General features: G+C 65.3%; 214 protein-coding genes, 11 tRNA genes and 1 riboswitch (2 of these 226 only partly in view). Of the genes, 138 read left to right on the top strand and 87 right to left on the bottom strand.

Going from position 1 to position 225,549, the window contains the following annotated elements:
- The 3 genes from Q4S45_RS12025 to Q4S45_RS12015 all read left to right on the top strand — a co-directional run.
- A protein-coding gene (locus tag Q4S45_RS12025) for an efflux transporter outer membrane subunit (RefSeq protein WP_305504448.1) crosses the window boundary here: on the top strand, positions 1-1,009 show its 3' portion. Its footprint begins 386 nt before the window's first position; 1,009 of the gene's 1,395 nt are visible here — the last part of the coding sequence; its start codon lies beyond the left edge, outside the window; the stop codon is at positions 1,007-1,009.
- Between the two features lie 145 nt (positions 1,010-1,154).
- Positions 1,155-2,213 carry a hypothetical protein gene (locus Q4S45_RS12020; protein ID WP_305504446.1) on the top strand — a complete coding sequence of 353 codons (1,059 nt, stop codon included), beginning with the start codon at positions 1,155-1,157 and terminating at the stop codon, positions 2,211-2,213.
- Positions 2,214-2,344: 131 nt separating this feature from the next.
- Positions 2,345-4,486 (top strand): S46 family peptidase, encoded by a 2,142-nt coding sequence (locus Q4S45_RS12015; protein WP_305504444.1) that lies wholly within the window; start codon positions 2,345-2,347, stop codon positions 4,484-4,486.
- Positions 4,487-4,572: 86 nt separating this feature from the next.
- Here the strand turns inward: Q4S45_RS12015 and Q4S45_RS12010 are convergent, their stop codons facing one another.
- The gene (locus Q4S45_RS12010) at positions 4,573-6,528 is read right to left on the bottom strand and encodes a S9 family peptidase (protein WP_305504442.1); all 1,956 of its coding nucleotides are present in this window, start codon (positions 6,526-6,528) and stop codon (positions 4,573-4,575) included.
- A gap of 140 nt (positions 6,529-6,668) precedes the next feature.
- Here Q4S45_RS12010 and Q4S45_RS12005 point away from each other — a divergent pair, with 140 nt between their 5' ends.
- The 4 genes from Q4S45_RS12005 to Q4S45_RS11990 are packed head-to-tail and all read left to right on the top strand — an operon-like array spanning position 6,669 to position 8,765.
- Positions 6,669-6,917 carry a helix-turn-helix domain-containing protein gene (locus Q4S45_RS12005; protein ID WP_305504440.1) on the top strand — a complete coding sequence of 83 codons (249 nt, stop codon included), beginning with the start codon at positions 6,669-6,671 and terminating at the stop codon, positions 6,915-6,917.
- Positions 6,914-7,501 carry a nicotinamide riboside transporter PnuC gene (gene pnuC / locus Q4S45_RS12000; RefSeq protein ID WP_305504438.1) on the top strand — a complete coding sequence of 196 codons (588 nt, stop codon included), beginning with the start codon at positions 6,914-6,916 and terminating at the stop codon, positions 7,499-7,501. Before Q4S45_RS12005 ends, pnuC begins: the two co-directional genes overlap by 4 nt.
- A complete protein-coding gene (locus tag Q4S45_RS11995; RefSeq protein ID WP_305504436.1) occupies positions 7,498-8,019 on the top strand; it encodes an ATP-binding protein in 522 nt (173 codons plus the stop codon). The genes pnuC and Q4S45_RS11995 overlap by 4 nt, the downstream gene beginning before the upstream one ends.
- A gap of 20 nt (positions 8,020-8,039) precedes the next feature.
- A complete protein-coding gene (locus Q4S45_RS11990) occupies positions 8,040-8,765 on the top strand; it encodes a hypothetical protein (RefSeq protein ID WP_305504434.1) in 726 nt (241 codons plus the stop codon).
- On the opposite strand, the gene Q4S45_RS11985 is transcribed toward Q4S45_RS11990, so the two are convergent.
- From Q4S45_RS11985 to Q4S45_RS11975, 3 genes are all read right to left on the bottom strand, one after another.
- On the bottom strand, positions 8,762-10,894 hold the full coding sequence (locus Q4S45_RS11985; protein ID WP_305504432.1) for a TonB-dependent siderophore receptor: 2,133 nt from the start codon (positions 10,892-10,894) through the stop codon (positions 8,762-8,764). The two genes, Q4S45_RS11990 and Q4S45_RS11985, sit on opposite strands and share 4 nt — an antisense overlap.
- Positions 10,895-10,972: 78 nt before the next feature.
- Positions 10,973-11,069: riboswitch (TPP riboswitch) on the bottom strand.
- A gap of 57 nt (positions 11,070-11,126) precedes the next feature.
- Positions 11,127-12,101: a DUF535 family protein gene (locus Q4S45_RS11980; protein WP_305504430.1), complete on the bottom strand. Its 975-nt coding sequence runs from the start codon at positions 12,099-12,101 to the stop codon at positions 11,127-11,129.
- Between the two features lie 98 nt (positions 12,102-12,199).
- Positions 12,200-12,727: an SRPBCC family protein gene (locus tag Q4S45_RS11975; protein ID WP_305504428.1), complete on the bottom strand. Its 528-nt coding sequence runs from the start codon at positions 12,725-12,727 to the stop codon at positions 12,200-12,202.
- A 129-nt stretch (positions 12,728-12,856) separates the two neighbouring features.
- Here Q4S45_RS11975 and Q4S45_RS11970 point away from each other — a divergent pair, with 129 nt between their 5' ends.
- A complete protein-coding gene (locus Q4S45_RS11970) occupies positions 12,857-13,564 on the top strand; it encodes a glutathione S-transferase (protein WP_305504426.1) in 708 nt (235 codons plus the stop codon).
- Between the two features lie 107 nt (positions 13,565-13,671).
- Here Q4S45_RS11970 and Q4S45_RS11965 read toward each other — a convergent pair whose 3' ends face one another.
- Complete coding sequence (locus Q4S45_RS11965) at positions 13,672-14,868, bottom strand: MFS transporter (protein WP_305504425.1); 1,197 nt, start codon at positions 14,866-14,868, stop codon at positions 13,672-13,674.
- Positions 14,869-14,964: 96 nt separating this feature from the next.
- On the opposite strand from Q4S45_RS11965, the gene Q4S45_RS11960 reads away from it, so the two are divergent.
- The 4 genes from Q4S45_RS11960 (at position 14,965) to Q4S45_RS11945 (ending at position 20,559) form a co-directional block, all read left to right on the top strand.
- A complete protein-coding gene (locus Q4S45_RS11960) occupies positions 14,965-15,864 on the top strand; it encodes a LysR family transcriptional regulator (RefSeq protein ID WP_305504424.1) in 900 nt (299 codons plus the stop codon).
- A 146-nt stretch (positions 15,865-16,010) separates the two neighbouring features.
- Positions 16,011-16,544, top strand: coding sequence for a DinB family protein (locus Q4S45_RS11955; RefSeq protein WP_305504422.1), 534 nt, complete (start codon positions 16,011-16,013; stop codon positions 16,542-16,544).
- Between the two features lie 164 nt (positions 16,545-16,708).
- Complete coding sequence (locus Q4S45_RS11950) at positions 16,709-17,503, top strand: hypothetical protein (RefSeq protein ID WP_305504420.1); 795 nt, start codon at positions 16,709-16,711, stop codon at positions 17,501-17,503.
- 128 nt (positions 17,504-17,631) lie between these two features.
- On the top strand, positions 17,632-20,559 hold the full coding sequence (locus Q4S45_RS11945; RefSeq protein WP_305504418.1) for an EAL domain-containing protein: 2,928 nt from the start codon (positions 17,632-17,634) through the stop codon (positions 20,557-20,559).
- A 25-nt stretch (positions 20,560-20,584) separates the two neighbouring features.
- Here Q4S45_RS11945 and Q4S45_RS11940 read toward each other — a convergent pair whose 3' ends face one another.
- The gene (locus Q4S45_RS11940) at positions 20,585-20,998 is read right to left on the bottom strand and encodes a DUF4124 domain-containing protein (RefSeq protein ID WP_305504416.1); all 414 of its coding nucleotides are present in this window, start codon (positions 20,996-20,998) and stop codon (positions 20,585-20,587) included.
- 237 nt (positions 20,999-21,235) lie between these two features.
- Here Q4S45_RS11940 and Q4S45_RS11935 point away from each other — a divergent pair, with 237 nt between their 5' ends.
- A complete protein-coding gene (locus Q4S45_RS11935) occupies positions 21,236-21,946 on the top strand; it encodes a hypothetical protein (protein WP_305504414.1) in 711 nt (236 codons plus the stop codon).
- A gap of 41 nt (positions 21,947-21,987) precedes the next feature.
- On the opposite strand, the gene Q4S45_RS11930 is transcribed toward Q4S45_RS11935, so the two are convergent.
- From Q4S45_RS11930 to ompR, 4 genes are all read right to left on the bottom strand, one after another.
- On the bottom strand, positions 21,988-22,362 hold the full coding sequence (locus Q4S45_RS11930) for a YXWGXW repeat-containing protein (RefSeq protein WP_374046033.1): 375 nt from the start codon (positions 22,360-22,362) through the stop codon (positions 21,988-21,990).
- Between the two features lie 108 nt (positions 22,363-22,470).
- Complete coding sequence (locus Q4S45_RS11925) at positions 22,471-23,427, bottom strand: threo-3-hydroxy-L-aspartate ammonia-lyase (protein WP_305504412.1); 957 nt, start codon at positions 23,425-23,427, stop codon at positions 22,471-22,473.
- Between the two features lie 80 nt (positions 23,428-23,507).
- Positions 23,508-24,878 carry a sensor histidine kinase gene (locus Q4S45_RS11920; RefSeq protein WP_305504410.1) on the bottom strand — a complete coding sequence of 457 codons (1,371 nt, stop codon included), beginning with the start codon at positions 24,876-24,878 and terminating at the stop codon, positions 23,508-23,510.
- Positions 24,878-25,642 carry a two-component system response regulator OmpR gene (gene ompR, locus Q4S45_RS11915; protein ID WP_305504407.1) on the bottom strand — a complete coding sequence of 255 codons (765 nt, stop codon included), beginning with the start codon at positions 25,640-25,642 and terminating at the stop codon, positions 24,878-24,880. The genes Q4S45_RS11920 and ompR overlap by 1 nt, the downstream gene beginning before the upstream one ends.
- 196 nt (positions 25,643-25,838) lie before the next feature.
- Between ompR and Q4S45_RS11910 the strand changes: the two genes are divergently transcribed.
- From Q4S45_RS11910 to Q4S45_RS11895, 4 genes are all read left to right on the top strand, one after another.
- Positions 25,839-26,264, top strand: coding sequence for a hypothetical protein (locus Q4S45_RS11910; RefSeq protein WP_374046032.1), 426 nt, complete (start codon positions 25,839-25,841; stop codon positions 26,262-26,264).
- 213 nt (positions 26,265-26,477) lie between these two features.
- A complete protein-coding gene (locus Q4S45_RS11905) occupies positions 26,478-28,370 on the top strand; it encodes a flagellar assembly protein A (RefSeq protein WP_305504405.1) in 1,893 nt (630 codons plus the stop codon).
- A 74-nt stretch (positions 28,371-28,444) separates the two neighbouring features.
- Positions 28,445-29,281 carry a lysozyme inhibitor LprI family protein gene (locus Q4S45_RS11900; RefSeq protein WP_305504403.1) on the top strand — a complete coding sequence of 279 codons (837 nt, stop codon included), beginning with the start codon at positions 28,445-28,447 and terminating at the stop codon, positions 29,279-29,281.
- A 49-nt stretch (positions 29,282-29,330) separates the two neighbouring features.
- The gene (locus Q4S45_RS11895; protein WP_305504401.1) at positions 29,331-29,750 is read left to right on the top strand and encodes a DUF4019 domain-containing protein; all 420 of its coding nucleotides are present in this window, start codon (positions 29,331-29,333) and stop codon (positions 29,748-29,750) included.
- A gap of 20 nt (positions 29,751-29,770) precedes the next feature.
- Here the strand turns inward: Q4S45_RS11895 and Q4S45_RS11890 are convergent, their stop codons facing one another.
- The 3 genes from Q4S45_RS11890 to Q4S45_RS11880 are packed head-to-tail and all read right to left on the bottom strand — an operon-like array spanning position 29,771 to position 31,853.
- On the bottom strand, positions 29,771-30,379 hold the full coding sequence (locus Q4S45_RS11890; protein ID WP_305504399.1) for a bifunctional 2-polyprenyl-6-hydroxyphenol methylase/3-demethylubiquinol 3-O-methyltransferase UbiG: 609 nt from the start codon (positions 30,377-30,379) through the stop codon (positions 29,771-29,773).
- Between the two features lie 14 nt (positions 30,380-30,393).
- Positions 30,394-30,798 (bottom strand): alternative ribosome rescue aminoacyl-tRNA hydrolase ArfB, encoded by a 405-nt coding sequence (gene arfB / locus Q4S45_RS11885; protein WP_305504397.1) that lies wholly within the window; start codon positions 30,796-30,798, stop codon positions 30,394-30,396.
- Complete coding sequence (locus tag Q4S45_RS11880) at positions 30,795-31,853, bottom strand: HDOD domain-containing protein (protein ID WP_305504395.1); 1,059 nt, start codon at positions 31,851-31,853, stop codon at positions 30,795-30,797. The genes arfB and Q4S45_RS11880 overlap by 4 nt, the downstream gene beginning before the upstream one ends.
- A gap of 187 nt (positions 31,854-32,040) precedes the next feature.
- On the opposite strand from Q4S45_RS11880, the gene Q4S45_RS11875 reads away from it, so the two are divergent.
- Positions 32,041-32,526, top strand: coding sequence for a chemotaxis protein CheW (locus tag Q4S45_RS11875; RefSeq protein WP_305504393.1), 486 nt, complete (start codon positions 32,041-32,043; stop codon positions 32,524-32,526).
- Between the two features lie 6 nt (positions 32,527-32,532).
- Here Q4S45_RS11875 and Q4S45_RS11870 read toward each other — a convergent pair whose 3' ends face one another.
- The 6 genes from Q4S45_RS11870 to Q4S45_RS11845 form a co-directional block, all read right to left on the bottom strand.
- Positions 32,533-34,533: an ATP-binding cassette domain-containing protein gene (locus tag Q4S45_RS11870; RefSeq protein WP_305504391.1), complete on the bottom strand. Its 2,001-nt coding sequence runs from the start codon at positions 34,531-34,533 to the stop codon at positions 32,533-32,535.
- Between the two features lie 147 nt (positions 34,534-34,680).
- Positions 34,681-35,568, bottom strand: a complete 888-nt coding sequence (gene prmB, locus Q4S45_RS11865) for a 50S ribosomal protein L3 N(5)-glutamine methyltransferase (protein ID WP_305504389.1) — start codon at positions 35,566-35,568, stop codon at positions 34,681-34,683.
- Between the two features lie 22 nt (positions 35,569-35,590).
- Positions 35,591-36,724 (bottom strand): succinyl-diaminopimelate desuccinylase, encoded by a 1,134-nt coding sequence (gene dapE / locus Q4S45_RS11860; protein ID WP_305504387.1) that lies wholly within the window; start codon positions 36,722-36,724, stop codon positions 35,591-35,593.
- Positions 36,721-37,089, bottom strand: coding sequence for an ArsC family reductase (locus tag Q4S45_RS11855; protein WP_305504385.1), 369 nt, complete (start codon positions 37,087-37,089; stop codon positions 36,721-36,723). The genes dapE and Q4S45_RS11855 overlap by 4 nt, the downstream gene beginning before the upstream one ends.
- Positions 37,090-37,186: 97 nt before the next feature.
- Positions 37,187-38,341, bottom strand: a complete 1,155-nt coding sequence (locus Q4S45_RS11850) for a tetratricopeptide repeat protein (RefSeq protein WP_305504383.1) — start codon at positions 38,339-38,341, stop codon at positions 37,187-37,189.
- Positions 38,338-38,727, bottom strand: coding sequence for a VOC family protein (locus Q4S45_RS11845; RefSeq protein WP_305504381.1), 390 nt, complete (start codon positions 38,725-38,727; stop codon positions 38,338-38,340). Before Q4S45_RS11845 ends, Q4S45_RS11850 begins: the two co-directional genes overlap by 4 nt.
- 128 nt (positions 38,728-38,855) lie before the next feature.
- Between Q4S45_RS11845 and Q4S45_RS11840 the strand changes: the two genes are divergently transcribed.
- Both Q4S45_RS11840 and Q4S45_RS11835 read left to right on the top strand, forming a co-directional pair.
- Complete coding sequence (locus tag Q4S45_RS11840; protein ID WP_305504379.1) at positions 38,856-39,392, top strand: pyridoxamine 5'-phosphate oxidase family protein; 537 nt, start codon at positions 38,856-38,858, stop codon at positions 39,390-39,392.
- Positions 39,393-39,474: 82 nt separating this feature from the next.
- Entirely contained in the window at positions 39,475-39,669 is a 195-nt protein-coding gene (locus Q4S45_RS11835; RefSeq protein ID WP_305504377.1) for a DUF3606 domain-containing protein, read from the top strand.
- Positions 39,670-39,695: 26 nt separating this feature from the next.
- On the opposite strand, the gene Q4S45_RS11830 is transcribed toward Q4S45_RS11835, so the two are convergent.
- From Q4S45_RS11830 to dapC, 4 genes are all read right to left on the bottom strand, one after another.
- Positions 39,696-41,456, bottom strand: coding sequence for a hypothetical protein (locus tag Q4S45_RS11830; RefSeq protein ID WP_305504375.1), 1,761 nt, complete (start codon positions 41,454-41,456; stop codon positions 39,696-39,698).
- Positions 41,457-41,655: 199 nt separating this feature from the next.
- Entirely contained in the window at positions 41,656-42,798 is a 1,143-nt protein-coding gene (locus Q4S45_RS11825; RefSeq protein ID WP_305504373.1) for a PilT/PilU family type 4a pilus ATPase, read from the bottom strand.
- 10 nt (positions 42,799-42,808) lie between these two features.
- Positions 42,809-43,636 carry a 2,3,4,5-tetrahydropyridine-2,6-dicarboxylate N-succinyltransferase gene (gene dapD / locus Q4S45_RS11820; protein ID WP_305504371.1) on the bottom strand — a complete coding sequence of 276 codons (828 nt, stop codon included), beginning with the start codon at positions 43,634-43,636 and terminating at the stop codon, positions 42,809-42,811.
- 14 nt (positions 43,637-43,650) lie between these two features.
- Positions 43,651-44,874, bottom strand: coding sequence for a succinyldiaminopimelate transaminase (dapC, locus tag Q4S45_RS11815; RefSeq protein WP_305504369.1), 1,224 nt, complete (start codon positions 44,872-44,874; stop codon positions 43,651-43,653).
- A gap of 192 nt (positions 44,875-45,066) precedes the next feature.
- On the opposite strand from dapC, the gene Q4S45_RS11810 reads away from it, so the two are divergent.
- On the top strand, positions 45,067-46,629 hold the full coding sequence (locus tag Q4S45_RS11810; protein WP_305504367.1) for an FGGY-family carbohydrate kinase: 1,563 nt from the start codon (positions 45,067-45,069) through the stop codon (positions 46,627-46,629).
- A 1-nt stretch (position 46,630) separates the two neighbouring features.
- Here Q4S45_RS11810 and Q4S45_RS11805 read toward each other — a convergent pair whose 3' ends face one another.
- The 3 genes from Q4S45_RS11805 to Q4S45_RS11795 all read right to left on the bottom strand — a co-directional run bounded on the left by Q4S45_RS11805 (position 46,631) and on the right by Q4S45_RS11795 (position 49,988).
- Positions 46,631-47,992 (bottom strand): diguanylate cyclase, encoded by a 1,362-nt coding sequence (locus tag Q4S45_RS11805; RefSeq protein WP_305504365.1) that lies wholly within the window; start codon positions 47,990-47,992, stop codon positions 46,631-46,633.
- A 226-nt stretch (positions 47,993-48,218) separates the two neighbouring features.
- A complete protein-coding gene (locus Q4S45_RS11800; RefSeq protein WP_305504364.1) occupies positions 48,219-49,412 on the bottom strand; it encodes a PLP-dependent aminotransferase family protein in 1,194 nt (397 codons plus the stop codon).
- Positions 49,413-49,526: 114 nt separating this feature from the next.
- Positions 49,527-49,988 (bottom strand): RidA family protein, encoded by a 462-nt coding sequence (locus tag Q4S45_RS11795; RefSeq protein ID WP_305504362.1) that lies wholly within the window; start codon positions 49,986-49,988, stop codon positions 49,527-49,529.
- 217 nt (positions 49,989-50,205) lie between these two features.
- Between Q4S45_RS11795 and htpG the strand changes: the two genes are divergently transcribed.
- On the top strand, positions 50,206-52,119 hold the full coding sequence (gene htpG, locus Q4S45_RS11790; protein ID WP_305504360.1) for a molecular chaperone HtpG: 1,914 nt from the start codon (positions 50,206-50,208) through the stop codon (positions 52,117-52,119).
- Between the two features lie 93 nt (positions 52,120-52,212).
- On the opposite strand, the gene Q4S45_RS11785 is transcribed toward htpG, so the two are convergent.
- Positions 52,213-52,761: an alpha/beta hydrolase gene (locus tag Q4S45_RS11785; protein WP_305504358.1), complete on the bottom strand. Its 549-nt coding sequence runs from the start codon at positions 52,759-52,761 to the stop codon at positions 52,213-52,215.
- A gap of 137 nt (positions 52,762-52,898) precedes the next feature.
- Between Q4S45_RS11785 and Q4S45_RS11780 the strand changes: the two genes are divergently transcribed.
- The 4 genes from Q4S45_RS11780 to Q4S45_RS11765 all read left to right on the top strand — a co-directional run bounded on the left by Q4S45_RS11780 (position 52,899) and on the right by Q4S45_RS11765 (position 56,120).
- Entirely contained in the window at positions 52,899-53,813 is a 915-nt protein-coding gene (locus Q4S45_RS11780) for a hypothetical protein (protein WP_305504356.1), read from the top strand.
- A 29-nt stretch (positions 53,814-53,842) separates the two neighbouring features.
- A complete protein-coding gene (locus Q4S45_RS11775) occupies positions 53,843-55,156 on the top strand; it encodes a lipase family protein (protein ID WP_305504354.1) in 1,314 nt (437 codons plus the stop codon).
- A gap of 13 nt (positions 55,157-55,169) precedes the next feature.
- Positions 55,170-55,634 (top strand): hypothetical protein, encoded by a 465-nt coding sequence (locus tag Q4S45_RS11770; RefSeq protein ID WP_305504352.1) that lies wholly within the window; start codon positions 55,170-55,172, stop codon positions 55,632-55,634.
- A gap of 84 nt (positions 55,635-55,718) precedes the next feature.
- Positions 55,719-56,120 (top strand): hypothetical protein, encoded by a 402-nt coding sequence (locus tag Q4S45_RS11765; protein WP_305504350.1) that lies wholly within the window; start codon positions 55,719-55,721, stop codon positions 56,118-56,120.
- A gap of 83 nt (positions 56,121-56,203) precedes the next feature.
- Here the strand turns inward: Q4S45_RS11765 and kynA are convergent, their stop codons facing one another.
- Genes kynA through kynB form a run of 3 tightly spaced genes read right to left on the bottom strand, consistent with a single transcriptional unit; the run spans position 56,204 to position 58,942 of the window.
- A complete protein-coding gene (gene kynA, locus Q4S45_RS11760; RefSeq protein ID WP_305504348.1) occupies positions 56,204-57,046 on the bottom strand; it encodes a tryptophan 2,3-dioxygenase in 843 nt (280 codons plus the stop codon).
- Positions 57,047-57,059: 13 nt separating this feature from the next.
- Complete coding sequence (kynU, locus tag Q4S45_RS11755; RefSeq protein ID WP_305504346.1) at positions 57,060-58,298, bottom strand: kynureninase; 1,239 nt, start codon at positions 58,296-58,298, stop codon at positions 57,060-57,062.
- Positions 58,295-58,942: an arylformamidase gene (kynB, locus tag Q4S45_RS11750; RefSeq protein ID WP_305504344.1), complete on the bottom strand. Its 648-nt coding sequence runs from the start codon at positions 58,940-58,942 to the stop codon at positions 58,295-58,297. The genes kynU and kynB overlap by 4 nt, the downstream gene beginning before the upstream one ends.
- A gap of 593 nt (positions 58,943-59,535) precedes the next feature.
- Between kynB and flhD the strand changes: the two genes are divergently transcribed.
- The 20 genes from flhD (at position 59,536) to Q4S45_RS11650 (ending at position 78,359) form a co-directional block, all read left to right on the top strand.
- On the top strand, positions 59,536-59,853 hold the full coding sequence (gene flhD / locus Q4S45_RS11745; protein ID WP_305504342.1) for a flagellar transcriptional regulator FlhD: 318 nt from the start codon (positions 59,536-59,538) through the stop codon (positions 59,851-59,853).
- A 48-nt stretch (positions 59,854-59,901) separates the two neighbouring features.
- Entirely contained in the window at positions 59,902-60,453 is a 552-nt protein-coding gene (gene flhC, locus Q4S45_RS11740; protein ID WP_305504336.1) for a flagellar transcriptional regulator FlhC, read from the top strand.
- Positions 60,454-60,577: 124 nt separating this feature from the next.
- On the top strand, positions 60,578-61,312 hold the full coding sequence (locus tag Q4S45_RS11735) for a class I SAM-dependent methyltransferase (RefSeq protein WP_305504334.1): 735 nt from the start codon (positions 60,578-60,580) through the stop codon (positions 61,310-61,312).
- Between the two features lie 188 nt (positions 61,313-61,500).
- Complete coding sequence (gene motA / locus Q4S45_RS11730; RefSeq protein ID WP_305504332.1) at positions 61,501-62,361, top strand: flagellar motor stator protein MotA; 861 nt, start codon at positions 61,501-61,503, stop codon at positions 62,359-62,361.
- Positions 62,362-62,400: 39 nt separating this feature from the next.
- The gene (gene motB, locus Q4S45_RS11725; RefSeq protein ID WP_305504330.1) at positions 62,401-63,330 is read left to right on the top strand and encodes a flagellar motor protein MotB; all 930 of its coding nucleotides are present in this window, start codon (positions 62,401-62,403) and stop codon (positions 63,328-63,330) included.
- Complete coding sequence (locus Q4S45_RS11720; RefSeq protein WP_305504328.1) at positions 63,327-63,878, top strand: chemotaxis protein; 552 nt, start codon at positions 63,327-63,329, stop codon at positions 63,876-63,878. The genes motB and Q4S45_RS11720 overlap by 4 nt, the downstream gene beginning before the upstream one ends.
- A 50-nt stretch (positions 63,879-63,928) precedes the next feature.
- Positions 63,929-64,294: a response regulator gene (locus tag Q4S45_RS11715; RefSeq protein ID WP_305504326.1), complete on the top strand. Its 366-nt coding sequence runs from the start codon at positions 63,929-63,931 to the stop codon at positions 64,292-64,294.
- A 47-nt stretch (positions 64,295-64,341) separates the two neighbouring features.
- Positions 64,342-66,522: a chemotaxis protein CheA gene (gene cheA / locus Q4S45_RS11710; RefSeq protein WP_305504324.1), complete on the top strand. Its 2,181-nt coding sequence runs from the start codon at positions 64,342-64,344 to the stop codon at positions 66,520-66,522.
- Positions 66,523-66,575: 53 nt separating this feature from the next.
- Positions 66,576-67,073 carry a chemotaxis protein CheW gene (locus Q4S45_RS11705; RefSeq protein ID WP_305504322.1) on the top strand — a complete coding sequence of 166 codons (498 nt, stop codon included), beginning with the start codon at positions 66,576-66,578 and terminating at the stop codon, positions 67,071-67,073.
- 158 nt (positions 67,074-67,231) lie between these two features.
- Entirely contained in the window at positions 67,232-68,086 is an 855-nt protein-coding gene (locus Q4S45_RS11700) for a CheR family methyltransferase (protein WP_305504319.1), read from the top strand.
- Positions 68,087-68,106: 20 nt separating this feature from the next.
- The gene (gene cheD / locus Q4S45_RS11695; protein ID WP_305504317.1) at positions 68,107-68,712 is read left to right on the top strand and encodes a chemoreceptor glutamine deamidase CheD; all 606 of its coding nucleotides are present in this window, start codon (positions 68,107-68,109) and stop codon (positions 68,710-68,712) included.
- 17 nt (positions 68,713-68,729) lie between these two features.
- Positions 68,730-69,794 (top strand): chemotaxis response regulator protein-glutamate methylesterase, encoded by a 1,065-nt coding sequence (locus Q4S45_RS11690; protein ID WP_305504315.1) that lies wholly within the window; start codon positions 68,730-68,732, stop codon positions 69,792-69,794.
- Between the two features lie 125 nt (positions 69,795-69,919).
- The gene (cheY, locus tag Q4S45_RS11685; protein ID WP_305504313.1) at positions 69,920-70,318 is read left to right on the top strand and encodes a chemotaxis response regulator CheY; all 399 of its coding nucleotides are present in this window, start codon (positions 69,920-69,922) and stop codon (positions 70,316-70,318) included.
- 1 nt (position 70,319) lies between these two features.
- A complete protein-coding gene (cheZ, locus tag Q4S45_RS11680) occupies positions 70,320-70,985 on the top strand; it encodes a protein phosphatase CheZ (protein ID WP_305504311.1) in 666 nt (221 codons plus the stop codon).
- Positions 70,986-71,024: 39 nt separating this feature from the next.
- Positions 71,025-72,230 (top strand): EAL and HDOD domain-containing protein, encoded by a 1,206-nt coding sequence (locus Q4S45_RS11675; protein WP_305504309.1) that lies wholly within the window; start codon positions 71,025-71,027, stop codon positions 72,228-72,230.
- Between the two features lie 231 nt (positions 72,231-72,461).
- Positions 72,462-73,136 carry a hypothetical protein gene (locus Q4S45_RS11670; RefSeq protein ID WP_305504307.1) on the top strand — a complete coding sequence of 225 codons (675 nt, stop codon included), beginning with the start codon at positions 72,462-72,464 and terminating at the stop codon, positions 73,134-73,136.
- A gap of 330 nt (positions 73,137-73,466) precedes the next feature.
- On the top strand, positions 73,467-74,432 hold the full coding sequence (locus tag Q4S45_RS11665; protein WP_305504305.1) for a PHB depolymerase family esterase: 966 nt from the start codon (positions 73,467-73,469) through the stop codon (positions 74,430-74,432).
- A 211-nt stretch (positions 74,433-74,643) separates the two neighbouring features.
- Positions 74,644-76,509, top strand: coding sequence for an ABC transporter ATP-binding protein/permease (locus Q4S45_RS11660; protein WP_305504303.1), 1,866 nt, complete (start codon positions 74,644-74,646; stop codon positions 76,507-76,509).
- A gap of 307 nt (positions 76,510-76,816) precedes the next feature.
- Positions 76,817-77,314, top strand: coding sequence for a hypothetical protein (locus Q4S45_RS11655; protein ID WP_305504301.1), 498 nt, complete (start codon positions 76,817-76,819; stop codon positions 77,312-77,314).
- Positions 77,315-77,435: 121 nt separating this feature from the next.
- Positions 77,436-78,359, top strand: coding sequence for a hypothetical protein (locus Q4S45_RS11650; RefSeq protein ID WP_305504299.1), 924 nt, complete (start codon positions 77,436-77,438; stop codon positions 78,357-78,359).
- A 246-nt stretch (positions 78,360-78,605) separates the two neighbouring features.
- Here the strand turns inward: Q4S45_RS11650 and Q4S45_RS11645 are convergent, their stop codons facing one another.
- Positions 78,606-79,094 carry a DUF6328 family protein gene (locus tag Q4S45_RS11645; protein WP_305504298.1) on the bottom strand — a complete coding sequence of 163 codons (489 nt, stop codon included), beginning with the start codon at positions 79,092-79,094 and terminating at the stop codon, positions 78,606-78,608.
- A gap of 296 nt (positions 79,095-79,390) precedes the next feature.
- Between Q4S45_RS11645 and Q4S45_RS11640 the strand changes: the two genes are divergently transcribed.
- Positions 79,391-80,041: a hypothetical protein gene (locus Q4S45_RS11640; protein ID WP_305504296.1), complete on the top strand. Its 651-nt coding sequence runs from the start codon at positions 79,391-79,393 to the stop codon at positions 80,039-80,041.
- Positions 80,042-80,309: 268 nt separating this feature from the next.
- Here the strand turns inward: Q4S45_RS11640 and panC are convergent, their stop codons facing one another.
- From panC to Q4S45_RS11620, 4 genes are all read right to left on the bottom strand, one after another.
- Entirely contained in the window at positions 80,310-81,149 is an 840-nt protein-coding gene (panC, locus tag Q4S45_RS11635) for a pantoate--beta-alanine ligase (RefSeq protein WP_305504294.1), read from the bottom strand.
- 30 nt (positions 81,150-81,179) lie between these two features.
- Positions 81,180-82,025, bottom strand: a complete 846-nt coding sequence (locus Q4S45_RS11630) for a ScpA family protein (protein ID WP_305504292.1) — start codon at positions 82,023-82,025, stop codon at positions 81,180-81,182.
- Positions 82,026-82,038: 13 nt separating this feature from the next.
- Positions 82,039-82,248 carry a DUF3460 family protein gene (locus tag Q4S45_RS11625; RefSeq protein ID WP_305504290.1) on the bottom strand — a complete coding sequence of 70 codons (210 nt, stop codon included), beginning with the start codon at positions 82,246-82,248 and terminating at the stop codon, positions 82,039-82,041.
- Positions 82,249-82,324: 76 nt separating this feature from the next.
- Complete coding sequence (locus tag Q4S45_RS11620) at positions 82,325-83,641, bottom strand: hypothetical protein (RefSeq protein ID WP_305504288.1); 1,317 nt, start codon at positions 83,639-83,641, stop codon at positions 82,325-82,327.
- A gap of 213 nt (positions 83,642-83,854) precedes the next feature.
- On the opposite strand from Q4S45_RS11620, the gene Q4S45_RS11615 reads away from it, so the two are divergent.
- Complete coding sequence (locus Q4S45_RS11615) at positions 83,855-85,993, top strand: methyltransferase domain-containing protein (protein ID WP_305504286.1); 2,139 nt, start codon at positions 83,855-83,857, stop codon at positions 85,991-85,993.
- Positions 85,994-86,196: 203 nt separating this feature from the next.
- Here Q4S45_RS11615 and metG read toward each other — a convergent pair whose 3' ends face one another.
- Positions 86,197-88,317 (bottom strand): methionine--tRNA ligase, encoded by a 2,121-nt coding sequence (gene metG, locus Q4S45_RS11610; RefSeq protein WP_305504283.1) that lies wholly within the window; start codon positions 88,315-88,317, stop codon positions 86,197-86,199.
- A gap of 147 nt (positions 88,318-88,464) precedes the next feature.
- On the opposite strand from metG, the gene apbC reads away from it, so the two are divergent.
- From apbC to Q4S45_RS11590, 4 genes are all read left to right on the top strand, one after another.
- A complete protein-coding gene (gene apbC, locus Q4S45_RS11605; RefSeq protein ID WP_305504281.1) occupies positions 88,465-89,553 on the top strand; it encodes an iron-sulfur cluster carrier protein ApbC in 1,089 nt (362 codons plus the stop codon).
- 34 nt (positions 89,554-89,587) lie between these two features.
- Positions 89,588-89,992: a DUF4399 domain-containing protein gene (locus Q4S45_RS11600; RefSeq protein WP_374046031.1), complete on the top strand. Its 405-nt coding sequence runs from the start codon at positions 89,588-89,590 to the stop codon at positions 89,990-89,992.
- 57 nt (positions 89,993-90,049) lie between these two features.
- Positions 90,050-91,069 carry an RNA methyltransferase gene (locus Q4S45_RS11595; RefSeq protein ID WP_305504279.1) on the top strand — a complete coding sequence of 340 codons (1,020 nt, stop codon included), beginning with the start codon at positions 90,050-90,052 and terminating at the stop codon, positions 91,067-91,069.
- 254 nt (positions 91,070-91,323) lie between these two features.
- Entirely contained in the window at positions 91,324-91,707 is a 384-nt protein-coding gene (locus tag Q4S45_RS11590; RefSeq protein ID WP_305504277.1) for a DUF6795 domain-containing protein, read from the top strand.
- 19 nt (positions 91,708-91,726) lie between these two features.
- Here Q4S45_RS11590 and Q4S45_RS11585 read toward each other — a convergent pair whose 3' ends face one another.
- Positions 91,727-92,266: a hypothetical protein gene (locus Q4S45_RS11585; protein WP_305504275.1), complete on the bottom strand. Its 540-nt coding sequence runs from the start codon at positions 92,264-92,266 to the stop codon at positions 91,727-91,729.
- 107 nt (positions 92,267-92,373) lie between these two features.
- On the opposite strand from Q4S45_RS11585, the gene Q4S45_RS11580 reads away from it, so the two are divergent.
- Positions 92,374-92,853 carry a VOC family protein gene (locus Q4S45_RS11580; protein ID WP_305504273.1) on the top strand — a complete coding sequence of 160 codons (480 nt, stop codon included), beginning with the start codon at positions 92,374-92,376 and terminating at the stop codon, positions 92,851-92,853.
- 50 nt (positions 92,854-92,903) lie between these two features.
- On the opposite strand, the gene Q4S45_RS11575 is transcribed toward Q4S45_RS11580, so the two are convergent.
- Entirely contained in the window at positions 92,904-93,314 is a 411-nt protein-coding gene (locus tag Q4S45_RS11575) for a VOC family protein (RefSeq protein ID WP_305504271.1), read from the bottom strand.
- Between the two features lie 318 nt (positions 93,315-93,632).
- Between Q4S45_RS11575 and Q4S45_RS11570 the strand changes: the two genes are divergently transcribed.
- From Q4S45_RS11570 to Q4S45_RS11490, 17 genes are all read left to right on the top strand, one after another.
- Complete coding sequence (locus Q4S45_RS11570) at positions 93,633-94,241, top strand: molecular chaperone (RefSeq protein WP_305504269.1); 609 nt, start codon at positions 93,633-93,635, stop codon at positions 94,239-94,241.
- A 25-nt stretch (positions 94,242-94,266) separates the two neighbouring features.
- The gene (locus tag Q4S45_RS11565) at positions 94,267-94,476 is read left to right on the top strand and encodes a formate dehydrogenase (protein ID WP_305504267.1); all 210 of its coding nucleotides are present in this window, start codon (positions 94,267-94,269) and stop codon (positions 94,474-94,476) included.
- 15 nt (positions 94,477-94,491) lie between these two features.
- On the top strand, positions 94,492-97,371 hold the full coding sequence (locus Q4S45_RS11560) for a molybdopterin-dependent oxidoreductase (protein WP_305504265.1): 2,880 nt from the start codon (positions 94,492-94,494) through the stop codon (positions 97,369-97,371).
- 22 nt (positions 97,372-97,393) lie between these two features.
- Positions 97,394-98,065 carry a formate dehydrogenase FDH3 subunit beta gene (fdh3B, locus tag Q4S45_RS11555; protein ID WP_305504264.1) on the top strand — a complete coding sequence of 224 codons (672 nt, stop codon included), beginning with the start codon at positions 97,394-97,396 and terminating at the stop codon, positions 98,063-98,065.
- On the top strand, positions 98,062-98,280 hold the full coding sequence (locus tag Q4S45_RS11550; protein WP_305504262.1) for a hypothetical protein: 219 nt from the start codon (positions 98,062-98,064) through the stop codon (positions 98,278-98,280). The genes fdh3B and Q4S45_RS11550 overlap by 4 nt, the downstream gene beginning before the upstream one ends.
- 11 nt (positions 98,281-98,291) lie before the next feature.
- Positions 98,292-99,335 (top strand): formate dehydrogenase subunit gamma, encoded by a 1,044-nt coding sequence (locus Q4S45_RS11545; RefSeq protein WP_305504261.1) that lies wholly within the window; start codon positions 98,292-98,294, stop codon positions 99,333-99,335.
- A complete protein-coding gene (locus tag Q4S45_RS11540) occupies positions 99,332-99,655 on the top strand; it encodes a hypothetical protein (protein WP_305504259.1) in 324 nt (107 codons plus the stop codon). Before Q4S45_RS11545 ends, Q4S45_RS11540 begins: the two co-directional genes overlap by 4 nt.
- Positions 99,656-99,665: 10 nt before the next feature.
- Positions 99,666-100,085, top strand: coding sequence for a hypothetical protein (locus Q4S45_RS11535; RefSeq protein WP_305504257.1), 420 nt, complete (start codon positions 99,666-99,668; stop codon positions 100,083-100,085).
- Positions 100,082-100,531, top strand: a complete 450-nt coding sequence (locus Q4S45_RS11530; RefSeq protein WP_305504255.1) for a DUF3305 domain-containing protein — start codon at positions 100,082-100,084, stop codon at positions 100,529-100,531. The genes Q4S45_RS11535 and Q4S45_RS11530 overlap by 4 nt, the downstream gene beginning before the upstream one ends.
- Positions 100,532-100,540: 9 nt before the next feature.
- A complete protein-coding gene (locus Q4S45_RS11525) occupies positions 100,541-101,014 on the top strand; it encodes a DUF3306 domain-containing protein (protein ID WP_308633177.1) in 474 nt (157 codons plus the stop codon).
- On the top strand, positions 101,011-102,591 hold the full coding sequence (locus tag Q4S45_RS11520) for a 4Fe-4S binding protein (RefSeq protein ID WP_305512012.1): 1,581 nt from the start codon (positions 101,011-101,013) through the stop codon (positions 102,589-102,591). Before Q4S45_RS11525 ends, Q4S45_RS11520 begins: the two co-directional genes overlap by 4 nt.
- Before the next feature lie 33 nt (positions 102,592-102,624).
- Entirely contained in the window at positions 102,625-104,019 is a 1,395-nt protein-coding gene (gene gltX, locus Q4S45_RS11515) for a glutamate--tRNA ligase (protein ID WP_305512011.1), read from the top strand.
- 74 nt (positions 104,020-104,093) lie between these two features.
- Positions 104,094-104,169: transfer RNA gene (locus tag Q4S45_RS11510), tRNA-Ala, on the top strand.
- Between the two features lie 35 nt (positions 104,170-104,204).
- A tRNA-Glu gene (locus Q4S45_RS11505) sits at positions 104,205-104,280 on the top strand.
- Positions 104,281-104,359: 79 nt separating this feature from the next.
- Positions 104,360-104,435: transfer RNA gene (locus Q4S45_RS11500), tRNA-Ala, on the top strand.
- Between the two features lie 25 nt (positions 104,436-104,460).
- Positions 104,461-104,536 (top strand) — tRNA-Glu (locus tag Q4S45_RS11495).
- Positions 104,537-104,598: 62 nt separating this feature from the next.
- Positions 104,599-104,674, top strand: a tRNA-Glu gene (locus tag Q4S45_RS11490).
- A 179-nt stretch (positions 104,675-104,853) separates the two neighbouring features.
- Here Q4S45_RS11490 and Q4S45_RS11485 read toward each other — a convergent pair.
- Both Q4S45_RS11485 and Q4S45_RS11480 read right to left on the bottom strand, forming a co-directional pair.
- Positions 104,854-105,132 (bottom strand): DUF1971 domain-containing protein, encoded by a 279-nt coding sequence (locus tag Q4S45_RS11485; RefSeq protein WP_305512010.1) that lies wholly within the window; start codon positions 105,130-105,132, stop codon positions 104,854-104,856.
- Positions 105,116-105,520: a group III truncated hemoglobin gene (locus Q4S45_RS11480; protein ID WP_305512009.1), complete on the bottom strand. Its 405-nt coding sequence runs from the start codon at positions 105,518-105,520 to the stop codon at positions 105,116-105,118. Before Q4S45_RS11480 ends, Q4S45_RS11485 begins: the two co-directional genes overlap by 17 nt.
- A gap of 316 nt (positions 105,521-105,836) precedes the next feature.
- Between Q4S45_RS11480 and earP the strand changes: the two genes are divergently transcribed.
- The 8 genes from earP (at position 105,837) to Q4S45_RS11440 (ending at position 114,714) form a co-directional block, all read left to right on the top strand.
- A complete protein-coding gene (gene earP, locus Q4S45_RS11475; RefSeq protein ID WP_305512008.1) occupies positions 105,837-106,994 on the top strand; it encodes an elongation factor P maturation arginine rhamnosyltransferase EarP in 1,158 nt (385 codons plus the stop codon).
- A gap of 137 nt (positions 106,995-107,131) precedes the next feature.
- A complete protein-coding gene (locus Q4S45_RS11470) occupies positions 107,132-107,707 on the top strand; it encodes an elongation factor P (RefSeq protein WP_305512007.1) in 576 nt (191 codons plus the stop codon).
- Positions 107,708-107,848: 141 nt separating this feature from the next.
- Positions 107,849-109,432, top strand: a complete 1,584-nt coding sequence (locus tag Q4S45_RS11465; RefSeq protein WP_305512006.1) for an amidase — start codon at positions 107,849-107,851, stop codon at positions 109,430-109,432.
- 69 nt (positions 109,433-109,501) lie between these two features.
- Positions 109,502-109,885, top strand: coding sequence for a BlaI/MecI/CopY family transcriptional regulator (locus Q4S45_RS11460; protein WP_305512005.1), 384 nt, complete (start codon positions 109,502-109,504; stop codon positions 109,883-109,885).
- The gene (locus Q4S45_RS11455; protein WP_305512004.1) at positions 109,882-111,324 is read left to right on the top strand and encodes a M23/M56 family metallopeptidase; all 1,443 of its coding nucleotides are present in this window, start codon (positions 109,882-109,884) and stop codon (positions 111,322-111,324) included. The genes Q4S45_RS11460 and Q4S45_RS11455 overlap by 4 nt, the downstream gene beginning before the upstream one ends.
- A gap of 72 nt (positions 111,325-111,396) precedes the next feature.
- On the top strand, positions 111,397-113,439 hold the full coding sequence (locus Q4S45_RS11450; protein ID WP_305512003.1) for a TonB-dependent siderophore receptor: 2,043 nt from the start codon (positions 111,397-111,399) through the stop codon (positions 113,437-113,439).
- 97 nt (positions 113,440-113,536) lie between these two features.
- A complete protein-coding gene (locus tag Q4S45_RS11445; RefSeq protein WP_305505222.1) occupies positions 113,537-113,848 on the top strand; it encodes a transposase in 312 nt (103 codons plus the stop codon).
- Positions 113,845-114,714, top strand: a complete 870-nt coding sequence (locus Q4S45_RS11440) for an IS3 family transposase (RefSeq protein WP_305512093.1) — start codon at positions 113,845-113,847, stop codon at positions 114,712-114,714. Before Q4S45_RS11445 ends, Q4S45_RS11440 begins: the two co-directional genes overlap by 4 nt.
- A 55-nt stretch (positions 114,715-114,769) precedes the next feature.
- Here Q4S45_RS11440 and Q4S45_RS11435 read toward each other — a convergent pair whose 3' ends face one another.
- The 12 genes from Q4S45_RS11435 to Q4S45_RS11380 form a co-directional block, all read right to left on the bottom strand.
- Complete coding sequence (locus tag Q4S45_RS11435; RefSeq protein ID WP_305512002.1) at positions 114,770-115,177, bottom strand: TssQ family T6SS-associated lipoprotein; 408 nt, start codon at positions 115,175-115,177, stop codon at positions 114,770-114,772.
- A 17-nt stretch (positions 115,178-115,194) separates the two neighbouring features.
- Positions 115,195-116,760, bottom strand: a complete 1,566-nt coding sequence (locus tag Q4S45_RS11430) for a protein kinase (RefSeq protein WP_305512001.1) — start codon at positions 116,758-116,760, stop codon at positions 115,195-115,197.
- On the bottom strand, positions 116,757-117,536 hold the full coding sequence (locus Q4S45_RS11425) for a PP2C family serine/threonine-protein phosphatase (RefSeq protein WP_305512000.1): 780 nt from the start codon (positions 117,534-117,536) through the stop codon (positions 116,757-116,759). Before Q4S45_RS11425 ends, Q4S45_RS11430 begins: the two co-directional genes overlap by 4 nt.
- Positions 117,529-118,182, bottom strand: coding sequence for a type VI secretion system-associated FHA domain protein TagH (gene tagH / locus Q4S45_RS11420; RefSeq protein WP_305511999.1), 654 nt, complete (start codon positions 118,180-118,182; stop codon positions 117,529-117,531). The genes Q4S45_RS11425 and tagH overlap by 8 nt, the downstream gene beginning before the upstream one ends.
- A gap of 99 nt (positions 118,183-118,281) precedes the next feature.
- Complete coding sequence (dbpA, locus tag Q4S45_RS11415) at positions 118,282-119,691, bottom strand: ATP-dependent RNA helicase DbpA (protein ID WP_305511998.1); 1,410 nt, start codon at positions 119,689-119,691, stop codon at positions 118,282-118,284.
- 55 nt (positions 119,692-119,746) lie between these two features.
- Positions 119,747-119,986: a hypothetical protein gene (locus tag Q4S45_RS11410; protein WP_305511997.1), complete on the bottom strand. Its 240-nt coding sequence runs from the start codon at positions 119,984-119,986 to the stop codon at positions 119,747-119,749.
- 96 nt (positions 119,987-120,082) lie between these two features.
- Positions 120,083-120,159: transfer RNA gene (locus Q4S45_RS11405), tRNA-Met, on the bottom strand.
- Between the two features lie 47 nt (positions 120,160-120,206).
- Positions 120,207-121,364 carry a class I SAM-dependent methyltransferase gene (locus Q4S45_RS11400; RefSeq protein WP_305511996.1) on the bottom strand — a complete coding sequence of 386 codons (1,158 nt, stop codon included), beginning with the start codon at positions 121,362-121,364 and terminating at the stop codon, positions 120,207-120,209.
- Positions 121,365-121,422: 58 nt separating this feature from the next.
- Complete coding sequence (locus tag Q4S45_RS11395) at positions 121,423-122,229, bottom strand: hypothetical protein (RefSeq protein WP_305511995.1); 807 nt, start codon at positions 122,227-122,229, stop codon at positions 121,423-121,425.
- An 85-nt stretch (positions 122,230-122,314) separates the two neighbouring features.
- Positions 122,315-122,527 carry a hypothetical protein gene (locus tag Q4S45_RS11390; protein ID WP_305511994.1) on the bottom strand — a complete coding sequence of 71 codons (213 nt, stop codon included), beginning with the start codon at positions 122,525-122,527 and terminating at the stop codon, positions 122,315-122,317.
- 102 nt (positions 122,528-122,629) lie between these two features.
- Positions 122,630-126,370, bottom strand: a complete 3,741-nt coding sequence (locus Q4S45_RS11385; RefSeq protein ID WP_305511993.1) for an AAA family ATPase — start codon at positions 126,368-126,370, stop codon at positions 122,630-122,632.
- On the bottom strand, positions 126,367-127,614 hold the full coding sequence (locus Q4S45_RS11380) for an exonuclease SbcCD subunit D C-terminal domain-containing protein (RefSeq protein WP_305511992.1): 1,248 nt from the start codon (positions 127,612-127,614) through the stop codon (positions 126,367-126,369). The genes Q4S45_RS11385 and Q4S45_RS11380 overlap by 4 nt, the downstream gene beginning before the upstream one ends.
- A gap of 89 nt (positions 127,615-127,703) precedes the next feature.
- On the opposite strand from Q4S45_RS11380, the gene Q4S45_RS11375 reads away from it, so the two are divergent.
- The 11 genes from Q4S45_RS11375 (at position 127,704) to Q4S45_RS11325 (ending at position 142,191) form a co-directional block, all read left to right on the top strand.
- Complete coding sequence (locus tag Q4S45_RS11375) at positions 127,704-128,927, top strand: winged helix-turn-helix domain-containing protein (RefSeq protein WP_305511991.1); 1,224 nt, start codon at positions 127,704-127,706, stop codon at positions 128,925-128,927.
- A 228-nt stretch (positions 128,928-129,155) separates the two neighbouring features.
- Positions 129,156-129,743 (top strand): hypothetical protein, encoded by a 588-nt coding sequence (locus Q4S45_RS11370; protein WP_305511990.1) that lies wholly within the window; start codon positions 129,156-129,158, stop codon positions 129,741-129,743.
- Between the two features lie 79 nt (positions 129,744-129,822).
- Complete coding sequence (locus Q4S45_RS11365) at positions 129,823-132,354, top strand: DUF349 domain-containing protein (RefSeq protein WP_305511989.1); 2,532 nt, start codon at positions 129,823-129,825, stop codon at positions 132,352-132,354.
- Positions 132,351-132,809 carry a molybdopterin synthase catalytic subunit MoaE gene (gene moaE, locus Q4S45_RS11360; RefSeq protein WP_305511988.1) on the top strand — a complete coding sequence of 153 codons (459 nt, stop codon included), beginning with the start codon at positions 132,351-132,353 and terminating at the stop codon, positions 132,807-132,809. Before Q4S45_RS11365 ends, moaE begins: the two co-directional genes overlap by 4 nt.
- Positions 132,794-133,180, top strand: a complete 387-nt coding sequence (crcB, locus tag Q4S45_RS11355) for a fluoride efflux transporter CrcB (protein WP_305511987.1) — start codon at positions 132,794-132,796, stop codon at positions 133,178-133,180. Before moaE ends, crcB begins: the two co-directional genes overlap by 16 nt.
- 228 nt (positions 133,181-133,408) lie before the next feature.
- Positions 133,409-136,003, top strand: a complete 2,595-nt coding sequence (gene clpB, locus Q4S45_RS11350; RefSeq protein ID WP_305511986.1) for an ATP-dependent chaperone ClpB — start codon at positions 133,409-133,411, stop codon at positions 136,001-136,003.
- Positions 136,004-136,152: 149 nt separating this feature from the next.
- A complete protein-coding gene (locus Q4S45_RS11345; RefSeq protein ID WP_305511985.1) occupies positions 136,153-137,361 on the top strand; it encodes an MFS transporter in 1,209 nt (402 codons plus the stop codon).
- Positions 137,362-137,392: 31 nt separating this feature from the next.
- A complete protein-coding gene (rraA, locus tag Q4S45_RS11340) occupies positions 137,393-137,887 on the top strand; it encodes a ribonuclease E activity regulator RraA (protein WP_305511984.1) in 495 nt (164 codons plus the stop codon).
- A gap of 316 nt (positions 137,888-138,203) precedes the next feature.
- Positions 138,204-139,502 carry an isocitrate lyase gene (gene aceA, locus Q4S45_RS11335; protein ID WP_305511982.1) on the top strand — a complete coding sequence of 433 codons (1,299 nt, stop codon included), beginning with the start codon at positions 138,204-138,206 and terminating at the stop codon, positions 139,500-139,502.
- A gap of 177 nt (positions 139,503-139,679) precedes the next feature.
- Positions 139,680-140,795 (top strand): 23S rRNA (adenine(2030)-N(6))-methyltransferase RlmJ, encoded by a 1,116-nt coding sequence (locus tag Q4S45_RS11330; RefSeq protein ID WP_305511980.1) that lies wholly within the window; start codon positions 139,680-139,682, stop codon positions 140,793-140,795.
- A gap of 151 nt (positions 140,796-140,946) precedes the next feature.
- Positions 140,947-142,191 (top strand): EAL and HDOD domain-containing protein, encoded by a 1,245-nt coding sequence (locus Q4S45_RS11325; protein WP_305511978.1) that lies wholly within the window; start codon positions 140,947-140,949, stop codon positions 142,189-142,191.
- Between the two features lie 98 nt (positions 142,192-142,289).
- Here Q4S45_RS11325 and Q4S45_RS11320 read toward each other — a convergent pair whose 3' ends face one another.
- Complete coding sequence (locus Q4S45_RS11320) at positions 142,290-143,036, bottom strand: SAM-dependent methyltransferase (protein ID WP_305511976.1); 747 nt, start codon at positions 143,034-143,036, stop codon at positions 142,290-142,292.
- A 24-nt stretch (positions 143,037-143,060) separates the two neighbouring features.
- Positions 143,061-143,675, bottom strand: coding sequence for a Maf-like protein (locus Q4S45_RS11315; protein ID WP_305511974.1), 615 nt, complete (start codon positions 143,673-143,675; stop codon positions 143,061-143,063).
- 142 nt (positions 143,676-143,817) lie between these two features.
- Here Q4S45_RS11315 and Q4S45_RS11310 point away from each other — a divergent pair, with 142 nt between their 5' ends.
- From Q4S45_RS11310 to Q4S45_RS11175, 28 genes are all read left to right on the top strand, one after another.
- Positions 143,818-144,315 (top strand): DUF177 domain-containing protein, encoded by a 498-nt coding sequence (locus Q4S45_RS11310; RefSeq protein WP_305511972.1) that lies wholly within the window; start codon positions 143,818-143,820, stop codon positions 144,313-144,315.
- 179 nt (positions 144,316-144,494) lie between these two features.
- On the top strand, positions 144,495-144,677 hold the full coding sequence (gene rpmF / locus Q4S45_RS11305; protein WP_008449924.1) for a 50S ribosomal protein L32: 183 nt from the start codon (positions 144,495-144,497) through the stop codon (positions 144,675-144,677).
- A gap of 189 nt (positions 144,678-144,866) precedes the next feature.
- On the top strand, positions 144,867-145,940 hold the full coding sequence (plsX, locus tag Q4S45_RS11300) for a phosphate acyltransferase PlsX (RefSeq protein ID WP_305511969.1): 1,074 nt from the start codon (positions 144,867-144,869) through the stop codon (positions 145,938-145,940).
- A gap of 14 nt (positions 145,941-145,954) precedes the next feature.
- Positions 145,955-146,941 (top strand): beta-ketoacyl-ACP synthase III, encoded by a 987-nt coding sequence (locus Q4S45_RS11295; RefSeq protein ID WP_305511967.1) that lies wholly within the window; start codon positions 145,955-145,957, stop codon positions 146,939-146,941.
- A gap of 44 nt (positions 146,942-146,985) precedes the next feature.
- Positions 146,986-147,927 carry an ACP S-malonyltransferase gene (gene fabD / locus Q4S45_RS11290; protein ID WP_305511965.1) on the top strand — a complete coding sequence of 314 codons (942 nt, stop codon included), beginning with the start codon at positions 146,986-146,988 and terminating at the stop codon, positions 147,925-147,927.
- A 132-nt stretch (positions 147,928-148,059) separates the two neighbouring features.
- Positions 148,060-148,797 (top strand): 3-oxoacyl-ACP reductase FabG, encoded by a 738-nt coding sequence (gene fabG / locus Q4S45_RS11285; RefSeq protein WP_305511963.1) that lies wholly within the window; start codon positions 148,060-148,062, stop codon positions 148,795-148,797.
- 178 nt (positions 148,798-148,975) lie between these two features.
- The gene (gene acpP, locus Q4S45_RS11280) at positions 148,976-149,215 is read left to right on the top strand and encodes an acyl carrier protein (RefSeq protein WP_005666812.1); all 240 of its coding nucleotides are present in this window, start codon (positions 148,976-148,978) and stop codon (positions 149,213-149,215) included.
- A gap of 26 nt (positions 149,216-149,241) precedes the next feature.
- Positions 149,242-150,492, top strand: a complete 1,251-nt coding sequence (gene fabF / locus Q4S45_RS11275) for a beta-ketoacyl-ACP synthase II (RefSeq protein WP_305511957.1) — start codon at positions 149,242-149,244, stop codon at positions 150,490-150,492.
- 133 nt (positions 150,493-150,625) lie between these two features.
- On the top strand, positions 150,626-151,096 hold the full coding sequence (locus tag Q4S45_RS11270; RefSeq protein ID WP_305511955.1) for a hypothetical protein: 471 nt from the start codon (positions 150,626-150,628) through the stop codon (positions 151,094-151,096).
- A 69-nt stretch (positions 151,097-151,165) separates the two neighbouring features.
- Positions 151,166-151,774, top strand: coding sequence for an RNA polymerase sigma factor RpoE (rpoE, locus tag Q4S45_RS11265; protein WP_305511953.1), 609 nt, complete (start codon positions 151,166-151,168; stop codon positions 151,772-151,774).
- Positions 151,775-151,825: 51 nt separating this feature from the next.
- A complete protein-coding gene (locus Q4S45_RS11260) occupies positions 151,826-152,143 on the top strand; it encodes a sigma-E factor negative regulatory protein (protein WP_305511951.1) in 318 nt (105 codons plus the stop codon).
- Between the two features lie 249 nt (positions 152,144-152,392).
- The gene (locus Q4S45_RS11255; protein WP_305511949.1) at positions 152,393-153,841 is read left to right on the top strand and encodes a DegQ family serine endoprotease; all 1,449 of its coding nucleotides are present in this window, start codon (positions 152,393-152,395) and stop codon (positions 153,839-153,841) included.
- Positions 153,841-154,098 (top strand): glutaredoxin family protein, encoded by a 258-nt coding sequence (locus tag Q4S45_RS11250; protein ID WP_305512092.1) that lies wholly within the window; start codon positions 153,841-153,843, stop codon positions 154,096-154,098. The genes Q4S45_RS11255 and Q4S45_RS11250 overlap by 1 nt, the downstream gene beginning before the upstream one ends.
- A gap of 332 nt (positions 154,099-154,430) precedes the next feature.
- Entirely contained in the window at positions 154,431-156,221 is a 1,791-nt protein-coding gene (gene lepA / locus Q4S45_RS11245) for a translation elongation factor 4 (protein ID WP_305511943.1), read from the top strand.
- On the top strand, positions 156,222-157,139 hold the full coding sequence (gene lepB / locus Q4S45_RS11240) for a signal peptidase I (RefSeq protein ID WP_305511941.1): 918 nt from the start codon (positions 156,222-156,224) through the stop codon (positions 157,137-157,139).
- 16 nt (positions 157,140-157,155) lie between these two features.
- Positions 157,156-157,560, top strand: coding sequence for a DUF4845 domain-containing protein (locus Q4S45_RS11235; protein ID WP_305511939.1), 405 nt, complete (start codon positions 157,156-157,158; stop codon positions 157,558-157,560).
- A 96-nt stretch (positions 157,561-157,656) separates the two neighbouring features.
- Positions 157,657-158,433, top strand: a complete 777-nt coding sequence (gene rnc / locus Q4S45_RS11230; protein WP_374046093.1) for a ribonuclease III — start codon at positions 157,657-157,659, stop codon at positions 158,431-158,433.
- Complete coding sequence (gene era / locus Q4S45_RS11225) at positions 158,430-159,335, top strand: GTPase Era (protein WP_305511935.1); 906 nt, start codon at positions 158,430-158,432, stop codon at positions 159,333-159,335. Before rnc ends, era begins: the two co-directional genes overlap by 4 nt.
- A gap of 24 nt (positions 159,336-159,359) precedes the next feature.
- On the top strand, positions 159,360-160,145 hold the full coding sequence (gene recO, locus Q4S45_RS11220; protein WP_305511933.1) for a DNA repair protein RecO: 786 nt from the start codon (positions 159,360-159,362) through the stop codon (positions 160,143-160,145).
- 20 nt (positions 160,146-160,165) lie between these two features.
- Positions 160,166-160,939, top strand: coding sequence for a pyridoxine 5'-phosphate synthase (pdxJ, locus tag Q4S45_RS11215; RefSeq protein ID WP_305511931.1), 774 nt, complete (start codon positions 160,166-160,168; stop codon positions 160,937-160,939).
- Entirely contained in the window at positions 160,936-161,325 is a 390-nt protein-coding gene (acpS, locus tag Q4S45_RS11210) for a holo-ACP synthase (RefSeq protein WP_305511929.1), read from the top strand. The genes pdxJ and acpS overlap by 4 nt, the downstream gene beginning before the upstream one ends.
- A 7-nt stretch (positions 161,326-161,332) precedes the next feature.
- Positions 161,333-163,180, top strand: coding sequence for an excinuclease ABC subunit UvrC (uvrC, locus tag Q4S45_RS11205; protein ID WP_305511927.1), 1,848 nt, complete (start codon positions 161,333-161,335; stop codon positions 163,178-163,180).
- A 201-nt stretch (positions 163,181-163,381) separates the two neighbouring features.
- Positions 163,382-163,966: a CDP-diacylglycerol--glycerol-3-phosphate 3-phosphatidyltransferase gene (gene pgsA, locus Q4S45_RS11200; protein WP_305511925.1), complete on the top strand. Its 585-nt coding sequence runs from the start codon at positions 163,382-163,384 to the stop codon at positions 163,964-163,966.
- Between the two features lie 68 nt (positions 163,967-164,034).
- Positions 164,035-164,110 (top strand) — tRNA-Gly (locus Q4S45_RS11195).
- Between the two features lie 75 nt (positions 164,111-164,185).
- Positions 164,186-164,261: transfer RNA gene (locus Q4S45_RS11190), tRNA-Gly, on the top strand.
- A gap of 47 nt (positions 164,262-164,308) precedes the next feature.
- Positions 164,309-164,384 (top strand) — tRNA-Gly (locus Q4S45_RS11185).
- Between the two features lie 78 nt (positions 164,385-164,462).
- Positions 164,463-164,536 (top strand) — tRNA-Cys (locus Q4S45_RS11180).
- Positions 164,537-164,788: 252 nt separating this feature from the next.
- Positions 164,789-165,226 (top strand): hypothetical protein, encoded by a 438-nt coding sequence (locus tag Q4S45_RS11175; protein ID WP_305511923.1) that lies wholly within the window; start codon positions 164,789-164,791, stop codon positions 165,224-165,226.
- Positions 165,227-165,267: 41 nt separating this feature from the next.
- Here Q4S45_RS11175 and Q4S45_RS11170 read toward each other — a convergent pair whose 3' ends face one another.
- On the bottom strand, positions 165,268-166,050 hold the full coding sequence (locus Q4S45_RS11170) for a hypothetical protein (protein ID WP_305511921.1): 783 nt from the start codon (positions 166,048-166,050) through the stop codon (positions 165,268-165,270).
- A gap of 259 nt (positions 166,051-166,309) precedes the next feature.
- Here Q4S45_RS11170 and Q4S45_RS11165 point away from each other — a divergent pair, with 259 nt between their 5' ends.
- Both Q4S45_RS11165 and Q4S45_RS11160 read left to right on the top strand, forming a co-directional pair.
- Entirely contained in the window at positions 166,310-166,945 is a 636-nt protein-coding gene (locus tag Q4S45_RS11165; protein ID WP_305511919.1) for a hypothetical protein, read from the top strand.
- 171 nt (positions 166,946-167,116) lie between these two features.
- Positions 167,117-167,446 (top strand): hypothetical protein, encoded by a 330-nt coding sequence (locus tag Q4S45_RS11160; RefSeq protein ID WP_305511917.1) that lies wholly within the window; start codon positions 167,117-167,119, stop codon positions 167,444-167,446.
- Positions 167,447-167,457: 11 nt separating this feature from the next.
- Here the strand turns inward: Q4S45_RS11160 and Q4S45_RS11155 are convergent, their stop codons facing one another.
- From Q4S45_RS11155 to Q4S45_RS11145, 3 genes are all read right to left on the bottom strand, one after another.
- Entirely contained in the window at positions 167,458-168,249 is a 792-nt protein-coding gene (locus Q4S45_RS11155; protein ID WP_305511915.1) for a type 1 glutamine amidotransferase domain-containing protein, read from the bottom strand.
- Positions 168,250-168,402: 153 nt separating this feature from the next.
- Positions 168,403-168,633 carry an oxidoreductase-like domain-containing protein gene (locus tag Q4S45_RS11150; RefSeq protein WP_305511913.1) on the bottom strand — a complete coding sequence of 77 codons (231 nt, stop codon included), beginning with the start codon at positions 168,631-168,633 and terminating at the stop codon, positions 168,403-168,405.
- 45 nt (positions 168,634-168,678) lie between these two features.
- The gene (locus tag Q4S45_RS11145; protein ID WP_305511911.1) at positions 168,679-168,969 is read right to left on the bottom strand and encodes a hypothetical protein; all 291 of its coding nucleotides are present in this window, start codon (positions 168,967-168,969) and stop codon (positions 168,679-168,681) included.
- Between the two features lie 219 nt (positions 168,970-169,188).
- Here Q4S45_RS11145 and Q4S45_RS11140 point away from each other — a divergent pair.
- Positions 169,189-169,262 (top strand) — tRNA-Cys (locus tag Q4S45_RS11140).
- Between the two features lie 184 nt (positions 169,263-169,446).
- On the opposite strand, the gene Q4S45_RS11135 is transcribed toward Q4S45_RS11140, so the two are convergent.
- The 3 genes from Q4S45_RS11135 to Q4S45_RS11125 are packed head-to-tail and all read right to left on the bottom strand — an operon-like array spanning position 169,447 to position 174,783.
- Positions 169,447-169,902, bottom strand: coding sequence for a YciI family protein (locus tag Q4S45_RS11135; protein WP_305511909.1), 456 nt, complete (start codon positions 169,900-169,902; stop codon positions 169,447-169,449).
- A gap of 18 nt (positions 169,903-169,920) precedes the next feature.
- On the bottom strand, positions 169,921-170,988 hold the full coding sequence (locus Q4S45_RS11130) for an ABC transporter ATP-binding protein (RefSeq protein WP_305511907.1): 1,068 nt from the start codon (positions 170,986-170,988) through the stop codon (positions 169,921-169,923).
- 39 nt (positions 170,989-171,027) lie between these two features.
- Complete coding sequence (locus Q4S45_RS11125; protein ID WP_305511905.1) at positions 171,028-174,783, bottom strand: GH36-type glycosyl hydrolase domain-containing protein; 3,756 nt, start codon at positions 174,781-174,783, stop codon at positions 171,028-171,030.
- A 216-nt stretch (positions 174,784-174,999) separates the two neighbouring features.
- Here Q4S45_RS11125 and Q4S45_RS11120 point away from each other — a divergent pair, with 216 nt between their 5' ends.
- Genes Q4S45_RS11120 through Q4S45_RS11085 form a run of 8 tightly spaced genes read left to right on the top strand, consistent with a single transcriptional unit; the run spans position 175,000 to position 187,880 of the window.
- Positions 175,000-176,031 carry a LacI family DNA-binding transcriptional regulator gene (locus tag Q4S45_RS11120; protein WP_305511903.1) on the top strand — a complete coding sequence of 344 codons (1,032 nt, stop codon included), beginning with the start codon at positions 175,000-175,002 and terminating at the stop codon, positions 176,029-176,031.
- A gap of 33 nt (positions 176,032-176,064) precedes the next feature.
- The gene (locus Q4S45_RS11115; protein ID WP_305511901.1) at positions 176,065-178,959 is read left to right on the top strand and encodes a TonB-dependent receptor domain-containing protein; all 2,895 of its coding nucleotides are present in this window, start codon (positions 176,065-176,067) and stop codon (positions 178,957-178,959) included.
- A gap of 58 nt (positions 178,960-179,017) precedes the next feature.
- Positions 179,018-180,457 (top strand): glucoamylase family protein, encoded by a 1,440-nt coding sequence (locus Q4S45_RS11110; protein ID WP_305511899.1) that lies wholly within the window; start codon positions 179,018-179,020, stop codon positions 180,455-180,457.
- A complete protein-coding gene (locus Q4S45_RS11105) occupies positions 180,454-181,731 on the top strand; it encodes a sugar ABC transporter substrate-binding protein (protein WP_305511897.1) in 1,278 nt (425 codons plus the stop codon). The genes Q4S45_RS11110 and Q4S45_RS11105 overlap by 4 nt, the downstream gene beginning before the upstream one ends.
- Positions 181,728-182,606: a carbohydrate ABC transporter permease gene (locus Q4S45_RS11100; RefSeq protein WP_305511895.1), complete on the top strand. Its 879-nt coding sequence runs from the start codon at positions 181,728-181,730 to the stop codon at positions 182,604-182,606. The genes Q4S45_RS11105 and Q4S45_RS11100 overlap by 4 nt, the downstream gene beginning before the upstream one ends.
- Positions 182,603-183,436, top strand: coding sequence for a carbohydrate ABC transporter permease (locus tag Q4S45_RS11095; RefSeq protein ID WP_305511893.1), 834 nt, complete (start codon positions 182,603-182,605; stop codon positions 183,434-183,436). Before Q4S45_RS11100 ends, Q4S45_RS11095 begins: the two co-directional genes overlap by 4 nt.
- A complete protein-coding gene (locus Q4S45_RS11090) occupies positions 183,433-186,483 on the top strand; it encodes a discoidin domain-containing protein (RefSeq protein ID WP_305511891.1) in 3,051 nt (1,016 codons plus the stop codon). Before Q4S45_RS11095 ends, Q4S45_RS11090 begins: the two co-directional genes overlap by 4 nt.
- The gene (locus Q4S45_RS11085) at positions 186,480-187,880 is read left to right on the top strand and encodes a GH1 family beta-glucosidase (protein ID WP_305511889.1); all 1,401 of its coding nucleotides are present in this window, start codon (positions 186,480-186,482) and stop codon (positions 187,878-187,880) included. The genes Q4S45_RS11090 and Q4S45_RS11085 overlap by 4 nt, the downstream gene beginning before the upstream one ends.
- 87 nt (positions 187,881-187,967) lie before the next feature.
- Here the strand turns inward: Q4S45_RS11085 and Q4S45_RS11080 are convergent, their stop codons facing one another.
- The gene (locus Q4S45_RS11080) at positions 187,968-188,951 is read right to left on the bottom strand and encodes a questin oxidase family protein (RefSeq protein WP_305511887.1); all 984 of its coding nucleotides are present in this window, start codon (positions 188,949-188,951) and stop codon (positions 187,968-187,970) included.
- An 84-nt stretch (positions 188,952-189,035) separates the two neighbouring features.
- On the opposite strand from Q4S45_RS11080, the gene soxR reads away from it, so the two are divergent.
- Entirely contained in the window at positions 189,036-189,515 is a 480-nt protein-coding gene (gene soxR, locus Q4S45_RS11075) for a redox-sensitive transcriptional activator SoxR (protein ID WP_305511885.1), read from the top strand.
- Here soxR and Q4S45_RS11070 read toward each other — a convergent pair.
- The 7 genes from Q4S45_RS11070 to cyoA form a co-directional block, all read right to left on the bottom strand.
- The gene (locus tag Q4S45_RS11070) at positions 189,508-190,044 is read right to left on the bottom strand and encodes a response regulator transcription factor (RefSeq protein WP_305511883.1); all 537 of its coding nucleotides are present in this window, start codon (positions 190,042-190,044) and stop codon (positions 189,508-189,510) included. The genes soxR and Q4S45_RS11070 overlap by 8 nt on opposite strands.
- Complete coding sequence (locus Q4S45_RS11065; protein ID WP_305512091.1) at positions 190,034-191,290, bottom strand: ATP-binding protein; 1,257 nt, start codon at positions 191,288-191,290, stop codon at positions 190,034-190,036. The genes Q4S45_RS11070 and Q4S45_RS11065 overlap by 11 nt, the downstream gene beginning before the upstream one ends.
- Positions 191,291-191,360: 70 nt before the next feature.
- Entirely contained in the window at positions 191,361-192,131 is a 771-nt protein-coding gene (locus tag Q4S45_RS11060; RefSeq protein ID WP_374046092.1) for an SURF1 family protein, read from the bottom strand.
- Positions 192,128-192,514 carry a cytochrome o ubiquinol oxidase subunit IV gene (gene cyoD, locus Q4S45_RS11055; protein WP_305511879.1) on the bottom strand — a complete coding sequence of 129 codons (387 nt, stop codon included), beginning with the start codon at positions 192,512-192,514 and terminating at the stop codon, positions 192,128-192,130. Before cyoD ends, Q4S45_RS11060 begins: the two co-directional genes overlap by 4 nt.
- A complete protein-coding gene (gene cyoC, locus Q4S45_RS11050) occupies positions 192,511-193,146 on the bottom strand; it encodes a cytochrome o ubiquinol oxidase subunit III (protein WP_305511877.1) in 636 nt (211 codons plus the stop codon). The genes cyoD and cyoC overlap by 4 nt, the downstream gene beginning before the upstream one ends.
- Positions 193,139-195,142: a cytochrome o ubiquinol oxidase subunit I gene (gene cyoB, locus Q4S45_RS11045; RefSeq protein ID WP_305511875.1), complete on the bottom strand. Its 2,004-nt coding sequence runs from the start codon at positions 195,140-195,142 to the stop codon at positions 193,139-193,141. The genes cyoC and cyoB overlap by 8 nt, the downstream gene beginning before the upstream one ends.
- On the bottom strand, positions 195,126-196,154 hold the full coding sequence (cyoA, locus tag Q4S45_RS11040; protein WP_305511873.1) for a ubiquinol oxidase subunit II: 1,029 nt from the start codon (positions 196,152-196,154) through the stop codon (positions 195,126-195,128). The genes cyoB and cyoA overlap by 17 nt, the downstream gene beginning before the upstream one ends.
- Positions 196,155-196,305: 151 nt before the next feature.
- On the opposite strand from cyoA, the gene Q4S45_RS11035 reads away from it, so the two are divergent.
- Positions 196,306-197,646 carry an MFS transporter gene (locus tag Q4S45_RS11035; RefSeq protein ID WP_305511872.1) on the top strand — a complete coding sequence of 447 codons (1,341 nt, stop codon included), beginning with the start codon at positions 196,306-196,308 and terminating at the stop codon, positions 197,644-197,646.
- Positions 197,647-197,835: 189 nt separating this feature from the next.
- On the opposite strand, the gene Q4S45_RS11030 is transcribed toward Q4S45_RS11035, so the two are convergent.
- From Q4S45_RS11030 to Q4S45_RS11015, 4 genes are all read right to left on the bottom strand, one after another.
- Complete coding sequence (locus tag Q4S45_RS11030; RefSeq protein ID WP_305511870.1) at positions 197,836-198,537, bottom strand: MBL fold metallo-hydrolase; 702 nt, start codon at positions 198,535-198,537, stop codon at positions 197,836-197,838.
- 67 nt (positions 198,538-198,604) lie between these two features.
- Positions 198,605-199,039 (bottom strand): DUF6691 family protein, encoded by a 435-nt coding sequence (locus Q4S45_RS11025; protein ID WP_305511868.1) that lies wholly within the window; start codon positions 199,037-199,039, stop codon positions 198,605-198,607.
- A gap of 10 nt (positions 199,040-199,049) precedes the next feature.
- The gene (locus Q4S45_RS11020; RefSeq protein WP_305511866.1) at positions 199,050-199,478 is read right to left on the bottom strand and encodes a YeeE/YedE family protein; all 429 of its coding nucleotides are present in this window, start codon (positions 199,476-199,478) and stop codon (positions 199,050-199,052) included.
- The gene (locus Q4S45_RS11015; RefSeq protein WP_305511864.1) at positions 199,475-199,810 is read right to left on the bottom strand and encodes a metalloregulator ArsR/SmtB family transcription factor; all 336 of its coding nucleotides are present in this window, start codon (positions 199,808-199,810) and stop codon (positions 199,475-199,477) included. Before Q4S45_RS11015 ends, Q4S45_RS11020 begins: the two co-directional genes overlap by 4 nt.
- Positions 199,811-199,909: 99 nt before the next feature.
- Here Q4S45_RS11015 and Q4S45_RS11010 point away from each other — a divergent pair, with 99 nt between their 5' ends.
- On the top strand, positions 199,910-200,242 hold the full coding sequence (locus tag Q4S45_RS11010) for a TIGR01244 family sulfur transferase (protein WP_305511862.1): 333 nt from the start codon (positions 199,910-199,912) through the stop codon (positions 200,240-200,242).
- 8 nt (positions 200,243-200,250) lie between these two features.
- On the opposite strand, the gene Q4S45_RS11005 is transcribed toward Q4S45_RS11010, so the two are convergent.
- The 4 genes from Q4S45_RS11005 to Q4S45_RS10990 all read right to left on the bottom strand — a co-directional run bounded on the left by Q4S45_RS11005 (position 200,251) and on the right by Q4S45_RS10990 (position 205,920).
- Positions 200,251-200,814 (bottom strand): cytochrome b, encoded by a 564-nt coding sequence (locus Q4S45_RS11005; protein ID WP_305511861.1) that lies wholly within the window; start codon positions 200,812-200,814, stop codon positions 200,251-200,253.
- A gap of 54 nt (positions 200,815-200,868) precedes the next feature.
- On the bottom strand, positions 200,869-202,254 hold the full coding sequence (locus Q4S45_RS11000; protein ID WP_305511859.1) for a cytochrome C: 1,386 nt from the start codon (positions 202,252-202,254) through the stop codon (positions 200,869-200,871).
- 114 nt (positions 202,255-202,368) lie between these two features.
- Positions 202,369-204,951, bottom strand: a complete 2,583-nt coding sequence (locus Q4S45_RS10995) for a cation-translocating P-type ATPase (protein WP_305511857.1) — start codon at positions 204,949-204,951, stop codon at positions 202,369-202,371.
- Between the two features lie 15 nt (positions 204,952-204,966).
- Complete coding sequence (locus Q4S45_RS10990; RefSeq protein WP_305511855.1) at positions 204,967-205,920, bottom strand: cation diffusion facilitator family transporter; 954 nt, start codon at positions 205,918-205,920, stop codon at positions 204,967-204,969.
- 176 nt (positions 205,921-206,096) lie between these two features.
- Here Q4S45_RS10990 and Q4S45_RS10985 point away from each other — a divergent pair, with 176 nt between their 5' ends.
- Positions 206,097-207,563 carry an MFS transporter gene (locus Q4S45_RS10985; protein WP_305511853.1) on the top strand — a complete coding sequence of 489 codons (1,467 nt, stop codon included), beginning with the start codon at positions 206,097-206,099 and terminating at the stop codon, positions 207,561-207,563.
- Positions 207,560-208,117 carry a thioredoxin domain-containing protein gene (locus Q4S45_RS10980; protein WP_305511850.1) on the top strand — a complete coding sequence of 186 codons (558 nt, stop codon included), beginning with the start codon at positions 207,560-207,562 and terminating at the stop codon, positions 208,115-208,117. Before Q4S45_RS10985 ends, Q4S45_RS10980 begins: the two co-directional genes overlap by 4 nt.
- Here the strand turns inward: Q4S45_RS10980 and Q4S45_RS10975 are convergent.
- Positions 208,114-208,875, bottom strand: coding sequence for a transporter (locus tag Q4S45_RS10975; RefSeq protein WP_305511848.1), 762 nt, complete (start codon positions 208,873-208,875; stop codon positions 208,114-208,116). The two genes, Q4S45_RS10980 and Q4S45_RS10975, sit on opposite strands and share 4 nt — an antisense overlap.
- A gap of 152 nt (positions 208,876-209,027) precedes the next feature.
- Here Q4S45_RS10975 and Q4S45_RS10970 point away from each other — a divergent pair, with 152 nt between their 5' ends.
- Positions 209,028-211,418, top strand: coding sequence for a membrane-bound PQQ-dependent dehydrogenase, glucose/quinate/shikimate family (locus Q4S45_RS10970; protein WP_305511845.1), 2,391 nt, complete (start codon positions 209,028-209,030; stop codon positions 211,416-211,418).
- A 369-nt stretch (positions 211,419-211,787) separates the two neighbouring features.
- On the opposite strand, the gene Q4S45_RS10965 is transcribed toward Q4S45_RS10970, so the two are convergent.
- The 3 genes from Q4S45_RS10965 to Q4S45_RS10955 form a co-directional block, all read right to left on the bottom strand.
- The gene (locus Q4S45_RS10965; protein WP_305511843.1) at positions 211,788-213,611 is read right to left on the bottom strand and encodes a S8 family serine peptidase; all 1,824 of its coding nucleotides are present in this window, start codon (positions 213,609-213,611) and stop codon (positions 211,788-211,790) included.
- A 392-nt stretch (positions 213,612-214,003) separates the two neighbouring features.
- Positions 214,004-214,795 carry an ABC transporter substrate-binding protein gene (locus tag Q4S45_RS10960; RefSeq protein ID WP_305511841.1) on the bottom strand — a complete coding sequence of 264 codons (792 nt, stop codon included), beginning with the start codon at positions 214,793-214,795 and terminating at the stop codon, positions 214,004-214,006.
- Entirely contained in the window at positions 214,792-215,874 is a 1,083-nt protein-coding gene (locus Q4S45_RS10955; RefSeq protein WP_305511839.1) for a GGDEF domain-containing protein, read from the bottom strand. The genes Q4S45_RS10960 and Q4S45_RS10955 overlap by 4 nt, the downstream gene beginning before the upstream one ends.
- A 167-nt stretch (positions 215,875-216,041) precedes the next feature.
- Between Q4S45_RS10955 and Q4S45_RS10950 the strand changes: the two genes are divergently transcribed.
- Genes Q4S45_RS10950 through Q4S45_RS10935 form a run of 4 tightly spaced genes read left to right on the top strand, consistent with a single transcriptional unit; the run spans position 216,042 to position 220,585 of the window.
- Positions 216,042-217,145, top strand: coding sequence for a hypothetical protein (locus Q4S45_RS10950; protein ID WP_305511837.1), 1,104 nt, complete (start codon positions 216,042-216,044; stop codon positions 217,143-217,145).
- A 10-nt stretch (positions 217,146-217,155) separates the two neighbouring features.
- The gene (locus Q4S45_RS10945; protein WP_305511835.1) at positions 217,156-217,977 is read left to right on the top strand and encodes a GNAT family N-acetyltransferase; all 822 of its coding nucleotides are present in this window, start codon (positions 217,156-217,158) and stop codon (positions 217,975-217,977) included.
- A complete protein-coding gene (gene lplT / locus Q4S45_RS10940; RefSeq protein WP_305511833.1) occupies positions 217,974-219,842 on the top strand; it encodes a lysophospholipid transporter LplT in 1,869 nt (622 codons plus the stop codon). The genes Q4S45_RS10945 and lplT overlap by 4 nt, the downstream gene beginning before the upstream one ends.
- Positions 219,843-219,880: 38 nt before the next feature.
- Complete coding sequence (locus Q4S45_RS10935; RefSeq protein ID WP_305511831.1) at positions 219,881-220,585, top strand: glutathione binding-like protein; 705 nt, start codon at positions 219,881-219,883, stop codon at positions 220,583-220,585.
- 59 nt (positions 220,586-220,644) lie between these two features.
- Here Q4S45_RS10935 and Q4S45_RS10930 read toward each other — a convergent pair whose 3' ends face one another.
- The 6 genes from Q4S45_RS10930 to Q4S45_RS10905 all read right to left on the bottom strand — a co-directional run.
- Positions 220,645-221,058: a cytochrome c family protein gene (locus tag Q4S45_RS10930; RefSeq protein ID WP_305511829.1), complete on the bottom strand. Its 414-nt coding sequence runs from the start codon at positions 221,056-221,058 to the stop codon at positions 220,645-220,647.
- Entirely contained in the window at positions 221,058-221,639 is a 582-nt protein-coding gene (locus tag Q4S45_RS10925) for a ferritin-like domain-containing protein (protein WP_305511827.1), read from the bottom strand. The genes Q4S45_RS10930 and Q4S45_RS10925 overlap by 1 nt, the downstream gene beginning before the upstream one ends.
- Positions 221,640-221,664: 25 nt before the next feature.
- A complete protein-coding gene (locus tag Q4S45_RS10920) occupies positions 221,665-222,342 on the bottom strand; it encodes an RNA polymerase sigma factor (protein ID WP_305511825.1) in 678 nt (225 codons plus the stop codon).
- A 104-nt stretch (positions 222,343-222,446) separates the two neighbouring features.
- Positions 222,447-222,788 (bottom strand): zinc ribbon domain-containing protein YjdM, encoded by a 342-nt coding sequence (locus tag Q4S45_RS10915; RefSeq protein WP_305511823.1) that lies wholly within the window; start codon positions 222,786-222,788, stop codon positions 222,447-222,449.
- A gap of 41 nt (positions 222,789-222,829) precedes the next feature.
- Complete coding sequence (locus Q4S45_RS10910) at positions 222,830-223,351, bottom strand: 4'-phosphopantetheinyl transferase superfamily protein (RefSeq protein WP_305511821.1); 522 nt, start codon at positions 223,349-223,351, stop codon at positions 222,830-222,832.
- A gap of 8 nt (positions 223,352-223,359) precedes the next feature.
- A protein-coding gene (locus Q4S45_RS10905; protein WP_305511819.1) for a Pls/PosA family non-ribosomal peptide synthetase crosses the window boundary here: on the bottom strand, positions 223,360-225,549 show its 3' portion. It continues 1,824 nt past the right edge of the window; only the last 2,190 of its 4,014 coding nucleotides appear in the window; its start codon lies beyond the right edge, outside the window; its stop codon occupies positions 223,360-223,362.

The following is a 225,549-nucleotide window of genomic DNA, read 5'->3' as shown; positions in this document are numbered from 1 at the left end:
CCTGACGCTGGGAGGCAGCTGGGAGCCGGACGTGTGGGGCCGGCTGCGCGCCGGCGTCAACGGCGCCAGCGCCAATGCGCAGGCCAGCGCTGCGGACCTGGCCGCGGCCCGCCTGTCGGCCCAGGGCGAACTGGCCGCCAACTACTTCACGCTGCGCGAAACCGACGCCCAGCGCGAACTGCTGGCGCAGACCATTGCGGGCTACCAGCGCGTGCTGCAGATCACGCAGAACCGCTTCAACGCCGGCATCGCCGCCAAGTCCGACGTGCTGCAAGCACAAACCCAGCTGGCGAACGCCCAGAGCGACGACCTGACTCTGGTTCGCCAGCGCGCCCAGCTCGAACATGCGATCGCCATCCTGCTCGGCAAAGCGCCGGCCGACTTCACGCTGGCCGCGGCGCCGTGGCAGGCCAATGTGCCGGACGTGCCGGCCGGCGTGCCGTCGGCGCTGCTGCAGCGGCGGCCCGACATCGCGGCGGCGGAACGGCGCGTGGCCGCGGCCAACGAGCAGATCGGCATTGCGCGTGCGGCCTATTACCCCAACATCGGGCTCTCCGGATCGTACGGCACCAGTGGCAGCAGCGTGTCGAACCTGTTCAGCGTATCGAACGCGGTGTGGTCGCTCGGTCTGTCGGCGGCCCAGTCGATCTTCAACGGCGGCGCGACGCGGGCGGCGGTGGCCGGCGCCGAAGCGGCGCAGCAGGCGGCGACGGCGCGCTACCGCCAGACGGTGCTGGTGGCGTTCGGCGATGTCGAGGACCAGCTGGCGGCGACGCATGTGCTGTCGCAGCAGACGGTATTGCGGCGCCAGGCCGCCGACGCGGCCAACCTGGTCGAGGAGCAGATGTTGAACCGGTACAAGGCGGGGCAGGTGAGCTACACGGAAGTGGTGCAGGCGCAGGCCACCGCGCTGTCGGCGCGGCGCGCGCTGGTGCAGGCGCAGGCCGATCGCCAGACCACGGCGGTGGCGCTGATCCAGGCCCTGGGCGGCGGCTGGCATATCCAGTAGCGTGTCGTACCTGCGCAGGCAGGTACCTATGCTGAGATGGCATTAGCCTCTTCGGCATGCTCAGTATGGGTGCCTGCCTTCGCAGGTACGACGCGTCATTTGTATCGTATGATCTGAATCTTCCAAATCTCCGACAGGTTCCTTCATGCGCCGACACCTTGCCTGCACTCCTTTCCTGATTGCCTGCCTTTCCGCCTGTGCGCCGATGCCGCCGGCGGCGCCTTCCCAGCCTTGGCGCGCTGAAGCAAGCGGCACCACCGCCGAATTGCGCGGCCTGTCGGTCGTCAGCGAAACCGTGGCGTGGGCCAGCGGCGCCAGGGGCACGGTGCTGCGCACCACCGACGGCGCGCACTGGCAGGCGATGCAGGTACCGGATGCCGACAAGCTCGATTTCCGCGACATCCACGCCATCGACGCAAAGTCCGCGCTGGTCATGAGCGCCGGCCCCGGCGCCGCTTCGCGCATCTACCGTACCGACGACGGCGGCGCAACCTGGCGCCTGCTGGCGACCAATCAGTTTGCCGACGGCTTCTGGGATGCGATGGCGTTCTGGGACGCCGACAACGGCATCCTGTTCGGCGACCCGGTCAAGGGCCGCTTCCAGACCTACGTGACCGCCGACGGCGGCGTGACCTGGCGCCAGATGGACAGCAAAGGCCTCGACGCGCTGCCGAACGAGGGCGCTTTCGCCGCCAGCGGCACCTGCCTGTCGGTTGCCGGCGCGCGCGACGCATGGATCGTCACCGGTGGCGCGCAATCGTCGCGCGTATTCCATTCGAGCGACCGCGGCGCTTCATGGCACGCCGCGGCGCTGCCGATTCCGGCCGGCGCGGCTGCCCGCGGGGCATTCTCGGTCGGCTTCGCCAGTCCTCGCCTCGGGCTGGCAGCGGGCGGCGACTACAAGGAGCCTGCGCTGGCCGCGGTCAACGGCGCGCGCAGCGAAGACGGGGGCGCGACCTGGGCTCCAGTTTCGATTCTGCCGACCGGCTACATGTCGGTGGTGATGCCGGTGAACGGCGCCCCGTCGAGCTTTGTCGCGGCCGGCCTGGCGGGATCGGGCTACACGCTGGACGCAGGCAGAAGCTGGACCGCCCTCGATCGCACGCCAATGAACACGGTCGCATTCGCCTCGCCTTCCACCGGCTGGGCGATCGGACCAAAAGGCCTGCTGATGAAATACGTCGGACCGGCGCTCACGCGGTAGTCGCCGGCCAACACGGTCGAACGAACGGGGCGGCCGGGAGGACCGGCCCCGGCCGGCCAAAAAACCGGTTCCCAGCCGTTTCCAAGGCAGATATACTCCCCGCTTGCTTTTCACCACCCGGGGACACCATCTTGTTCAAATCAATCGTCTTGCCCGTCGCCTTGCTCGGCGCCGTCACCACCGCCAGCGCCGACGAAGGCCAATGGCAGCCGCACCAGCTCACCCAGCTCAAGTCCGAACTCAAACGCGTCGGCATCACCATGCCGGCCGAAAAACTGGCCGACCTGTCGAAGCATCCGATGAGCGCCATCGTCTCGACCGGCGGCTGCTCGGCGTCGTTCGTCTCGCCGGACGGCCTGATCGTCACCAACCACCATTGCGGCTACGCGGCGATCCAGCGCAATTCGACGCCGGAGCACAACTACATAGCCAACGGCTACCTGGCCAAGGACCGCGCCTCCGAGCTGCCGGGCGGCCCGACCTTGCAGGTGTACGTCACCGAAAAGGTGGAAAACGTCACCGACCGCGTGCTCAAAGGCCTGGCGCCTACCATGCCGGGACGCGAGCGCCATGAGGAAGTGCAGGCGCGGATCAAGGCGCTGATCGCCGAATGCGAGACCGACAAGGCGTACCGCTGCTCGGTGCCGGCCTTCCACCGCGGCCTGGAGTACTACCGCATCCGCCAGATGATGATCCGCGACGTGCGCCTGGTGTACGCGCCGTCGGACAAGATCGGCAACTACGGCGGCGACATCGACAACTACGAGTTCCCGCGCCACACCGGCGACTTCTCGTTCCTGCGCGCCTACGTCGGCAAGGACGGTCGCCCGGCCGATCCGTCGCCGGACAACGTGCCGTTCAAGTCGAAGGACTTCCTGGTGGTGTCGGCCGAAGGCCTGAAGAACGGCGATCCGGTCCTGCTGGCCGGCTACCCGGGCCGCACCAGCCGCTACAAGCTGCCGTCGGAGATCCGCTTCGCGCGCGACGCCGACTTCCCGCTGCGCGTGGCCGGCATGCAGGCCGACCTGGCCGTGATCGCCGCCGCCACCATGGGCAACCCGGCCTACGACGTGCGCTACGCGAACGTGGTCAAGGGCATCAACAACGTGCTCAAGAAGACCCAGGGCCTGATGGACGGCTTTGCGCGCAAGGACATCGCCGCGATCAAGGACGTGCAGGACGCCGAGTTCCGCGCCTGGCTCGCGAAGAACCCGTCGGCCGCGCCGAAGACCCTGATGGCCGATCTCGATGCGGTGATCGCCGCCGACATGGCGCTGTCCGAAGAGGAGTACGCCTGGTCGGTCGCCACCCACAGCGACCTGCTGGCCAGCGCGCGCACCTTGTACCGGCTGGCGCTCGAACAGCAGAAGCCGGACACCAAGCGCGAAGCCGGCTACCAGGAACGCGACCTGTCGTTCATCAAGGCGCGCCTGACCCGCCTGGAGCAGTCGTTCGTCGCCAGCGTCGATGAAGCGCGCTACGCGGCTGCGCTGCAGCGCTACAGCAAGATGGCGCCGCGAATGCATCCGCAAGGCCTCGATGCGCTCGTGCCGGCGACGTCCACCGTGCCTGCGCTGTATAAGGCGACCGAACTGGGCGACACCGCCAAGCGCCTGGCCTGGATCGGCAAGGACGCCGACGCCTTCCGCAAGTCGGACGACGCCTTCATCAAGATGGCCGTGCGCATGCACGACGTCGGCATGAACCTGGAGAACCGCCGCAAGGAAGTGTCGGGCAACCTCGAACGCATCGTCCCGCAGTACATGGCGGCGGTGATCGCGTGGAAGAAGAGCCAGGGCAAGCCGGTCTATCCCGATGCGAATTCGACCCTGCGCGTGACCTTCGGCACCGTGGCGCCGTACGTGGCGCGCGACGGCGTGACCAAGGGCCCGTTCACTACGGTCGAAGGCATCGTCGAGAAGCACACCGGCAAGGATCCGTTCATCGCGCCGAAAGAGCTGCTCGACGCGATCAAGGAAAAGCGGTATGGCGTGTTCAAGGATCCGGTGCTGGGCACGGTGCCGGTCAACTTCCTGTCGAGCGCGGATACGACCGGCGGCAACTCCGGTTCGGCGGTGATGAACAAGCGCGGCGAGCTGATTGGCCTGAACTTCGATTCGACCTACGAGTCGATCACCAAGGACTGGTACTTCGACAGCGCCATCACGCGCGCGATCCACGTCGATATCCGCTACATGCTGTGGGTGATGAAGGAAGTCGACCATGCCGACAACCTGCTGAAGGAAATGACGATCAAGTATCCGAAGAAATAAAGCGAAGCTGGGGTCAGGTCCGCGGGACCAGACCCCGATGCTGCCAAAAGCTGGGGTCAGGTCGTGCGCGGCCTGACCCTTTTTTATCAGTGCCCGATATGCTTGTCGAGGAAGGCTTCAAGCGCTTCGTAGAACTGCTTGCGGTGTTCGGCGTCGTAGAAGCCGTGTCCCTCGCCCTTCACCAGCATCCATTGCGGCGGCCGGCCGGCCCTGGTCAGCGCGTCGCGCATCGTCTCGGCCTGCGCAAGAGGGGTTATCTTGTCCTTGTTCCCGTGTACCAGCAGCACCGGGACCTTGATTTTTTCGGCCAGGTTGACCGGCGAATTGGCGGCCAGCTCCGCCGGATCCTTGCCGAGCGTCTTCATGAAGAAATTGGTAGCCTGGACGTTGCCCTTGACCCCTTCCTGGTCGAACACGGTGGAGAGATCATACATGCCCACATACCCGACACTGCACTTGAACATCGCCGGTTCGCGCACTGGCAGCATCAGGGCGGCGTAACCGCCGTAGCTGGCGCCGAACACGCACACCCGCGAGGCGTCGATGTCGGGCTGGCCGTTGGCCCACTTGACGCCGTCGCTCAAATCGTCGAGCAGCTTGCCGCCCCACTGGCGGTAGCCCGCGCGCTCGAAGCGTGGACCGCGTCCGCTGGAGCCGCGGAAGTTGACCTGCAATACCGCGTAACCGCGGCTGGCCAGGAACTGCGCGTCTTCATCGAAATACCATGAATCGGCCACGTCGAACGGGCCGCCATGCGGCAGCAGCACCATCGGCAGCTTCTTGCCCGACGGGTTTTTCGGCACGGTCAGGTAGCCGGTGATGGTCAGGCCGTCGCGCGCGACGAACTTGATCGGGCGCCGCTCGGCCATCTGCTCAGGGTCGATCCGCTCCATGTTCGAAAACAGCAGTTCGGCCTTTCCGTTCTGCTTGTCGAACAGGTAGAAGGAGCCCGGATCGCGGTCGCTGGCCACGCTGAACAAGAGCTTCTGGCCGTCGTCGGAGGAATTGAGGAAGTGGACAAACTCGCCGGGGAACTGGGCGCTCAGCGTCTTGTGCAGAACCGCGTTCTCGTTGTTCTCGTCAAGGTAGCGCACCACCGGCTTGCCGGTCGTGGCGGAATAGGCGAACGGCACGGAGCGGTTCGTGCCGAAGTGCAGTTCCTCGATGCTGGCCACGGGATCTTTCGCAATCGCCGTGCGCGCGCCGGTTTTCATGTTCTCGCGCACCAGTTCCCACGGGCCGCCGGCGACGCTCTGCCAGGCGTACACTTCGCTGTTGTCCGGCGTGAACGCGATCGGATGGAAGCGCGGCGCGCCCGCCTGGCGTTCCAGCCGGCGCCACTCGCCGCTGGCATCGTCGAGGCGATACAGGAACGGCTGGTTATCGTCATCGTCGCCGTAGGCAAAGCGCGGCGTGGCGTCGTTCTGGAAAATGAAACCGGCATCCTTCATCGGAATGTCGGCCAGCAGCTTGCGCACGGAGTTGGAGGTCTGGATGTCGTAGAGCATGCTGCGGCTGCTCCGCCACAAATGCCCGCCGAGGAAGACGTGGCCGTCGCGCGCCAGCGGGATATGTTCCACGTTGCCCCAGCCGTAGTCGTCGCCATACCGGTCGCCGCGGCTCGACTGCTGGAAGCCGTTGTAACCGTACAGGTACTGCGGCTTGGTGCCGTCCAGGTCCACAGCCACCACTTCGCCGGTGCGGCGGGGACGTTCGCGCAGTCCCAGTTCAAGGCCTTTTTCGACGATCAGGCGCCGGCTGCTGATCCATTGAAAGTTGACCGGCACTTCGAAGCCGGGCAGGGCGATGGTGCTGACGATTTTCAGGTCGGGCAGGGAGTACACCGTCATGGTCGGCACGGTGCGGTCGCCGCGCTCGATGCGCACGCTGATGGCGATGTGTTTGCCGTCGGGCGAGATGCGCGGCTTGCTGTAGCGCATTTGCTCGACGAAGGCGTCGATCGGCACGACCGGCTCCGCGGCGCGCGCCAAGACGGGGACTACATTCAAGGCCGAACAGATCAGCAGGGCAAGCAAGCGCATCGACAGTCTCCAGAATAATTGTGCAAAAAGTATATCCAAATGTTGATTTAAAGCATATAAAATTTTGAGGGATTTGCAACGTTGCCAGAATTATGCGAAATCTTGCATAAATGGCGTTTGCGCGCCATACTTGACGGCACATGACTTCGCCCAACCATCCTGCCCCCGAAGAGCTCGACATGCGCGCCGCGCTGACGGCCGCCCTCGAGGCGTGGCTGGAGCACTCCGGCCTGACCCAGACCGCGGCGGCGGCGCTGCTCGGCACCACGCAGGCGCGGGTCTCCGAAATCAAGCACGGCAAGACCGCGCAGTTCAGCCTCGACCTGCTGGTGCGCCTGGCCGCGCGCGCCGGCATGCAGCCCCGATTGACCCTCACCGCTTCCCGATGAACGACACGTTTCCCCTGTTCGGCTTTGCCACCACCCCGCTAGAACTGATCTCCTTCGTACTATCGGTCGCGACGGTCCTGCTCAATATCCGCCAGAACCACTGGGCCTGGCTGTTCGCGATCGTCTCCTCGGCCGCGTATGGCGTGGTGTTCTACGACTCGCGCCTGTATGGCGACGCCGGCCTGCAGGCCGTCTTCATCATCGTCTCGTTCTGGGGCTGGTACAGCTGGCTGCACGGCGGCGCGCAGGGCCAGGTGCTCGACGTCACGCGCCTGGACCGGCGCGGCTGGATCGTGTCGCTGGCCGGCTGGGCGGCCGGCTTCGTGCTGCTGTCCTGGTTCCTCAAGACCTGGACCAACACCGACGTGCCGCACGCGGACGGCTTCCTGACTGCCGGCAGCCTGCTCGGCCAGGTCCTCCTGTCGCGCAAGAAGGTCGAGAACTGGCATGCCTGGATCGCGGTCGATGTGCTGTACGTCGGCCTGTACCTGTACAAGCATCTGGTGCTGACGGCGATCCTGTACGCGGTGTTCGTCGTGATGGCCGCGATCGGCCTGCGCGCCTGGAGCAGGGTGGCGCGATGACGGTGCCGCGCATCGCCATCCTGGGCGCCGAATCGACCGGCAAATCGACGCTGGCCACGGCGTTGGCAAACCGCTACGGCACCGTCTGGGTGCGCGAATACCTGCGCGAGTTCGTCGAGCTGAATGCGCGCGTGCCGTTCGAGCACGACCAGCTGGCGATCGCGCAAACCCAGCTCGAACGCGAGGATGCGGCCGAGCCACTGGCGCGGGATTTCTTGTTTTGCGACACCACGCCGCTGATGACGGCGGTCTACAGTGGCGTCTACTGGGGCCGAGTCGATCCGCGGCTGGAGGCGCTGGCGCTGGATCACGATTACGCGCTGACGCTGGTGGCGGCGCCGGATCTGCCCTGGGTCGCAGACGGCCTGCAGCGCGAATCGGCCGAAGTTCGGCTGGTCGTGCACCAGGCGCTGATCGGGCGCCTGGAGCGGCAGGGCGTCGACTACGCGCTGCTGACCGGCGACCTGGAACAGCGCGTCGCGCGCACCGCCGCGCTGCTGGGACAATTCAACCACTGAATCAACCGCGAGAACCGTCGATGAAGAAGATCCTGGTGTTGACGTCCCTGGCTTTATTGATGCAGCAGGCAGCGGCCGACACCGGCTACTACCTGGTCACCACTTATCCCAACGAAGGACAGCGCTCGGTCGATTTCAAGTACTGGAACGCGAAGCCGGCCGGCAAGGCGCCGCGCAGTTCTCCCGAGCTGGGCCTGGCGTGGAACGTCACCTCGCGCTGGTACACCGAGCTGACGGCGCAGTGGTTCCAGATGAGTCCCGGCTCGAACCATCTGTCCGCGGTCGAGTGGCAGAACGACTTCATGCTGACGCAGGGCGAGTATCCGGTGGACCTGGCCTTCCATACCAACATTGAACGGGACACTGACGGATCGGGCGAGATCGGGTACGAATACGGCCCGGTGCTGCAGACGGAATTTGGACGCACCCAGTTGAACCTGAATGTGTTCCTGCAGCGGCACTGCCGCACCGCGCAGGCCGAAGCGACCACGATCGCCTACCAGTGGCAGGTGAAATACCGCTGGATCGAGAAGCTGCAGTTCGGCGTGCAGGGGTTCGGCGAGATGGGGAAGTGGAACGACTGGCTGCCGCGCGAGCAGCAGTCGCACCGCGCGGGGCCAGCCGTTTTCGGCAGCTGGCTCCTGGCGGGCGGACATGAGTGGAAGTATGAAGCGGCTTACCTGATCGGCAAGAATTCCGCACGCAACGCCAAAAGCGTCGCGATGCGGATCCAGTACGCCTTTTAGAAGTCGAACTGCGCCGATGCGCGGAAGGTGCGCGGCGCGCCGGTCAGCAGGTAGCCGCCCAGCGCCGGCGTGACATCGCGCCAGTAGAATTTGTCGAACACGTTGTTGACGCCAAAGCGCAGCGTGGTCGACATGCCGGCCACGCGGGTCGCGTACGACGCGCCAAGGTCGAACAGGTGGTAGGCCGGCACGTTGACCGTGTTGGCCAGGTCGAACGCCTTCTCGCCCGAATACTGCCAGGCCGCGTTGACCTTCAGGCCCGCCACGGCAGGCACCGCATACTCAACCCACGCGCTCGACTTGAAGTTCGGGACATCGGTGACGCGCTTGCCGTCGAAGTCCGCCTGGCCGGTGCCTTGCTGGTCGGTGTGCAGCGCCAGCAGCGACACGCCGTACTGCAGGCCGCTGTGGACGCCGCCCTGGGCCGACAGCTCCAGGCCGCGGTGGGTCGATTCGCCGCGGCGCACGTAGGTGTTGATGGCTTCGTCGGTGAACTCGTGGCCTTTGCGGATCTGGAAAAGCGCCGCCGACACGGTAACGTCGTTATTGATCGCGCCCTTGACGCCCACTTCGACCTGCTTCGAGCGGCTCGGCGCCAGCGCCGTGTTCTGGTTGGTGGTCTCGATCGGAGCGATGCCGCCATGTTCCAGTCCGTGCGAGAGCGCCGCGTACAGGTTCCAGTCCTGGCTCGGGCTGTACACCAGCGCGACGTTCGGCAGCGCGAAGCCTTCGTCGCTGTGCGCGTAGAAGCGCGGCGCATTGGCGACGCGCGAATTGTCGTCCGGGATGTACTCGTCGCGCTTGACCTGCACGTAGCGCAGGCCGGCGTGCAGCTTGAACTGCGGCGTGATGGCGGCGATATCCTGCACGAACACGGCGCGCTCGTTCTCGCTGCGGCGCTCGAATACCGGGCCTGTCGTCGGATTGCCCGGCGCCGGCGGCACGATGACGTTGTGGTAGATATTGCTCATTCCGGCGAAGTCGTAGACGTAGTCGCCCGACTTGTCGCTGCGGGTGAAGATCGACGCGCCGGCGGTCAGGTCGTGCCTGATTGCGCCGGTAGAGAATTTACCCTGCACCATCGCCTGCGCGCCAAACGGCGACTTGCGCTCGCCCGCGCTCTGGTAATCGTAGACGTCGTAGTCGCCGTTCGCACAGAAGCCATAATCAAAATTGCAGCCGTAAGGGAAGGCGGTGTAGTCGTCGCGCTTGAACCAGTGCTTGTTCATGCCGACGCTGGCCTTCCAGTCGTCGCTGAGGCGGTATTCGAAGCGCAGGCCGGCGTTGGTGCTTTTCGTGTCGACCGGCTTGGCCCACGGCTGGTCGTTCAGCAGCATGGTCTGCGAAACCCCGGTCGGCAGGCTGACGTTGTTGATCAGCTGGTAGCCCGGCACGGTCAGCTGCGACTTGTGCTGGTAGTCGAGGTCGAGCTGCAGCAGCGCGTCCGGCGTGACCTGCCAGTCGAAGGCGCCGGAGACGAACTGGCGCTCGCCGTCGGCGCCCTTGACGTAGGAGCGCAGCTTCTCGGCCGCGGCGTTGATCCGGTAGCCGAAGCGACGGTCGTCGAAGCGTCCGCCCAGGTCCATCGATCCGTACAGGGTGCCGCGCTCGCGCACCTCGAACGTCGCCGAGCGAAGGGAGGTAGCGGTCGGACGCTTGGTCACGTAGTTGATGATGCCGCCTGGCGCCGCGACGCCCGCCTGCAGGCCGGCCAGGCCCTTGAGCACTTCGATGCGCTCCTTGTTTTCCAGCGGGATCTGGGTGTCGCCCGGTATCGCCAGGCCGTCCTTGCGGTAGCTGGAGGTGTTGTCGAGGTTGAAGCCGCGGATCGAGAAATTCTCGGCGTAGCCGACCGCGTTGTATGAATCGCTGACGGCCGCATCGAGCTTCATGGCGCCGGTGCTGTCATGGATGCCGAGGTCTTGCATGCGCTGGCGGTCGATCACGCTGACCGTCGCCGGCGTCTCGAGCAGCGGTGCATCGGCAAAGCCGCCGATGCTGGCGCGCTCGCTGCCGGCAGGCCTGGTGGCGCTGACGACAACTTCGGTCATGGTGGTCTGGGCGAGGGCGGAACACGCCTGCATTACGGCGAAGGCGAGAACGGAATACTTCAGGATTGGTTGGGACATTGTCTGCTCGTTTTATGCGCCGGACAAACCGGCGCGTACTATAAAAACCGGAGCCAGACGGGAGGCGAGCATACAAAGGGGAACTACTTTGCGCTTTCCTACGCTGGCATTATCCAGATCAGGTACGGAGGGTATCTCTCACCCGGCAAACATCCCGGGACCCCTAGCGAGCGCAGATTCTATCATGAACAAATGACCAGCGTGGCGCCTGCCTTCGCCGGTGCGACGGCGCTTACACGGAAGCGGCCTGGCGCGGGGCCGGCGCGGTGGGCGGCGGCGCCAGCCTTGGCACGCGCTTGAGCTTGGAGGCGAGCATGGCGCGCGCCGCCTCGCCGATTTCGTTCCAGTGTGCGCGCCGCGTCGCGGCGCGCCGGCGGTGCCTGGCCGGGATGTCCGACAGCGGCTTGAGGCGATAGGGCAGCTCGATCAGCCAGGACGGCCCGGGGAGCTCGACGCCGCCAAGCTGTTCCCAGACATGGTCGTAGGCCGCAGCCATGCGCGCGGCCCGCTGCGGCGGGGCGTCATGGCCGAACGGATGGGCGCTGTGCTTGATCGCGGCGATCTGCGTCATGCCGACGGCCAGCGCCACGCCCTGCATCGCGGCGGTGCAGAACAGGCTGGGCGAATTGTGCGGGAAGGCCTGCTCGAACGCGGCGATCGCCCCGTGCGACCCGGGACGGCTGCCCTGATTGCGCGCCACGAAAGGCACGAGCGGGGCCTCCACGCCGGCGAAGCGGCCCTCGATCCAGCTGAAGCTGAGGCGGTGCAGGCAGGCGCCGTCGGCTTCGAACATGATCGTCAGGTCGCCCTCGGCGTCCATGCGCGAGGCCATCGACAGCGTGATGGCAAACCTGCAGCCGTTGGCGCAGCGCTGCCACAGGGTCAGGCCGCCGGCGCGGTACACCGCGTATTTGTAGGAGGTGTTGAAGGTCTCGTCTTCGAAGCCGTAATGGCGCAGCACGCACGCGACACGGGCGCGCGGGGCCAGGTGGCGGCTCAGGTAGAAGCGGTGGCTGAGGTAGTGAAACAGGTCGTCGTTGGCCGGCATCGCGACATAGTTGCGGTAGACGTCGAGCGCGCACAGGCGCCGGTGTTCGCGGCGGTAACGCAGCACACGCAGGCTGCGCGCGATTGAACCGATCGATGGCGTGAACCCGTATCGCGCGCGCCGGGAAAGCCACTGCTTCACGAGTTGAGCGACGATCATCGGGACTGCTCCGCGTGTGTCGATGGGGAAGTGGCGCCGCGCGCCACTTCACATCTTGACCCACCGCGCGGATCAGGCGGTGATATCGCTCAAGGGACTTACTTTTCCGCGACGGCCTTCATGCTGGCCAGGCCTTTTTCGAAGTCCTTGCCGATCATCGAATCCATACTGGTGAATACGCTCATGATCCGGGCCATGAAGTTCATCGGGCCGGCCATGTTCCACGTGACCTGGGTCTCGGCGCCCTGCGGGACCAGGACGAATTCGGTGGTGTTGTGCGACTCGAACGGCTCCATGAACAGCAGGTCGATCTTGGTGCTGGCCGGCGTGGTTGCATCGGTGATCTCCATGCGGCCGCGGCCGACATCCTTGTTCCCCTTCCACTCGTAGATCGCGCCCTTGCCAGCCGGGGCGCCGCTGAAGGTGCGCTGCATGGCCGGATCGAGATGTTCCCACGGCGACCAACTGGCCCACTGATGGAAGTCGGTGATCAGCGGGGCGATTTTCTCCGGCGCCGCCTTGATGGCGATGGTGCGCTTGACCGAGTAGGTGTCCGGCTTCGTCATGGCGATGCCGACGATGATGACCAGGATCGCGAGTACGGCGAGTGCGAAATTCTTGAGCATGTTGTTCTCCTTGTTTGATGGACGTCTTGTGACCGCTCTTCGGCGGTAGCGCGAGACTAGCATGTAACCGGGCGCCGGCAAAAGAAAATTGGCCGATAATCGAGCGATGCGCAACCGATGGAGAAGGCGATGGTCTATCAGCTTTACTACTGGCCGACGATTCCTGGCCGCGGCGAATTCGTCCGGCTCGCGCTGGAAGAGGCGCAGGCGCAGTACGTGGACGTGGCGCGCACCCGCAATGGCACGCGCGCGATGATGAAGCTGATGAAGGAGGCGGCCACGCCGTCGTTCGCGCCGCCGTTCCTGGCGGCAGGCGACCAAGTCATCGGCCAGACCGCCAACATCCTGCTGTTCCTCGGCGGCGCGCATGGCCTGGCGCCGCGCGCGCAGGCTGGGCGGCTGTGGGTCCACCAGCTGCAGCTGACGATCGCCGACCTGGTGGCCGAGGTGCACGACACCCATCATCCCATTTCGAGTTCGCTGTATTACGAAGACCAGAAGAAGGAAGCGAAGAAGCGCGCCGCGGCCTTCCTGGCTGAACGCGTGCCGAAGTACTTCGAGTATTTCGAGGGCGTGCTGGCCAGGGTGGGCAAGGGCGGGTATCTCAATGGCGCGAAGCTCACCTATGCCGACCTGTCCATGTTCCAGGTGATCGAAGGATTGCGCTACGCGTTTCCGAAAGCGATGGCACGCATCGAGCCAGGCTATCCGCGGCTCGCGGCGCTGCGCGAACTGGTGGCGGCGCGCCCCAACATCGCAGCCTATCTGGCGTCAAAGCGGCGCATACCATTCAATGAGGAGGGCATCTTCAGGCACTATCCGGAGCTGGATGTGTAAGCGACTGCGACTGAACTGCCGACTTCGTTCGGCGGCGGCGACAAAACCGGGGTCAGGTCCGGCGGACCTGACCCCAGACCTTGGACCGCGGCGTCGAATAAAACAGATCAGGCGGCGAGGCGGAGTTCTTTCGGCTCGGCGGCCGCGTCGCGTTTGTCCAGTCGGCCGGCCAGCGTGGTCAGGGCCAGCGCGCCCAGCACCACCAGCGCGCCGATCCACGGGGTGGCCATCAGGCCGAGACGCGCGACCACCAGGCCGCCGCCCCAGGCGCCCAGCGCGATGCCGACATTGAAGGCGGCGATGTTCAGGCCCGAGGCCACGTCCACCGCCTGCGGCGCATCGCGCTCGGCGCGCTTGACCACGTACACCTGCAGTCCCGGCACGTTGCCGAAGGCGACCGCGCCCCACGCCAGCACGGTGGCCAGCACCAGCAGCTTGTTCGGCGCGGTGAACGTCAGCACCAGCAGCACCGCCGCCAGCAGCGCGAACACGATCTGCAACGCGCGCACCGGGCCCTTGCGGTCGGCCAGCTTGCCACCCCAGATATTCCCGGCGGCGACCGACACGCCGTACACCAGCATCACCAGGCTCACCGACGAGGCCGAAAAGCCGGAGACTTCCTGCAGGATCGGCGCGAGGTAGGTGAAGGCGATGAAGGTGCCGCCGTAGCCCAGCGTGGTCATCGCGTACACCAGCAGCAGGCGCGGCTTGCGCAGCACCGCCAGTTGCGTCAGGAGCGGCGACGGCTTGCTGCCCGCGATATCGCGCGGCACCAGCATCGCGCTGCCGATGATGGCGATCACGCCGAGCAGCGACACCGCCAGGAAGGTGGCCTGCCAGCCGAAGGTCTGGCCGATGAAGGTCCCGAGCGGCACGCCGGTCACCAGCGCCACGGTCAGGCCGGAGAACATCAGCGCGATGGCGCTGGCCGCTTTTTCCTTCGGCACCAGGCTGGTGGCGATGGTCGAGCCGATCGAGAAGAACACACCGTGCGCGAGGCCGGTGAGCACGCGCGCGCCCATCAGCGTGGCGTAGCCGGGCGCCTGCCAGGCCAGCAGGTTCCCGATGGTAAACAGCACCATCAGACCGAGCAGCAGCTGCTTGCGCGGCACGCGGCCGGTGAGGGCGGTCAGCACCGGGGCGCCGATCGCGACGCCGAGCGCGTACAGGCTGACCAGCAGGCCGGCCGACGGGACCGACACGCCCAGGCTGGCGGCGATGGTCGGGATCAGCCCGACGATGACAAATTCCGTGGTGCCGATGGCGAATGCCGACAGGGTCAGCGCCCAGAGTGCGAGAGGCATGGTGGTTCCTTGTAAGAGTGAGGCATGCAGTGTGGCCGCGCGCGGCACAAAGAAAAATACCCTGCCGTACAATAGACTTTTGACCTGGAGTCACGAATGATCGATGTGGACGCGCTGATTGCCTTTGCCGCGGTCATAGACACCGGCTCGTTTTCGGGCGCCGCCGGGCGGCTCGGGCAGACGCCGTCGGGCGTGAGCCGCACCATCTCGCGGCTCGAGGCGCAGTTGGGCATGACGCTGATGCTCCGGACCACGCGCCGGCTCGACCTGACCGAGGAGGGCGCCTGGCTGCTCGGGCGCGCGCGCACGGTGCTCGCCGAACTCGAGGACACCGAGGCGCAGGTGGCGGCGCGCCGCTCGCAGCCATCGGGACTGGTGCGCGTGAATGCCGCGACGCCGGCGCTGGACCACCTGGTCGCGCCGCTGGCCGCCGAATTCCTCGACGCCTATCCGCTGGTGCGGCTGGAGCTGACCGGCGGCGAGACCGTCATCGACCTGATCGAGGAGCGCGCCGACCTGGCGATCCGGATCGGTCCGTTGGCCGACTCGACCCTGAACGCGCGCCGGCTGGGCGGCAGCCGCTTGCGCCTGCTGGCGGCACCAAGCTACCTGGCCCGGCACGGCGTTCCGCGCGATGCGGGCGACCGGGCGGCGCACCGCCTGCTCGGCTTCACGGCGCCGGCCTCGCTGAACGTCTGGCCGCTCGCGCACGAAGGCGGCGAGGGGATGGCCGTCAATCCGGCGGTGACGGCGTCGAGCGGCGAGACGCTGCGCCACCTTGCGATCGCCGGCGCGGGGATCGTGCGCCTGGCCGATTTCCTGACGCGCGACGACGTGGCCGAAGGCCGCCTGGCGCCGGTGTTGCCGGCGCTGACGCTGCCCTGGTCGGAGCCGGTGTGGGCGGTGTTCTACAAGCAGGGCGCGCTGGCGCCGCGGGTGGCGGCGCTGGTCGAATTCCTGGCCCGGCGGCTGGGCGAGGGCAGGCTCGATCCCTGAAAATGGGGTCAGGTCCGCAGGACCAGACCCCGGTGCTCCATCGCCGCTGGCATGAGATGGAGTCTGGTCCTGCGGACCTGACCCCATCTTGACCTGGCGTATCACGGCCGAGGTAATATTGCGATTTTGCCTACGGGAGCATCGCCATGAGCCGCATCGACCATATCCGCCTGATGGCGGCCTACAACGCCACGATGAACGAGCGCGTCTTCGCCGCCGCCGCCAAACTGCCGGCCGACGCGCTCGCCGCCGACCGCAAGGCTTTCTTCGGCTCGATCCTCGGCACCCTGAACCATATCGCCAACGGCGACGTCATCTGGCTCAAGCGCTTCGCGCTGCATCCCGCCGGCTATTCGCAGCTCGATCCGGTGCGCGCGCTGCCCGACCCCGCCAGTCTGGGCGCCATGATCTTCGCCGACCTGGACAGCCTGTGGACGCGGCGGCGCCTGCTCGACGAAACCATCCTTGCGTGGAGCGCGGCGATGGCGGAGGACGAGCTCGACCATACGCTGCACTACGGCAATTCCCGCGGCGTATGCAAGAAGAACTATTTCAGTCTGGTCATGCATTTCTTCAACCATCAGACCCATCACCGCGGGCAGGCCAGCACTTTGCTCTCGCAAGAAGGAGTTGACATTGGCGTCACCGACTTGCTGTTCCTCATTCCCGACGATGCATGAAATTGACGTTTCTTGCTGTTACAAACGTCAAACCTGAATATTCCTAAATGAAACAAATCCAAGGAACTAGGGCATAAAACGATTCCTTATCGACACTTTGATAATTTCCTGGCGGCAGATAATTGTTAAAACGAAATTCAACAAATTATCTAAGGAGTGTCAAAATGGAACAGTTCGAAGCAGTGGCAGCTACCCCTTCCCGCACGAGCCGCATGCTCGCTGGCGCCGTTGCACACGACCAGGAGCAGGGCGTCGAGCGCCTGCCATTTACCATCAAGCGCGTGCACAGCGACGAGGACATGCGCAAGGCGGTGCAGATCCGCCACGCCGCCTATGCACGCCATATTCCCGAATTCGCCCAGACCCTGATCGAGCCTGAGCACAGCGACTACGAAGACGACTGCGTGGTGCTGCTGGCCGAGTCCAAGCTGGACGGCTCGCCGCTGGGCAGCCTGCGCATCCAGACCAATCTGCACCGCGCGCTGTCGGTGGAAGATTCGGTAGAGCTGCCAGCCTACCTGCAAGGGCGCCGCCTGGCCGAGGTGACCCGCCTGGGCATCGGCGAGGGCCGCATCGGCCGCGTCGTCAAGGTGGCGCTGATCAAGGCCAGCTTCGAGTATTGCGAAGCGAACAATATCGAATACGCGGTGGTGACCGGCCGCGCGCCGATCGACCGCCAGTACGAGCAGCTGCTGTTTTCCGATGTGTTCGAAGACAAGGCGCCGGTTCCGCTCAGCCACGTCGGCAACATCCCGCACCGCGTGATGCAGTTCGAGATCGCGACCGGCGAGCAACGCTGGACCGCGGCGGCCCATCCGCTGCTCGGTTTCTTCCGCCATATCAAGCACCCGGACATCGATATCGGCGCCAAGCGCGCGCCGCGCGTGCAGCGTTCGCGCCTGGCCCGTCCGATGGCGCCGCCGTCGGTGGTGCGCGCACGTGAACTGCTGCTCGCCTAAATTCATAGTTATTGCATCACGGTATCACTTTTTGGGGTATCCTTCGCGTAGAATAACCGTCTGTCCGTCCTGCGGACGGCCGCCCCCTACGCAGTTGGATACCGCTAATGCCCGATACGAATTTTCAGTTGCGCAAACCGCTTCCAGCGCTCGCCCATCGGGCGATGGAAAAAACGCTGCGCTTCTTCGCGTTCTATATGGTGCCTTTGGGGATCGCCGTGATGTCGGTGATCGCCATGGCGCTGTGGAACAACCATTACGTCGCCAGCGGCGAACAACCGATTTCGTTCAAGGTGGCCGCCCAGGGCGGCGCGCCATTGACGCCGGCCGCCGCAGTCGCCGCGCTGCAGACGCGCCGCGCCGTCGAGTCCTATGACACCCGTCTGGCCGAGGCGCCGGTCTGGTTCAGCTTTACCACGCTGGGCAAGCCGGGCGAAGCCGACGCCGTCGAATTCCCGTCGCGCCACGCGCTGGAGATGGCGTGCTGGGACCAGGCGAGCCTGCAATTGCTGGGCTCCTCCACGCGCAACACCGCCAACGGCGCGCTGGCGCCAGTCAAGGCCGGATTCGTCCTGAACCTGACACGGACGCCGGCCGACGTCCTGTGCCGCGCCACCTTTGTCGGACCGGCGCACCTGACCGCGCTGCAATGGCCGGCCGAACAGCTCAATCTGTCGGTGCAGGGCTACCATCGCAAGTCGGGCCTGCTCGACGGCGGCATGGTGGTGCTGGCCCTGTTCGTGCTGATTACCGCGCTGATCAACCGCCAGATGCTGTACGTGCTGTTCGCAGGCTGGCTGATCCTGAACCTGCGCGCCGCCGCACTGTCGGCCGGCTGGGACATCCAGTGGCTGGGCCAGATCGTGCCCGAGCAATTCCTGATGCTCAGCCGCGCTTTGACGCTGGCGATGTATCCGGTGGTCACGCTGGTGCTGTTCCAGACCCTGTTCGGCAAGGATCTGCGCAAATCGCGTTACGTGATGCCGCTGCGGATCGCCGAATGGTGCTGCCCGCCGCTGATCGCCAGCTCGGTGTTGCTCCCTTACCACATCTTCCTGCCGGTCCTGTGGGTGATTACCGGCCTTGGCGTCTGCGTCATGGGTGCTGCCTTGATGAGCATCATGTTCCGCTCGCACACCCGCGCCGCGTTCTGGTTCGCCGCCTCCTTCGTCGTCACCTTCGCCGCCGGCGTGGCCGAAGTGGTGGCCGCCGCGCTCGGCCTGCGCGAGATGGTCGGGGTGATCAACAGCGTCACCGCCGCGCTGGCGTCGAGCCTGCTCGCCGCGCTGGCCGTGGCAGAACAGATGCGCCTCGAGACCGAGCGCCGCATCGAAGCGCAGGAGCAGCTCGAGCATGCCTACGAGGCGATGCCGGTCGGCCTGTTTACGCTCGACGTCTACGGCCACTTCCTCAGCACCAATCCGGCACTGCGCAAGATGCTGGGCGAGACCAAGATCGTCTCCGGCCGCACGCGCTGGAAGCAGTTCTTCGCCGAGGGCGTATGGAGCCAGCTGCACGACATGGTGCACACCCACGCCGACGCCGAGATGGAGATCCAGAACCGCGAAGGCAGCAAGCGCTTCCTGGTGCGCGCCACGCTGGCGCGCGGGCGCATCGAGGGCGTGCTGGAAGACACCACCGAAAAGGCCAAGGCCACCGAGCAACTGCGCTTCATGGCCAACAACGATCCGCTGACCAAGGTGTTCAATCGGCGCGGCATCGAGAAGATGTTCGAGAGCCTGGCCGGATCGGTGGCGGCCGGCAAGCCGCTGGCGCTGGCCTACCTCGACCTCGACCGCTTCAAGCTGATCAACGACCTGTTCGGCCACGCCGCCGGCGACGAAGTGCTCAAGCAGGTGTGCGAGCGCATGCAGACCATGCTGGCCGGCGGCCAGCAGATCGGCCGCGTCGGCGGCGACGAATTCGTCATCGTGATGCCCGATACGGCGGTGCCATTGGCTCAGCTGATCTGCCGCGGCATCGTCGACCGCATCGGCAACACGCCATACCGGGTGGGCGACAAGGCATTCCACGTGCGCGGCTCGATCGGCCTGATCGAGGTGAGCGCGGGAATGCAGATGAAGGATGCCGTGTCGAACGCCGACCGCGCCTGCCGCGAAGCGAAGACGGGGTCGGACGGCTTGGTGGTGTACGAGCGCAATGCGGCCGCGTTCCAGCAGCGCGAGGCGGAGCTCGAACTGGTCGAGCGCCTGTCGTCGGCCAACGCGACCGAAGGCATGTTCCTCGAAATGCAGCCGATCATGTCGCTCAAGGCGCCGCATGAGTCGCTCAACTTCGAGGTGCTGCTGCGCATGCGCGAGAAGGACGGCAGCATCACGGCGGCCGGCCCGATCATCGCGGCGGCCGAGAAGAGCGGCCGCGCCGGCGTGATCGACCGCTGGGTGCTGGCCAGCACCCTGGCCTGGATCCAGAACAACCTCAAGCAGCTGCCCAACACCCAGTTCGTGTGCATGAACCTGTCCGGCGCCTCGCTCAACGACGAGCGCTTCGTGCAGGACACCATCGACATCCTGGGCCGCCACGTGCATGTGGCCAGCCGGCTGTGCATGGAAATCACCGAGAGCGTGGCGCTGCACGACCTCGACAACACGCGCCGCTTCATCGACCAGGTGCGCAATTTCGGCGTGAAGGTGGCGCTCGACGACTTCGGCGCCGGCTACACCTCGTTCTCCTACCTGAAGGAGCTGCCGGCGGACGTGCTCAAGATCGACGGCAACTTCATCGTCAACATCAACGACCATCCGGCCAACGTCGCGATCGTCGAGGCGATCGTCAACCTGGCGGTCAACCTGGGCATGAAGACGATCGCGGAGTGGGCCGAGGACACGGCAACCGTGCGCACGCTGGCCGAGATCGGCGTCGATTATGTGCAGGGATGGGCGGTGTCGCGTGCTCAGGCTCCGGAGAAGCTGCTGACCGCCAAGTCGTCGGCCAGCTTCATCCAGAACGAAGAGCTGGCGCAGCTGGTGCGCACCCTGGGCGCGGGCGGCGTTGCGGCGGAGCCGGGCGCATTGCGCCAGCGCGACCTGCATTGAGCACCGGTAGCCGATCCCGCGCGGCTTAGTTCACGCCGGCCAGGCGCTGATGGCGCAAGCTCGACGACGCCTCGTCGAGCACCTGCATGCTGACCCGGGCCGCCTTCAAGGTTTCCGCATCGCGCGACAGCGTCTTGCCGCGCGCCTTGGGCGGCGCCCAGCTGTCATGCTGCACCACTTCCGGCGTGTAGGCGATGCGCTGGACCGCGCGACGCGCCGGAGCGGCTGCGGCAACGGGCGCGGCTTCGGCCGGCAGCAGCGCCGGCGCATCGGCGCCGCCGGTCACCAGCACCGTCTGCACGCCTTCGCTGCACTGGTTCTCGGTCAGCGTGATATGGCCGTTCTGGTCCACGCACTTGACGATATCGCCGGCAAAGACGGAGGAGGCGGCCAGCATGGCGGCGGCAAACAGGCTGGCGTGAAGTGTTCGGCGGTTCATGGCAATGCTCCTGGTGAACGAGTGAATCCAGTGTGCGCCATTGTCAAAAAAATATCTGTTCGCCAGTTCACAAGCGCTGGATCGTCTGCGTGTAGGAGCTGTCTTTCACGATTTTCGCGGTGGAATCTTGAACAGCGTCTTTACCCAAATTTACATAGCTGCTTTGACGTGCTCCATTCGTGCGCGGTGCCGCCCCCCTAGACTCGGTATGGTCCAATGGCCACAAGAAACCGGGAAATGTTCATCGTTCAGCTCATCAATCGCAGCGCCTGCCTGGCCAGGCTGCTGTTCGACATCATCAGGATGCCGGTCGCGCACCTGAGGTTTCGGGCGGCGCGCCATCCCGAGCACGTCGATCTGGTCTACCGCTATTTCACCCAGCCCCATCCAAAATACAAGGTGTTCGGCCACAAGACGCTGGGCGCCGCCCTGATCGACCTGCGCGGCTTCCACAGCGGCGAGGCGTTCATCGAATCGCTGCGCGCTTGCGGGCGCGGCGCGGCCGAGCGGCGCAAGGCGGTGGCGCGCGGCTACCGCCTGGAAGAAATCGAACGCAATGCGCTGGTCGACGACATCCATCGGATCAATGTGTCGTGCGAGGTCAGGCAGGGACGGCCGATGGCGCCGGCCTATCAGGAAAAGCAGCTCCACTACGAGGACCTGGCGCACTTTCGCTACTACGGGCTGTTCGACCGCCAGGGCGCGCTGGTCGCATATTGCAACGTGGGTGTGTTCGGCAATTTCGCGATGGCCGACCGTGTGCTGGGCATACGCAACAACGATGGCGCGATGTTTTTGCTGGTGACGGAGATTACCTGCCGGCTGATCCAGGAGCGGCAGGTCGATTACTTCATGTACGACACGGTGTTCGGCGCGCGGCCGGGGTTGCGGGAATTCAAGCGGCGGCTGGGATTCCAGCCGTACCGGGCGCGCTATTCGATCGAATAGCGGTGCCGGGGCCAAGTCGCGCGGACCTGGCCCCGCAATGCTTAATGGCGGTTCGGGTTGTTCGGACGGCTGTCGACCGCGTTCGGCACGCCGTCGCCATCCTTGTCGCCGCGCGCCCACATGCCGCGCCGCATTTCCCAGCGGCCATCATGCTCGGCCCAGGTCGGCTGGTTGTAGTGGTAGCCGTGACGCGTCCTGATCCACATGCCCTTTACCCACACGTGGTGGTTGTGGCGCCATTCCCAGTGACCGTTTTGCCAGACATAGCCGCGGCGCGGGGCCGGGACGACTTCGTCGCGCGGCGGCGGAGGCGCTTCGCGCACGACCACGACAGCGGCGGAGGCCGGGGCCGAGACGACAGCGGCGCCCATGGACGAACCGGCGATCAGTGTGGCTAGCAGCAGTTTCTTCATCATGATGAATCTCCTCGATGTAGTTGATGTACTAACGTTATAGAGGGTTCATCAAGCGAGGTATGTGCGTTCGCGCTCATTGTGGTGTAACAGTTGTGTCTGTTGGCCCGTTCAGGCCACCAGCTTCGCGAAGCGGGCCAGGTCGACGTTGCCGCCGCTGACCAGGATGCCGACGCGCTTGCCCTCGACCGGCAGCACGCCATGCAGCGCCGCCGCCGCGCCGAGGCAGCCGGTTGGTTCGACCATGATCTTCATTCGCTCGGCGAAGAACTTCATGGTGTCGACCAGCTGCGCGTCGCTGACGGTGACGATGTCGTCGACCGTGCGCCGGATCACGTCGAAATTGTGCACGCCCAGGTGGGTGACCATGGCGCCGTCGGCGATCGTGTCGGGCACCGCGATGTGCACCACCGCGCCGCTGCGCAGCGATTGCTGGCCGTCGTTGCCCGCCTCGGGCTCGACGCCGATGATGCGGCAGCCGGGACTGAGGGCGGAGGCGGCCAGTGCCGAACCGGCCAGCAGGCCGCCGCCGCCCAGGCACACCAGCAGGATATCGAGCTGGCCGGCGTCTTCGATCAGCTCCATCGCCGCCGTGCCCTGGCCGCAGATCACGTCCGGGTGGTCGTACGGCGGGATCAAGGTCATGCCGCGCTCCTGGGCCAGGCGGCGCCCGATCTCTTCGCGGTTTTCCTTGTAGCGGTCGTAGACGATCACCTCGGCGCCGTAGCCCTTGGTGGCGGCGACCTTCAGCGCCGGCGCGTCGTGCGGCATGATGATCGCGGCGGCCATGCCGAGCAGGCTGGCCGACAGCGCGATGGCCTGCGCATGGTTGCCCGAGGAGTAGGTGAGCACGCCGGCGCGGCGCTGCTCGTCGCTGAAACGGGACAAGGCGTTGTAGGCCCCGCGGAACTTGAAGGCGCCGGCGCGCTGGAAGTTCTCGCACTTGAAGAACAGCTGCGCGCGCGCGATGCTGTCGGCGGTGCGCGAGGTCAGCACGGGCGTGCGGTGCGCGACGCCGGCGATGCGGGCCGCGGCCTGCTGCACGTCGCTGAACTGTAGTTGGGTCATGTCTGGCTTCCTCAGGTGGGCGGAAAGCCGACAGTATAAATGCGGTTCGGGGTCTGGTCCCGCCGGCCCGACCCCATTTTTCACACCAGCGGCATCGCCAGTTCGATCTGCAGCCCGCCGCCTTCGCGGTTGCGCAGCGCCAGCGCGGCGTGGTGGCGGCCGGCGACGCGTTCGACGATCGCCAGCCCCAGCCCGGCGCCGTTGGCCTGGCCGCGCGCCGTGTCCATCCGCGTGAAGGGCTTGAGCAGCTGTTCGATCTGCTCGGCCGGCACGCCGCTGCCGTGGTCCTGCAACTGGATCACGGCGCGCTTGCCGTGATTGAGGAACCTGACGTGGCAGCCGATGTCGATCTCGGTGTAGTCGCTGCCCGGCGTGGCGCCGTAGCGCCGCGCATTTTCGACCAGGTTGTTGAAGACGCGCCGCAAATCGGTCTCGTTGCCCATCACGTGCACGTCCGGCTCGATATCGGTCGTCACGCGCATGCCGGGAATGCGTTCGGCCGCGCGCGCGACGTCGGCCAGCAGGGCGCTGATGTCGACCGGGACGAAGCTCGACGCCTCGGTCGGCTTGGCGTAATCGAGGAACTGGCCGATGATCGCGTCCATCTGGCCGATATCGGACTGCATGCCCTCGCGCGCCTCGGCCGACAGGTTGGCCATTTCGAGTTCGAGCTGCATGCGGGTGAGCGGGGTGCGCAGGTCGTGCGAAATGCCGGCCAGGATCAGCGCGCGGTCCGACTCGACCTGCTGCAGGTCGTCGACCATCTGGTTGAAGCTGCGGTTCGCCTCGATGATCTCCTGCGCGCCGCGCTCGGGCAGCGGCTCGGGGCGCTTGCCCTGGGCGATCGCGCGCGCGGCCGCAGTCAGGCGCGCCAGCGGCAGGTTGACCAGGCTCGATATCAGCGCCGCGCCCAGCAGCGAGAGCACGCCGACCAGGCCGGCCCAGCCGAGCCACTGCACGCCCGACAAGCCGGGCAGGCGTTCGCGCTCGAGCATCATCCAGTATTCGTCGCCGTCGATCTTGAAGCTGATCCAGAATCCGGGCGAGCCGTTGACGCGGCTCGAAAAGCGCGTGTCCTTGCCCAGCTTTTCCTTCACCAGCGCTTCGATCTCCGGCATCAGCGGGCTGTCCGGCGGCGGCTCGACGACGTCGGTGGCCACCAGCGGGAAGATGCGGATGCCCTCATTGCTGACCAGTTCGATCAGGAGCTCGACGCGCAGGTCCGGCGCCGAGTGGGTCAGGGCGGCGCGCGTGATGGTCACCACCGAGATCACCAGTTCGGCGGTCTGCTTGACCTGCGGGCCGCGCTGGACCACGCTGATCATGCCGATCCACGAGGCCATCGACACGGTCGTCAACAGGCCAAGCAGCAGGAAGGTGCGCCAGAACAGGCCGCTCTTGAACCAGCTCAGGCGCGGGGCGGTTTGCGGTGTGGCGTTGGGGACTACCACTAGCGCGGCTGGCCTTCAGGAATGAACACGTAGCCCAGGCCCCACACGGTCTGGATGTACAGCGGAGACGATGGATCGGGCTCGATCAGCTTGCGCAGGCGCGAAATCTGCACGTCCAGGCTGCGGTCGAACACTTCGTACTCGCGCCCGCGCGCCAGTTCCATCAGCTTCTCGCGCGACAGGGGCTGGCGCGCGTGGCGCGCGAACACCTTGAGCACCGAGAATTCGCCGGTCGTCAGCGGCACCGTCTCGCCGTTTTTCTTCAGCGTGCGCGTGCCCAGGTCCAGCACGAACTGGCCGAACTCGAAGGTCTGCGGGGTCTCGGACGGCGCGCCCGGGATCTCGTCGGGGCCCTTGCGGCGCAGCACCGCGCCGATGCGCGCGACCAGTTCGCGCGGGTTGAACGGCTTGGGCAGGTAGTCGTCGGCGCCCATCTCGAGGCCGACGATGCGGTCGACGTCCTCGCCTTTGGCGGTCAGCATGATGATCGGGGTCTGGTCGCCGGCGCCGCGCAGGCGGCGGCAGATCGACAGGCCGTCTTCGCCCGGGAGCATCAGGTCGAGCACCAGCAGGTCGTAGCGCTCGCGCAGCCAGAGCTTGTTCATCGCGGTCGCGCTCTCGGCGGTGACGACGGAAAACCCCTGTTCGGTGAGATAGCGGCGCAGCAGGTCGCGCAGGCGCACGTCGTCGTCCACTACCATAATCTTGGCGGAGTGGCCACCTGCGGCGGCCGGCGTTGTATTCGGTGTCGATTGTGTGGTCATGGCTCAGCCGGAATTGTCATATTGATGTCGCTATGGTAACGTGTTATCGCCGTGCAAACAGCGTTGCTTTCAAGTCATTACATACTGTTACAAACTTTACCCAATTCGCCTAACCCCCCGAATCGAATGGCCATACACTGGGGTCATAGCGGAACCTAGCTTATCTGTTTATACGGCATCGCGGAAGAGGAACACCATGAATAACGCGCTCATCGACATCCAGCAGGCAGCAAGTGCTCGTTTTTGCGGCAGGAAGGCGTTCGTCCGTGCGCTGGTGCTCGGCTGCGCCGTAAGTTTTGCCAGCGGCATGGCCTTTGCCGGCCAGGACCGTGACCGTGACCGTGACGCCCAGCGCAACGCGCCGCCGCCGGCCCAGCCGGTGCGCGAACAGCCGCGCCAGGAACACATTGCGCCGCCGCAACCGCAGCCGCGCCAGTTCGATTCGCGCCAGTTCGACTCGCGCATGTACGATGTGCGGGCCGAAGAGCAGCGCCGCCAGGCGCAGCAGCAGCAGGACCAGGGCGCCCGCCGCGGCCGCCTGACCCCGGACGAGCGGCGCGAACTGCGCCGCCAGATCAACGAGGCGGGCACCGACCTGTATCCGAACACGCCGCGCCGTTAAATCGACGGGGGCCGGTTCCGCCGGCCCCGCTTGGCCCTCCACATTCCCGCTTCGCCCTGGTTTTCTCTCCCACGCAACAATCTCACCAATTGTCAGCTTTTGCTTGTCAATTTATTTATTTACGCGCGGCATCGTGATAGGCTGTGAAATATTACCGTGGGCGAACTCAACTAGCCCATAGAGCAACTTTTGCACGATTGTTGGAGCGCTTCCTTGTCGACCAATTCCCCCGTTGCCAACCAACTCACAGCGCCGATCGGCGGCCTCGACGCGCTGGGGCTGGAACACTGCATCTTCCGGCGCCGCGACGGTGTGTACGCCGATCCGACCATGCTCGGCAAGACCTTCCTGACGGCGTTCGACCACATCCTGCAAGGGAATTTCTGCTTCACCGATATCGATTACGCGCTGGTCATCAAGGCGCTGTACGGCTGCGGCCCGGACCTGCCGCGCTCCGGCGCCGGCGAGGGGATGGTGCGCTTCGCCACCGACGTGGCGCCCTTCAGCGAAGCGCGGCGCGCCTTGTACAAGGCGGTGAAAATCAACGACGGCATGGCCGAATACTATTTCGAGCCGGTGTTCATGCGCGATCCGGACAACCCTGACGGCAACGGCATCCCCACCGCGCTCGATGTCGATGAATTCATCGCCGACATGTGGGGCAAGGGCATCCGCTTCGGCATCGACGTGGCCGCGGTGCGCGAGGCGATCGCGTCGGGCAAGGCCGAGCGCGTGACGATTGCGCGGCGGCTCGACCCCGCGCCCGGCGCCGACGCCCACATCATCGAAGTATCGGACGACATCCACCGCAGCGACGCGCCGCGCCAGCTGGCCAACGGCAAGCTGGACCTGATGTCGTTCCAGAACCGCTTCCCGCAGATTCGCCAGAATGTCAGGCTGCTCAAGAAGGTGCCACGGGTGGCGGGCGTGGTCGGCTTCGAGCTGTCCGGCATCCCGATCGAGCCGGCGACGCCGGCCGATATCGACCTGGCGCCGATGGCGGGCCTCGGCACCGAAGTCCAGCGCAACGCCGACGGCGAATTCCTGGTCTCGATCGTGCCGGGCTTCCTGTCGGTCGATCCGGCCACGAAGCAGATTTCGATCGGCGACAAGATCGTCAGCCGCGAAGGCGTTTCGACCCGCACCACGGGCAACTTGCAGCTGACCGGCGACTACGAGGAATTCGGCGAGGTGCAGGAAAAGCGCGTGCTCGAAGGTGAGGGCATCACCATCCACGCCGACGTGTTCGGCGAGGTCGTCTCGCGCGGCGGCACGGTGCAGTTGAACCGCAACCTGGTGGGCGGCAGCGCACGCAATGCGCGCGGCGACATCCGCATCAAGGGCATCGCGTCCGGCGCGGTGGTGCAGGCGTCCAGCGGCGAAGTGGTGATGAACCGGGCCGAGAATTGCGTCATCTCCGGCACGCGCGTCACGCTCGAGCATGCGGTCAACTGCGAGATCATCGCCGACGACGTCGAGATCGGCCAGGCCGAGGGATGTGCGATTGCGGCGCGGCGCATCGTCATCGGCAGCGTGGCGCCGCGCAAGCAAAGCGAGATGCTGCTGTACGTGCTGCGCCCTGACAGCGGCAAGATCGACGAGGTGCTCAGGCAGATAGCGATGCGCGTGGCCGAATTCGACGCGCTGGTGGCCAGGCACAAGGCGGAACTGGAGCGCATGACCAGCGAGCCTGAAGTGCGCAAGTACGTCATGCTGGCGGCGAAGATCCGCAAGCAGGAGCTGACCCTGACGCCGGAGCAGGAGCCCCAGTTCCAGAAGATGGCGCTGGCGGTCGGGCCGGCGTTGAAGGCGATCGCCAAGGTGTCGCTCGACGTGAAGGCGGCCGAAACCGAGCGCCAGGCCGGCGCGGCGCTGGTGGCGCAGTTGCAGCAGCAGCGCAGCGACAGCGAAGGCGTCGGCTCGGTCAGGGTGCGCATGGTCCAGGGCGACACGATCGTGCGCGTGATGGGCTTCAACCCAGACGGCAGCAGCACCTACGACATCGCGCCGAAGGACATCAAGACCAGGCTGCGTACCGCCGGCGCCGGGGGCGAGCGGATATTCGCCGGTAGCCAGGGAACGATCGACTGGACCAGCGAATCGTGACAAACCGCGCATTTTAAAGCCGGCCCGGATGGTAATCTAGGCTGTCAACCGGCGTGCGATCACTCGGAGAAAAAATGCGCAAGATGATTTCAGCATGGCGCCTGTTCATGGCGGCGTGCATCGGAACGCTCGTGGCCGGCGGCGCGGCGCACGCGGCGCCCGCGCCTTCGGGCAGTTGGGTACTGTCCTACGAAGGGAAGTCCACCAACAACTGGATATGGGACAAGCGCGCCAGGGGCCTGGTCGAATCCCGCCTGCCGGCGAAACTGTCGGCCGACGTGCTTGCGTCGCTAGGCGGCCCGCCGGATCCGGTGGAGGTAGCCGACCGGCGCTATGTCAGCGTGTCGGCATGCATGCCGCACTCTTGTCCCGACAAGGCGTTCTTCTGGTTCGATACGGTGACCGGGATTGGCCTGGGGGCTGCGTATCACCCGGACACATTGCTGATCGGCTCGAACGGCCTGGGCGCCGGCGACATTCCCGCGCCGGCGATGCGGGCATTGAGCGATTGGATCACCGATCAGAAACTGGCCGTCGCATCGGCAACCTTCATCGGCGCGTCCGGCGTGAGCGTCGAACTCGATGCCGCCAAATTCGCGCCGCGGGCCAGCTTCCAGCCGCCGCCTGACGGGCCGTCATTCGAGTGCGCGCGGGCTTCGACGGCGGTTGAAAAACGCATTTGCTCGGATCGCGAACTCGCCAGACTGGACTTGACGCTGGCCGACAAAGTGCGCGAGATCCGCCTTGGACAAGGCACGGCGCCCGACCGCCGGCAGTTTGTCGACCTGCAGCGCGCCTGGCTGAAAGAACGCGATGCGTCTTGCGCGGCAGCTGCGGAAATGTCGGCGTGCCTCGCGCGCAGCTATCGCGCGCAGTACGATCGCATCATGAACTGGATTCCCAAACACTGACCCGCCGACCCGCGTCGGCGACCGGTACCTGTCGTCATAAGGAGGCCATATGAAACTCTTGCCAGCATTATTTTTGTCCGCGCTCGTTGCCTTTTCAATGCAAGCGAAGGCGCAGGACGCCAGGGCGGTCGACGACGCGAAGGAGGCCGCGCGCGCCTGGCTCGCGCAGGTCGACCAGGGCAAATATGCCGAGAGCTGGGACAGCGCGGCGGCGGCGTCGCGGGAGAAGGTGAGCAGGTCCGCATGGGCGCAGTCGATCGGGTCGGTGCGAGGGGCGCAGGGGGCGGTGAAAGCGCGCGCGTCCGACACGGCGATCTTCACCAAATCGCTGCCCGGGGCGCCGGCGGGAGAGTATGTCGTCCTCCAGTACCGGACCGAGTTCGCCAATGCACCGGCAGCCATCGAGACGGTGATCCCGATGCGCGAGAAGGACGGGACGTGGAAGGTGTCCGGCTACTTCATCAAATAGGGAAACGATTCTTCCTTGGGCTAACCCAATTCGAACAAGCAGATCGACCACATCGTGCCGGCATGCAGCGAGACTGCCTGCTGGTCCAGGCTAATTTGAGAAAATCCGAGCGGCTTCAGGACAGAAGCAAGGAAGGCGGGAGAGTGATTCTGGAAAAAACGGCCGTCCTGGTCACGGTCGCCGTCGAGTAAATCAGCGCGCATCGAGGGCAACGAAACAAGCACTCTTCCATTTGGCTTGAGCACGCTGCGTATTGACTTGCACGCGTTCGGAACCTGCTCGCGCGGCACATGCATCATTACCGCGCTACACAATACACCATCGAATTGCCCGCCAAACGGTGCGCCGCTCAATGGCAGGGAACCAGGCTGCAACCGCGCCGCCAACTGCGGGTGGTTCTGCAGGGCGATGGTGCGCATCGAATCGTTAGGTTCAATTCCGTAGGCGTCAAACCCTCGTTTGCACAAGACCGCCAGATCCCGGCCGGAACCCGCACCGACATCCAATACCTTGGCGCCTGCCTTGAAAGCCTGTTCGAAGTACGTCGAGATGGCGCTCTGCGTCGCTTCTGCCTGAATCGCACCATGCTCGGCGTAGTGCCGGTAGAAGTCAGTCGTCGCCTGGTCCATACGGGGCACCCTGGTCAGCCGGCAAACCCGACTTTTCCGCGCAGCGCCTTGGTCTGGCCGCTGCGCGCCTTCGAATCGAGCCGCTTGCGCTGCGAGCTGCGCGTCGGCCTGGTCGCGCGCCGCGCGGCCGGCAGCACGGCCACGCTGTCGACCAGTTCCTGCAATCGGCGCAGCGCGTCAAGCTTGTTCTGCTCCAGGCTGCGCGACTGCTGCGCCTTCATCACCACCACGCCGTCCTGGGTAATGCGCTGGTCCGAACGCGCCAGCAGGCGCTCCTTGATGTAATCGGGCAGCGACGACGCGCCGATATCGAAGCGCAGGTGCACCGCGCAGGAGACCTTGTTGACGTTCTGCCCGCCAGGTCCTTGCGCGCGGATCGCGGAAAGCTCTACCTCGGCGGGATCGACCTGGGCGCTCACGGCGCGCTGCCGGCTTCCTGCGGGGCCGCTGCCGGATCGTCGATCGGCGCCAGCGCGCTGTAGGCTTCGGCCGCGTGCGGCGGCAGGCTGCCGAACAGCGCCGGGTCGTTGAACATGGCAAGGTTGTTCTCGACCAGGATGCGCACCTTGCCGAGATAATCGGTCAGCGTCAGCAGGCGTCCCAGCGGCGAGACCACGGCGCCTTTTTTCATGCCGCCCTGTTCGTCGATCGCGCGCGTGACGGTTTCCGGGAAGTGCCATTCGCGCCCGATGCCGCAGGTCAGCGCCCGCGTGTGGCGCACCAGCTCCGCGCAGAACAGCTCCGAGCCCAGGCGCCGATCCTCTTTCGCCACCTGGTCCATGATGCGCAGGGCGACGATCAGGCCGACGTTTTGCACCAGCCCGGCCAGGAAGGCCTCGAACGGATCGATGCCCATGGCCTCGGCCAGCTGGCGGTTGGCGACGGCGCAGCGCTCCGAATGGTCCCAGATGCGCGGCGCCAGGGTGCGCGTGAAATGGCCCGAATTCATGTCGATGATCGGGCGGAAGGCGACGCTGGTGATCAGGTGGCGCAGGCCTTCCTGGCCGATCAGCATGACCGCGTGCTCGACGCTGGTGATCTGGGTGCCGGTGCCGATCAGCGAGCTGTTGGCCAGCCGGATCACCGCCGCCACCAGCACCACGTCGCTGGAAATCGTGCGCGCCAGCTGGGCGCCGGAGAAGGTATCGCTGCGCAGGCTTTGCAGCAGCTGCGGCAGCATGCCCGGCATGCGCCGCACCAGCGCGGAGCCCGACTGCTTCGAGTTGACGATCGCGCCCAACGCTTCGAGCACCTGGGCCTCGACCTCAGTGACGTCGAATTCCGGCTCGCCCTCGATGCCGAACAGCCAGTGGTTGAACAGTCGATTGACGGTATCTTGCTGCTCGAACGAGACGGCCGACCGCGCGGCAGGCGCCAGCGGGGCCGGCGCGGGGGCGGGCGGCGCCGCTACGGGAACTGGCGGCGCTTCGGCCTGCTCCGGACGCGAAAACATTTGCTGCAACCACTGAAACATATTCTTCCTTTTATGCGCAATGTTATCCGGGGAACATCGCGCCCTCATTGTAAAGCCTTCCTGTCTCCTTGCAACCGATTAATGTCTGTAGGAAATATTGAGGGTACTCAACAGAGGCAATCGATTCCGGCTTTACGATAGGACTTCGTTGAAAGCCTCACCCCCGCGACAGACGAAAGGGAGCACCATGCACAGCATCGAAGCGAGCGCCATCCTGCCCGGCCACACCCGGTTCCTGAGTTTTCAGCTCGGCGGGCTCGAATACGGGCTCGATTTCAGCAAGGTCAAGGAGCTGCGCGTGCTCAAGTCGCTCGAGCGCTTCGCGTCGGACGGCGAAATCATCAGCGGGGTGGCGGTATCCCGCGGCGTCATCATGCCGATCGTGGACATGCGCGTGGCCATGACCGGGCGCCAGAGCGTGCCCGACCCGCTTACCGACGTGATCATCCTGCAGCTGTCGAACTGCGTCATGGGGATGGTGGTGGACGGCGTGACCGACGTGGTCTCGCTCGAGAACGCGCAGATCCGCGCGATCCCGGGCGCCGAAGGCCAGTGCGCGGTCGACTACCTGATCGGCCTTGGCGAATGCGAAGGGCGGCGCCTGATCCTGATCGACATCGACAAGCTGATGTCGATCAGGCGGGTGGACGAAGGCAGTCAGCAGGTCGCCTGAACGGCCTTACGCGGCGATCCCTTCGAGCTGCTCCTGCAGCTCCAGCCATTCCGCTTCGAGCTGCGCCAGGTCCTTGGTGAAGAAGGCCTGGTCGGCCAGCAGCAGCTTGAGCTTGGCCTTGTTGGCCGCATCGTAGGCGCCGGGCTCGCCCAGCTTGGCGTCCACTTCGGCCTTCTGGCCGTTGCGCTTGGCGATCTGCTCTTCCAAACGCTTGATCTTGTTCTCGATCGGCTTTTTCAGCGCGGCGACCTTCTGGCGCTGTTCCGCCTCCACCCGTTTCTGTTCCTTGCTGTTGACCGCAGGCGCGGCGGCCGGCGGCGCCACCGCGGAGTGCACCGGGAAGTCGGTCTTGTTGTCCTTGCCCGCCGCCGGCAGCACGCTGGTGCCTTTGCCCAGCTTGGTCTGGAACAGCCAGTCCTTGTAGTCGTCCAGGTCGCCGTCGAACGGCTGCAGCTTGCCGTCGGCGACGATGATGAACTGGTCGGTCGTCGCGCGCAGCAGGTGGCGGTCGTGGGACACCACCACCAGCGTGCCTTCGAACTGCGCCAGCGCCATCGTCAGCGCTTCGCGCGTTTCCAGGTCGAGGTGGTTGGTCGGCTCGTCGAGCAGCAGCAGGTTGGGGCGCTGCCACACGATCAGGGCCAGCGCCAAGCGCGCCTTCTCGCCGCCGGAGAACGGCCGGATCGGGCTGGTCACCATGGTGCCGGGGAAGTTGAAGCCGCCCAGGAAGTTGCGCAGTTCCTGCTCGCGCACGGTCGGCGCGATCTTCGCCAGGTGCCACAGCGGCGACTCGTCGTGGCGCAGCATCTCGACCTGGTGCTGGGCGAAGTAGCCGATCGACAGGCCCTTGCCGAGCGTCGCGTCGCCGGTCAGCGGTTCCAGCTCGCCGGCGATGGTCTTGATCAGGGTGGACTTGCCGGCGCCGTTCACGCCCAGAAGGCCAATGCGCTGGCCGATCTGCAGCGAGAACTTGATGTCGCGGACGATGGTCTTGTCGCCCACCTTGTCGCCGTGTTCGTCGAGGATGTGGTAGCCGGCGTTCACGTCTTCCATCACCAAGAGCGGGTTCGGCGCGGCCAGCGGCTCGCGGAACTCGAACGAGAATTCGGCCGCGGCGCGCAGCGGCGCCAGTTCCTCCATCTTGGCCAGCGCCTTCATCCGGCTCTGCGCCTGGCGCGCTTTTGAAGCCTGCGCCTTGAAGCGGTTCACGAACGATTCGAGGTGGGCCTTCTGGCGCATCTGCTTCTCGAGCGCGCTGGCGGCCAGGATCATCTGGGCCGCGCGCTGGCGCTCGAAGCCGGAGTAGTTGCCCGAATAGCGTTTGAGCTTGCGTTCGTCGATGTGCACGACGACGTTGACGATTTCGTCGAGGAAGTCGCGGTCGTGCGAGATGATGATCAGGGTGCCCGGATAGCGCTTGAGCCAGTCTTCCAGCCAGATGATCGCGTCGAGGTCCAGGTGGTTGGTCGGCTCGTCGAGCAGCAACAGGTCCGATGGGCACATCAGCGCCTGCGCCAGGTTCAGGCGCATGCGCCAGCCGCCCGAGAAGCTGACGATCGGCTGCTGCATCTGGTCGAGGGTGAAGCCCAGGCCGAGCAGCAGCTGTTCGCCGCGCGACTGCACGGTGTAGGCGTCGGCGTCGGCCAGCGCGCTGTAGATCTCGCCGATGGCGATGCCGTTTTCGTGGGTGTCCGGTTCGCTTTCCAGTCGCGCCAGCTCCGCTTCGAGGCGGCGCAGGTGGACGTCGCCGTCGATCGCGTAGTCGAGCGCGGAGCGTTCGAGTGGAGGAGTCTCCTGCGCCACGTAGGCCATGCGCCACTTGGCGGGGAAGTCGATCTCGCCCTGGTCGGCGTGGATTTCGCCGCGCAGCATGCCGAACAGGCTCGATTTGCCGGCGCCGTTGGCCCCGATCAGGCCGATCTTGTCGCCGGGGTTCAGGGTCAGGTCGACGCTCTCGAGCAGCGGCTTGGTGCCGCGCATCAGGCTAACGTTTATGAAGCGGATCATGCTGGTCTTTTCTCAATGTTGGTGTGCGGCTGCGGTAGCGCCGTATGGGTTCCTGCCTACGCAGGAACGACAGCTTATAGAGTGTCGTTCCTGGGCTCGGCGCCCCCCTTGGCAGGAACCCATGCTGACTTCGCGCTACTGCGAAATTTACTTCTTCAGCTGGTCGGCGGTGAGCATGAACACCATGTCGTCGCCGGCGCTGGTGGTCAGCCAGGTCAGGCCGAGGTGGCCGAAGGCGGCTTCGGCGTACTCGCGCTCATTGCCGATTTCGACCATCAGGATACCTTCCGGCGTCAGGTAGTCGGCCGCGCCTTCGACGATCTTGCGCACGAGGTCCATGCCGTCGGCGCCGCCGGCCAGCGCGATCTGCGGCTCGTGCAGGTATTCCTGCGGCAGCTTGCCCATCGAATCCGAGTTGACGTACGGCGGATTGGTGACGATCAGGTCGTATTTCTTGAATGGCACGTTGGCGTACAGGTCTGACTGGATCGGATTGACCCGGCCTTCGAGCTTGTACTCGCGGATATTGTGTTCGGCCACCGCCAGCGCGTCCGGCGAGATATCGACCGCATCGACCACGCTGTTCGGGAAGGCGTCGGCCATCATGATCGCCAGGCAGCCGGAACCCGTGCACAGTTCGAGGATGTTCTCGACCGCGAAGGCGTCTTCGACCCACGGGCTGAACGAATTGGGAATCAGCTCGGCGATGAACGAGCGCGGCACGATCACGCGCTCGTCGACGTAGAACGCGTACGTGCCCAGCCAGCCCTCGTTGGTGATGTAGGCCGCCGGCACGCGCTCGGTGGCGCGCCGCTCGATGACCGCCAGCACCTGCAGCACTTCGTCGGGCAGCAGCTTCGCGTCCAGGAAGGGATCGAGCTTGTCGAGCGGGAGCTTGAGCGTGTGCAGGATCAGGTAGGCCGCTTCGTCGAGCGCCTCGGCGCTGCCATGGCCGAAGAACAGCTTTTCGGTATTGAAGCGGGTGACGGCATAGCGCAGCAGGTCGCGCGGGGTGGTGAACTGGGTCGTGGTCATGGCGAATTCTCGGTTGGGCGCGTTACGCCAGCAGGTTTTCCAGGGTGCGGCGGTAGATATTCTTCAGCGGATCGATGAAGCGCACCTCGATATGCTCGTCGATCTTGTGGATGCTGGCATTCGGAGGGCCGAATTCTATCACTTGCGGGCAGATTTTCGCGATGAAGCGGCCGTCCGAGGTCCCGCCGGTGGTGGACAGTTCGGTGTGCACGCCGGTCTCGGCGTGAATCGCGGCCGACACGGCGTCCGACAATGTGCCGCGCGGGGTCAGGAAGGGCTGGCCGGACAGCGTCCATGTCAGCTCGTAGTCCAGGTTGTGGCGGTCGAGGATCGCGTGCACCCGCGCTTCCAGTCCGTCGGCCGTGCTGGCGGTGGAAAAGCGGAAGTTGAAATCGATCGTCAGCGCGCCGGGAATGACGTTGTTGGCGCCGGCGCCGGCATGGATGTTCGACATCTGCCACGAGGTGGGCAGGTAGTATTCATTGCCATCGTCCCAGCGTTCGGCGACCAGTTCGGCCAGCGCCGGCGCGGCCTGGTGGATCGGGTTGCGCGCCAGCTGCGGGTAGGCGATGTGGCCCTGGACGCCCTTGACGACCAGGCGGCCCGAGAGCGATCCTCGCCGGCCGTTCTTGATCATGTCGCCCAGGACGTGGGCCGACGTCGGCTCGCCCACCAGGCAGTAGTCGATCCGCACGCCGCGCTCCGCCAGCTGCTTGCAGACGACGACGGTGCCGTCGGTAGCCGGGCCTTCCTCGTCGCTGGTGACGAGAAAAGCGATCGAGCCCTTGTGATTCGGATGCGCGCGAACGAACTCTTCGCAGGCGACGACCATGGCCGCGATCGAGGTCTTCATGTCGGCGGCGCCTCGGCCATACAGCTTGCCGTCGCGGCGGGTCGGCACGAACGGCTGCGAGGCCCACTGGTCGACCGGGCCGGCGGGGACCACGTCCGTGTGGCCGGCGAGCACGAACAGCGGCGCCGCCGTGCCCTTGCGCGCCCACAGGTTGGTCACGCCGTTCGAGACGATGGTTTCGCACTCGAAGCCGAGCGGGGAAAGCAGGGCGGCCAGGCGCTGCTGGCAGCCCCGGTCGTCGGGCGTGACGGAGGAGAGCGCGATCAGCTCTTCGGACAGCGCCAGGGTGCGCGATGGCGTCATTGCGGCGCAGGGCAGCCGAACAGCTGGCGGTAGGCGTCGTCGGAAAAGCCCACGTGCAGCGGACCGGCGCCGGCCAGCACCGGGCGCTTGATGACGGACGGCGCTTCGAGCATCAGCTCCAGCGCGCCGGCCTTGTCGACCACGGCGGCGCGGCGCTCGTCGGACAGCTTGCGCCAGGTGGTGCCCTTGCGGTTGACCAGCACTTCCCAGTCCAGCTGCTCCAGCCAGGCGGCGACGGTGGCGCGCTCGAGGCCCTGCTTCTTGAAGTCGTGGAAGTCGAACTCGTGGCCGTTATCGGCCAGCCAGGTGCGGGCTTTCTTGACCGTGTCGCAATTGGGAATGCCGTAAAGGGTTGTCTTTTTCATGGTCGCACGCTCACGCCGCGCCGGAATGGGCGACTTGTCGATAATTCTGGGGAACCCGAGAGGATAGCACAGCCCGCGTCCGCCCGATCGGCCCCCATCAATGCGGCAGCTGCGCGCGCAAGTGCTCGAGCTTGGCCGAATACAGCGTTCGCGTGTCGCTCGTGGTGCTGTTTTCAACAGCCAGTGCGATATGTTCGCGGGCGCGCGCCGTGTCGCCCAGGCGCAGGCTGGCGACGCCAAGCCAAAAGTGAAATTCGTCGTAGTAGGGCGCGCGCCTGACTTCGCGCGCGAACAGCGCCTGGGCCGCCTTGTAGTCGTGGCGCGCCATCGCGCTCATGCCCTGGTTGAAGAAGTGGAAGGGCGGGTAGGGCTCGATGCTGGCCGCGCGCTTGAGCATCTGCTGCGACTCGTCCGTCTTGCCCATCTGCGCCAGCAGCGGCGCCAGGTTGCGCATGACGACGACGTTTTCCGGCTCGCGCTGCAGCGCCGTGCGATAGGCGCGTTCGGCCATCTGCCAGTCGCCGTGGCGCTGGTAGACGACGGCCAGCGTGTTGTAGGCGGAAATGAAGGCGGGGTTTTGGGTCACCGCCGCGCGCGCCCACCAGTAAGCGTTGTCGAGCTGGTCCTGCACCATCGCCTCGATCGCCCGGTTGTTCATGTACATTGCGGCGATGGCGTTCTGGTCCAGCGGACGGGTGTCGAGCGCCGCCGCGGTTTCGGAGGGCAGGAAATCGACCGTCAGCGAACGTTCCGGCCCGACCGAAATGGTGCTCGAGGGCCGCGCCGCGAGCGTGAGGTTGACGTGATTGCTGGCGAGGTAGAGGCCGCCGTTGCGGCGCCACGTGTCGCCCACCAGCACACTCTGGAAATTGACTTTCAGGCCAAGCTCGTTCGCGAACGCGGCGGTCATGATCACCAGCGACAGGCAGTTACCGGCGCGCGCTTCGAATGTTTCGGCGGCGTTGCGCGTCTTCGCCGAGTCGTATTCGATTTTCAGTTCGCCCTTTTGGTAGAGCGCGTCGACCAGTCCCTGCTCGGCCCCCTTGTTGCGGATTTCGGCGTGGAAGGCGGCGCTTGCCAGGTAGGCGCGCATCGCGGGCGTCATTGTAAACAGGTCGGCGGCGCCGACATGATCGCCCGGCTTGCCGAACGTGGCGTCGCTGAACATGTCGGAAGGCGCAGGCGGCGTGGGCGGAGCACTGGCGCAGCCGGCCAGCAGCGCGGCCAGCAGGAGGGCGGCGAGCGGCTTCATGACGGCTTGCGAGCGTAGCTGACGGTCAGCATTTCCCACAGATGCCCGTCGGGTTCGTTCCAGTACACCATATCGCCCCCGTATTCCTGGTTGCTTTTCATGTCCACGGGCCCGGAGACCCGGCTGCGATACGCGATCCCGGCGCCCTGCAGGCGCGCCAGGATGGCGTCGAATTGCGCCTGGCTGACGCGGAAACAATAGTGCGCGACCGGATAGGGTTCGCTGGTCTGCTGGAAGTCGAGGGTGAGGCCGTCGTTGAGGTAGACCGGGGAGAAGCCGCCCAGGGTGGATTTTTCCCAGGGCACGCCGAGCAGTTCGGCCAGCCGCCGGGCGGATTCGACCTGGTTTTTGCAAGGCACTATGAAGTGATCGAGTTCGATGCTCATCGCAAACTCCGCTGCGCAAACACACAGGCCTAGCGTAGCACATTCTGTTAGGTATCCAACATTCGGCGCGCGCCGCCGAAAGTATCATGAAGTCTATTTTGTTCAGGACAAAAACGACAGGAGATGCCATGGATTCGATCAACAAACAGCAGCCCGAACACAATCACCAGGACCTCGCCGGCAAGGACGCGGTCGAGAAGCTGAAAAAGCTGGTCGAGGACGCCGACACCTGTTTTTTCTGCACCGCCGACACGGGGAGCGAGACCGGCGGCGCGCGCCCGATGAGCGTGCGCGAGGTCGACGACAATGGCGACCTGTGGTTCCTCAGCGCGTCGGACAGCCACAAGAACCTGGCGATCGGGCGCGACCCGGCGGTACAGCTGTATTTCCGCGGATCGGCGCACTCCGGCTTCCTCAGCGTGAAGGGCACCGCCACCATCACGCGCGACCCGGCGCGCATCAAGGCGCTGTGGAACTTCGTGCTGAAGACCTGGTTCACCGAGGGTGAGGACGACCCGCGCATCACCGCGATCAAGGTCACGCCGACCAGCGCCTACTATTGGGACAACAAGCACGGCAACGCGGTGGCCGGCGCCAAGATCCTGGTGGGCGCCGTGATTGGCAAGACCCTCGACGATTCGATCGAGGGAACGCTCAAGCCCTGATCGGCCGCTTGAGCTTCACCGCCAGTGCGTCACCGAACCGGCCAAAGTGCGAGACTATGGTTTCACGAATATCGGAGGAATCATGAGCGGCAATCCATTGGAGCCGGGCGCGCAGCCCGATGACCGGATCAACGTACTCGTCGAGTCTGAGCTGGCGTACTGGACGAAGGAGCTCGACGTGTCGCGCGCGCTGCTCGCCAGGGTGATCAACGAGGTCGGCGAGCGGGTGGAGGACGTCAAGCGGCGCATCGCCGAACTGAGCGAATCGGGAGACTGATTCGCCCAGCGCGCGATGGCGTGGCTTCACTTTTTGAATAAGGCGGCCATGCGACTCGCTTCGGCTGCCGACTGGCCGGGCGCCATTGGCGCCTGCACCACCTCCGGCGACTTCGGCATTTCTTCTGGCGCCTTGCCGGCGGAGCGAATCGACATGACTTTGTTAAGCATGTCGAACCAGAACGGCGCGCCCAGCGTGGCCGCGATCGCGGTGATCAGCCAGCCGAGCAGGTGATACCACACCGTGTCGAAGAAATTCTTGTCCCAATCCGGAATACCAAGGCGCATTTCCTGATCGGCCTGGGCTGCTGGTTCGCGCACCCAGCCGATTGGCAGCTTGAGCGCCATCAGCTGCTGCTGCACGCGTTTTAGCTGCGCTGGATAGCTTTCCCGGAGATCGACAGTGACGGGCGCGATCGCCAGCCCATCGGCTTTACCTTCGATCACCGCTTTCACGGGACGGTCGAGTATGTCCGTAGCGAGCGTGTAGTCGACGCTCGTGGCGCCCGGCTTGACCGTGACCGATTTCGGCGTGAATACGCCGCCCGGTGCGGTGGTGGAAAAAACGACGTCGACTTCCTTCTCCGCTGGCGATGCAAAGGTGAGTGTGCCCTTGACTGGCTCGCCGCCCGCCGTCACTTCTTTCTGCGCCGCCGGCTCTTTGGCTTTGGCGTCGACAAACGCCTGGGCCTGCGCGACCAGTCCGTTTCGAACCCCGGAGTTGGCGTCGAGGTAGCGGACAATCAGCAGCGCATCGACATTCATCAGCACTACCACCAACAGGCTGATGCCGAACGTGACTCCCTGCGCGCGCCGCTTGTACCAGCCTCCGACGCGGTCCATCGCATTGTTGAACCAGACTTCGATGTTCTGCTTGAATTTCTCGACGTCGTTGGCGGCATCGTCGAACAGCAGGAGCAGAGTCTGGCGCATCTTGTCATTTTTGAGTTCTTCGATCAGGTGGCGAACATAACCCGCCGGGATGCTGCGAATGAAGCGCTGCACGTCGGCTGCCGCATCGGCTACGGTGTATCCGGCGTCGAGCCGGGTCAGCACCATGTTCAAGTCCGCCTTGAGCATTTCCCCCACTGCGCCGGGAGGCACCGCGGCGATGGCGTCCACGGTCGCCTGGCGAATTTTCGCCATGCCCAAATTGCCGTTCTTTGCGCCTACCACCAGGTCGGAGAGGGCCGCCTTCGTCGCGGCCAGCGTCGGATCGGTAACAGCGCGCGTCCGGCCCTCCAGTTCGCCCAGCCAGCCGGCAAGTCGCCCAGCGTCGTTGCGGCCGAGGATGGCCGACAGCTGCTCCAGGTCTTTCTTTATGGCAGCCGCGGCCTTTGGCGGAAGGAAGGTGGGCAGGGAGGTTGCCATCTGGTCCACCGCGAGCTTGATGTCGGCCACCGCGGCGGCGCCTGTGGTGGCCATATCGAGAGACTGTTGCAACGCCGCCTCGGTTCGACGCAGTGCGTTGTCGGCGCCGTGCACCAGTTCCATGAGAATGTTGGCGAACACGCGCGACGGGATGTAGGAGGGGCCCGTGCCGAACAGGGGGCGGACGCCGGCCGCACTGGCTTTGTAGTCCTGAGTCGACCCTTCGATCAGCGGATGCTCGTACAACTGTTTCGCCCAGTCCGATCCGATCAGCCGGTGAATGCCGTATTCGAGCCATTTGGCGCGGGAACGGATGACGGCGGCGAGAAGTTCGTTGCCTGTCGTGACCAGGAGGCTCACCAGCAGGAAGACAAAAATGACGCCGATGACGGTATCGAGAACGCCGGATCCGAACATGCAACCTCCCGAGGAGAAACAAGTTGTCTCGTCGACGGAGGTGCGCGTCTGGCCGAGCGGTCGCTCAAGTATATGTGTAAAAAATCAAGATTATATTTAAATCATTGATCGAAATATATCGTTTAGGCGGGCAAAACTATGGGATATGCAGGGCGGGTGAAAATGGGGTCAGGTCCGCAGGACCAGACCCCCGAATCGCTCAGGTATTGAGGGTGAACTCGGTAAACGACGGGCCTTCTTCGGCCGGCTTGGACGCTTCCGGCTGCTGCGCGTCTTGTGCGGCAGGGCCGTTATTGAGCAGCCATAGCAGGTTGGTCGCCGAATCGGCATTGGCCAGCGCTTCCTCCTGCGTCACCAGGCCGCTGCGCACCAGCGCCAGGAGCGCCGTCTCGAACGTCTGCGAGCCGGGCGACAGGCTCTTGTCCATCGCTTCCTTGATCTGGCCGATCTCGCCTTTTTCGATCAGGTCGGCGACGTAGCGCGTATTGACCATCACCTCGACCGCGGCCTGGCGCGTGCCACCGGCGGCGGAACGCACCAGCCGCTGTGAGACAATCGCCCGCACCGCCGACGACAGGTCCTGCAGCAGCGCCGGCCGGTTCTCGATCGGGTAGAAGCTGATGATGCGATTGAGCGCGTTGTAGCTGTTATTGGCATGCAGCGTGGCCAGCACCAGGTGGCCCGACTGCGCGTACGCCAGCGCCGCGGCCATGGTTTCCTTGTCGCGGATTTCGCCGATCAGGATGCAGTCCGGCGCCTGTCGCATCGAGTTGCGCAGTGCCGTGGCGAAGTCCAGCGCGTCGCTGCCGATCTCGCGCTGGTTGACGATCGACTTCTTGTTCTTGAAGAGGTACTCGATCGGGTCTTCCAGCGTCAGGATATGGCCGGCGCGCAGCTCGTTGCGGTGGTCCAGCATCGAGGCGATGGTCGTGGACTTGCCCGAGCCGGTGGCGCCCACCAGCAGCATCAGGCCGCGCTTTTCCATGATCAGTTCGGACAGCACCGGCGGCAGTCCCAGGTCGCCCAGCGCGGGGATCTGCGCCGGCACGAAGCGGAACACCGCCGAGATGCTGCCGCGCTGGCGGAACGCCGACAGGCGGAAGCGTCCCAGGTTGGGCACCGAGATGCCCATGTTGAGCTCATTGGTGCTCCCGAGCTCCGCCATCTGCGCCGGCGTGGCCACTTCGGACAGCAGCGACTCGATGTTCTCCGGCTCGAGCCGCTGCTGGTTGATCGGGATGAGGTTCCCGTTGATCTTGATGTGCACCGGCGAATTCACGGCGAAGAACATGTCCGACGCGTTCTTCTCCTTCATCAGCTGGAACAAGCGGTCCATCGCCATGATTCGCTCCTTAGATACCGCGCAGCAGTTCGTTGATGCCGGTCTTGGCGCGGGTCTTGGCATCGACGCGCTTGACGATCACGGCGCAGTACAGGCTGTACTTGCCGTCGTCGGACGGCAGGTTGCCCGAGACGACCACCGAGCCGGCCGGCACGCGGCCGTAGGAGATTTCGCCGGTGGCGCGGTCGTAGATCTTGGTCGACTGGCCGATGTACACGCCCATCGAGATCACCGAGTTTTCCTCGACAATCACGCCTTCGACGATCTCAGAGCGGGCGCCGATGAAGCAGTTGTCTTCGATGATGGTCGGATTGGCCTGCATCGGCTCGAGCACGCCGCCGATGCCGACGCCGCCCGACAGGTGGACGTTCTTGCCGATCTGCGCGCACGATCCGACCGTGGCCCAGGCGTCGACCATCGCGCCTTCGTCGACGTAGGCGCCGATGTTGACGAACGACGGCATCAGCACCACGTTCTTGGCGATGAAGCTGCCGCGGCGCGCGGTGGCGCCCGGCACCACGCGGAAGCCGCCGCGGGCGAAATCGTCGGCCGTGTAATTGGCGAACTTGCCCGGCACCTTGTCGTAGAACTGCATGGCGTCGCCGGCGGCCATCACGCTGTTGTTCTCGAGGCGGAACGACAGCAGCACGGCCTTCTTGATCCACTGGTTGACCACCCAGTCGGCGCCGGTTTTTTGCGCCACGCGCAACGAGCCGTCGTCAAGGCCGGCGATGACGTGGGCGACCGCGTCGCGCAGTTCGGCGCTGCCGTTGGCTGGAGTGATTTCGGCGCGCTGTTCCCAGGCCGTGTCGATGATGCTTTGCAGTTGTTGGGTCATGATGTCTTCTGATTCTAGTGGGAGGATGCTTTGAGGGCGGTGCAAAACTGGACGATGCGCTGGGCTGCTTCGAGGCCTTCGTCGACTTCGGCCACCAGCGCCATGCGCACGCGGTTTTCACCCGGGTTGATGCCGTGCGCGCTGCGCGCCAGGTAGCTGCCCGGGAGGACCGTCACATTGTATTCGGCATACAGGCGGCGGGCAAATTCGGTGTCCGACAGGCCGCTGCGGCGCACGTCAGCCCACAGATAGAAGCCGGCGTCGGGCAGTTCGACATCGAGCACCTGGCGCAGCAGCGGCGTCACCAAGTGGAATTTTTCCTTGTACTTGGCGCGGTTCTCGATCACGTGGGTCTCGTCGCCCCAGGCCGCGATCGACGCGGCCTGCACCGGCGGCGACATCGCGCCGCCGCAGTAGGTGCGGTAAAGCAGGAATTTCTTCAGGATGGCCGCGTCGCCGGCCACGAAGCCCGAGCGCATGCCGGGCACGTTGGAGCGCTTCGACAGGCTGGAGAACACCACCAGGTGCTTGTACGGATGCTCGCCGCCGCTGCGGCCGAGCGCATGGGCCGCTTCGAGCGCGCCCAATGGCGGCGCGCTGCCGTGGTAGATCTCGGAGTAGCACTCGTCGGCGGCGATCACGAAGCCGTGGCGGTCGGCCAGTTCGAACAGCTGGCGCCAGTCGCCCAGCGAGAGCGTGGCGCCGGTCGGATTGCCCGGCGAGCAGAGATACAACAGCTGCACGCGCGGCCAGACGTCGGCCGGCACCTTGGCGTAGTCGCAGGCGAAATTGCGGGCCGGCTCGGAATTGACGAAGTACGTCTCGGCGCCGGCCAGGTAGGTGGCGCCTTCGTAGATCTGATAGAACGGGTTGGGACAGATGACCAGCGCCTGCTGCGACGAGTCGATTACGCAGTGGGCGATGCCGAACAGCGCCTCGCGCGAGCCGTTGACGGGCAGGACCTGGGTGGCCGGGTCGAGCGGCGGCACGCCGTAGCGCCGTTCCAGCCAGCCGGCGATGGCCGCGCGCAGCGGATCGCTGCCGTGGGTGCTCGGATAGTTGGCCAGGCCCTGCACGCTGTGGGTCAGCGCGCGCTGGATGAAGGCCGGGGTGGGGTGCTTCGGCTCGCCGATGCCAAGACTGATGGGCGTGAAGGCCGGATTGGGCGTCACGTCGGCAAACAACTGGCGCAGCTTTTCGAACGGGTAGGGGTGAAGTTTTTCGAGTTGTGGATTCACGGCGGTACCAGGGTTAGCGTGGTGCGACATAGCGCTGTCATTATAGCGCCGATGAAACCACTCGGCCGGTAGCCGCCGGGACCACTCTCTGGCATGATGCAACGCGAAGATGGGGTCAGGTCCGCAGGACCAGACCCCGACCACCACAGCCGGGGTCTGGTCCTGCGGACCTGACCCCATTTTCAAAGAGCCATGCCAGCTAAAACCATCCTCGCCATCGACAACGGCACCCAGAGCGTGCGCGCCATCCTGTTCGACCTGGATGGCGAAATCGTCGCCAAATCGCAGATCCACCTCGATGAGTACCATTCTACTCAACCGGGCTGGCACGAGCACGACCCGGAAGGCTGGTGGCAGGCCGTGTGCGAGGCCTGCCAGGGCTTGTGGACGCAGCCCGGCGTGAACAAGGACGGCGTGCAGGGCGTGGCCGTCACCACCCAGCGCGGCACGGTGGTCAGCCTCGACGCGCAGGGCAAGCCGCTGCGTCCCGCGATCACTTGGCTGGACCAGCGCGTCACGGACCAGCTGCCGCGGGTAGGGCCGTGGTGGCGCGCCGCGTTCCGCCTGGCCGGCCTTTCCGCCACCATCGACACCTTCCGCAGCCAGGCCGAGATCAACTGGATCCGCGCCGAGCAGCGCGAAATCTGGGACAGTACCGACAAGTTCCTGCTGCTGTCGGGCTGGCTGAACTACCGGCTGTGCGGCCGCTTCGTCGATTCGGCCGCGGCGCAGGTGGGCTATGTGCCGTTCGACTACAAGCGCCATCGCTGGGCCGGCAAGCGCGACTGGAAATGGCAGGCGCTGGCGATCGAGCCGTCGATGCTGCCCGAGCTGGCGCCGCCCGGAAGCCGGATTGGCGCCATCGACGCGCAGGCGGCCGCCGCCACCGGCATCCCGGCCGGCACGCCGCTGCTGGCGGCCGCCGCCGACAAGGCCTGCGAAGTGATCGGCGCCGGCTGCATCGAGCCGCACGTCGGCTGCCTCAGCTACGGCACCACCGCCACCATCAACACCACCGGCAGGCGATACGTCGAAGTGACCCGCTTCATTCCGCCGTATCCGGCCGCGATTCCGGGCGCCTACAGCACAGAGGTGCAGATCTTCCGCGGCTTCTGGATGGTCAGCTGGTTCAAGGAGCAGTTCGGCCACCACGAACGGGCGCGCGCGCTGGCCGAGGACGTGGCGCCCGAGCGGCTGTTCGACGAACTGGCCGCCGCCGTGCCGCCCGGCGCGATGGGGCTGATGCTGCAGCCTTACTGGACGCCGGGGATCAAGGTGCCGGGGCCGGAAGCGAAGGGCGCCATCATCGGCTTCGGCGACGTGCACACGCGCGCGCACATGTACCGCGCGATCTTGGAAGGGCTGGCGTACGCGCTGCGCGAGGGGAAGGAGCGCATCGAGCGGCGCAGCGGCGTGGCGATCACCGAGCTGCGGGTGTCGGGAGGCGGCTCGCAAAGCGACGCGGCGATGCAGCTGACCGCCGATATCTTCGGCCTGCCGACGGCGCGACCGCATTTGTACGAGACGTCGGCGCTGGGCGCGGCGATCGATGCGGCGGTGGGGCTGGGGCTGTATCCGGATTTCGCCAGCGCGGTCCAGGCGATGACGCGGGTGGGCAAGGTGTTCGAGCCGGTGGCTGCCAACCGGGCCATCTACGACCGGCTGTACCGCGAGGTGTACCGCAGGATGTACGGGCGGCTGCAGCCCATGTACCGCAGGATCGCCGCGATTACCGGCTACCCGGCGCCGCGCTAGCTCAGATCATCAGCGAGACGGCCGAGTCCCAGGCTGGGCCGGCCTGCTCGATCGCCATGACGCGGTTGCGGCCCGCTTCCTTGGCCGCGTACATCATGCGGTCGGCGGCCACGAAAAACTGCTCGATGCGGTCGAACTGGGTCGGCGCCATGGTGGCCACGCCGATGCTGGCGGTGAGCCACGGCGACGTCGGCGAGCGCGGGTGGGGCAGCTGCAGCGATTCGACCAGCGCGCGGATCGACTCGCCCAGCACGGTCGCCGCGGCCAGCGTGGTTTCGGCGAACAGCAGCACGAACTCCTCGCCGCCGTAGCGCGCCGCCAGGTCGGTCGCGCGCAGCGCGCGCGACTGCAGCGCGGCCGCCACCTTCTGCAGGCACAAGTCGCCGGCCGCGTGGCCCAGGGTGTCGTTGTACAGCTTGAAGTGGTCGACGTCGAGCACCACCAGCGACAGCGGCAGGCCGCTGCGGATCGCGCGGTGCCATTCCTGCTCCAGGAAGCTGTCGAAGCGGCGCCGGTTGGCGATCTGGGTCAGCGAATCGACCAGCGCGGCCTGCTGCAGCGCCGTTTCCGAGCGCTTGTGGTGGGTGATGTCGTGCAGCAGGCCGACGAACAGCGTCTCCTCCGCGATCATCGGCGTGACCGTCAGGTCCATCGCGCGCAGGGCGCCGTCGCGGTCGCGGATCAGCACTTCGCGCGCGCCGGCCAGCGGCACGTCGTGCGGATTGGCGAGGCAGGAGGCGAAGTAGTCGAGATATTCCTGGGCCAGGCTCCCGCCCAGCAGGTCGGCGATGGGCAGCCCGGTCAGTTCGGCGTGGCCGTAGCCGAGGTAGCGTTCGCAGGCCGGATTGCTGTACTGGATGCGGCCGTTCGCCTCGATCACCATCAGGCCTTCGTCCATCGCGTTGACGATCAGGCGCAGGCGGTCGGCCTGCTCCTTCTGGGCTTCGCTGGTGCCGCGCATCTGCAGCTGGGCGCGCACGCGGGCGCACACTTCGGCCATGCGCAGCGGCTTGCCGATGTAGTCGGCGGCGCCGATGTCGAAGCCGGCGACGATGTCGTCGGTGTCCGAGCGCTCGCTCATGAAGATCACGGGAATGGCGTCGGTGAGGGGATGCTGCTTGAGCTTGCGGCAGGTGTCGAAGCCGTCCAGGCCGGGCATCACGACATCGAGCAGGATCAGGTCGGGGCGGACCCGCTCGGCGATCGAGATCGCGCGCTCGCCGGTGGTGGCGACAAAGGTCTGGTAGCCCTGCTGCGCCATCATGGTCCGCAGCACGCCAAGCGCGTCAGGGGCGTCGTCGACGATCAGGATCGCGGGACGGCGCTGGGACGACGGGGAAGGGAAGGCGGCGGGCAGGCTCATGCGACAAAATCATACCCCGTTTGATCTTTTACGGGAATAATACTTGCCTATAGGTTATTTTTCCATGTTGTGCCAGAACAACCGGATGGTTACAACGGCGGATGGACGCGGGGTAGTGAACATGGCGGGGAAGGGGGCTGGGCCCGCGGACCCGACCCCATTGTAACTTGCGCAGTTGACATCCACCCTAGGGTCCGGTCCGCAGGACCAGACCCCGCCTTCCGGCTTACAGCAGCGCCGAAATCAGCTTGCCGAGGATGGCGATGCCTTCGCGGATGCGCTCCGGCGACACCGTCACGAACGACAGGCGCAGCGTGTTGGTCTCCGGCTCGTTGGCGTAGAACGGCGCGCCCGGCACGAACGCGACCTTGGCGGCGATCGCCTGGTCCAGCAGCTTCATCGCGTCGATGCTCTTCGGCAGAGTCACCCAGATGAACATGCCGCCTTCCGGGCGCGTCCAGCTCACGCCCTGCGGGAAGTGCGCGTCCATCGCGTCGAGCATGGCCTGACACTGGTTGGCGTACAGGGTGCGGATGGTCGGGATGTGGCGGTCGAGGAAGCCGTCCTTGATCACCTCGTGCACCACCATCTGGGTCAGCTGGGCGGTGTGCAGGTCGGCCGCCTGCTTGGCCAGCTCGAGGCGGCGCACCAGCGGCAGCGGCGCCACGACGTAGCCGAGGCGGATGCCCGGGGTCAGCACCTTGGAGAACGAGCCCATATAGATAACGCCGTCCGGGTTCATGTTGAGCATCTTCGGATACGGCTCGCCCTTGTAGCTCAGCGCGCCGTACGGATCGTCCTCGATCAGCGGCAGGTTGTGGCGAGCGCAGGTCTCGACCAGTTCGAGGCGGCGCTCGACCGACAGGCTGCGGCCGGTCGGGTTCTGGAAGTTCGGCAGCGCGTACAGCATGCGCGCGCCTTCGGCCACCTTGTCGATCGAGGACGGCACCAGGCCATGCTCGTCGGTGGCGACCGAGGCGAACTCGGGACGGTACACCGAGAACGCCTGCAGCGCGCCCAGGTAGCTCGGGGTCTCGACCAGCACGCGGCTGCCTTCGTCGATCAGCACTTTGCCCAGCAGATCGAGCGCCTGCTGCGAGCCGGACGTCATCAGGACCTGCTCCGGCAGGATCTTGCAGCTTGCCGTGGACAGCGAATTGGCAATCCACTCGCGCAGCGGCGCGTAGCCGTCGGTCGGGCCGTACTGCAGCGCGGTGCGGCCGCTGGCCGACAGCACCTTGTCGAAGGCGGCCTTCATTTCCTCGACCGGGAAGGTGTCCGCCGATGGCAGGCCGCCGGCGAACGAGATGATCTCGGGACGCTGGGTGACCTTCAGGATTTCGCGGATGAACGAGCTTTGCATCTGGGCGGCGCGTTCGGAGAAGTGCCAGGTGATCGGGTGGGGATGTTCAATTTTCATGCTGGTCTCACAGAGGAAGCGGCCGCGTCGATGCTTGGCCATTAAGAACCGGCCGGGTAGGCGGCTCGTTGAAAGGCGGCGCTGGGTAAGCGCCGCCCGGATAGGGCAAAATACTTAGGCGACTTCGACGATCATTTCGATCTCGACGCAGGCGCCGCGCGGGATCTGGGCCACGCCGAAGGCCGAGCGGGCGTGCTTGCCGGCGTCGCCGAACACTTCGCCCAGCAGCTCGGAGGCGCCGTTGGTGACCAGGTGCTGCTCGGTGAAGTCGGGGGTCGAGTTCACGAGGCTCATCAGCTTGACGATGCGCTTGACGCGCGACAGGTCGCCGCCGACGGCTTCCTGCAGGGTGCCCATCAGGTCGATGGCGATGGCGCGCGCGGCGGCCTGGCCGTCGGCGGTGGTCTTGTCCTTGCCCAGCTGGCCCACGTTCGGGGTGCCGTCGGCGTTCTTGGCGATGTGGCCCGAAATGAAGACCAGGTTACCGGTTTGCACGTACATGACGTAGGCGGCGACCGGAGCGGCCGGCGGCGCCAGGGTGATGTTCAGGTCTTTGAGTTTTTGTTCAATGGTCATGTGCGCTCCTGCGGTTGGGTGAAGAAAGGCGGTATTGTACGCTTCTATAAGTGCAATGTCGTACCTGCGCAGGCAGGTACCTATACCCGGCATGCAATGCGGCGGAGCATATGCAGCATGGGTACCAGCCTTCGCAGGTACGACGCGCCTCTTGAAATGGCCGTATTGACCCCAACATTGCCAAAATCCGTTCAACCTGACTCATACGAGGAATAATATGGCAGTCGCCGAAAAAGAAACCCTTGGCTTCCAAGCGGAAGTGAAGCAATTGCTGCAGTTGATGATCCACTCGCTGTACTCGAACAAGGAAATCTTCCTGCGCGAGCTGATCTCGAACGCGTCCGACGCCGCCGACAAGCTGCGCTTCGAGGCGATCAACAACGACGCGCTGTACGGCAATGACCACGAACTGAAGATCGTCGTCAGCTTCGACAAGGATGCCAAGACCATCACCATTTCGGACAACGGCATCGGCATGAGCCGCGACGAAGTAATCTCGCACCTGGGCACCATCGCAAAGTCGGGCACCAAGGAATTCTTCGGCAAGCTCTCGGGCGACCAGCAGGCCGACGCGGCCCTGATCGGCCAGTTCGGCGTCGGCTTCTACTCGGGCTTCATCGTCGCCGACCGCATCATCGTCAATACCCGCCGCGCCGGCGCCTTCGCCTCCGAAGGCGTGCGCTGGGAATCGCGCGGCGAGGGCGACTACTCGGTCGAATCGATCGACAAGCCGAACCGCGGCACCGACGTGATCCTGCACCTGCGCGCCGGCGAGGAAGAGCTGCTGTCGTCGTGGAAGCTCAAGTCGATCATCCGCAAGTACTCCGACCACATCTCGCTGCCGATCCAGATGCGCAAGGAAGAGTGGGATGAAGAGAAGAAGGAAACGGTGGTGAAGGACGACTTCGAGACCGTCAACCAGGCCAGCGCGCTGTGGGCCCGCAACAAGGCCGACGTGACGCAGGAAATGTACGACGAGTTCTACAAGCACGTGTCGCACGACTTCCAGGCGCCGCTGGCTTACACCCACAACCGGGTCGAGGGCCGCAGCGAATACACCCAGCTGCTGTACGTGCCGACGCACGCGCCGTTCGACCTGTGGGACCGCAACAAGCGCGGCGGCATCAAGCTGTACGTCAAGCGCGTATTCATCATGGACGACGCCGAGCAGCTGATGCCGGCCTACCTGCGCTTTATTAAAGGCGTGATCGACTCGAACGACCTGCCGCTGAACGTCTCGCGCGAGATTTTGCAGGAGTCGCGCGACGTCAAGGTGATCCGCGAAGGCTCGACCAAGCGCGTGCTGGGCATGCTGGAAGAACTGGCCAACGCCGACGAGCAGGAAAAGAAGGACAAGTACGTCACCTTCTGGAAGGAGTTCGGCCAGGTGCTGAAAGAGGGCATCGGCGAGGACGCGACCAACAAGGACCGCATCGCCAAGCTGCTGCGCTTTGCTTCGACCGTCAACGACAACGGCGACCAGACCGTGTCGCTGGCCGACTACATCGGCCGCATGAAGGAAGGCCAGGAGAAGATCTACTACGTCACGGGCGATAACTACACCGCGGCGAAGAACAGCCCGCACCTCGAGATCTTCCGCAAGAAGGGCGTCGAAGTGCTGCTGCTGACGGACCGCGTGGACGAGTGGATGCTGTCGTTCCTGACCGAGTTCGAAGGCAAGGAGCTGGTGTCGGTAGCCAAGGGCGGCCTGGACCTGGGCGCGCTGGAAGACGAAGCCGAGAAGAAGGAGCACGAAGAGACCGAGACCTCGTACAAGGAGCTGGTCGAGAAGATGAAGGCGGCATTGGGCGACAAGGCCAAGGACGTGCGCGTAACGTTCCGCCTGACCGATTCGCCGGCCTGCCTGGTGGCGGACGAGCACGAGCTGTCGGGTAACCTGCTGCGCATGCTCAAGGCGGCGGGGCAGAACGCGCCGGAGTCCAAGCCTATCCTCGAGATCAACCCGAACCACCCGCTGGTGACGCGTTTGAAGTATGAAGACGCGGAAGGTTCTCGCTTTGCGGACTGGGCGCACATCCTGTTCGACCAGGCCATGCTGGCCGAAGGTGGATCGCTGGCCGATCCGGCGACCTTCGTCAAGCGCCTGAACGAAATGCTGCTGGCGAAGTAAACGAAGTGGGGGGGACTGGTCCTGCGGACCTGTCCCATGTTGCCGTTACCGCTGTTGAAAAAGGGGACAGGTCCGCAGGACCAGTCCCCTTCTTTATTTGCCGAGCTGCTTGCAGAACTCCAGCAGCATCTTCTCGCCCTCCGGCCACGCGCCAAATCCGCTGGCGCCATTGATGTGCCCAGCCGCCCCGATCTCGACAAACTTGCTGCCCCACGCCGCGGCGAACTGGCGCGCGCGCTCGATGGTCACGTATTCATCGTTTTCACTGGCTACCACGATGCTTGGAAATGGCAGCTTCTGCATCGGCATGGGCGCAAAGCCGCTGGCCTCCTTCGGGTACAACGCCGCCTCGACATCGCTCGGCGCCACCAGGAAAGCGCCGGCAATCTTCAGGGACGAGCCTGACGCGGCCCAATGCGCAACCAGCGCGCAAGCGAGGCTGTGCGCCACCAGGATCGGCGGCCCCTGATCGCTGCCCGCGATCGCCGCGTCCAGTTCCGCCACCCATTCCTCGCGTTCGGGATTGTTCCAGTCGCGATGCGGCGCGCGCTGCCAGGCGGGGTACTTCTTCTCCCAAAGCGTCTGCCAATGCTGAGGCCCGGAATTCCATAAGCCGGCCAGTGTCAATACGTCGCAATCCATAGATCCTCCCGCAGTCGAAGCGCCAGCGCTGATTGTACGTCGCTTCTTTCATTAGCCGTGTCAACCCGTCAGAACTGCTAATAGACCGACGCGCAACGCTTGGCTAGCCTGAAAAGCCGTCCTCCCGGAAACATTCTATGAACCGATTACCCGTCATATGCGGCATCGCGCTCCTAAGCGCCATTGTGCTGGCAGTGGCGGCAGGACCGATGGACCAGAAAGGTGGGCAAGGCATGTTTGGACTGTTTGGCGGGAACAAGACGACGGAGACCGCAACCGCGATCGCGCCGGAAATTGGCGCGCAGTTGCAAGCGCAGAGCGCAATGCCGCAGGCAAGCGGCTCGGCGCCGCAACAGCGTGATTTCGAATGTACGGTGGCCGAGTATCGTGGACACCCGCCAGGCGGAGAGTGGGTGAGCGAAGCCGTCAACGGTGAAACCCAGCCCGTGTACATCATTCCCGCCGCCGGCGGACGACCGGCCCTTGCGATCCTCGCCGACCCTCAATATCGCATGCAAATATGGGAGCTCTCTGATGGCAAACCAGCGCGGTTTGTCAAGCAGCGCTCCGTCTCACTCGACCCGGCTCAGGGAGCCTGGGCCATGTACTTTGCAATCGAGGTCGCATGCCTGCCTGGCCATCAGGTTGCAGTGGCAGTCGGCTATACGGCCCCGGCGATGAAGAGGGCCCTGTATCTGTACACACCTGAATCGAACGAGTTCCGCCGCGTTGACGCTATCGAGTCGGACAAATCAGGTCCTCCGCCGTTCAGTTCCTTCGAAACGCTGACGATTTCGCCCACCGCGAAGTTGGTGAACTATCGCACCGGCGTCCTCCGTCTCGGCGCTGAGAACTACGTCTACCAACACAACCACATCCTGCTGTTTTCGCCAAATCATCCACATGGGCTCGAAGTCATCAAGCTCGGTCTGGATGACGGAAATCTGCGCGAATGGACCATGCAAGGGAAAACCCTGTGGCTGCGAACGCACGATAAACGCAAGCAGCCGAAGGACTTTATCTGGTCGCTTGATTTGCACCGTGTGCTCTGAAGTTTGCTAAATCGAACGGAGGATTCGTCATGCCAGTCATGGATGTGCTGACCCCGCAAGAAGCGTCGTTCATAGCGACAAATTGCTATTTCACGCTGAAGGATTGGATCAATAACGCGCCGACAGCGGGCACCGAAACGATGGCGAACATTCACAATCGTGTCCTCGGCGCAGGTACTGCAGGCAAGCCCAATCCGCAGGCAGTCAATCCGAGCTTGAAGAGTACCAGTCTCGCCGGCGGAAAACTGCACGCCGTCGTTGACGGCACAACCGGCATGGGCACGTGTACGGGTTTCGGTTATCTACTTCGAGTGAACAAGGGGCACGACCGGCACGCAATTATCGCCACGCGCGGCACGCGGCCGGAATTGGGTGCGCCCGACCTGTTGACCGATGCACGCGCGGCAATGACTGGTTTCGGTGATTATGGACCGGTGCATAAAGGCTTCAAGAAGACATTCGACAGCGTGTTAAGTAATCTGGCGCGAGATAATCGCGTGGTGATGGATGCCGATGTTGTGCATTGCGTAGGACACAGCTTGGGAGGGGGCGTTGCGACGCTGCTCGCAGCCCATTTTGCGCGGCAAGGGAAGCAGGTCAGGCTTTACACCTTCGGAAGTCCGCGTGTCGGCGCCTTCATGAGTTACTCCGCAATGCATCAAACCATCGGGAAGCAAAATATCTACAGGGTTGCTCACGACCTCGATCCGGTTTCGTTGGTCGGCCCCTTCCCGTACATTCACGTGAATCCGGCGGTCGCCGATGAAAACAACATGACTTTACCGTCGCGCACCGGCTCGCTGTTCTCCACAGCAAACCATGACATGGCCGCGTACATCGATTCCGTCGCCGATAAGCCGCGAGCGACCTGGGATATGGCGCGCAGCCTTGCCAGGCAAACTGACCACGATAACTGCGTTCTGGCCAAATGGCTCCTGCATGACAGCGGCGAATCGGGCTGGGTGCAGTTTGCATCGGCCAAAACGCTTGGCATTCTGTTCAAGCTGTTTTCCCATGTCCTGAAAGGCATCAGCACCTCCCTGATCCTGGGACTGACGGCGGTCGACCTGCTGGCCGAAATGCTCCTCAACGGGATGACCAAAGCGGCCCTGCTCGGCGAACAGATATTCACGCTGTTGCGTCATGCCGCAACCTGGGCCGGCATCACCGTCAGCAAAGGTGCGCAATTTACGACGCTGATCATCGGTCGCATTCTCTCGACGATGCTCTCGCGCCTTAACTCGATGGCGATGCATGCGATCCATGCGGGCGCGAACCATTTGGTCGCCATGCCATTGGCCATCGCCGGCGGCTTCGCGTTGGCGCACAGCGTAGCGTTATAGACGGAGGCAGGAAATGGACCGTGACTCGTTCGAGATGTTACGTCTTAACGCAATGCGCCTGGCGGATATGGCGCTCGAGCAATTGGCCGCCGAAATAGAATCCGTGGAGGCTCCAGCAACGCCGGTGCTTTCCGAGCCCGAGCGCGAAGCCAAAGCCATGGAACTCCTGGGACAATTGGACCCGGCAGAATTCATGGATGGATGGAAGGGCGGGCCCGAATATGAGGCTCAGATGCGCCAGGGGCTCGCGGAACGGGAGCGCGGCGATACTTTCGAGCCGCCGCAACTGCCGACGCCCGACATGGCCTCGCTCGACCGCATGGTCAAAGCGCTGCCGCCAGACTTGCCGCCGCTTACCCGGGCGCTGGACGAGCACGAACTTGCGCAGTGGCTTCCAACGTACAACGCCTTCGATTCGCCGCTCCACGAACTGATTGGAACAATCCTCGGCCTGCGTGAATTGGAGAGCAACCCGTAAATGAACCGTGGCGCGGCCCTTACAGCGGCCTTGATCGTGGGTGCCGCGGCCGCGAGCTGCGTCAACAGTGGAAAGGAAGGCGCCATGACGCCCACCCCTCAACCGAGCGCCAGCCGTGTGCCCGCACCGCGCGTCGCGCCCGTATTCATCGGAGGAGTACGTTACGCCCAAGTCGCCGGCAACCCCGACACGGACGGCCAGGTGGGCGGCATGCTGGCCGCGTTTGACGCGTCCAGCCGGGAGTTGTGGCGCCTGAAGGTCTACGAGAATGCACGCCGCCCCGATTTGGAAGGCGATGTGCAGGATGTCTGGTTCCGTTCCTTGCGGGTTCAAGGCGAGCGGCTGCTGATCGAAAATGAGCGCGGCGAGCAGTTCGAGGTCGATCCGGCGGCGCGGCGTGTCCTGGGCCGCCATGCGCCGGCCACGCAACCAAAATCCGACATCGATCCCATCTCGGGCCAGCCGCGCATCCGCCTGCCGGAGTGAGAGGGCGGACTTGCTGCGCGACCGCAGCCGGCCCAGTATAGGTTCCTGCCAAGAGGGGCGCCGAGCCCAGGAACGACAAGCTATCAGAGCGCCGTGCGCAGCGAGAACAGCTCCGGGAACAGCACCACGTCGAGCATCTTGCGCAGGTAGCTCACGCCAGCCGTGCCGCCGGTGCCGGTCTTGAAGCCGATGATGCGCTCGACCGTCGTCACATGGCGGAAGCGCCAGAAGCGGAAGGCCGTCTCCAAATCCACCAGCTTCTCGGCCAGTTCGTACAGCGCCCAGTGCTTGTCCGGCGCCTGGTACACGCCCAGCCACGCGGCCTTGACCGAGTCGTCGTGGCGCGTCGGCAGCGTCCAGTCGGCGTTCAGCCGTTCCGGAGAAATCTCGAAGCCGCTGCGCGCCAGCAGCATCACCGCTTCGTCGTACACCGACGGCGCATGCAGCTCGCGCTCGAGGATCGCGTGCGCTTCCGGCACCGGCGTATGCACGGCCAGCAGCGCGGCGTTCTTGTTCCCGAGGATGAATTCGAGCTCGCGGTACTGGTGCGACTGGAAGCCCGACGAGGCGCCCAGGAAGGGCCGGATCGCCGTGTACTCGGGCGGCGTCATCGTCGCCAGCACGTCCCACGCATGCACCAGCTGGTCCATGATACGCGCCACCCGCGCCAGCATCTTGAAGGCCGGCGCCAGTTCGCCCGCGCGCATGTTGGCGCGCACGGCCTGCAGTTCGTGCAGCATCAGCTTGAGCCACAGTTCGCTGGTCTGGTGCTGGATGATGAACAGCATCTCGTTATGGTTGGGCGAGCGCGGATGCTGGGCGTGCAGGATCTGGTCGAGCCCCAGGTAGTCGCCATAGCTCATCGCGCTGCTGAAATCCATCTTGGCGCCGTGCCATTCGGCCGCGGGCTTTTTGTCTTCACTCATATATGTTCTCTGTTTAGGTCACCGCGCCGCGCGTGGCGGCAATGTCGTAGGCTTGATCGTCGAGGATCTGGCGCAGGATCTCGACCGCGTCCCACACGTCGGCAAAACTGGTGTACAGCGGCGTGAAGCCGAAGCGCATGATGGCCGGCTCGCGGTAGTCGCCGATCACGCCGCGCGCGATCAGCGCCGCCATCACCGCGTAGCCGTGCGGGTGGGTGAAGCTGACCTGGCTGCCGCGCCGCGCATGCTCACGCGGCGTCACCAGGCCCAGTGGATGGTCGCCGCAGCGCGCCTCGACCAGCTCGATGAACAAGTCGGTCAGCGCGAGCGACTTGGCGCGGATCGCGGAGATACTTGACTGCTCAAATATCTCCAGCCCGCATTCGACCATCGCCAGCGAGACGATCGGCTGGGTGCCGCACAGCGCGCGGCCGATGCCGTCGACCGGCGCGAACTCGGGCGACATCTCGAACGGCGCCGCGTGGCCCCACCATCCGGACAGCGGCTGGCGGAACGCGGCTTGGTGGTGCTTCGGCACCCAGATGAAGGCCGGGGCGCCCGGGCCGCCGTTCAGGTATTTATAGGTGCAGCCCACGGCGAGGTCGGCGCCGGCCGCGTGCAAATCGACCGGCACGGCGCCGGCCGAATGGGCCAGGTCCCACAACGCCAGCGCGCCATGCGCGTGGGCGAGGGCGCTGACGGCCGCCATGTCGTGCTGGTAGCCGGTACGGTAGTTGACATGGGTGAGCATCACGACCGCGGTGTCGGCGCCGATCGCGCTTGGCAGCTCCTCGGGCGAGTCGACCAGGCGCAGCGAGTAGCCGCGGTCCAGCCACGACGCCAGTCCCTGCGCCATGTAGATATCGGTCGGGAAGTTGGCGCGCTCGGTGACGATCACGCGGCGCGCGCTGTCCGTCTGCATGTGCAGCGCCGCGGCCAGCGCCTTGAACAGATTCAGCGAGGTGGTGTCGGTGACGACCACTTCGCCGGCGCGCGCGCCGATCAGCGGCGCCAGCCGGTCGCCCAGGCGGCGTGGCATGTCGAACCATCCGGCCGTGTTCCAGCTGCGGATCAGGTCATGGCCCCATTCGCGGGCGATCACCTGCTGCGCGCGGGCGAGCGCCGCCTTGGGCCGCGCGCCGAGCGAATTCCCGTCGAGGTAGATCACGCCTTCCGGCAGGTCGAATTGCGCACGCAGCGGCGCGAGCGGGTCCTGCGCGTCGAGGGCGAGGCAGTCTTGGCGAGTGGTCATGCGGTGTCTTTACTGGTGAGAGGGCGCAGGATGGCGCGCACCGGGCTGGCGTCCATGCCGGCCAGTTTCAGGGGCAGGGCGATCAGTTCGTAGTCACCGGCCGGCACCTCGTCGAGCACCACGCCTTCGAGGATCGCCATGCCATGCGCGCGCACTGCGTGGTGGGCGTCGAGCGTCTTCGAATCCTGCGGGTCGAGCGAGGCGGTGTCGGTGCCGACCAGGATCACGCCCTTGCTGGCGAGGAGGCCGATCGCGTCCGGCGCGACGGCGGCAAAGGAGGGATCCCATTCCTGTTGCGGCGCGGTCGCGTATGTACGCAGCAGCACGCGCGGCGGCACGCCGTCGAGGAAGCCGGCGATGTCGGCCGCCTCGACCCGCTTGCTGCCGACGCAGTCGATCACGCGGCACGGCCCGATGTAGGGCGCCAGGCCGACCGCGTCGATGGCCAGGCCGGCCGGATCGTAATGCGAGGGTGCGTCGGTGTGGGCGCCCAGGTGGGTGGTCATGGTCATGCGGCTGACGTGGACCGGGCAGCCGCCGCCGATTTCCCAGGTGGGGGCGGCGTCGAAGCGGGTGTCGCCCGGCCAGACCGGCGTGGCGCTTGAAATCGTCGGGCTGATGTCCCACAGGGCGGGAGAGTGCATGCGGTACCTTTTATATACAAGTTCGCGGTGAGGATGGCAGTCTAACAAAGAAACTCGCCGCCGCCGAGGGGGAGGGAAGGGTTGTCGTACCTGCGCACGATGGTACCTATGCTGAATAAGTACCACCTCTTTCGTCCGCTCGGGTACCTGCCTCCGCAGGTACGACACTCCTCGGAAATTTCCAAAAATAATTGCAGAGAACCCTAAAGTTCCCCAAACCGGGGCCGTTACAGAACTCAGGAAGCGGGGAAGTTCATCCCATCCTGAAGGAATTTTGAAAATATTTAGATTTTTTTCAAAAAAACCCTAAAGTTTCCAAACAGTTTGACGTAACCGGTACAAGACGACAGAAAATCGTTGTCCTGAGGTACGAGTTTTCAGCAGTTTTTTAACAGTCAATTCCGCTCCGTTTTCATAGGGGCGCGACCACGACCGCGGCGAGTTTGTCAGACAAACTCGGACGGGTCGCATTCGTCATTCCCCTATCGAAAATACAGATCCCGACCTATTCCCGGAAAGTTTCCGCACGGTCAGAATGTATCCCACTGGCAATAACAAACGGCGCCAGATTTCAACGGATCTAGGAGATGGAAATGACTGCAAACGACATGATGGCGGAAATTCGTGATGCGAACCTGAGCTACCTGATGCTCGCGCAACAGATGATCCGTGCTGACAAGGTCACCGCGATTTTCCGTCTCGGCATTTCCGCCGAGATCGCCGACCTGATCCAGGGCATGAGCAACGCCCAGATCCTGAAGCTGGCCGGCGGCAACATGATGCTGGCGCGTTTCCGCTTCGACGACAGCGCCATCCTGTCGATGCTGACCAATTACAACAAGGACCGCAGCCTGGCCCAGTCGCACGCCGCGATCCTGATGGCCGGCCAGGGCGTCGAAGAGATCGCCTAAGTTCGCCCAGCAACTCGCATCGATCAGACTTCGACAGGGAATCCCATCATGAGCAAGAAAAGCGTCGTCACCGAAGCCCAGGAAATCCAGCTGGCCATCGAACTGATCCAGCTGGGCGCCCGCCTGCAGCTGCTCGAGACCGAAGTGACCCTGTCGCGCGAACGCCTGCTCAAGCTGTACAAGGAACTCAAGGGCATGTCGCCGCCGAAGGGCATGCTGCCGTTTTCGACCGACTGGTTCCTGACCTGGCAACCGAACATCCACTCCTCGCTGTTCATCAACATCCACAAATTCCTCGTCGAGCACGCCGGCGCCAGCGGCATCGAGGCGGTGATGAAAGCCTACAAGCTGTATCTGGAACAGATGCCGCCGGAACCGGGCGAAGAGCCGCTGCTGTCGCTGACGCGCGCCTGGACCCTGGTGCGTTTCTTCCAAAGCAACATGCTGACCACCGCGTCCTGCTCCTGCTGCCAGGGCAAGTTCGTCGTCAACGGCCTCGACCTGAACCAGGGCTACCAGTGCGGCCTGTGCCACATGCCTTCGCGCGCCGGCAAGACCAAGAAATCGAAAGACGCCGCCGCCGCGCTGCTGGCCGCGTGATTTTCCGCAGCTCTTCCAAGATGGGGTCAGGTCCGCAGGACCAGACCCCATTTTTGCATGCGGCGGCGACCAAGGCGGGGTCTGGTCCTGCGGACCTGACCCCATTTTGCATGGGCCGCCGGCTGTGACCCGCACTCCCGCCGTCCGAGCGTTGCTGATCCAGTTCGCAGCGCTGCCCCTCTCTTATATAGTCGCCGTCGCGCTTTCCCCCGTCGACTTGCTCGCCGCGGCCCTGATCCAGGGCGCCATCGCCGCGCTCTTTAGCTGGTGGCGCAAGCTTGCCCCGTGGTGGCTGGCGATCCAGTTCGTGTTCCCGCTGGCGCTGGTCGCCGGGGCCGGCCTGCACCTGCCATCCTGGCTTTTCCTGGCCGCGTTCCTGCTGCTCTTATTAGTATACTGGTCGACCTTCCGCACCCAGGTGCCATACTACCCGTCGGGCCAGCGCGCCTGGGATGAAGTGGCGAAGCTGCTGCCGCAAGACCGTCCGGTCCACCTGATCGACATCGGCAGCGGCCTGGGCGGCCTGGTGCTGGACCTGGCGCGGCGCCGTCCCGACTCGACCTTTTCCGGCATCGAACTGGCGCCGCTGCCGTGGCTTGCCAGCCGTCTGCGCGCGATCGGCCGGCCCAACGCGCATTTCGTGCGCGGCGACTACGAGCACCTCGACTTTGCCGACTACGACGTGGTGTTCGCCTACCTGTCGCCGGCCGCGATGGCCGCGCTGTGGCGCAAGGCAAGCGCCGAGATGCAGCCCGGCGCCTTGCTGCTCAGTTATGAATTCGCCATCCAGGCAAAAACCCCGGACCTTACCATTCTGCCCAGAGGTCCCGGCCCGCTGCTTTATGGATGGCGCTTTTAGGCGACATACCTCTAAGAACGGGGCGGTTTTGCTTGCAGGGAAATCCTTCTCACGCTATTGTAGTTCCCTAGAACAATTATTTTGTGGGGCGCCGGCTTTGATGCAGGCGCCCTTGCCATATTTGGCATCGATATTATCAACTTGAACACCCCCGGCGCATGCCGGACGCACCTTGGGAGTCAGCGCTCTTGTTAGTCATCATCGGATATATCGTCGTCTGCGCCTCCGTGTTCGGCGGATTCGTGCTCAACAAAGGCCATCTGGCGGCGCTGTTCCAACCGCTCGAGCTGCTGATGATCGGTGGCGCGGCGGTCGGTGCTTTCCTTGTTGGCAACAACGGCAAGGCGATCAAGGCCACCCTGGCGGCCCTGCCGACGCTGTTCAAGGGCTCGCGCCACACCAAGGAACTGTACATGGAGATGATGTCGCTGCTGTTCGACGTCCTGTCCAAGGTGCGCAAGGAAGGCCTGATGTCGATCGAAGGCGATATCGACCGGCCCGAGGAGAGCCCGGTGTTTTCCAAGTACCCGGGCGTGCTGGCCGACCACCACATCGTCGAGTTTATGACCGATTACCTGCGCCTGATGGTGTCGGGCAACATGGACGCGTTCCAGATCGAAAACCTGATGGACAACGAGATCGAGACCCATCACCACGAAGGCGCCGTGCCGGCCCACTGCATCGCCAAGCTGGGCGACGGCCTGCCGGCCTTCGGCATCGTCGCCGCGGTGATGGGCGTGGTGCACACGATGGAGTCGGTGGGCATTCCGCCGGCCGAGCTGGGCATCCTGATCGCGCACGCGCTGGTCGGCACCTTCCTCGGTATCTTGCTGGCCTACGGCTTCGTCGGCCCGCTGGCCAGCCTGCTCGAGCAGAAGCTGGAAGAGTCCACCAAGATGTTCCAGTGCGTGAAAGTGACGCTGCTGGCCAGCCTGAACGGCTATGCGCCGGCGCTGGCGGTCGAATTCGGCCGCAAGGTGCTGTACTCGACCGAGCGCCCGACCTTCAGCGAGCTGGAAGACCATATCAAGAAAGCAAAAGCAAAGTAATCGCGATGGCTGCAATTAATACTCACCACCGGAGCGACCATGGCCGATGAGGGCTTGAGGCCGATTATCGTCAAGCGCATCAAGAAGACCGCGGGCGGCCATCATGGCGGCGCGTGGAAGATCGCCTACGCCGACTTCGTGACGGCGATGATGGCCTTCTTCCTGCTGATGTGGCTGCTCGGCTCGACCACCAAGGGCGACCTGAACGGCATCTCGGACTATTTCAAAACGCCTCTGAAGGTGGCGATGTCGGGCGGTTCGGGTTCGGGCGACAGCTCGTCGGTGATCCAGGCCGGCGGACGCGACCTGACCCGGCGCGACGGCCAGATCAAGAAGGGCGAGATCCCGGCGACCAAGAAGACCTACGACCTGAAGGCGGCCAAGGAAGCGCTCGAACGCGAGGAAGGCCTGCGCCTCAAGCAGCTCAAGGCCAGGATCGAGGCGACCATCGAGGCCAATCCGCTGCTCAAGAAGTACAAGAACCAGCTGCTGCTCGACCTGACCAGCGAAGGCCTGCGGATTCAGATCGTCGACGAGCAGAACCGGCCGATGTTCGCGCTGGCCAGGGCCGAACTGCAGCCGTACACGCGCGATATCCTGCACGTCATCGGCATCGTCCTCAACGAGGTACCGAACCGCATCGGCCTGTCGGGCCACACCGATTCGACTCCCTACCTGTCGGACGTCGGCTACAGCAACTGGGAACTGTCGACCGAGCGCGCCAACGCGTCGCGGCGCGAGCTGATCATCGGCGGCATGGCCGAAAACAAGATCCTGCGCGTCGTCGGCCTGGCCTCGGCGGCCAACCTGGACCGCAAAGATCCCTTCAATCCGATCAATCGGCGCATCAGCATCATCGTAATGAACAAGAAAACCGAAGACATGGTCATGCGCGACAACGCGTCGCAGCAGGCGCCGTCCGAGTCCGAGTCCGCGCCCGCGCCGACAGCACCAGCGGCGGCCAAATGACCCATCGCCAGAAAATCCTCGGATCGCACGTCAAGCGCCTGCTGTCGGGCGTGTCCGCACACGGAAGGCGCCACCTGACCGAAGTCGAGACCGACCTGGTGCAGACCGACCTGCTGCTCGAAGAAGCGGTGGAAAAGCTCACGCGCAGCTTCATGGCGATCCACAAGACGGTCGGCGCGCGCCAGGACAGCATCAACCTGATGCTGGCCGGCGGCACCCCGAGCGAGGACGAGATCGCGCGCATGAAGGGCATGTCCGGCGAAGTCGGCATCCACGTCAACAGCGCGATCACCAGCATGCAGTTCCAGGACATGACGAGCCAGCTGATCGACCGCACCCTGAAACGGGTCACCGGGCTGCGCGCCTTCCTCGGCACGGTGGGCGAGCACGGTTCGCGCATCCAGGCCGAAACCGGCAGCGACGAGCTGGTCGAACTGCTCGGGCAGGTCAGCATGGCGCTGGCGATCCAGTCGCTCGAACTGCGCAGCGTACTGCGCAAGTCGGTCGAGCAGCAGCATCTCGAAAGCGGCGACATCGAGCTGTTTTAAGCCGCCCCCACCATTCACACTAACCAGACATAAAAAAGCAGGAGCAGAAAATGGCCAAAACAATTCTCGCAGTCGACGATTCGAGCTCATTGCGCCAGATGGTGGCGTTCAGTTTGAAGGCCGCCGGCTACCAGGTGGTCGAGGCGGTCGACGGCCAGGACGGGCTCGAGAAAGCCAGGCTGCAGGCGGTCGATCTGGTGCTGACCGACCAGAACATGCCGCGCATGGATGGCCTGGAGCTGATCAAGCTGCTGCGCGGCCTGCCGGCGTACCAGAAGACGCCGATCCTGATGCTCACCACCGAATCGTCCGACGAGATGAAGTCCAAGGGCCGCGCGGCCGGCGCCAACGGCTGGCTGGTCAAGCCCTTCGATCCGCAGCGCCTGATCGAAGTGGTGAAGAAGGTCATCGGCTAAGGGCCGGGGTAGAGCATGACGCATCAAGGGATTCACGGAGTTTCACCATGACCATCGACATCAGCCAGTTCTTCCAGGTCTTCTTCGATGAAGCCGAAGAACTGCTGGCCGAAAAAGAGCGCCTGCTGCTGGCCGTCGATATCGACGCGCCGGACGCCGAGCACCTGAACGCGATCTTCCGCACCGCCCATTCGATCAAGGGCGGCGCCTCGACGTTCGGCCTGAACGACATGTCCGAGGTCACCCACATCCTCGAATCGCTGCTCGACCGCATCCGCAAGGGCGAGATGGCGCTCACCGCCGAACACGTCGACGCCTTCCTGGCCGCCAAGGACATCCTGAAGATGCAGCTGGACGGCCACCGCAACGGCGCGGCGGTCGACCAGGACGCCGTCGCCGACGTGCGCATGATGCTGCAGGAACTGTCGCAGGACGTGGTGCCGCTGGTTGCGGCCGCGGTCGCGCCGGCCTTCGTGCAGACCGAGGCGAAGGCCAACACCGCGCCGGGCGGGCGCCGCTACAAGGTCGAGCTGCCCGTGTGCGAGCAGCGCGACGTCAACGCGCTGGCCGCCGAACTTGGCCTGCTGGGCCGCATTACGGTCGCGCCGATCGAAGGCGGACGCCACGCGCTGATCCTGACCACCCACGAGAGCCTGGAAGACATCGTTGCGATCTGCTCCTTCGTGCTCAATCCGGACGACCTGAAAATTTTTGAAGCGCCGGCCCTGACGCCGGAGCAGCGCAAGATCGAGGCCGCGGAACGCGCCAAGGTGGAGAAGGAACTGGGCTACGGTTTCTTCGACCCGCTCGATGCGGACGACGACCACGCGGCGCCGGAGCCGGAACTGTCCGACGACGAGCGCGGATACGGCTTCTTCCAGCCGATCGAACAGATCCGCGCCAACGCGGCCGCCTCGGCGCCGCCGCAGGAAGCCAAGCCGCTGCCGTCGTTGCAGCGCCCCGAAGCGCTCGAGATCAGCGAAGTGGCGGCCGAGAAGAAGGCCGCCGCCAGGAGCGACAAGAGCGGGGCGCCGGGCGCCGAATCGTCGTCGATTCGCGTGTCGATCGAGAAGGTCGACCAGCTGATCAACCTGATCGGCGAACTGGTGATCACCCAGGCCATGATCGAGCAGCGCAGCGACGGCCTCGACCCGATGGTGCACGAGCGCCTGTTAAACAGCGTCAGCCAGCTGACCCGCAACACGCGCGACCTGCAGGAAGCGGTGATGTCGATCCGGATGATGCCGATGGACTTCGTGTTCTCGCGCTTCCCGCGCATGGTGCGCGACCTGGCCGCCAAGCTTGGCAAGAAGGTCGATTTCATCACCAGCGGCGCCGCGACGGAACTGGACAAGGGCCTGATCGAGCGCATCGTCGATCCGCTCACGCACCTGGTGCGCAATTCGATCGACCACGGCATCGAGATGCCGGCCGCGCGCGTCGCCGCCGGCAAGACCGAGACCGGCCGCCTGTTCCTGTCGGCGGCCCACCAGGGCGGCAACATCGTCATCGAAGTGTCGGACGACGGCGGCGGCCTCAATCGCGAGCGCATCCTGGAAAAAGCGCAGCAGAACGGCATCCCGGTGACCGACAACATGAGCGACGCCGACGTCTGGCAGCTGATTTTCGCGCCGGGCTTCTCGACCGCGGAAACCGTGACCGACGTGTCGGGCCGCGGCGTGGGCATGGATGTCGTCAAGCGCAACATCGCGGCGATGGGCGGCACGGTCGACATCCGTTCGGCGCGCGGCTTCGGCACGACGATGTCGATTTCGCTGCCGCTGACGCTGGCGATCCTGGACGGCATGTCGATCCGCTGCGGCGACGAAGTCTACATCCTGCCGCTCGGCTTCGTGGTCGAGTCGCTGCAGCCGGCGCAGGAAGACATCAAGGATATCGCCAACCGCGGCCGCGTGCTCAAGGTGCGCGGCGAGTACTTGCCGCTGGTGCCGCTGCACCAGATGTTCGAGATCACCCCGCGCTTCACCGAGCCGAGCGACGGCATCGTCGTCATCCTCGAATCGGACGGGCGCAAGGCCGCGCTGTTCGTCGACGAACTGGTGGGCCAGCAGCAGGTCGTGGTCAAGAACCTCGAATCGAATTACCGCAAGGTGACCGGGATTTCCGGCGCCACCATTCTCGGCGACGGCGGCGTGTCGCTGATCCTCGACGTGGCGGCGCTGATGCGCTCGTCGCGCCAGGTAGCCGACGACGCCGTGTTCTCTTAATCAGTCTCACTTCATCAACGTTTTTTTTGCACTACACCAGATAGGAAACCACCATGTCGATGACATCCACCACCAACAAGGCCGACACCAGCGACGGCGCCGGCAGCGAGTTCCTTGCCTTCACCCTCGGCTCCGAGGAATACGGCATCGATATCCTGAAGGTGCAGGAAATCCGCGGCTACGAAGCGGTCACCCGCATCGCCAACGCGCCCGAGTTCATCAAGGGCGTGATCAACCTGCGCGGCATCATCATCCCGGTGGTGGACATGCGCATCAAGTTCAACCTGGGCACCCCGGTGTACGATCAGTTCACGGTCGTCATCATCCTCAACATCGGCGGGCGCATCATGGGCATGGTGGTCGACAGCGTGTCGGACGTGACGACCCTGAGCCCGGACCAGGTCAAGCCGGCGCCGGAAATGGGCACCGCGTTCAATTCGGACTACCTGATCGGCCTGGGCACGGTTGACGAGCGCATGCTGATCCTGGTCGACATCGACAAGCTGATGTCGTCGGGCGAGATGGGGCTGATCGAGAAGATCGCCGCGTAAGTAGTGTTTGTCGTTCCTGCGGAGGCAGGAACCCATACCGAGCCGGCGGGACAGATCGTTTCCTGTTGATGCGAACTCAGCATGGGTTCCTGCCTTCGCAGGAACGACAGGCGGTGAGAACCGCGGCTCGATTGGCATGACCTGGAAGGTGAAGCACCGTGTTGCAAAATAAAGTAGAGTCCGCCAAGGAATTCAATTTCACCAAGGGTGATTTTGAAAGGGTCCGTGCGCTGATCTACAAGCGGGCCGGCATTTCGCTGGCCGACAGCAAGCAGGAAATGGTCTACAGCCGCATCGCGCGGCGCCTGCGGGCGACCGGCCTGGTCTCGTTCGCGACCTACCTCGACGAACTGGAGGCCGGCCGGCTGGGCGACGAGTGGGAGTCGTTTACCAATGCGCTGACCACCAACCTGACCTCGTTCTTCCGCGAAGCCCACCACTTCCCGCTGCTGGCCGAGCACTTGAAGCGCCTGCCGCCCGGCCCGATCACGATCTGGTGCTCGGCCAGTTCGACCGGCGAGGAACCGTATTCGATCGCCATGACCTGCTGCGAGGCGTTCAACACATTGAGCCCGCCGGTGCAGATTATCGCCACCGACATCGACACCAATGTGCTGGCGGTGGGCGCGAAGGGCGTGTACGGCATCGAGCGCTTGGAGAAGATGCCGGCCGAACGCGCCAAGCGCTTTTTCCTGCGCGGCAAAGGAGAGCAGGAGGGCCTGGTGCGCGTGCGCCCGGAACTGCGCCAGCTCGTCACGTTCAAGCAGCTCAACCTGCTGGCCGACAGCTGGCCGGTGTCGGGCCAGTTCGACGTGATCTTCTGCCGCAACGTGATGATCTATTTCGACAAGGCGACCCAGAAGAAGATCCTGGCGCGCTTTGTACCGCTGATGAAGCCGCACGCCTTGCTGTTTGCCGGCCACTCGGAGAACTTTCTGTACGTCTCGGACGCGCTCAAGCTGCGCGGCAAGACGGTGTACGAACTCGAACAAGGCCGTGCCGGCGCCATTTAGCCGGCACGAAAGAAGCAATCATGGATTCAAAAGAACAATTTGCCACCAACGTCTATTACGACCGGACGTTCGATTGCGATGCGGCCAAGATCCTGCCTGGCGAGTATTATCACACCGGCAAGGACATGCTGATCGTGACGGTGCTCGGTTCCTGCGTGTCGGCCTGCATCCGCGACCGGGTCACCGGCCTGGGCGGCATGAACCACTTCATGCTGCCGGACGGCGGCGGCAGCGACGCCAACAGTCCGGTGTCTGCCTCGATGCGCTACGGCACCTACGCGATGGAGGTGCTGATCAACGAACTGCTCAAGTCCGGCGCGCGGCGCGAGAACCTGGAAGCGAAGGTGTTCGGCGGCGGCGCCGTGCTCAAGGGCTTCACCGCGATCAACGTGGGCGAGCGCAATGCCTCCTTCGTGATGAACTACCTGAAGATGGAAAAGATCCGGGTGCTGGCCGAGGATTTGAACGACATTTACCCGCGCAAGGTGTATTTCTTTCCGCGCACGGGCAAGGTGCTGGTCAAGAAACTGATGCAGACTCATAACGACACGCTGGTGCGGCGCGAGCAGGAATACGCCGGCCGCCTCAAGGTCGCGCCCGTCGGCGGCGAGATCGACCTGTTTTGAATGTAAAGGCTATGCCCATGAAGATCAAAGTACTGATCGTGGACGATTCGGCGCTGATCCGCAGCGTGATGAAAGAGATCATTTCCAGCCAGCCGGACATGGAAGTGGTGGGCGTCGCCCCGGACCCGCTGGTCGCGCGCGAGCTGATCAAGCTGACCAACCCGGACGTGCTCACCCTCGACGTCGAGATGCCCAAGATGGACGGCCTCGATTTCCTCGAAAAGCTGATGCGCCTGCGCCCGATGCCGGTGCTGATGGTGTCCTCGCTGACCGAGCGCGGCTCCGAGATCACCATGCGCGCGCTGGAACTGGGCGCGGTGGACTTCGTGACGAAGCCGAAAATCTCGATCCAGAGCGGCATGCGCGAGTACACCGAGCTGATCTCCGACAAGATCCGCGCCGCCGCGCGCGCGCGCGTCAAGGCCCGCACGCTGGCGCAGGCGAAGCCCGGCGAAGCGCTGCCGCAGTTGCGCAATCCTTTGACCTCGTCGGAGAAGCTGATCATCATCGGCGCCTCCACCGGCGGCACCGAGGCGATCCGCGAATTCCTCACGCAGATGCCGTCGGACTGCCCCGGCATCCTGATCGCCCAGCACATGCCGGAAGGCTTTACCAGCTCGTTCGCGCGGCGCCTCGACGCGCTGTGCAAGATCAGCGTGCGCGAAGCGGCCGGCGACGAGCGCGTGCTGCCGGGCCACGCCTACATCGCGCCGGGCCACTCGCACCTGACGCTGGTGCGCTCGGGCGCCAACTACATGACGCGGATCGACCAGAACGACCCGGTCAACCGGCACCGGCCCTCGGTCGACGTGCTGTTCCGCTCGGCGGCGCTTGCTGCCGGCAAGAACGCGGTCGGCGTGATCCTGACCGGCATGGGCAAGGACGGCGCGCTCGGGATGCTCGAGATGAAGAATGCAGGGGCGTATAATTTTGCGCAGGATGAAGCTTCCTGTGTCGTGTTCGGCATGCCGCGCGAAGCGATCGCGGTGGGCGCCACCCATGAAGTGGGGCCGCTGACCGAGCTGCCCGGCAAAGTGTTGAACCATTTAGCAACGCAAGGCGGACGCGCGTTGCGCGTTTGACCGGATATATCAGCATTCCTTGTGAGTTTTATCGCCGTACGGCAACAAAAATGCTATCCTTCAGGCTGCTTCTCCGTGTGAAGAAGTGTGCCGATAACCAGAGTAAAGAATCAACGGAGTAATTCATGGCTGATCCAAAAATGCGCTTTTTAGTTGTTGACGACTTCTCCACGATGCGGCGCATCGTCCGGAATCTGTTGAAGGAACTGGGATACGCAAACGTCGACGAAGCCGAAGACGGCGTGATGGCATTGGCCAAGCTGCGCAGCGAGTCCTTCGACTTCGTGGTCTCCGACTGGAACATGCCGAACATGGACGGCCTGACGATGCTGCAGAACATCCGTGCCGACCCCGCGCTGGCCAAGCTGCCGGTGCTGATGGTGACGGCCGAGGCGAAGAAGGAAAACATCATTGCAGCGGCCCAGGCCGGCGCGAACGGCTACGTGGTCAAGCCGTTCACCGCCGCCACGCTGGATGAAAAGCTCAACAAGATTTTCGAAAAACTCGAAAAAGCCGGAGCCTGAAATGGGTGAGCACAACGCCGATGGCGCGACGGCAAGCGCCGCGCCGGCAGGCGGCGATTCGCACGAAGAAGTGTTGAGCCGCATCGGCCACATGACGCGCGCGCTGCACGACAGCCTGCGCGGACTTGGCCTCGACAAGCTGATCGAAAAAGCGGCCAGCGACATTCCCGATGCGCGCGACCGCCTCGACTACGTGGCGCGCATGTCCGAGCAGGCGGCCCAGAAGGTGCTCAATGCGACCGACGCGGCCAGCCCGCTGCAGGACCGCATCGACAGCGACGCCCAGCAACTGTCGGCGGCGTGGGACAAGCTGCTCGACGCGCCGGAGACTTCCGACGCCGACTGGCGCGCGCTGGCCGAGCGCACCATCATGACGCTCGACGCGACGCGCGGCGCCACGGTGGACACCAAGGCCTACCTGATGGACATCATGATGGCCCAGGACTTCCAGGATTTGACGGGGCAGGTGATCGGCAAGGTCACGGCGATCGCGCAGAACCTGGAAAAGCAGCTGGTACAGATGCTGGTCGATTTTGCGCCGGCCGAAGTCAGGCGCGAGTTCGACAACAGCCTGATGAACGGGCCGCAGATCAACCCGGCCGGCAACAGCGAAGTAGTGGCCGACCAGGGCCAGGTGGACGACCTGCTGGACAGCCTGGGCTTCTGATTTTTCTCCCCGCGGCAGCAACGCCGAAGCGATCTCCCCATGCATCAAACTAATTTCATAGTGCGCGAACCGCTGCTCGATCCGAAGCAGCGGGTGATCGGTTACGAGCTGTCGTGGAAGCACGACGACGACCAGCCGATTACCGACGAGGCGCTCGAGGCGCTGGTCGCCTTCGTGGCGGAAAACGTCAACGACGAAGAGCGCGGCTGGCTGCTGCGCGACAAGGTGCTGTTCCTCGACGCGGTGCCGCCGATGCTGTCGACCGACGCCTTGCACTCGATGCCGCCGGAGCGCACGGTGCTGACCATGAAGGCGGCCGACATGGCCGATCCGGATACGCTGGCCGCGGTGCGCGGCTTGCGCGCGGGCGGGGTCGGCATCTCGGTGCGCGGCGACCTGGGGCACCTCGGCAAAAACCTCGGGCAGAACGCGTCGTATATCGAAGTGAAGTTTTCCGGGGCCGACGTGGCGACGCAGGCGCGCGCATATGCGGCGGTCAAGCAGTCGACCGTGCGCATGGTGGGGCGGCCGGTGAACACCTGGAGCGACTTCGACGCCTGCGCCGCGCTCGGGCTCGACGCTTTCGTCGGCAAGCTGCACCTGACGCCGCGGCCGGGCAATCCGGTCAAGGGCATGAACCCGGCGCAGCAGATCATCCTGCAGCTGATGCAGATGGTCACGGCCAACGAAGACATCCCCAAGATCGAAGGCGTTTTGAAACGCGATCCGGCGCTGTCGTACAAGCTGCTGCGCTTCATCAACTCGGCCGGCTTCGGCAGCGGGCGCGAGATCCAGTCGCTGCGCCAGGCGATCAGCCTGCTCGGTTATGCGCCGCTGTACCGGTGGCTGACCCTGCTGCTGGCGACCGCCAGCAAGAGCGGCTACTCGCCGGTGCTGATGGAGACGGCGGTGGTGCGCGGCCGGCTGGCCGAGCTGTTGGGCGCCAAATTCCTGCCGCGCGGGGAGGGCGAGAACCTGTTCGTGGCGGGGATGTTTTCGCTGCTCGATCGCCTGCTCGGTTTGCCGATGAAAGAAGTGCTGGATACGATTCAGCTGCCGGACGAAGTGGTGCGCGCGCTGCTCACGCGCGGCGGCATGTACGGTCCGTACCTGGCGCTGGCGGAGGCGTGCGAGCTCAACTCGCACCTGGTCGCGGGGCTGGCCAAGTCGCTGGGGATCAGCCCGCTGGAAGTGAACAAGGCGCACCTGTCGGCGCTGGCGTGGGCGCAGAACGTCACGACCTGAGCTACGCCGGCACACCTGGGTCTGACCCTGCCGGGTCAGACCCTAAGAGCAGAACCAAAAACACCGGGCCGCGTCCCGGTTTTTTTATGCGTGAAAGCGCGCAACTGATCCCCAAAATCATGACGAGGAACAATATTTTTTCGCTGAGGCGGGTTAAAGTTTGCGCCTGTTTCGCTATCAAATCCGCTCTGGCGCTCGCACTCCCAACTCCGAAGAAGGGCCGACACGATTATGGAAACTTCCAAGAAAAAAGGCAGGAAATTATCGACAGGAGAGCGAGTAGTTATACTTTGGATGTTGAGCTATTTGCTTTTGTATGTTTTCAGCGGGTATTTGGTGATTTATTGGGGCTTATACCGTGGAGGATCGTTCATATGGAACGAAGGCATCGTCCCGATCTTTGCATTAATAGGGCCGTCGGCCAAATCGGATGCCGTGAAGATATTTTGGGGCACGCTCGGTGTCTGCGCGCTCGCGTACCCTGCGGTCCATGTCCGTCGAGTACTGATGTTGCGCACCTTGGGCGAAAAGGTCATTCTATTGGGCGCGGCAAGAGACAACATACTCAAAATACTTGATGAGGCGAACGAGTCGACATACCCGGCCACGTCACTCGACGGTGGAAGAATGGCATTTGTTTTCGGCGACACCGAAGATGCGCTTCTCGCTAAATACTTTGAACCAAATTTAGCACGAATGGTTATCCGAACAGTCTCCGCGGTCGATATGATTGCGGCGGCGACCAGCTCGCCCCATGTCAATGCCGAAATCGCTCGGATTTGCACGCAGGTGCGAACCGAACTGGAAGCTTTCCACCTTCCTGCTTTTTTGGAGAAGCTCCGTCTTGCGCAAGAGCGCCCGAGCGAGGCGGCGGCGGCTGCGCGTTTAGCGCGAGCAGATCAGTAACCAGCGCGCGGTGTTCCACCTTCTGCGGCAATTCCGAATCAAAAAACATGCTTGCCACCCCAATCGGAGGCCTTTGGCTTCCGGTTCGCCAGAAAGGTGTTGGTCGAGTAGTCAAACTACGCACACTTCTGGTACGGAGGCTGGCCCGTACCTCGCAATGGTGTCTATCTTGCCATGCGGAGCAGCATTCGGGGCGTCGAATTGCCTCGCAGGGTAACTGTCCTACGTCGGCTCGGCACGCTTCCCGACAATTAACGCAGTCGTGGTGGGCGATACTTCCCTAAAAGAACATTGGAGACTTCCATACAGTTTCTTTAGCGGAGTTATCAAATGTTGAACCCTATGCTCGACGCCTGGACCAGCCTGGCTTGCACTTCTCCGTGGGACTCGGCCCCCATCCGATTCGGTATTTCGCTGCTGGCCCCGCTGCCGGAGCCCGGTCCCGGCGATTTCGTCTCAGACCGCTTTGCCGCGGACTTCGGATCGCTTCGGTATAAATTGTTTATCCCCAGCGGCTACGACGGTTCGCCGACGCCGCTGATCGTCATGTTGCACGGCTGCGGCCAGGATGCTGACGACTTTGCCTGCGGCACCGGCATGAACGCGCTGGCGGAAAAATACCATTGCCTGGTCGCTTACCCCGAACAATCCTGCGGCGCCAACGGCGCGAAGTGCTGGAACTGGTTCGAGAAAGCGAACCACCATCGCGGCCAAGGCGAGCCGGCGCTGATCGCCGGCGTCGCACGAAAGATCATCTCCGAATACGCGGTCGACACCGGCAAGGTGTTCGTCGCCGGCCTGTCGTCCGGCGGTTCGATGGCGGTGATCCTCGGCCGCACCTATCCGGACCTGTTCACCGCTGTCGGCTGCCACTCCGGCCTGGCGCACGGCGCCGCCACCGACCGCTTCGGCGCGATGCGGGCGATGCGCCACGGCGCCGACGTCGATGCGCTCGACGGCATGGCGGCCGCCGACGGCGTGCCGATCATCGTCTTTCACGGCGACCTCGATTCGACTGTGCATCCCAGGAATGGCGGCCGTATCGTGCGGCAATCGCTGCAGTCCGCGACGGCCGCGCAGACGCACGCGCAAGAGGTCGGCGAAGCCACCGGGCGCACTTTCACCCGCGACATCCATCGCAGCGCAACGGGCGACATCTTTGCCGAGCATTGGACCGTGCACGGCGCCGGCCACGCCTGGTCCGGCGGCAGCCGGCGCGGCAGCTACACCGACGCCAACGGCCCCGACGCCAGCGAGCAGATGTTGCGCTTCTTCTTCGATCGCCAGGCCGCCTGAGCGGTGGCCAGGAAATGAACGCAGCCATTTCTTCGTGGTCGAAAAAGGAGCGCGGGATGGCATGCTATGTCCGTTTCCGCACCGAACGAATTCGTTCCAGGTCGTATGCTTGGTTTTTTTCTGCAATCGTGGAGATGGTTGCCTAGACTGAAAAGTGCAAATGAATCGGGCGCGTGCGCTCGACGGTTACCTAACTCTGCAATTGAATACAATGAATACGCCTACCTCCGCTACCACGGACGCTGTAACTGATCAGGTCCCGCCGGCACCCAAGAAAAGACGCCGGGTGCCGCCCTTGTCGCTCGCCGCATGGAAGCAATTCGTCAGGGTGGCAAAGCCGTATTGGCTTGGAGACGAAAAAAAGAAGGCCTGGGGCCTGCTGGCACTGTTGATCGTGTTGATGCTGTTCGAAACCAAGTTCGCAGTCATGCTGAACGACCAGGCCGGCGAGATGACCTCGGCGCTGGCAGCCAAAAGTGGCGAGCGCTTCTGGGCATCGGTGCGCGCCTGCCTGTTCGTGCTGGCGTTTGCCGTGCCGATCTACGCTTTCTATTACTACATGCGCGACCTCTTCGCCAACCAGTGGCGGCGCTGGCTCACCAGCCGCTTCCTCGACGGCTACCTGACAGGGCGCAAATACTACGAGCTGGGCTCGAACGCCGAGATCGACAATCCCGATCAGCGGATCGCCGAAGACATCAGCACCTTCACCGGCAGGTCGATCCACTTCCTGCTGATCTTTTTAGGCTCATTGATGTCGCTGGTGGCGTTCAGCACCGTGCTGTGGTCGATCTCGCATTTGCTGGTCGGCGTGCTGGCGGTGTACGCGCTGGCGGGCACCGTGATCGCCCTCTGGGTCTTCGGCAACCCGCTGATCCACCTGAATTTCTGGCAGTTGCGGCGCGAGGCGGATTTCCGTTTCAGCCTGATGCGCGTGCGAGAAAACGCCGAATCGATCGCCTTTTACCGCGGGGAGGAACAGGAGCGGGCGCACATCGACAGCAAGTTCGAGAAAGTGATCCAGAATTTCGCCAGGCTGATCAAGAAGCAGCGTTCCCTCAACCTGTTCCAGCGCGCGTTCAGCCGGCTCGATATGGTGCTGCCCGCCGTGATCCTGGCCGGCGGCGTTTTGTCGGGCGAGCTGGAAGTAGGGCGTGCGGTCCAGGCGGCCGGGGCGTTCAGTGCTGTGCTCGGCGCCGTGGGCCTCATCGTCGACAACTTCGAAAGCCTGAGCCGCTTCGTGGCCGGCATCGACCGCCTGCAGGCATTGTCCAACCTTGTTATGCCCAACGCCGAAGTCAAAGCCGTTGAAGAGAACACCCACCCGCGCATCCAGACACGTCCGGGCGAGCACCTCGCGCTGGAATCGCTCACGCTGCATCCGCCGCAATCTGAACGGGTGCTGATCAAGGAACTTACGCTGGCCCTGAAGCCGGGCGACGCGCTGCTCATTACCGGCGACAGCGGCTGCGGCAAAAGCTCGCTGTTGCGGGCCATTGCCGGTCTGTGGAGCACCGGCAGCGGTGTGATCCATCATCCGCCGATGGAGGATTTCTTTTTTCTGCCGCAACAGCCCTATCTGCAGTCCGGCACGCTGCGCAGCCAGCTGATCTACCCGAGCCAGCAGTCGGCCCTGAGCGACGAGCAACTGATGGACATATTGAAGCAGGTTCATCTGCCGCTGCTGGCCGAGCGCGTCGGCGGCCTGGACGCCGTGCATGACTGGGAAAAGCTGTTGTCGGTCGGCGAGCAGCAGCGCCTGGCCTTCGGCCGCGTGCTGGTGCATGAGCCGAACATCGTCATCCTGGATGAGGCTACCAGCGCGCTCGACAGTGCGAACGAAGCTTCGCTGTATGCCCGCCTGCGCGCCAGCGGCACGACGCTGATCAGCGTCGCCCACCGCGCCGCGGTGCTGCGCCACCACACCCACGTACTGCGATTGATGGGCGAGGGCGCATGGGAGGTGCATGAAGCAACCGGGTACCAATTCGATGGCCCGGTTGCAGCATTTCGCAGCGGCGACGCGGCCAACTTCCAGCCGGCGCGGCTACAGCGCAAGGTGGCAGCCGTAGCGTAGCGGCGCTTTGCATACCGATCCTGCGCGCAGCATCACACCCCGTCGATGCGCGCGCCGCGTTCAGTGCAACTCGATGCCGTCAAGCTCGGGCCCTCGCGCAAGCAATCAAGATTCCCGGCCATGTTCCATGAGCTACTGCAAGGCGGATTCGGCAGACGCGAAAGTGTGTGAACCCTCGCCTTAACGATGTGTCAAACAGCTGAAGACCATCTTCGTGCCGCAGGTCCAAAGCGACAGAGATGCCACTCGGTTCCGGCGCGAACCTTCTCCTGGGCGCCAGCGTTCACACACGTTGTGGGAGGTCGAAATGAACACCAAGTCCCTTCGCCTGATTCCCTGTGCATCCCTGTTTGTCAGCCTCGCGGCGATCGCCAGTTCCTCCGATGGCCTGTCGCCGGACCTCATCGCAGCGCAGGCTTCCGAACAAGACAGCATCCCGCCGGCGACCATGTTCGAAAGCGTCGACGAATACAAGTACTACGCCGCCAGGCACGTCATGCGTTCCAACGCGGGCCACACCTTCAGCGGCAAGCTGCCGCCGATCGTACCGGCGGTCGTAGTGCTGCGAATCACGGTCGACGAGACCGGCGCGATCACCAATATGTGGGTGCAGCGCAAGCCGGGTCACGACGAAGGCGAATCCGAAATTGCGATGGCCTCGATGGCGCGTGCCGGCGCCTTGCCGCCGCCATCCAACCTGGCTGCGTATCCGTGGCGCACCCTCGAATATTCAGAGACCTTCCTTTTCAACGACAGGAAGCAATTCCAGATCCGCAGCCTGGCGCCTGTGCAAACCTCGTACTAAAACCGTGGAGAACCTCATCACAACGGCGGCCCGAAACGTGCGTTCAACCGAACTGGCGGCGGCTGCTCGTTGCGTGGGGCGGCCGCCATTTTGACGAAGCCCAATCTGACTTGGGGGCGGTATGACTTATCGGCATTTTGCGAGTCGAGCAATCGGCATCGCTGTTCTTGGAGCGCTAACCTGGTCACCGCTCGCGCGGCCCGCCGGTCAGCCGCGCACCGCAAGTAACGCGGAACCACCGGCGCGTGTCGCCCTGAAAGACGGCGGCCGGGTCGAATTCTGCGCGGACGGTGCGGCGTGCAGAAGCGGCAAGCACCCCGACGCGGTCGGCACGGTGCGCCAGATCGTGCCGGGCGACTTCGTCAGCGCGGCGCCGGCCAGCTGGATTGCGCTGAGCGACCGTTCCGTCAACGTGTGCTACCTCGCAGCCGCGGCGGCATCGGTCACCTGCACACCGGTTGCCAACAGCGCGGAACTCACCAAAGGCACCCAGATCGAGTACCTGGACCTCGACGACGGCACGCGCACTTTCAGGTTCTCTCCCAAGCAGGGCGACCGGGCAAGCTGGAAGGCAAGCTACGACCCTTATCCGTTCATGTCCGGGATCAGCGCCGCGGCCGAAGTCCTGCAGAAGCACGCGGCGCGCCGGCGCAATGGCAACGCGACGTACGCCAACACGGCACTCGGCGGAGGGGGCGACGTCTGCGCCTTCATCGATGGCGGCGGCATCACTTGTACCAGCACAGATGGCGAGGCCGTCCGGGACGACACTTACAACGGCGGAAATCGCGTGTCCGCTGCCGCGCCTGTCGCCGCGTCGGCGCGACAGACCGATCAGTATGCGATCAACACGGTCGAGACCGGGCGAAGCGAACGACCGACGCTGCAGAACTGCACGGCGGCGGCCAACAGGCAGATGAACGATTGCAACAACCCTCGGAATAACCTGGGCTACGAAGCCCATCGGGCGTGCATGGCGGACGCCGAGTCAAATCTGCAGGAGTGCAAGGCCGAGGTGCGCTATAACGCCAATTTGAACCGATAGCGCTGGCTGGCCGCGCGTCTGAAAATTCGCGTGGCTTGCAGAACCGGGGTCTGGTCCTGCGGACCTGACCCCATTTTGATTTCGCCACAAGCTATCGACAACCTGTTCGGTACCGAAAATACCGTTGTAAATCTTTGTGTCTTCGGGATTCTCTACAAGTTAGCTTGTCGTACCTGCGGAGGCAGGTACCCATATTGAGCGCGCTTTACTGCGTTGGGTTGCTCAGCTAACGCGCCTCGATTCTCGTCAGAACCCGTGCCGTCGCTTCAGATACATCGGAAGCAGGCACCACAAGCAGGTGATGAGCAACGCCATGGCTCCGCTGGTAAGGTGGCCAAGAAACGCGCCAAACACTGCGGAGATCACCAGGTTGGTGCCGAGTATAAAAGCGAATGCCAACGCACAGGATCCAGCCACGATCTGCCGTGTAGCCATGCGCTTGAAGCGTTCGCGGCTGATGAGGGGCCGCATCAGGCGATGCTGGATGGCCGGCGCGCTCAACAGAACCAGGCTGGTGAGGGCAAAGAAAAAGGTCGCCAAAAATGCCACCCGCTCAGTCTGGATGAGCTGCCGCGCGCCGGCGCTGAAAGGCAAAATGATCAGGAAAGCCGTCAGCATCTGCGCTCCCGGCAGCAGGATCCTCAATTCGCTCAGCATGTCGGACAAATCGCCGTCTTCCCGAAGATCGCCACGCACGCTGTCTGCGAGAGGAAATGGGGCAGGATTCTTGGTCATTGGCGTCTTCGAAATGTCATTTCTGGATACCTCAAGTTTCACCCCCAGAGCGACAACGAATTTACATTGCCTCAAACTCGGTCGTAATCTTAGTGGAATGCGCTAACGCGACTGGCACGGAAGCAACAATTCGGAAATGTCACACATTACATGCCCGAACGGCGGTTCCAATTCGCCTGGCGTATTCCTGGTGTTTGGCCTAACTCAATCGGCACCCCAACGTATAGTTAATAATAGGAAATTTAGCCGTTTTCGATCGAACTCACTTCCCATTCTTCAACGAGGGCATAGGTACTATGGAAGCAGCTACGACAAAAGATCCGGACTCATCCAAGGCAAACCGAAGAATCATGGTCGCGTTCTTGGGTGCAGTACTCTGGAGCATTTTCTGCACTTATCTCGTGTTCTACTGGGGCTTGTACCGTGGTGGGGCTTACGTCTGGAGCGAGTGGATGGTTCCGCTGTTGGCGACACGTGGCTCCTTCGCCTTCGCGCAAATTCACGGCTCGGACTACTCCTGGATGGTATGGAGCACCTTCGGCGCCTGTGCGGGATTGTTCGCGGCAGTCTATGTGCGACGGTGGCTCATACTGCGCACATTGCGCGGAAAGCTGGTTCTCCTAAGCGCGGTCAGGGACAACATACTCGCAATACTTGAGAAGGGGGGCACGAGCGGTGATGGTTCCTTGGCAGTCGAAGGTGGAAGCGTGAAATTCCTGTTTGGCGAAGCCGAGTATGCGCAGCTCGCCAGATACCTGGAGCCGCAATCAGCCATCACTGTTCTGCGAACGGTGTCCGCGATTGATCTTCTCGCGGCGGCCGGCAGAACGACCGAGGCTAAGGCCGAAATCGCCAGGATAGAGACAGACGCACGGGACCAACTGAAAGATTTCGTGCTTTATGCGTTGGTTGCGGAGTTACGCCTGTTTCGGCGGGCGCGCAAATGAGACCGCTATCGAGCCGTCCACGCGTGTCCGCTTAGTCGTCATAAAGGCAGGGACGTCCGACTTGATCTATCCAAACTTATTCTCTTGGCCAGCCGTTGGGAGACGGAAGATATGAACCGCAGCTTTCGCTGCGCAGTGGCAGTTCGAAATATTGAATAGGGGCATATTCAAAGCGCCGAAAGAAAAAACCGGGGTTGCCCCGGTTTTTTCTATCAGCCACAGGCACACCTGGGTCTGACCCGGCGGGTCAGACCCTATGAGCCGAAGTTCAAATCTCGAGATTGTCGATCAGTCGCGTCGTGCCCAGCTTGGCCGCGGCCAGCACCACCAGCGGCGCACCCTGCGCCAGATCGCCGGCCGACGGAACCTGCAGGTCCGAACGCTTGCGCACCGAGATGTAATCCGGCGCCCAGCCGCGCTGCGCCAGCCCGTCCATCGCCTGGCGCTCCAGCGAGAAAATGTCGAGGTGCCCGGCGCGCACTTCGCCCGCCACCGCATTCAAAGTCTGGTACAACGCCGGCGCCTCGGCCCGCTCCAGCTCCGACAGATACATGTTGCGCGACGACAGTGCCAGCCCATCGTCCGCGCGATAGGTCTCGGCCGCAATGATCTCGGTCGGCAGCGCAAACTGGCGGCTCATGTTCCGCACGATCATCAGCTGCTGGTAGTCCTTCTTGCCGAACACGGCCACGCGCGGGCGCACGCACGAGAACAGCTTGAGCACCACCGTGGTCACGCCGCTGAAAAAGCCCGGCCTGAACTCGCCTTCTAGCGTGTTGCCCAGGTCGTCCGGCGGACGCACGCGAAACTCCTGCGGCTCCGGGTACAGGTCCTTCTCGGTCGGCGCGAACAGCACGTACACGCCTTCCTTTTCCAGCTTCTCGACGTCGCTCTGGAAAGTGCGCGGATATTTTTCGAAGTCCTCGTTCGGCCCGAACTGCAGGCGATTCACGAAGATCGACGCGACCACCGGGTCGCCGTGCTTGCGCGCCAGACGCATCAACGACAGGTGCCCTTCGTGCAGGTTGCCCATGGTCGGCACGAACGCGGTGCGCAATTGCCCGCTCAGCTGGTCGCGCAATTCTTCGATGGACGAGATAATTTTCATGGTGGTTCTATATTAGTGGTAATGCCGGCGTCACGCCGGCGAATAGGCGAGCCGCACGTATATCGGCGCAAACGGCTCGGCCTGGGTAATTTCGATGAGGGTCTCTTTGGCCAGTTCGAGCATGGCGACGAAGTGCACGACCACGATCGGCACGCCGCCGCTCTGGCCGGCGAACAAGTCGGCAAACTCGACGAAGCGCGTCGATTGCAGCTGGCGCAGGATCGCCGACATGTGCTCGCGCACCGACAGTTCCTGGCGGCTGATCTTGTGGTGCTGGGTCAGCTTGGCGCGCTTGAACACGTCGAGCCAGGCGCGCTGCAGGTCGCCCGGTTCCACCTGCGGGAACACCGGCACGTTGCTCTGCTCGATGAACAGCTCCGGCCGCGTAAAGTCGCGGTCGAGCTGGGGCAGGGCGTTCAGGTCGTAGGCGGCCAGCTTGATCTGTTCGTATTCGAGCAGGCGCCGCACCAGTTCCGCGCGCGGGTCGTCGTGCTCCACCTCCAGGTCGTGATGCCGCTGCGGCAGCAGCATGCGCGACTTGATCTCGATGAGCATCGCCGCCATCAGCAGGTATTCCGCCGCCAGCTCGAGGTTGTGCAGACGGATCTGGTCGACATACTTCAGGTACTGCAGGGTCACCTGCGCCATCGGAATGTCGAGGATGTTGAAGTTCTGCTTGCGGATCAGGTACAGCAGCAGGTCGAGCGGACCTTCGAACGCTTCGAGGAAGATTTCCAGCGCGTCGGGCGGGATGTACAAGTCCGTCGGCATGCGCAGCAGCGGCTCGCCGTACAGGCGGGCCGTGGCGGCAACTTCGGACACTACAGCATCGGCGCCGGGTTCGGCCAACAGCGCCGTCCCCTCGTCTGGCAACATGGTTTCGCTTCGCTTACAGCTTGTTCTGGTAGACGTAGGCTTGCTGCTTGACGCGCGACTCGGCATTGCGCTGCTGCTCGGACAGCGCGGTCGGCGCCTTTTCCCACAGCAGGGCGCGGCCTTCGCGCTGGCCCACTTCGATTTCCGGGTTGGCTTCCTTCAGCTTCTTGATGAACAGGGTGTGCTCGGATTCGTAGCGGTCGTGTTGTTTGGAGAGTTTCATATCAGGAAAGTATGTTGCGGACACGGTATTCTACCGCGAAGGGGAACCCCGGCGCGCGGCGCCGGGGAAAACAGGATTACTTGTGCAGGGCGTTCAGCTCGCGGGCGATGATGTCGTGGTTGAGCCACAGCACCGGTGCGATCTTCTCGGCGGCCGCGTGGAACATCAGCGGGCCGGTGCCCTCGAGCACCAGGCTCGACAGGTGGTCGGTGATCAATTCCTTGCGGTCCTTGTGCAGCTTGGTGATGTCTTCCGAGGTGCCGATCATCACGTCGGCCAGCGCCGGCGTGTTGTCCATCGGCCAGGCTTCGAAGTTGCGGAAGCTGGCGGAAGTCGCGTCCTGGTTGTAGGCCTCGATGGTGTCGAGGATCGACTGCAGCGACACGCCGTCTTCCAGCAGCGACTGGCAGATCGCCCATTGCTCATCGACCCAGGCGCCGCCGCCTTCTTTTTTCAGCGCTTTGAGCAGCGGGAACAGCGACAGCTCGACGCCGACGAAAATGTCGGACGAGTTGGTGCGGATTTCCGGGCAGTTGAACACGGTCGCGGCGATGCCCTGTTTCCAGGCCGCCTCGGCCACGCTTTCCAGGCGCATCTTCGCGTAGCCCTGGGTGTAGTTGGTGTAGGTCTGCCACTGGTACTCGTCGCCGATCAGGATCTCGGTGCCGTGGTAGCCGTAGGCGCTGTAGCGCACTTCGCCGCCGGTCTTGGTCACGCGCTCGCGGATCGCCGCGCTGGCGGTGATCAGGTGCTGCAGCGTGTTGGCGGTGACTTCGTCGAAGTTCATCAGGATCAGCTTGCCCAGGTCGCTGTCGAGCAGGGCGCGCGAGGACATGAAGCGCTCGCCGCGGCCCTTGTAGATGCGGTTGGCAATCGCCAGGAAGGCCTTGATCTTCGGGATGCCGCCGGCCATGGTGTGGGCGAAGAACACGTTGGCGCCGTCCGGCACCAGCTTGTCGATCTCGGCCATGACGATCGCCGCCGACGCGGAGAAGCGCTGCACGCCGGCCTGGCGGCATGCCTCGATCTTGTCCCAGTCCAGCTTGTCTTCCTGCCAGCTCTTGAGCGTGATCCCGGACAGCATCTCGGTCGGGTTCTGCTCGCCTGCGGGAGCGTCGAGGTCGAAGCCGGCCATCAGCGGCTCGTTGATGATGCGTCCGCCCAGCTTGGCTTCGGCTTCGGCCAGTTCTTCCGCGTTCAGGGCGCGCAGCGCGTTGTTCTCGTCGCGGCGGCCGACGGTGATGCCGACGATGGTCATGCCCGCCTTGCGCGCTTCATCGATCAGGCCATTGGCGTAGCCGCGGCCGAACAGTTCGCCGAACAGGACGAATACGTCGCCTTTGCGAAACAGGTTGGCTTGCGGGATGTGCCGTAAAGAGGTCAGTTCAGTCATGGAGGGTGTCGCTTTTCAAATGTGGGCGCGTCATGGCGCGGATTTCTCATCAAGACTGCGCATTATAAACCCCGTCGCCGCGGTGAAACCAGTTCTGCGCCCGCGCCGGATGCGTTTCCGGGGTCTGGTCCTGCGGACCTGACCCCATTTGGGATCACTTGGCGACCGGCTTTGGCATAGAATCGCACCAGCAACCTTAATCGAAAGGCAAGAATGCGCGCACCGCCGACTTCCCGCTACATCGCCTTGCTGTTCCTCGTGTCCGGATTTTCGGCGCTGATCTACCAGGTGGTCTGGCAGCGCACGCTGTTCGCTACCTTCGGCATCAACAGCGAATCGGTGACGGTGATCGTGTCGGTCTTCATGTTTGGCCTGGGCGTGGGCGCGCTCGCCGGCGGCTGGCTGCAGCGGCGCTTCCCGCGCCATCTGCTGCGGCTGTTCCTCGCGCTCGAAGTGGTGATCGGCCTTTACGGACTGGCCAGCCTGGCGCTGATCCGCCTGGTCAGCGACGCGGCCGGAGACACCTCCACCGGCGCGCTGGTGCTGTGGGTGTACCTAATCCTCGCCGTGCCGACGCTGATGATGGGCGCGACCCTGCCGGTGCTGGTGGCCTGGCTGCAAGGCTACCTGCGCAACGTCGGCCAGTCGGTCGGCCTGCTGTATGCGTTCAACACCTTTGGCTCCGCGCTGGCGGCGTGGTTCACTGTGCAGGTGCTGTTTCGCTTCACTGGCCAGCACGGCGCCGTGCTGATCGCGGCGTGTTGTAATTTTGCCACTGCGTCGCTCATCTACGAGGCCAGCTGCCGCATCGCGCGCGCAGGCGTCATCGGCGACGATTTGCCGGAAGCGGAACCTGCGCGGCCGGCGCTGCTTCCGTATGGGCTGGTCTGCGCGATCTTGCTGGCGATCGGCTTCATCTCGCTGAGCCAGGAGATTTTGTGGTTCCGCATGCTCGGCTTCATGACGGCCAACCGGCCGCAGGTGTTCGGGCTGATGCTGGCCGCCTTCCTGACCGGGATCGGCGCCGGCTCGCTGCACTCGCGCAGGGCCTGCCTGCCGGACGGGCGGCCGGTGGCCTACCTGGTGCGCGCGCTGTTTTGCGCGGTCGCCGTATTCTACCTGGCGCTGCCGATTGTAGCGGCGACTTCGGCATGGGTGGCGAAGGACGCCGGCGCGATGGTCGCCTACCTCACCATCGCCGCCGTCGCCTTCTTCACCGGCGGCATCCTGCCGATGCTGATGCACCTGGGCGTGCCGGGCGAATCGGCTGACGCGGCGCGCTCGGTGTCGTGGCTGTACTTTGCCAATATCGTTGGCGCCACGTTCGGGCCGCTGGCGACAGGGTTCATCCTGCTCGACCTGTTCACGCTGGAAGCCAACATCGCGATACTGAGCGCGCTCACCATGCTGCTGCTACTCGCGCTGCTGGCGGCGCTGCCGATGGAGCGCGCGTCGAAGCTGCGCGCCGCGGGGCTTGCGGCGGCGATGATCGTCGTCGCCGGCGCGCTGCACGGCTGGCTGTACGACGGCCATCTCGAGCGCCTCCAGTTCGGCAAGCCGCATCATCCGGCGTTCGTGCACCGGCTGGAAAATCGCAGCGGCATCATCACGGTCGATCACCAGCCCGATGCGGACATCATGTACGGCCATGGCATCTACGACGGCCGCTACAACCTCGACCCGCTGCTCAATACGAACCTGATCGACCGCGCCTACCTGATCGCCAGCCTGCATCGCAAGCCGGAGCGGGTGCTGGAGATTGGCCTCAGCACGGGCTCGTGGGCCAAGGTCATTTCGACGTATCAGCCGGTAAAGTCGCTGACGATCGTCGAGATCAACAAGGGATATACGTCGGTGATGGGGCACTACCCGCAGATTGCGGGCGTGCTGGCCGACCCCAAGGTGCATTTGAATATTGACGATGGAAGGCGATGGCTGCGCAACCATCCGGACGAGCGATTCGACCTGATCGTGATGAACACCACGTACTACTGGCGCAGCAATGCAACCAACTTGCTGTCGGCGGAATTCCTCGAGATGGCGCGCCGGCACCTGAAGCCGGGCGGGGTGATCTACTATAACGCCACCGGTTCGCAGGATGTGGTGTACACGGCGGCGACCGTGTTCAAACACGTGACGACGTACCTGACGTTCGTGGCGGCGAGCGATGCGCCGTTCGATATGAGCGTGGAGGAGAGAAGGGCGAACCTGCGGCTGTTCGAAGGGTATCGGCCCGAACTTGACCGGCTGGCGACGATGCCGCTGCGGCCAAGGCGCGACGAGTATCTTGCGAAGAAGGGACTGTGGCGGATCACCGACGATAACATGGCGGTGGAGTACAAGACCCACTAAACCAGCACGCGGCGCTGAGAAAGATGGGGTCAGGTCCGTCGGACCTGACCCCGGTGTTGTCGCGGTAGAGTGAGCTGCGCCGACCTGGATTAAAGCCGCGGCAGAAAAGCTGGGGTCAGGTCCGCAGGACCAGACCCCGATGCTTGACGCGGCGCGGAGCGGAGTCGGGGTCTGGTCCTGCGGACCTGACCCCATCTTGCTCGTTAGCGGATGCGCATGCCCGGCTTCGCGCCCGGCCACGGCTCCAGCACGTACAGGCCTGGGTCGGCTTTCTCGTCCGCGGCCGATGCGCACAGCACCATGCCTTCGGACACGCCAAACTTCATCTTGCGCGGCGCCAGATTCGCGACAAGCACCGTCAGCTTGCCGATCAGCTGCTCCGGCTGATACGCCGACTTGATGCCCGAGAAGACGTTGCGCATGCGGCCTTCGCCTACGTCCAGCGTCAGGCGCAGCAGCTTGTCCGAACCGTCAACCTGCTCGCAGTTGACGATCTTCGCAATGCGCAGGTCGATCTTGGTGAAGTCGTCGATCTTGATTTCCGGCGCCAGTTCTTCGATGTCGCTGGCAGCAGCTGGAGCGACTTCCGCCGCAGCAGCCACCGGCGCCGCGACCGCCGCCGGCTTGTCGAACAAGTCCTCGACCATCTTCGCGTCCACGCGCTGCATCAGGTGGCTGTACGCGCCGATCGTGCGGCCCAGCATCGGCTGGAACACGGCCGCGCCCTTGGTGTCTTCCCACGTCAGCTGCGCATCGCCCAGCATCTCGGCCACGCGCGCCGCGATCTGCGGCAGCACCGGCGACAGCAGGATGGTCAGCTGGCGGAACAGGATCAGCGCGGTGGTGCAGACATCATGCAGCTCCGCGGCTTTGTCGGCATCCTTGGCCAGGATCCACGGCTTGTTCTCGTCGACGTACTGGTTGGTGATGTCGGCGATTTCCATGACCTCGCGCAGCGCCTTGCCAAATTCGCGGCTCTCGAAATGGGCGGCGATGCTGGCCTGGCGCTCGACGCCGTCGACGCTCAGGGCCTTCGAAATCCAGCCCATCGCGGTCGGCGACAGTTCGGCGGCCAGCTTGCCGTCGAACTTCTTGGCGATGAAGCCTGCGCAGCGGCTGGCGATGTTGATGTACTTGCCGATCAAGTCGCTGTTCACGCGCGCCACGAAATCGTCGCCGTTGAAGTCCAGGTCTTCGACTTTTGCATTGAGCTTGAACGCGATGTAGTAGCGCAGCCACTCCGGGTTCATCTTCAGGTCCAGGTAGCGCAGCGGCGAGATGCCGGTGCCGCGCGACTTCGACATCTTCTCGTTGTTGACGGTCAGGTGCCCGTGCACGTTGACCTTCAGCTTGTCGATGATCGGGTGCTGCGCGAAGTTCAGCATCGCAGGCCAGAACAGCAGGTGGAAAGAGACGATGTCCTTGCCGATGAAGTGCACCTGCTCGGTGCCCGGATCGTTCAGCAGCGCGTCGAAGTCGATGCCTTTCTTGGCGCAGTAGTTCTTCAGGCTGGCCAGGTAGCCCACCGGCGCGTCCAGCCACACGTAGAAGAATTTGCCCGGCGCGTCAGGGATCGGAATGCCGAAGTAGGGCGCGTCCCGCGAGATGTCCCAGTCGGCCAGCTTTTCGCCCGCTTCACCGAGCCACTCGGAAACCTTGTTGACCATTTCCGGCTGCAGTCGGCCCGGCGTGTTCAGCCACTCCTTGAGGAAGGTGTAGCAGCGTGGGTCGGACAGCGCGAAGAAGTACTGCTCCGAGGGCTTCAGGATCGGCGTCGAGCCGGTAAATACGGAGAACGGGTTCACCAGTTCGGTCGGCTGGTAGGCCGCGCCGCACACTTCGCAGTTGTCGCCGTACTGATCCTTCGCGCCGCACTTCGGGCACTCGCCCTTGATGTTGCGGTCGGCCAGGAACATGCCCTTGACCGGGTCGAAGAAGCGGTCGACGGTCTTGGTCACGATCAGGCCGGCGTCGCGCAGCTTGCGGTAGATGCCCTGCGACAGTTCGACGTTTTCCGGCGAGTCGGTCGAGTACCAGTTGTCGAAGCCGATGTGGAAGCCGTCCAGGTATTGCTGGCGGCCGGCGGCGATCTTGGCGACGAACTCCTGCGGCGTGATGCCTTCCTTTTCGGCCGCGATCATGATCGGCGTGCCGTGGGTGTCGTCGGCGCAGACGAAATGGACCTCGCGCGCGGCGCCGCCATCGCGTTGCATTCGCTGGAAGCGCACCCAGATATCGGCCTGGATGTACTCCATCATGTGGCCGATGTGGAAGGCTGCGTTGGCGTAAGGCAGGGCGGTGGTGACGAACAGCTTGCGGGTCATGGTCGAAATACGCTTATCGATAGATGAAAATAAGCATTTTACCAGCGGATGCCGTCCTTGCGCATGGCCGGCCGGGGCGCTTTGCCATTCCTGCAAGTCGGCCCAGCGGTTTTGCGCTAAACTTCGGCATCACATCTGGAGATATTCATGAGCATCACAGCAGAAGACGTCAAGGCGGCACTGGCGGCGGTCATCGACCCGAACACCCAGAAAGACTTCGTTTCATCGAAATCGGTCAAGAACATCAAGGTTGAAGGCGGCGATATCAGCCTCGACATCGAACTCGGCTACCCGGCCAGGAGTCAAATTGCAGCCATCAGCGCCGACGTAACGCGCGCGCTGCAGGCAATTCCCGGCGCCGGCAACATCAAGGCCAACGTCTATTCGAAAATCATCTCGCACACGGTGCAGCGCGGCCTGAAGATCATGCCGAACGTGAAAAACATCATCGCCGTCGCTTCGGGCAAGGGCGGCGTGGGCAAGTCGACCACCGCGGTCAACCTGGCGCTGGCGCTGGCGGCCGAAGGCGCCTCCGTCGGCATCCTGGACGCGGACATCTACGGCCCGTCGCAGCCTATGATGCTGGGTATTTCCGGCCGTCCCGAGACCACCGACGGCAAGACCATGGAGCCGCTGGAAAATCACGGCCTGCAAGTGTCGTCGATCGGCTTCATGATCGATCCGGACGAGCCGATGGTGTGGCGCGGCCCGATGGTCACCCAGGCGCTGCAGCAGCTGCTCGAGCAGACAAACTGGCGCGACCTCGATTACCTGGTCGTCGATATGCCGCCGGGCACCGGCGACATCCAGCTGACGCTGTCGCAGAAAGTGCCTGTCACCGGCGCCGTGATCGTCACCACGCCGCAGGACATCGCGCTGCTGGACGCGCGCAAGGGCTTGAAAATGTTCGAGAAAGTCGGCATTCCGATCCTCGGCGTGGTGGAAAACATGAGCACCCACATCTGCTCGAACTGCGGCCACACCGAAGCGATTTTCGGCCACGGCGGCGGCGAGAAGATGTGCCGCGACTTCGGCGTCGAATTCCTCGGCGCCTTGCCGCTGACGATGGCGATCCGCGAGCAGACCGATTCCGGCCGCCCGACCGTGGTCGCCGAGCCGGACGGTGCGGTCGCGCAGGTCTACAAGGACATCGCGCGCAAGGTCGCCGTCAAGATCGCCGAGAAGGCCAAGGACATGACCAGCAAGTTCCCCAGCATCGTCATCAAGAACGACTGACGATTTCATCCACCTTGAAAAGAAGGAGATCGGTATGCGTATTCCGTACAAGCAGTTGGCAGTAGCCGTTGCAATGAGTGGAATCGCCGGCCTGGCGCTGGCGCAGTCGCAGTCGGTGTCCTTCCTCGAGCCGGCCGACGGCGCCACCGTCACCAGCCCGTTCAAGGTGAAGTTCGCGGTGAAGGGCATGGAAGTGCGGCCGGCGGGCGACATGGCGTCGAACACGGGGCACCATCACCTGCTGATTAACGCCGACAACGTCAAGGCGGGCGATGTGGTCCCGACCGACGACAAGCATCTGCATTTCGGCAAAGGCCAGACGGAGGCTGAAGTGAAGCTCCCGCCCGGGAATTACACGCTGACCATGCAGTTCGCGAATGGCGCGCACCAGTCGTACGGCGCGCCTTTGAGCAAGTCGATCAAAGTCACCGTCAAATAGAGTCACAGACAGCCGTTCATCGGGGTCTGGTCCTGCGGACCGGACCCCATTTTCCGCATGAATCTAGAAACCATCCGCTCCCGTCTGCGCTCCCTCGGCGCCCAACCCCTGCACGAACAACGCATCCTGCGCGACTGGGTGCGCGCCCAGCCTTACGACCAGGGCCGGCGCCGTCCGCAGGACTTCCTGCCCAAGCCGGTACGCGAAGCGCTGCCCGCGCTCGACGCCGAACTGCACGGTATGGCCCGCCTGATCAGCACGCATCCGGGCGAAGACGGCTCAGCGCGCCTGCTGGTCGGCCTCGCCGACGGCCAGGCGGTCGAGACCGTGCTGCTGCCGCGCGACGGCGTATGCGTGTCCAGCCAGGTGGGCTGCGCGGTGGGCTGCCAGTTCTGCATGACCGGGCGCGACGGCCTGATCCGGCAAGTGACCAGCGGCGAGATCGTCGCACAGGTCGTGCTGGCGCGGCGCCAGCGGCCGGTGAAGAAAGTCGTGTTCATGGGCATGGGCGAGCCGGCCCACAACCTCGACAACGTGCTGGCGGCGATCGAGCTGCTGGGCACCGAGGCCAACATTGGCCACAAGAACCTGGTGTTCTCGACGGTCGGCGACGTGCGCGCCTTCGAGCGCTTGGCGGCATCGACCGTGAAGCCGGCGCTGGCCTTGTCGCTGCATACGACCAAGCCGGGGCTGCGCGAACAGCTGCTGCCGCGCGCGCCGAAGCTGACGCCGCGCGAGCTGGTAGAGCATGGCGAGCGCTACGCGCGCGCAACCGGCTACCCGGTGCAGTTTCAGTGGACCTTGCTGGAAGGCGTCAACGACGGCGACGACGAGCTGGACGGCATCGTCGAGCTACTGAAGGGAAAGCACGCCGTGCTCAACATGATCCCCTACAACACGATCCCCGACCTCGCGTTCAAGCGTCCCAGCTGGGAAAAGGCGAGGGCGATCGCCGCGGCGCTGCACCAGCGCGGCGTGCTGACCAAGCTGCGCGACTCGGCCGGCCAGGACGTCGACGGCGGCTGCGGCCAGCTGCGCGCCCGCGTCGCCCGCAGCATCCCCATCCGCGCAATCTGACTCCCTTGTTGTGGTGGTGGTGCGCCTGGACGGGGGCAACACCCGCCAGCCCGTCGTTCCAGCGAAGGCTGGAACCCATACTGAGCCTGCATGCCGTTGGCTAACACGACGCCCTGGCTACCGGCCCTGCCTGCGGATTGCGGTTTGTCGTGAGGAATAGATCCCCTTCGACTTGCGGATTATTAAGATACTCTTTGACTCAGCGTTTAGAGTTCGACCACGCACCCGCAAATCGGCGTGGCAAAGGGACGGCAATGGCAAAGTTCGTGATTTTCTCTGAAGTGAGCGGCCAGGTTCTGCACTACGGCAAACCGGTGTCGGGTGCGGTGCTGGAGCGGACATTTGATTGGCACCGGGAGCAGGCCATCGACCACGCGACCACGGACGCGGAAGGGAAGTTCAGCCTTCCAAAGATTGAGCGCGGCTCATTTCTGTCTTCTCTGCTGCCGAGTGAACCGTTCACTGAGCAGATCATCATGATCCGGTATCAAGGCAACGCATACAAAGCCTGGTATTTCGTGAAGCGCAACTATCGTGAAAACGGCGAGTTGGAAGGCCGGCCTATTCGAATGACGTGTCGGCTCGAATCGGCTCCTGAAACGCACGGCGGGGTGTTTGGAATCTGCGAACTTGACTAATTCAGGGTGAAAATCGGAGTCAGTCAAATTGTGGTCGCCTGTCGCCGGCGCGCGGACTCGGACTCAATGAGGGGCTTTTCCGTAAGGTGACGGCACGGGTGGCGAGATCCACCAGGAATATTGTGCCGATGTCGTCTTCGATTTCGATAGCAGCGCGATCCGCCGTAAGATGCATCCGTTGAAACCAGCGCGGCGGGCTGCCGACAGGTGATCCCGCATCATAAGGATTGGTGTAGAGCTGCACTCTCCACAGTTGCTTTCCATTTGCGGCATCCTTGGCCACGAGCCAGCCGCCACGCTCGGCGTCTGGCCGGGTCTGCCGCGCCGTGTCCTGCTCATAACGAACTCCGCCGTGCTCGATCGGCAAGACATGGGGCGGCGATGGGTGGTTCGGTGTGCTTGCGGGATGCGACACTATATCCTCCTTGCTGGGCAGCGCCGGCGAATGTGCGGCGGCCGGCACCAGAATTTCTGCACAGGCGGGTGTAGCCGGAATCAGGGCAACCGCACATGTGGCGAGTGACGAAGTGGCCGCGAATGCCAGCGCGATTCTGCACATGGATCACCTCGAAGGAACACGACGAATCTTGCGCCTGCAATGAGTTTGAATTAGGCCAGCCATTTTATGGTTTAAGCTATGTTTTTGTCATCAATCGGAGAACAAAAATGGTCAGCAAAAACACGATTTGCCTTTGGTTCAACGGTGCCGCGGAAGAAGCCGCGCAGTTCTACGCGAAGACCTTCCCGGACAGCTCGGTGGGAGCCATCCATCGCGCGCCCGCCGACTTCCCATCCGGTAAAGAGGGCGATGTGCTGGTGGTGGACTTCACTGTGGCCGGCATCCCCTGCATCGGCCTGAACGGCGGCCCAGGGATCGAGCACAGCCAGGCATTCTCGTTCCAGATTGCGACCGACGACCAGGCGGAAACCGACCGCTTGTGGGATGCGATCATCGGCAACGGCGGCCAGGAAAACGCGTGTGGCTGGTGCCAGGACAAGTGGGGCATCTCGTGGCAGATCACGCCGCGCGTTCTGACTGACGGCTTCAACGATCCCGATCGCACGGTGGCCAAGCGCGTGTTCGAGGCAATGATGGAGATGCGGAAAATCGACGTGGCCAAGATCGAGGCGGCGCGCCGCGGCTGATCGCAACGCGGCGTCGGCCTCAACGAAATTTGATCCGCGATGCGATTCCTTTATGAACCGGAGGGCATCGCGGACATATCCATCCACATAGCTCCCCAGATGTGACCGTCGGGGTCGGCGAAGTCGCGGCCGTACATGGTCCCATGTTCCTCGACGGGATTGATGTCGGCCGTGCCGCCATGTTCGGCCGCCGCCTTGTTCATTGCATCGACCTGCTCGCGTGAATCGCATGAGACGTTGAGCGCGACCTCGCTCGACGTCGACGGCGGAATCGGGCGGGTCGTAAATGTGCTCCACCTTGCGTGGGTCAGGAGCATCACGCTGATCGACTCGCTCCATTTCATGAGCGCCGCGGTGCCGTCCGTGAACTGCGGATTATTCTCGAAGCCCAGCGCAACATAAAAAGCCTTTGACGCGTTCAGGTCGGACACTGGCAAGCTGACGGTAATCGTTCGGGACATCGAAGTTCTCCTGTTGGCGAATTCTTGGGTGGGTGGTGTGATTTCGATCACGAATATCAATTTAGCATGATCGCCCGCGATGGCGGCGAATATCCACAGCACAACCCCGAGGTTGCATATGCTTGACTACTCAAGTATATCTCGGCGCCCGATAGCGTTTCCTGGCGTATTTACCCGCGCACGATTGAATTTTCTGCGCGCATTTTCGTAGACAGTTGCACAATGGCGGAATAGACTTATTGGCATCAATCAAGAGAGGATAGCCTAATGCATTCCTCCGTCTCGGAGACAGTAATTGATCCCGCGGGTAGCCATGCAATGCGCATGCCCGTGGCGCAGGAAGAGCAGGCGCGGGCCGACATCTACGGCCTGATCGCCCGCCTGCTGCTGGCCCCGCCCGACGACGCGCTGCTCGACAGCCTCGCCGGCGCCGACGCCATCGTTTCCACCGACACCGAACAGCCCCTCGACCGCGCCTGGGACCAGCTTTCGCTGACCGCGCGCCTGCTGCCGTTCGAACTGGTGCGCGACGAGTACAACGACCTGTTCATCAGCACCGGCGTCCCCCGCGTCAATCCCTACGGCTCCCTCTACCTGGCCGGCTTCCTGCACGAGAAACCGCTGGCCGCCTTGCGCGCCGACCTCGCGAAGCTGGGCCTGGCCCGCCGCGGCGGCGCAGTGGAAACCGAAGACCACCTGGGCGTGCTGTGCGAAACCATGCGCCGCCTGATCGTCGACCGCCACAGCGTCAGCGCGCAAAAACAGTTCTTCGACGCCCACCTCGCAACGTGGCACGGCAAATGCCTCGCCCACTTGCGCCAGGCCGAAGGCGCCCAATTCTACGCACGCGTGGCCGACCTGGCCGCGGCGTTTTTCGAGATCGAGCAACAGGCATTCGACGTGGCCGAGGACGATGCGGCCGACTGATTCAACCCACCCTAGGGACAGCACCATGGACGATAGCAAAACAGTCGACAAGAAACGGCGCGGATTCTTGCGTGCCGCCGGCGGGGCAGGGGCGCTCGGCGCGCTGGCCGCCGTGGCGAGCGATGCGCCAGCCGCAACGCCGGTGGCAGTCGCGCCGGCGCCTGACGCGAAACCCGTCGGCTACCACGAGACAGAGCACATCCGCCATTACTATCGCACCGCGAAATACTGGTAGAACAGGAGCGTATCGATGACCGTCGTTAAAAAAACCTCCGGCGCCAGCGCGAACGGCGCCAGGTCCGCCCTGCAGCAAGGCCTGGCCCGCGCCGCGAATGCGACCATCAAGCGTCGCTCCTTCCTGGTGCGCGCCGGCCTGACCGCGGGCGCCGCCGGCCTGGCGCGCAACCTGCCGTTCAACGTGATCGACACCGCCCAGGCCGAGCAGGCAGCGGCCGCCGCAGCCGCCGCGCCGGTGGTCAAGCACACCGTCTGCACCCACTGCTCGGTGGGCTGTTCGGTCGAGGCGGTGGTGCAGAACGGCGTGTGGATCCGCCAGGAGCCAGCCTTCGACTCGCCGTTCAACATGGGCGCCCACTGCGCCAAGGGCGCGTCGGTGCGCGAGCACGGCCACGGCGAGCACCGCCTGCGCTATCCGATGAAGCTCGTCGCCGGCAAGTACCAGCGCATCTCGTGGGACCAGGCGATCAACGAGATCGGCGACAAGCTGCTCGACCTGCGCGCCAAGGCCGGCCCCGATTCGATGATGATGATCGGCGGGAGCAAGCACAATAACGAGCAGTCCTACCTGATGCGCAAGTTCGCCTCGATGTACGGCACCAACAACTGCGACCACCAGGCGCGCATCTGCCATTCCACCACGGTCGCCGGCGTGGCCCAGACCTTCGGCTACGGCGCGATGACCAACTCGTTCAACGATCTGCATCACAGCAAAGCGATCATGTTCATCGGCTCGAACGCGGCCGAGGCGCATCCGATATCGATGCTGCACGCGCTCCACGCCAAGGAGATCGGCGCCAAGATCATCGTCGTGGACCCGCGCTTCACCCGCACCGCGCGCTTCGCCCACCAGTACGTGCGCGTGCGCCCCGGCACCGACATCCCCCTGGTGTGGGGCCTGCTGTGGCACATCTTCCAGAACGGCTGGGAGGACAAGAGCTTCATCGAGCAGCGCACCTACGGCATGGAGGAAGTGCGCAAGGAAGTGGCCAAGTGGACGCCGGAAAAAGTCGCGGACGTTACCGGCGTGCCCGAAGCGGCCGTGCGCCAGATGGCCCAGACGCTGGCGCTGAACCGGCCGTCGTCGGTGGTCTGGTGCATGGGCATCACCCAGCACCACGTCGGCACCGCCAACGTGCGCGCGCTGTGCATCCTGCAGCTGGCGCTGGGGAACATCGGCGTGGAGGGCGGCGGCACCAACATCTACCGCGGTCACGACAACGTGCAGGGCGCCACCGACGTCGGCCCGAATCCCGATTCGCTGCCCGGCTACTACGGCCTGGCCGAAGGCGCATGGAAGTACTTCTGCACCGCCTGGGGCGTCGATTACGACTGGATGAAAGGGCGCTACGGCTCCAAGGAGCTGATGGAAAAGCCAGGCATGGCGGTGTCGCGCTGGTTCGACGGCGTGCTGGAAAAGAACCAGTACGTCGATCAGCCGACCAACCTGAAAGCGGTGCTGTACTGGGGTCATGCGCCCAACAGCCAGACCCGCCTGCCGGACATGAAGGCGGCGATGCAGGCGCTCGATCTGCTGGTGGTGATCGACCCGTATCCGACCATGACGGCGGCGATGCACGGCCGCACCGACGGCGTCTACCTGCTGCCCGCCACGACCCAGTTCGAGACACAGGGCTCGGTGACCGCGTCGAACCGCAGCATCCAGTGGCGCGAGCGCGTGATCCAGCCTCTGTTCGAGTGCAAGACCGACCACGAGATCATGTACCTGTTCGCCAAGAAGTTCGGTTTCGCCGAGCAGCTGTGCAAGAACATCAAGGTGGTCAACAACGAGCCGGTGATCGAGGACATCCTGCGCGAGATTAACCGCACCTGCTGGACCATCGGCTACACCGGCTGCTCGCCGGAGCGCCTGAAACTCCACGCGGCCAACAAGCACACCTTCGATCCGACCACGCTGCTGGCGACGGACGGTCCGTGCAAGGGCGACTACTACGGCCTGCCGTGGCCGTGCTGGGGCACGCCGGAGATGAAGCATCCCGGCACGCCGATCCTCTACAACATCAACAAGCCCGTGATGGAAGGCGGCATGCCGTTCCGCGCCAACTGGGGCGTGGACCGCAACGGCGAGTCGCTGCTGGCGGCCGACGGTTCCACCACCAAGGACAGCGAACTCGATACCGGCTATCCCGAATTCGACCACGTGTTCCTGAAAAAGCTGGGCTGGTGGTCGGAGCTGACCGACGCCGAAAAGGCCCAGGCAGAAGGCAAGAACTGGAAGACCGACCTGTCGGGCGGGATCATCCGCGTCGTCATGAGCCACGGCTGCGCGCCGTACGGGAACGCCCGTGCGCGCGCCAACGTGTGGAACTTCCCCGATCCGGTGCCGGTGCACCGCGAGCCGCTGATGTCGCCGCGCCGCGACCTGGTCGCCAAGTATCCGACCTACGACGACAAGGCCAATTTCTGGCGCGTGCCGACCCTCTACAAGTCGGTCCAGGCGGTCGACTTCTCGAAGGACTACCCGCTGATCATGACGTCCGGCCGCCTGGTCGAGTACGAGGGCGGCGGCGACGAGACGCGCTCGAATCCGTGGCTCGCCGAACTGCAGCAGGAGATGTTCATCGAGATCAATCCGGCGGACGCGGAGAAATTCGGCGCGGTGACGAACCATTTCATCCACGTCGAAACGCCGACCGGCGCGCGCCTGAAGGTCAAGGCGCTGGTCACGCCGCGGGTGCCGCCAGGCCTGGTGTGGATGCCGTTCCACTTCGGCGGCTGGTGGATGGGCGAGGATCTGCTGCACAACTATCCGGAAGGCGCTGCGCCTATCGTGCGCGGCGAGGCCGTCAACACCGGCTGGACCTACGGCTACGACGCCGTGACGATGATGCAGGAAACCAAAGTATCGCTGTGCCGCCTGGCGCGCGTCTGAGAGGAGTGACATGCAAGCACGGATGAAATTCATATGCGACGTCGAGCGCTGCATCGACTGCAACGGCTGCGTGACCGCTTGCAAGAGCGAGAACGAGACGCCCTGGGGCGTGAACCGGCGCCGCGTCGTCACCATCGACGACGGCCACCCCGGCGAACACTCGATCTCGGTCGCGTGCATGCACTGCACCGACGCGCCCTGCCTGGCGGTGTGCCCGGTCAACTGCATCTATCACACCGAGGATGGCATCGTCCTGCACAACAAGGACCAGTGCATCGGCTGCGGCTACTGCTCGTACGCCTGCCCGTTCGGCGCGCCGCAGTTCCCGGAGACGGGCCTGTTCAACCACCGCGGCAAGATGGACAAGTGCACCTTCTGCGCCGGCGGCCCGGAGCCGGACCAGTCCGAGGCCGAATTCAAGAAATACGGCCGCAACCGCATCTCCGAAGGCAAGCTGCCGGCGTGCGCGGAGCAGTGCAGCACCAAGTCGCTGCTGGCGGGCGACGCCAACGTCATCGCCGACATCTACAAGCAGCGCGTCGAAACGCGCGGCTACGGCGCCGAACTGTGGGGCTGGGAGATCGCCTACGACCGCTCGAAGCGCAAGCCCGCGCCCGGCCAGGCGCCGGCCGACGGCCCGCGCGTGAACCAGTTGAACGAAACCCAGAACGGCGGCAAGAAGGAGGGCGCATGAAAGCGATGAACCTGACACTCGCGGCCGCGCTGGCGGTATCGCTCGCGGGCTGCCTGGAAGTCGAGCAGCATCCGGCCTACGCCAACGGCGCCTACGCCGGCAAGGTGGACAACAAGTCCGAGGACACCACCTTCCGCAAGGACAAGGCCGCGCAGACCACCGCCCTGGCCGAGCGCACCAAAACCCAGAACGAATACAACCGGGTCAAACCCTGAAAGGATTCGCGATGCGTTCATTCATCTCACTGCGGCGGATCTTCGCGCTGGCCTGCGTCCTCCTGATGGCGGCGCCGGCGCTGGCAGAAGTGCCGAACAAGAATGCCAAGCCGGCCTACGCCGAAGAGCAGACCATCATGCAAACGGAGCAGCGCACGATCGACCAGGGCTTCACGTCGCCGGCGTCGGGCAAGCTGCACATGGACCGCCACTACCTCGGCCCGTACGGCGAGACCGAAGGTACGGTGCTGGTCCAGCGCGGCGGCAATACCTGGCGCCTGCTGCGCAACGGCCCGGTCGCCACGGCCAGCGGCTGGCTGCTGCTGGTCACTCCCTTGCTGATCTTCGGCTTCTACTTCGTCGTCGGCCCGGACCGTTCGCGCCAGGACTCCGGCGTGCGCATCGAGCGCTTCACGCGTTGGCAGCGCTGGGTGCACTGGTCCACGGCGATCAGCTTTTCCGCGCTGGCGATCACCGGGCTGCTGCTCTTCTTCGGCAAATACCTGTTCATGCCCTGGATGGGCCATGACGCCTACGCCTGGCTGGCGGCGCTGTCGAAATGGATCCACAACTTCGTCGGGCCGCTGTTCATCGTCTGCTCGGTGATCATGTTCTTCACTTTCGTGCGCGATAATATCTGGCGCCGCTGGGACTGGAACTGGATCAAGCACCTGGGCGGGATCATCTCGCACAAGCACGTCCCGGCGGGCTATTTCAACGCGGGCGAAAAAATCTGGTTCTGGGGCGCCGTCGTGCTGCTTGGCCTGCTGATGTCGGCCACCGGCCTGGTGCTCGATTTCGTCAACTTCCACCCGACCCGTTACCAGCTGCAGATCGCCGACTACCTGCACATCGCCGGCGCGACCCTGTACATCTTCGGATCGATGGGCCACATCTATCTGGGCACGATAGGCACGCCGGGCGCCTACGAGGCGATGCGCCACGGGACGGTCGACGCCAACTGGGCCAGGGCCCATCACGAAATCTGGTACGAGGAAGTGGTGCAGCAAACGCCGCCGACCGCGCCAGCGCCAAATCCGAGGGGGCGCATATGAAAACCGTGTTGATGATCGGGCTGGCCGCGCTGCTGGCCGCCGGCTGCTCGCGCAGCGACCGCGTGGCCGACGCCGGCATGCGCAAGACGAACTTTCCCGGCATGGTGACGGCAGGGGGCGGCACCAGTGGCGAAGTCATGGAGCGCAACAAGAAGCCGAAGACCGACGGCAGCTACGCCGGCGGCACCCCGTACCACGCGGGCGGCGCCGAGGGAAACACCGGCGGCACGGCGACGGCCGGCGCGGTGCAGGAATCGGGCCACGGCCCGTCCGGCAATACCGCGCCGCCGGCGGCCAAGCAAACCCCGAGCGGACAATAGAGGAGGGAGCATGCGGAAGATATCGATTGCCATCCTGATGCTGGCGCTGGCCGGCAGCGCCTTTGCCACCTTGCCGAAGCCGACTGCGGCCGAAGCCGAGGCGCAGGCCGCCAAGAAGGCCGCGGCCGACGCGCAGGCGGCCAAGGACAAGGAAGCGCTGCTGGCCAAGATGGATGCGCTCACCGCCTCCTGGCGCGCCAAGGCGCCCGGCAAGGGCCTGAAGGTCAATCCGCCCACGCCGTTGCCGGCGCCGGTGGCGGCCGTAACGGCATCGGCCAACCAGTCGGCGCCTTCCGGCCAGCCCGATGGCAAGCTGACCGCGACGGGTGCGGCGGCGCCGGTCACCAGCGAGAAGGCCGGCACGGCGGCGCCGAGCAAGGACGTCAAGCCCGCTCCATCGCCGCCGGCGTCGTCGGTGAAGACCAGATGACGCCAGTGTCGAGCATGCGCATCGCTGTCATCATGCAGCGGCGCGAATTGAATCACCGCTGGGCCGACGAGGCCTGGGCGGCGGTCGCCGTGCTGGCCGACCACGGCGGCCTGCCGGCGACGCAGCCGATCGGGAACGGGTCCTACCTGGTGTCCGGCCTTGAGCTGCAGCTGTTCCCGGATGAAAACGAAGGCTATTTCGAAAACTGGATCGCGCCGGAGTCGAAGGTGTTTGTCGCGTGGCGCATGCAGGATGGCCGCGCGATGCCGGTGCGCGCCTCGGTCAGCTACGCCGAAGGCACGCGCATGTTCGACTGCGGCGAAGCGGCCGACGGCGTGCTGATGCCGATCGAGGTACACAGCTGGCTGGCCGACTACCTGCGGGTGCACTACACGCCGCGCCAGCCGGGAGGCGAAGCGCGCCACGGCAAGCGCGCGCGCAGCTAGGAGCGGGCGATGCCGAACGAAGGATTTTTGCAGCGCTGGTCGAGGCTGAAGTCGCACCCTGAAACGGAGCCGGGGTCTGGTCCCGCGGACCTGACCCCATCTTTGGAAGGGCCGCAAGAACAAATGGGGTCAGGTCCGCCGGACCTGACCCCGCCTTTGACCGCGCCGGTCGAACCGCCGCCGCTTCCAACGCTTGCCGACGCGGCCAGCCTGACCGCCGAATCCGACTACTCCGCCTTCGTCGCCCGCGGCGTCGACGCTTCCGTGCGCCGCCTCGCCATGAAAAAGCTGTTCGCCGACCCGCACTTCAACGTGATCGACGGCCTGGACATCTACATGTCCGACTACAACGTGCCCGACCCCGTCAGCCCCGCGATGCTCGCCTCGCTGGCGCACGCGCGCAACATCTTCGCGAAGGTCGTCGAGGATGTGCTCGAAGACGACGCACCCACACCAGCTCCACCCGCCCAGGAACAAGAATGAATTCACCCGATCCAATCAGCAAAGAACGCGCGAAGATCGCGGCACTGGAAGCCGCGTCCGCGCTGCCCGGCCCCGACCCGGTGCCGTCGGTTGCCTACCGCTCCGCCGGCAAGACCCTGATCGTCGGCAGCGCCGCCGACGTGGCGATATGGTCCGAAGGCCTGGCCGCGCTCGAGCTGACCGTGCTCCACACCGAGCGCGTGCGCAACATCGCCATCAAAGGCTGGCTGGGCGCCTTCGAGGCGTCATGGGACGGAGGGCAGGGCAGGTTCGACCTCGTGCTGGACCTCTCGCCCGTGCCCCTGATCGCCCGGCACGAGCCGCCGGCCGGCTACTTCGCGCCGGCGCCCGACATCGCCTCTCGTGCCGCCGCCGTGCGGGAACTGGCGGAGATGATCGGCGAGTTCGAAAAGCCCAAGTACTTCGTCTACAAGGAGCGGCTCTGCGCGCATAGCCGCAACAAGCTAATCGGCTGCAACGCCTGCATCGAGATCTGCTCCGCCGAAGCCATCTCCGGCGCCGGCGACAAGATCCGCGTCGACCCGAACCTGTGCGCCGGCTGCGGCGCCTGCACCACCGTGTGCCCGACCGGCGCGCTCACCTACGCATACCCAAGCGCGGCGTACACGGGCGAGCGCCTGCGCACGCTGGTCGGCGCCTATCGCGAAGCCGGCGGCGGTGCGCCCGAGCTGCTTTTCCACAGCGGCGAACATGGCAGGGCGCTGATCGCCTCGCTGGAAGAAGCGGGCGTGCCTGCCTGGGTGCTGCCGGTCGAACTGCATCACGCCGCGTCGGTCGGCATCGACGTCTGGCTGGCCGCGGTCAGCTACGGCGCCGGCGCGATCACGGTGCTGATGACGGACGAGGAAGCGCCGCAGTACCGCACCGCTGTCGCCGCGCAGATGGAGATCGCGAACACCGTCCTCGACGGCCTGGGATATGAGGGCGGCCATTGCCGGCTGGTGCAGGCGCGCGACGCAAGCCAACTGGGCGCCGCGCTGGCGTCGCCGCCATCGAACCAGGTGGTCGCCGAGGCAGCCGCCTTCCACGTCATGGCCGACAAGCGCAACACGCTCGACCTGGCCTTGTCGCATCTGGCCAAGCACGCGCCCGTGAAGCCGGAAGCGATAGTGCTGCCGGCCGGCGCCCCGTTCGGCAATGTCAGGGTGGACACCGCGGCCTGCAGCCTGTGCATGGCCTGCGTGGGCGCCTGCCCGTCATCGGCGTTGATGGACAGCACCACGGTGCCGCAGCTGCGCTTCGTCGAGAAAAACTGCGTCCAGTGCGGGCTGTGCGAGACCACCTGCCCGGAGAACGCCATCACGCTCGAGCCGCGCATCTCGTTCGCGGAGGATTGGAACAAGCCGGTGGTCAAACACGAGTCCACGCCCTTCTGCTGCATTCGCTGTTCCAAGCCTTTCGGCACCCTGCAGATGATCGAGAACATGCTGGGCAAGCTGGGCACGCATCCGGCCTTCGCGGGCAACCTCGATCGCATCCGCATGTGCGGCGACTGCCGCGTCATCGACATGATGAAAAGCGGTGACAGCGCCAGAATCACTGGCCGAAGCCTGTAAAATAACTATCTTTACCTACAAGCTTCTATCGCCATGACTGTTGTCCGCACCCGTTTTGCTCCCAGCCCGACCGGCTATCTCCACCTTGGCGGCGCGCGCACCGCGCTGTATTCGTGGGCGTATGCCCGCCACTTCGGCGGTACCTTCATCCTGCGCATCGAAGACACCGACCTGGAACGCTCGACCCCCGAGGCGGTGCAGGCCATTATCGACGGCATGCAGTGGCTGGGCCTGAATCACGACGAAGGCCCGTTCTACCAGATGCAGCGCATGGACCGCTACCGCGAAGTGATCGCCGAGATGCTCGCAGCCGGCACCGCCTACCTGTGCTACTCGTCGCCGGAAGAAGTCGAGGCGATGCGCGAGCGCATGCGCGCGGCCGGCGAGAAGCCGCGCTATGACGGCACCTGGCGCCCGGAAGAGGGCAAGACCCTGCCGCAAGTCCCACTCGACCGCAAGCCGGTGGTGCGCTTCAAGAATCCGCTGGACGGCGAAGTGAGCTGGGACGATGTCGTCAAGGGCACCATCACGATCGGTAACAAGGAACTCGACGACCTGGTCATCGCGCGCCAGGATGGCACGCCGACCTACAACTTCTGCGTCGCCGTCGATGACTGGGACATGCAGATCACCCACGTGCTGCGCGGGGACGACCACGTCAACAATACGCCGCGCCAGATCAACATCCTGCGCGCGATCGGTGCGCCGCTACCGAAGTACGGCCACCTGCCGATGATCCTCGGCGCCGACGGCGCGAAGCTGTCGAAGCGCCACGGCGCCGTCAGCGTGATGGATTACCCGGCCCAGGGCTACCTGCCTGAGGCGATGCTGAACTACCTGGCGCGCCTGGGCTGGAGCCACGGCGACGACGAAGTGTTCTCGATGGAGCAGTTCTGCAAGTGGTTCGACCTGACCAACCTGACCGCTTCGCCGGCGCAGTTCAATCCCGAAAAGCTCAACTGGCTCAACAACCAGTACATCAAGCAGGCTGACGACGAGCGCCTGGCCTCGCTGGCGCGCCCGCGCATGCTGGCCGATGGCGCAGACTTCAACCACAACCCGCCGCTGGCGCAGGTGCTGGGCCTGATGAAGGAACGCGCCAACACCGTCAACGAGCTGGCCGACGCGGCGATGCTGTTCTACCGCGACCCGCAGCCCGACGCGGCCTTGCTGGCGCAGCACCTGACCGACGCCGTCAAGCCGGCGCTGGCGCAGTTCGCCGAGCGTTGCGAGACGGTCGAGTGGCGCCGCCCGGCGCTGGCCGCAATGATCAAGGAAGTGATCGCGGCGAACGCCATCAAGATGCCGCAACTGGCGATGCCGCTGCGCCTGATGATCACCGGCCAGCTGCAGACGCCGGCGATCGACGCCGTGCTCGAGCTGTTCGAGCGCGACATCATTCTGGCGCGCCTTCGAAAATTTCTTTAATTTCTTTAAATTATCCCCGTCAGGCATTTGCGGAATGCAAGAGAGTAGTCTATAATTTTGCTTCTTCACCGGACGGGGGTATAGCTCAGCTGGGAGAGCGCTTGCATGGCATGCAAGAGGTCAGCGGTTCGATCCCGCTTACCTCCACCACGTTGAAGAGAAGTTTGTAGTAAAGCCAGTTCAAGGTCCCCATCGTCTAGAGGCCTAGGACATCACCCTTTCACGGTGAGTACGGGGGTTCGAATCCCCCTGGGGACGCCAGGATTCGAGTAGTGCAGAAATAGTGTTGAGGTTCGATGCGACCCTGACCAGTCAGGGTTTTTTTTGTGCTACGAATTTGGGGGGTATAGCTCAGCTGGGAGAGCGCTTGCATGGCATGCAAGAGGTCAGCGGTTCGATCCCGCTTACCTCCACCAAGGTTTTGTTGTAAAGCAGTTCAAGGTCCCCATCGTCTAGAGGCCTAGGACATCACCCTTTCACGGTGAGTACGGGGGTTCGAATCCCCCTGGGGACGCCAGGATTCGAGTAGTAAGTGGTAGCAAGGCCAGGGTGGTAGAATACCGCCCAGGACAGATTTCTGTCCCCATCGTCTAGAGGCCTAGGACATCACCCTTTCACGGTGAGTACGGGGGTTCGAATCCCCCTGGGGACGCCAGTTAAAAGCCGGAGCAGACCAGCGCGCATGCGCATAGGTGCTCCGGCTTTTTTATTTCCGATCGCGATTCGGCGAATACCTCGATTGTCGTACCAGCGAAGGCTGGTACCCATGCTGAGCGCGCGCTGGGGGTGAAGGATTTTCAGTCTAGGTACCAGCCTTCGCTGGTACGACAGGAATCATTTCCGGTGGAACTCGACGCAAAAGCGCACCGGCCCGATTGCGGCCACTTCGTGCTTTGCCTGCGGTTCGATGATGCCGGGATGGTCCGGCGCCAGCACATATTCTTGCAGCGCCGGCTCGAGCACGCGGTACAACAGTGTCCCCTCGAGCACCTTGATGCGCCCCCACACGCCGGCCGCGGTGGAATGGCTGCGCAGCAGGCCGGCCGGGATCGTGGTTTCGGTAAATTCCGGCGTCGATTTGTAGTGCGCCACGTCTTCAGGCAGCGTCAGCATGGGGCGCTCCGCTGGTGACGACGACCTTGCCGAAAAAGCCGTATTGCAGGCTGGCTGCGATTCGTCGCGCGACCAGGATGAATTCGTCCGCAAGCGGGGCACTGAACAGGCGCGCCGCGGTCGCTTCGAACAGCAGCAGCCAGCGCTGGAAATGCTCGGGCTCGACGCCGGCCAGCGCCATGTGCTTGCCGAAGACGTTGCCCTGGAACTGCTGGGTCTTGAGCATGGTCGTGCACCAGAAATCGACCATGCGCCCCAGATGGGTGTCCCAGTGGTCGCCGATCGCGGCGTTGAAGACGGGCGAGAGCACCGGGTCGGCGCGAACGTCGTCGTAAAAAGTGTGCACCAGGGTCGTGATCGACTCCCGGGATAGTTCCAGTTGGGACATTGGCGGGCTCGCGGCGAATCGGAAGTGAGTCCATGGTACCTTGAGTTATTCGCGAAATCAAGTATTTAAAATGAATCTTTGAAGCGACCGAGATACTTGCTTGATCAAGTATCTTGCGGCGCAGCTTTACGCGTCGAGGTTGGTGAAGTATAAATGGCAAGTTGATTTTGTTGCATTCCGCAATCAAATATTGCATTTAATGAAATTACTAAACGTCGGTTCCGGCCAGGCCCCTGTGTAATTTTGGGATAGAATGACGCCCTGGCGGCGCCTGCCGCGCTGGCCCACCCCTCGAATCTCCCTTCGCGCTTTCCGCATGTTTCCTGAAAAAACTTCAACATCGCTGGCCATTTTCTGTAAAGTCGTCGACAACTTCGGCGACATCGGCATTTGCTGGCGCCTGGCGCGGCAACTGCAGAGCGAACACGGCGTTGCCGTCACCCTGTGGGTCGACGACCTGAAAACATTCCAGCGGATCTGCCCGCCCGTCGCGACGGATTCGGAAACGCAAGAGGTGGCCGGCGTCACCATTCGCCACTGGCGCGACCAGGAGGGCGTGTTCGCGCCCGCCGACGTGGCCGACATCGTGATCGAATTCTTCGGCTGCGACATCCCGCCCGGCTACATCGCCGCGATGGTAGAGCGCGAGCCGCGTCCCGTGTGGCTCAACCTGGAAGGGCTGAGCGCCGAGGAATGGGTCGAAGGCTGCCACACCCTGTCCTCGCCGCACCCCCGCCTGCCGCTGACGAAATATTTCTACTTCCCCGGCTTCACCGGCAAGACGGGCGGCCTGCTGCGCGAATCGGCGCTCGAAGACCAGCGCCGCCAGTTCCAGTCCGACCCGGCGCAAGTGGCCGCCTTCCTGGCGCGGTTCGGCGTGACGCCGGAGGAAATGGCGGCGCGCAAGGTATCGCTGTTCTGCTATCCGCATGCGCCGGTGCGCGAGCTGTTCGACACCTGGCAGGCCGGCGCGGCGCCGGTCTTGTGCCTGGTTCCCGAGGGCGTGGCCGCCGATGCGGTGCGCGCATTCATCGGAGCCGACCCGGTCGCCGGGGCGGCCCGCACGCAGGGCGCGCTGACGGTGCGGGTGCTTCCTTTCGTCCCGCAACCTGACTACGACAAGCTGCTGTGGGCCTGCGACCTGAATTTCGTGCGCGGCGAAGACTCGATCGTGCGCGCGCAGTGGGCCGGCCGCCCGTTCGTCTGGCACATCTACCCGCAGGACGAAAACCTGCATCACAAGAAACTGCGCGCCTTCCTGCAACGCTACTCGCCCGACATCGACAGCGCCAATGCCTTCAACCTGCTGTGGAATGGCGCCATGGGCGAAGACGCCAGCGTGGCCGACGCGTGGCGGCCGTTTCAGGAAGATATGGAACGCATCGCCGGGCGCTCGGCCGAATGGCAGGCGCAGATGCTGGCCAATGGTGATCTAGTTTCCAACATGCTGAAATTTGCCGCCTCGAAACGATGAACGGTCACGCCAATCGGGTATAATGCGCGGTTACTCTTCACGGTATTTTCGAGTTTTGATCAAACGTGGGCTCTGGGCGAAGTTCGGCCACGGCGACAGATGATTTTCATGCAACCACCTTTTTACGTATATTCACTATGAAACCTGCAAAAGAAATTCGCGTTGGCAACATCATTATGGTTGATAGCAAGCCGATGATCGTGCTGCGCTCTGACGTCAATGGCTCGAGCCGCACCGGCTTCACCTACAAGTGGAAGATGAAGAATCTTCTGACCAACAGCCCGATGGAAAACGTGTTCCGCGGCGACGACAAGTTCGACGTCGTCGTTCTGGACAAGAAGCCAGTGACCTACTCGTACTTCGCCGATCCGCTGTTCGTCTTCATGGACGAAGAGTACAACCAGTACGAAATCGAAGAAGAGAACCTGGGCGAAGCGCTGAACTACCTGAAGGACGGCATGGAATGCGAAGCCGTGTTCTACGACGGCAAGGCAATCTCGGTTGAACTGCCGACCACGATCCAGCGCGTCGTCGCTTACGCCGAGCCAGCGGTCAAGGGCAACACTTCGGGCAACGTCCTGAAGGAAGCCAAGCTGGAAAACGCGATCGAATCGAAGCGCCACACCATCCAGGTTCCGCTGTTTGTGAGCCAGGACGACACGATCGAAGTCGACACCCGCACCAACGAGTACAAGCGCGTGGTTCGTAACTAATCACCGCCGCTCTCAAAAAACGCTGCCGCCGGCAGCGTTTTTTTGTGGGGAATTTGGGGACTGGTCCTGCGGACCTGTCCCCATTTTGCCGTTAGCGCTGCCACATCCTGTACATTATCGTTTTTTCTATAGGGAGCACGCATGGATCGCAGGGACTTCGTTCGACTCGGCCTGGCCGCCACCGCCGTCGCGGGCGCATCGACGCCTTCAAGTGCAGCACCGGCGCCATCTTCGATCCTCGACGCCGGCGTGCTCGAACAGCAGGCCGCCATGCAGTCCGGCCGGCTCACCTCCCGCTCGCTGGTCTCGCAATACCTGTCCCGCATCGCCGCCATCGACAAGCGCGGCCCGCGCCTGAACTCCGTCATCGAACTCAATCCCGACGCGCTCGCGATCGCCGCGGCGATGGACCGCGAACGCGCCGCCGGCAAGCTGCGCGGTCCGCTGCACGGCATCCCGGTGCTGTTGAAGGACAATATCGCCACCGGTGACAAGATGAGCACCAGCGCGGGCTCGCTCGCGCTGGCGGGCGTGCGCGCCACGCGCGATGCGCACGTGGCCGCGCAACTGCGCGCGGCCGGCGCCGTCATCATCGGCAAGACCAACCTGTCCGAATGGGCCAACATGCGCTCGACCCATTCGGTGAGCGGCTGGAGCGCGCGCGGCGGGTTGACCAAAAATCCCTACGCGCTCGATCGCAACACCAGCGGCTCGAGCTCCGGCTCCGGCGCGGCCATCGCCGCCAGCCTCGCCACGCTGGCCGTCGGCACCGAGACCGACGGCTCGATCGTCTCGCCGGCATCGATCTGCGGCCTGGTCGGCATCAAGCCCACGCTGGGGCTGATCAGCCGCAGCGGCATCATCCCGATCGCGGCGTCGCAGGACACCGCCGGTCCGATGACGCGCACCGTCGCCGACGCCGCGCTGATGCTGGCAGCGATGGCCGGCGCCGACCCCGCGGACGAAGCGACGCGCGACATCAAGCTGGCCGACTATGCGAAGGCGCTCGACAAGAATGGCCTGAAGGGCGTGCGGATCGGCGTGGCGCGCAATTTCTTCGGCAGCGGCGACGGCGTCGATGGCGTCATCGAGAAGGAGCTCGCGGTGCTCAAGGCGCAGGGCGCGATTTTGGTCGACGTGAAGGTGCCCAATATCGACAAGTACGGCGACAGCGAAACCGAAGTGCTGCTGTACGAATTCAAGCCTGGGCTGGAGGCGTACCTGGCCGCGTATGCGCCGCATGCGCAGATCAGGAACATGTCCGACCTGGTTGCCTTCAATGCGAAGCACAGCGACAAGGAGATGGCGTTCTTCGCGCAGGAGTACCTGGAGAAGTCGCAAGGGAAGGGCGCGCTGGCCGACAAGGCGTATCTCGACGCGCTGGCCAACAACCACCGCTATTCGCGCGCCGAGGGCATCGACCAAGTGATGAAGGAGCACCAGCTCGACGCGCTGGTGGCGCCGACCGGCGGGCCGGCATGGCTCACCGATTTCATCAACGGCGACCATTACGGCGGCAGTTTCTCGACGCCCGCCGCGGTGGCCGGCTACCCGCACATCACCGTGCCGGCCGGGTACACCAACGGCCTGCCGATCGGCCTGTCGTTCGTCGGCGGCGCCTGGAGCGAAGCGGCGTTGATCCGCATGGCGTATGCCTATGAACAGGCGACCTTGCACCGGCGCGCGCCGCGCTTTCCCGCATCGGTCAATCTGACTCCATCTTAAGATTCGCTTGACGTTCATGCGACATCTGTCGCATACTCGCCTCCATTGTCACATACTGGAGATTCAGGCATGTCCGTACCCTCAATGTCAGAACTGAGCCTGCTGAAGGCGCTATGGAAAGAGCAGCCCCTGAGCGCGCGCGAACTGCACCAGCGCGTCGAGCCGGAGCTTGGCTGGTCGTTTTCCTCCACCCGCAAAACGCTCGAGCGTATGCTGGAAAAGGCGATGGTCAGCCAGCAGCTGCGCCACGGCGTGCAGGTCTATGAAGCGCAGCTTGAAAAGGTCTCCACGCTGGCGGCGTTCGCGCACGACTTCGGCCGCCGCGTGATGGAGATGGACGGCCCGCTGCCGGCCAACATGTTCACCGGCAGTAAGCTGATCGACCAGCAGGAACTCGAACAGCTCGAACAGATGCTGCAGGACTGGCCCGACGAGAAGGAGGGCGGCCAGTGAGCGGCGTCGACCTGTTCGCACTGCAGTTCCTCCAGGCCTGCCTCGGCTGCGTGCTGGCGGCAGGCGCCGCATGGGCGATCCTCACGCTGGCTTGCCGCCGCTGGCCTGCGCTGGCGATGTCCCGCGCGGCCTGGCTGCTGGCCCAGGTGCTTGCCGTCGCCGTCTGGCTGGCGATTCTGGCGCCGCAGCGCGAATCGCTCAGCGTGATGCCGGCCATCGAATTCGAAGCAGCGCCGGTGGCGCAGGCCCGCCCGATGCCACAGCCGGTGGCGGAGGCGCCATCCGATTCGCCAGTCAATTGGCTGGGACTCGCCGCGCACGCATGGCTGGCGATCTACGTGGCCGGCGCCGGCGCCGCGATTCTCCGTCTGATGCTGGCGCAGCGCGCGTTGCGCCGCTTGGTGCACGGCTCGACGCGCCTGGACACGCATGCGGCGGCTGCTTCGCTCGATGTTTTTGAAACCTCGCTCGCCGTCTCGCCCATGCTGATCGGCGCGCTGCGCCCGGTGCTGCTGCTGCCGCGCCACCTGCGCGATTTTGACGCTGTGCAGCAGCAGATGATCGTCGCGCACGAGTTGGCGCACCTGCAGCGCCGCGATCCATTGTGGATGGCCGCCAGCATCGCCGCCCAGACCGCGCTGTGGTTCAATCCCGCGATGCGCGCGTTGGCCAGCCGCCTGACTTGGGCGCAGGAGCTGGGCTGCGACCGCCAGGTGCTCGCCGGCCGCCCCCAGCAACAGCATCGCGCCTACGCCGCCGCGCTGGTCGGACAGTTCAAGCTGCAGCGCACCGCGTTCAGCGCGGCCTTGGCCTTCGGCGGCTTCAATGGCGCCTCGCTGAGCGCGCGCATGCTGATGATTCGCGAGGGCGGCGCTCCCGTTGTCGGCAATGCCGCGCGTGTGGCGGTGTTCGCCGGTTTCGGAGCCGTGCTGGCCGCCAGCATCGCGCTGCAGCCGGCTTTTGCGTGGCGCCTGCCCGCATCGCCCGATGCACCAGCGCCGGTCAAATGGCGCGCGCCGCTGGACAATTTGCGGGTGTCGAGCTTCTACGGCACGGTCTCCCCGCTGCGTTCGAGCACTCACCACGGCATGGACTTCATCGCAAAGACCGGCACGCCGGTGATGGCCAGCGCCGACGGCGTCGTGATCGCGTCCACCGACCTCGATGCCGGCGGCGCCAAGTACGGCAAGACGATCCTCATCGCGCACGCCAACGGTTTCGCTTCCTTCTACGCGCACCTTGACCGGCGCGCCGTCGCGGCGGGCGACACGGTCAAGGCGGGGCAGGTCATTGGCATGTCCGGCGCGACAGGCAAGGTCACCGGTCCGCACCTGCACTTCGAGGTGCGCGCATCGGACCAGCCTGTCAACCCGGAATCCGTACTGCCCGCCCTGGGCCAGAACGCCACCGCGTCCGCACTGCGCGCGCGCCCTCACTAATCAACCACTGTCTCCCTGAACGCCGCGCGACTTTTCGCGCGGAGGGGATTCCTTTACCTGAACGGATTGAAGATGCACCGCACCGCATGCCTCACCTTGCTGTTATGTTCCGCCGGCGCACTCGCGCAGACGGTGGAGATTACCGGCTCGCGCGACCGCGCGCGCCTGATGGACACTGCCGCGGCGACGGTCGTGGGCCGCGACGAACTGCTGCGGTTCGGCGGCCAGACCGTGGCCGATGCGTTGAAGCGCGTCCCCGGCATCACCATCGGCGGCGTGCAGGGCAGCGGCGGCGAGATCCGCATGCGCGGGCTCGGTAACGGCTACACGCAAGTACTGCTGAACGGCCAGCCGGTGCCGCAGGGATTTTCCATCGACAGCATTTCGCCTGAGCTGATCGAGCGCGTAGAAATCATGCGCGTGGCAAGCGCCGCGACGGGATCGCAGGCCATTGCCGGCACGGTCAATATCGTGCTGCGCAAGAGCGCGCCGCGCGGCCAGCAGGAATTCAAGCTCGGACTGGCCGCGAACAATGGCGCGCTGACGCCAGACGCGAGCGGGCAGGCGAGCATCAAGGGAGTCGGCTGGTCGGCCACAATGGCCGCCGTCGCGACGGCCGCCCGGACGCTGACCTCCGAGACCGACAATGAACTCGGGTTCGACAGCGCCGGCACGCTGAATTTGCGGCGCCTCACCCAGGTTCGCCAGGAGGACGTGCGCCCTACGCTGAACCTGACGCCGCGCGTTTCGTGGAGTCTCCCGAACGGCGACACGCTGGTATCGCAGAATTTCATCCGGTTCCTGAAGCTGGACCTGACTACGCGTTCGCACGACGAGACGGCGCTAGGCGACCCGACGCCGTTCCCGGATAACGTGAGCTTCTTCCACGCCCATGCGGAGACCGTCCGCAGCGACCTCCAATGGCTGCACCAGCCGGAAGGTGGCGGACGCTGGGACGTGAGGATCGGGGGCAACCACTTCGGGCGCCGCGGAACGAACCGCTTCGATGGCGGCACGGTGGTGCGCATCGTCGATTCATCCGCGCTGGAGGACAACCTGACCCTCGACGGCAAATATTCGAAGGCCTTCGATGGCGGTCATGCGCTGGTGGCCGGCTGGGACGCGGCGCACGGCCGGCGCAGCGAGCGGCGCATCGAGCTCGCGGCCGACGAGACCAGCGCCGCGCAAGTCGATCGCATCGCGCTGTTCGCGCAGGACGACTGGACCGTCACGCCGCATTTCTCGCTGCTCGGCGGCCTGCGCTGGGAGACAATTCGTATCGCCACCGGCAATGCATTCGACCAGGTGGACCGTCGCGCCACCTTTCCGACCCCGTCATTGCAGGCGCTGTTCAAACTGTCGGACCAGGGGCAGTTGCGCGCCGGCTTGTCGCGCACCTTCAAGATGCCGACGCTGACCAATCTGGCCATGCGGCGCTACGTGGTAGACAACAAGAACAGCGCTCTTGTCGTCGACACGCAAGGCAATCCGCACCTTCTGCCGGAGCGTGCCGTGGGGATCGACATCGCGTACGAACGCTACTTCGGCAAGAACGCGATGGCCAGCGCAAGCGCCTACGCGCGCAGGATCGAGGACGTGATCGTCGACCGTGTGGACCAGGTTGGCGCGACGTGGATCGGCATGCCGGTGAATGCGGGCCGCGCCCAGGTTCGCGGTATCGAACTTGAAACGAAGTTCCCGTGGCGGTCGTTCGAGCTGCGCGCGAACCTGGCGCGCAACTGGTCGCGCGTCGAAAGCGTTCCGGGGCCGGACAACCGGCTGGCGAACCAGCCGCCGCTCAGCGCAAGCGTGGGCGTGGACCGCGCCCTGCCTGGCCTGCCGGTCACGCTGGGGGCCACCTTCAGCTTTCAGGGCGGCGGGGCGTCGCGGATGTCCGATCGGACTTTCGGGTGGGCCGGCGTACAACGGGACCTGGGATTGGTGGCCACCTGGCGCCTCGACGCGCACACGCAGTGGCGGCTGACGGGCGCCAACCTGCTGGGGCAGGACCACCTGGCGCAATCGCGCTTCGAGGATGGAGCCGGCGGCCTGCGGACGGGAATCACGACGCCGACATGGGCGACGATCCGGCTGGCGTTCGAACGCAAGCTCTGACTCGCTTCGCGCTGATGCCGACGCAGATGGGGTCTGGTCCTGCGGACCTGAGATGTACCGAGTTTGGTGGACATCCAAATAGGGGACAATACGTTCCATGGATACCAAACTCGTAAAATCATCTGAAAACCAGGTCTTTAGCCCGGAGTTCAAGCTCCAAGCGGTTGAACGTCTGAAGCAATGCGATAACGCCGCGGCGCTGGCGCGAGAGCTCGGCGTGCGTCGAAATCAGCTTTATAAATGGGCGAAGCGGGTCGACTTGGTCGGCCCGGACTTGGCGTTTCGACCGCCTGGGCGCCCGCCAGCTGGCGAGGAAGACGAGCTGACTCGGCTTCGCAAGGAGAATCTTCGCCTGGCACTGGAGCTCGAAATTCTAAAAAAAGCCGAGGCGTACTTCATGCGCCGATAGCGCTGAGGTACGCCTTCATTCGCGAGCATGCCGAGATGTATCCGGTCGGGCTGATGTGCCGCTTACTTGGCGTAAGCCGAAGCGGCTACCATGCCTCGCGCTGTCGCCCTATGAGCCCGCGCGATAGCGCGGACATCGCCTTGATTGCGAGGCTTCACGAGATCGACGCGGAACACCGGCGCGCTGCAGGCGTCATCAAGATGTGGCGGGTGCTACGCGCGGAAAAAAATCCATGCGGGCGAAATCGAGTGGCACGTCTACGACGTTGCGCCGGCATTCAGACGCTTCGAACCCAACGACTGCAAAGCAAACCAGCACCGCAACAAAAAGAACCGCCAGCCCCGAATCTGGTGAACCGGAAATTCAAGGTCGCCGTTCCAAACCGCGTGTGGGTGGGCGACATGACGCAAATCACCACGCGGACGGGGATAAGCCATCTGTCGATATTCCTGGATTTGTCCACGCACGCTGTCATTGGCTGGGCGATGGGAACGAGCCAGACCGCCGCCCTGGCCGTGCAGACGATCGAAGCGGCCATGGAGCGATATCGCCCGCCGCCAGGGCTCGTTTGCCACACGGATCAGGGATCGCCTTACGGCTCGAAGAAGTTTCGCGACTACCTCGAGTCGAAGGGCGCAATTGCGAGCATGAGCCGCAAAGGGAACTGTCACGATAACGCGGTTGCGGAGAGCTTCTTCTCGAACCTGAAGAACGAGTTGACGCATCACTTCGTGTATGAAGATCACGCTGCCGCGGTTGCCGCCGTCAAAGATCATATTGAGGTGTACTACAATACAATCCGACTTCATCAATCGCTCGGCTACAAAACGCCGGCGCAGGTCCAGGCGCAGCACATGTGTTGCTAATTAACCTGTCCACCAAACCGGTGCATCTCAGACCTGACCCCATTGTTCGCTCGATCTATTTCGCCTTCTTCGCCTTGACGAAGACCGGACCCCACAGCGGGTGTCCATGTTCGCCCGGCTCCAGGTCGAACGAAGGATCGAGCTTGAACGCCTTCTCGAACTGGTGGCGGCACAGCGTCGTGCGCGAAGTCAGGCAGTAGCTGAACGCGGTGTATTTCAACGCTTCGACCTGGGTCGCCTTCGGGCCGCCGGTGACGTCGGCCTGGCCGAGACGCTTGATTGCGCCGTTGTAGTCGCCGTTGTTGTACAGAGCGATGCCTTCCTTCAGGCCGGACGGCGCCGGCGCGGGCGCGCTGACCTCCGGCTGGGAGTGCCCGGGTTTCGTGTCCTTGCCGGCGCCGAACGGCATGCTGGCGCAGCCGGTGAGCAGGCAGGCGATCGGGAGGAGGGTGCGAATCTTCATGGTCAATCCTGATGCGTTTATTTTTTCGCCGCGGCGAAGTCGTGTTCGATCGTGCCGTTCTTATTTTTGGCCGCCGACACGCTGATCGAATACTCCGGGAAGCTCGGGTTGACGATGCGGACCCGGTGCTTGCCGGCCGGGAGTACCAGCTTTTTCATAGGTGGCGTGACCCCGCGCTCGCGGCCGTCCACGTACACGGTGCCCCAGGGTTTGACGGCCAGGGTGTACGACACGGTCTCCACCACGGCGGGGACCGGCCTGGCCACGGCGGCCGGCGTTTCCGGCACGGGCGCGGGCGCCGGCGCCGGCGCCGGCGCCAATGGCGGCGCCACTTCCACGACCGACTCGGTCGGGTCGAGTCCCTTCGACGGCGCTGTGACGGGCGCGGTGACGTGCTGCTGCGCGACCATGATGGTGTCGTCCGCGGCGCCGTGCACCAGCGCATACAGTCCGGCGGTGGCGATCGTCAGCGCGGTAGCGACACCGGCGACGAAGGGCCAGCGCCCGCGGGCGGGCGGCGGCGCAAATACTGCCGGCTCTTGCGCTGGCGCCGGCTCGTCCCCGACCGGCATCGGGATGGCGGCGGGCGGCGCATCGGCGCGCACCGGCGGCAATCCGCGCTGGGTAGTGCCGGCCGCGCGCACCGGCGGCGGTGCGGACGAGACGATGCCGAGCAGCTCGCGGAAGGCGTCGATGGTCTGCGGCCGGTCCTGCGCCAGCACGGCGAGTCCCTTGTCGATCGCCGCCAGGAACGACGGGCTGTAGCCCTCCGGGGCCTGGAGCGCCAGCGGCGTGATCGGGTCTTTGATCATGCGCGCGATCGAGCTTGCCGGCGCCTGTTTGACGATGGCGAAGTACATCACGGCCGCCAGCGCGTAGATGTCGGTGAACGCGCCCTGTTCGAGCGACGCGTCGCCCGCGTACTGTTCGACCGGCGCGTAGCCTGGCTTGAGGATCACCGTCAGGCCCTTGGTCATGTCGCCGATGATCTGGCGCGCCGAGCCGAAGTCGAGCAGCACGGCGTCGCCGTTTTCCTGGATGATGATGTTGTCCGGCGCGACATCGCGGTGCAGGATCTGCATCGTGTACAGCATCTCGAGCGCCTCCAGGATCTGGCGCAGGATCTTGCGGCACCACGCTTCGTCGATCAGCTCCGGGCTTTCGGCGACGATCTCCTTGATGGTGCGGCCTTCGTAATACTTCATCGCCGTGTAGGCGGTGCGGTTCTGTTCCCAGAAGCGGTACACCTTCACCAGCGACGGATGATCGAACTGCGCCAGGAAGCGCGCCTCGTTGATGAAGCTTTTCAGGCCTAGCCGGAAGGTGTCCTGGTGGCGTTCGGCGCGCAGCGACACGCCGCGGTCGCCGCCGCGCATGGCCAGCGCCGAAGGCATGTATTCCTTGATCGCCACCGTGCGGTGCAGCGAATGGTCGTAGGCGATGTAGACGATGCCGAAGCCGCCTTCGCCGAGGATGCCGGTAATTTCGAAGTCGGACAGCCGCGTGCCGACCGGCAGGCAGTTCTCCGAGCCGCGACCGACTGTAGCGGCGTCGTCGCCGCCCGCTGCCGGTGATGTGTTCATGCTGCTGGTTCCTGATGGTGCACGCGGATCGCGTACGCCGAATAATTGTCGCGCGCCTTGCCGGCCGCCTTGACCGCGGCGTCGGCGGTGGCGCACATCGCCGCCAGCCAGTCCTCGCTGCGGCCCGTTTCAAGCAGCGCCTGTTCCATCTCTTCTTCGCGCACCCACTCCCACAGGCCGTCGCTGCAGGCGAGCAGGGCGTCGCCGGGCATCAGTGCTACCGGGTCGCCGCTTGCGGCCACGCCAATCTCACCCTGGGCGCCGGCCGCCGCCAGCAGGATATTGCGCTGCGGGTGCTCGCGCAATTGCGCGGCATCGATGTAGCCGGCATCCACCAGCTGCTGCGCCAGGCTGTGGTCGCGGGTGACGGCGAGCACGCGGCCGGCGCGGAAAAGGTAGATGCGGCTGTCGCCGAGGTGGGCCCATACGGCCCGCGCGCTGTGCTGATCGACCAGCAGGGTGGCGATGGTGGTGCTCATGTCGGAAAGGTCCGGGTCGCCGCGCCTGGCTTGCTCCACCTGGCCGATGGCCTGGTCCACGTAGCCAAGCAGTGCCTGCGTGCCGAACGCCGGCCCGTCGCAGAACGCGCGGATCAAGGAGTCGACGGCGATGCGCGAAGCGACTTCGCCGCCGCGGTGGCCGCCGGTGCCGTCGGCAATCGCGAAGCAGGCCAGGTCGCCGTTGCGCGCCGCGCCGATCGCATCCTGGTTCGAAGCGCGCGAGCCGGTCTCGCTGACCTGCGCCCATGATAGGCGCACCGCGCAAGCGTCATGCATTGCGCGCCTCGTCGTTGAAGCGCGCGACTTCCTGTTCGTAAGCGGCGAGGAAGGCCGGGCCGAACACGGTCTTGAACTGGTCCTGCGATTCGCCGGCGATGGCGGCGTATTCCTGCACGAACTGCTGCCACAGCGCGGCCTGGCGGCGCGAAGGCGCCAGCTTGTCGAGCAGGCCGGGCGCCGGCAGCGATGCTTCAAGGCGGGCCGGCTCGACGCGCTCGATCAGCGCGCGCATGCTGGCGCTGGCGCCGGCCACGACGCCGAGCTGGTGGCCGCGCAGGTCGTGGCGTGCGTCCGCCACCGCTTCAAGCGGCTCCATGAAGCCGGGCATTTTCTTGCGCAGCATCTGGGTCAGCACGGTCTGGCTGTCGGGAAAAAACTTGAGTGGATTGTTGTTGCGTACCAACACCATCGTCTGGTCGGCATGCACTTCCTGCTTCACCAGCGAGCGCAGCGCCAGCTGCTCGATCGCGCCCTGCAGCGAGTTGGCCAGCAGCTTGCCGACCAGCTCCATCAGTTCAGGCGTCAGTTCGGCGGAGATGGCGTCGGCCGGTATCCCGGCGCCGCGCAGGAAGGCGTGCTTCAGGGCGAGCGCTTCGGGCGACTCGGTCCCGGCGGCCGCGGCGGCAGGAGTTGGCGTTGTCATATATTCAGGCGGAATTCGCCTTATGTTTATCTACAGCAATAATGCCAGATTTGGCATGGGAGTGCACGCGCTAACGTGCATCCCGGGCAGGCGCCGTGGTCAGGCGTTGATGAAGCGCATCTTGAAGCTGCGCCCCTTGATCGAGCCGAAGTCGCGACCCAGCTTGTTGCCGGCGTTCAGGCGCGCAAACGCCTGCTCGGCCACGTGACGGTCCAGCGCGACATAGGTCTGGAATTCGGTCACGTTGATCTTGCCGACCTGCTCCTTGACCAGCCCGGCGTCGCCGGTCAGCGCGCCCAGCACGTCGCCGGGACGCAGCTTGTCCTTCTTGCCGCCCATGATGACCAGGGTGACCATCGGCGCCGGCGCCGCTTCCTCGTGCTCGTCGTCGAGCTCCTTGATGTCGTGCCAGCTGACCGGCGCGCCCTGGTACTCCTCGATCAGGCGCACCCATTTCTTCTCGTTCGGCGCGCACAGCGACAGCGCGAGTCCCGATTCGCCGGCGCGGCCGGTGCGGCCCACGCGGTGGATGTGCACCTCGGTGTCCTTCGACACGTCGACGTTGATCACCGCGCCCAGGTTGGCGATGTCGAGGCCGCGCGCGGCGACATCGGTGGCCACCAGCACCGAGCAGCTGCGGTTCGCGAACAGCACCAGGATCTCGTCGCGTTCGCGCTGTTCCAGTTCGCCGTACAGCGCGAGCGCCGAGAACCCCTGCGAGCGCAGTTCGTCGGCCAGTTCGCGGCAGTGGACCTTGGTATTGCAGAAGGCCAGCGTGGACGCCGGCTTGAAGTGCTTGAGCAGCTTGCCGACAGCCGCATCGCGCTCGTCGAAGCCGACCTCGTAGAAGCGCTGCTCGATCTGGTCGGCGCTGTGCTGCGCTTCGACCGTCACTTCGAGCGGATCGCGCAGGAAGTGTTCGGTGGCGACGCGGATGTCGTCGGGGTAGGTGGCCGAGAACAGCAAGGTCTGGCGCCGCGCCGGGCAGGCGCTGACGATGCCGGCGATCTCGTCGTAGAAGCCCATGTCGGTCATGCGGTCGGCCTCGTCGAGCACCAGCGTCTGCACCTTGTCCAGGTTGATGGTGCCGCGTCCGAGGTGATCGCGGATCCGGCCCGGGGTGCCGACGACGATGTGCGCGCCGTGTTCGAGCGACGCGATTTGCGGGCGCATCGCGGTGCCGCCGGTCAGCGTCAGGACCTTGACGTTGCCGACGCCGCGCGCCAGCCGGCGCAATTCATTGGCCACCTGGTCGGCCAGCTCGCGGGTCGGGCACATCACCAGTCCCTGGATCGCAAACCAGGCGGGATTGAGCTTGTGCAGGATGCCGATGCCGAACGCCGCGGTCTTGCCGCTGCCGGTCTTGGCCTGCGCGATCAGGTCGCGGCCTTCCAGCACCGCCGGCAGGCTCTCGGCCTGGATCGTGGTCATCTCTTTGTAGCCGAGGGCGTCGAGGTTGGCCAGCATGGCTGGCGCCAGCGGCAGCGTGGAAAAGGCGTTGAGGGTCATTGGTGTGGCCGATACAAAAGTAGCAGGGAGCTGCGGGTACCGCGAATGCGACAGTCTAGCAGGAGGCGGCCCACACGGGCAGGCCGGTCAGGTCGGTGCCTTCGTCGCGGCGCCAGACCGGCAGGCCGGAGGCGTCGGTTTCTTCGAGCAGTTCGAGCTGTTCCTGGCGCAGGCCGGCGCTGCGGGGACGCGCCGCGCGCTTGGCCGGCGCGGGGAGGGCGGCGGGCGGCGGCGGCGGCAGATCGTCATCGAAGCCCAACAGGTCAAACGTCGCGTTGTCTTTTTTGTCTCTCATGTCGCTTCGTTGCTGCCTTGTTTGCCGCGCGCTTTTCGCGCCGCAGAAAACAAAAGCCCGGCTGCAAGAGTCGGGCTCGATGTTTAACACAGTGTTTGGTTGCGGGGACAGGATTTGAACCTGTGACCTTCGGGTTATGAGCCCGACGAGCTGCCAGACTGCTCCACCCCGCAGGAACGATTATACGGACTATCGGCCGCGGGCGCAATGGCGAGCTTTTCTATTGTGCAGCGAGGCGCCACAAGGACGTCACTTCGGCCGCGCGGGCCGCATGCAGCGGGTCGCTGGCGTCGCTGGCGCGCGGGTGGGTCGGGCGCACGTCGTGGCGCGCGACGACCTTCAGGCCGGCCGCGGCGATCATCGCGAGCAGCTGTTCGCGCGGGCGCAGGCCAAGGTGTTCGGCCAGGTCGGACAGGATCAGCCAGCCTTCGCCGCCGGCCGCCAGGTGGGCCACCAGGCCACCGAGGAAGCCTTTGAGCATGCGGCTGTCCGGATCGTAGATCGCGCTCTCGATCGAGGAGCTCGGACGGCCCGGCAGCCATGGCGGATTGCAGACGATGAGCGGCGCCTGGCCATCGGGGAACAGGTCGGCCTTCACCACCTCGACCCGGTCGTCGAAACCGAGGCGATGCAGGTTCTCGCGCGCGCACGACAGCGCGCGCTGGTCCATGTCGGTGGCGACGATTTTGGTGACGCCGCGCCGCGCCAGCAGCGCCGCCAGCACGCCGGTGCCGGTGCCGATGTCGAACGCCAGCTTCGCGTTGGCCGGCAGCGGCGCCTGGTTGACCAGCTCGAGGTACTCGCCGCGGATCGGCGAGAACACGCCGTAATAAGGATGGATGCGATCGCCCAGCGCCGCGATCTCGACGCCGTTCTTGCGCCATTCGTGCGCGCCGATCAGGCCAAGCAGTTCGCGCAGCGAAGCGACGAAGGGCTCGGTCGGGCGCCCGTAGGCCTCGTTGCAGGCCAGCGAAACGTCCGGCGCGCGGCGCAGCGGGATCGTGTAGTCGGCGTCGAAGGGAATCAGCAGCATGGCCAGCGTACGCGCGCGCTGCGACTGGGCCTGGCGGTGCAGGTGAAACGCTTCGGCAGGCGAGGCGGGAATCTTGGGCGCCTTCGCGCGCTTGCCCTTGTGGTCGGCGCGCCGCGCCAGCGCCTGCAGCAGCTGGCGCGCGTTCTGGAAATCGCCGCGCCACAGCAGCGCGGTGCCTTCGCAGGCGAGGCGATAGGCCGTGTCGGCCGGGGTCTGGTCGTTGGCGATGACGACTTTTTTCGGCGCGGGCATGCCGCTTTCGGAGCGCCACAGCGCCGAGTGGTCGGCGCCGCCTTCGCTCCAATGAATGCGGGCAGGGGCGTCGGGGGCGGGCGAAACGGACATGGCGGGCAATCGAAAAGGACAATCCGCCATTATAGGTGGTCGGCCCTCCGGCCGGGGCTTACGCCGAGGTGACGGCGCCGCTGTCGGCCGGCGCGGCGTAGGACGCCAGCGCGCGGTTGCGCTCGGCCGGCGTTGCTGCCGGCGCGTCCGCGCGCACGCGCGGGGCCAGCAGCGCGGCGCTGTTGACCAGGCGGAGCAGGCGCATCGACAGGTTGCCCTGGCCGCTGATGCCATCGCCGGAATCGGCCTTCACTTCGAGCTGGCGGCCGAGCACCTTGAACAGGTCGGACAGGCTGCCAGGGTATTCGATCGGCGGCAGCTCCTTGCCAGTCAGGGTGACCGTGTCGGGCACGACGGCTTCCGCGGCCGATGCGGACGCCGAAGCTGCGTATTTGACTTCGAGGGTGAAATCGTAGGACTGGCCGTCGCTGGTGACGATCTTGCCGCGGCCGAGGAACGAAGCGCTTTCGTCGAACCGGAGCGCGGCGGCATCGACGCTGGCGCCGCCGGCGGCCGACACGTGCGCGACCTGCGCGGACATGCTGGTGTCGGCCGAGACGCTGATCGCGTCGAAATTGAAGCTGGCGCCCTTCGAGGCGTCGCCGAACAGGGCTTGCGCGAAGCTGCCGATGAGGCTTTGCGCCGCATCAACCGTCTGGTCGCCCAACTGCGCCAGGCGGGCGTTCAAGGCCTGCTGCGACAGGCTCACGCTGCCGGACGACTGCGCAACCGGTTCGACCACGGGCAAACGCGCAGCGACCTTGCCAGTGGCGGATGCGGCTTGCGCGCCCGCGCCGTCCTGCCATTCGGGACGGGGCGACAGCGATTGGAAAGGGCGCGGACCCAGGGCGGAAATCAGAGTCATGATCCTTCAGCCTTCATCGAAGTTGATGAGCATATGGAGGATAACGACCAGCCAACGGTTTACTTTAGCTGTTTTTTTGATATTTTTAATGATGGTGCATCCAGCCCTCGCCGTTCGAGGCGAGATAGGACTGGACGGCGTCCTTGTTGCCGGTGGCGTGGCGCTTCACTTCGCCGCAGTCGCAGATGCCCTGGTAGGGCTGGATGTGCGAGCAGGCCGACACCTTTTGCAGGAAGACTTTGACCGCTTTCGAGCATTTGGCGCATTTAAAGGTCAGGATGCGGGCAGGTTTGAGCATGATCGATCAATGTTCGGAATGGGAGAGGGCGACATTCTATCACCGGCGCTGCCCAACCCCTGGGGTCAGGTCCGCCGGACCTGACCCCGAAGTTGAGGCTATCTATTGAACAGTCACGCTGCTGCTCCCGCCCCCAGACGGCTGCACCACGATCCGCGTCGAGATCCGCTCCGTCATCTCCTGCACGTGCGAGATCACGCCGACCTTGCGCCCCATCGACTGCAGGCCGTCCAGCGCGTCCATCGCCACGCGCAGGGTTTCGCTATCGAGGCTGCCGAAGCCCTCGTCGATGAACAGCGACTCCACCTTGACCCGGTTCGACGACAGCGACGCCAGTCCCAGCGCGAGCGCCAGCGACACCAGGAAGGACTCGCCGCCCGACAGCGAGTTCACGCCGCGCACCTCGCCGCCCATGTCCTGGTCGCGCACCAGCAGGCCAAGCGACGGACCGCCGCTGTTGACGATCCGCTCCAGCCGATAGCGCCTGGCCAGTTCCGACAGGTGGTTGTTGGCGTACCCGAGCAGCACGTCGAGCGTGAACTGCTGCGCGTAATTGCGAAACTTCTTTCCGTCAGGCGAACCAATCAGCTCGGCGAGCCTGCCCCAGCGCCGTTCGGCCACCTGCTGCTTCTCGATGTCGGCCAGCACGGCGGCGCCGATGGTGCGGCGCGCGTCGTCCTGCGCCGCGGCCAGGCGCAGGCCGGCGGCCAGGTCGTCCGCCACCTTGCGCTCGGCCAGCACGGCGGACAGCGCCGCGGCCGCCGGCTCCGCGCCAGCTTCGGCGTCGGCCGGCGCCGCTAGCTGATGCTGCTCGCGCTGGGCGCGCCGCTCCGCCAGCACCGTCGCCGCGCGCGCCACGCCGGCGTCGAGCGCTTCGATGGCGGCGCGTTCCGCACGGATGTCTTCAGGCGTCACCGCCAGCAGCGCCGCCAGCGCTGCCATCCCGTCGATCGGATCGAGCGCTGGGTTCAGTGCCGGGAATGCGGCCAGCCATGCGGAGACTCTCATGGCCGCGGTTTCGACGGCAGCGGCGAGAACCTCGCGACGCTGGGTGTTCTGCGCCTGCGCCTCGCTGGCGCGGGCGACATCCTGGCCTGCCTTCTCGCCGGCCGCCTGCTGCAACGCCAGCGTGGCGCGCGCCGCATCGATCGCGCCGGCCAGCGCCTGTTCCACCTGGCTGACCGGTGCGCCGTCCCACAACTGTCCGCGCTCGCGCCGCATGGCGCCGGTCTCGATATCGATGCGGGCAAATTCGGCTTGCGCCTGCGCCTCGATCCGGCGAGCCTGATCAAGGCGCAGGCGGGCCGCTTCGAGCTCCGCATCGAGCGTGACGAGTGCCAGCGCGCGCCTGGCCTGCTGCGCCGACTGCTCGGTCCATTGCTGGGCGTCCGCTTCGCGCGCGGCGCGGAAGCGAGCCGGCCCTTGCTGCCATCGCGCCTGCCACCCTTCTTCGAAGGCGTCGTCCAGTTCTGCCAGCAGCTCGGACAGCGTTGCCGCCGCCTGCTCGCGCTTGTCGGTCAGGGCATTGAGTTCGTTGACCGCCTCAACCATCAGGCTGCGCGCGGCCACGGCCTCGGCTTGCAGGCGCGTGTGGCTCGCCGTCGCCTGGTCGCAGTTCATTTGCGCCGCGTCCCTGGCGCGGGCCGCCTCGCGCGCAGCCTGTTCCTGCGCATCCAGCTGCGCCGATTGCTCTTTCAATTGCGCGAGCTGGCTGTCGAACCAGCCGGCGCGCTGATCCTCTGGTGCTTCGGCGCTGACCGCGTGGGCCTGCCAGCGATCAGCCAGTTCACTGACACGAAGTTCCAGCGCAGCCGCTTCCGGCGCCTGGCTCGCCAGTTGGGCGGCGGCGGCAGTGGCGCCGGCACGCTGCGTCACCTGCTGCTCGAGGTTCACCTGAAGCAGCTTGCGGCAGCGCTGCACTTCTTCGCGCAGCGTCGCCAGCAGTGTGTGCAGGCGCGCGTCCTGATGCTGGTAGGGATGTGCCTCGCTGCCGCATACCGGGCACGGCTCGCCATCGGCCAGGCCCGCGCGCAAGTCTTCGACGCTGTCGGCGCAGGCCAGTTCGGCGGCGCTCAGCGATCGTTCGGCCTGTTCTGAGGCCGCGGCGAGCGGCGCGGCCTGCGCCAGCGCCTCGGCCAGCCTCGCTTCCGCGGTGGCTTTTGCCGCTGTCAGCTGGCCGCCTTGTTCCGTCACCTGATGCAAACGCGCGCGGCTGACCGCCAGTTCGCTCCAGATTTTTTCCGCGCCGGCGAGCGACTCGCGCCGCGCATCGACCTGGCCGCGTTGCGCGCGCATCAGGTCTGGATCGAACGCAGCCAGCGTGGCGATGGCCTGCTGGCGAGCGGCTTCGGCCGCCGCCAGAGATCCCGTGGATTTCTCGGCGTTTGTCCTGGCGCCGGCGTCTGCGGCGCGGGCGCGGTCCGCGGCCTGCTGCGCCGTGGCGAGGGCGCCTGCCAGCGTGGCTTGCTGCGCGGCGCCTTGTCCGGCCTGGGCGAGCAGCCGGTTCCAGCGCGGCCACTGCGCGGCCAGCGGCTCGAACTGGCGATGCTCTGCCAGCCAGGCGTCGCCGGCCTCTTGCGCGGCGCGCGTCTGCGCAAGCTGCGCCGCCTTCGCGGTCAGCGCGTCCTGGGCCATGGCCGCGTCGCGCACCGATTCGTCGCGCGCGCGAGCCGCCTTTTCGTGCGCCGGCGCCAGCGTGGCGAGGGCGGCGTCGAGCTGCTTGGCGCGATCCAGTTGCGGCCCCGCGGCGCGCTGCGCCTGCACCGCGTTGTCGACCGCAGCGCTTGCCGCCGCTGCCGCGACCGCCGCCTGCTGCTGCGCCGTCACCGCAGTTTGCACAGCGAGTTCGCCTGCGGCCAGCGCCGCTTGCAGCGCGGCCTGTTCGGCAGTCAGCCGCTCGCTCTCGGCCACCAGCGGACGCGCCGGCTGCACCGCGTCGAGCGTGGCCAGCGCGCGCCGCCGCGCGGCCGCGGCGCCGGCCCGCTCGGTGGCGGCGGCCAGATCGAGTGCGGCCTGCGCTTCGTGCTGGCGCAGCCTGGCCGCGTCATGGTGCCAGCGAAGGTGCTGGTCCAGCACTTCCTTGCGCGCGTCGATGGCGGCCAGCGCCAGGTCCGCGGCGGCCCGCTGTTCATCGAGCGCGGCGCGTTCCTCCGCGGGCAGCGGCGTCTGGTCTTTCAGGCGCATCGCCAGTTGCGCCGTGATGTTTTGTTCGGTCCGGTAGCGCTCGTGCGCGCGCTTCGAAATGTCGCTGTAGATCGCGCTGCCGGTCAGCGTTTCAAGCAGCGCGCCGCGCTCGTTCTCCTCGGTTTTCAGGAAGGCAGAGAACTCGTTCTGCGCCAGCAGCACCGCGCGCGTGAACTGTTCGAACGACAGGCCGATGCGCTGGACGATTTCGTCCTGCACCTCGGTCTTGGTCTTGCCCAGCATGACCGAGTCGGCAAGGCGCAGCAGCGCCATTTCGGAACTTTGCAGCGCGCCGCTGGCGCGCCGGTAGGCACGCCGCACACTCCAGCTGGCGCGGTAGCGGGCGCCGTCGTTGCCGACGAAATCAACTTCGGCGGATGCCTCCGCGGCGCCGCGCCGCAACAGCGAGCGGGGATCCTGGGCGGTGACGGTTTCGCTGCCGACATCGGGCAGCTGGCTGCCTACGCCGCGCTTGAGCAGGCGCGGCGTGGCGTCGTACAACGCCAGGCACAGCGCGTCGAGCAGGGTGCTCTTGCCGGCGCCGGTCGGGCCGCTGATGGCAAACAGGCCCGAGGACGCGAGCGGCTCCTGCTCGAAATCGACCGAGAATTCCCCGGCCAGCGAAGCCAGGTTCCTGCCGCTGATTTTCAGGATCCTCATGGCGCGCTCTCCGCGCCGGCGGCCAGCACCAGTTCGGCGAATGCGCTTTGCTGGTCATGCGGCGCCTCTTCGCCGTACTTCTGCAAATACAGGCGGCGGAAGATATCGTCCGGCTGCATCTGCGCCAGCTGGTCTAGCGTCATCGCCGCCGTCTCCGGCGCCACGGTCTGCTGGCGGCGCGTCGGTTCGATCTTGGCCAGCCGCACCGGCTTGCCGGCCAGCGCCGCTTCGATGCGTCCGCGCAGGCCCGGCTCGGGCGCGTCCAGCAGCACCCGCACTTCGAGGAAAGGGTAGGCCGCCGGCGGCAGGTCGCCGTCCAGCTCCAATGCGGCCAGCGCCGCCAGCGCGTCCTCCAGCGGCGCCGGCTGCGGCGGCACTCGCAGCAGCTGCACCGGCCGCGGCACCATCAGAGGCGTGACCTCGCGCGCGGCGCCGTCCGCCAGGTCGATGCGCAGCACCTGGTGCTGGTAGCCCACTTCGGCGAACGACAGCGGCAGCGGGCTGCCGCAGTAGCGGATGTGCTCCTTCTGGCCGACGCGCTGCGCCAGGTGCAGGTGGCCCAGCGCGACGTAGGCGATGGCCGGGTCGAACATGGTGGCCGGCAGCGCCTCGGTGCCGCCGATGACGATGCGGCGCTCCGACTCGAGCGAGGCCTGGCCGTCCACCATGTGGCAGTGGCCCATGGCGATGATGGCTTGGCCGGGAGCGCGCCGCGCCTGCGCCAGCGCGTAGGCTTGCTGGTAAAGCGTCGCGATGCCATGCGAGTAGGGATCCGCCGTGGCGTCCAGGTCGCGCGGCAGGTCTCCCGGACGGAGGAAAGGGATCGCGACGCACCACGCGGCGACCTCGCCCTGTTTGTCGCGCAGCGGCACCAGCATGCGTTCGAGGTCGATCTCGCCCTCGCCGTTGCGCACCACGTGGCCGACCACCACGGTGCCGTGCGCTTCCAGCAGCGGACCGGGCGCTTCCAGCCTGCCAGGCGAATCGTGGTTGCCGGCGATGACCACGATATCGAGCTGCGGCGAGCGGGTGCGCGCCTGCTGCAGGAACCGGTACAACTGCTTCTGCGCCGCCGCCGACGGGTTCGCCGTGTCGAACACGTCGCCCGAAATGAGCAGCGCGTCGGCCTGTTCGGCCACGATGGTGTCGAGCAGCCAGTCAAGGAAGCACTGGTGTTCGTAAGCGCGGTCGAAATTGTGGAGGGTCTGGCCGAGGTGCCAGTCGGAGGTGTGCAGCAAGCGCATGTGGGTTAGTTGGATTTGCGGTTAGGCGCATACTATAACGCAGCAGATGGGGTCAGGTCCGCAGGACCAGACCCCGGTAGAATGCGCAAATGACAGAATTGACACTCTCATTGGCCGCCGCGCGCGCCCTCCATCTCGCCGCCCAGGGCATGCTGCAGCCGCGCCGCCGCAAGGCCACCAAGGACGACGTGATGGAGGCGATCCGCGCAATGGGCGTGCTGCAGATCGATACCATCAGCGTGGTCGCGCGCAGTCCTTATCTGGTGCTGTGGAGCCGCCTCGGCGACTACGACCCGGCCTGGCTGGACGAGCACCTGGCCGAAGGGCGCCTGTTCGAATACTGGGCGCACGAAGCCTGCTTCGTGCCGATCGAGGACTACGGCCTGTACCGCCACCGCATGCTCGACCCGTCCGCGCTGGGATGGAAGTATTCGGAAACCTGGATGACGGAGAAGGCCGGCGAAGTGGCGGCCGTGCTGAATCACATCCGCGTCAACGGCGCCACCCGCTCGTCCGATTTCGAGCGCACCGACGGCGAGGCCGGCGGCTGGTGGGGCTGGAAGAGCGAGAAGCGTTCGCTCGAACAGCTGTTTGCGTCCGGCCAGCTGATGATAGCGCGGCGCCACAACTTCCAGCGCGTGTACGACCTGGCCGAGCGCGTCCACCCGACCTGGCACGACAGCCAGCTGGCGCCGCTGGCCGAGACCCGCCGCGAGATGGCGCTGCGCGCGGTGAAGGCGCTGGGGCTGGCCAAGGCGGCCTGGATTCCCGACTATCACCGCACCCGCCGCCCGCATCCCGACGCCGACGCGCTGGTGGAGGAGGGCGCCCTGCTGCGCGCGCGGGTGGAGGGCTGGGATCCGCCTGTATACATACACCCCGATCACGCCGGCCTGGCGCACAGCGCGGCCGACGGCAGCCTGGCCCCGAGCCTGACCGCGATCCTGTCGCCGTTTGACCCCATCGTATGGGACCGCCGGCGCGCGCTGGAACTGTTCGGCTTCGACTACCGGCTGGAATGCTACACCCCGGCCGAGAAGCGCCGCTACGGCTACTTCACGCTGCCGATCCTGCGGCGCGGCGCGCTGGTCGGGCGGGTCGACGCCAAGGCGCATCGGCGCGACGGCCGGTTCGAACTGAAATCGCTCGAACTCGAACCGGGCGTGCGCGTGACGGAGCGCTTCAGCCGCGACATCGCCGCGGCGCTGACCCGTTGCGCGCGCTGGCATGGCTGCGCCGAGGTTGCGCTGACGCAATCGATTCCGGCCAGTTTCGGCGCCTCGCTGCAAGCAGCGCTGGCGCAAACAGACTGAAGCGGCATCGTTCCTTGGCCCTGTGCAACGCTGCTTCCCGCAGAGCCAGATGGGGAGTTTGCGCTAGATCAAACCCGGCCTCGTTGAGCTAATTACACTAGTTCCTTCGGGCTGATGATTAAAAGAAATTACCTCCAGGCCCGTTCCCGATAATCTCAATCCTGGTTCTGGCAACGGCCCCGCTTCGAGCGCGCCCGTTGCGGCCGGGGTATTTCCGGAGGAGAACGAATGCTAACTGCCACATACACGCTGGTTGCCTTGTCGGTCGAGCAAGCCAGCGTCCGCGTGAGTTTGCAGTCCTTGCAAAAAATTCTGTACAACAACTTCGTCCAGCAGGGCGCACTGACTCCGGGCCAGGTGGACTACGCCTGCGAGACCCTGCGCCGCGTCTACGATACTTGCCATTGGCGCAAGATCGAAAAATTCCTGATCCCCGCGATCCAACGCGCCACCCACGAAGCCGACCAGCTGTTGCTCGAACTCGATCACCTCAACGGCGCCGCCGCCGAGGCCATGAGCGCCATTGCCGAGCGTTTCGCCGGTCTGTCGGTCGATTCGGCCGACCGCGTGGCCGAGTTCTGCGCGTCGGTCGACACTTTCTGCAACGCGCTGCTGCAGCGTCTGGCGCGCGAAGAACAGGAGCTGTTCCCGGTCGCGCGCACCGTGATCTCGGGCGAAGCCTGGTTCTCGATCGCCAACAAGATGCTGGCGCACGACGCCTGGGTGCAGGCCACCAGGCCGTCGCGGCCGCCCGACGACGCAGCCGCCGGCCGGACCCCGGTTCCGCGCGCGCGGCGCGCCACGCTGGCGCACTGAGCAGGCGCAGGCGCGGGTTCGCCGCCCGAAATCCTGCCTTCTTGCTATCATGGCGGTTTTGAGCGATAGAGCCGACGCCATGTTCGAATTCCTTTTCAAGCGCCCGGGCGACAAGCCCGGCGACCCGCCGGCCGCGGCCGATGCGAAGCCCGACCCGGCCGCGGCGTCGGGCGGATCGCAGCGCGCGCTGCAAGCCGAAAAGGTCCGCGAACTGGCGGGCGATGAGGCGCAAGCGGTCGAATTCATCCTGCACTCCGAATTTTCCGAGCTGCGGCTGGCCGCCGCCGAATTTGTCCATTCCCCGGACCAGCTCGAGCGCGTGCGCGCCGCGATGCGCAACACCGACCGGCGCGTCGCCAAGCTGATGCAGTCGCGCCTCGAGGCGATCCGCCATCACCAGGCCGAACTGCAGCGCGGCCAGGCCTGCATCGACCAGGCGGCGCAGCTGCTGAAAGACGAAAAGCTCACGCCCAACATGGTGGCCGACCTCGACCGGCGCTGGTCGGTGATCGCCGCGCCGGAGCTGGCGCCCCAGTTCGACGCCGCGCGCGGCGCGCTGGCCCAGCGGCTCGAAGCGCAGGTCGCGCTGCAGCGCTCCGTGATCGACAGCCTGGCCGCGCTGCGCAAGCTGGCCGCCAGCGGACAGCCGGCCGCCGACATCGCAGCGCAGCTCGCACAGTTCGACGACGCCCATGCCGCGGCGCTGTCCGCGCCCGAACACGCTTCGCTGCCGCGCCAGCTGATCAACGACTTCGCCGCCGAACAGGCGCGCGCGAGGGCCGGCCTGGGCGCGCTGGAACAAGGCCAGGGCGCGCAGGCCGCGCGCGAAGCGATGCTGGCCGGCTGGCTGGCCACGCCGCCGGCGTCGCTGCACGCCGACACCCTCAAACGCGAATGGAACAAGCTTCCCGCCGGTTCGGCCGGCGACGAGGCGGCGGACCAGCAGCGCCGTTTCGACGAGCTGCTGGCAACGATTCCGGCGCCGCCCGCCAAATCGAAAGAGCAGCGGCCCGAGAAGCCGAAGCAGCCGGGCGCCGACGCGCACTTCCTCGACAACCTCGCCGCGATGGAATCGGCGCTGGAACAAGGTTCGCTGCACAGCGCGGCGGAGCACGACAAGGCGCTCAAGGAATTGAAGGGCGCGCGCCTGTCGGCCGCGCAGTCGGAACGGCTGGCGCACGCGCGCGCCGAACTCAAGCGCCTGTCGGACTGGGCGCGCTGGGGCGGCAACGTCTCGCGCGAGGAACTGATCAAGGCGGTCGAGCAGCTGACCTCGCAGTCGCTGGCGATGAGCGAGCTGGCCAAGAAGGTCGGCAGCATGCGCGAACGCTGGAAGGCGCTCGACACCCTGTCCGGCGCCGCGCCGAAAAGCCTGTGGGAGCGCTTCGACGCGGCCTGCAGCGCCGCCTACGCGCCGGCCGCGGCCCACTTCAAGCACCTGGCCGAGGAACGCCACACCAACGCGGCCAAGGCGCAGCACCTGATAGATGAAGCCAACGCCGAAGCGGAAAAAATGAAGTCGGCCGACAGCGTCGACTGGAAGCGCATGGCGTCCACTGTGCAGCGGCTGCGGCTGGGCTGGAGCCATCTGGGCGCGATCGACCGCAAGGAAAAGAAGCGACTCGACCAGCAGTTCGCCGATGTGCTCAATGTGCTGCAAGGGCCGCTCGAGCAGCAGCGCAAGTCGGAGGTGGCGCACCGCGAGGAGCTGATCGAGCTGGTCGCCGCGCTCAATCCGGCCGACCGCCATTCGCTCGACGCGCTGCGCGCGGCGCAGGAGCGCTGGCAGGAACTGGCGCGCGCACTGCCGCTGGAACGCAAGGCGGAGCAGGCGATGTGGCACCGCTTCCGCGCCGTCTGCGACGCGGTATTCGCCAAGCGCAAGGAGACCGCGCACGCGGCGGACGCCGAACGGCGCACCCACCAGATGTCGAAGGACGCCATCTCGGCGCGCCTGGAAGCGGCCGCGCAGGAAACGCTGGACGCCGCCGCCGCAACGCGCTTGCTGCGCGAGGCGGCCAACGAATGGCACGCGATCGGCCCGGTGCCGCGCGCGGTGGAGGCGAAAGTCGACAAGCGCTACCACGCGGCGATCGCCGCGGTGCAGCAGCAGGCCGACAACGCCCGCCGCGCCGCCGGCATCGCCCAGGCGAATGCCATGCGCGACAAGCTGCGCCTGTGCCAGGACCTCGAAGCGGCGCTGGCCGCCGGCACGGCCGAGGGCCAGGACTGGAACGCGCGCTGGGCCGCGCTGGCGCCGTTGCAGTCCGATTACGAACAAATTCTCTCGACCCGCTTCCAGGCGGGACTTGCCGCGCTGGCCGGCGACCGCGCCGCGTATGTCAGGCTGCTCGAACAGAACCGGCCGGCGCTGATGCAGGAAGTGCTGCGGCTGGAAATCGCCGCCGGCATCGACAGCGGCAGCGAGTTCGCGCGCGACCGCCTCAAGATGCAGGTCGAAGTGCTGCAGTCGTCGCTCAAGTCCGGCGACAAGCCGTTGACGCAGGCGGCGCAGTTCCAGCAGCTGGTGGCCACGCCGGCGCTGGTCGACGACCGCACCGCCGCGCGCATCGGCCAGCTGTTCGCCCGCATCGGCAAGGAGGCGCGATGAAAGAGGTGAGGGTGCAGACGGAAGACTTCGACCTGACCACCGAAGTGGCGCGGCTGCGTGCCGACAATCCGCGCGTCGGTGCCGTTGTCACATTTGTTGGCGCGGTGCGCGACATGAACGAAGGCGCCAGCGTGGCCGAGATGGAGCTCGAACACTATCCCGGCATGACCGAGCAGTCGCTGCAAAAGATCGTCGAAGAAGCCTGCGCGCGCTGGCCGCTGTCCGGCGCGCTGGTGATCCACCGCGTCGGCCCCTTGAAGCCGATGGAGCAGATCGTGCTGGTCGCGGTCAGCTCGGCGCACCGCGGCGAAGCCTTCGCCGCCTGCGAATTCATCATCGACTACCTCAAGACCGACGCGCCGTTCTGGAAGAAGGAACAGACGCCGGAGGGCGCGCGCTGGGTCGATGCGCGCGTGAGCGACGAAGCCGCGATGGCGAAGTGGGCCAAGGCTTGAGCTGGGTCGCGGTGGGACTGGGCGCGGCGCTTGGCGCCTGGCTGCGCTGGGGGCTGGCCCTGTACCTGGGCACCATGCATGGCAAGCTCCATTTCGGCACGCTCGCCGCCAACCTGGGCGGCGGCTATCTGGTCGGCCTGGCGCTGGCATTTTTTGGCGCCTATCCGAACCTGTCGCCCGAGTGGCGCCTGTTCGCCATCACTGGCTTTCTCGGCGGGCTGACCACGTTCTCCAGCTTTTCCGGCGAATCGATGCTGCTGCTCCAGCGCGGCGATTACGGCTGGGCGCTGGCGCACACGGCGGTGCATCTGTTTGGCTCGCTTGCCTGCTGCGCCGCCGGCTTCGCCACCTGGCGCGCCATCGCCGGCTAGACAAAAATGGGGTCAGGTCCGCAGGACCAGACCCCGACTCCGTGACACGGCGCCGGCGGCATCGGGGTCTGGTCCTGCGGACCTGACCCCATCTTCATCTTGTTGGCAAACGAACGTTGCGCCTGCGGGCGCATTTTTCGTTCATGATCGGGGGTTCCTGGGTTCTTGAAAAGCCGGCATCGGAACCCATCTTGTTTCTATTGAAAAATCCCCGATCAGGAGCATTCCATGCGGCAAGACAAACTCACGACGAAGCTCCAGGAAGCGCTGTCCGACGCGCAGAGCCTGGCGGTAGGCAATGACAATCAATACATCGAACCGGTCCACCTGCTGACGGCGCTGCTGAACCAGGACGACGGCGGCGCGCGCTCGCTGCTGCAGCGCGCCGGCGTCAACGTCGGCGGCCTGACCGCGGCGGTGAAAAATTCGCTGGACCGCCTGCCGAAGGTGTCCGGCACCGGCGGCGAAACCCAGGTCAGCCGCGAGCTGATGGCGATGCTGAACCTGGCCGACAAGGAAGCGCAGAAGCGCGGCGACCAGTTCGTCTCCAGCGAGATGGTCCTGCTGGCGCTGACCGAAGACAAATCCGACGCCGGCCGCGTGGCGCGCGAGGCCGGCCTGACCCGCAAGTCGCTCGACGCGGCGATCGGCGCAGTGCGCGGCGGCGAGTCGGTCAACTCGCAGGACGCCGAGGGCCAGCGCGAGGCGCTCAAGAAGTACACGCTTGACCTGACCGAGCGCGCGCGCCAGGGCAAGCTCGATCCGGTGATCGGCCGCGACGACGAGATCCGCCGCACCATCCAGATCCTGCAGCGGCGCACCAAGAACAACCCGGTGCTGATCGGCGAACCGGGCGTCGGCAAGACCGCCATCGTCGAAGGCCTGGCGCAGCGCATCCTCAACGACGAAGTGCCCGATTCGCTCAAGGGGAAGCGCGTGCTCTCGCTCGACATGGCCGGCCTGCTGGCCGGCGCCAAGTACCGCGGCGAGTTCGAGGAGCGCCTGAAGTCCGTGCTGAAGGAACTGGCGATGGACGAGGGCCAGACCATCGTCTTCATCGACGAGCTGCACACGATGGTCGGCGCCGGCAAGGCCGAGGGCGCGATGGACGCGGGGAACATGCTCAAACCAGCGCTGGCGCGCGGCGAGCTGCACTGCGTCGGCGCCACCACCCTCGACGAGTACCGCAAGTACGTCGAGAAGGACGCCGCGCTGGAGCGCCGCTTCCAGAAGGTGCTGGTCGACGAGCCGACCGTCGAAGCGACGATCGCGATCCTGCGCGGCCTGCAGGACAAGTACGAGCTGCACCACAAGGTCGAGATCACCGACCCGGCCATCATCGCCGCGGCCGAACTGTCGCACCGCTACATCAGCGACCGCTTCCTGCCGGACAAGGCGATTGACCTGATCGACGAGGCGGCCTCGAAGATCAAGATCGAGATCGACTCCAAGCCGGAGGTGATGGACAAGCTGGAGCGCCGCATCATCCAGCTGAAGATCGAGAAGGAAGCGGTCAAGAAGGAGAAGGACGAAGCGTCGCTGCGCCGGCTCGGCCTGATCGACGAGGAAATCGCACGCCTGGAGCGCGAGTACAACGACTACGAGGAAATCCTCAAGGCCGAGAAGGCGATGGTGCAGGGGACCACGCACATCAAGGAAGAAATCGAGCGGATCCGCCACCAGATGGAAGAGGCCAAGCGGCGCAGCGACTACGCGCTGATGTCCGAGCTCCAGTACGGCAAGCTGCCCGAACTCGAGTCGCAGCTGAAGCATGCCGAGGAAGCGGCCACGCGCGAAGGCGCCGAAGCCAAGCCGAAGCTGCTGCGCACTCAGGTCGGCGCGGAGGAAATCGCCGAGGTGGTCTCGCGCGCGACCGGCATCCCGGTGTCGCGCATGATGCAGGGCGAGCGCGACAAGCTGCTGCACATCGAGGAAAAGCTGCACGAGCGCGTGGTGGGCCAGGACGAAGCGATTCATGCGGTGTCGGACGCGATCCGCCGTTCGCGCGCCGGCCTGTCCGACCCGAACCGTCCGTATGGCTCCTTCATGTTCCTGGGGCCGACGGGCGTGGGCAAGACCGAGCTGTGCAAGGCGCTGGCGACCTTCCTGTTCGACACCGAGGAATCGATGATCCGCATCGACATGAGCGAATTCATGGAGAAGCATTCGGTGGCGCGGCTGATCGGCGCGCCGCCGGGATACGTCGGCTACGACGAAGGCGGCTACCTGACCGAGGCGGTGCGGCGCCGCCCGTACAGCGTCATCCTGCTCGACGAAATCGAGAAGGCGCATCCGGACGTGTTCAACGTGCTGCTGCAGGTGCTCGACGACGGCCGCATGACGGACGGGCAGGGCCGCACGGTGGACTTCAAGAACACTGTCATCGTCATGACGTCGAACCTCGGATCGCACATGATCCAGTCGATGGACAGCGGCGATCCGAGCGTGGTGAAGCTGGCCGTGATGGGCGAAGTGCGCAACCATTTCCGGCCCGAGTTCATCAACCGGATCGACGAGATCGTGGTGTTCCATGCGCTCGACGAGAGGAACATCGGTGCGATCGCCAAGATCCAGCTGCGCCAGCTCGAGCAGCGGCTCGAAAAGATGGAGATGACGCTCGACGTGTCCGAGGAGGCGCTGCAGAAGATCGCCGAAGCGGGCTACGACCCGACGTATGGCGCGCGGCCGCTCAAGCGCGCGATCCAGCAGCAGATCGAAAATCCGCTGTCCAAGCTGATCCTGTCGGGGCGGTTCGGGCCGAAGGACACGATTCCGGTACGGGTCAGCCAGGGCAACCTGGTGTTCGACGACACCGGCATCTAAGCAAGATGGGGACAGGTCCGCAGGACCAGTCCCCGATGCTGCCGACTTTCGGGGGTCTGGTCCTGCGGACCTGACCCCATCTTTGGCGCCGCCAGCGAACCCAAACCATCGGCGCTACAATACCCTGCTCGACCACAGCAGGATCGTTCATGCAAACCGCACCGCTGCGCCAGGATGCGCGCATCATCGCGCTGGTGGGACTCGCCCACGGCACCTCCCACTTCTATCACCTGATCCTGGCCGCGCTGTTCCCGTGGCTCAAACCCGCCTTCGACCTTTCCTACGCCGAGCTTGGCCTCCTGATGACGGTGTTCTTCGTCGTCTCCGGCGTCGGCCAGGCGCTGGCCGGCTTCGTGGTTGACCGCGTCGGCGCCTTCCGCGTGCTGTTCGGCGGCGTCGCACTGCTCGGCGCGGCCGCAGTGCTGCTGGCCGGCGCCAACGGCTACGCCATGCTGATGGCTGGCTCGATGCTGGCCGGCGTCGGCAATTCGGTCTTCCATCCGGCCGACTACACGTTGTTGAACCAGCGCGTGTCGAAAGCGCGCCTGGCCCACGGCTTCTCGGTGCACGGCATCAGCGGCAATCTCGGTTGGGCCGCGGCGCCGATCTTCCTCGCTGGCGTCGCCGTACTTTCAAGCTGGCGCACCGCGGTGCTGGCGTCGGCGGCGATTCCGCTGTGCGTGCTGCTGCTCCTTTACTTTAACCGCGCCGCGCTGCGCGCCGATCCCGCGCCGACAAAACGCGAGGGAAGTGCGCAAGAAGGCTCCTTCGACTTCCTGCGCCTGCCCACCGTGTGGATGTGCTTCGGCTTCTTCTTCCTGTCGGCGGTCGCGCTGGCCGGCATCCAGAGCTTCGCCTCGACCAGCCTGGTGACGCTGTACGGCGTGTCGCTGGCGTCGGCCACCACCGCCTACACTGCCTACATGCTGGCGTCGGCCGGCGGCATGATCGGCGGCGGCTTCGTCGCCGCCCGTTCGAGCCACCACGACCGCGTGATCGTCGTCTCGTTTGCGCTGGCCGCCGCGATGGCCGTGCTGCTGGCAATGGCCGTGGTCCCGGCGTGGATGGTTGTGCCGGTGATGGGCGCGATCGGCCTGGCTTCCGGCGTGGCCGGCCCGTCGCGCGACCTCCTGATCCGCGCCAGCGCGCCGCCCAACGCTACCGGCCGCGTGTTCGGCGTGGTGTATTCGGGCCTCGACTCGGGCCTGGCAGTCGGCCCGCTGATGTTCGGCGCGTTGATGGATGCCCACCATCCGTCGTGGGTGTTCATCTGCATCGGCCTGTTCCAGGCGCTGGCGATCGCCACGGCGGTCGGCGTCGGCGCCGGCAAACGCGCGCCCGCGCTGCAACAGGCATAAAATCAGTCTTCCCACTTCACCTGGAGCCACCATGGACTTTGCCACTTGCGATCTCTGCGACGCCCACCCGCAGGAGCTCGACGACGGGCGCGTGAAGGTGCTGCCGCCCGTGTTCCTGATGTACGGGCAGCGCGTCAAGTTTGCCGGGCCCGCGGTCACCGTCAAGGTGTTCGAGGACAACGCGCTGGTGCGTTCGACCCTGGAAGGGCCGGGCAACGGTTGCGTGCTGGTCGTCGATGGCGGCGCCAGCCTGCGCCGCGCGCTGGTGGGCGGCCAGCTGGCGCTGCTGGCCCAGGACAACGGCTGGAGCGGCATCGTCGTCGACGGCTGCGTGCGCGACTGCGACGAAATCAACAGCTGCGAAATCGGCGTGCGCGCGCTGGCGGCACACCCGCAACGCCCCGCCAGGACGGGAGCGGGCACCCCGGGCGTTCCGGTGTATATCGGCGGCGTCTCCGTCAACCCGGGCGACTGGATCTACGCCGACGCTGACGGCATCCTGGTCTCGCAGAAAAAACTCGTCTGACTCCCTTCTGAAGCTGCACGGCGTCAATACCGACGCCGGTGTCTCCCTCTACAATTTCCTGCCCACTCGCGCGCTTTTCATCTGGCGGAAACTCCGTTCCGCATTATGAAAATACGCCGGGAAAAATTTTCCCGAATTCTCTCATGGCGAGAAATTTCATTTCGCATCGCGAAAACGGAATGCCAGTCGGTTGATTTTAAAAGAATAAATTTTGCTTATGTGTCTTATATAAGAGTGTGTTGCTACGCACAATACCGGCCTACACTGTACCTAACGGATTCGCTTCTTAACTCGGCTTTTCAATCAGGAGAACACCATGGCATCGCGTGAACAGCAAGTAGCAGCCCTTCAAAAAGACTGGGACACCAATCCGCGCTGGAAAGGCGTAACCCGCAGCTATACCGCCGACGACGTGGTGCGGCTGCGCGGCTCGCTGCAGATCGAGCACACGATCGCCCAGCGCGGCGCCGACAAGATGTGGGATCTGCTGCACACCGAGCCCTTCGTCGCCACCCTGGGCGCGCTGACCGGCAACCAGGCCATGCAGCAGGTCAAGGCCGGCCTGAAGGCGATCTACCTGTCCGGCTGGCAGGTGGCGGGCGACGCCAACGTGGCCGGCGAGATGTATCCCGACCAGTCGCTGTACCCGGCCAATTCGGTGCCGATGGTGGTCAAGCGCATCAACAATACCTTCCAGCGCGCCGACCAGATCCAGTGGTCGGAGGGCAAGGACGACGTCGACTACTTCGCGCCCATCATCGCCGACGCCGAGGCCGGCTTCGGCGGCGTGCTCAACGCTTACGAACTGATGAAGTCGATGATCGACGCGGGCGCGGCCGGCGTGCACTTCGAGGACCAGTTGGCGTCGGTCAAGAAGTGCGGCCACATGGGCGGCAAGGTGCTGGTGCCGACCCGCGAATTCGTCGAAAAGCTGACCGCCGCGCGGCTGGCCGCCGACGTGATGGGCACGCGCACCCTGGTGATCGCCCGCACCGACGCCGAAGCAGCCGACCTCTTGACCTCGGACATCGACCCCAACGACCAGCCGTTCTGCACCGGCGAGCGCACCGTCGAGGGCTTCTACCGGGTGAAGAACGGCCTGGAACAATCGGTGGCGCGCGCGCTGGCGTATTGCCCGTATGCCGACCTGGTGTGGTGCGAGACGGGCAAGCCCGACCTGGCGTTCGCCAAGGCCTTCGCGGACGCCGTGCACGCCAAGTTCCCCGGCAAGATGCTGGCGTATAACTGCTCGCCTTCGTTTAACTGGAAGAAGAACCTTGACGACGCAACTATCGCCAAGTTCCAGCGCGAGCTGGGCGCGATGGGCTACAAGTTCCAGTTCATCACGCTGGCCGGCTTCCACGCGCTCAACTACGGCATGTTCAACCTGGCGCACGGCTACGCGCGCCGCAACATGACCGCCTTCGTCGAGCTGCAGGAAGCCGAATTCGCCGCCGCCGAGAAGGGCTTCACCGCGGTCAAGCACCAGCGCGAGGTCGGCACCAGCTACTTCGATGCGGTCACGCAGACGATCCAGCAGGGCCAGAGTTCGACCACCGCGCTGCACGGCTCGACCGAGGACGAGCAGTTCTTCGACGAGAAGAAGGTCGCTTAACCACGCAAAATGGGGTCAGGTCCGCAGGACCAGACCCCGATATCGCCTGCGCCAACTCTTCTTCTATTGTAGTTGCCGCCGTCATCAGCATCGGGGTCTGGTCCTGCGGACCTGACCCCATTTTCCTTTGTAGTGGATAATGTCGGGATATTCCCCGATTCACTACCTGGAAACACCATGCTTAGCTACCGCCACGCCTTTCACGCGGGTAACCACGCCGACGTCCTGAAGCACTTCGTGCAAATTCAGCTGCACGAATACATGAACCAGAAGGACACCGCCTACACCTACATCGACACCCACTCGGGCGCCGGCGTGTACGCGCTCGACAGCGGCTACGCTTCCAAGAACGCGGAATACGAAACCGGCATCGCCCCGCTGTGGGACCGCAAGGACCTGCCCAAGCCGCTGGCGGCCTACGTTGACCTGGTCAAGGGCTTGAATCCAAGCGGCAAGATGCGCTACTACCCCGGCTCGCCTTACTGCGCCGACAAGGCGATGCGCGAGCAGGACCGCCTGCGCCTGTTCGAGCTGCATCCGGCCGACGCCAAGATCCTCGCGGACAATTTCCGCAAGGTGGCCGAACACGCCGCGGCTCAGGGCGAGCGCCCGTCCGGACGCGGCAAGCGCGTGCTGGTCGAACGCGGCGACGGCTTCCATGCCCTGAAAACCCTGCTGCCGCCGCCGTCGCGCCGCGCGCTGGTGCTGATCGACCCGCCTTACGAAGACAAGCAGGACTACCGCAAGGTGCGCGACGCCGTCGAAGAGGCGCTGGGACGCTTCCCGTCGGGCATGTTCGCGATCTGGTATCCGCTGCTGCAGCGCATGGAATCGCGCCAGTTCGCTGACAAGCTCAAGCGCCTGCCGTGCAAGGACTGGCTGAACGTCACCCTGACCATCTCGACCCCGGGCCCGGACGGTTTCGGCTTGCACAGCAGCGGCATGTTCATCGTCAATCCGCCGTACACGCTCGAGCCGATCCTGCAGCAGGTGATGCCTTACCTGGTCAAGGTGCTCGGCAAGGACGCCGGCGCGACCTTCGTGATCGAGTCCGGCGTGCAGGTGACGGGCTCGGCCGCCAGCCGCGTCGGCGCCAACGGCTCAGTGCGCATGCCGGTCGGTAACGCGCGGCGCGCCAGCCCGACCTCGGGCGCCGGCAGCCTGCGCCTGCCTGGCCAGGCGCCGGCAGGCACCCCTGCGGCCGCAGCGCCGCGCACCACCTCCGGACGCCCCAGCGCGCGTCCGAGCGGCCGCCCGACCGGTCCGCGTCCGCCCGGATCGCGCCGGCCGTGAACTCCGCACACCGATTCGATGTCTAAATGTAAAGAAATCGAAAATTGGTGTATATTCGGTATGTGGGCTTTGCCCGGACGATTCCACCGCCCGGGATTTTGTGTGCCCGACCGATTAAGGGGAGTTTCGCGTGTCAATTGCTGCGGCCCAAATGTCTTTGCCGTTCGACGAGTTCTTTCTCGCGCGCCAGCCGATTCTCGGCCGTGACCAGCACCTGGTCGCGTTCGAATTGCTGTTCCGCACGGCCGGCTCGACCGAGGCAAACGTTACCGACGACGCTGCCGCCACGGCGGCGGTAATCTCGCACGCGTCGCAACTGGGCATGGAACATGTGGTAGGCGCGCAACTGGCGTTCGTCAACGTCACCGAGGCGGCGCTGATGAGCGACTACGTGCGCTTCCTGCCGGCCGACAAGGTCATCCTCGAGATCCTCGAAACCGTCAAGGCCACGCCGGAGCTGGTCGCGCGCGTGCGCGAACTCAAGTCGCTGGGCTTCAAGTTCGCCCTCGACGACGTGGTGGCCGAGTCCGACGACGTGCGCGCGCTGGTCAAGCTGGTCGACGTGATCAAGATCGACGTCAAGGGCGTGGACCCGGCGCGCCTGCCGTCGTTGACAGCCTCGCTGCGCCAGCAGCACAAGAAGCTGCTGGCCGAGAAGGTCGAAACCCAGGAAGAGTTCCGGCTGTGCCTGGAACTGGGCTTCGAATACTTCCAGGGATTTTATTTCGCCCGCCCCGACATCATGAGCGGCAAGAAGATCGCGCCGTCCGAGCTGGCGATCCTCGACCTGCTGGAACTGGTCAACTCGGACGCGGACAATCACACGATCGAACTGGCGGTCAAGCGCGACGCGCTAATCAGCCTGAACCTGCTGCGCCTGGTCAACACGCCGGCCGCCGGCGTGCGCGGCAAGATCGACACGCTGGGCCAGGCGATTGAAGTGCTGGGCCGGCGGCAGTTGCAGCGCTGGCTGCAGATTTTGCTGTACGCCACGCCGGGCGCCCAGGTCGAGATGAACCTGCCGCTGCTGCAGATGGCGACCACGCGCGGCAAGATGCTCGAGCTGATGAGCCTGAAGATCCATCCGGGCCAGCGCGCCGCGGCCGACACCGGCTTCACGGTCGGCATCATGTCGCTGACCGATGCGCTGTTTTCGATGTCGATGGAAGACATCCTCGACACTGTGGACGTGGCGGGGGAGGCGCGCGCCGCGCTGCTCGACCGCGAGGGCGAGTACGGCGAGATGCTCAACATCGTCGAGATGCTGGAGAAGGACAAGTGCGGCAAGGCGCTGAGCGCCGCGCTGCGCCATCTCGACCTGACCATCAAGGACCTGCGGGAGATCGAGCTGGCCGCGTTCGAGTGGATCAACGAGCTGGCACAGGAAGTCCACTAGCGCCGCCTGTCGTACCAGCGAAGGCTGGTACCTATACTGAGCAAGCCCACCGATACGCTTCTTCAGCATGGGTTCCTGCCTTCGCAGGAACGACGTTCTTAAGCCAGCAGCAGGAATACCGTCGGCTTCTTGTGGAAGTCCGGCGCCTTGCCGCCAGCGAGTGCCGCCTTCCATTTGGCCGCGCTCAGGGTGCGGATCGATTCGGTCGGCAGCGATAAATCCGTCGCTACGCAAATCAGCGTCCCCGGAAGACATGCTCCGGAAAGCGCCTCCAGCATGGCGCCATTGCGATACGGCGTCTCGATCAGCAATTGCGTCTGCTTCTCGCGGCTCGAACGCTGCTCCAGCTCCTTGATCCGCTTGGCCCGCTGCGCCGCGTCGGTCGGTAGATAGCCGTTGAACGCGAAGCTTTGCCCATTAAGCCCGCTGGCCATCACCGCCAGCAATAGCGACGACGGCCCGACCAGCGGCTTGACCGTGATGCCGTGCTGATGCGCCAGGCGCACCAGGTCGGCGCCCGGATCGGCCACCGCCGGCACGCCCGCTTCGGACACCAGCCCGCAATCGCGCCCGGCCAGCAGCGGCGCCAGCAGGCCCTCGAGCGCCGCCGGCGGGGTATTCACGTTCAGTTCAGCGATATCGATTTCCTGCAGCGGCCTGGCCAGCGGATGATCGATCGCGATCAGTTTGAGGAAGGCGCGCGCGGTCTTCGCGTTCTCGGCCACAAAGCAGTCGAGCCGCGCGGTCAGCGCCTGCACGTGTTTGGGGATGACGTGGTTCAGGGCGCCGGCTACGGCGTCGGTGGGGCCAAGGGTGTTGGGAATGAGGTACAGGATGCCGGGCATATTCTTGTTAGTAGGGTAAATGGTTCAAAGGCCGAAAAAGCGCACGCCCGCCTTGCGCAGCATGGCGGTGAGGGCAATCATGGGCAGGCCGGTCAGCGCGGTCGGGTCGCTGCTGTCGATCCGCTCCAGGATCGCGATGCCCAGCCCTTCGTTCTTGGCGCTGCCGGCGCAATCGTAGGGCTGTTCGATGCGCAGGTAGGCGTCGAGCTCGGCATCGGGCAGGTCGCGGAAGGTGACGATGGTCTGGATGTTGTCCAGCTGAGACGGGCCGGTAAGGGCGCAGGCGCGGCTGTCCCACACGCACAGGGCGGTGTGGAACACCACGCGCCGTCCGCGCATCTTTTGCAGCTGGGCCAGCGCGCGCGCATGGTCGCCCGGCTTGCCGATCTGCTCGCCGTCGAGCGTGGCGACCTGGTCTGACCCGATCACGATGCTGCCCGGCGCCTGGCGCGCCACCGCCGCCGCCTTCTCGCGCGCCAGCCGCAGCGCCGTCGCTTCCGGTTGTTCGCCAGGCAAGGATGTCTCGTCGATGTCGGGCGCCATCACCTCGAACGGCAGTTGCAAGCGTGACAGCAACTCGCGGCGATAGGCCGAACTCGACGCAAGAATCAGGCGGGGCGGGGCGGAATTTGGTATCATCGCAGGCTCGGTCGGGTGCAGCCCGCCAATTCGTATCGCGGGCGACACGCCTGGCTCCTCGCCGCAAAAAAAAGCGGCAAGTCTTTGACTGCATGGGGATAAGCCTGCTATTATCGCAGGTTTTCTCAGGGTGGTTTCTCAAATGAGCGCTTTTGTCATCGACGCCTTTGAATTTAGTCGAAGCAACGGCCATCGCGATGGCGTCACGCCAGTCGCCGAAATGAGCCGCTTGAGCAAGGAGTGCGCCGACCAGTCGGGCGAGATCGCCTGGGCAGTCGATGGCGCGGTCACCATCCAGGGCTATCCGTCGATGACCTTGTCGGTCTCCGGAACCGTGCAGCTGGTCTGCCAGCGATGCCTGGCCCCGTTTGCCTACGAAATGGATTCGTCGACCATGCTGGTGCTGGGCAAGGACGACGAGGATGCCGATGCGATCGAGGAGATCCTCGATGACGAGAGCGTCGATGTGATTGTCGGCACCCGCGACTGCGATATCCGCGACCTGATCGAAGACGAGGCGCTGCTGGCCTTGCCGACCGTGCCGAAGCACGAAGTCTGCCCGGATACGAAGCAGCTCGATGCGCTGAAGGCGGTCAAGCCGTCGCCGTTCGCCGGCCTCAAGGACCTGAAAACCGAATAAGCAGTACGTAACAAACGTGTCAAACGCGTGTAGCAATCGAGTATGGCAGTGATGTTGGAAAATGCAGTACAAGCGTTAAACATGTCGGTAAAGTAATATTTGCCGCTGGGATACTCGATTCGCATGTATTTGCCAGTCGAATGTGTTAGAATTTTAGAACTTATGTATTAGGAGTTATCATGGCAGTTCAGCAGAATAAGAAATCCCCTTCGAAGCGCGGCATGCACCGCTCGCACGACTTCCTGGTCGCGCCACAGCTGGGCATCGAGCCTACGACCGGCGAGACGCACCTGCGTCACCACATCAGCCCTAACGGCTTCTACCGTGGCCGTAAGGTTCTCAAGACCAAGAACGACGAGTAATCGACGTCCTGTTTTGAGTAAGATGAAGGCGGTGCGACGTAGCTGGTTTGCGTGGCACCGCTTTTTCTTTGTCTTCGGCTGCAAAAATTTGCACTCCGTCATTTTGAATTACGCTGACTCTGCCTGGCGCTCGCCCACAGATCGCATCCTGCCGCCCGCCATGTTTGAGCCGCGGCACGCACCTACCAAATGACAATTACTTTATCGATCGACTGCATGGGCGGCGACCACGGTTGTTCCGTGACCATTCCGGCAGCCATCTCCTTTCTCAAGCACGAGCCCGAGGCCGCGCTGATCCTGGTCGGCATCGAAGCCGACATCCGCGCCGAATTGCATCGGCTCAAGGCTGACAGCCATCCGCGCATCACCATCCAGCATGCCTCCGAAGTGGTGGAAATGGACGACGCCATTGAAGTGGCGCTGCGCCGCAAGAAGGATTCCTCGATGCGCGTGGCGATCGAGGCGGTCAAGGGCGGCCAGGCGCAAGCCTGCGTCTCGGCCGGCAACACCGGCGCCCTGATGGCCGTGTCGCGCTACGTGCTCAAGACCATGCCTGGCGTTGACCGCCCGGCCATCTGCTCGATCCTGCCGAACCAGAAGAACGGCCCTACCTACATGCTCGACCTGGGCGCCAACGTCGATTGCGAAGCGCACCACCTGCACCAGTTCGCGGTGATGGGCTCGGTCCTGTTTTCCGCGATGGAAGGCGAAGCGCGCCCGACCATCGGCCTGCTCAACGTCGGCACCGAAGACATCAAGGGCAACGAAGTGGTCAAGGCCACCGCCAAGCTGCTGCACGAAGACCACGCGCGCGGCCTGCTCAATTTCTACGGCAACGTCGAAGGCAATGACATCTTCAAGGGCACCGTCAACGTGGTCGTGTGCGACGGCTTTGTCGGCAACGTCACCCTGAAGGCGATCGAAGGTCTGGGCCGCTTCATGAAGGACGTGATCAACACCGAATTCCGGCGCAACGTGCTGACCATGCTCGGCGCGCTTATCGCCAAGGGCGCGCTGGACCAGATCAAGCACCGCTTCAACCCGTCGCGCTACAACGGCGCCGGACTGCTGGGCTTGCGCGGCCTCGTGTTCAAGAGCCACGGCAGCGCCGACGCCTACTCCTACGAGTGGGCGATCAAGCGCGCCTTCGACGCAGCGAAATTTAATGTGCAGGAACAGCTCTCGACCATGATCGCCGAGCTGATGCCCAATGCGCCGGAGCGGGCCGTGTCCGACCTGGCGGCGCCAAACCCAACCCTCTAAGTGGACGGCCAGCAATGACTTTGTACAGCAAGATTATCGGCACCGGCAGCTACCTGCCGAAGCAACGCGTCACCAATGAAGACCTGACCGCGCAACTGGCCGCCAAGGGCATCGAAACCTCGGACGAGTGGATCGTCTCGCGCAGCGGTATTTCGGCGCGCCACTACGCCGCGGCGGACGAGTTGTCGTCGGACCTGGCGGTGAACGCGGCCCGCAAGGCGCTCGAGATGGCCGACCTGCAGCCGCAGGATATCGACCTGGTCATCGTTGCCAGTTCGACCCCGGATTTCTACGGAAGTTTCCCGAGCACGGCCTGCATCGTCCAGCAAAAGCTGGGCATGGGCAACCACGGCGCCGCCTTCGACGTCCAGGCCGTCTGCAGCGGCTTCGTGTACGCGGTGTCGGTGGCCGACGCCTTCATCAAGGCCGGCGCCCACAAGAACGTGCTGGTGATCGGCGCCGAAGTGTTTTCGCGCATCCTCAATTTCGACGACCGCACCACCTGCGTGCTGTTCGGCGACGGCGCCGGCGCGATCGTCATGACCGCATCGAGCGAGCCGGGCATCCTGGCCACCAAGCTGCACGCCGACGGCAGCCACGCCGACATCCTTTCCGTGCCGGGCAGCCTGGCCAACGGCGCCATCGCCGGCAGCGGTTTCCTGTACATGGACGGCCCGGCGGTCTACAAGCTGGCCGTATCGGTGCTCGAGCAGGTCGCCAACGAGGCGCTGGAACACGCCGGCATGAAGCCGGCAGAACTCGACTGGCTGGTGCCGCACCAGGCCAACATCCGCATCATGAAGAGCACCGCCAAGAAGCTCAAGCTGCCGGAAGACAAGATGGTCGTCACCGTCGATCAGCACGGCAATACCTCCGCCGCCTCGATTCCGCTGGCGCTCGATGCAGCCGTGCGCGATGGCCGCATCAAGCCGGGACATAATGTGCTGATGGAAGGCGTCGGCGGCGGCTTCACCTGGGGCGCCGTGCTGGCACGCATGTAATCGGCAGCACTGAACAATAACGATCTCTGGAGCACACAGTTTCAATGACTAAATTCGCATTCCTGTTTCCTGGCCAGGGCTCGCAAGCCGTCGGCATGTTGAATGGCTTTGCCGGCAACGCGGTGGTTGACCAGACCGTCGCCGAAGCGTCGGACGCGCTCGGCTTCGACCTCGGCAAGATGATTGCCGAAGGCCCGAAGGAAGACCTCGACCTGACCACCAACACCCAGCCGGTCATGCTGACCGCCGCCGTCGCCGTGTACCGCGCCTGGATCGCCGCCGGCGGCCCGGCGCCAGCCATGGTGGCCGGCCACAGCCTCGGTGAATACTCGGCGCTGGTCGCCGCCGGCGTGATCCCGTTCAAGGACGCCGTGCCGCTGGTGCGTTTCCGCGCCGGCGCGATGCAGGACGCGGTGCCGGTCGGGCAGGGCGGCATGGCCGTCGTGCTGGGCCTGTCGGCCGACGACGTGCGCGCCGTGTGCGCCGAAGCGGCCGCTGAAACGCCGGGCGCCGTCATCGAGCCGGTCAATTTCAACGAACCAACCCAGATCGTGATCGCCGGCCATACCGCGGCGGTGGACCGCGCCTGCGAGATCGCCAAGGCCAAGGGCGCCAAGCGCGCCATGAAACTGGCGGTGTCGGCGCCGTTCCACTCGTCGCTGTTGAAACCCGCGTCGGACCGCCTGCAGGCTTACATGGCCGGCATCGAATTCTCCGCGCCGCAAATCGACCTGGTCAACAACGTCGACGTCGCCATCGTGCGCGACCCGGCCGCGATCAAGGACGCGCTGGTGCGCCAGGCCGCCAGCCCGGTACGCTGGGTCGAAGCGATGCAGTTCATGGCTGACCAGGGCGTGACGCAAGTGATCGAAAGCGCACCGAGCAAGGTGCTGATCGGCATGGCCAAGCGCATCGATGCGCGCCTGGCCGGCGAAGCGCTGGTGGACCAGGCATCGCTCGAGCGCGTGCTCGCAACGCTGAACTGATCTGTCGTTCCTGCGCAGGCAGGAACCCATGCTGAGGCGAACGGAGTCAGCATGGGCTCCTGCCTTCGCAGGAGGTCGTTTCCGCCAGTGGCGGAAACGACAAGCGGTGCATAACTACAATCAAGGACAACAATGAATCTGGAAAATCAAGTCGCGCTGGTCACCGGCGCATCGCGCGGTATCGGCAAGGCCATCGCGCTGGAACTGGCGCGCCAGGGCGCCAAGGTGGTCGGCACCGCCACCACCGACAGCGGCGCGGCCGCCATCTCGGAATACCTGAAGGACTTCGGCGGCAAGGGCGTGACCCTCAACGTCACCGACGCCGCGGCCTGCGCGGCAGCGGTGGCCGACGTGGCGGCCAGCTACGGCGCCCTGACCATCCTGGTCAACAACGCCGGCATCACCCAGGACCAGCTGGCCATGCGCATGAAGGACGAGGAGTGGGACAGCGTCATCGCCACCAACCTGAACGCGGTGGGCCGCCTGTCGCGCGCCGTTCTGCGCGGCATGATGAAATCCAAACATGGGCGTATTATTAACATCACGTCGGTGGTAGCATCGTCGGGCAATCCGGGGCAAATGAATTACGCGGCGGCCAAGGCCGGCGTGGAAGGCATGAGCCGCGCGCTGGCGCGCGAGATCGGCAGCCGCAATATCACCGTCAATTGCGTCGCGCCGGGCTTCATCGACACCGACATGACCAAGGCGCTCGGCGCCGACCAGCATGCGTCCTTGCTGACCCAGATTCCGCTGGGCCGCCTGGGCGCTCCGGAAGACATCGCCCACGCGGTGGCGTTTTTGGCGGGCCCGCAAGGCGCCTATATCACGGGCACCACCCTGCACGTGAATGGCGGGATGTTCATGAATTGATGCAGGTTTTGCTGAAGTGGGGCAGAATTGGCGGGGGCGCCAGGCCCGATTCCAGCAAAATCTCGTCTTTTAGCAGTGCTTTCGGTTGAGTTAACGTCATACGCCGAAATTAGTTCTAGAACGCGCAAACCTGATAAAATGCGCGCACTTTCCGTAACACACACAATGGAGCCATAACATGTCGGATATCGAACAACGCGTTAAAAAAATCGTCGCTGAACAACTGGGCGTTGCAGAAGCAGACATCAAAATCGATTCCTCGTTCGTTGACGACCTCGGCGCCGATTCCCTCGACACCGTCGAGCTGGTAATGGCCCTGGAAGACGAGTTCGAAATGGAAATCCCTGACGAGCAGGCTGAAAAGATCACGACCGTGAAGCAGGCAATCGACTACGCCACGGCGCACGTCAAGGCCTAAGCTTCCGCTAGCACCAGGAGAATCGCTTGAGCCGTTCACGAAACCGTCGTGTCGTCATCACCGGCCTGGGTGCCGTTTCACCTATCGGCAACAATATTGCCGACAGTTGGAGCGCGGCCCTGGCCGGCAAGTCGGGCATTGCCAACATCACCAAGTTCGACGCCGAGCCGTTTTCGACCCGTTTCGCGGGCGAAGTCAAGGGCTTCAATATCGAGGATTACATCCCCGGCAAAGAAGCGCGCCACATGGATACGTTTATCCATTTCGGCATGGCGGCCGGTATCCAGGCCCTGCAGGATTCCGGCATCGAAGTCACCGATGAAAACCGCGACCGCATCGGCGTGATCGTCGGCTCCGGCATTGGCGGCCTGCCGATGATCGAAGAAACCAAGGAAGACTACGACAAGCGCGGCCCGCGCCGCATTTCGCCGTTCTTCGTGCCTGCTTCGATCATCAACATGATCTCGGGCGACCTGTCGATCAAGTTCGGCCTGCGCGGCCCGAACCTGGCCATCGTCACCGCCTGCACCACCGGCCTGCACTGCATCGGCGCGGCTGGCCGCCTGATCGAGTATGGCGACGCGGACGTGATGATCGCCGGCGGCGCCGAGTCGACCGTCTCGCCGCTGGGCCTGGGCGGCTTCGCTTCGGCCCGCGCGCTGTCCTCGCGCAACGACGATCCGGCCACCGCTTCGCGGCCGTGGGATGTCGACCGCGACGGCTTCGTGCTGGGCGAGGGCGCAGGCGTCATGGTGCTCGAAGAGTATGAGCACGCCAAGGCGCGCGGCGCGAAGATCTACGCCGAGCTGCTCGGCTTCGGCATGAGCGCCGACGCCTACCACATGACCTCGCCGGTCGAAGACGGCGCCGGCGCAAGCCGCTGCATGGTCTCGGCGCTGGACAATGCGGGCATCAACGTCGAGCAGATCGACTACGTCAACGCGCACGGCACCTCGACGCCGCTGGGCGACCTGGCCGAAGTGCAGGGCATCAAGAAGACCTTCGGTGCGCACGCGTCGAAGCTGGTGGTGAACTCCACCAAGTCGATGACCGGCCACCTGCTCGGGGGCGCTGGCGGCCTCGAGGCGGTGTTCACGGTGCTGGCGATGCACAACCAGGTCTCGCCGCCGACGATCAACATCTTCAACCAGGATCCTGCTTGCGACCTGGACTTCTGCGCCAATATCGCGCGGGACATGAAGATCGATTACGCGGTGAAAAACTCGTTCGGCTTCGGCGGCACCAACGGTTCCCTGGTGTTCGGCAAGGCGCCGTAACGCGACAGTCCCGCCGGCCTCCCGGCGACTGAACTCCCAGCGCCCATCCTTGTCTCAAGGATGGGCGTTTGACGTTTCAGGCTTCCCTTTTGCCCGGCCATCGCGGTCGAAGCCCGTACCACCTTCCTCCCTTATGTCCATCGCGGTGTCTGCCGTCGTTGTGCCGTCGCGCCTGATGCGCGGCGTGCTGCTGTGCTATGGCGCGGCCAACATGGGCGCCGCGCTGGCCATGGCCGGCGGCGCCGGCAATTTCTCCCACCCGCGGCTGGCCGCCTGCGCCTGCATGATCGCGGCCCTGCCATCGCTGCGCGCGCTGCTCAGCCGTGCAAACGCGCGCCGGATTGATATATCTGGACTCGGCCAATGTCGGCTGACGGTACAACAAGAGAGTGGGGCCACCGATGAGCAAGGCGCGGTCGTGCACTTGTTGCCGGGTTCGACGCTGTGGCCCGGGCTGTTGCTGCTGCGCCTGTCCGGCGCCGACGGCGCGGCCGGTACGTCGCTGGCGCTGTGGCCGGACACTGTCGGCGCCGGACAGTTCCGGCGCCTGGCGGTGGCGTTGCGCGATCTCGCGGTGCGCAAGGAAACCTATAAAAAACTTTGAACTTATTGCAGCGCGCCAACTCTTATACACAAGGAGACAACGCCGCTGCCACCACCGGGGCATGGTTTAGTGACAACCGAACGCGAATTTGACCAGGTGCTGGTCGAGCGGGTACAAGGCGGAGACCGGCAGGCTTTCAACCTGCTGGTGGCCAAGTACCAGCGCAGGTTGATGCGTCTGGTGTCGCGGCTGGTGCACGACCCGGCCGAGGCGGAGGATGTTGTTCAAGAAACGTTCATCAAGGCGTACCGGGCCCTGCGGCACTTCCGCGGTGATTCGGCATTTTATACATGGTTGTACCGGATAGGCATCAACACGGCGAAAAATTTTCTGGTGACGCAGGGCCGGCGCGCGCCGACATCGACCGAATCGGATGCCGAGCACGCCGAGTCGTTCGACGAGGCCGACAGCCTGCGCGACATCAACACGCCCGAATCGATGTTGGCAAGCAAGCAGATCGCGCACACGGTCAATGCCGCGATGGAAGCGCTGCCGCTGGAATTGCGCACGGCCATCGTGCTGCGCGAGATTGAAGGATTGAGCTACGAGGAGATTTCGGAAGTCATGGCGTGTCCAATCGGCACAGTCCGGAGCCGGATTTTCCGGGCGCGCGAGGTGATAGCCGAAAAATTGAAGCCTTTACTCGATTTCCCGGTTGACAAGCGGCGTCAGCCGTAGCAATGATGGCAAGACAGGTGGTAAATTGATCACACGGACGGTGAAAGCACGATGGACACAAACAAGAAAATTCGCGAGCACATTTCGGCCCTCACCGATGGCGAGCTGGCGGCGTCCGACCTCGAGCTGGCGTTCGCGGCCTTGCGCGCGCGCGACGGCGAGCAGGCCTGGGACGCCTACCACCGGATCGGCGACGAATTGCGCGCGCAGGCAACACCCGAGTTGTCCGACGATTTCGGCGAGCGCCTGGCGGCGCGCCTGGCGGCGGAGCCGGCGCCGGCGCGGCGCGGCCTTGTCCACCCGCCCGCGGCCGAAGCGCCGGTAGCCGAGGCGGCGCCCGATTTGAAGAAGGTCGCCGCCACTTCGTGATCTGATTTGGGACGTCAAGTTTTTCTGCAAGGGCCGCGGCCCAACCCCTGGGGGTGCAGCAGGGAATTAGTGAAGCGTAGCTTCGCGCCTGCGGAACGGTCGAGCCTTGCAAGGCTCGATTCCTTCCAGGTCCGGCGGAGCGACGGGGACGCCGAGTCCCCGCCTTTGTCGGCGCCGGGTGAGCTGTCGCGACAATTCCGATTTTTTCGCTTACCATTGCGTCAATTGTCGAACTGATCCCATGACCCCATGACCATTTCCTCTTTCGCCAGCCGCGTCGTTCTGTCTGCGGCCTTGCTCGCCGCCTTTTCCGCGCCGACCGCATTCGCCGCCTCCCAGGTGTCGGTGCCGGTCGTCACCGGCCTGCCCGATTTCACCGACCTGATCGAGCGCGTCGGCCCGGCCGTGGTCAACATCCGCACCACCGAAAAGGTCAAGCTGGGGCAGGGCAGCCCGGGCGACGAGGAGATGCAGGAATTCCTGCGCCGCTTCTTCGGCCAGCAGATTCCGCGCCCTTCGCCGCGCGGCAAGCGCGGCGCCCCGCAGCAGGAGGAGGAAGTCCAGCGCGGCGTCGGCTCGGGCTTCGTCATCTCCAACGACGGCCTGGTGCTGACCAACGCCCACGTTGTCGAAGGCGCCGACGAGGTGCTCGTCACGCTGACCGACCGGCGCGAGTTCAAGGCCAAGGTGCTGGGCGCCGACAAGCGCTCCGACGTCGCCGTCCTCAAACTCGACGCGACCAACCTGCCGTACCTGAAAACCGGCGACTCGAGCAAGATCCGCGTGGGCGAGTGGGTGATCGCGATCGGCTCGCCGTTCAACCTGGAGAACTCGGTCTCGGCCGGCATCATCTCGGCCAAGGCGCGCGACACCGGCGACTACCTGCCGCTGATCCAGACCGACGTCGCCGTCAATCCCGGCAACTCCGGCGGCCCGCTGATCAACATGCGCGGCGAAGTCATCGGCATCAATTCGCAGATCGCCACCCTGTCCGGCGGCTACAACGGCATCTCCTTCGCGGTGCCGATCGACGAGGCGATGCGCGTGTCGGACCAGCTGCGCAAGACCGGCAAGGTGGCGCGCGGCCGGCTCGGCGTGCAGATCGGCGAAGTGGGCAAGGACGTGGCCGAGTCGCTGGGCCTGGGCAAGGCGCGCGGCGCCGAAGTCGCGCTGGTCGAGCCGGGCGGCCCGGCCGACAAGGCCGGCATCAAGGTCGGCGACATCATCCTCAAATTCAACGGCGTGGCGATCGAGCGCAGCGGCGACCTGCCGCGCCAGGTCGGCGGCAGCGCGATCGGCAGCCGCGCGGTCGTCACGGTGTGGCGCAAGGGCGCCCAGCTCGACATCCCGGTCACCGTGGCCCAGCTGGAGGACGAGAAGCCGGCCGCCAAACCGGCGCCGAAGAAGCCCAAGCCCGAAGCCGTCCCGAACGCGCTGGGTCTGCACGTGTCCGACCTGTCCGACGCGCAGCGCAAGGAGCTCAAGCAGGACGCGGTGCTGGTCGACTCCGCCGAAGGGGTGGCCGCGCGCGCCGATGTGCGGCCGGGCGACCTGATCCTGCAGGTCAACAACGTCGAAGTGAAGGACGCCAAGCAGTTCAACGCGATGGTGGCCAAGCTCGATCCGAAAAAGCCGGTGGCCCTGCTGGTGCGGCGTGACACGGTGACCGCCTACCGCGTGATCCGGCCGCGCCAGTGATCCGCTTCACGCTCTACTCGCGCAGCTACTGCCACCTGTGCGACGACATGCTGGCGGCGCTCAAGGCGATGGAAACGGACGGCCGGCGCTTCGACATCGACGTGATCGACGTCGATGCCGACCCGGCCCTGGTGGCGCGCTTCGACGAGCTGGTGCCGGTGCTGTTCGGCGCCGACCTGGCCGCGCCCGAGCTGTGCCATTATTTCCTTGACCACGAAGCGGTCCGCGCCTTTCTGGCAGCATCCGAAAAGCGCTGAGTCACGAGCTCGTCGTTCCAGCGAAGGCTGGAACCCATACTGAGCGGGAGTGCCACGTCAGCATGGGTTCCTGCCTGCGCAGGAACGACGAGTCCCATATCCGTTATAATTATGCAAATTTTTGCATAATTTTAGCGTCCGCCACTCCCGCGTCGCCGTAGAAACCCGGGCTTTCTACCCTGAAATCCGGTAAAATGCGAGGGTCGGAAAAGCTTCTGTCCTGGCAAACAGCTTCTCTCGCTTGATAAGGCGCTCGTCCGGGGAATCGAATATTCCCCCTCGGAGCGCTTTTTTCGTTGCGCCGCTTCACTCTTTTGGTCTTGAATTTGTTAATGAATAACATACGTAACTTCTCCATCATCGCCCACATCGATCACGGCAAATCGACGCTGGCCGACCGTATCATCCAGATTTGCGGCGGCCTGTCCGACCGCGACATGGAAGCCCAGGTGCTCGATTCGATGGACCTGGAGCGCGAGCGCGGCATTACCATCAAGGCCCAGACCGCGGCGCTGCACTACAAGGCGCGCGACGGCGTCGTCTACAACCTGAACCTGATCGACACCCCGGGCCACGTCGACTTCAGCTACGAAGTCTCGCGCAGCCTGTCCGCTTGCGAAGGCGCGCTGCTGGTGGTGGACGCCTCGCAGGGCGTGGAAGCGCAGACCGTGGCCAACTGCTACACCGCGCTCGACCTGGGCGTCGAAGTGGTGCCGGTGCTGAACAAGATCGACCTGCCGCACGCCGACCCGGCCAACGCGATCAAGGAAATCGAAGACGTGATCGGCATCGACGCGACCGACGCGGTCAAGTGCTCGGCCAAGAGCGGCCTCGGTGTCGAGGACGTGCTCGAGTCGCTGATCGCCAAGGTGCCGCCGCCGAAGGGCGACCCGGACGCGCCGCTGCAGGCGCTGATCGTCGACTCCTGGTTCGACAACTACGTCGGCGTGGTGATGCTGGTGCGCGTGATGAACGGCACCCTCAAGCCGAAGGAAAAGATCCTGCTGATGGCGACCGAATCGACCCAGCTGGTCGAAAGCGTCGGTGTGTTTTCGCCGCGTTCGCAGCCGCTGCCGCAGCTGTCGGCCGGCCAGGTGGGCTTCGTCATCGCCGGCATCAAGGAACTCAAGGCCGCCAAGGTGGGCGACACCGTCACCCACGCCGCCAAGCCGGCTGCCGCGCCGCTGCCGGGCTTCAAGGAAGTCCAGCCGCAGGTGTTCGCCGGCCTGTTCCCGGTCGAGGCGAACCAGTACGACGCGCTGCGCGACGCGCTGGAAAAGCTCAAGCTGAACGACGCCGCCCTGATGTACGAGCCGGAAGTGTCGCAGGCGCTGGGCTTCGGCTTCCGCTGCGGCTTCCTGGGCCTGCTGCACATGGAGATCGTGCAGGAACGCCTCGAGCGCGAATTCGACATGGACCTGATCACCACGGCGCCGACCGTGGTGTACGAGGTCGAGATGCGCGACGGCTCGGTCGTCAAGGTCGACAACCCGTCCAAGATGCCCGAGACCACCAAGATCCTCGAAGTGCGCGAGCCGATCGTCACCGTGAACCTGTATATGCCGCAGGAGTACGTCGGCTCGGTGATCACGCTGGCGGTGGGAAAACGCGGCGTGCAGATGGACATGAGCTACCACGGCCGCCAGGTCAAACTGGTGTACGAAATGCCGATGGCCGAAATCGTCCTCGACTTCTTCGACAAGCTCAAGTCGACCTCGCGCGGCTATGCCTCGATGGACTACGAGTTCAAGGAATACCGCGCGGCCGACGTGGTCAAGGTCGACATGCTGATCAACAGCGAGAAGGTCGATGCGCTGGCCATCATCGTGCACCGCTCGAACGCCACCTACCGCGGCCGCCAGGTTGCCGCCAAGATGCGCGAGCTGATTCCGCGCCAGATGTTCGACGTGGCGATCCAGGCTGCCATCGGCGTGAACGTGATCTCGCGCGAGAACGTCAAGGCGCTGCGCAAGAACGTGCTGGCCAAGTGCTACGGCGGCGACATCAGCCGCAAGAAGAAACTGCTCGAAAAGCAGAAGGCCGGCAAGAAGCGCATGAAGCAAGTCGGCTCGGTGGAAATCCCGCAAGAGGCTTTCCTGGCAATCTTACAAGTGGACGAATAAATGAACCTGCAAGTCATCCTGGGCAATTTTGCATTGATCCTGTTCGTGCTGATGGTCATCACGGGCGTGATCTGGTTCCTCGATCTCTTCGTGTTCGCCAAGCAGCGCCGCGTTGCGGCCGACGCCGCGCTGGCGGCCTTCGACGGCCGCAACGCCAAGCTGGCCGCCGACGGCATCAAGACCGACAACACCAGCCGCGCTGCGATCGAGGCCGCGCTGCTGCGCCAGCCGACCTGGATCGAGTACTCGGGCAGTTTCTTCCCGGTCATCGCGCTGGTGTTCTTCCTGCGCTCCTTCCTGTACGAGCCGTTCAAGATCCCGTCGTCGTCGATGGTGCCGACGCTGCTGATCGGCGACCTGATCCTGGTGAACAAGTACGCCTACGGCGTGCGCCTGCCTGTGCTGAACAAGAAAATCATCGACGTCGGCGATCCGCAGCGCGGCGACGTGATGGTGTTCAAGTATCCGAAGGACATGAGCCAGGATTACATCAAACGGGTCATCGGCGTGCCGGGTGATAAAATCACCTATGAAAACAAGCGCTTGACGGTGAACGACAAGCCGGTCGCCTACTCGGACATGCCGGACTACCTGGAGGAGGACAGCCTCGAATTGCGTCAGCAATACAAGGAAGACTTGCCGAACGCGCCACACAGCATCCTGACCATGAAGAACCGGCGTACCATCGACCTGCAGCAGGTCGATAGTTTCCCGAACCGCGAGGCTTGCGTTTATTCCTACGAGAAATTTACTTGTATCGTGCCGGAAGGCAATTACTTTATGATGGGCGACAACCGCGACAATAGCGCGGACAGCCGCTACTGGGGCTTCGTGCCGAACAAGAACATCGTCGGCAAGGCCTTCTTTGTCTGGATGAGCAGCAAGTTCAACCTGAAGCGCATCGGTAGCATTCATTAAGTCGAAAGGGAATCAGATGCAAGGATCGAAACAGGTATTCAATGGCAGGGAGCGCGGCATTTCGCTGACCGGGCTCATTTTTGTGCTGGCCATTCTCGGCGTGCTCGGCATTTTCGCGATGAAAGTGTTCCCGACCTGGGTTGAATACCGTTCGGTCAAGCAGGGCATCGCTTCGGCCAAGGCGGCCGGCGGCAGCACGCTGGCGATGCAGCAGGCCTTCGACAAGAACGCCGAGATCAACGCCGTCGAAGCGATCCGCGGCAAGGACCTGGAATTTTCGCGCGAATCCGGCGACACCGAGATCAGCTTCGCCTACCAGAAGAAGATCCCGATCGCCGGCAACGTCAGCCTTCTGATCGACTATGCCGGCAGCACGGCGCCGAACGTTGCGGCGCCGGCCGCCGCTGCCGCCGCCAAGTAACAACCGGACCACACGACCATTCGCCCAATGAATCTTCAGTTATTGCAAACTCGCTTAGGTTACACGTTCCAGGATGCTGGCCTGTTGCAGCAAGCCTTGACGCACCGTAGCCATAGCAGCGTGCATAACGAGCGGCTGGAATTCCTTGGCGATTCGATCCTCAACTGCGTGGTCGCCTCGGTGCTGTACGAGCGCTTCACCGCGATCGACGAGGGCGACCTGTCGCGCCTGCGCGCCAACCTGGTCAAGCAGCAGTCGCTCTACGAAATCGCCCAGAAGCTCGAACTGTCGCAGTTCCTGCGGCTGGGCGAGGGCGAGCTCAAGTCGGGCGGTTTCCGCCGTCCGTCGATCCTGGCCGACACCCTGGAAGCGCTGCTCGGCGCGATCTTCCTCGATTCCGGCTTCAACGCCGCGCGCGACGTGATCCGGGCGTTCTACATCCCGATCCTCGATTCGGTCGATCCGCGTACACTGGGCAAGGACGCCAAGACCCTGCTGCAGGAATTCCTGCAAAGTAAAAAAATCTCGCTGCCGACCTACAACGTGGTGGCGACCCACGGCGCCGCGCACAGCCAGGAATTCGAGATCGAATGCCTGGTGCCCAAGCTTGGCATTCAGGTCTACGGCCGCGGCGGCAGCCGCCGCGCCGGCGAGCAGGCCGCCGCCAAGCTGGCGCTCGAGGTGGCCGAGCAGGCGCTGATGAAGTCGCCGGCCGCCGCACGCAAGGCCAAGCCGCGCGCCGCCCAGCTCAAGCTGGCCGGCATCGCCACCATCCAGAGCGACGCCGAAGCCGCCCCAGCCCCCGCCAAGGCGGACGGCAAGGCCGAGGCCAAGGCATCCAAACAAACGCATCCAGAAACGAAGTCGGCATGAATACCTCCAGCAGCACCCCAGATAATTTCCGTTGCGGCTACATCGCCATCATCGGCCGCCCCAACGTCGGCAAATCGACCCTGATGAACGTGCTGATCGGCGCCAAGGTGTCGATCACCTCGCGCAAGGCGCAGACCACTCGCCACCGCATTACCGGCATCCAGACCATCGACGACGCGCAGTTCATCTACGTCGACACGCCAGGCTTCCAGACGCGCCACTCGAACGCGCTCAACAAGACGCTCAACAAGACCGTCACCAACACGCTCATCTCGGCCGACGTGATTCTCTACCTGGTCGAAGCGGGCACCTTCGGGCCGGCCGACCAGCAAGTGGTGGACCTGCTGCCGAAGGAAGTGCCGGTGATCCTGGTGATCAACAAGTCCGACCGCGTCAAGGACAAGGCCGCGCTGATGCCGTTCGCCCAGCAGATCGCCGCCAAGCACGACTTCGCCGCCGTCGTGCCGGTGTCGGCCAAGCTGCGCTTCCAGGTCGATGCGCTGCAGGGCGAGATCAGGAAGCTGCTGCCGGAGAACGCGCCGATCTTCGGCCCGGACGACATCACCGACCGCAGCGAGAAGTTCCTCGCCGCCGAGATCGTGCGCGAAAAAGTGTTCCGCCTGGTCGGCGACGAGCTGCCGTACACCAGCACCGTGCTGATCGAGCAGTTCGAGCAGGAGGGCGACCTGCGCCGGATCTTCGCCGCCGTGCTGGTCGAGCGCGACACCCACAAGTCCATGCTGATCGGTAACAAGGGCGCGCGCCTGAAAGAAATTTCCACCCAGGCGCGCCTGGACATGGAAAAGTTGTTCGGCGGCCCGGTGTACCTGGAAATCTGGATCAAGGTCAAATCCGGCTGGGCCGACAACGAAGCCGGGCTGCGCGCCTACGGCTACGAATAAGGCAGCGCCCGACTGCGGCCGCGCATGGACACCCTCGACGCCGACCTCGCCATCGCCGTGCCGGCCGCGGCGGCGCCGAAACGCAGCCGCGCCTTGCCGCGCGACCGCATCAACGGCCAGCCCGGCTTCGTCCTGCACAGCTATCCCTACAAAGAAACCAGCCTGATCGTCGACATGTTCACGCGCGAGTACGGGCGCATCGGACTGGTTGCGAAGGGCGCCAAGCGCCCGCACTCGAAACTGCGCGGCGTGCTGCAAACCTTCCAGCCGCTGTCGACCTCGTGGAGCGGACGCGCCGAGCTGCGCACCCTGATCGACGCCGAATGGGTCGGCGGCATGCTGCCGCTGGAGCGCACCGCGCTCCTGTGCGGCTTCTACCTCAACGAACTGCTGGTCAAGCTGATCGCGCGCGACGACCCGCATCCTGCCCTGTTCGACCACTACGTCGCGACGCTCAATCAGCTGGCGCACGGCGAGCCGGCGCAAATCGTCTTGAGAAAATTCGAACGGGCCTTACTTAAGGAGACGGGCGTCGCGGCCGACCTGAGCCGCTGCGCCGGTTCGCGCGATCCGATCGAGCCCGGCGTCGAATACGTCGTCGATCCCGAACGCGGCCCGCGCGTGGCGCGCCTGTCCGACACCTGGCCGGCCGTCGATGGCCAGACCCTGCTCGACATGGAGCGCGACGACTATGCCGATCCGGTGACGCAGGCGCAGGGCAAGCAGATGATGCGCTTCCTGCTGGCGCACCAGCTGGGCGGCGCGCCGCTCAACACGCGCCAGATCCTGATCGACCTGCTGCAGTTATAACCACAACAACGGCAATTACCATGAGCTACCTGCAACCATCCGGCCCGGTCATCGACCTGGGCGTCAACATCGACCACGTGGCGACGCTGCGCAATGCGCGCGGCACCGTCTATCCCGACCCGATCCGCGCCGCGCTGCTGGCCGAGCAGGCCGGCGCCGACGTCATCACGCTGCACCTGCGCGAAGACCGCCGCCACATCAAGGACGCCGACGTCGTCGCGATCCGTCCGCAGCTGGTCACGCGCATGAACCTCGAAGCCGCGGTGACCCAGGAGATGATCGACTTCGCCTGTTCCGTCAAGCCGCAGGACGTATGCCTGGTGCCGGAGCGGCGCGAGGAAGTGACCACCGAAGGCGGGCTCGATGTGATCCGCTACTACAAGCAGGTCGAGGCGGCGGTCAAGCAGCTGCAGGGCGAGGGCATCCGCGTGAGCCTGTTCATCGACCCGGACGAACTGCAGATCGGCGCCGCCGCCGACCTGGGCGCCCCGGTGATCGAGCTGCACACCGGCCGCTACGCCGAAGCCGAGGGCGACGAACTGGCCCACGAACTGGGGCGGATTCGCGCCGGCGCCCGCTTCGGCGTGCAGCGCGGCCTGAAGGTCAACGCCGGCCACGGCCTGCACTACACCAACGTGCAGGCGATCGCCGCGCTGGAGGACATCGGCGAGCTCAATATCGGCCACGCGATCGTCGCGCATGCGGTGTTCGCCGGCTTCGAGAACGCGGTGCGCGAGATGAAGGCGATCATGGTCGCCGCGCGCCTCGGCGTCGCACTGGGCCGCGCACAATGATCTACGGGATCGGCACGGACATCGTGCAGATCTCGCGCGTCGAGGCGGCGCTCGCGCGCAACGAGCGCTTCGCCGAAAAAATCCTCGGGCCGCAGGAACTGGAGAAGTTCCACGCGCGCCGCGCCAAGAATGAAATCCGCGGCCTGCGCTTCCTGGCCACGCGCTTCTCGGCCAAGGAAGCGTTTTCCAAGGCCGTCGGGCTGGGCATGCGCATGCCGATGACCTGGCGCTCGGCCCAGATGCTCAACGCCCCCAGCGGCAAGCCGGTGATCGTCTGCAGCGGCGCGCTGGAAGAATTCATGCAACAGAATAAACTGAGTGCACAGGTGACGATCAGCGACGAAGCCGATTACGGCGTCGCCTTCGTCATCGTCACGCAAGGCTGAAACCGCAATGTCAGAAGTGAATCCCGATCCGCGCGCCCAGGTGCTCGCGACCGTCTCCAAGCTGCCCAACCTGCCGGGCGTGTACCGCTATTTCGACGCGGCCGACGCGGTGCTCTACGTCGGCAAGGCGCGCGACCTGAAAAAGCGCGTGTCGAGCTACTTCCAGAAGAACTTGTCGAGCCCGCGCATCGCCATGATGGTCGAGCGCATCGCGCGGCTGGAGACCACGGTGACGCACAGCGAAGCCGAAGCGCTGATCCTGGAAAACAACCTGATCAAGACGCTCAAGCCGCGCTTCAACATCCTGTTCCGCGACGATAAATCGTACCCGTATCTGAAGATCACTGGCGGCGACGTGCCGCGCATGGCCTACTACCGCGGCGCGCTCGACAAGCGCAACCAGTACTTCGGGCCGTTCCCGAGCGCCTGGGCGGTGAAGGAATCGATCCAGATCCTGCAGAAGGTGTTCATGCTGCGCACCTGCGAGGACAGCGTGTACTCGAACCGCACGCGTCCCTGCCTGCTGCACCAGATCGGCCGCTGCAGCGCGCCGTGCGTGGACCTGGTCACGCGCGAGGACTACCGCATCGACGTCGAAAACGCCGGCAAGTTCCTGCGCGGGCGCCAGAGCGAAGTGATGGCCGACCTGGAAGCCAAGATGCACGGCTTCGCCGAGCAGCTCAAGTTCGAGCAGGCGGCCGCGGTGCGCAACCAGATCCAGTCGCTGTCGAAGGTGCTGCACCAGCAAAGCATGGAGACGACCGGCGACGCCGACGTCGACATCATCGCCGTGGTGGTGCAGGGCGGGCGCGCCTGCGTCAACCTGGCGATGGTGCGCGGCGGGCGTCACTTGGGCGACCGCGCCTACTTCCCGACCCAGGTGGCCGAGGCGGTGACCGAATCCTCCATCGAAGTCGAAGTGCTGGCGGCCTTCCTGGCGCAACACTACACCGAGAAATTCATCCCCGGCACCCTGATCCTGAATATCGAATTCGACCAGCCGGCCTTGATGGCGGCGCTGGCCGAGCAGTGCGGGCACCGCATCAACCTGATCTTCCAGCCGGAGAAGCAGCGCCGCCAGTGGCTCGAGCTGGCGCAGAAGGGCGCCGAGATCTCGCTGGCGCGCCTCTTGTCCGAGCAGGGCTCGCAGCAGTCGCGCACGCGCGCGCTGGCCGACGTGCTGGGGCTCGAGACCGAAGACCTCGACACGCTGCGCATCGAATGCTTCGACATCAGCCACACGATGGGCGAAGCGACCCAGGCGTCGTGCGTGGTGTTCCATCATCACGCGATGCAGAACGGCGAGTACCGCCGCTACAACATCAACGGCATCACGCCGGGCGACGACTACGCGGCGATGCGACAGGTGCTGATGCGGCGCTACGAGAAAGTGGCCAATGGCGACGGCGTGATGCCCGACGTCGTATTGGTCGACGGCGGCAAGGGACAGGTCGAGATGGCGCGCCAGGTGTTCGCGGAGCTGGGCCTCGACATCAGCCTGATCGTCGGCGTGGCAAAAGGGGAGGGGCGCCGCGTCGGGCTCGAGACGCTGATCTTCGCCGATGGCCGCGCGTCGCGGGAGCTGGGCAAGGAATCGGCGGCGCTGATGCTTGTCGCGCTGATCCGCGACGAGGCGCACCGCTTTGCGATTACCGGCATGCGCGCCAAGCGCGCCAAGACGCGCCAGACCTCGAGCCTGGAAGAGATCGAAGGCATCGGCGCCAAACGCCGCCAGCGCCTGCTGGCGCGCTTTGGCGGGCTGCGCGGCGTGGTCAATGCCAGTGTCGAAGACCTCAAGTCGGTCGAAGGCATCTCGACCGCGCTGGCCGAAGAAATCTACAAGCAGTTGCACTGAGCGCGCCGTCGGGGTCTGGTCCTGCGAACCTGACCCCATTTTTGTATTGACGCCCTCCACAAACAGGCCAATGGGGACTCGGCGTCCCCGTGGCTCCGCGGGACCGGACTCCAACATATCCACGCCCCAACTGGTTTAAACAGCAATACCACGGTAGACTAGCGGCGCAAGCATTTCTAACAGTAAACCAGTTCACCCCTTATGCCCTTCAACATTCCGATTCTGCTGACCTGGTTACGCGTAGCGCTCATCCCCCTCGTTGTCGGTGTCTACTACCTTCCCATCCACTGGCTGCCGCGTTCCGACCAGGACCTGGCCGCGACCCTGGTATTCATCATCGCCGCCGTCACCGACTGGTTCGACGGCTTCCTGGCGCGGCGCTGGAACCAGACGTCGGCGTTCGGCGCCTTCCTCGACCCGGTGGCCGACAAGCTGATGGTGGCCGGCGCGCTGCTGGTGCTGGTGCACCTGGACCGGGTCGACCACTTCATCGCCTTCATCATCATCGGCCGCGAGATCGCCATCTCGGCGCTGCGCGAGTGGATGGCGCAGATCGGCGCCTCGCGCTCGGTGGCGGTCAGCTCGCTGGGCAAGATCAAGACCGCGGCGCAAATGACGGCCATCCCGATGCTGCTGTTCCACGACATTGTCTACGGCTTCGTCGACACGCAGCTGCTCGGCACGGCGTTCATGTACATCGCCGCGGTGTTGACGGTTTGGTCGATGTTTTACTACCTGCGCCTGGCCTGGCCGCTGATCAAGGAAAAGTCGGCGGCGCTGGATTGAAAAATCGTCACCCCGCATCCTTGACACACCGGCTGGAACCTCTATAATGCGTGCCTGTTGTGAACGACGCGGGAGTAGCTCAGTTGGTAGAGCGCAACCTTGCCAAGGTTGAGGTCGAGAGTTCGAGACTCTTCTCCCGCTCCAGAAATTTGGAGCAAACGTCGAAATGTTGTCCTTGAAAAAAAACACCTTTTCAGCGATAATAGCTGTCTTGCAAATGCGGGAGTAGCTCAGTTGGTAGAGCGCAACCTTGCCAAGGTTGAGGTCGAGAGTTCGAGACTCTTCTCCCGCTCCAGTGCTTCACTGGCGCATGCAGGTAGTGGTAAAATGCAGGACTCCAATGCGGGAGTAGCTCAGTTGGTAGAGCGCAACCTTGCCAAGGTTGAGGTCGAGAGTTCGAGACTCTTCTCCCGCTCCAGAATTCTAAAAGGGAAGCCTGGCTTCCCTTTTTGTTAGCGGCCCCCGGCGGGCTGTTCAGCAAAAACAGTATATCCTCGGCGAGGTAGCAAAGAGGTTATGCAGCGGCCTGCAAAGCCGTTTAGACGGGTTCGATTCCCGTCCTCGCCTCCAGCATCGAAAAAATAGCCCACCTTTGCGTGGGCTATTTTTTTGCCTTCGCGGACTGCCCGGCGGCTGTCGTCGCTGAAAATTTTTCCTGGAATTTTTGTCGTTTTATGCACCGAGGATATGTGGTCGCTGCTTCCGGGTTTATGATGATCATGATTTTTCGCCAAGAGCCAAGGCAATTTGGATGTCATTGTCCTCGGCTCCTCCTGCGATCCGAGAAGTGTCGAGTGAAATTCCAACCCGGAAGGAATCACCATGCCAGTCTGCACAACCCTTGGCTGCGACAATGAAGCGATTTTCGCCCCGACCTGCGCCATGTGCTCGTTAGGAAAAATCCCCGGTCCGGAAGAAGTCGGCCGAAGTTCGCGGCCGAAAGCGCTGGCAGTTGTGGCGGTAGCCCAACCCAAAGCTACCTTCATGGGTACCCTCGCCAACGCGAACTGGGACCGGGAATCAAAATCGGCCGAAAAAATAGCAGGAAATCCTTCGTCCGGCGATGGCGCCACCACGACCGTGGGCGGGCTGGCACTGCATCACATCACAACGCCGCGCGCAAATTATTCAATCTGGTTCCGACGTACCAGCGGTCATGAGATTGCCGTCTACGGCGTCGGGAAACACGTGGGCAGAGACAATAAAAAATATTCGATCGAGTTTTACGACGGTTCCACCAAGAACGTCACGCTAAGCTGAGTGCAATCGCCAGGGCCCGGCAGGACTGCGGGGTGGGCCATTCAGCGCGGGCTGGTGCAGTGCGTGGTGTACGGGTCGACCAGATGCACGCCGTCCGGGCGGCGGTTTTCCTCGATGTGAAACACCACCGCGGGGGCGCCCGAGCGGTCGTTCTCCAGCGTGCCAAGCGCGCCCTGCCACGGGCCGGAACCCAGGCGGATCTTTCCGCCCGCTTCGCGCGTAAAGCGTCCTCGTCCGCCGTTGCCGGTGGTGTAAGTTCCGGAAGGGTCGAGGGTCAGGCTGACCAGGTTCGAAAAACGCAGGCTGTACTGGTTTGTCTCGCCCCATTTGACGCCGATTTTCGGCTCGTTGAAGGCGCAGGTGAGCTTCCCGCCCGGCAGGCTTCCCGAAGCTGCCGCGACCGGAGCGCCGCCTGCAAGCGTAAAGTTCGCCTTGGCCGTGCCGTTCTTCAACTGGCCGTCGGTGAAACTTTCGAAGCGGCCCTCCATGCCCGTGCTGTCGCACTTGCCGCCAAACTCGGCGCGGTTTCGGCCGCTCTCCATCCTGAAATAGCAGCGCCCGTTTTCGAGGTAGCTGCGCTGCTCGAGCAGCGGGCCGGCGATGCTGGTGCCGGCGATCGTAAACGTCGCCGTGCCCGTGAAATGCCCGTCTTTCAGGATTGCCTGCACGCTGAAGGCGCCGGCGTTGTTGTCGCGATCGGTCACCTTGCCATCGACCGTCACGGCGCCGCTGTTGGGCGTGAGCGGTGCGGCCTGCGCCATGGCCGCGGCAAGCAGTGCAGCGACTGCGCAGAGGGAAGGTAGCGAGGCAGGTTTCATGGACATTTTTTCCACGGTCAGGGTTTGGCGGGATTTGCCCGCTGAACATATCACACAACAAATACCGCCTCAAGCCGGGATGGCCCTTGGCGGCTCGCACAATGCGTTATGCGAAATTTTGCATAACCGGATTTTCCTATGATCTTGATCAAGGAGTGGCGGTGCCGCGCTTGAGACCAGTAGGGCGCCGGGGCAAACTGTGCAGTCGGCAAGCGAGGGATGCGGGTTCGCTTTGCCCCAACAGTACATTCTCGAGGGAGTCGTGGTGAAGGCAGAAAATACCGCCGTGAAACCGTCGACCGCGAATGGCGCGTTCAGCGCCCTCGTTTTCGCGGTGCTCGGATGGGCCGTGCTCGAGACCCAGTTGTTCGGTGCGCCTGCTGGCTTGAAGGCGCATCTGCTGGCCTCGGCGATGGGCTTGTCCATCGCCGCCATTGCATTGTGGCGTTGCCGGCGGATGTGGCCGCTATTTGCCGACAGCGCCCCCGGAATCCAGGGCGGAGCGCGCACTCGCTTCGACAGGAACGATGCCGCCGGCGCTGCCGCGCTGCTTGCTGCCGGCTGCGGCCTCGGGTTTTCGGCCAGCGCCGGCTCGGTGGTACTGATCGTGTTCTGTGTCGTCGCGTTCGGCTCGGCCCCCTGGCCGAAAATCGGTTTCTGCCGCCGGCATTTGTATGGCGCGTGCACGGTGCTGGGCGCGGGTGCGGCGCCGGTGCTGATGGCGAAGCAGGGAACGCAGCATCCCTTGTTCTATCTGCTTTGCGCGTGGATGCTATGGTCCGCTGCGCTGCTGGCGTTGCTGGTCACGTGGAAGCAGGGCGCCGCACCCCAATCGCCACCTGGCCCGCCGGCGGTGCGCGAGTTTCCCCAACCGGCGGACCATTTGCCGGAACACCAGTAACCGGGCGATTTTTCGTAGGACTGATCCTACATTGCGCCAACCTCCCGTCCGACTGCGGCTGGTCGGAACGCTGGGTAAAATCGTGCAGCCCGGCAACATCAGTCAGCATCGTCCCGGGCAGGCACGCATCACGCATCCCGCGCGCGATTCATCATCAAGAAGGGCCCAGCATTGGAAGAGAGCCGCACTCATTCGAGCAAACTCATGCACGAATTTGGGTCGATCACGAACGCGTCGGTCACCGCGTGGACGCCCGTGGTGATGCTCGATATCTCTTTGCAGTCCATCAGTTTTGCCAGTTCGGAGCGCCTGCTCCCAGGAGACACGCATCCGCTGCGCTTCACCCTGCCGGGAGCGCCCAGAATGCATTTTGCCTCCGTGGCGCTGCTGCCTTCCACTGCGCCGGCCGAACGCGGCGGGTATCGATACGCCGCGAAATTCGTCACGCTCGAGCCCAATACGATCGATCACATCGTCCGGTTCCTCGGCGAAACCGCGTGACGCCGGACCGATCAAGTCTGCGTTGCCCGCCCCAGGCGCGCCGCCTTGCTTTCGCTAAGCTCTGCCTCCGCATCGGTGTCGTGTTTGCCGCGCCGCCGGCGATTGGCCGCCACCACGCTCACTCCGACCAGCGCGAGCCCCAGCATGGCGCCGAGCGAAGGTGACGCCAGCCAGCGCAGGGGCTGGCCCGGCATCTCGGACGGCTCCTCGGGCTGAGGGTCGGAGTACCCTTGGCGAAGCACCCCGCGATTGTCGGGCTCGCCGACGAAGAACGGAATCAGTTCCCGGATCAGCGCCTCGATGTCTTCGGGGCATCTGCTGGACAGCCAGTTGGCGTCGCGCACGACTTCCTCGTTGAGCCAGGTTGCGCCGGCATTGACCATGTCGTCCCGCACGCCTGGCCATGAGGTCAGGGTGCGGTTCGTCGCCAGCCCGGCCGATGCGAGCACCAAGGATGCCTGGGACATCGATGCGATCGGCCTGCCGAGGGCGTTCACGGCCCGCACGAAATCGCGGGCCGGAGCGGACTGGCGAAGAAGGTCCGGGCTGATATACCCGCCGGGGATCAGGAGGCCGTCGTACTCGTGGGCTCGGGCGTCGTGGACTGTCTTGTCGACCGGGAAGAGGTCGGCCGGCTGGTGCACATCCATGCCGCGTATCCTTCCCGCGTGCAGCGAGACGATGACGACCTCCGCGCCTGCCTCCCTGAGCGCCGCGGTGGGCGCAACCAGTTCCATCTTCTCGAAGCCGTCCGCTGCCAACACGGCAATCCGCTTTCCAGCCAGTTTTTTGGGCGCGTTCATATCTCCTCCGTGGACCCTCCATTTCTACAGAGTTGCCCGGTGAGTGTTTAGTTCCGGGAGGATGACGTCGCCGCTGCGGATTTATCGCCGGCGGGAGTTTTCTGAAAAAGGCGACCGCGCGGCCCGCGCTTTTATGGGAACGATGCGCATCGCTCAAGGTGGGGCTGCGTCGGGATGGCGCGCCAGCCATGCGGCCAGCGCCAGCTCGTAGCGCTCCATCGCGGCGTCGTACAAATCGAATACACAGGGCGTGCAACCGCTCCGGCAGCAATCTTCCAGCTCCGGTTGGCGCGGCGGGCGCGGACGTGCATCGGGCCGCTCGCTGCGCGAGCCGTCCGATTCGTTCGATGCGGCTTCAGGTGATAGCGAAGGCTTCGGCTTCATCCAGCTATTGTAGCCGCGATGCCCGCCACCGGTTTTCGGGACCGGTCAGCCCTTTTTCTCCATCATGGGCGTGTCGCCTTCGGGCGCCTTCTTGTCCATGTTTTCCTTGTCCATGTCCTTGTGCATCTTCTTGTGCGCCTTCCTGTGCATCTTCTTGTGCGACTTCATGGTCCCCATGTCGGCCTTGGTCGGCTGGTTCGACGACAGGTCCTGCGCATGCTTCTCGATTTCGGCGATCTTGGACGGGTCGGTGCTCTGGGTCACTGCGGAGCTTTGCGCTACCGCCATCCCGGCCAGGGAAACGAGGGATGCAAACAGCCAGATTTTTGCTTTCATGATTGCCTCACAAAAAAGTTTATAGTTGTCGGAGATTGCGTCCACAAGGCCACGTGGAGCGTGATTGCGCCGTGGCGGCCATGGCACAAATACAAGCTTACACCGGTCCCCGCACAGGCAGCGCACCGCACACGGGGAGCGTTGGGTTTCGCGCACAATTCGGCCGGATCTTTGATCCCGCTCCAAGCGCGGATGCGCCAGGCGAATAACATAGGTCTTGGCGAGGTAGCAAAGAGGTTATGCGACGGCCTGCAAAGCCGTTCAGATGGGTTCGATTCCCGTCCTCGCCTCCAGACATTCGACACCGCCGCCGGCCTTTGCGCCGGCGGCGGCGTTTGTGGGGTGCGCTTTTCGCGCGCGAAAAAAAACCGCGCTGATCCAGCGCGGCTGTCAATCCATCTTAGAGAGAGAACCCGCACTATAGCGCGATCGCCGCGCGCGCCGGATTACACGCCGATTACATTTTCGCGCGGCCGGCTACTTCTTGCGGATCTTGTTGTGGATGTCGTTCACCGCCATCAGGCCCGCCGAGCCGTAGAACTTGTGGTACTCGGCCACCATCTCGCCGTTGATGATGACCGGATCGGCCGCCACGAAGGCCTTGGCCTGCTCGATGTCGTCGGTGGCGAAGATGAATATGCCGCGCAAGCCGCCGACTCCGTCCAGCGGGCCGGCCAACGCCAGCTTCTTGTCTGCCGCCAGCCGCTCGATGTTGGCGAAGTGGCCCTGGAACATCCGGCTGCGCGCCTCGCCCTCGGGCATCTTGTTCGGACCGGTCTTGAGGATCACCAGCACGTACGCGTGCATGCCCCTGTCGTCGCCGCCGAGCGACTTCGCCAGCGTGGCGTCGTAGCCTGGCGCGGGCAGGGCCTGGGCGGACGCCGCGCCGACACACAAGACCGCGCACGCGGCCAGCAAGGTTTGCCTGAACATGGAATGCTCCCGCAGTGGTTATCGCCGTTTGCCGGCCTGGTCGAACACGTGAACGCGCGCCGCCGGCGCCCCGAATAGTACGCGTTCGCCGATCACCCAATGACGTTCGGGATCGGCGCGCGCGACGATTTGCTCGCCGCTGTGCTCCGCCTTCGCGTACAGGTAGGTGCCTTCGCCGAGCCGCTCGACGCCGAACACGCTCGCCGGGATCCCGCCGATTGCATTGGCCTCGATGTGCTCCGGGCGGATCCCCACCGTGACGTCGTCGCCGACCTCGAGCTGCGCCGGCGCCGTCACTTGCGCGCCGCCGGCGAGCGTCACCGTGACGCCGTTGGCGTCCGCCGCGCTCACCCGTCCGGCCAGGAAGTTCATCGGCGGCGCGCCCAGGAAGCCGGCCACGAACAGGTTGTCGGGCCGGTGGTACAGGTCGAGCGGCGCGCCGACCTGCTCGATCCGGCCGGCGTTGAGCACCACGATGCGGTCGGCCAGCGTCATCGCCTCGACCTGGTCGTGCGTCACGTAGATCATCGTGGTCGCCAGCGTGCGGTGCAGCTTGGCCAGCTCGATGCGCATCTGGACCCGCAGCGACGCGTCCAGGTTGGACAGGGGCTCGTCGAACAAAAAAACCTTCGGCTGGCGCACGATGGCGCGGCCGATCGCCACCCGCTGGCGCTGGCCGCCGGACAGCTCCTTGGGACGGCGCTGCAGCAGCGGCACGATTTGCAGGGTCTGCGCGGCATTGAGCACCGCCGCGTCGATCTCCGCTTTCGGCTTGCCGGCCAGCTTCAGCGCGAACGCCATGTTCTCGTGCACCGTCATGTGCGGATACAGCGCATAGCTCTGGAACACCATCGCCAGCCCGCGCTGCGCCGGCGGCACGTCGTTCACGCGCACGCCGCCGATGAGGATGTCGCCGCCGCTGATGTCTTCCAGGCCGCAGATGGCGCGCAGCAGTGTCGATTTGCCGCAGCCGGAAGGGCCGACGAAGACGATGAATTCGCCGTCGCGGATGTCGAGGTCGATCCCGTGCAGGATGGCGACGTCGCCATACGATTTGCGGATGCCTTCCAGTCTCAGTTCAGCCATGTGCGCCCTGGTCTTGTTGGATGTGCGGTTGCGCCGGGATCAGGCGGACGGCAGGGTCATCTCGACCCGGTGCGCCTTGCCGTCGGCGGCCAGCGGCACCAGCACGGCGCCGTCGGCCACGCCCAGCGCCTGGCCGTCAAGTGTAGCCGAAGCGGCGCCCGCTGCGTGCTTCACCGTGATCTCGTAGGTCGTCGCGCCGTCGGCCAGCCGGTAGCGGATCGAATACGATGGCCAGGACTTCGGCACCACCGGTTTCAGGCGGATGGTGTTGCCCCCTTCGATGGTGAAGCCGAGCACCGATTCGAGCGCCACGCGGTACATCCATCCGGCCGATCCCGTGTACCAGGTCCAGCCGCCGCGCCCGACGTGCGGGTCGGCGCCGTAGATGTCGGCGGCGATCACGTAAGGCTCCACCTGGTAGGTCGCCACCGCCTCCGGCGTCAGCGAATGGCTGACGGGGCTGAGCATCTCGAGCAGTTGCGCCGCGCGTTCGCCGCGGCCCGCTTCGGCCACCGCGCGCACGGCCCAGCAGGCCGCGTGGGTGTACTGGCCGCCGTTTTCGCGCACGCCCGCCACATAGCCCTTGATGTAACCGGGGTCCTGCGGCGTGTCGACGAACGGCGGGGTGAGGAGGCGAATCAGGCCATCGCGGTCCGACACCAGGCGCTGCTCCATCGCGTCGAGCGCCTGCTGCGCGCGGTCCGCCGGCGCCGCGCCCGAGATCACCGACCAGGCCTGCGCCAGCGCGTCGATCTGGCATTCGTCGCTGTGTTTCGACCCCATCACCGCGCCGTTGTCGTAGTAGGCGCGGCGATACCATTCGCCGTCCCAGCCCGTGTCGTTCAGCGCAACCGACAGGTGGTCGCGATACGCCGTGTAGCTGGCGACGCGCGCGCTGTCGCCGCGCCGTTCGCACATGGGCAAAAAGTCGGTGATGATGCGGAACAGGAAGAAGCCCATCCACACGCTTTCGCCGCGGCCTTCGCGGCCGACCCGGTTCATGCCGTCGTTCCAGTCGCCGGTGCCCATCAGGGGCAGGCCGTGCGCGCCCTGCGTCAGCGAGCGGTCGAGCGCGCGGCAACAGTGCTCGTACACGTCGGCGCTCTGGCCGGACTGCGAAGGCGTGAGGAATTCCTCGTCCTCGCCCTCGGCCAGCAGCGGCGCGGACAGGAAGCCTTCGACTTCATCGAGTACGCTCCAGTCGCCGGTGGACTTGATGTAGAAGGCGGTCACGTAGGGAAGCCACAGCAGGTCGTCGGAAAAATTCGTGCGCAGGCCTTTTTCCAGCGGCTCGGGATGCCACCAGTGCAGCACGTCGCCTTCGACGAACTGGTGCGCCGCGTGCAGGCGGATCTGGCGGCGCGTCATCTCCGGCAAGGTGTAGATCATCGCGCTCGAGTCCTGCAGCTGGTCGCGGTAGCCGATCGCTCCGCCTGACTGGTAGAACGCCGAGCGGCCCCAGATGCGGCAGCTCAGGTTCTGGTAGGCCAGCCAGCCGTTGAGCATCAGGTCCACCGCCGGCGCCGGCGTGGCCACTTCGATGGCGCCGGTGGTGCTGCGCCAGAAGGCGCGCACTTCGGCCAGCGCGGCGTCGATCGCGCCCGGCGCCCGGTAGCGCTGGAGCAGCGCGAGCGAATCGGCACGCGACGTGGTTTCACCCAGCACGAACGCGCAATCGATAGTGGCGCCCGGGGCCAGTGTGACGCGAAGCTGGAATGCCGCGCACGGGTCGAGGCCGGCGCCGCTGCGCCCGTCCAGCGCCGGCTGGCCGAGCGCCGCCGGCTGCGCGCAGCTGCCGCCTTCGCCGATGAAGCTGGCGCGGTCGGCGCTGAACCATTGCTGTTCCGCGCCTGGGGCAATCGCCGCGGCCACCGTCACGCCGTCGTCGAACGGGACGGCCATGCGGTTGGAGGCGATCAGCGCGCCGTCCTCGGCGCCGGTGACGACATGGCGCCCGGAGTCGAACGGCGTGGTGCCCAATACCAGCTGCTGGAACGAGAACAGCGACAGCGTGCGCGGGCGCGCCGATTGGTTGCGCAAGGTGACGCGCACAATCTTCAGCGGATCGTGGCGTGGCACGAACACGGTGGTTTCGTGTTCCAGTTCATGGCTGTGGTGGCGGAAGGTCGTGTAGCCGAAACCGTGCACGGCTTCGTACGCGGCGTCGGCCGGCGCGGGGCCCGGCATCGGCGACCAGTACTGGCCGTCCTCTTCATCGCGCACATAAAAGGCTTCGCCGTGCGGATCGCGCACCGGGTCGTTGAACCACGGCGTGAGCCGGTGCTCGCGGCTGTTGCGGCTCCAGGTGTAGCCGGCCCCGGTCTCGCTGATCAGGACGCCGACCTTCTCGTTGGCGATCACGTTGGTCCAGGGCAGGGGCGGGCGCACATGGCCGGAGGCCGCGTCCCACGCCATCCGCACGACGTACTCCTTGCCGTCGGCGGAAAAGCCGCCGTTCCCGTTGAAGAACTGCAGGGTCTCGGCCGGCATGGGCGAGGGCGCCTGCGCGGCGCGCGCCTGCGTGGCGGCGATGCGCGGCTGGCGCGGCGCGAACACCGGCAGCGGCCCGTCGATGACGGCGCGCGCCAGGCACAGGATGCGATCGAGGTCGGCGGCTGGAACCCGCGCCGGGTCGAGCAGCGTGACGTTCGGCGGCAGCGCCTGCCAGGCGGCGGCGTCGCCGATCACGGCCAGGTGGATGGGCTGCGCCAGCGCCTGCCAGTAGCGTGCCGCGTCCAGCAGCTCGGCGACGTTCGCATCGCCGGCCACCGCCACGCACAGCGCCTTCGAGCCCGGGATATTGTAGTCGCCCAGGATGCCGGGGCTGCCTGCGGCGCGCTCCTGCACCCCGGCGCGCGTGCGCAGGGCGGTGTCGCCGTACAGCATGGCGACGGCGAGTTCCTCGTAGCGCGCAGCCTGCGCCGCGTCGATGCCCAGCTGCCGCAGCAGGTCGCGCTGGCGCGTGGCCGCGCGCGTGCTGGCGGAATCGAAATCGGCGCTGCGCCGCGCCAGCGCCAGCGCGGCATCGCGGTCGGCCGCGGCGCCGAGCAGGAATGTGACGGTGGCGCTCGCGCCGGCCTCCAGCACCACGCTGCGGCGCAGGCTCATGGCCGGGTCCAGCACATTGCCGGCGGTGCCGGACAACGCCGCGCCGGGCGCCATCGCCTTCGGCGCGGCCAGGCTGCGCGCCCGCCCGACGAAGCGCTTGCGGTCCGTTTCGAATTCGGCGCCGGCGCCGCCGGTCACCGCATGCACCATCCACACGCTGGTCTCGCCCGCCCCGCGCGGACGGCGCCGCGCCAGCAATGCGTCGCCGTGCGCTTCGGTCTGCACGAACAGCTTCGAGAAAGCGGGATGCGATGCCTCGGCCGCGCGCAGGTTGAGCACGACTTCGAGGTAGCTGGTGATGTCGATGCGCCGCGTGCCCGCGCCCAGGTTGCGCAGCGTGAGCTTGCGCAGTTCGGCGTCGCTGTCGGCGCTGACCACGATCTCGAGCCGCGCTTCGATGTCGCTGAAGGTGCAGGCCAGCCAGGCCCCCGCGTCGTTCGAGCCCGATGTGTAGGCGGCGCCGGCGCGCGGATACAGCGCGCCGAGCGACCACGCTTCGCCGCTGTCGGCGTCGCGCAGGTAGAGCAGGGAGCCGTCGCCGTCTTCCACCGGGTCGCCTTGCCAGCGCGTCAGCGCGAAATCCGGCAGTTCGCTGTAGCCGCTGCCGGCGGCCGTGATCAGCGTGGAAAAGCGGCCGTTCGACAGCAGGCGGGCGCCGGATGCAGGGCTGGTGGAAGTTGGTGTCATGGGCTCGCCGATAGAGAATGAGTGAACTGTAACCGCTTACATCGCGCAAATAATACCCGACATTTTCCGGCGGTTGATGAAATTATTTTAACGAAAGAAGTGTTGTATAGCGGTGAAAAACGCTTGAAAAACACTGCCATCGTAAAAAAAATGCGCTACATTAGAAAAATGTAATCGGTTACTTTTGCGCAATTATCTTAACGAAGGCACGATCTTATGGCGGTAACGATCAAGGATGTGGCGCGCGCGGCGAACGTTTCGGTGGCTTCCGTGTCGCGTGCCTTGAACGGACACGCCAACGTTACCGACGACACCCGCAACCTGGTTCTGGAGGCAGCGCGCAGCCTGCGCTACATTCCCCACAGCGGCGCGCGCAGCCTGTCGACCAGCCGTACCGACACCATCGGCGTGGTGCTGCCCGACCTGTATGGAGAATTCTTTTCCGAGCTCATTCGCGGCATCGACATGGCGGCGCGCCGGCGCGGCCTGCACCTGCTGGTATCGAGTTCGCATGGCGACGCCGGCGAAGCGGCGGCTGCGCTGCGCGCGATGAGCGGCCGGGTCGATGGCCTGATCATCATGTCGCCCCACATCGATGCCAGCTTCCTGTCCGATAACCTGCCCGGCGTGCTGCCGGTGGTGCTGCTCAATACGCTCGACACCACGCACGACTACTCGTCGCTGGCGGTCGACAATTACGGCGGCGCCGCGGCCATGGTGCAGCACCTGGTGGAGATGGGGCACCGGCGCATCATGATGATCGCCGGCCCGGCCAACAATTTCGAGGCAGGGGAGCGCCTGCGCGGCTTTCGCGAAACCATGGCGCGCCTTGTGCCGGCCTACGACCCGCAGGACGTCAGCGTGGTGCGCGGCGACTTCACCGAGGATTCGGGCTATCGCTGCGGCCAGCAGATGCAGGCGCTCAAGCGCTTGCCGGACGCCGTATTCGCCGCCAACGACATGATGGCGATCGGCTGCCTGTTCGCTCTCAACGAAGCCGGGATACAGGTTCCGCGCGACCTGGCGCTGGTCGGCTTCGACGATATCCCGATGGCGCGTTTCATTTCGCCGCCCCTGACCACGGTGCGCGTGCGCATGACGGACATGGGCAGCCGGGCGCTGGAGGGCCTGGCGTTCCAGATCGAGAACCCGGAAGGCACCAGAAACTCGGTCCAGGTGCTGCAAACAGAGTTGGTTGTTCGAAGATCCTGCGGCTCCCCCACGGTCGCAGGCCGTATCGCAGTTTAAAAAAACTTAGAAATCAAAAATCAGGAGACTTGCATGAAGATGAAGACTGGAGTTCGCGAACTGCGCATGGCCTTGCTCGGCCTGTCGACCGCGGCGATGCTGGCGTGCGCACCGGCGTACGCGCAGTTGAGCACCTCGACCATCAAGGGCCAGATCACCCAGGCAGGCGCCCCCGCGCAAGCCGCCACCCAGATCGTCGCAGTCAACCGCGCCACCGGCTTTACCTACCGGACCGTCACCGCGGCCGACGGCAGCTACGTGCTCACCGGCCTGGCCCCTGGCGTGTACCAGATCCAGGTCGGCGCCGAGAAGTCCGAGGCGGTCACGGTGGCCATCGGCGAGACCGCCTCGGTCGACCTGGCCGTTGGCGCCGCCGGCGCGGCCCCGGCGCCGGGCTCGCAGCGCGTCGTGATCAAGGGTTCGCTGCAGCGCAAGGACGTCAAGACCTCGGAAGTGGGCACCAGCGTGTCGCGTGCGCAAATTGAAAACACGCCTCAGGTGACCCGCAACTTCCTCGCGTTCGCCGACCTGGCGCCGGGCGTGCGCTTCGACGTCGATCCCGCCACCGGCCAGGGCAAGCTGCAGAGCGGCTCGCAGAACCAGGACAACGTCAACGTCTTCATCGACGGCGTGGGACAGAAGAACTACATCCTGCGCGGCGGCGTCACCGGCCTCGATTCGTCGCGCGGCAATCCGTTCCCGCAGTCGGCGGTGGCGGAATACAAGGTCATCTCGCAGAACTACAAGGCCGAATACGACCAGGTCAGCTCGAGCGCGATCACCGCGATCACCAAGTCGGGCACCAACGACTTCCACGGCGAGGTGTTCTACGACCGCACCGGTTCGAGCCTGACGGCCTACGATCCGTTCCAGAAGAAGAACCGCGCCGCGGGCGTCGACCGCCCGAGCTACACCCAGAGCCAGTACGGCTTCAACCTGGGCGGACCGATCAAGCAGGATGCGGTGCATTTCTTCGCCGCCTATGAGGGCAAGGACATCAATTCTCCGCGCCAGGTCGTCGCGCAGAATCAGAATTTGCTGCCGAATGCCGGCATCGTGCCGGGACTGCTGGCGCAGGCCGGTTCGACCACGGCCAAATTCAAGGAGCACCTGTTCCTCGGTAAGATCGACGCGCAGCTGAGCGAGGACCAGCGGCTCGAAGTATCGACCCGCATCCGGCGCGAAAACGATCGCACACCGGAGGACGTCAAGCTGTCCGTGCCGGGCAACGAGAAGGACCGCCGCAACGACGAGACCCGCTTCGACGTTAAGCACGAGTGGACGCATGGCGACTTCCTCAACGAGGCGCGTTTCGGATACGAGAACTACACCTGGAATCCGCACGCTTTGCTGACGACGCCGTTCATCAAGTACGTGGTCTCCCCGAGCAATACGCCGAACAACACGTTGGATGTGCTGTTTGCCGGCGGCTCGCCCGACGCCCAGGATCGCCGCCAGACCGGCTATTCGCTGGCCGACGACCTGACCTGGACCGGCGTGCAAGGCCACACGGTGAAAGGCGGGTTCAAGGCCAAGCACGTCGACTTCAACCTGGGCGGAACCTCGCGCAGCGTGGACATCCTGCACGAACTGATCGACAACAAGACCGGTATCGCAACCGTGTACCAGACCGACCCGGCGCTCGCGCCGATCACCGTGAAATACAACGACAACCAATATGGCCTGTACCTGCAGGACGACTGGAAGGTCAATCCGAAGCTGGAGCTGAACCTGGGCATGCGCTGGGATTACGAGAGCAATATGCTCAACGACAGCTACGTCACGCCGGCCGATCGCACCGCGGTTTTCGGCGCGCAGGATCCGCGTCCTGGCGCTCCCGCCGGCCAGACCTATGGGCAGTCGCTGGCCAAGGGCGGGGTGGTCATTGGTGACTTCATCAGCACCGGATCGAACCGCAAGCCGTTCAAGAACGCTTACCAGCCGCGCGTGGGCTTCTCGTACGACGTCAACGGCGACCGCAACACCGTGGTGTTCGGCGGCTTCGGACGCGCCTACGATCGCACCATCGCCAACGCGGCGCTGGACGAGCTGCAGAAGAACGCCCAGCCCAACGGCGAGATCTGGATGATCCGCAGCGACCACAAGATGCCTTACACCGACCAGTTCAGCCTCGGCTTGCGTCAGGGCGTGAGCGTGTGGAATACCGAGCTTGGATACACGTATTCGCGCAGCCACAATCAGTTCAACTGGTTCGGCGGCAACCGCGACGTCAATGGCGGCTTCGGGACGCAAAGCCCGATCGATCCGCTGTTCGGCTCCGTGCCTCCATTCGGCACCCTGGTGCTGGGCGACTTCATCACCGAGGCGCGCACCCAGACGGCCTACGCAAAAGGCGACAAGCCGTATTCGGTGTCATCGGGCTGGGGCCTTGCGGCGACCTACACGTTCTCCAAAGGCGAAACCACGCACAATGAGTGGACCAACGACTTGTTCAACTGGACCTATGGCCGCTTCCCGCTGGCCTGGCATCCATCGAAAGACGTTGAACGCCATCGCCTGGTCATGTCCGGCCTGACCGACCGCCTGCTGCCATGGGGGATCATGCTGTCGTCGAAAGTCACGCTCGGTTCCGGCCTGCCATACCGCATCGTCAACTGCTCGGGGGGCTTCCCGACTGCTACGACCCCCGGCACTTGCTTCTCGCAGAAGGGCGAGGGCGGTCCGTTCCGCGAAGTCGATCTGGCGCTGTCGAAGGACATCCAGGTCGGCTTCGGCAAGATCGGCCTGCGCATGGACGTGCTGAACCTGTTCAACACGATCAACTACAGTGGCTACGACTCGTGGGTTGGCGGTCCGTCGACGCCTCCCAAGAACTACCTGGGCGGCGACAACGCCAACCTGGGCGTGCCCGGCAGCGTCGCCGGTCCGATGCGCACCGTGAAGTTCAGCGCGCGCTATTCGTTCTAAGCAGTCCCCGGGGCCAGGCTTGTCCGGCCTGGCCCCGCTTCACAGGGAAGCATCCACCATGTTCCGACGCCTCATTCCGCTGGCCGCGCTCCTGTGCGGCTGCGCGTCCGTCATCCAGACGGCCCAGGTTCCCGTTCCCGTTCCGGTGCAGCAGCCGGTACGGATCGACCAGGCCAAGCCCTACCTCGACGACCTGTCCGAACGCACCTTCCGCTTTTTCTGGGACACCGCCAATCCGGCCAACGGGCTGGTGCCGGACCGCTATCCGAGCCCGTCGTTCTCCAGCATCGCCGCCGTCGGCTTCGGCCTGACCGCCTATCCGATTGGCGTCGAGCGCGGCTACGTGACGCGCGCCGACGCGCGCGGCCGCGTGCTGACGACGCTGCGCTTCTTCCACGACGCGCCGCAGGGGCCGGCCGCGCAGGGAATGAGCGGCTACAAGGGCTTCTTCTATCACTTCCTCGACATGAAGACCGGCGCGCGCAGCTCCAATTCCGAGCTGTCCACGGTCGATACAGCGCTGCTGCTTGGCGGCGTGCTGCACGTCCAGTCATACTTCGACGGCGCCGATCCGCAGGAAGCGGAAATCCGCCGCCTGGCCGACGATATCTACCGGCGCGTGGACTGGCGCTGGGCGCAGAACCACGGCGCGGCGATCACCCACGGCTGGAATCCCGAGCACGGCATGCTGCCCTACGACTGGAAGGGCTACAACGAGGCGATGCTGGTGTACATTCTGGCCCTCGGTTCGCCGACGCATCCGGTCGGCGCGGACGCCTGGGCCGAGTGGACCCAGACCTACGACAAGAGCTGGGGCAGGCAGTACGGCCAGGAGTACCTGGCGTTCCCGCCGCATTTCGGCCACCAGTATTCGGCGGTATGGATCGACTTCCGCGGCATCAGGGATAGCTACATGCAGGCGAAGGGCATCGACTATTTCGAAAACAGCCGGCGTGCCAGCTACGCGCAGCAGGCCTACGCCATCGCCAATCCGATGGCGTGCAAGGGCTATGGCCAGAACATGTGGGGCGTGACCGCCAGCGACGGGCCGGCCGACATCGTGATTGCCGACGGCGCGCGCAAGCGCAAGTTCATCAGCTACGCCGGCCGCGGCATGGGCGGCGAAGCCACCTACGACGACTGCACGATGGCGCCGACCGGGGCCGCCGCCTCGATCGCGTTCGCGCCCGAAATCGCCATCCCGGCGATCGTGGACATGCGCAACCGCTACGGCGACTACATCTACGGCAAATACGGCTTCCTCGACGCGTTCAACCTGACGTTCGACTTCGACGTCAAGCTGGCCAACGGTCGCCGCATCCCCGGCTTCGGCTGGGTGGACACAGACTACCTCGGCATCGATCAGGGGCCGATCCTGGCCATGGTGGAAAACTACCGCAGCGACATGGTGTGGCGCGTCACGCGCAAGAATCCCTACCTGCGCGCCGGCCTGCTGAAGGCCGGCTTTCGCGGCGGCTGGCTGGACGCGGCGCAATGACGATCCGCTGGCGCTGGCTCGCATGCGCGGCAGTCCTCGCGGGACTGCTGGCCGCGTGCAGCCATCGCGCCGACAGCCCGGTGGTGCTGCGTTTCTGGGCGATGGGACGCGAAGGCGAGGTGGTGCGCCAGCTGCTGCCCGAATTCGAGCGCGCGCATCCCGGCATCCGCGTCGATATCCAGCAGTCGCCGTGGTCGGCGGCGCAGCAGAAACTGCTGACGGCCTTCGCCGGCGACGTCACGCCCGACCTGTGCCAGCTCGGGAACACGTGGGTGCCGCAGTTCGCCGCGCTCGGCGCGCTCGCGCCACTGGACGCGCGCCTCGCCGCGTCCCGCGCTATCCCGCAAGCCGATTTTTTTTCGGGGATCTGGGAATCGAACCGGATCGGCCAATCGATGTTCGGCGTGCCCTGGTATGTCGATACGCGCCTGCTGTTTTACCGCACCGACCTGCTGGCCGCCGCCGGCTTCGACAAGCCGCCGCAGACATGGGCGGAATGGAACCGCATGCTCGCCGCGCTCAAGCAGACGGGCGGCGCCGACCGCTTCGGGGTCCTGTTGCCGATCAACGAATTCGAGCCGCTGCTGGTGCTCGCGCTGCAGCAGAAGGAGGACTTGCTGCGCGACGGCGGCCGCTATGGCAACTTCCGCAGCGCGGAGTTCCGCAATACCTTGAGCTACTACCTCGACATGTTCCACAAACAATGGGCGCCTGCCCTGTCGAACACGCAGATATCGAACGTCTGGGATGAATTTGGCCGTGGCTACTTCACGTTCTACATCACCGGGCCGTGGAACATCGGGGAATTCAAGCGCCGCCTGCCGGCCGAACTTCAACAGAGCTGGACCACCGCGCCGATGCCCGGGCCGAATGGTCCAGGCGCCTCGGTCGCGGGCGGATCGAGCCTGGTCGTGTTCAGGGCCTCGCGCCACCAGCAGGAGGCGTGGCAGCTGATCGAATACCTGTCCCGGCCCGACGTGCAGCGCCGCTTTTACGAACTGACCGGCAACCTGCCGTCGCGCCGCAGCGTGTGGGATGCGAGCGCGCTCGCTTCCGACGCCCGCTCCGTGGCGTTCCGCGACCAGCTCGAACGTACCCGGTCGCCGCCCAAGGTGCCGGAGTGGGATCGGATCGCAACCGAAATGAAGCTCGTGGCCGAGGCGCTGGTCGCCGGCCAGTTCACCGTCGACCAGGCGGTCACGGAACTCGACGCGCGCGCCGACCGTATCCTCGAAAAGCGGCGCTGGATGCTGCAGCATGGAGGCGCCCAATGAAGCCCGAACGCGCCGCCTGGCTGCTGGTGGGTCCGTCGCTGCTGGTGATCGGCGTATTTTTCTTTCTGCCGGTGGTTGCGGCCTTTTTCATGAGCCTGACCGACTTCGACCTGTACGCGCTGGCGAGCATCGGGAACCTGCGGTTTGTCGGCATTGCGAACTATGTCGAATTGATGCACACGCCTTTGTTCTGGAAGGCGCTGGGGAACACGCTGTTCTTTGTCCTCGCGGGCGTGCCGCTGTCGATCGCGGCGTCGCTGGGCGCGGCATTGCTGCTCAATTCGAAGCTGGCCTGGTTCAAGCCGCTGTTCCGCACCGCGTTCTTCGCGCCGGTGGTCACCTCGATGGTCGCGGTGGCGGTGATCTGGCGCTACCTGTATCACACGCGCTACGGCTTCATCAACTATGCGCTCGACACCATCGGCTTCGCGCCCGCCGACTGGCTGGGCGATCCGCGCCTGGCCATGCCCGCGATTATCTTCTTCGCGGTGTGGAAGAACTTCGGCTACAACATGATCATCTTCATCGCCGGGCTACAAAGCATCCCGGCGGAGCAGTACGAGGCCGCCGAACTCGATGGCGCCGGCGCCTGGTCGCTGCTGCGCCATATCACGCTGCCTGCTCTCGCTCCCACCATGTTCATGGTCAGCATCCTGACGATGGCCGGCTACTTCCAGCTGTTCGCCGAGCCGTACGTGATGACCGAGGGCGGCCCGCTGCAAAGCACGGTCAGCGTGCTGTACCTGATGTACGAGCAGGGCTTCAAGTGGTGGAACCTCGGCACCGCGACCGCCGTCGCCTTCGTGCTGTTCGTGCTGATGTTCGCGGTCACGCTGCTGCAGATTAAATTTGCGGGAAGGGGGCTGGAAGAATGAAGCGCCACCACCAGATTGGCGCGAAGCGCACCGGCGTCAACATCCTGCTGGCGCTCGCCGGCGCCCTGACTATCTTCCCGCTTGCGTGGATGCTGTCGGTGTCCTTCATGACGCCGGGCGAGGCGAGCCACTTTCCGCCGCCGCTGCTGCCCGCGCACCCCACGCTGGCCAACTACCGCGAACTGTTCGCGCAGGCCGGCATCGGCCGCTACTTCGCCAACAGCGTGCTGCTGGCGGTGGCCGCCACGCTGCTGTCGCTGACGTTCAACGTCGGCGCCGGCTACGCCTTCGCCAAGCTGCGCTTCCGCGGCCGCGAGCGGGTCTTCAAGCTGCTTCTGGGCGCGCTGGTGATTCCCGGCCAGCTGGCGATGCTGCCGCTGTTCCTGATCCTCAAGCAGATGGGCCTCGTGAACACCTACCTGGGTGTGCTGGTGCCGGCCGCGGCCAGCATCTTCGGCATCTTCCTCGTGCGCCAGTATGCGCTGACGATTCCCGATGCGCTGCTCGAGGCGGCCCGCCTCGACGGCGCCAGCGAGATCCGCATCTTCCGCTCGATCGTGCTGCCGCTGCTGTCGCCGATCCTCGTCACGCTGGCCATCTTCAGCTTTCTCGCCAGCTGGAACGATTTCATGTGGCCGCTGATTATCCTCACCGACAAGGACCTGTACACGCTGCCGGTGGCGCTGGCGTCGCTGTCGCGCGAACACGTGCAGGACAACGAGATGATGATGGCCGGTTCGGTGCTGACCATCTTCCCGGTGCTGCTGCTGTTCCTCGGCATGCAGCGCTACTACATCCAGGGCTTGCTGATGGGGAGCGTGAAGGGATGAGGAGCCTCCTGCTTGCCTTTCTGCTGGCCGCCGGCGCCGCGCACGCGCAGGTGACCGACGACTTCGAGCGCATCGGCGCCTGGCAGGCGGTGGCCTCGGACGGCGTGCGTGCATCCGTGCATGGCGTGCCGGGGCACGAAGGGCAGGCGCTGCGGCTCGACTTCGATTTCGGCGGCGCCGCCGGATACGCCGCCGCGCGCCGCGCTCTGCCGCTCGATTTCGGCGCCGACTACGAAATCTCTTTCTGGCTGCGCGCCGATGCGCCGCTCAATAATCTTGAATTCAAGCTGGTGGACGCTTCCGGCGACAACGTCTGGTGGGTGAACCGCCCCAATTTCGCGATCTCGCGCGAATGGCAGCTGGTGAAGTTCAAGAAGCGCCATGTGAAGTTCGCATGGGGGCCGCTGGCCGACCATACACTGCGCCACACCGAAAAGCTGGAACTGGTGGTCAGCGCCGGCCGCGATGGCGGGCACGGATCGGTGTATTTCGACCAGTTGAACGTGAAGACGCTCGATGCGGCCGGACCGGCGCCTGCGCCCGTGTTTATCGCCTCATCCGGGCAGGTAATCAATGGCGGCTGGACCAGCGCGGCCGGCGGCGAACAACAAATGACGGTCGATTTTGGCCGGCCGCGCGAATTTGGTGGACTGATACTGCACTGGGCGCAGCCGGCCACCCGCTACGACATTGATTTCTCGGACGACGGCCGCACCTGGCGCACCGCGCGCCGCGTGACGGACGGGAACGGCGGCACGGACCCGTTATTGCTGCACGAAGCCGAAACGCGGTTCCTGCGCATCGCCGCGCACGCCGGTCCCGCCGACAGGTATCGGCTCGAACGGCTGGAGATCAAGGACCTCGACTTCGGCGAGTCCCCCAACGCGTTCTTCCAGGCGCTGGCGAAGACCGCGCCGCTTGGCAGCTACCCGCGCGGCATGTCCGGCCAGCAGAACTACTGGACGGTGCTGGGGGTGGACGGCGGCCACGAAACCGGCCTGCTGTCCGAGGACGGGGCGCTGGAAGTGGCGCGCGGGGGCTTTTCGGTGGAACCATTTGTCGTCGAAGGCGGCAAGCGTTCCAGCTGGGCCGACGTAAAGGTGTCGCAGTCTCTGCGCGAAAATTATCTGCCGATTCCCAGCGTGACGTGGAGCGCGCCCAAGTGGACGCTGCGCACGACCGCGTTCGCGCACGGCACGCCGGACCGGTCGGGGCTCGCCGCGCAATACGAAGTCGCCAACCTGACGAACGAGCCGCTGCAACTGCGGCTGGTTCTGGCGCTGCGCCCGTTCCAGGTCAATCCGCCGATGCAGTTCCTCAATACGCCGCCCGGCGTGAGCCCTATCCACGACATCGCATGGGACGGCGCCGCGTTCTCGGTCGACGGCAGGCGGCGCGTGTTTGCGCAGCGCGCGCCCGATGCCGCGGGCGTGTCGTCGTTCGACGCCGGCGGCGACGGCTTCGGAACCACGGCCGTGCATGACGACACCGGCTTTGCCTCGGGTGCGCTCGCGTACGACATCCGGCTGTCGCCGCGCGCGGTCGCGCAGGTCGGACTGACGATTCCGATGACCGGCGAGCCGCAGCCGGCATCGGACTTGCGAGCATTGCAGGACGCCGTCGCGGCAAGCTGGCGCGAACGCCTGAACCGGGTGGCGATCACCGTGCCGCCGAGGGGCCAGGCGATCGTCGACACCGTCCGCTCGTCGCTGGCGCACATGCTGATGACGCGTGACGGCCCGATGCTCAGGCCGGGCACGCGCTCGTATGCGCGCTCGTGGATCCGCGACGGCGCCATGATGTCCGAGGCGATGCTGCGCTTCGGCGACGACAAGGTGGCGCGCGACTACCTCGAATGGTTCGCGCCGCACCAGTTCGCCGACGGCAAGGTGCCGTGCTGCGTCGACAAGCGCGGCGCCGATCCCGTTCCCGAGAATGACAGCCAGGGCGAATTCATCTTCCTCAACGCCCAGCTGTGGAAGTACACGCAGGACCGTGCGCTGCTCGAACGCATGTGGCCGCGCGTGATGAAGGCCGCCGCCTTCATGGAAGCGCAGCGCCAGTCCGAACGCACCGAGGCACAGCGAGGCAGTTCGCTGTTCGGCCTTCTGCCGGCGTCGATCAGCCATGAAGGCTATTCCGCGAAACCGATGCATTCGTACTGGGACGATTTCTGGGGACTGCGCGGCTACCGCGACGCGGCGATGCTGGCGCAGGTGCTGGGCAAGCCGGAAGCCGCGTCGCTTGGCGCGCAGGCCGGCGAATTCGAGCGCGAGCTGTTCGCGTCCCTGCGCCTCTCGGCCAGCGAACACAAAGTCGGCTACCTGCCCGGCGCCGCGGAATTGGGCGACTTCGACGCCACCTCGACCACCATCGCGCTGTCGCCGGGCGGTCTGCAGGAGCGCCTGCCGCAGGATCTGCTGGCCGGCACCTTCGAGCGCTACTGGCAGCAGTTTGTCGCGCGCCGGGACGGCAAGCTGGAATGGAAGGACTACACGCCCTACGAGCTGCGCAACGTCGCCGCCTTTGTGCGCCTGGGCTGGCGCGACCGCGCGCACGAGCTGCTGGACTTCTTCCTGCGCGACCGGCGGCCGGCCGCGTGGAACCAGTGGGCGGAAGTGGTCGGGCGCGACGCGCGCGAGCCGCGCTTCGTCGGCGACATGCCGCACGGCTGGATCTCGTCCGACTATATCCGCTCCGCGCTCGACCTGTTCGCCTACGAGCGCGAGTCCGACCACGCGCTGGTGCTCGGCGCCGGCTTGCCGCGCGCGTGGCTGGCAGGCGAGGGCGTAGCCGTGCGCGGCCTGCGCACCGCTTATGGCAAGCTTGGCTACCGCGTGCGCGAGCGCTCGGGCCGCATCGTCCTCGACATCGACGCCGGCATGACTGTTCCGCCAGGCGGAATCATCGTTCGTGCTGCGAACGATCGTCCCGGCCGCGCCACCATCAACGGCCGCGCCGCTCCCTGGCAGGCAGGCGAGCTGCGGATCGGCGCACTGCCGGCCACCGTCATCATCGAACAATCAACCAGCAAGGCCAGACCATGAACAAGTCCATCAAGTTTCCCGAGCATTTCCTGTGGGGTGCGGCCACTTCCGCTTACCAGGTCGAAGGCTCGCCGCTGGCTGACGGCGCCGGCGCCAGCATCTGGCAGCGCTTCGTCAACACGCCCGGCACCATCCGCGACGGCGATACGGGCGACGTCGCCTGTGACCACTACAACCGCTATAAGGACGACGTCGCGCTGATGAAGCGAATCGGCCTGCAGGCATACCGCTTCAGCATCTCGTGGAGCCGCGTGATCCCGCAGGGCCGCGGCGCCATCAACCAGAAGGGCCTGGATTTCTACGACAAGCTGGTGGACGAGTTGCTCGCCAACGGCATCGCGCCGCTGGTCACGCTGTTCCACTGGGACCTGCCGGTAGCGCTCGACGACCAGGGCGGATGGCTCAACCGCGACATCGCCGACTGGTTTGCCGACTACTCGCGCGTGATGTTCGACAAGCTCGACGACCGCGTGAAATCGTGGGCGACGCTCAACGAGCCGTGGGTTGTGGCCGACCAGGGCTACCTCCACGGCATGCTGGCCCCGGGCCACCGCAACAAGTACGAGGCGCCGATCGCTGCCCACAACCTGCTGCGCGCGCACGGCGCCGCCGTCAAGGCCTACCGCGAAGTGGGCAAGCACCAGATCGGCCTCGTGGTGAACCTGGAGCCGAAGTATCCGGCCAGTTCGGACCCGGCCGACATCGAAGCATGCGCGCGTGCGCATTCGCAGATGAACGCCCAGTACTGCGATCCTATCTTCCTCGGCAAATACCCGGACAACATGAAGGACGTGTACGGCGAGGCCTGGCCCGACTGGCCGGCCGAAGACCTGGTGCTGATCAACCAGCCGATCGACTTCCTGGGCATTAACTACTACACGCGCAGCGTCAACCGCCACGACCCCAAAGCCTATGTTGCGCGCGCGACGCCGGTGCGCCAGCCGATGGCGACATACACTGAAACGGGCTGGGAAGTGTTCGACCAGGGCCTGTCCGACACCTTGAAATGGGTCGCCAAACGCTACGGCAATCCGCCGATCTACATCACCGAGAACGGCTCGGCGTTCTACGACCCGCCGGTGGCCGAAGGCGGCAAGGTGAACGACCCGCTGCGCGTGAACTACCTGCAAAAGCACCTGCGCGCGATTCACAGCGCCATCGAGGCGGGCTGCGACGTGCGCGGTTACTGCGCCTGGTCGCTGCTGGACAACCTCGAATGGGCGCACGGCTACTCGAAGCGCTTCGGCATCATCCACGTCAATTTCGAGACGCAGGAGCGCACGCTCAAGGACAGCGCCTATTTCTACAAGGAGGTCATCGCCACCAACGGCGCGGTGCTCGACACGGTGCCGGCGGTGCCTTCGACCTGGCGCGGCGAACCAATGTGCACCAACTAAGGCAGGGGACTGGTCCTGCGGACCTGTCCCCATTTTGCGGCCGCGTAGAAAATGGGGTCAGGTCCGAGGGACCAGACCCCGATAATTCTAAAGCCGCAAACTCCGCGTGGCCGCCGCCCCGTACAGCGGCGAGCCGGTTCGCTCGGCTTCGCGCCGACACACGTGGACCAATTTGATAACGTGGTCATTGTCCGACCTGATGGCGGCTGCGGCGAATTCTTCCCAGCTTCCCGAACCATCGATGTCGCGCGGCGCCTGCAATGGCGGGGCGCCGAAGGATACGTATGCGGCGCAAAACGCGGCCCAGGTCTTTTCCACGGCATCGGCTGGCAGCAAGCCGCCGATGCTGCGCGCCGCCGCCATCCCGGTCACCAAGTGCAGCGCGGTGAAGTCGCTGGTCTGCCAGTAGATTTCGATGGCCGCGCGCGCCATCTCGTCCAGCAGCGCGCTCGAAGGTGGGGCGGTCAGAGCCGCGGAGAACTCTGGATCTTGCGCCACGTTCCGCAGCCTTGCGGTGATGGAGGGACCCGCATACGATTTCCCCTGCATGGCCTGCGACAGGCACTCCAGGGCGGCATCAACCGATGAAGCCGATGCCATCGATGCGATATCGACCGTCAGATAGCCGCTGACATACGCCGACAGGCTGGCAGCCGCTTCTCCCGCGTGACCGGCCTCCAGCGCGTAGACGAGCCGGATAATTGCGTGGAACGCGCCTGTCGCCGGCGCAAATGGCTGCGCACCGAGCACTGCGCGCACCACTGCATCGATCCCGTCCGCGCCGATCCACTCTGCGAAACAGTCGCTCAACGCACGGAAGGCATCCGGATTTTCGAGCCATGTCTGCCAGTCGGCGCGTTCGATGCGCTGCGTGGCCTCCGGCGCCGCAATCGCATACCGGTCGCGCCACATCCCGAAAAACTCGCGCAGCCGTTCGTCCGATGCGCCCATGTCGGCCAGCGCGCACAGCGCCATTGGACAGTGGTTGGTGGTGCCTTTGGCGTTGAGCGCGAAGGCGGCGTTCGCGTCGAGCAGTTCGTGCAGGATTGCGCCAGTCCTTAAATTTTTCATGCAAACGCTCCGGATAAATGGTCATGGTTCCAAGTATGAAAGTTAAAGTACACTTGAAGTCAACGAAAAATTCAGGAGCGGGGAATGGCGGCGGAGATGATCACGATTGGCGAGCTGGCGAAACGCTCGGGCGTCGCTGCGAGCGCCTTGCGGTTTTACGAAGCGGAAGGCTTGCTGGCTAGCGTACGCCCCGAAGGTAAGCAACGGCGATTTCCGCGCGACGCGCTGCGGCGGGTGGCGTTCATACGCGCAGCGCAGGGTGTGGGCCTCAGTCTCGATCAGATCAAGGCTAGCCTGGCGACGCTGCCGGACAACCGTACGCCGACGAAGAAGGATTGGGAGCGCCTGTCGCGCGCCTGGCGCCCGCTGCTGCAACAGAAGATCGACGCGCTATGCGCCTTGCGCGACCAGCTCACCTCCTGCATCGGGTGCGGCTGCCTTTCGCTGCAAAAATGCGCCTTGTACAATCCCGGCGACGTCGCGCGCCAGCGCGGCAGCGGTCCGCGTTACCTGATGAACGATCGCTCCGAGGCAGCCCCGCAGGAGCGCTCCCCAGCTATTTGACCCGCTGCTTTTCCAGCTTGCGCGCCAGCGTGCGCCGGTGCATGCCGAGCCGGCGCGCGGCCTCGGAGATGTTGAAATCGGTCTCGGCCAGCACCGCGTGGATGTGCTCCCACTCCAGTGTCTTGATCGACGTCGGCCGCTCGGTCAGCGCCAGTTCGGTGTTCGCTTCCTGGTGGCCGAACGCGGCTTCGATGTCGTCGGCGTCCGACGGCTTGGCCAGGTACTGGCACGCGCCAAGCTTGATCGCGTCCACCGCCGTGCCGATGCTGGCAAAGCCGGTCAGCACGACGATCAGCATGGCCGGATCATGCGCGTGCAGCATCTGCACGCACGCCAGACCCGACGCCGCGCCGGCCAGCTTCAGGTCCACCACCGCATACGCCGGCGTGTGCGTTTCCAGCAGCACCGCGGCTTCGTCATAACTGGCCGCATGCAGGACGCGATAACCGCGCCGTTCGAACGAGCGGCCCAGCGTGCGGGCGAACGCCGCGTCGTCCTCGATGATCATCAAGAGGCGTTCAGGCTGCATGCGAAGACTCCTCCGGATCGAGGGCGATCGCCGACAGCGGCAGGCTCAGTCGCACCAGCGCGCCGCCATGCTCGCGGTTGCGCGCGGCGACGCTGCCGCCCAGGGTGCGCGCGACGTTCACCACCAGGAACAGGCCAAGGCCTCCGCCGGGACGGCCCTTGGTGGACTGGTAGGGTTTGCCGACGTGGTCCAGCATCCCCGGCGCGAAGCCCGGCCCGGCGTCGGTGACGACCAGGTTGAGCGAGTCGCGGTCGCGGCTGGCCTCGAGGCGCAGCCATTGCGGAGATGCCTCCAGCGCGTTGTCGAGCACATTGCAGATCATCTGCTTGAGCGCCGAATCGGACACCACCGCGATGTCGCGTTCGATCCGGTTGTCGTATTCGAACGAGACGATCGGCCGGCTCGCGCGCCATTCATCGACCAGCTGGTCGAGGAACACCTTCATCGTGGTCTTGGCCGACGACTCGCCGCGCGCCTGGCCGCCCGACAGCAGGATGCCGCTGACGATCGCCTTGCAGCGCTTGATTTGGGTCTGCATCTCGGCGATCTCGGCGAGGAGCTCGGGATTCTTCGCAAACTCCGGCATGCGCTTCCAGTCGCCCAGGATCACCGCCAGTGTCGCCAGCGGCGTGCCCAGTTCGTGCGCGGCGCCCGAGGCCAGGAGGCCCATGCGCACGATGTGTTCTTCCTCCGCCGCGCGCTGGCGCAGGTCGGCCAGTGCGGCGTCGCCGGTGCGCACGTTGCGCGTGATGCGGGTGATGAAGATGACCAGCAGCGCGGCATTGACGAGGAAGCTGATCAAGATGCCCTTCATGTACAGGGAGAGGGTGCCGGGCCCGCCGTCGGCCGGCAGCGCCAGCGGCGGCGCGAACAGCGCGAGCGCGGCCACGCACATGCCGGTGATGGCGACGATGGTCCAGCTGGACCACGGCTGCAGCAGCACCGCGGCCAGGATCACCTGCAGCAGGTAGAGGAAGACGAAGGGATTGGTCATGCCGCCCGACAGGTACAGCTGGGCGGTCAGGCTGAACACGTCCACCAGCAGCGCAAGGAACAGCTGGCGGTTGTCCACGGTGCGCTGCTCGTGCCAGCGCAGATGGCTGAAGATATTGAAGGCAACAAGGCAGGCCAGCACGCGCAGCATGGCCGGCAGCGGCAGGTCGACGCCCAAGAACATCGTGGCCGTGGCGATCGTCGTGACCTGGCCGACGACGGCGATCCAGCGCAACTGGATCAGCTGCTGCATGTTGCGGTAGCCGGCGGCGTGCTCCGGAACTCCCGGCGCCGCTGTCGGTGCGATCACTGTGCTTCTCCGCTCAAATTGGTCCTTCGGTTCGGCGCCCGTCGCGGGCGAACACCACGCAGCCGGCGGCCGCCATCGCGGCCAGCGCGAACCAGGTCAGCGCGTACACCAGGTGGTTGTTGTTGAAGGATATCACTGTCAGGCCGCCCACGGGAGCGCCTTCGGCCGGCGTGGCCGCGGCGTCCTGGTCGACGAAGTAGGGCGCCACCTCGGCCAGGCCGCGCGCGGCGGCGATGGCCTTGACGTCGCGCGAATACCAGCGGTCGGCGCGCGCGTCGTTATCGCGCAGGAAGCCGCCGCCGGTCTCGCTCATGCGCAGCAGGCCGGTGACGTCCTGCGTCGCGGCCGCGCCGCCGCAGCCGGCGCCGCGCCTGCCCGCATGGCGCGGCGTGGAAGCGGGCACGAAGCCGCGGTTGACCATCACGATCCCGCCGTCTTCGCTGCAGAAAGGGGTGAGCAGCCAGTAGCCGCTGCCAAGTACAGTGGACGCCTGCACCAGGGTGCCGAGCTCGTCGAGGAAGTGTCCGCGCAGGCGCAGGTGGCGATATTCGTCCTGGTCCTTGCCCAGCCGCGACCAGGAGATCGGGGCGGGAGCGGCGATGGGCGCCGCATGCACGCGCTGGTCGACGCGCGCGATCAGCGCGGTCTTCCATTGAAGCCTGAAAATTTGCCAGGTGCCCAATGCAAGGAAGCCGGCACACAGCAGCGCCATCAGCGCCGCCGCGGCCAGCTTCACGCGGGCAGAACGGGGCGCAGGCAAGCCTGCACCCTCAGGTCCGTTCATTGATGGACCATCTCCGCCGGCATCACGCCGGGGATCATGTTGTGGTTCATGTGGTACATCACCCAGAGCGAGCCGCTCAGCATGACCACCACCACCATGATCGTAAAGACCATGGCCAGCATCGACCAGCCGCCTTCGACCTTGCCGTCCATGTGCAGGAAGTAGATCATGTGAACGACCACCTGCACCGCGGCGATGCCGAGCAGGACGAAGCCCATGGTGGCGGACGAATCGATCTTCTTGCCCATCACCAGCCAGAACGGAATCGCGGTCAGGATGACGGCCAGGATGAAGCCGGTCACGTAACCCTTCAGGGTCGAGTGCGGCACATTGGCGTCGTGGTGATCGTGGTGGCCGTGGCCGTCGTTATGATGCGCGCTCATGGCAGCACTCCCATCAGGTAGACAAAGGTGAAGACGCCGATCCAGATGACGTCCAGGAAGTGCCAGAACATCGACAGGCACATCAAGCGGCGCTTGTTTTCGTGCGTCAGGCCGTGTTTATTCAGCTGGAACATCAGCGTGACCAGCCAGACGATGCCGAAGGTGACGTGCAGGCCGTGCGTGCCGACCAGCGAGAAGAACGAGGTCAGGAACGCGCTGCGCTGCGGGCCGGCGCCTTCGGCGATCATGTGATGGAACTCGAACAGCTCGATGCCGAGGAAGCCGGCGCCGAACAGGCCCGTGATCGCCAGCCACACCAGCACCAGCTTCATCTTGCCCTTTTGCATTTCGAGCATGGCGAAGCCGTAGGTGATCGACGACAGCAGCAGCAGCGTCGTGTTGACGGCCACCAGCGGCAGGTCGAACAGCTCGGAGCCGGTCGGGCCGCCGGCGTAGTTGCGGCCCAGGACCGCGTAGGCGGCGAACAGGCTGGCGAACACCAGGCAGTCGCTCATCAGGTACATCCAGAAACCGAGCAGGGTGCCGTTTTCCGGGTGGTGTTCGCGCACCCAGAAGCGCGCGCTAGGGTCGGACGGCGCGGCGCCCGAAGTATTAATGGTCATCTCAGACATGGGCATCAAGCAGTTGTGAGTAGGCGTTTTCCGTGCGGGTGACTTCGGCCGCAGGGATGTAGTAATCGCGCTTGTAGTTGAAGGTATGGACGATCGTCGAAGCGATCACGCCGATGAACGAGACGATCGCCAGCCACCAGATCTGCCAGATCAGCGCGAAGCCGACCGCGAAGCAGAACAGCGAAATGATGAAGCCTGCGCCGGTGTTCTTCGGCATGTGGATGTCGAGGAAGCCGGTGCGCGGACGCTGGTAGTTGTTCGCCTTCATGTCGGCAAAAGTGTCGTTGTCGTACACGTGCGGGGTGAACGCGAAGTTGTAGTCCGGCGGTGGCGATGAGGTCGACCACTCCAGCGTGCGGCCGCCCCATGGGTCGCCGGTCACGTCGCGCAGTTCCTTGCGGCGCAGGAAGCTGACGAAAAACTGCACCAGCATGGCGCCGATACCGCAGGCAACCAGCGCGGCGCCGATGGCGGCGATGATGAACCAGATCTGCAGCGACGGATCGTCGAAGTGGCTCATGCGGCGCGTCACGCCCATCAGGCCGAGCACGTACAGCGGCATGAAGGCGAGGTAGAAGCCGACAACCCAGCACCAGAACGAGACCTTGCCCCAGAAGACGTCGAGCTTGAAGCCGAACGCTTTCGGGAACCAGAAGTTGATCGCGGCGAACACGCCGAACACCACGCCGCCGATGATCACGTTGTGGAAGTGGGCGATCAGGAACAGCGAGTTATGCAGCACGAAGTCGGCCGATGGAACGGCCAGCAGCACGCCGGTCATGCCGCCGATGACGAAAGTAATCATGAACGCGATGGTCCACATCATCGGCAGCTCGAAGCGGATGCGGCCGCGGTACATGGTAAACAGCCAGTTGAAGATCTTCGCGCCGGTCGGGATCGAGATGATCATCGTGGTGATGCCGAAGAACGAGTTGACCGAAGCGCCCGAACCCATGGTGAAGAAGTGGTGCAGCCACACCAGGTAGGACAGGATGGTGATCACGACGGTCGCATACACCATCGAGGTGTAGCCGAACAGGCGCTTGGCGCTGAAGGTCGAGACCACTTCGGAGAACACGCCGAAGATCGGCAGCACCAGGATGTAGACCTCCGGGTGGCCCCAGATCCAGATCAGGTTCACGTACATCATGGCGTTGCCGCCAAGGTCGTTGGTGAAGAAGTGGGTGCCGACGGTGCGGTCCATCGACAGCATGGCCAGCACGGCGGTCAGGATCGGGAAGGCTGCCACGATCAGCACGTTGGTGCACAGCGCGGTCCAGGTGAACACCGGCATGCGCATCATGGACATGCCAGGGGCGCGCATCTTGACGATGGTGGCGATCAGGTTGACCCCGGAGAGCAGGGTACCTACGCCGGCAATCTGCAGCGACCAGATGTAGTAGTCGACCCCGACGTCCGGACTTTGCATGATGCCCGACAGCGGCGGATAGGCCAGCCAGCCGGTCTTGGCGTATTCGCCGACGAACAGCGAGACCATGGTCAGGCCGCCGCCGAATGCGGTCATCCAGAACGAGAAGTTGTTCAGGAACGGGAAGGCGACGTCGCGCGCGCCGATCTGCAGCGGCACGACGTAGTTCATCAGGCCCGTCACCAGCGGCATCGCGACGAAGAAGATCATGATCACGCCGTGGGCGGTGAAGACCTGGTCGTAGTGGTGCGGCGGCAGGAAGCCGGCGTTATCGCCGAACGACATGGCTTGCTGGGCGCGCATCATCAGCGCATCGGCGAAGCCGCGCAGCAGCATCACCAGGCCGAGGATGATGTACATGATGCCGATTTTCTTGTGGTCGATGCTGGTCACCCAGTCGCGCCACAACGGGCCCCACAGGCGGAACTTGGTCAGCGCGCCGAGCAGCGCGGCGCCGCCCAGTGCGACCATGGCAAAGGTCACGAGCAGGATCGGCTCGTGGTAGGGAATCGCTTCCCAGGAAAGCCGCCCGAGCAGCAGCTTCATCAGGTCAGTATGTTCTTGCATTGGTGTTCTTCACGGAAGTGGATGGCGTGGTGCAAATTTCTTTGGCCGATTCGGCCAGCATGGCAGGGGTCTTCATGACGGCCGCCGATACCGGCTTCTCGCCGTTGCGCATGGCGTCGTGAGACATCATCTGGTTCATGCACATCGAGCCTGGCTCGACGCAGCGGTTCAGGATCGCTTCGTACAGGTCGCCGGCGACGGCGTTGTAGTGGCGAACCGGCTCTTTCTCGCTCGGCTTTTCCAGCACGACGTAGGAGGCGCGGTCGAGCGCCGTGGCGCCGCCCTTGACTTCCTTGACCCAGGCGTCGAAGCCGGCCTGGTCCTTGCCGTGGAACTTGAAGCGCATGTGCGAGAAGCCGGCGCCGCTGTAGTTGGCCGAGAAACCGTCGAACACGCCCGCCTTGTTGATGACCGCGTGCAGCTTGGTCTCCATGCCCGGCATCGCGTAGATCTGGCCCGCCAGCGCGGGGATGTAGAACGAATTCATCACGTTCGACGCGGTGATCTTGAACTGGATCGGCGTATCGACCGGGGCAACCAGTTCGTTGACCGTGGCGATGCCCTGCTCAGGGTAGATGAACAGCCATTTCCAATCCAGCGCCACCACTTCCACGACCATCGGCTTGTGGTTCGCCGCCAGCGGACGCTGGGCGTCGATGCGCGAGAGCGGACGATACGGGTCGAGCACGTGGGTGCTGATCCAGGTGATCAGGCCGAGCGCGATGATGATCAGGAGCGGCGCGCCCCAGATGACCAGTTCGAGCTTGGTGGAATGATCCCAATCCGGCGTATACGTGGCCTGGGTGTTGTTTTTGCGATAGCGCCATGCGAAGATGACAATCAGGGCGATAACGGGAACGATGATCAGCAGCATCAGGGCGGTCGAGACGACCACCAGACGGGCTTCTTGTGCAGCGATATCGCCTGAGGGCTTCATGACGACCGATTCGCATGCCGAAAGCAATGCGAGGGGCGCCAGGAGCAGTAAGCGACGAACGAGTAAGTGATTCATGCGATAAATTGCGATCGTAGTAGGCGGGAGCTTGTTAGTTTATATTGTCCGGGTCCACCGCACGATTGGACAAATTGTCCTACCCTGCGGTTGGCCTTGCGATAAGCTTGAGGCGTAAGAACCACATATAACAAAGTAGGAGATGCATCGTATGACTGGCACACACATCCCATCCTCCGGAGTTCCCCACGACTTCCCGACGATCTACGACGATACACGCAGGATCAATGCGGATCACTCCGCGATCGATCCGGCCGAAATCGCCGTCGGCGTCGTCATCGGGCGCGCCTCGGAATATTTCGACTTCTTCGTCTACGCGATCGCGTCGGTGCTGGTGTTCCCGTCGGTATTTTTCCCCTTCGTCGACAGCCTGACCGGCACCTTGTATGCGTTCGCGATCTTTTCGCTTGCCTTTATTGCACGACCGATCGGCACGGCGATCTCCATGGCAATCCAGCGCCGCTACGGTCGCGAGGTGAAGCTGACCATCGCGCTGTTCCTGCTCGGAATTTCGACTGCCGGCATTGCATTCCTGCCTACTTACGCCACCCTCGGCACCAAAGCCATCCTGCTGCTCGCCCTGCTGCGTGTCGGGCAGGGCCTGGCACTGGGCGGTTCGTGGGATGGCTTGCCGTCGCTGCTCGCCCTGAATGCGCCTGAGAACCGTCGTGGATGGTACGCGATGTTGGGCCAGCTCGGCGCACCGGTGGGATTCATTATCGCCGCAAGCGTGTTCTGGTATCTGCTGTCCGACACCAGCGCTTCCGACTTCCTGGCGTGGGGCTGGCGCTACCCGTTCTACGTCGCCTTCGCCATCAACGTGGTGGCGCTGTTCGCCCGCCTGCGCCTGATCTCCACTAATGAATATGCGCACCTGCTCGAAGAACGCGAACTCGAGCCGACCCCGTTCGGCGAAATGACCCGCAACCAGGGCCGCAACGTGATCATTGGCGCGCTGGCCGCGCTGGCCAGCTATGCGCTGTTCCACGTCGTCACGGTGTTCCCGCTGTCTTGGATCCGGCTGTATTCGGCGCGCTCGGTGACCGGCTTCCTCGAAATCCAGATCTACGGCGCGGCCATTGCCGGCGTGGGCATCGTCCTGTCGGGCCTGATCGCGGACAAGCTGGGGCGCCGCAACACGCTGGGCACGCTGGCGGCCCTGATCGCGGTGTTCAGTTTCTTCGTGCCTTCGCTGATCAACAGCGGCGACGCCGGGCAGAACACCTTCATCCTGGTCGGCTTTGCGCTGCTGGGGCTGTCGTACGGCCAGGCGGCCGGCGCCGTGACGGCGAATTTCCCGGCGCGTTACCGCTATACCGGCGCGGCCTACACCTCCGACCTGTCGTGGCTGGTGGGCGCGGGCTTTGCGCCGCTGGTGGCGCTGGCGCTGGCGGCCAAGTTCGGCCTGGTGTATGTCGGCCTGTACCTGCTGTCGGGCGCGGTGTGCTCGCTGGCGGCGCTGAGCCTGAACCGGGCGCTGGAAATTAAATAAAGCCGGGGTCTGGTTCTGCGGAGCGACGGGGACGCCTAGTCCCCATTTTCAGGATCGCGCACAAAATGGGGTCAGGTTCGCAGAACCAGACCCCTTTTTTTCACGCGCCGCGGACCAGGGACTGGGGTCAGGTCCGGCGGAGCGACGGGGACGCCGAGTCCCCGGGTTTGTCGCCGGCGCGGGAGCTCGCTACCCGCCGTGCGGCAGCCCGAGGTTCTGGTTGGCCGGCACGGCGATGTCCATCAGCTTCGGCCGCGGCAAATCCAGCGCCGCCATCAGCTGCACGAACTCCTGCTTGCTGCGATTTGCCAGCCGTGCGTTGTGGCGCTTCTCCCAGCCGATGGTCGACACCGACTGTCCCTTGTAATCGTGCGCCGGCCACACCCTGGTGGCGTCGGGCAGCACGAACAGCTTGTTCATCGCGCTGTCGTACAGATCCTCGGCGCTGCCGCTCTGGAAATCGGTGCGGCCGCAGCCGTCGATCAGCAGCGTATCGCCGGTGAACACATTGCCGCGCCAGACGTAGCTCATGCTGCCGGCCGTATGCCCGGGCGTGTGCAGCACCAGGATCTGCTCGCCGTTACCGAAGCGGATCACGTCGCCGTCGGCCAGCTGCACTTCGGCCGGCGCGATGCCGCAGCCCGACGGCACCGCCGCCTTGGCGCCGGTCAGATCGCGCAGCCGGCCGGCCGAGGTCACGTGGTCGGCGTGCGCATGGGTCTCGAGGATGTAGGCCAGGTCCAGGCCCAGCCGCTTCAGGTGGTCGAGGTCGCGCCGCCAGTGGTGGTCGACCGGGTCGATGATCACCGCCGCGCTGTCGCCCGGCGCCGACAAAATATAGGTGAAGGTCGACGACGCGGCGTCGAACAGCTGGATGGGATTGATGTTCATGTCATGGGTTCTTCTATTAGCGACTTCGCGATGATATCAAGTGGCCAGCCGGCCGGCCAGCGCGCCTCTACGCCGCTTGGCTCCGGCGCGCGGCCAGTCGCTCGAACAGCTCGAAGACTCCCATGCCGGCCACCATCGCCGCAGTGAAGATCAGCGGCTTGACGCTTCCGGCAGCGAGCGAGGCGAGGGCGGGGCCGGGGCAGAAGCCGGCCAGTCCCCAGCCGGCGCCGAACACCAGGCTGCCCAGCACCAGGCGGCGGTCGATGGCGGACGCCGCCGGCAGCCGCATCGGATGGCCAAGCAGGGAGTCGGTGCGCGCGCCGGCGACGCGAAATGCGACGGCGCCGATGGCGATCGCACCGGCCATGACCAGCGCCAGCGACGGATTCCAGGCGCCGGCCAGGTCGAGAAAGCCGATCACCCTGGCCGGATCGGTCATTCCTGAGACGATCAGGCCGATGCCGAACAGCAGGCCGACGAAGGCCGCAACGATGAGGTGCATGGTGTTCTCCTTAAGCGAGCAGGTGGCGGACGACGAATACCGTGATGAAGCCGGCCAGCATGAAGGCGCCGGTGGCGGCCAGCGAACGCGGCGACAGGCGCGAGACGCCGCACACGCCGTGGCCGCTGGTGCAGCCCGATCCGTAGCGGGTGCCGACGCCCACCAGCAATCCGGCGGCAATCAGCGCGGCCGGGCCGGCGTCGATTTGCACCTGCGGCAGCGGCGCGGCGAGCGACCAGGCCAGCGGCGCCGCGGCAAGGCCGCCGATAAAGGCGAGGCGCCACGCGACGTCGCCGGGGCGCGGGCGCAGCAGGCCGCCGAGGATCCCGCTGATGCCGGCGATGCGGCCGTTGAACAGGATGAACAGCGCGGCGGCGAGGCCGATCAGCGCGCCGCCGGCCAGCGACGCCCAGGGCGTGAAGTGGTTCCAGTCGATCATGGCTTGCTCCTTTTGGTGGGTGGGCAGTACAGCGCATAGAGCACTTGCAGGACCTGCATCGCCTCGGCGCTGGCGACGCTATAGAAAATCTGCTTGCCTTCGCGCCGGGTGTGGACCAGTCCCTCTTCGCGCAGCACGCCCAGTTGCTGGGACAGGGTGGGCTGGCGGATGCCGGTCAGCGCTTCCAGCTGGCCGACCGGCAGTTCTCCCTGCGCCAGCTGGCACAGCAGCAGCAGCCGGTCCGGATTGGCCAGCACCTTCAGCAAGCCGCAAGCCTGCGCGGCCGCAGCCTGCATGGCGGCGGGGTCGAATGGTTCGGAATCTGTGGTCATGGCGCGCCCGGATCGGAGAATTTTTTCATTATATGTCATTACATTATATTTTCAAATATAATGTCGGCGAAGCCCAACGATCAATGGAGAGGAACCGGTATGAAGATCGACCAACTGACCGACGCGCTGTCGGTATCGGCGCAGCTCAACCCTGAAGACCTGGCCGATTGCCGCGGCCGCGGCTTTCGCAGCATCGTCTGCGTCCGGCCGGATGGCGAGGCGGCCGGCCAGCCGGCGTTCGCGCTGATCGCGGCGCAGGCACGCGAGCTGGGGCTGCGGACGCAGCACCTGCCGGTGGTCGCCGGCGCCATTTCGCAAGCCGATGTCAGGCTGTTCGCGGCGCTGCTGGCCGATTTGCCCAAGCCCATCCTGGCCTACTGCGGAACGGGCAAGCGCGCGTCGACGCTGTGGGCGATGACGCATGCGCAATGAAGCGAGTCCTAACGTTTCGGCCGCAGCGGCAGCCAGCGCGGCAGCATCGATACCAGCACGCCGTCCCCGGCAATGAAGTGATGGTATAGCGCGGCGCCGGCGTGCAGCCCGGCGAGCCACATGATCGCATCGCCCAGCCAGCCGTGCGTTTCGGCGAGCACCTCGCCGATGCCGTGCGATGGCGCGAAGGGCGGGGCGATCTGCAGGCCGCCCAGCAAAGTGAGCGGATGGCCTTCGAGCCAGGCGCCCGCAATCGCCGTCAGCGGCAGCGCGAACAGCAGCACGTACAGCGCGTACTGCACCAGCGCCGCCGCCACGCCCATCCACTTTGCCACCGGAACCGGCTGCGGCCGCGGCGCCACCGCGCGCCAAACCATGCGCAGCAGGGCGAGCACGAACACGCACAGGCCCAGCGTTTCGTGAAGCTGGCGGCCGGCGTCGCGCCCCGGCTGATACACGCGCAGCTCGTCGCCACCCGGGCCGAGGATGAAGGCGGCAAGCACCAGGATTGCGGTGAGCCAGTGGAAGGTTTGGGCCATCGCGCCGTAACGCTCGTTCACCGGGATCTGCATGCAAGCGCTCCAAAAAAGGTGGTTGCCCGCAGCCCTTCAGGCGCTACGGCATCGTCAGTAGGCAGCCCACAGGTAGACGAACAGCGTGTTGTTGCCGGCGGCATTGCGGCCGGCGCCGTCGTAATTGGTGGACGCGCCATTGTAGCGGGTGAACCGAAAATATTGCGCCCCGATCCGCACGTGCTGTTCGGGTGTCCAGAACACTTCGGGAATCCAGCCGCGGGTGTCGGGGCGGTTTGTGCGGCTGCCGTTGATTGCGATCGGCGTCAGGTTGCCGGCGCCGTCGTCCTGCAGGCCGGGGTAGAGGGTGTCGTCGGCCGACCCCGATGTGTTAAAGAAAGTGAGTCCGGCGCCGAGTTTGGCGCGATAGATGTAGCTGCCCTTCATGCGCAACTGGCGCAGCGTATCGGAGGCATTGCTGGCAATGCCGGCAAGGTCGCCGCCGCGGATGCGCTCGCGCACGTAGCTCAGTTGCGCAGTGGCCGTGTGCATCTCCCCGAGATACTGGTATTGGGCGTCGATGCCCGTGTCCCGGTAGCGCGTGGTGGGCCCGGCCGATATCGCCGGGTCCTGGTACACGTCGGCGTGGAGCCCGAACAAGCCGATCATGGCATTGTGCCGGCCCCAGTCATGCGTCAGCGCCACGCGGTAGTACGGACTGGTGCCGCGCAGGCGCGTCTCGACCGGGTTGCCTTCCGCGAGAATCGATAGCGGCCCGCGGGTGGTCTGGTAGCCGGCCAGCTCCGCGTAGACCGTGTCGGCCCACAGCGTATAGGCGCCGAGGCCTGCCACCTGCTGTCCCAGTTGCGCCACGATCGGCTGCGCGGCAGGCCCGGTGAAGCCGAATCCGGTCGGCACATACTGGATCCACGCCGGCGCGGTGTTCCACAGGTCGGACACGGTGGGGTTGTTGTTGAGCGTGATTCCGCCAACCCAGTCATGGCCGCCGCGAGACCAGCGGGTCGCGTAGCGCAGGTCGATGTTGTCGGCGTGCGAATGGCCCTTCCACTTCAAGGTGACCGGGTCCTGGCTCGCGTAGTTGTCGTAGGTGACCTGGGCGAACAGGCCGAGCTTGTCGGTGATTTTGCCGCCGAACAGGACGCTGCCGGTCTGGAACAGCGCGACGGCGTCCTTGGCGAAATCGACCGATGGCTGCTCGCTGACCGTGTTCTTCGTGCTGGTGAAGCTGGCCACCGCCATCAGCGCGACCGGCACGGCGGCGCGCTGGCCCAGCGTGTAGCCGGTCAGCTTGAAGGTGCGGCCGAATGGAGTCAGTTCCGGGAACTGGCCGCCGGCGTGGCAGGTAGCGCATTGCTGGCCGGTTTGGCGGGCGAACACCGGCATCGCATGCGCGGAGGAGAGCAAGGCCTGCAGCAACAGCAGCGCGAACCCGATGCGCTGCGCAAGGTTGCGAAGTGTGCTAGTTCCGGGCGTTGTCATTGGAGTCTTCCCGAAAGTGAAGCGCCAGGCGCGGCGCCCCCCGGATTTCATACTAGACCTTTTCGGTACGGGGATCGCGCGCCGCACGATAGCTGTGGCGGCGATCCGACAAGGTCAATGCCGCGGCCGCCTGTGCTGAAACGGCTGCTGCAGCCGCTTGACGGCGAGGAACCACCAGGTGGCGAGTGCGGCGACGCCGGCCGCGGCGAGCAGCCACTCCCATCCCGGCTGGCCGAAGGAAAACAGGCGCGCCAGCGGCGCCACGAACAGCACGGCGAGGAGCAGCGCGAGCGCCGCGCCGGCGATCCAGCTGAAGTAGCGATTGAGGCCCGCCGCGCGTTCGCCGGTCCGGGCGCCGAACTGCCAGTGGCGGTTGGCGTGGATCAGGCCGATGTTCGACAGCACCAGCGCGGTGAAGGTGACCGCGCGCGCCAGGTCGTTGGACCCGGTGTGGCGCAGCGCCAGCGCATGCACGGCGAACAGCGCAAGCAGCAGGCCGCCGCCTTGCGCCAGGCCGCGCAGCAGGATCTCCCAGTCGAACAGGCGGGCGTCGGCCGCGCGCGGCGCAGCCTTCATGGCGCCGGCCTCGATCGGTTCGGCCTCGAACACCACCGAGCACGCCGGGTCGATGATCAGTTGCAGGAACAGGATGTGCACCGGCATCAGCAGCATCGGCCAGCCCAGCATCACCGGCGCCAGCGACAGTCCGACGATCGGCACGTGCACCGCGACGACGAAGGCGATCGCCTTGCGCAGGTTGGCGAACACGCGGCGGCCGTGGCGCACGGCCAGCACCAGCGAGGCGAAATCGTCGTTGACCAGCACCAGGTCGGCCGCTTCGCGCGCGACATCGGTGCCGCGCGCGCCCATCGCCACGCCGATGTGGGCCGCCTTCAACGCCGGCGCGTCGTTGACGCCGTCGCCGGTCATCGCCACGATGTCGCCGCGCGCGCGGAAGGCCTGCACCAGCCGCAGCTTCTGCTCCGGCCGAACGCGGCAGAACACATGCGTGTGCCCCAGCCGCGCGGCCAGCGCGGCGTCGTCGAGCAGATCGAGCTCGGCGCCGGTCACCGGAGCGCCGTCCGTCGCCAGGCCGGCCGCGCGCGCGATCGCCGTCGCGGTGGCCGGGTGGTCGCCGGTGATCATCACCACGCGGATGCCGGCGTCGCGGCATTCGGCGATGGCCGGAGGCACGTCCGGCCGCACCGGGTCCTGCAGCCCGACCAGGCCGAGAAAGGCGAACTCGAAATCGTGCTGGATGCCGGGCAGGCGCAGCGCGGCGGGAAAGGTGGCGCGCGCCACACCAAGCACGCGCAGGCCGTCGGCGGCCATCGCGGCCACTTGCGCGGCGATGCGCTGCGCCGCCTGGGCGTCGAGGTGGCACAGGTCCACGATGGCTTCGGGCGCGCCTTTCGCGGCGATCATCAGCTCCTGTTCGTCGGGCGACTCCCACACGCGCGACATCGCCAGCATCTCGCGCGACAGCGGATAGTCCTCGACCAGCCGCCAGTCGGCGTGCAGGTGCTCGGTGTCGGCCAGCAGGCGCGCGCCGGCTTCGCCGATGGCCGACTCCATCGGATCGAAGGCGCGCCGGTGGCTGGCCAGCACGGCGTATTCGAGCAGGCCGTGCAGCTCTTCCTGCAACGCCGCCGCAGAAGGACTGGGGGCAGGTCCGGCGGACCTGACCCCGGGTTTGTCGCCGCCGCATGAAATTTGGGCCGCGTCGTACTCTGCCTGCGCGTTCCACAGGCGGCGCAGCGCCATGCGGTTGGCGGTCAGCGTGCCGGTCTTGTCCACGCACAGCACGGTTGCCGCGCCGAGCAGCTCGATGGCGGGGATGGAGTGCGCCAGCACGTGCTCGCGCGCCAGGCGCCACGCGCCCAGGCCGAGGAACAGCGTCAGCACGACCGGAAGCTCCTCGGGCAGGATCGCCATCGCCAGCGTCAGCCCGGCCAGCAGGCCGCCCAGCCAGTCGCCGCGCAGCGCCCACCACGCCAGCGCAAGGATGGCCGCCAGCGCCATGCCGCCGAGCGCGACGCGCTTGACGATGACGCGCGTCTCGTCCTGGATCGGCGTGTTCTCGGCGCCCAGCGCAGACAGCGACGCGCCGATGCGTCCCAGCGCGCTGCGCTCGCCGGTGGCGGTCACGCGCGCGCGCGCCGTGCCTTGCGTGACCAGCGTGCCGGAAAACGCCGCGTCGCCTCGCGACTGCTTGAGCACCGGCTCCGACTCACCGGTCAGCATGGATTCATCGACCGTCAGGTTGGCCACCTCGGTCAGGACCACGTCGGCCGGCACGCGGTCGCCCTCGGCCAGCAGCACGATGTCGCCGCAGACCAGTTCGCGGCCGGGGATGCGGCGTTGCTGGCCATCTCGCAGCACCAGCGCGCGGGGGCTGGACAGGTCGCGCAAGGCTTCCAGCGAGCGCTCGGTGCGTCGCTGCTGGAAAAAGGTGATGGCCATGACGATGAACACGAAGCCGAGCAGCATCAGCGCTTCGCCGCGGTCGCCCAGCACCAGGTACACGGCGCCGCAGGCGACCAGCAGCAGGAACATCGGTTCGGCCACAATATCGCGCAGCAGCCGCAGCACGCTGCGCGGGCGCGAGCGCGGCAGCTCGTTGGCGCCGTCCGCGAGCAGGCGCCGGCGCGCTTCGTCTTCGCTCAGGCCATCGTCTTGCAGGGCGGGATCCGGCATGATGGCCTCATCGTTCTAGGCGGAGGACGAAGCGGCCACCGCGCGGTGGTCCAGGTCGTCCCGGCGCCAGGGATCGACGTGCGTCATCAGGTTCAGCACCCGGTGCCGCTGCAGCACGCGCTGGCGCGCCGCGACCGCGATCGCATGGCCGTCTTCGACCGTCAGGGCGGCATCGACTTCGAGGTGCACGTCCACCACGATCATGTCGCCCATCTTGCGGGTACGGATGTCGTGCACGCCCTTCACGCCCGGCGTGTCCACCAGCGTTGCGCGGATCGCCTCGACTTCGCGCTCGTCGACGGCGCGGTCCATCAGGTCGTGCAGCGCGTCCCAGCCGAAGCTCCAGCCCATCTTGCCGATCATGAAGCCGACGATCAGCGCGGCGATCGGGTCGAGGATCGGGTAGCCGGCCAGGTTGCCGGCGATGCCGATGCCAACCACCAGCGAGGAGGCGGCGTCCGAGCGCGCGTGCCAGGCGTTGGCCACCAGCATGCTCGACTTGACGCGCTTGGCGATGGCGATCATGTAGCGGAACAGGGATTCCTTGGCGACCAGCGCGGCGCCGGCGACCCACAGCGCCACCGCATGCACCTGCGGCACGCTGGCGGGCGACTGCAGCTTGACGAAGGCCGACCACAGCATACCCACGCCGACGGCCAGCAGCAGGGCGCCGAGCACCAGCGACGCGGCGGTCTCGAAGCGCTGGTGGCCGTACGGGTGGTCCTCGTCGGCGTCTTTCTTGCTGTGATGGCCGGCGATCAGCACGACGAAGTCGGCCACCAGGTCGGACAGCGAATGGATGCCGTCGGCGATCAGGCCCTGCGATTTCGAGAATACGCCCACGCCGATCTGCAGGGCCGACAGCGCGATATTGACGGCCACGCTGACCCAGGTGCTGCGCGAAGCGGCGGCGGCGCGCGCGGCCTGGGTGGCCGGACTGTCTTCGTGATCGTCGTGTTCGAAATTCATGCGCTGCTGTCTTTGCGAAAATGGTGAAAGTGATATTTTAACTTGTTCGGGCCATCAAAAATGGGGTCAGGTCCGCGGGACCAGACCCCGGCTCCGTCCGGCATCGTGGTCTGGTCCCGCGGACCTGACCCCATCCTGAGCGCGCACGCCGGCAGAATCGTGCTGTTTCACCTATCATGAAGCATTCGAGCCCGATCACCTTCCTCCCGATGAGTTCCGCGCTGCCTCCCGCCTGCGACCGCGCCCTGGCCGAAGCGATGCCATGCACGCACGCGCCGGCCGGCGGCGGCGCCACGCGCATACTCATCACCACCATCCTTGCGTCCAGCCTGGCCTTCATCGACGGCTCGGTCGTCAACGTCGGCCTGCCCGCCATCGGACGCAGCCTGCAGGCCCACGGCGCCGGGCTGTCTTGGATCGTCAACGGCTACCTGCTGCCGCTGTCGGCGCTGCTGCTGCTCGGGGGCGCCGCCGGCGACCGCTTCGGCCGCAAACGCGTCCTGCTGCTCGGCGTGGCGCTGTTCGCGCTGGCCTCGCTGCTGTGCGCCGCCGCCGGCAGCCTGGCCTGGCTGGTCGCCGGGCGCGTGCTGCAAGGCTGCGGCGCGGCGATGCTGATGCCGTCCAGCCTGGCGATCCTCGGCGCCAGCTTCGCCGGCGAAGCGCGCGGCAAAGCGGTCGGCATCTGGGCAGCGGTGGGCGCGGCCGGCGGCGCCATCGCGCCGCTGCTCGGCGGCCAACTAATCGACCTGTTCGGCTGGCGCGCGATTTTCCTGATCAACCTGCCGATCGCCGCGCTCACCGTGTGGCTCGGCGCGCGCTCGCTGCCGGCCGACCCTACGCACGCCAGCCAGCCGCTGGACCTGGCCGGCGCGGCGCTGGCGAGCATCGGCCTGGCCAGCCTGACCTGGGGCCTGACGTCGGCGTCGGCCGCGGCGAGCGTCAGCGGCGCGGCGCTTGCCGCGATGGGCGCCGGCCTGGCGGTGCTGGCGGCGTTCCTGTTCGCCGAAGCGCGCGCCGGCGAAGGCGCGATGCTGCCGCTCGGCCTGTTCGCATCGCCCAGCTTCGTCGGCCTGAACCTGCTGACCTTCCTGCTCTACGGCGCCCTGGGCGCGCTGCTGGTCGCGCTGCCGTTCGTGCTGATCGAGGCGGGCGGCTATTCGGCCACGGCGGCCGGCGCCGCCTTGCTGCCGCTGCCGATCGTGATCGCGCTCGGCTCCTCGGCCATGGGCAAGCTGGCGGCGCGCACCGGCCCGCGCCTGCCGCTGTCGGTCGCGCCGCTGGTGGTCGCCTGCGGATTCTTTCTCGCGACGCGCATCGGCGAGGGCGGCGCATACTGGAGCACCACGCTGCCGGCGCTGCTGCTCATTTCGCTGGGCATGGCCGGCGCCGTCGCGCCGCTGACGACCGCGGTGCTGGCCGGTGTCGATGCGAAGCACACGGGCGTCGCGTCCGGCTTCAACAGCGCGGTGGCGCGTTCGGGCGGCCTGGTGGCGACGTCGCTGCTGGGATTGCTGCTGGCGGCGCGCGGCGTGCAACTGGAGGCGGCGTTCCGGCTGGTGGCGGTGGCGTCGGGCGTGGCGGCGCTGGCGGCGGCCGGCTGCGCCTTTGCCTGGCTCGGTACAGTAAAGGAGGGTGCAATATGAACGACGAGATTGACGACAACGGCGACCCGGTCCACCCCGCGGGCCTGCCGGGCAGCGAGCACGAAGCCGGCAGCGTGTATTCGCCGGTGACCCTGGTGGAATACGGCGATTACGAGTGTCCGCGCTGCATGCAGGCCCAGCTGGAGGTGAAGCACCTGCTCGATGCGTTCGGCGAGCAGATCCGCTTCGTGTTCCGCCACTTTCCCGATGGGGCTGCGCACCCCCATGCCGAGCTGGCGGCCGAGGCGTCCGAGGCAGCGGCGGCGCAGGGCAAGTTCTGGGAGATGCACGAATTGCTGTTTCGCCAGACCATGCACATGTCGCAGGCGGGCATCATGCGCGACGCCGAAGCGATCGAGCTGGACATGACGCGTTTCCGGGCCGAGCTGGCCGACCACGTCTACCTGCAGCGGGTGCGCGAACACCACGCCGCGGGCGTCCGCCTCGGCTTGCGCGGCACGCCGAGCTTCTTCCTCAACGATGTGCCGATCGACGTGTCGTTCAGCCTGGAAACGCTGGAAAAAGCTGTGCGCTTCGCGTTGACCGAGCCCTAGCGGAACTGCGTCAGCGGCACCACCAGCCCGGAGAACAGCGACCATTCGGGCGTCGCCGACGTCAATCCGTGCGCCACGCCGAAGTCGATGGTCAGGCGTTTGGTCGGACTCCAGGCCGCCGCCAGCAGCACCTGGGCGGTGCGCTCGGCGCCGGCGCGGCGGGTGCCGGACAACTCCGCCGTCGCGGCCCATTGCCCGGATACCGGAACGGAAAACGAGGCCGACAGGCCGTACTGGTTGCGGCTGGCGCCTTCTTCCTGCGCGCCCAGGCGCGTCAGGTTGGCGTTGGCGTCCATGTGGACCTTGCCGATGTCATGGCTGTAGATGGTGTTGACCGTGTAGTCGGCCTTGCCGCTGCCGATGCTGTCTTTGGCGGTCGGCAGCTTGGCGCCGAACTCGAGGCCGAACGCCGTGGCGCTGTCGATGACGAAGGCGCGCTTGAGAGTGATCTGGGTGTCGCCCAGCCCGCGTGCGCGCGTGCCGTCGGCGTCGCGCGAGGACACGTAGGCGTCGCCGCCGAACAACACGCCCCACTGCTCGGAGAACGCCAGCTTGAACAGCACCGGCATGCTGTCGCGCCGCTCGCCGTGACCGCGCGCGTCCAGGAAGCCGGCCTCATATTCGAGCTGGCCCACGGCGGGCAGTTGCGCCGGCGTGGAGACGGAAGGGCGGTAGGGCGTGACCGCGGCGGTTTCGTCGGCGAGGGCGCTGCCGGCGATGCCCGCCAGCAGCACGGCGAAGGAAAGGCGGTGCTTCATGATTGTTCCTGTCGATTTCTGTTGCGCCCGATTATAGGGCGTTCCGCGAACCGCAATGGTTACGACTCGGAGAGGCAAACGCTGAAATAGCGCGAACGAAATGGGGCGCGGCGGCGTCAAACGCATGGGCAGAAAAATAAAAGGAGCCGCCGATGCATCCCGATTCGCGTTCCCCGCTGATTGCGGGCACCGGTGCGCTGCTGGCGATCCTCGGCGTCGGCATTGCGCTGGCAGGCGCCTGGCTGATCGCGCTCGGCGGCAGCGCCTACTACCTTGCGGCTGGCATTCTGATGTGCGCCGGCGGCGCGCTGGTGCTGGCCCGCTCGGCTGCCGCGCTGGGCGCCCATGCGCTGCTGCTTGGCGGCACGCTGGCGTGGGCACTGTGGGAAAGCGGCCTGGACTGGTGGCCGCTGACGGCGCGCCTCGACTTGCCGTTCGTCATCGGCTTGCTGCTGATATCGCCCTGGGTGCGGCGCGGCCTGGACCGCCCCGGCGCCCCCTCGCTGCGCAGCGCCTCCGCGCTGGCGTTGTGCGCCGTGCTGGCGGCGTGCGTGGTGGCGGGCGGCGTGGCGCTGACGCGCGACCCGTACGACATCGCCGGCGCCTTGCCGGCAGCGCCGGCCGTCGCCCGGCAGAATGACGCCGCCGCGCAGGCGGTGCCGCCCGGCGAATGGCGCGCTTACGGCCGCACTGCCTACGGCCAGCGCTATTCGCCGCTTGCCGACATTACCCCGGCAAATGTCGGCGCTTTGCGCGAAGCGTGGCGCTACCGCAGCGGCGACCTGCGCGGCAGGCCGGGCGACCCGGCGGAAACGACATTCGAAGTCACGCCGCTGAAGGCCGGCCGGCGCCTGTACCTGTGCACGCCGCACCAGTCGGTGGTGGCGCTCGACGCCACCAGCGGCGTCCAGCTGTGGCGCCGCGACATCCAGTTGCCGGCGGGGCTGGCGCTGCAGCACCTGACTTGCCGCGGGCTGTCGTACCAGCCGCCGTCCTCGGAACCGGTGGCCGGCGGCGGGTGCGCAGCCAAATTGTTCATGCCCACCGCCGACGGGCGCCTGCTGGCGTTGGACGCCGAAAACGGCGAGCCGTGCGCCAAATTCGGCGGCAAGGGCGAGATCGACCTGTGGGCAAACATGCCGAACCGCCGGCCCGGCGCATATTATTCGACCTCGCCGGTGGTGGTGACCAGCAAGCTGGTGATCGTTGGCGGCACGGTGCTCGACAACGTCTCGACCAGCGAAGCGTCGGGCGTGATCCGCGCGTTCGACATCGACACCGGCGCGCTGGTGTGGAACTGGGACTCGGCCAATCCGGACGACACCGCGCCGATCGGCGCCGGCCGCCAGTACACGGCCAATTCGCCCAACAGCTGGTCGATCGCCAGCGTGGACGAAACGCTCGGCATGGTCTACCTCCCGATGGGCAACCAGCCGCCCGACCAGTGGGGTGGCAGGCGCAGCGCCGCGGTGGAAAAATATTCGTCGTCGGTGGTCGCGCTCGACCTCGCCACCGGCAAGGTGCGCTGGGTGTTCCAGACCGTGCACCACGACCTGTGGGACTACGACGTGCCGGCGCAGCCGACGCTGGTTGACCTGGCGCTGGGCGGCGCCGCGGTGCCCGCGCTGGTGCAGCCGACCAAGCAGGGAGAATTGTTCGTGCTGGACCGGCGCACCGGCAAGCCGGTCGTGCCGGTGGCCGAAGTCCCGGCGCCGCAGGGGGCCGCCGAGGGCGACCGCAGCGCGCCGACCCAGCCGATGTCGCAGCTGTCGTTCGATCCGCCGCGCCTGGCGGGACGCGACATGTGGGGCGCCACCATGCTCGACCAGCTGGCCTGCCGCATCGCGTTGCAGCGCGTGCGCTACGACGGCCGCTTCACGCCGCCTTCGGTCCGCGGCTCGCTGATCCATCCGGGCAATTTTGGCGTGTTCAACTGGGGCGGGGTGGCGGTCGATCCGCAGCGCCAGATTGCGTTCGCCACGCCGGTGTACCTCGCGTTCATTTCGACGCTGGTGCCGCGGCCGGACGACAAGGCGCTGCTGGTGCAGCAAGGCGGTTCGCCGAAAGGCAGCCTGCCGGCCCTGAACGAGAACTTCGGCGCGCCGTTCGCGGTGAAGCTGCATCCCTTCGTCTCGCCGCTGGGGATTCCCTGCCAGGCGCCGCCCTGGGGGTACGTTGCCGGCGTGGACCTGGCCGCCGGCAAGATCGTGTGGAAGCACCGCAACGGCACCGTGCGCGACCTGTCGCCGCTGCCGCTGCCGTTCCGGATGGGCGTGCCCAGCCTGGGCGGGGCGGTGGTCACCGGCGGCGGCGTCGCCTTCCTGTCCGGCACGCTGGACAACTACGTGCGCGGCTACGACGTCACCACAGGTCGCCAGCTGTGGGAAAGCCGGCTGCCGGCGGGAGGGCAGGCCACGCCGATGACCTACACCGGCGCCGACGGACGCCAGTACCTGGTGGTGGCCGTCGGCGGACACGGCTCGACCAACACCCGCGCCGGCGATTACGTGATCGCCTACGCGCTGCCGAAGAAAATCCCATAATTATGGTTTTTATAGCAAGATTAATATTGTTGAACTTTACCCACAGATTCTGTGGGTAAAACAGGTATCTGTTTGGTGCGTTCCCTAGTACGGCCGACCTATTTATCGGCGTGCTCAAGAAAGTGGCAGCCGGCACGAAAATGTGGGCGGGATCTGAGTTAGCCCGTCATACCTGCGGAGGCAGGTACCCATGCTGAGCGTGCTTTAGCTCATCGAGATGCTCAGCATGGATGCCCGCCTGCGCGGGCACGACGGTTTTTCGGCCGCCGAACATGAGTCCGCCGGCCCGTGCCGCACTGGAAACGGGTAGAAAAAATGGGCGACGGCATTGCTGTGCGTCGCCCATCGAGGCTTGCTAGCGCGTGGCGCTTATCGCGTGACGTTCACCGTCACCGACACGCTCGACGTGTTGCCGGCGGCGTCTTTCGCCACGGCCTTGATGGTGTGCGCGCCGGTCGCGGCGCGGCTGGTGCGCCAGCTGTAGGCCAGCGCGCCGCCCTTGCCGGTGGCGACCAGCGCGTTGTCGATGTACAGCGACTCGCTGATGCCGGCGGCGCCGCTGTTGTCGCTGGCGCTGACGTTGACCGACACCGTGCCGCTGACCGTGCCGGCGGTAGGGTTGTCGATCTTCACCACTGGCGGCGTCGTGTCCTTGGCCGGCGGCGTGGTGGTGTTGGCCACGTTGACCGCTACCGGCGCCGACGCGGTGGCGTTGCCTGCCTTGTCGAACGCGGTCGCCACCAGCGTGTTCATGCCGTTGGCCACGTTGGCCGAATTCCAGCTGAAGCTGAACGGGCTGGCGCTGTCGGTGCCGACCACGGTGCCGTTCGCTTTCAGTTCCACATGGTCCACGCCGACGTTGTCGCTGGCGGCCACGTTGACCGTCACGATGCCGCTGACCGTGGAACTGGCCGCCGGCGAGGTGATGGCCGAGGTGGGAGCCTGGGTGTCGGCCGGCGGCGGCGGCGCCGTGCGCACGGCATTGACGGCCGCGGCGGCGTTCACCCGGCCGTAGCCGAAGTTCGCGTCGCGCCCGGCGGGGCCGAGGTCCACCGCGGTCGAGTACAGAGCCTGCTCGATCTTCGCGCCGTCCAGCGCCGGATTGGCCGCCATCATCAGCGCCGCCACGCCCGCCGCGACCGGGCTGGCGAACGAGGTGCCGTTCCAGCCCTGGTAGATGCCGCCCTTGGAGGTGGTCCAGATGTTCTCGCCGGGCGCGGCCAGCGAGACGAACGAGCCGTAGCTCGACCAGCTGGCCTTGTTGTCGTTCGCGTCGGTGGCCGAGATCGCGATCAGGCTGGTGGTCGGCGTGATGTTCTCGTCCACGCCGTTGTTGCCGGCCGAGACGAACACCAGGCCGCCCTTGCTCTTCATGTAGTTCGCCGCGCTCTGGATGGTGGCGCTTCCCGCCAGCGGACCGTAGCTGACGTTGGCGATGCGCGCGCCGTGGTCGGCGGCCCAGGTGATGCCGTCGGCGATCGTGCTGGTGTAGGCGTAGCAACCGCCGCTGGCGCTGTCGAAGTAGGCGACGCGGATCGGCATGATCTTCGCCTGGCCCGCGACGCCGGCCACACCGGCGCCGTTGTTCGTGCGCGCCGCGGCCGAGCCGGCGACGGCGGTGCCGTGGCCGCACACGTCCGAGGTGTCGGTGTTATTGCTGTACATGTTGTAGCCGGCCACCAGGTTCGGCGCCAGGTCCGGGTGCGCGCCGTCCACGCCCGAATCGAGAATGGCGATCGTCACACCGGCGCCCTGGGTGATGTCCCACGCGGTGCTGGCGCCGATTTTCGGAATGTGCCACTCGCTGCCGATGTAGGGATCGGTCACCGCCATCGTGCTCCTGACGCGGCGGTCCAGCTCGACGTGGCGCAGCGCCGGGTTGCGGCGCAGCTGTTCGACCACGTCCACTTCCGACACGCCCGCCGGCAGTTCCACCACGTGCAGGTTCGACTGGCCGATCTTGCGGCGCTTGCCGCCGTGGACCTTGAGGATTTTTTCGAGGTCGTCGCCCGCCAGGCCGGCGCGCGCTTCGACCAGGATGCGGCCGCGTGCGTACTGGTTGACGCCGTCCGTGAAGTCGGCCGCGCCGGCGCTGCCGATCATGGCGGCCAGCGCGGCGCCCAAGGCGAGCGCGAGCGGGCGCAGGCCGGTGCAGGTGCTGACGGAACCTGGAATCAATGGAAATCTCTTCATGCGTGAGCGTCCAATCTGAAAGGGAGGGATGGCGAAGCGCTTCGCCGGGACGGGCTTGAAAACTGCGGGAAAGCGGATAGTAATGGCGTGGGAAAACTGCCGCAAGTCACTAATTTCCCGGAATAAATTGAACAGTGGGCCTGTTCGGCGGCCCAAAAACGTTTGTCTGTGCATTCGAACAAACGTCGGTAGTACTTTGCTCAGATGAGGCGGCGTGATCGCAAATCCCGCGGCACCGGTCTCATAGGGAAAGCGCGTGAATGCGGCCGCGGGGCGATGCCGGATTGACCACGCGCGCGTACGCGCGGGCGCCGGACCCGGCGCTCACATTTCGTAACAATTATTGTTGGCAACGGATGGCGCCGCGGCGGCCTGTGGCGCCGGAAACCTTGCTATTCCGGACAGAATTTGGCGCAGCGCGCTTTCCACTGCGCCTGAATCGTCTGGCGCACGCCGTTGGAACTGATCGTCTCGAAGCCGGCGTTGAAGCGGCGCCGCTGCGCGTCGCCGTCGGCGTGGCGGGTGGAAAAACCGATGAACGAATCCATCGGCTGGCTCTGGAATGCGAATGCGATGTCGCGGGCGCCGGCCTGCTGCCGGATCAGGTCCGCGCTGCGCATCTCGTCGGTCATGATCAGGGCGGCATCGAGCCGGTTGACGGCCAGCTTGCGCAGGTTGGTGACGTCCGATTCCGCGCGGTCGAGCAGCACACCGCGCCTGGCCAGTTGCTCCACGAAGGGCGGATATTCGTAACCGCGCACGATCCCGAGGCGCATGCCTGGCTTGATGTCGGCCAGCGACCTGGGCTTCGCGCGGCGTTTCGGGTTGTAGTAGATGCGCGGCGTGACGCTGAACAGGGGCTTGTCGGCAAAGCGCACCCGGTTCGCCAGTTCGGGCGAGGCCGACATGCTGAAGCAGCCCACCGCGCCGCCCTGCATCACCAGCGACTTGCAGCGCGCGTAGGGCACCACGACCAGGTCGGCCGTGACGCCGGCGGCCTGGAAGGCGGCGCGCACCAGGTCGTTGGCGTAGCCGACGCCGTCGTGGTTGGACCACGGGCTGGCGGCATCTTCGACCAGGATCTGCACGTGCTCCGGGGGCTGGGCCGCGGCGCCGGCCAACGCCAGCGCGCAGGCGCCCGCGATGAGGGCGCGCAGGCCCATGGACAGGGCTGGCCGCTTCACGCCGCCAGCACGCAATTGCGACCGTTCGCCTTGGCGCGGTACATGGCCTCGTCGGCGCGCTGGATCGCCGCGTCGAAGCGCTCGCTGGGGCGCGAGGCGGCCACGCCGGCGGAGAACGTGAGCCTCAGGTCCGGGTCGATGGCAGGGAAGCGCAGGGCGTCCACGCGCCTGGCCATGCGGGCGATCACGGCGAGCGCTTCGTCGAGCAAGGTGTCGGGCATGAGCAGCAAAAATTCCTCGCCGCCCCAGCGCGCCAGCGTGTCGGTGGTGCGCAGCGAGGCGCCGGCTTCACGGGCGAAGCTTTGCAGCACGGCGTCGCCGCCGGCGTGGCCAAAACGGTCGTTGATCGACTTGAAGAAGTCGACGTCGATCAGGGCGACGCACACGTCGTTCGGCCGCGCGGCGCGGCGCTGCTGTTCGAGGTCGAGCAGCTCGTTCATGTGGCGGCGGTTCGCCAGCAAGGTCAGTTCGTCGGTGGTGGCCAGGGTGCGGATCGTGCCGATTGCGTCGACTAGCTGGGCGCGCAGCCGGCTCAGTTCTCCTGTGATCGCGGTGACCGACACGATGCCCACCGTGGTCAGCGCGAAATGCACGCTCTCCTGGTAGACGGAATGGTGGCGCGGATCGAAGTAGGCCAGCGCCGCCGTGGTCGCGGCCAGCGCGGCGATGGCGAACACCGCCAGCCAGAAGGTCTGGCGCGGGCGCAGCGAAAAGGCGCAGAACACGATCACCACCGGCATTCCGATCAGGATCGAGCCGCGCAGGTTGTCGAGCACCGCGTACAGCGCCAGGTCGAACACGATCGCGAACTGCGCCTGGTACAGGGCCAGCTTCCAGTTGGCGATCCCCAGCTGGGGCGCGGCGCGCAGCAGGACGTAGAACGCCGCCACGCCCACCATGCCCACGGAGGCGACCACGCGCGCCAGTTCGGGCGATGCGGCGCCCATGCCAAGTTCGCGCCAGACGATCAGGCAGCAAAAACTGTACAACATGGCGGTGGCCGCCCAATAGGCGAGCACGCGGCGCATTTTTGGCGTGGTGCCGAACAGCATTCGGGATATCTTTTGAAGCGGGGACATGCCATCCAGTGTGCATATGTAGAGAACTTGTAAGTCTACTTTACTAACTGAAACTATCAAGAGATAAATAGTCCAGCGCGACCGGATGCAACATCTGTTCGCCTGCGCACAGAGCCGGCCGTGCTGATGTGTAATCCTTATGTAAATATTTCACGCCAGGACGCTGCATGTTTGCCGATTCGCCCCGCCTGCCTTCACGGCCATCCGTCGCCTGCGCGCCCCCGTCCGTGCGGCGCGGTGCGCTCGAGAGGATGCCGAAGTGGGCGATCTGCGTCCCGATCGTCTTCCAGTGGGCATGGCTGGCGCTGCGCCACGCCAGCGTGACCCTGCCCACGGCGGCCAATCCGCGCATTACCGCCGGGGGACTGGTCGGGGAGGGCAAGCTCGAATACTTCGACCAGATGGGACCACGCGCTCGCGCCGCCACCGCGCGCCACGCCGGCATCCGCGACGCGCACGGCTGGTCCGACGCCGCATGGCAGCAGGCGCTGGAGGCGGCGCGGCTAAGCTTTCCACTGGTCGCCAAGCCCGACCTGGGCCTGTGCGGCTATGGCGTGCGCAAGCTCGATTCGCTGGACGCCCTGCGCGCTTACGCAGCCGCGTATCCGGCAGGCGAGACCTTCGTGCTGCAGGAATACCTCGACGACGAGGGCGAGGCCGGCGTGTTCTATGCGCGCGACCCGGCCAGCGGCGCAGGGCGGCTGATCGGGCTGGCGCTGCGCTACTACCCGCGCGTGCTCGGGGACGGCGTCGCCACGCTCGGCCAGCTGATTGCCGGCGACGCGCGCGCCGCCCGCGTGCTCGGCTCGAAGGCGCACGCCAGCGCGCTCGACCTCGACGCCGTGCCGGCCAGCGGCCAGGTGGTGCGGCTGTCGACCATCGGATCGACCCGGGTCGGCGGCTTGTACCGCGACGGCGCAAGCCTGGTCACGCCGGAGCTGACCGCGGCGATCGACGCGATCGCGCGCGACATGCCCGAGTTTCACTTCGGCCGCTTCGACGTGCGCTTTTCCAGCGAAAGCGAGCTGGCGGCGGGGCGCGGCTTCACGATCATGGAAGTGAACGGCGCCGGCTCGGAAGCGATCCAGGCGTGGGATCCGGACATCGGGCTGGCGCAGGGCCTGCGCATGGTGTTCGCCAAGCAGCGCGTGGTGTTCGCGATCGGCGCGGCCAACCGCAGGCGCGGCGTCAGGCCCATCGGCCCGCTGGCGCTGATCCGTCTGAACTGGCGCCAGAACGCGCTGATCGACCAATACCCCCCTTCGAATTGAGGAGCACGACTTGACCCTGGAACTCGCCACCGCCCATTCGCGGTCCCACTTTGCGGCGCCGCTGCCTGCCAGGCAGGCGGACTGGCGGTTCGAGGCCAGCTGGGCCGGCTCGGAAGCGGAGGTGCGCGAGGCGCAGCGCCTGCGCCATGCGATCTTCGCCGGCGAAATGGGTGCGCGCCTGGCGCCGCCGCCCGGCACGCCCGACGGCCACGACGCCGACCGCTTCGATGGCTACTGCGATCACCTGCTGGTGCGCGCATGCGAAATCGGCGCTGACGGACCGGGCCAGCTGGTGGGCACCTACCGCGTGCTCGGGCCGGACGCCGCGCGCCGCGCCGGCGCCTGCTACACCGAGAGCGAATTCGACCTGGCGCCGCTCGCGGCGCTGCGCGACGGCGCGGTGGAACTGGGACGCGCCTGCGTGCACGCCGACTGGCGCTCGGGCGGGGTGATCCTTGCGCTGTGGAGCGAACTGGGTAAGTACATGGTCGCGCGCGGCCTGCACACCATGTTCGGCTGCGCCAGCATCGGCATGGCGGACGGCGGCCAGCTGGCGCGGCGCGTGTGGGGCACGCTGCGCGACTCGCAATACATGGTGGCGCCGGACCTGCGGATTCGGCCGCTGAACGCGCTGCCGATGGACGTGGCGCCGGCCGGCGCGGCGACGCTGCGCGACATGCCGCCGCTGATCAAGGGCTACCTGCGCTGCGGCGCCCGCGTGGTCGGGCCGCCGTCGTTCGACCGCGAATTCAACACCGCCGACCTGCCCATCATGATGCGGCTGGCCGATCTGCCCGAACGCTACGGCAAGCAGTTCCTGGCGCGGCGATGAAACCGCTGCGGGCCTTGCTCGGCGCGCAGTTTTGCACGTCGCTGGCCGACAACGCGCTGCTGATCGTCGCCATCGGCCTGCTGGCCGAGCGCGCGGCCGCCGCGTGGATGACGCCCGCGCTGCGCATCTCGCTGTACCTGGCGTATGTCGCGCTGGCGCCGTGGGCCGGTTTGCTGGCCGATGCCATGCCCAAGGGCCGCGTGATGCTGCTCGCGAACGTGGTCAAGCTGGGCGCCTGCTTGCTGCTCGCGGCGGGCCTGCATCCCTTGCTGGCGTTTGGCGCCGTGGGCGTCATCGGCGTGACTTACGGCCCCGCCAAATACGGCATCCTGGCCGAGTTGCTGCCGACCGACCAGCTGGTGAAGGCCAACGCGTGGATCGAGATATCGACGGTGGCATCGATCATCGGCGGCACGGCGCTGGGCGGCGTACTGCTGGCCATGACCTCGGCGCACGCCGCCAGCATGGCGATCGCCGGCGTCTATGCGATTGCGGCGCTCGCGTCGGCGGCAATTCCCGCCACGGGAGCCGTGCGTCCCGAACGGGCGCGCTTCTGGCGTGAGCTCGGCGTGCTGTGGCGTGATCCGGCCGGGAAGATATCGCTGGCCGTGACGACCCTGTTCTGGGCGGTGGCGGCAGCGTTGCAATTCCTCGTGATCCAGTGGGCCGGCGCGGTGCTCGGATTGAGCCTGCCGCAGTCCGCGCTGATGCAGTGCGTGCTGGCGGTCGGCATGGTCGGCGGATCGGCAGCGGTAGCGCGATACGTGGCCACCGCCGGGGCGATGAAGGTGCTGCCGGCCGGACTGGCGCTGGGCGCCGCGATCCTTGCGATGACCCAGGTCGAAGCCTTGTGGCTGGCGTGCGCGCTGCTGCTCGTGACGGGCGTGGTGGCCGGCATCGTGCTGGTGCCGATGAACGCGCTGTTGCAGCAGCGCGGCGAGGCGCTGATGGCGCCGGGCGTGTCGATTGCGGTGCAAAGCTTCAGCGAGAACCTGGCGTCGCTGGCGCTGCTTGGCGTGTACGCGGCGGCGCTGGCGCTCGGCGCGCCGCTGCGCGCCATCATCGCCGGCTTCGGCGTGCTGGTGATCGGGCTGATGCTGGCGATCATGCGCTGGCACGGCTTGCGCCCGGTGAGGCTGGCATGGCGCTTTTTATGCGTAATCTTGCATATTTTCACCGGCCTGGCGACCTGCCTGCTGGTGTTTCCGTGGATCGGCGCGGGCGCGCGGATGGACCATATCCGGCGCTGGTCGAATCGCGTGCTGCGCACCTTCGGCGTGACGGTCGAACTGGCGGGCGCCTCGGTGCTGCCGAACGTGCTGCTGGTGGCGAACCACATCTCGTGGGTCGACGTGTTCGTCATCAACGCGCGGTTCCCGTCGCGCTTCGTGGCCAAGTCGGAAGTGCGGCGCTGGCCGCTGATCGGGACATTGAGCGCGCTGGCCGGTACGCTGTATGTGGCGCGCGGCAGCCGGGGCGACCTGCGGCGCGCGATCGGCGAACTGGCGCGCGGCCTGCGCGCGGGCGAGCGCGTGGCCTGCTTCCCGGAGGGGACGTCGGCGGCGCAGGGCGATCTGCAGCCGTTTCACGCCAACCTGTTCGAGGCGGCGATCGAGGCCGGGGCGCCGGTCCAGGCGATCGCCGTCAGCTATGTCGATGCCAAGGGCGCGCCGCATCGCTCTGTCGAATACCTGATCGACACGTCACTGGGCGAGAGCATGCTGGCGATGCTGACCGGTGCGCCGATCCGCGCGCGGCTGCATGTGCTGCCGGCGCTGGCGGTGGAGGGCGCCGACCGGCGCGCGCTGGCGCTGCGCTCGCATGCGCAGGTGGGCGCCGCGCTCGCGCAGGGAAATGCGGCATAATCGTTGGTCCGCAAACGCGCTTATTCCGAGGCTCCAGCATGACCGACCTGACCGCATTCCCGATCACCAAAAAATGGCCCGCCGCGCATCCCGAGCGCATCCAGCTTTACTCGCTGCCCACGCCGAACGGCGTGAAGGTATCGATCATGCTCGAGGAGACGGGGCTGGCGTACGAGCCGCACCTGGTCAGCTTCGAGACGAACGACCAGCTGACGCCCGAGTTCATCTCGCTCAACCCGAACAACAAGATCCCGGCCATCCTCGATCCGGACGGCCCCGGCGGCATGCCGCTGGCGCTGTTCGAGTCGGGCGCGATCCTGATCTATCTGGCCGAAAAGACCGGCAAGCTGCTGCCGAAAGATCCGGCCGGGCGTTACCAGGCGATCCAGTGGGTGATGTTCCAGATGGGCGGCATCGGGCCGATGTTCGGGCAGCTGGGGTTCTTCCACAAGTTCGCCGGCAAGGACTACGAGGACAAGCGCCCGCGCGACCGCTACGTGGCCGAATCGAGGCGGCTGCTGGGAGTGCTGAACAAGCAGCTCGAAGGACGCAGCTGGGTCATGGGCGAGGAATACACGATTGCCGACATCGCGATCTTCCCGTGGGTGCGCAACCTGGTCGGCTTCTATGGCGCCGGCGAACTGGTGGGCTTCAGCGAGTTCAAGAACGTGCAGCGCGTGCTCGATGCTTTCGTGGCGCGTCCCGCGGTCGCACGGGGACTCGACATCCCGAAGCGCGGGTAAGAGGCGGGGTCTGGTCCTGCGGAACGACGGGGACGCCTAGTCCCCATTTTGATTTGCCGCTACTTCGAAGATGGGGTCAGGTCCGCAGGACCAGACCCCCGGCATTCGGCGCCGCCGTTGGCCGCCTTCAGATAAGCGATCAGCGCGGCACGCTCGGTTTGATCAGGCACGCCGGCATACGTCATGCTGGTTCCCGGCACCGCCTTGGGTGGATTGGCCAGGAAGCGGTCCAGCGTCGCGGCGTTCCAGACGATATGCGAGCGCTTCATCGCCTCCGAATATTCGAATCCCGCCACGCTGCCGGCGCGCCGCCCGAACAGGCCGCAGTGGCGCGGCCCGGTACGGTCGTACGCCAGCGCGTGGCAGGCGATGCAGCGCCCATACACTGATTCGCCCAGCTTCACATCGGGCGCGGCGTGCAGCGGCCCCGCGAACGCGAGCCACGCAGCGGCGGCGGCGAGCGCGCGCAGCATCACGACATGAAGGCCGATGGAACCGGCGCTTCGCCCAGCGCGTTGCGCAGCACCGCCCAGTGCATCGCTTCGTCGCCCAGAATGCTGGCGGCGGCCTTGGCCAGCTCGCGGTTGCCGAACAGCGGCACGGCGCCCAGGTAGGCGCTGACGGCGCCTTTTTCCAGCCCGGCCGCAAAGCGCAGCACGTCGTTCTGGTTCTTCAGCGTCTCGGTCGGGAACTGGTATTTGGCCTTGGCCGCCACCGGCTTGCCGCCCAGTTTGACGATCGTCTTCGATAGCACGTCGGCGTGTTCTTTGTGGTGGCCCTGGAACGTCACCGCCAGGTCGAGCACCGGCTTTTGCAGCAGGCCGCTCTCCGCGCCCACCTGGTAGGCGGCGATCGCTTCGAGTTCGGCGCCCAGCGCGGTGTTGAGGATCTGGATGTCGGAGGGGGCGGCGTCGCCGCCCTTGGCCGCGGCCAGCGCGTCCTGGCCTGCCATCAGCGCGACGGCGGCGCCTGACAGCAGCAGGCCGGATTTGCCGAGGAACATGCGGCGTGGATGGACTGCGTCTGGATCGTTCGCTTGGATCAGGAAGGACATGGTGGTTCTCCGGTGGGTGGGTAAATCAGGGGGTGTTTTTGTCAATGCGGGCCAGCACGCCGGCGACAATGCGGTCGCAGCGCGCGCCGTCGAACGAGAAGGCCTGTTCGAAGGCGCGGTCGACGTCCTGCGCGAGGGCGGCGCGCAGCAGGGCGCGGGCGCGGAAGAAGCGGCTGCGCACGGTCGCTTCGGGGATGTCGAGGCAGGCGGCGACTTCTTCGCCGCTCATTTCCTCGAGGGCGCGCAGGACGAACACGGTACGGAACTGGTCGGGCAGGGCGTCGATCGATTTTTCGAGCAGCGCGCGCGATTCTGCGCGCAGGGCGCCGGATTCTGGGGAGTCTTCCATGCTCGCCTCGGAGGGGTAGTCGGCCGGCTCGGCGGCGGGATGCAAGGGCATGATGTCGGCGCGCCGTGCGCTCTTGCGGGTGCGCGCCAGCGCTTCGTTGATGACGATGCGGGTCAGCCAGGTGGACAGCTGTGCGTCGGCGCGGAACTGGCCGATCGAACGCCACGCCTGAAGGTAGGCGTCCTGCAGGGCGTCTTCGGCTTCGGCGTCGTCGCGCAGGATGCTGCGGGCGGTGCGGAACAGCAGCTGGTTATGGCGGCGCATCAGCAGCACGAAGGCTTGCTGGTCCTGGGCCGCGATGCGGCGCGCCAGGTCGGCGTCGCTGCTGCGGTCGGGTGATGGGGCGGCTTGCATGCGGGTTCTCGGCTTTTCGGTTATTTGCTGCATTAGATGAACCGAATGTTCGCCGCGTTCCCGCTTTTTTGCCAGAACGAAGATTTATTTTTGGCGGGCGCCGCTTACACCTTCTTGACGAACTCCGTCTTCAGGCTCATCGCGCCGAAGCCGTCGATCTTGCAGTCGATGTCGTGGTCGCTGTCGACCAGGCGGATGTTCTTGACCTTGGTGCCCATCTTGACGGTGCCGCCGCCGCCCTTGAGCTTGAGGTCCTTGATGACGGTGACGGTGTCGCCGTCCTGCAGCACGTTGCCGGCCGCGTCGCGGTACACGCGCGGGCCGTCCTCGGCCGGCGCGGCGGCGGTCGCGCTCCATTCATGGCCGCATTCCGGGCAGACCAGGTTCGCTCCGTCTTCGTAGGTGAATTCGGAATTGCACTTCGAGCAGGCGGGCAGGGCGCTCATGGTATCGGTCCTTTGAAAAGGACGCAGTATACCCTTTCGGACTAGGCAGGCAGGGCCAGCGCGCCGGCGAATCCTGGCGGCAGGTCCAGCTCCAGCAGGCGGCAGTCGGGCAGCGGCGACCATTCGGCCAGCGATTCGCCCATCAGCTTGAACTGCGCCTCGCGCTGTGCCCACGCCTGCGCGAAGGCGAACGGCCGCGCTTCGGCGCTGACGGCGGCCAGCCGCACCGCCACGGACATGCCCAGATAGTCGTGGGCGACGCGCGCCCAGTCCGACGGCAACTGCACTTTCATCACGTCGACGCCGACCGCGCCATCGCGATGCAGCGCCGCGACCGAGATGCCATCCTCATGGCTGATCGACAGGCCGATCGTAGTGGCCACGCCGTCGGCCATCACTTGCGGCGCGCTGCCCGGCGCCGATACCACTTCCACCGCGCCGCCCAGCACGGCGCGCACGGCGTCGCGAATGCGCGCCCGCGCTTCGTCGCGGGGTCCGCCGGCCGTGCAAATGACGATCAGCCCGTCCTCCCATGCAGGCAGCGGCCCAGGCCACGCATGCACGGGGACCTTCATCGCGCCGGCGCCGCGGGACAGCCCGCCCAGCTGGTGCCGGCCGGGATGTGCTCGCCCTTCATCACCAGCGTCAGCGCGCCCAGGCGGGCGTTGTCGCCCACCCTGGCGCTGTACAGCACCGCGCTGCGCGGTCCCATATAGACCTTGCTGCCGATATCGACGTGATCGATCTTCATTACCCGGTCTTCGAACAGGTGGGTTTGCGGGCACGACAAGGCATTCAGTTCGCTGTAGTCGCCGATGCTCACGCAGTCGAATTCGGTGATGTCGGTGGTGTCGAGGTACACGCCGCGGCCGATCTTGCTGCCCAGCGCGTTGAACGCGAGCGGCAGCCAGGGCGTGCCGCGCAGGTAGCGCATGAAGTTGGGCACAGCGATGCCTTCGTACATATTGGTCACGCCCTCGGACAGCCAGACGAACGGCGTCCACATCGGCTCCGCGCGCTTGCTGTAGCGTCCCAGCAGCAGCCATTTGAACGCCATCACGAACAGGTAGTTGCCGATGCCGTAGGCCAGGCCGGCCAGCGCGAGGGCGCCGACCACGTTGGCCCAACGCCCGGCGCCGGCGATCGGCATCACGTCGAGCACCACGGTGTAGCCGACCGCGATCACCACCGCGTGCGGCGCGACGATGCGGAACGCTTCGACCAGGGTGCGCCCGAGGCGGCGCAGCGGCGACGGCCGGTACGTCAGCCACTCGGGATAGCCGGAGACTTCCTCGCGCGCCGGCAGGTGGATCGGCGGCGAGCCAAGCCAGGTGTCGCCGCTTTTCATGCGCTCGTTGGCGGGAGCGTGGGTGTGCACGCCCACCAGCACGCGCTCCGGCAGCACGGTGCCGTCCGGGATGTAGCTGCCGTTGCCGACAAAGCTGCGGTCCGACACGACGGTCGGCTGCATCGTCATCCAGCCGCCATCGATCTGTTCGTCGCCCAGCATCACGGCGTCGGCGATGAAGGTTTCGTCGCCCAGGGTCAGCATGTCGGGCACCACGCCCATGGCGGTGGAAATCTCGGCGTCGCGCCCGACCTTGGCGCCCAGCAGGCGATACCAGAACGGCGCGAACACGGTGGCGTAAATCCCGTGCAGCACGTTCAGGCTCGATTCCTGGATGTGGCTGACCAGCCATTTCTGGCAGTAGGTGTTGCTGTGGATGGCGGACATGCCGGGCTTCAGGCGCGGCATGGCGCCCCAGCGGATCGCGGCCGACACCAGCGCGGTCAGCAGGATCAGCACCGCGCTGGCCGGGAACGCCAGCACGAAATAGCGCGCCAGTTGCACGGTCACCTGGTCGCCGGCCAGCCAGGGCAGCAGCTCGCGCTCGTCGAACCAGTCGATCAGCACGAAGCTCGGGAACACCGGCATGAAGAACAGCGTGGAAATGAGCAGCATGCCGAACACGAAGAACAGCGCTTCGCCGGCGATGCGCGCGCGTCCGACCGCGGGCCGCGGCGGAACCTGCGATTCGAAGGCGCCCATGTCGCGCGCGGGCGAGCCGCCCCAGACGCGGCCGGCCGGCACGCGCATGCCGTCGGCCAGCGCGGCCTGGCCTTCGAGGTGGCCGAGCGCGCCGATTTCGGTGTTCCCTTCGAGGACCGCGTAGGAGGCGACGCAGGCGTCGTCGCCCAGGGTAATCTGCCCGAGCAGCAGGCGCCCGCGTTCGACCCGCGCGTTCTCGAAGTTGACGGCGTTGCCGATGCTGACGTTGCTGCCGATGTCGAGCAGGTCGGGCGAGCGCAGGGTCATCGAGCCGATCACCACTTCGCGGCCGACCTTGGCGCCGAGCGCGCGCAGCCACCAGTTATACAGCGAGGAGCCGCCCAGCAGGTAGGCGGGCGCCGCTTCGACCAGGCGGTCGGCCAGCCACCAGCGGTAGTAGGTCATGCCCCACAGCGGATACGAGCCGGCCTTCAGGCGCCCGGCCACCAGCCATTTGCCGCCGACGGCGAACACGAACTCCATCAGGGTGGCCAGCAGGAACACGGCGATCGAGGCGGCGATCGCGCGCGGCACCGTGTCGCCCGGCGAGCCGGTGAAGTAATGGTAGGTGAAGAAGGGCGCCAGCCATTGGGCCATGCGCAGGGTGACCAGGAAGGGCACTGCCGCGGCCTGGGCGGCGCCGCAGCGCCAGCGCGCCAGCGCCGACGGCGGCGTCCAGTCGGCCTGCGCGGCCGCGGCGTCGGGCGCATC

Source organism: Massilia sp. R2A-15 (assembly GCF_030704305.1).
GTDB lineage: Bacteria > Pseudomonadota > Gammaproteobacteria > Burkholderiales > Burkholderiaceae_D > JAFCUW01.
The sequence above is the reverse complement of the archived record's forward strand: the minus strand, read 5'-3'. Positions and strand labels throughout refer to the sequence as shown.

Coding starts and splice junctions, on each gene's coding strand:
- recO (WP_305511933.1), top strand. CDS start 159,360: ATGGACACCCTCGACGCCGACCTCGCCATCGCCGTGCCGGCCGCGGCG.
- Q4S45_RS11855 (WP_305504385.1), bottom strand. CDS start 37,089: ATGAAAAAGACAACCCTTTACGGCATTCCCAATTGCGACACGGTCAAG.
- Q4S45_RS11035 (WP_305511872.1), top strand. CDS start 196,306: ATGACTGGCACACACATCCCATCCTCCGGAGTTCCCCACGACTTCCCG.
- Q4S45_RS11365 (WP_305511989.1), top strand. CDS start 129,823: ATGTTCGAATTCCTTTTCAAGCGCCCGGGCGACAAGCCCGGCGACCCG.
- Q4S45_RS11105 (WP_305511897.1), top strand. CDS start 180,454: ATGACGATCCGCTGGCGCTGGCTCGCATGCGCGGCAGTCCTCGCGGGA.
- Q4S45_RS11430 (WP_305512001.1), bottom strand. CDS start 116,760: ATGAACACATCACCGGCAGCGGGCGGCGACGACGCCGCTACAGTCGGT.
- apbC (WP_305504281.1), top strand. CDS start 88,465: ATGAGCATCACAGCAGAAGACGTCAAGGCGGCACTGGCGGCGGTCATC.
- Q4S45_RS11525 (WP_308633177.1), top strand. CDS start 100,541: ATGCCGAACGAAGGATTTTTGCAGCGCTGGTCGAGGCTGAAGTCGCAC.
- Q4S45_RS10965 (WP_305511843.1), bottom strand. CDS start 213,611: ATGAAGAGATTTCCATTGATTCCAGGTTCCGTCAGCACCTGCACCGGC.
- Q4S45_RS11090 (WP_305511891.1), top strand. CDS start 183,433: ATGAGGAGCCTCCTGCTTGCCTTTCTGCTGGCCGCCGGCGCCGCGCAC.
- Q4S45_RS12010 (WP_305504442.1), bottom strand. CDS start 6,528: ATGCGCTTGCTTGCCCTGCTGATCTGTTCGGCCTTGAATGTAGTCCCC.
- Q4S45_RS12020 (WP_305504446.1), top strand. CDS start 1,155: ATGCGCCGACACCTTGCCTGCACTCCTTTCCTGATTGCCTGCCTTTCC.
- Q4S45_RS11800 (WP_305504364.1), bottom strand. CDS start 49,412: ATGAAAATTGAACATCCCCACCCGATCACCTGGCACTTCTCCGAACGC.
- Q4S45_RS11550 (WP_305504262.1), top strand. CDS start 98,062: ATGAAAGCGATGAACCTGACACTCGCGGCCGCGCTGGCGGTATCGCTC.
- cyoC (WP_305511877.1), bottom strand. CDS start 193,146: ATGTCTGAGATGACCATTAATACTTCGGGCGCCGCGCCGTCCGACCCT.
- Q4S45_RS11575 (WP_305504271.1), bottom strand. CDS start 93,314: ATGTCCCGAACGATTACCGTCAGCTTGCCAGTGTCCGACCTGAACGCG.
- Q4S45_RS11130 (WP_305511907.1), bottom strand. CDS start 170,988: ATGGCTGAACTGAGACTGGAAGGCATCCGCAAATCGTATGGCGACGTC.
- rpmF (WP_008449924.1), top strand. CDS start 144,495: ATGGCAGTTCAGCAGAATAAGAAATCCCCTTCGAAGCGCGGCATGCAC.
- Q4S45_RS10985 (WP_305511853.1), top strand. CDS start 206,097: ATGAAGCATTCGAGCCCGATCACCTTCCTCCCGATGAGTTCCGCGCTG.
- Q4S45_RS11480 (WP_305512009.1), bottom strand. CDS start 105,520: ATGTCCCAACTGGAACTATCCCGGGAGTCGATCACGACCCTGGTGCAC.
- dapD (WP_305504371.1), bottom strand. CDS start 43,636: ATGACCCAACAACTGCAAAGCATCATCGACACGGCCTGGGAACAGCGC.
- Q4S45_RS11995 (WP_305504436.1), top strand. CDS start 7,498: ATGACGGTGCCGCGCATCGCCATCCTGGGCGCCGAATCGACCGGCAAA.
- Q4S45_RS11925 (WP_305504412.1), bottom strand. CDS start 23,427: ATGACCCAACTACAGTTCAGCGACGTGCAGCAGGCCGCGGCCCGCATC.
- prmB (WP_305504389.1), bottom strand. CDS start 35,568: ATGACCACGACCCAGTTCACCACCCCGCGCGACCTGCTGCGCTATGCC.
- Q4S45_RS11910 (WP_374046032.1), top strand. CDS start 25,839: ATGAATAACGCGCTCATCGACATCCAGCAGGCAGCAAGTGCTCGTTTT.
- Q4S45_RS11810 (WP_305504367.1), top strand. CDS start 45,067: ATGCCAGCTAAAACCATCCTCGCCATCGACAACGGCACCCAGAGCGTG.
- Q4S45_RS11970 (WP_305504426.1), top strand. CDS start 12,857: ATGGTCTATCAGCTTTACTACTGGCCGACGATTCCTGGCCGCGGCGAA.
- Q4S45_RS11175 (WP_305511923.1), top strand. CDS start 164,789: ATGCCAGTCTGCACAACCCTTGGCTGCGACAATGAAGCGATTTTCGCC.
- Q4S45_RS11080 (WP_305511887.1), bottom strand. CDS start 188,951: ATGAAAAATTTAAGGACTGGCGCAATCCTGCACGAACTGCTCGACGCG.
- Q4S45_RS11620 (WP_305504288.1), bottom strand. CDS start 83,641: ATGACTGAACTGACCTCTTTACGGCACATCCCGCAAGCCAACCTGTTT.
- flhD (WP_305504342.1), top strand. CDS start 59,536: ATGACTGCAAACGACATGATGGCGGAAATTCGTGATGCGAACCTGAGC.
- Q4S45_RS11530 (WP_305504255.1), top strand. CDS start 100,082: ATGACGCCAGTGTCGAGCATGCGCATCGCTGTCATCATGCAGCGGCGC.
- acpP (WP_005666812.1), top strand. CDS start 148,976: ATGTCGGATATCGAACAACGCGTTAAAAAAATCGTCGCTGAACAACTG.
- Q4S45_RS11260 (WP_305511951.1), top strand. CDS start 151,826: ATGGACACAAACAAGAAAATTCGCGAGCACATTTCGGCCCTCACCGAT.
- Q4S45_RS11435 (WP_305512002.1), bottom strand. CDS start 115,177: ATGAAGATTCGCACCCTCCTCCCGATCGCCTGCCTGCTCACCGGCTGC.
- Q4S45_RS11795 (WP_305504362.1), bottom strand. CDS start 49,988: ATGACCATTGAACAAAAACTCAAAGACCTGAACATCACCCTGGCGCCG.
- moaE (WP_305511988.1), top strand. CDS start 132,351: ATGAAAGAGGTGAGGGTGCAGACGGAAGACTTCGACCTGACCACCGAA.
- Q4S45_RS11095 (WP_305511893.1), top strand. CDS start 182,603: ATGAAGCGCCACCACCAGATTGGCGCGAAGCGCACCGGCGTCAACATC.
- Q4S45_RS11445 (WP_305505222.1), top strand. CDS start 113,537: ATGGATACCAAACTCGTAAAATCATCTGAAAACCAGGTCTTTAGCCCG.
- htpG (WP_305504360.1), top strand. CDS start 50,206: ATGGCAGTCGCCGAAAAAGAAACCCTTGGCTTCCAAGCGGAAGTGAAG.
- Q4S45_RS11780 (WP_305504356.1), top strand. CDS start 52,899: ATGAACCGATTACCCGTCATATGCGGCATCGCGCTCCTAAGCGCCATT.
- Q4S45_RS11960 (WP_305504424.1), top strand. CDS start 14,965: ATGATCGATGTGGACGCGCTGATTGCCTTTGCCGCGGTCATAGACACC.
- Q4S45_RS11785 (WP_305504358.1), bottom strand. CDS start 52,761: ATGGATTGCGACGTATTGACACTGGCCGGCTTATGGAATTCCGGGCCT.
- Q4S45_RS11565 (WP_305504267.1), top strand. CDS start 94,267: ATGGACGATAGCAAAACAGTCGACAAGAAACGGCGCGGATTCTTGCGT.
- Q4S45_RS11520 (WP_305512012.1), top strand. CDS start 101,011: ATGAATTCACCCGATCCAATCAGCAAAGAACGCGCGAAGATCGCGGCA.
- pgsA (WP_305511925.1), top strand. CDS start 163,382: ATGCCCTTCAACATTCCGATTCTGCTGACCTGGTTACGCGTAGCGCTC.
- Q4S45_RS11295 (WP_305511967.1), top strand. CDS start 145,955: ATGACTTTGTACAGCAAGATTATCGGCACCGGCAGCTACCTGCCGAAG.
- cheY (WP_305504313.1), top strand. CDS start 69,920: ATGGCTGATCCAAAAATGCGCTTTTTAGTTGTTGACGACTTCTCCACG.
- uvrC (WP_305511927.1), top strand. CDS start 161,333: ATGTCAGAAGTGAATCCCGATCCGCGCGCCCAGGTGCTCGCGACCGTC.
- Q4S45_RS11065 (WP_305512091.1), bottom strand. CDS start 191,290: ATGCAGCAGCTGATCCAGTTGCGCTGGATCGCCGTCGTCGGCCAGGTC.
- lepA (WP_305511943.1), top strand. CDS start 154,431: ATGAATAACATACGTAACTTCTCCATCATCGCCCACATCGATCACGGC.
- Q4S45_RS11825 (WP_305504373.1), bottom strand. CDS start 42,798: ATGGCGATGGACCGCTTGTTCCAGCTGATGAAGGAGAAGAACGCGTCG.
- lplT (WP_305511833.1), top strand. CDS start 217,974: ATGAAACCGCTGCGGGCCTTGCTCGGCGCGCAGTTTTGCACGTCGCTG.
- Q4S45_RS11845 (WP_305504381.1), bottom strand. CDS start 38,727: ATGAGCATCGAACTCGATCACTTCATAGTGCCTTGCAAAAACCAGGTC.
- Q4S45_RS11425 (WP_305512000.1), bottom strand. CDS start 117,536: ATGCATGACGCTTGCGCGGTGCGCCTATCATGGGCGCAGGTCAGCGAG.
- era (WP_305511935.1), top strand. CDS start 158,430: ATGAATACCTCCAGCAGCACCCCAGATAATTTCCGTTGCGGCTACATC.
- Q4S45_RS11955 (WP_305504422.1), top strand. CDS start 16,011: ATGAGCCGCATCGACCATATCCGCCTGATGGCGGCCTACAACGCCACG.
- Q4S45_RS11585 (WP_305504275.1), bottom strand. CDS start 92,266: ATGTGCAGAATCGCGCTGGCATTCGCGGCCACTTCGTCACTCGCCACA.
- Q4S45_RS11030 (WP_305511870.1), bottom strand. CDS start 198,537: ATGAACATCAATCCCATCCAGCTGTTCGACGCCGCGTCGTCGACCTTC.
- Q4S45_RS11830 (WP_305504375.1), bottom strand. CDS start 41,456: ATGTTCGGATCCGGCGTTCTCGATACCGTCATCGGCGTCATTTTTGTC.
- Q4S45_RS11950 (WP_305504420.1), top strand. CDS start 16,709: ATGGAACAGTTCGAAGCAGTGGCAGCTACCCCTTCCCGCACGAGCCGC.
- Q4S45_RS11965 (WP_305504425.1), bottom strand. CDS start 14,868: ATGCCTCTCGCACTCTGGGCGCTGACCCTGTCGGCATTCGCCATCGGC.
- Q4S45_RS11580 (WP_305504273.1), top strand. CDS start 92,374: ATGGTCAGCAAAAACACGATTTGCCTTTGGTTCAACGGTGCCGCGGAA.
- Q4S45_RS11255 (WP_305511949.1), top strand. CDS start 152,393: ATGACCATTTCCTCTTTCGCCAGCCGCGTCGTTCTGTCTGCGGCCTTG.
- Q4S45_RS10925 (WP_305511827.1), bottom strand. CDS start 221,639: ATGTCCTTCCTGATCCAAGCGAACGATCCAGACGCAGTCCATCCACGC.
- Q4S45_RS11060 (WP_374046092.1), bottom strand. CDS start 192,131: ATGAACGGACCTGAGGGTGCAGGCTTGCCTGCGCCCCGTTCTGCCCGC.
- Q4S45_RS11875 (WP_305504393.1), top strand. CDS start 32,041: ATGCACAGCATCGAAGCGAGCGCCATCCTGCCCGGCCACACCCGGTTC.
- Q4S45_RS11120 (WP_305511903.1), top strand. CDS start 175,000: ATGGCGGTAACGATCAAGGATGTGGCGCGCGCGGCGAACGTTTCGGTG.
- Q4S45_RS11880 (WP_305504395.1), bottom strand. CDS start 31,853: ATGTTTCAGTGGTTGCAGCAAATGTTTTCGCGTCCGGAGCAGGCCGAA.
- Q4S45_RS11805 (WP_305504365.1), bottom strand. CDS start 47,992: ATGAGCCTGCCCGCCGCCTTCCCTTCCCCGTCGTCCCAGCGCCGTCCC.
- Q4S45_RS11025 (WP_305511868.1), bottom strand. CDS start 199,039: ATGCACCTCATCGTTGCGGCCTTCGTCGGCCTGCTGTTCGGCATCGGC.
- Q4S45_RS11235 (WP_305511939.1), top strand. CDS start 157,156: ATGCAAGGATCGAAACAGGTATTCAATGGCAGGGAGCGCGGCATTTCG.
- Q4S45_RS10990 (WP_305511855.1), bottom strand. CDS start 205,920: ATGAATTTCGAACACGACGATCACGAAGACAGTCCGGCCACCCAGGCC.
- Q4S45_RS11770 (WP_305504352.1), top strand. CDS start 55,170: ATGGACCGTGACTCGTTCGAGATGTTACGTCTTAACGCAATGCGCCTG.
- dbpA (WP_305511998.1), bottom strand. CDS start 119,691: ATGACCCTCAACGCCTTTTCCACGCTGCCGCTGGCGCCAGCCATGCTG.
- pnuC (WP_305504438.1), top strand. CDS start 6,914: ATGAACGACACGTTTCCCCTGTTCGGCTTTGCCACCACCCCGCTAGAA.
- Q4S45_RS11020 (WP_305511866.1), bottom strand. CDS start 199,478: ATGATCGACTGGAACCACTTCACGCCCTGGGCGTCGCTGGCCGGCGGC.
- Q4S45_RS11675 (WP_305504309.1), top strand. CDS start 71,025: ATGCATCAAACTAATTTCATAGTGCGCGAACCGCTGCTCGATCCGAAG.
- Q4S45_RS11835 (WP_305504377.1), top strand. CDS start 39,475: ATGAGCGGCAATCCATTGGAGCCGGGCGCGCAGCCCGATGACCGGATC.
- Q4S45_RS11380 (WP_305511992.1), bottom strand. CDS start 127,614: ATGCGCTTGCTGCACACCTCCGACTGGCACCTCGGCCAGACCCTCCAC.
- Q4S45_RS11980 (WP_305504430.1), bottom strand. CDS start 12,101: ATGATCGTCGCTCAACTCGTGAAGCAGTGGCTTTCCCGGCGCGCGCGA.
- Q4S45_RS11000 (WP_305511859.1), bottom strand. CDS start 202,254: ATGACAACGCCCGGAACTAGCACACTTCGCAACCTTGCGCAGCGCATC.
- Q4S45_RS11545 (WP_305504261.1), top strand. CDS start 98,292: ATGCGTTCATTCATCTCACTGCGGCGGATCTTCGCGCTGGCCTGCGTC.
- flhC (WP_305504336.1), top strand. CDS start 59,902: ATGAGCAAGAAAAGCGTCGTCACCGAAGCCCAGGAAATCCAGCTGGCC.
- ompR (WP_305504407.1), bottom strand. CDS start 25,642: ATGACCACACAATCGACACCGAATACAACGCCGGCCGCCGCAGGTGGC.
- Q4S45_RS11615 (WP_305504286.1), top strand. CDS start 83,855: ATGCGCGCACCGCCGACTTCCCGCTACATCGCCTTGCTGTTCCTCGTG.
- acpS (WP_305511929.1), top strand. CDS start 160,936: ATGATCTACGGGATCGGCACGGACATCGTGCAGATCTCGCGCGTCGAG.
- Q4S45_RS10935 (WP_305511831.1), top strand. CDS start 219,881: ATGACCGACCTGACCGCATTCCCGATCACCAAAAAATGGCCCGCCGCG.
- Q4S45_RS11765 (WP_305504350.1), top strand. CDS start 55,719: ATGACGCCCACCCCTCAACCGAGCGCCAGCCGTGTGCCCGCACCGCGC.
- Q4S45_RS11665 (WP_305504305.1), top strand. CDS start 73,467: ATGTTGAACCCTATGCTCGACGCCTGGACCAGCCTGGCTTGCACTTCT.
- lepB (WP_305511941.1), top strand. CDS start 156,222: ATGAACCTGCAAGTCATCCTGGGCAATTTTGCATTGATCCTGTTCGTG.
- Q4S45_RS11715 (WP_305504326.1), top strand. CDS start 63,929: ATGGCCAAAACAATTCTCGCAGTCGACGATTCGAGCTCATTGCGCCAG.
- pdxJ (WP_305511931.1), top strand. CDS start 160,166: ATGAGCTACCTGCAACCATCCGGCCCGGTCATCGACCTGGGCGTCAAC.
- Q4S45_RS11930 (WP_374046033.1), bottom strand. CDS start 22,362: ATGATGAAGAAACTGCTGCTAGCCACACTGATCGCCGGTTCGTCCATG.
- Q4S45_RS10915 (WP_305511823.1), bottom strand. CDS start 222,788: ATGAGCGCCCTGCCCGCCTGCTCGAAGTGCAATTCCGAATTCACCTAC.
- Q4S45_RS11450 (WP_305512003.1), top strand. CDS start 111,397: ATGCACCGCACCGCATGCCTCACCTTGCTGTTATGTTCCGCCGGCGCA.
- cyoB (WP_305511875.1), bottom strand. CDS start 195,142: ATGCAAGAACATACTGACCTGATGAAGCTGCTGCTCGGGCGGCTTTCC.
- Q4S45_RS10920 (WP_305511825.1), bottom strand. CDS start 222,342: ATGCAAGCCGCCCCATCACCCGACCGCAGCAGCGACGCCGACCTGGCG.
- Q4S45_RS11085 (WP_305511889.1), top strand. CDS start 186,480: ATGAACAAGTCCATCAAGTTTCCCGAGCATTTCCTGTGGGGTGCGGCC.
- Q4S45_RS11390 (WP_305511994.1), bottom strand. CDS start 122,527: ATGCTCAAACCTGCCCGCATCCTGACCTTTAAATGCGCCAAATGCTCG.
- Q4S45_RS10980 (WP_305511850.1), top strand. CDS start 207,560: ATGAACGACGAGATTGACGACAACGGCGACCCGGTCCACCCCGCGGGC.
- Q4S45_RS11660 (WP_305504303.1), top strand. CDS start 74,644: ATGAATACGCCTACCTCCGCTACCACGGACGCTGTAACTGATCAGGTC.
- Q4S45_RS11150 (WP_305511913.1), bottom strand. CDS start 168,633: ATGAAGCCGAAGCCTTCGCTATCACCTGAAGCCGCATCGAACGAATCG.
- cheA (WP_305504324.1), top strand. CDS start 64,342: ATGACCATCGACATCAGCCAGTTCTTCCAGGTCTTCTTCGATGAAGCC.
- Q4S45_RS11595 (WP_305504279.1), top strand. CDS start 90,050: ATGAATCTAGAAACCATCCGCTCCCGTCTGCGCTCCCTCGGCGCCCAA.
- Q4S45_RS11345 (WP_305511985.1), top strand. CDS start 136,153: ATGCAAACCGCACCGCTGCGCCAGGATGCGCGCATCATCGCGCTGGTG.
- Q4S45_RS11940 (WP_305504416.1), bottom strand. CDS start 20,998: ATGAACCGCCGAACACTTCACGCCAGCCTGTTTGCCGCCGCCATGCTG.
- Q4S45_RS11485 (WP_305512010.1), bottom strand. CDS start 105,132: ATGCTGACGCTGCCTGAAGACGTGGCGCACTACAAATCGACGCCGGAA.
- Q4S45_RS11010 (WP_305511862.1), top strand. CDS start 199,910: ATGAAGATCGACCAACTGACCGACGCGCTGTCGGTATCGGCGCAGCTC.
- Q4S45_RS11385 (WP_305511993.1), bottom strand. CDS start 126,370: ATGAGGATCCTGAAAATCAGCGGCAGGAACCTGGCTTCGCTGGCCGGG.
- Q4S45_RS11600 (WP_374046031.1), top strand. CDS start 89,588: ATGCGTATTCCGTACAAGCAGTTGGCAGTAGCCGTTGCAATGAGTGGA.
- Q4S45_RS10995 (WP_305511857.1), bottom strand. CDS start 204,951: ATGCCGGATCCCGCCCTGCAAGACGATGGCCTGAGCGAAGACGAAGCG.
- Q4S45_RS11115 (WP_305511901.1), top strand. CDS start 176,065: ATGAAGATGAAGACTGGAGTTCGCGAACTGCGCATGGCCTTGCTCGGC.
- Q4S45_RS11465 (WP_305512006.1), top strand. CDS start 107,849: ATGGATCGCAGGGACTTCGTTCGACTCGGCCTGGCCGCCACCGCCGTC.
- Q4S45_RS11325 (WP_305511978.1), top strand. CDS start 140,947: ATGTCTTTGCCGTTCGACGAGTTCTTTCTCGCGCGCCAGCCGATTCTC.
- fabD (WP_305511965.1), top strand. CDS start 146,986: ATGACTAAATTCGCATTCCTGTTTCCTGGCCAGGGCTCGCAAGCCGTC.
- Q4S45_RS11145 (WP_305511911.1), bottom strand. CDS start 168,969: ATGAAAGCAAAAATCTGGCTGTTTGCATCCCTCGTTTCCCTGGCCGGG.
- Q4S45_RS11005 (WP_305511861.1), bottom strand. CDS start 200,814: ATGCAGATCCCGGTGAACGAGCGTTACGGCGCGATGGCCCAAACCTTC.
- soxR (WP_305511885.1), top strand. CDS start 189,036: ATGGCGGCGGAGATGATCACGATTGGCGAGCTGGCGAAACGCTCGGGC.
- Q4S45_RS11310 (WP_305511972.1), top strand. CDS start 143,818: ATGAGCGCTTTTGTCATCGACGCCTTTGAATTTAGTCGAAGCAACGGC.
- Q4S45_RS10950 (WP_305511837.1), top strand. CDS start 216,042: ATGTTTGCCGATTCGCCCCGCCTGCCTTCACGGCCATCCGTCGCCTGC.
- Q4S45_RS11840 (WP_305504379.1), top strand. CDS start 38,856: ATGGATTCGATCAACAAACAGCAGCCCGAACACAATCACCAGGACCTC.
- Q4S45_RS11645 (WP_305504298.1), bottom strand. CDS start 79,094: ATGACCAAGAATCCTGCCCCATTTCCTCTCGCAGACAGCGTGCGTGGC.
- Q4S45_RS11670 (WP_305504307.1), top strand. CDS start 72,462: ATGGAAACTTCCAAGAAAAAAGGCAGGAAATTATCGACAGGAGAGCGA.
- fabG (WP_305511963.1), top strand. CDS start 148,060: ATGAATCTGGAAAATCAAGTCGCGCTGGTCACCGGCGCATCGCGCGGT.
- rraA (WP_305511984.1), top strand. CDS start 137,393: ATGGACTTTGCCACTTGCGATCTCTGCGACGCCCACCCGCAGGAGCTC.
- Q4S45_RS11935 (WP_305504414.1), top strand. CDS start 21,236: ATGTTCATCGTTCAGCTCATCAATCGCAGCGCCTGCCTGGCCAGGCTG.
- Q4S45_RS11890 (WP_305504399.1), bottom strand. CDS start 30,379: ATGGACCAGGCGACGACTGACTTCTACCGGCACTACGCCGAGCATGGT.
- Q4S45_RS10970 (WP_305511845.1), top strand. CDS start 209,028: ATGCATCCCGATTCGCGTTCCCCGCTGATTGCGGGCACCGGTGCGCTG.
- Q4S45_RS11270 (WP_305511955.1), top strand. CDS start 150,626: ATGTCCATCGCGGTGTCTGCCGTCGTTGTGCCGTCGCGCCTGATGCGC.
- kynU (WP_305504346.1), bottom strand. CDS start 58,298: ATGACCACTCGCCAAGACTGCCTCGCCCTCGACGCGCAGGACCCGCTC.
- Q4S45_RS11110 (WP_305511899.1), top strand. CDS start 179,018: ATGTTCCGACGCCTCATTCCGCTGGCCGCGCTCCTGTGCGGCTGCGCG.
- Q4S45_RS11720 (WP_305504328.1), top strand. CDS start 63,327: ATGACCCATCGCCAGAAAATCCTCGGATCGCACGTCAAGCGCCTGCTG.
- Q4S45_RS11640 (WP_305504296.1), top strand. CDS start 79,391: ATGGAAGCAGCTACGACAAAAGATCCGGACTCATCCAAGGCAAACCGA.
- cyoA (WP_305511873.1), bottom strand. CDS start 196,154: ATGAATCACTTACTCGTTCGTCGCTTACTGCTCCTGGCGCCCCTCGCA.
- earP (WP_305512008.1), top strand. CDS start 105,837: ATGTTTCCTGAAAAAACTTCAACATCGCTGGCCATTTTCTGTAAAGTC.
- motB (WP_305504330.1), top strand. CDS start 62,401: ATGGCCGATGAGGGCTTGAGGCCGATTATCGTCAAGCGCATCAAGAAG.
- Q4S45_RS11320 (WP_305511976.1), bottom strand. CDS start 143,036: ATGCCCGGCATCCTGTACCTCATTCCCAACACCCTTGGCCCCACCGAC.
- Q4S45_RS11985 (WP_305504432.1), bottom strand. CDS start 10,894: ATGTCCCAACCAATCCTGAAGTATTCCGTTCTCGCCTTCGCCGTAATG.
- Q4S45_RS11135 (WP_305511909.1), bottom strand. CDS start 169,902: ATGTTCAGGCAAACCTTGCTGGCCGCGTGCGCGGTCTTGTGTGTCGGC.
- Q4S45_RS11470 (WP_305512007.1), top strand. CDS start 107,132: ATGAAACCTGCAAAAGAAATTCGCGTTGGCAACATCATTATGGTTGAT.
- Q4S45_RS11540 (WP_305504259.1), top strand. CDS start 99,332: ATGAAAACCGTGTTGATGATCGGGCTGGCCGCGCTGCTGGCCGCCGGC.
- Q4S45_RS11410 (WP_305511997.1), bottom strand. CDS start 119,986: ATGAGAGACAAAAAAGACAACGCGACGTTTGACCTGTTGGGCTTCGAT.
- Q4S45_RS11330 (WP_305511980.1), top strand. CDS start 139,680: ATGCTTAGCTACCGCCACGCCTTTCACGCGGGTAACCACGCCGACGTC.
- metG (WP_305504283.1), bottom strand. CDS start 88,317: ATGACCCGCAAGCTGTTCGTCACCACCGCCCTGCCTTACGCCAACGCA.
- plsX (WP_305511969.1), top strand. CDS start 144,867: ATGACAATTACTTTATCGATCGACTGCATGGGCGGCGACCACGGTTGT.
- kynB (WP_305504344.1), bottom strand. CDS start 58,942: ATGCACTCTCCCGCCCTGTGGGACATCAGCCCGACGATTTCAAGCGCC.
- Q4S45_RS11460 (WP_305512005.1), top strand. CDS start 109,502: ATGTCCGTACCCTCAATGTCAGAACTGAGCCTGCTGAAGGCGCTATGG.
- Q4S45_RS10975 (WP_305511848.1), bottom strand. CDS start 208,875: ATGAAGCACCGCCTTTCCTTCGCCGTGCTGCTGGCGGGCATCGCCGGC.
- Q4S45_RS11070 (WP_305511883.1), bottom strand. CDS start 190,044: ATGCAGCCTGAACGCCTCTTGATGATCATCGAGGACGACGCGGCGTTC.
- panC (WP_305504294.1), bottom strand. CDS start 81,149: ATGAAAATTATCTCGTCCATCGAAGAATTGCGCGACCAGCTGAGCGGG.
- Q4S45_RS11100 (WP_305511895.1), top strand. CDS start 181,728: ATGAAGCCCGAACGCGCCGCCTGGCTGCTGGTGGGTCCGTCGCTGCTG.
- Q4S45_RS11975 (WP_305504428.1), bottom strand. CDS start 12,727: ATGCTCAAGAATTTCGCACTCGCCGTACTCGCGATCCTGGTCATCATC.
- Q4S45_RS11535 (WP_305504257.1), top strand. CDS start 99,666: ATGCGGAAGATATCGATTGCCATCCTGATGCTGGCGCTGGCCGGCAGC.
- Q4S45_RS11170 (WP_305511921.1), bottom strand. CDS start 166,050: ATGTCCATGAAACCTGCCTCGCTACCTTCCCTCTGCGCAGTCGCTGCA.
- cheZ (WP_305504311.1), top strand. CDS start 70,320: ATGGGTGAGCACAACGCCGATGGCGCGACGGCAAGCGCCGCGCCGGCA.
- Q4S45_RS11015 (WP_305511864.1), bottom strand. CDS start 199,810: ATGACCACAGATTCCGAACCATTCGACCCCGCCGCCATGCAGGCTGCG.
- Q4S45_RS11125 (WP_305511905.1), bottom strand. CDS start 174,783: ATGACACCAACTTCCACCAGCCCTGCATCCGGCGCCCGCCTGCTGTCG.
- Q4S45_RS11370 (WP_305511990.1), top strand. CDS start 129,156: ATGCTAACTGCCACATACACGCTGGTTGCCTTGTCGGTCGAGCAAGCC.
- Q4S45_RS11395 (WP_305511995.1), bottom strand. CDS start 122,229: ATGACTCTGATTTCCGCCCTGGGTCCGCGCCCTTTCCAATCGCTGTCG.
- Q4S45_RS11155 (WP_305511915.1), bottom strand. CDS start 168,249: ATGAACGCGCCCAAAAAACTGGCTGGAAAGCGGATTGCCGTGTTGGCA.
- dapE (WP_305504387.1), bottom strand. CDS start 36,724: ATGACGCCATCGCGCACCCTGGCGCTGTCCGAAGAGCTGATCGCGCTC.
- kynA (WP_305504348.1), bottom strand. CDS start 57,046: ATGAGTGAAGACAAAAAGCCCGCGGCCGAATGGCACGGCGCCAAGATG.
- Q4S45_RS11400 (WP_305511996.1), bottom strand. CDS start 121,364: ATGTCCGTTTCGCCCGCCCCCGACGCCCCTGCCCGCATTCATTGGAGC.
- Q4S45_RS12005 (WP_305504440.1), top strand. CDS start 6,669: ATGACTTCGCCCAACCATCCTGCCCCCGAAGAGCTCGACATGCGCGCC.
- aceA (WP_305511982.1), top strand. CDS start 138,204: ATGGCATCGCGTGAACAGCAAGTAGCAGCCCTTCAAAAAGACTGGGAC.
- tagH (WP_305511999.1), bottom strand. CDS start 118,182: ATGACAACGCCAACTCCTGCCGCCGCGGCCGCCGGGACCGAGTCGCCC.
- Q4S45_RS11560 (WP_305504265.1), top strand. CDS start 94,492: ATGACCGTCGTTAAAAAAACCTCCGGCGCCAGCGCGAACGGCGCCAGG.
- Q4S45_RS11630 (WP_305504292.1), bottom strand. CDS start 82,025: ATGTTGCCAGACGAGGGGACGGCGCTGTTGGCCGAACCCGGCGCCGAT.
- Q4S45_RS11895 (WP_305504401.1), top strand. CDS start 29,331: ATGAAACTCTTGCCAGCATTATTTTTGTCCGCGCTCGTTGCCTTTTCA.
- Q4S45_RS11705 (WP_305504322.1), top strand. CDS start 66,576: ATGTCGATGACATCCACCACCAACAAGGCCGACACCAGCGACGGCGCC.
- Q4S45_RS11625 (WP_305504290.1), bottom strand. CDS start 82,248: ATGAAACTCTCCAAACAACACGACCGCTACGAATCCGAGCACACCCTG.
- gltX (WP_305512011.1), top strand. CDS start 102,625: ATGACTGTTGTCCGCACCCGTTTTGCTCCCAGCCCGACCGGCTATCTC.
- Q4S45_RS11650 (WP_305504299.1), top strand. CDS start 77,436: ATGACTTATCGGCATTTTGCGAGTCGAGCAATCGGCATCGCTGTTCTT.
- Q4S45_RS11690 (WP_305504315.1), top strand. CDS start 68,730: ATGAAGATCAAAGTACTGATCGTGGACGATTCGGCGCTGATCCGCAGC.
- Q4S45_RS10930 (WP_305511829.1), bottom strand. CDS start 221,058: ATGCTGCGCGCGCTCGCCGCCGCCGCTGCGTGGCTCGCGTTCGCGGGG.
- Q4S45_RS11590 (WP_305504277.1), top strand. CDS start 91,324: ATGGCAAAGTTCGTGATTTTCTCTGAAGTGAGCGGCCAGGTTCTGCAC.
- clpB (WP_305511986.1), top strand. CDS start 133,409: ATGCGGCAAGACAAACTCACGACGAAGCTCCAGGAAGCGCTGTCCGAC.
- Q4S45_RS11655 (WP_305504301.1), top strand. CDS start 76,817: ATGAACACCAAGTCCCTTCGCCTGATTCCCTGTGCATCCCTGTTTGTC.
- fdh3B (WP_305504264.1), top strand. CDS start 97,394: ATGAAATTCATATGCGACGTCGAGCGCTGCATCGACTGCAACGGCTGC.
- Q4S45_RS11870 (WP_305504391.1), bottom strand. CDS start 34,533: ATGATCCGCTTCATAAACGTTAGCCTGATGCGCGGCACCAAGCCGCTG.
- cyoD (WP_305511879.1), bottom strand. CDS start 192,514: ATGAGCGCGCATCATAACGACGGCCACGGCCACCACGATCACCACGAC.
- Q4S45_RS10955 (WP_305511839.1), bottom strand. CDS start 215,874: ATGTCCCCGCTTCAAAAGATATCCCGAATGCTGTTCGGCACCACGCCA.
- Q4S45_RS11315 (WP_305511974.1), bottom strand. CDS start 143,675: ATGATACCAAATTCCGCCCCGCCCCGCCTGATTCTTGCGTCGAGTTCG.
- Q4S45_RS11375 (WP_305511991.1), top strand. CDS start 127,704: ATGACAGAATTGACACTCTCATTGGCCGCCGCGCGCGCCCTCCATCTC.
- Q4S45_RS11850 (WP_305504383.1), bottom strand. CDS start 38,341: ATGAAGCCGCTCGCCGCCCTCCTGCTGGCCGCGCTGCTGGCCGGCTGC.
- Q4S45_RS11570 (WP_305504269.1), top strand. CDS start 93,633: ATGCGCATGCCCGTGGCGCAGGAAGAGCAGGCGCGGGCCGACATCTAC.
- Q4S45_RS11900 (WP_305504403.1), top strand. CDS start 28,445: ATGCGCAAGATGATTTCAGCATGGCGCCTGTTCATGGCGGCGTGCATC.
- Q4S45_RS11775 (WP_305504354.1), top strand. CDS start 53,843: ATGCCAGTCATGGATGTGCTGACCCCGCAAGAAGCGTCGTTCATAGCG.
- cheD (WP_305504317.1), top strand. CDS start 68,107: ATGGATTCAAAAGAACAATTTGCCACCAACGTCTATTACGACCGGACG.
- Q4S45_RS11990 (WP_305504434.1), top strand. CDS start 8,040: ATGAAGAAGATCCTGGTGTTGACGTCCCTGGCTTTATTGATGCAGCAG.